A 223,006-nucleotide genomic window follows, 5' to 3' on the forward strand; every position below is an offset into this window, starting at 1 on the left:
TGGTACTGCAGGGGGGACCCTGTGGGAGAGTAGGACACCGCCGAACAAATTTTGAGAAAGGCCCACGCCGTTATGGCGTGGGCCTTTCTGCGTTTGCGGGTGCGTTTAAGCTCGGTGGTATGCGCTACGACCTGGTTATCTTCGACAACGACGGCGTCCTCGTCGACAGTGAGCCGATCTCCAACCGGCTCCTGGCCGCCTATCTCACCGAGCTCGGACACCCCACCTCCTACGAGGACTCCATACGGGACTACATGGGATCCGCGATGCACCGGGTCCACGAGCTCGTCCAGGAGCGCACCGGGCGGCGGCTGCCCGACGACTTCGACGACGTCTTCCACGCGCGGGTGTTCGCCGCCTTCGAGGCGGAGTTGAAGCCCGTCGCCGGGGCCGCGGAGGTGCTTGAACGGCTGGCGGCGGACAAGGTCCCGTACTGCGTGGCGTCGTCCGGGAGCCATGAGCGGATTCGCGTGGGGCACCGTACGACCGGGCTCGACCGGTGGTTCGACGAGTCGCGGGTGTTCAGTTCGCAGGACGTGGGGAGGGGCAAGCCGGCGCCGGATCTCTTCCTGTACGCGGCCGAGCGGATGGGGGTCGCACCGGAGCGCTGTGCCGTCGTGGAGGACAGCCCGCTGGGCGTGCGGGCGGCTGTCGCGGCCGGTATGGACGTGTACGGGTACACGGCGATGACGCCGGCCGACCGGCTGCACGGGGCCACCCAACTCTTCTCGAACCTGGGGCAGTTGGCTGACCTGCTCGAATGACCGAGGGCATCATGGCGGGGCTGACAATTGTCATGCCGAGCTACGGACGATCGTTTCTACTGGGGGACCCGGCCCGGACGCCAAGCTATGAACATGACGAAGACGACGAACGCCGGGTCCCCGCACAGCAACCAGGACAAGCAGCAGCCCAGCGTGCTGGAGAACCTCAAGCCGCTGATCGTGGACGTGGCGGTTCCCCTCGGGTCGTACTACCTCTTCAAGGGCGCCTTCGGGATGAGCACCTTCGCGGCGCTCGCCTGGAGCAGTGTGGTGCCGGCGCTGCGGACGGTGTGGAGCGTGGCCAAGGAGCGGCGGGGCAACGCGTTCGCGGGGCTCATCCTGCTGGTGAACCTGGTGTCGCTGGCGTTGAGCTTCGTCTCCGGAGACCCGCGGCTGATGCTCGCGAAGGACAGCGGGGTCAGCAGCGCGATCGGGATCGCGATCCTGGTGTCGGTGGCGATGGGGCGGCCGATGATGACCGAGGGGCTGAAGCCGTTCGTGCTGAAGGGGGACGCGGCCAGGGCGGCGGCCTTCGAACGGCTGCGGTCCGGGTCGGCCGCGTTCCGGCGGTCCGAGCGGGTCTACTCTCTCGTGTGGGGTGTGCTGCTGCTCGCCGAGTGCGTGGCGCGGATCGTGGGGGCGTACACCCTGCCCGTGGACACCATGGTGTGGCTCGGCACGGTCATCCTGGTCGGCGCGATCGGGATCGGGATGGTGGTCAGCGGCGGCCTCGCCGCCGAGCCGATGGCCCGGATGATCTCCGACGAGGTGAAGGCCATGAAGGGGACGTCGGAGGAGACGGCGGGCAGCGTGAAGCGTGAGGTGGCTGTCGCCGCCTGACACCGCGGTAGGTAAAGGTGAAGGAAATTCATCTTTGGCTGGATCTACCCACGAGTACGCCGGGGCCCTACGCTCGCCGCCATGACAGATGTGCTGCGGCGCGGTAGGGCCTCGTTGGCGTTCAGCTTCTTCACGCAGGGCGCCACTTTCGCGCTGCTCGTGACGCGCATCCCCGCCATCCAGGACCGGTACGGCGTCTCCGACGCGCTGCTGCCGGTCTTTCTCGCCGCCGTGCCGATCCTGGCCGGCGTCGGCAGTGTGACCACCGAGCAGCTGGTGAAGCGAATACGGCCCAGCCGGCTGCTGCGCTGGTCCCAGCCCGTGGTGATGCTGGCGCTGCTCGGGGTCGGGGCCGGCGGTCAGGTGGCCGAGCTGGCGGTCGCGCTGGCCGCGTTCGGGCTGGCGGTCGGGGCGTTGGACGCCTCGATGAACATGCTCGGGGTGAGCCTGCAGCGGACGTACGGGCGCAGCATCATGCTCAGTTTCCACGCCGCCTACAGCCTGGGCGGCATTCTGGGGGCCTCGCTGGCCTGGGTGGGGGCGCACTGGCATCTCGCGCTGTGGGTGTCGTACCTGCCGGTCGTCGCGGTGCTGCTGCCGGCCGCGCTGGTGGCGAGCCGGTGGTATGTGGACGGAAAGCCGGCGGAGGACGCCGGGGCCGCCGAGGTCGGGGCGGGCGCCGGTGCGGGCGGTGGTGTCGTCTTCAAGCTGCTGCTGCCGCTGTGTCTGGTGATGACGTTCGCCTACATCGGGGACTCGACCGTCTCCAACTGGAGTGCGAAGTATCTGAAGGACGTGCTGGGGAGTAGCGAGCAGCTGGCCACCGTGCCGTACAACGTGTACATGGTGACCACGCTGGTCGGGCGGGCCATCGGGGACTTCGGGGTACGGCGGTTCGGGGCCGTGGCGGTCGTACGGCTGGGGGCGCTGGTGGCGGCGGTCGGGTTCGCGGTGGTGGCGGGGGCGTCCGGGGCCTGGGTCGGGATGGCCGGGTTCACCCTGTTGGGGCTGGGGCTGTGTGTCCTGGTGCCGCAGACCTTCGCGGCGGCCGGGCGGTTGTTCCCGGGGGATTCGGATGCTGCCATCGCCCGGCTGAACATCTTCAACTACGTCGGCTTCCTGATCGGTTCGCCGTTGGTGGGTGCGCTGGGCGACGCGTGGAGCTACCGCGGGGCGATGCTGGTGCCGATGGTGTTGGTGCTGGTGACGTTGGTGTACGCCCGTTCGTTCGCGACTCAACCGGACCGATACGGTGGCGGGCATGAGCGGCCGCGCACAGCTGATGTGGGACGAGGCAGTAACGGGATATGACTTCGGTCCGGGCCATCCGATGGATCCGGTCCGGCTGGCGTTGACCCGGAGACTGGTCGATGCGTTCGGGCTCGACCGGGCGGTGGACGTCGTCGCGGCGAAGCCGGCCGGTGAGTCGACGCTTCGGCTGGTGCACCGGGAGGACTACGTCGAGGCGGTGAAGGCGGCTTCGGCCGATCCCGCGGCGGCCGATCAGTCGTACGGGCTGGGGACGATGGACGATCCCGCGTTCACCGGGATGCACGAGGTGTCCGCGTTGATCGCCGGGCAGTCGGTGGGGGCCGCCGAGGCGGTGTGGCGGGGGGACGTCGACCACGCCGTGAACTTCGCGGGCGGGTTGCACCACGCGATGCCGGGGGCGGCCTCCGGGTTCTGTATCTACAACGACGCCTCGCTGGCGATTGCGCGGTTGCTGGAGCTGGGTGCCGAGCGGGTCGCCTATGTGGATGTGGACGTGCATCACGGGGACGGGGTGCAGGCCGCGTTCTGGGAGGATCCGCGGGTTCTGACGATCTCGCTGCACGAGCATCCCCGGACGTTGTTCCCGCAGACCGGATGGCCGCAGGAGGTCGGGGCCGGGGCGGGGGAGGGCTCCGCGGTGAATGTGGCGCTGCCGGCGGGGACCGGGGACGCGGGGTGGTTGCGGGCGTTCCACGCGGTCGTGCCGGAGCTGGTCGGCGACTTCCGGCCGCAGGTACTGGTGACTCAGCACGGCGCCGACACCCACTTCGAGGATCCGCTGGCGCATCTCGCCGTCTCGCTGGACGCGCAGCGGGCTGTGCAGGTGGCCTGCCACGAACTGGCGCACGAGTACGCCGGCGGGAAGTGGGTCGCGCTGGGGGGCGGGGGGTACGAGGTGGTGGATGTCGTGCCTCGCTCATGGACGCATCTGGTGGCGATCGCCGCGGGGCGGGAGATCGCGCCGGAGGAGCTGGTTCCCGAGGTCTGGCGGCGGGAGGTGTTCGCTCGGACCCGGCAGTTGGGGCCGGGGCGGATGACGGACGGGCGGTGGCCCGTGGAGTGGGCGGAGTGGGAGGCGGGCTACGACCCCGCCGACCGTCTGGACCAGGCGGTACTGGCTACGCGGCGGGCCGTGTTTCCGTTGCGGGGGCTGTTGGCCTAGGGCCTGTCCGACCATTCCCGTCGTCGCCCGGAGGGCGGCGTCGCGGCGCCCGGTGCGGCGAGAGTGCGTGCATGGCGTCCCGAGGCAGACGGGATGGGTCAGACAGGCCCTAGGGGTTGGTTGGTCGTTACGCCAACCGTGGGGTGTTGCTCTGCTTCCGGGGTTTTCTGGCAGCCGGGTCCCTCACTATTTCTGGCGTGTCGAGTGGTGGTGGGCTTCGGGACTACTTGGTGTCCGTGGGGCTGGCGGGGGTGGTGGCTTCCGCCCGGGAGCGGAGCCTTCGGCGTTATCGGCTGTTCGCGGCTCGGGATCCTCGGGTGTTGATCGGTATTGATCCGCAAGGGGCGTGGAGCGAGCGGGAGTTGATTCGGTTGATGGCGGGCAAGTGTGGGGTTTCGGACGATCCCCGGTGTGTTTCGGGGCATGATGTGATCGATCCTGAGTTGACCGTCGCCGCGCTCGATGCCTTCGCGGAGCGGGTGGGGGATGTGGCCCGGCGGCGGGCGCCCGTGTTGTTCGGGACCGGTCACCCCGACCGGCTGCTCGGTTTCTACGCCGGTCTCGCGGACGCGTTGTCGGCGGCGGGGTGTGAGGTTCTCACCCCCGCGCAGGGTCGCTGTGTCGACATAACGACCCGGTTCGGTCTACGTACGTGCAACCTGGATTACGTACAAGGTGTCGGGTTGGTGCGGGAATCGGGAGGTGAACGCCCCGGTTGTGCGCCGGGTGCGCACACGCACTCACCGCTGCCGGTTCGGGTGGCGCTGGATGCGGCGGCGGACGGCGGTGGGCCATTGCCCGAGCTGGTGGTGGGAGACCACGGGTGGGTCTGCGGTGCTGGTCAGCTCGGGTTTGAGGCCATTGGGCTGGCGGATACGGATGACCCCGCGCTCTTTGTGGGCGAGGCCGAGGGGGTCGTGTCCGTCGCCGTTCCGGTTGATGACGGCGTGCGGGCTGATTACTACACGCCCCTTACCCGCTACGTACTCAATCGAGCGTGTCTGTCACAGTAGGCCGCCGATGGGTGCACCTCTTCCCCACTCGCATCACCCGCCCCTACATTGGGGAGTGAGCACGCAACGACGAAGAGTCACCGGAAGGGGAAGCCGGTGGCCCGTCGAGTGCGGAAGGTTCAGGTGTGTCATGGCAGCTGGCGAGAGGCCTCTCAACGAGGTTGTGTTCCTTACCGTGGCGGAGGTCGCCGCGGTGATGCGAGTGTCGAAGATGACCGTGTACCGGCTGGTGCACAGCGGTCATCTGCCCGCGATCCGGGTGGGGCGGTCCTTCCGCGTCCCCGAGCAAGCGGTACACGAGTACCTTCGCGAGAGCTATGTGGGGGTGGAGACCGCCTGACGACGGTTTCGGGATACCCGGAGCACCTCGATTACGAGCTCAGCGCTCGGGCGGGTAGGCTAGCCCCTCGTAGGTCGTATGGGCCCATGATGCCCAGCACCGAGTGATGAGAAGTGAGCGAGGGTAGTCGTGGGCTCTGTTATCAAGAAGCGGCGCAAGCGGATGGCCAAGAAGAAGCACCGCAAGCTGCTCAAGCGCACGCGTGTTCAGCGCCGTAACAAGAAGTAATTACGGCGCCGAGCCGCGAGAGCTTGTGTGTGGCCCCCCACCAGTACGGTGGGGGGCCACACGCATTTTCCGGCCGCGACGGCTCACCCCGGCCTGCTGGGGGGCATGCCAGCGCAACATCAACCCGCTAAGTTGGCCCGCATACGGGAACACGGAAGAAAGGCGCTGATCTTGGGGAAGGTCGTGCTCGTGACCGGAGTGGCCCGTCAACTTGGGGGCCGGTTCGTACGACGGATCCAGCGTGACCCCGACGTCGACCGGGTCGTCGCCGTGGACGCGGTGCCGCCGGAACATCATCTGGGCGGGGCCGACTTCGTCCAGACCGACATCCGCCAGCCGACCATCGCCCGCATCCTCGGCGAGACCGGCGCCGACACCGTCGTCCACATGGACGTGACCGGTACGCCGCTGGGCAGCGGGAGCCGGGCGACCGTGAAAGAGACCAACGTCATCGGGACCATGCAGCTGCTCGGCGCCTGTCAGAAGTCGCCGAACGTCAAGCGCCTGGTGATCAAGTCCAGCACGAACGTGTACGGCTCCGCGCCGAAGGATCCCGCCGTCTTCACCGAGACGACCCCGCCGAAGTCCCTGCCGAGCGGGGGGTTCGCGAAGGACACGGTGGAGGTGGAGGGGTATGTGCGGGGGTTCGCCAGGCGGCGGCCCGACGTGGCGGTGTGCGTGCTGCGGTTCGCCAATATCCTCGGGCCGACCGCCGACACCCCGCTCGCCTCCTATTTCTCCCTCCCCGTGCTGCCCACCGTCTTCGGGTACGACCCCCGGCTGCAGTTCGTGCACGAGGACGATGTGATCGACGTCCTGCGGATCGCCTCGCACGAGCCGGCGCGGGGGACCCTGAACAGCGGCACGTTCAACATCGCGGGCGACGGCGTGCTGTTGCTCTCCCAGTGCTCGCGGCGGCTGGGGCGGCCCACCGTGCCGTTGCTGCTGCCGGCGGTCACCTGGGCCGGGTCCCTGGTACGGACGCTCGGTATGACCGACTTCTCGCCCGAGCAGATCCGGCTGCTGACGCACGGCCGGGTGGTCTCCACCGGCCAGATGCGCGAGACGCTGGGATTCCAGCCGAAGTACACGACGGCGGAGACGTTCGCGGACTTCGTGCGCGCCCAGGCCACGGGGCTGCTGCCGCCGCAGGCGGTGGCCGCCGCCGTCGACCGGATCGCCGCCCTGCCCGTCCTGAGCGGCGGGAAGACACCGACGCAGAGCGCCAACTGAGGAGCGCAACACGATGGCGGACGCCAAGGTCATTCCGTTCGACGACGACCGGTCCCGCGGAGCTGCCGTGCAGCGGCCGGCCCGGCGCCGGGGGCCGGGCAACCGGCGCAAGGGCGGCGGCGAGCAGGCGGTGGTGCGCGAGTCCGGGGTGGTGCGTGAGGTCCAGCCTCTCGCCGGGCGGATCCCCGCGCAGGAAGATGTGCATGTGACCCGGGAGAGCGCTGAGACGGACGGGCCGGAGCCGCACGACGACGCCGGCCTGGAACAGCGTGTCGCACGCGGTCTCGCGTTCCTGCGCCGACGGCTGACCGGGGACTACGAGGTCGACGACTTCGGGTACGACGAGGAGCTGACCGACCAGGTCCTGATGTCCATGCTGCGGCCGGTGTACGAGAAGTACTTCCGTGTCGAGGTGAAGGGCATGGAGAACATCCCGGCCGAGGGCGGTGCGCTGATCGTCGCCAACCACTCCGGGACGCTGCCGATGGACGGGCTGATGATGCAGGTCGCGGTGCACGACCATCATCCGGCGAATCGTCACCTCAGGCTGCTGGCGGCCGATCTGGTCTTCGTGCTGCCGGTGGTGAACGAACTGGCGCGCAAGCTCGGGCACACGCTCGCGTGCGCGGAGGACGCGGAACGGCTGCTGGGGCAGGGTGAGCTGGTCGGGGTGATGCCGGAGGGGTTCAAGGGCATCGGGAAGCCGTTCAGCGAGCGGTACAAGCTCCAGCGGTTCGGGCGGGGCGGGTTCGTCTCGACCGCGCTGCGGCAGGGGGCGCCGATCATTCCCTGCTCGATCGTGGGGGCCGAGGAGATCTACCCGATGCTCGGCAACGCGAAGACGCTGGCCCGGGTGCTGGGGATTCCCTACTTCCCGCTGACGCCGACGTTTCCCTGGCTCGGCCCGCTCGGGGCGGTCCCGCTGCCGACGAAGTGGACGATTCAGTTCGGGGAGCCGATCCGTACGGACGGCTATCCGCCGGAGGCGGCCGAGGATCCGATGCTGATGTTCAACCTGACGGATCAGGTGCGGGAGCAGATCCAGCACACGCTGTACAAGTTGCTCGTGCAGCGGAGGTCGGTGTTTTTCTAGCGGTTCCGTCGTGCGTCTGCTGCGGGCCGGTTGGGGCTGGTCGCGCCCGCGCGGCGGTAGCCGCACACGACAGACCCCCGCGCCCCTGAGGGGCGCGGGGGTGCGACCTCGTCGACTAGTTGCCCGCGTCCTCGCTGTCGATGCCCAGGCCCGGCAGGAGGCCGGGGAGGAGCGGGGGCAGGGTGACGTCCGGTTCGCTGGTCGGGCTCTTTGACGGGGACGCGCTGCTGCCGCCCGAACTCCCGGTCTTCGGGGGATCTAGGAGGCCGCCCGCGGCGCCGCCGATCAGGCCGTCGTCGGCGCTGCCGGAGGCCGAGCCGCTGGGGCTGCCGGTACCGGACTCGTGGCCCGAGGCGGAGCTGCCCGAGGACGACGGGGCCGTCGACCGGTGGCTGCCGGAGGTGCCCGTGGACGCCTTGCCGGTGCCCTGCTTGCCGGTGCCGCTCCCGGTGCTCTGGGAGGGCTGGGGCAGCAGGGACTGCAGCGGGGCGACCTCTTCGTCTATGGCGTCGAAGACCGACGACACCTGCTGACTGACGTCCCCGAGCTGGACCGGGAGCTTGTCGCGCAGCGCGCCCCACGCCTGGCGGTGGGACTGGGCGAAGGCGGACAGCGCCTGGATGGGGCCCAGCGAGTTCGGATCGCGCTCGTAGGCCTCGTGCAGCAGCCGGTGGCCCTCGGTGACGTCGTGCTGCATCCCGGACAGGGTGCGGCGGATCTCGCCGATGGACTCGTGGTCGAGGTGGCCGCCGCGGCCCCGTTCCATCAGTCGGCGGGCCTCCATCAGCCGGGTCGAGGCCTGGTCGAGGTAGGTCTGGCCGCGCTGGTCGTCGCCGTCGGACAGATAGTTCAGCTTGAAATCCTCGATGCCGCGTTTGAGGCCGTACAGCGAGTCGCCGGGCAGGGCGTCGGAGCTGGCGGCGGCGACCCCGCCGAAGGCTCCGGCTGCCACGCCGACGCTCAGGCCGCCCGCGGCGAGCCCCTTGGTGAGCCGGGAACGCGGTCGCAGTTTGCCCAGCGGGCTGGCCCGGTGTGCGCCCTTGGCCCGGTGGGAGCGCTGCTCGGGAAGCGACGCGTCCGCCGCCCCGCCCAGGGTGCCCTCCGCCAGCATGGCCTCCATAGCGGCCACCAGCTGGGCCCGATGGACGACCTTGACCTGCGGGTCGAGCACCGGCTTGGGCAGTGCGGCGAGCCCTGTCGCCAGGGCCAACAGCTCGCCCTGCTCGGTCCGCTCGGCCCGGTCCGCGGTGGCCGGCGGATCGCCCGCCGGTACCTCGGACCGCTCGGCCGCCGGGTCCCGGTCGGGCTGCTCCTCCAGGGCCTGGGCGAAGGCGTTCGCCCGCCGGTGCGCCGATACGTTCGCGATCACTGGCGGCACCTCCTCTCGTCATGACGGTCGACTCCCCAGGGGGTCCTGAGGGTTGCACGCCCTCGACCGATCCACACGAACGTGTGATCAGGGTCTTGCTGGACGTGACCACAGGGAGCCTGTATCCCGCACAACGAGTGGCTCGGCACTTGGGTTACGGACGACCGGCGATCGACTGAGAAAGGCAACAGGCTTTCACCGAGCGTGAGTTGGGTGTCGCCGAGCGTGCCCGGCTCAGCGTGCGTCGTCCGGGAGGAGCCGGGCGAGAGTGCGCACGGCCCGGTACTGGAGGGTCTTGATGGCGCCCTCGTTCTTGCCCATCACGCGGGCGGTCTCGGCGACCGAGAGGCCCTGGAGGAAGCGGAGCGTCACGCACTCCTGCTGCTGGGGGTTGAGTCGTCGTACGGCGTCCAGGAGCGCCGCGTTCGAGAGGGACTCCAGGACGGAGTCCTCCGGGGAGCGCTCGACCTCGTTGGCGTCGAGCATCTCGCCGGTGGTGACCTCCAGCCGGAAACGGCTCGACTTGAAGTGGTCGGCGACCAGGTTGCGGGCGATGGTGACCAGCCAGGCGCCGAAGTCGCGGCCCTGCCAGGTGAAGGTGCCGATCCTCCTGAGAGCGCGCAGGAACGTCTCACTGGTGAGGTCCTCGGCGGTCGCCTTGCCGCCGACGCGGTAGTAGATGTAGCGGTACACGGTGTCGCTGTACTGGTCGTAGAGGCGTCCGAAGGCGTCGGACTCGCCGGCCTGGGCGCGCTCCACGAGGTCCATCATCCGGGCGCTGTCGCTGTCCGCGGCCGGGCGGCGGGCGGCGGGCGCGGCGGTGCCGGTGGCACGGCCACGTCTGCCGACGGCGCGCCCGTCGCCCGACCGCCGCCCCTCGACGACGGCGCTGCGCGCCGGCACCTGTTCCATGCCGTCGGCCAGTGCGTAGCACGGGCCGATCGGTGCGGCGGTGGCGAAGGCGGGGACGGCGTACGCGGTCGGGACAAGGCCGCGCAGCGTCTCTTTGACCGTTGCGACAGTTGCGCGCAGCGTAGCCAGGCCCGAGGCGTCAACCCCGACGTGTGGGTACACGGGACTCCCAGAGGCAGAGCTTCCATCACGTGCAGTACGGAACCTTTCACCCGTCGTAGCGACGGAGGGGTACCGGTTTGCGTCTGAGGAGAATAACGCTTCGTGCAGGCACTGCTACACCGAGTTGCTCAAATCACCGATTGCGTCGCTTCTGTAACCGATTTGGGGTGGTTCAAGTGCCGCAGGGTGATCGGTTGTTGATCAGAAAGATGCGTGTTGAGGCGGAGTCGAGGGCGTGTTGGGGTGGCGGCGCGATAATTCGGGCGCGCGAGGTTTGGGCGCCGAGATGTCCGGGTGCGGGTGGGTGGGGGCGGGCGCGAGGGGGTGCTTACCGGCGCTTGCGGGTGCCTCCCCCCACACTCGGCTTCGTTGGAGCGGGGGGACCCCCATCGCCCACCCGTGCCGCCTGGGGCACCTCCCAGGCCTTTGAGGCATTGGGGGAGGCACGACTGCCCGCAGCTGAAGCCGGAAAGCAACGGCTGGGAGCGCCCCTCCGGGGGCGCGGGGAACTACGCGAGCGGCCACAGGCCACCCGCGGTCGGGATACGGCCCGCAGTCCTACAGCGCTGTTCCGCCAGGCACGGCCCCGCGCTAACGGCGCCGCCGGCTCAGCGCGATCGCCGCCGCCGTGCCGCCGGCCACCGCTCCCACTCCGGCCGCAGCCGGGATGCCGACCTTCGCCGCCTTGCGCCCCGTGCGGTAGTCGCGCAGGCGCCAGTCCATCTCGCGGGCGTGCTTGCGCAGCTTCGTGTCCGGGTTGATGGCGTACGGATGCCCGACCAGGGACAGCATCGGGATGTCGTTGTGGGAGTCGCTGTAGGCCGCGCAGCGGGACAGGTCCAGGCCCTCGGCGGCGGCGAGCGCGCGTACCGCCTCGGCCTTCGCCGGGCCGTGCAGGGGCTCGCCGACCAGCTTGCCCGTGTAGATGCCGTTGACCGACTCGGCGACCGTGCCGAGCGCTCCCGTCAGGCCCAGCCGGCGGGCGATCACGCCGGCGATCTCCACCGGTGCCGCTGTGACGAGCCACACCTTCTGTCCCGCATCCAGGTGGGCCTGGGCGAGGGCGCGGGTGCCGGGCCAGATGCGCTCGGCCATGTACTCGTCGTAGATCTCCTCGCCGATGGTCTGCAGCTCGGCGACCCGGTGGCCCTTGACGATGGACAGGGCGGAGTCCCGCGCGTCCTGGATGTGCTGCGGGTCCTCGACGCCGGCCAGCCGGAACCAGGCCTGCTGCCAGGCGAACCTGGCCAGGTCGCGGGTCTCGAAGAACTTCCGCTTGTACAGGCCCCGGCCGAAGTGGAAGATCGCGGCGCCCTGCATGACCGTGTTGTCGAGGTCGAAGAACGCGGCGGCCTTGGTGTCGCCGAGCACCGGGAAGTCCGGTTCCGCGGCGTCCTTGGACAAGCCGTCGGCCGGGGCCGACGCGTCCTCGGCCAGGGCTTCCTGGCTCTTGCGCGCGGCCTCCGCCGAGGCCTCGCCTGCCAACACGCTCCGCGCCGTGGCGGAGCGCCTACGGGGAGTGAGCCATCCGAGAGCGGCCATGTCGTGAGCATAGCCAGTCCGTTCGGTGGTCCCGGAGTCGCGGGAGTTGGGCGGGTGTGAACTCTCCGCGACCGGTCCGTTAAACAAGGCGTCGAACAGGGCGTGGCAGGGCGGGAGAATGGACCGCATGAGTCCTCTCTTCGGCCGCAAGGCACCTGCGTCTCGTGCGCGTTTGGTCACTCTGATCCGTAAGCCGGGTTGTCATTTGTGCGATGACGCACAGGTCGTGGTCGAGAAGGTGTGCGGCGAGCTGGGGGTGGACTGGGAGGAGAGGGACATCACCCAGGATTCGCAACTGCACGATCTGTACTGGGAGCAGATTCCGGTCGTACTCGTCGACGGTGAACAGCACACCTTCTGGCGTGTCAACGAAGAGCGCCTCCGCAAGGCACTGACCGACTAGTCCAAACGGGCCGGAAAGTCGCTTAGGATCGACGGCGGCTTGGTCTCGGGGGCGGGATTCGTGAGGAGTGTGTACTGTTTTGCCCCCATCCGAGATGGAGCGCGAGCGCCTCTGCGCCGGTTCCCCGCGACTGCGCCGGGGGCGCGTGACCCCGGTCACGTTGGCCGGGCAAATCGGACACTATCTTTGTGCACGCGTTCACAAAGACATAGCCTGCTGTCGACGGGGCGGTCTGGGAACGTGTGACCGTCCGCAGCCCCGCTCTACCCGCAGGAGCACCGTGGCAACTGGCCGAACTCACCGACCGGCGACCCGCAGCCGAGGGATCCCCGAGGCCACCGTCGCCAGGCTTCCGCTGTACCTCCGGGCGCTGACCGCACTGTCGGAGCGCTCGGTCCCCACGGTCTCCTCCGAGGAGCTGGCGGCCGCCGCGGGGGTCAACTCCGCGAAGCTGCGCAAGGACTTCTCCTACCTGGGCTCGTACGGAACGCGCGGTGTCGGCTACGACGTCGAGTATCTCGTCTACCAGATCTCCCGTGAGCTGGGCCTGACCCAGGACTGGCCGGTTGTGATCGTCGGTATCGGTAACCTCGGCGCCGCCCTGGCCAACTACGGCGGCTTCGCCTCCCGCGGTTTCCGGGTCGCGGCCCTCATCGACGCCGACCCGGCGATGGCCGGAAAGCCGGTCGCGGGCATCCCGGTCCAGCACACCGACGAGCTCGAGAAGATCATCTCCGACAACGGTGTGTCGATCGGGGTCATCGCCACGCCCGCCGGTGCCGCCCAGCAGGTCTGCGACCGCCTCGTGGCCGCCGGGGTCACCTCCATCCTGAACTTCGCGCCGACCGTGCTGACCGTCCCGGACGGTGTCGACGTACGCAAGGTCGACCTCTCCATCGAGCTGCAGATCCTCGCCTTCCACGAGCAGCGCAAGGCCGGCGAGGATCACGAGGGGCCGGTCGCGCCCGTCGCCGCCGTCCGCCAGGACTCCACCGAGCAGGGACCGGACGGGGACGTACCCGCCGTGATGCCGGCATGAGTCTCCTCGTCGTCGGGCTGAGCCACCGCAGCGCCCCGGTCAGCGTCCTGGAACGGGCCGCGCTCACCACGGACGCCCAGGTCAAGCTGGTCCAGGACACGGTCGCCGCCGAACCGGCCGGCGAGGCGGCGATCCTCGCCACCTGCAACCGCATCGAGCTCTACGCCGACGTGGACAAGTTCCACGCCGGAGTCGCCGAGCTGTCCACCCTGCTCGCCCAGCACTGCGGGGTCGGCCTCGACGAGCTCACCCCTTATCTCTATGTGCACTACGAGGACCGGGCCGTCCACCATCTGTTCTCGGTGGCCTGCGGCCTGGACTCGATGGTCGTGGGCGAAGGACAGATCCTCGGGCAGATCAAGGACTCGCTCGCCCTGGCGCAGGAGATGCACAGCGCCGGCCGGCTGATGAACGACCTCTTCCAGCAGGGCCTGCGAGTCGGCAAACGCGCCCACTCCGAGACCGGGATCGACCGGGCCGGACAGTCCCTGGTCACCTTCGGCCTGGAACAGCTCGCCGCCGGTACCGACGTCGAGACCTGGGCCAAGGGCAGGAAGGCGCTGGTCATCGGCGCCGGTTCGATGTCCTCGCTGGCCGCCGCCACGCTGGCACGGGCGGGCGTCGCGGAGATCGTCGTGGCGAACCGGACGTACGACCGTGCCGAGCGCCTGGCCCAGATCCTCAACGACAGCGACGACACGGACGTGGTGGCCCGCGCGGTACCGATGGACTCGGTGCCGGTCGAGCTGACACGTGCCGACGTCGCCGTCTCCTGCACGGGTGCGACGGGGCTGGTGCTGACCGCGGAGGTGGTTGCCGAGGCGGTCGGCGGACGGGTACCGGATGCCGCCGCGGGCCGGGGGCCGGTCACCGGACCCGGCGCCGTCGGGTTGCCGCCCGGGTCCGTTCTCTCCCCGTCCCGGCTTCGCCCGACCGGGGGGACCCCCGTCGCCCCGAGCGGCACGCATGCCCGCGGCTTGCCGGACTCCGACGAGAACTGCCCGCTCGACCTCGCGGCCGAGCAGAGTGGTTTCTCCGTGATGGGCGAGGCCGCCGTCGCCGGGATGGCCGCCGCCGAGCTGGAGCAGCACGCGGCCTGGGTGGACAACGCCACCGTCGACATCCGGGAGGCCGGGCGCCGTACGCCCGAGGCCGACGCGGAGCTGATCGGCGCGCTCGCCGCGGCCGCCGCCCGGGTGGGGCGCATCCCCGAGCTGCGCAGGCCCGAGCCGCCGGCCGGCCTCGTCCGGCCCGCGCCCGCGCTCTTCCTCCTCGACCTCGCCATGCCCCGCGACATCGACGCCGCCGCGCACCGGCTGGCCGGGGTGCGGCTGGTGGACATCGAGTCGCTGGCGGAGGCGTCCGCGGACGCCCCCATGGCGGCCGACGTGGACCAGGTACGGGGGATCGTCGCCGACGAGGTGGCCGCCTTCGGGGCGGCACAGCGGGCCGCGCACATCACGCCGACCGTGGTCGCCCTGCGCACCATGGCCGCCGACGTGGTGGCCGGTGAGATCGCGCGGCTCGACGGGCGCCTGCCCGACCTGGACGAACGGCAGCGCGGAGAGATCCGGCAGGCCGTGCACCGGGTCGTCGACAAGCTCCTGCACGCGCCGACCGTACGGGTCAAGCAGCTCGCGGCCGAGCCCGGCGGCGCCGGGTACGCGGACGCGCTGCGGACCCTGTTCGACCTCGACCCCGAGACGGTGGCCGCCGTCTCCCGGGCCGTGGACAGCACAGACAAGAAGGACCGACCGGCATGAGTGACAACCCACTGCGACTGGGGACCAGGCGATCCAGACTCGCCATGGCCCAGTCCGGGCAAGTGGCGGAAGCCGTGAGCCGGGTGACCGGACGGCCCGTCGAGCTCGTCGAGATCACCACCTACGGCGACACCTCCCGCGAGCACCTCGCACAGATCGGCGGCACAGGGGTCTTCGTGACCGCCCTGCGGGACGCGCTGCTGCGCGGTGAGGTCGACTTCGCGGTTCACTCGCTCAAGGACCTCCCGACCACGCAGCCCGAGGAACTGGTCCTGGCCGCCGTACCGGTACGCGAGGACCCGCGGGACGTGATCGTCGCCCGGGACGCGCTGAAGTTCACCGACCTGCCGCGCGGGGCCCGCATCGGCACCGGTTCGCCGCGCCGGGCGGCGCAGCTGAACGCGTACGCACGCACCCACGGACTGGACATCGAGACCGTCCCGGTCCGGGGGAACGTCGACACGCGGATCGGATACGTACACGACGGCGAGCTGGATGCGGTGGTGCTGGCCGCGGCCGGACTCAGCCGCATCGGCCGCCTCGACGAGGTGACCGACTTCCTGTCGGTCGACACGGTTCTGCCCGCCCCCGGCCAGGGGGCACTGGCGATCGAATGCGCCGCGGACAACGCGTCGCTGATCGCCGCGCTCGAGGAACTCGACGACCCGTTCACGCGGGCCGCCGTGACCGCCGAGCGATCACTGCTCGCCGCCCTGGAGGCCGGCTGCTCCGCCCCTGTGGGTGCGCTGGCCGACCTTCTGGCCGACGGGCAGATTGTCAAGGAAATGCGCCTGCGTGGCGTCGTCGGCACGACCGACGGCACACGGATGGTGCAGTTGTCCACCACCGGTCCCGTGCCCGAGACAAACGACCAGGCGACGGCGCTCGGTCGCGAACTCGCCTCCGAGATGCTTGCCCAGGGCGCGGCCGGTCTGATGGGGGAGCGAGCACAGTGAGCCCCACCAACCTTCCCGCCGGCCTTGAACACGGGCACGTCACCTTCCTGGGTGCCGGACCCGGGGATCCGGGACTGCTGACCTTGCGTGCCGTGGAGGCACTGTCCAGCGCGGACGTCCTGGTCGCCGAGCACGACGTGCTCGACGTGATCAGGGCCCACGCCAGGCAGGGCGTCTCCGTCGTACCCACGAATCCGGGTTCCTCGTCGGACCCGTATCAGGGCACAGGCACGCCTCAACTCACGGTTGTTGACGGAGCGTCAACAACCGCTGCGCTCCCGCCAGCGCGGGATGCCGTTCATCTTGTCATGGAGGCCGCACGGGGCGGCAGGCGGGTCGTCCGTGCGGTTTCCGGGGACCCGGGACTAGATACGTACGCGACCGAGGAAATGCTCGCCTGCGCCGCCGCCGGTGTGCCCTTCGAGGTGGTGCCGGGTGTCGCGGCGGTGGTGGGCGTACCCGCCTACGCCGGTGTGCCGCTGCGGGACGCCCAAGGCGCGGACGTGCGTTTCGTGGACGCCCGTACCGCCTCCGACCGGTGCTGGACCGAGGTCGGCGCCTCGGACGGCACGGTCGTGGTGTCGACGACCCTCGACTCGGTGGCCGCGGCCGCCGGGGAACTGGTCGCCGCCGGCCGCAAGCCGGACACCCCGATGACGGTCACGGTCGCCGGCACCACCACACGGCAGCGGACCTGGACCGCCACCCTCGGCACGGTCGCCCAGACCCTGAAGCAGGCGAAGGCGCTGCCCTCCCCGGAGGGCGGCCGACCGGTGATAGCCGTGGTCGGTGAGCGGTCCGCCGCCGCCCAGCGCGACCAGTTGTCGTGGTTCGAGTCCAAGCCGCTGTTCGGCTGGAAGGTCCTCGTGCCGCGTACGAAGGAGCAGGCGGCGACCCTCTCCGACCAGCTGCGGTCGTACGGCGCCGTGCCGCACGAGGTGCCGACGATCGCCGTCGAACCGCCGCGCACGCCCCAGCAGATGGAGCGCGCGGTCAAGGGCCTGGTCACCGGGCGGTACGAGTGGATCGCCTTCACCTCGGTGAACGCGGTCAAGGCCGTACGGGAGAAGTTCGAGGAGTACGGGCTCGACGCGCGTGCCTTCGCCGGCATCAAGGTCGCGGCGGTCGGCGAGCAGACCGCGAAGGCGCTGGTCGCCTTCGGCGTGAAGCCGGACCTGGTGCCCTCGGGCGAGCAGTCCGCCGCCGGACTCCTTGAGGACTGGCCGCCCTACGACCCGGTCTTCGACCCGATCGACCGGGTGTTCCTGCCGCGCGCCGACATCGCCACCGAGACGCTGGTCGCCGGGCTGATCGAGCTCGGCTGGGAGGTGGACGACGTCACGGCCTACCGGACCGTGCGGGCGTCGCCGCCGCCGGCCGACACCCGGGAGGCCATCAAGGGCGGCGGCTTCGACGCGGTGCTCTTCACCTCGTCGTCCACCGTGCGGAACCTGGTGGGCATCGCCGGGAAGCCGCACAACGTGACGGTCATCGCGTGCATCGGGCCGGCCACGGCCAAGACGGCCGAGGAGCACGGGCTGCGGGTGGACGTGATGGCCCCGGAGCCGTCGGTGGGCAAGCTGGCGGAGGCGCTGGCGGAGTTCGGGCTGCGGAGGCGCGCGAGCGCGCTGGAGGCCGGGGATCCGGTGACGCGGCCGAGTGAGCGACGGCCGGGGGCGCGGCGGCGCCGCAGCACTACGTGAGTTGGGCCGCAGGGGGGTCCGGGGGCTGTGCCCCCGGACCCCCCTAGTGGTTCGTCCGCGGGTCCGGCGGGGGCTTGTCGCGCCCCCGCGGCGGTAGCCGCATATCGATACAGGCCCGCGCCCCTGCCGGGGCGCGTCGTCGGCCCTCGTCTGCCACTACGGCCAGGAGAGCCCGACCGCCGACGTCACGTCGGCAAGCGCGTGCAGGTGACGGGCGTAGCGTAGGGGCATGACGAAGTACGGCTCCTTCCCCGGCACGCGGCCGCGTCGGCTGCGGACCACCCCCGTCATGCGGCGCATGGTCGCCGAGACCCGGCTGCACCCCGCGGACTTCATCCTCCCGGCGTTCGTGCGCGAGGGCGTCACCGAACCGGTGCCGATCGCCGCCATGCCCGGCGTCGTGCAGCACACCCGGGACACCCTGAAGAAGGCGGCCCTGGAGGCCGTCGAGGCGGGCATCTCCGGGATCATGCTGTTCGGGGTCCCGGAGGAGGGCAAGAAGGACGCCCTCGGCACGCCCGGCACCGACCCGGACGGGATCCTCCAGGTCGCGCTGCGGGACGTGCGGGCCGAGGTCGGCGACGAGCTGCTCGTGATGTCCGACCTCTGTCTCGACGAGACCATCGACCACGGGCACTGCGGGGTGCTGGACGCCGAGGGCCGCGTCGACAACGACGCCACCCTGGAGCGGTACGCCGAGATGGCCCAGGTGCAGGCCGACGCGGGCGCCCATGTCGTGGGGCCCAGCGGGATGATGGACGGGCAGATCGGCGTCATCCGCGACGCCCTCGACCAGATCGGGCGGGAGGACGTCGCGATCCTCGCCTACACCGCGAAGTACGCCTCCGCCTTCTACGGGCCCTTCCGGGAGGCCGTCGGCTCGTCCCTCAAGGGCGACCGGAAGACCTACCAGCAGGATCCCGCCAACGCGCGGGAGTCCATGCGGGAGCTGGCCCTGGACCTGGAGGAGGGGGCCGACATGGTGATGGTCAAGCCGGCCGGGCCCTATCTCGACATCCTCGCCCGGGTCGCCGACGCCGTGGACGTGCCGGTCGCCGCCTACCAGATCTCCGGCGAGTACTCGATGGTCGAGGCCGCCGCCGAGAAGGGCTGGATCGACCGGGACCGGGCCATCCTGGAGACCCTCACCGGCATCAAGCGGGCCGGCGCACAGAACATCCTCACGTACTGGGCGGTCGAGGCCGCCCGGATGCTCGGCTGAGCCTCGGAGCCAAGGGTCGGTGCCCGCTGCGAGATCTCGCAGCGGGCACCGACGATTCGGTCCACCGGCTCACCAGTTGAGGGCGTTCTCGCGGTCCTGCTGCCAGTACGTCACCCGCAGCGAGCTGTCGTAGTACACGCCCTTCGCCGGCAGCGACGGCGTCGCCGAGGCGCCGCCGCTGCTGTTCGGGGACATGCCCTGGAAGGCGACGACCAGCTTGCGGCCGGTCGTACCGCCGTCGCCACTGCCGTCGGCCGCGGACAGCAGCACGCCCGCGTACCCGGACTCGCCCGGGGCGAGGGTGGTGACCGCCTGCGGGTGGGTCTCCTCGGCGGGCTGCGGGACCCACTGCATCTCGTCGAAGCGGAGCACCGGGTAGTAGGTGAGGTAGCAGGTCCTGCTGCCGGTGTTCCTCACCGTGATCAGCATGTGGTTCAGCGGACGGGAGAGCGGCTGGACGGTGACGGCGGTGTTGGAGCCGTTGCACAGCACGGAGGTGGACTTGCCGCCGCCGCTCCCGTCGCCGCTCGGCGTCTTCGTGGCCGTGTCGCTCACGGGAGCGGGCGTGGACTTGCCGGTGCCGGTGCCGGTGCCGGTGCCGGTGCCCGTCCCGGTGCCGCCGTCGGCGGTCTCCGAGGGCTTGGGCGTCGCTGTCGTCGGCGTCGACGTGGTCGTCGTCGGCACCCGGGACGCTCCCTCGTCCCGTGTGCCCGTTCCGTTCTCACAGGCCGTGAGGGCGACGGCGGCGACGGCGGCGCCGATGGCGGCGAGCAGGCGGACACGGCGGGTACGCATGGCGAATCCTCTTTCGAGTGGCGGCGTGCTTGGATGGCCACAGCCTGTGGGCCGCTCCGTCCCGTCCGCCACAGTCGCCGGACGATCAGGGACGCTGGAACGTCCATATCGGCTTTGACCTGGGAGAACATTCCTTCCCTGGAACGCGGGAACGGGATGCGGGGGACGGAGGAACCGTGTCGGACAGTGCTGCGGCAAGCGGCTTCGCGGAGCTGTTGCGTGAGCTGAAGGACCGCTCGGGACTGAGTTACGGCACGCTCGCCAAGCGGCTGCACATGAGCACCTCGACCCTGCACCGGTACTGCAACGGGGACGCCATACCGGCGGACTACGCCCCCGTGGAACGTCTCGCCCGGCTCTGCAAGGCCGGCCCCGAGGAACTCGTCGAGCTGCATCGGCGGTGGGTGCTGGCGGATGCGGGACGGGGACGGAAGGCGGACGCCCGGGAGAAGGCCGACGCTCCGGAGAAGCCGGACGCTCCGGAGAAGCCGGCCGCTCCGGAGAAGCCGGCCGGAACGGTCGTGACATCGGCCGAGGCGGTCGTCACAGCGGAGCCGGATCCGGATCCGGTGCACGTGCCGGAGCGGGAGTCGGACCACGTGCCGGTGCCGGAGTCGGACCCCATGCCGGTGCCGGAGGTGGTGGTCGGGCCGGGCACCGCCGCGCGCCGCCGCCGGGTTCCGCGGCCCGCGCTCCTCGCCGGGATCGCGGTCGTCGCCCTGCTCGGCGCCGCCCTGGCCGCCGTACAGCTGCCCTCCGGCGGGACGGACGACAAGGGCACGGGGCCGGTGGGCGCCACCACCGCGGCCGGCCCCGCTCCGCACCGCACGCACCGCTCCTCGAAGGCGCCGACGGCCGGCTCGTCCGCCGCCTCGCGGACCCCTTCCGCCTCGTCCTCGGCGCCGGCCGCCGGTCCCGGGCACACCGCGTCGGCCGGCTCCTCGCCCACCGCGGACGACAGCACCGCCGCACCCCCGCTCACCGTCAACACCCGGCCCTACAGCTGGGAGAGCCCCTGCTCCCAGCACTACCTGATCGACCGGGCCCCGGCCGACGTGGCGCCGCCGCCTCTGGAGACCGACGCGACCGCGTGGGTGACCGCGCACCAGGCGGTCTCCTCGGGGGAGCAGTACGTCACGCTGACCGTGCAGGGCACCGGCAGCGAGTCCGTGGTGCTGGACGGGCTCACGGTCCGTACGGCGGAGCGGAGTTCGCCGCTCGCCTGGAACGACTACGCGATGGGGTACCCGGGCGTCGGCTGCGGCGGGAACGTGCCCACCCGCTCCTTCACCGTCGCCCTGGACGCGATGCGGCCGGCGGTCGTGCCGGAGGCCGGGCACCGGGACTTCCCCTTCAAGGTGAGCGAGTCGGATCCCGAGGTGTTCTACATCAGGGCCGACGCCTCGGCGTACTACGTGGGCTGGTACCTGGAGCTGTCCTGGTCCAGCGGGTCGCGGCACGGGACGCTGCGGATCGACGACAAGGGGCGCCCGTTCCGCACGAGCGGCAACAACGGGCGGCCCGCCTACGAGTTCCCGCTGGGCGGCGAGGCCTGGCGGACCGCGTCGTCGGCGGGGTGAGACAGGGACGCGGCCGAGGGACCCTCGTCGCGTACGCCCTCGCCGTCCCGGCAGCCGCTGAGGGCGGTCGCGGTGACCAGCGCCAGGGCCGCCGCCGCCAGGAGACGGCGGCGCCCGGCGGCCGGGGCGGGGTGCTTTGCGGCGGACATGCGAGGGCTCCCTTGACGTCGGCGGCGTGCTCGGCGTGCTCGGCGTGATCGACATGATCAGCGTGGTCGGCGATCTCGGTGTGCCCCCAGCCTGTGGGCCGGGGCGCCCGGACCGCCAGACCTCCCGGACGATTCGGGACGGGTGAGCCCGGTCCACGCCCCCGACCTGCACGGATCCCATCCCGTGCGACGCCGGTACGGGACGCCCGAGCGCCCGGACAGGGGAGCCGGGCGTCGTTCGTCCGTATCGCGGAATCACGGGTGTAGACGGCATCTTTCTCTCTAGGCTCCGGCCAAGACGAGGACCAGCCCGAGGAGCCGTCCATGACCGCCACCAGTGCCCCCGCCGCCCTGCCGCCGCTCGCGGCCCGTGCCCGTGCCGTCGGCGGTTCGCCGGTGCGGGAGATCCTCGCGGTGACCGCACGCCCCGAGGTGATCAACTTCGCGGGCGGGCTGCCGGCCCCCGAACTCTTCGACCGGGAGGGCATCGCGGCCGCCTTCCGGGCGGTGCTGGAGGAGTCGCCGGAGCGGGCGTTGCAGTACTCGACGACGGAGGGTGAGCCGGCCCTGAGGTCCGCGCTGGCGGCACGCGTCACCGCACAGGGCCTGCCCACCGATCCCGACGACCTCCTGATCACCACCGGCTCCCAGCAGGCCCTCTCCCTCCTGGCGAGCGCGCTGATAGACCCCGGTGACACGGTCCTCGTCGAAAGCCCCTGCTACCTGGCGGCACTTCAGGTCTTCGGGCTGGCCGGCGCCCGGATCCTGCCCGTCCCGGGCGATGCGGACGGCGTCGACCCGGCCGCCCTGGAGGAACTCATCCGTGCCGAGCGGCCCAAGCTCCTCTACCTCGTCCCGACCTTCCAGAACCCCACCGGCCGCACCATGCCCGCCGCCCGCCGCGCCGCCCTCGCCACCACCGCCGCCCGGCACGGCCTGTGGATCGTCGAGGACGACCCCTACGGCGAACTCCGCTACGACGGCGACCGCGTCCCCTGGATCGCGTCCTTCCCCGGCGCCGCGGACCGGGTGGTCCTGCTCGGCTCCTTCTCCAAGGTGATGGCCCCCGGCCTGCGCCTCGGCTGGCTCCGCGCCCCGGGTGCGCTGCGCCGCGCCTGCGCGGTGGCCAAGCAGGCGGCCGACCTGCACACCCCGACCCTCAACCAGCTCGCCGCCGCCCGCTACCTGGACGTCCTGGACGGTCATGTCGCCACGGTGCGCGCCGTGTACGGCGCACGCCGGGACGCCATGCTGGCCGGCCTCGCCGATGCCCTGCCGGCCGGCTCCACCTGGAACCGGCCCGAGGGCGGCATGTTCCTGTGGGCCCGGCTCCCGGAGCCGTACGACACCACCGCCCTGCTCCGCCGGGTGGTGGAGCACGACGTGGCCTACGTCCCCGGCGAGCCCTTCTACGCCGCCGACCCCGACCGCTCCACCCTGCGGCTGTGCTTCGTGACCCAGACACCCGAGGAGATCGGGGAGGGGCTGCGCAGGCTGGCCGCGGGGCTCAGCGGCTGAGGCGGATCAGTCGCACCGGGTCAGGTTCACCGGGTCAGTCCCACCGCATCAGCCTCCACCGGATCAGCCGCACCGAGTCAGTCTCACCGGGTCAGTCCCACCAGAAGTGCCACAGCCGCTCGCCGACCAGCTGCTCGGCGTACGACGACAGGGTGTCGTCGGCGCCGGGCAGCACGCTGTACGGGCAGAACGCGTAGTGCTCGGCGGCCACCGCCTCCGCCTCGTCGAGGTCGGCGGGCGGGGCGGCCACGGAGACGGCGAGATGGTCCAGGCCGAGGGCCACCACCCGTATCCCGAAGCGGTCCTCCCAGGAGCGCAGCACCGCGCACAGCCGGGCCACGTCCTCCTCGTAGTCGACCGGCCCGCTCCAGCCGACGGCGGCCGGTATGTCCGCGCTGCGCCGGGCCGACACCAGCGCCAGGTGCGGCTCCTTCAGCCAGGGCCGCCCCTGGCTGAGCGTGTCGGCGACGTCGGCGGCCCGCGCGTCCGGGTCGGCGGCCAGCGTCGGGGCGAGGGCCAGCCCCGGCCACTCCTCGCCGTCCGGCGGGTCCTCCTCCCAGTAGTCCTCCAGCACCTCGTCGGCGTCGTGGTCCCCGGGGTACGACGTCTCCTCGGGGGCGAAGTCCCAGTCGTCGATCTCGGAGACGTCGATCAGCACCGGCAGCAGCCCCGCGCGGGCGGCCGGCGCACCCAGCGCCGTCCAGGTCCCGGGACCGGCGGGCTGCCCCGCGTACCACAGCAACGGCTGGTGCCACGGGCCGCCCAGGGTCTCGTCCAGCAGTGTCCCGGGCGGGAGTTGGAGCCCCAGGGACCGACCGCTCGGGTCGGTCGCCAGCTTGGGCAGCGGGTTGGGAAGAGTCGCCATGCCACAGACTGTAAGGGCGGCCACTGACAACGACGTTCGCGACCACGGGAAGCGGTCCCGTCGGTCCCGTCACCCCCCGCCGTACCCCTGCGCCGCGACCACCTCCCGCAGTGCCAGACAGCGCCCCGCCGGTTCACCGGCCAGGGCACACAGCTGCTCCACGGCCGCACGCGGCGGCAGGGCACGGCCGCTCAGATAGCGCTGCCAGGACGACTTGCTGAACGTCGTCTTCGCCGCCAGCCCCGCCAGGCTCAGCCCGGTGCGGTCCCGTAACGCGCGCAGGGCGGCGGGCACCGCCTCCGCGTCGCCGCCCCGGGCCGCGACCTCGTGCAGCGCGAGCAGCCCCACCGGATCCCCGCCGCCGAGCCGCGCCAGCGCCGCCACCGCCTCCGGAGGCGGCAGCGAACGGCCCGCCAGATAGCGCTCCCAGGACTTCGGGCTGTACCCGGTGTGTGACGCCAGCCGGTGCAGACTCAGCCCGCTGCGCTCCTTCAGCCGGCGCAACCGGACGATCAACTGCCGTAAGCACGGCTCCAGTTCGACAGGCAGCGCTTTCCCGTGCCGCGACATGAACCCCCCGATCGTCGTCCCTGTCCGGCTGACGGATCGGGCGCGGTGCCCGTATGAGTCCGGCGGGCCCGTCCTGCCGTATCGCCGCGGCGGACGGCTTTCGCGCAGGTCAACGGGTACGGCGTCCCGCCCGGCCGTCACTTGTGGAGGAGGTGTGGCTTCCGCCGTCGTCCGGGCCGCACGCTCGTGTCGATCTGTTCTCGCGACCGGAAAGAGGAACGCATGCGATCGAACGTTGTGGCCCGGACCCTCGTCAGTGTCGCCGCCGTGGCGGGGCTCGCCGCCGGAAGCCTGGCGGCCGCGGGCACGAGTTTCGCGGCCTCGCAGCCGGCCGCCAAGGCGGCGGTGAGTTCCCGGACAGCCGGCATCCAGGCGGTGAACAACCTCGGCCTGGACACCGCCCACGCCGCCAACTGGCAGTGCTGGATGGCGAGGTGGGGCTACAACCCCGGCACGATCGACGGGCAGCTGGGCACCAACAGCTGGAAGGCGGCTCAGCAGATGTTCAACGACCAGGGTCTCGGCGCCGGCACCGTCGACGGGGTCGTCGGACCGAACACGATCAGGGCGCTGCAGCGGTACCTGAACCAGTACGGCTACAACCTCGACGTCGACGGCGTCGCGGGACCGGCGACCAAGTCCGCGTTCTGGGACTTCAACGCCTACTGCTGAGCGCCCGGGCGGCCCGGGCGGCTTCAGGCCTCAGGCCTCAGAGCCGCTCGGGCGTCCGGATGCCCAGCAGGGCCATGCCCTGGTGGAGGGTGCGGGCCGTCATGTCGCACAGGAGGAGGCGGTTCTCCACCTGGGCCGGGGTGTCGGCCTTCAGCACCGGGCACTTGTCGTAGAACGACGTGTAGAGGGACGCCAACTGGTACAGGTACGCGGCCAGCTTGTGCGGGGCGTACTCCGCCGCCGCCTCGAAGACCGTGTCGCCGAACGCGTCCAGGTGCAGGCCCAGCGCCCGCTCCGCCGCGTGCAGCTCCAGCTCCGGGTGGGCGGCGGGCCGGACGTCCCCCGCCTTGCGGAGGATCGACTGGATCCGGGCGTACGCGTACTGGAGGTAGACGCTCGTGTCGCCGTTCAGCGAGACCATCTGGTCCAGGTCGAACTTGTAGTCCCGGCTGGGCGACGTCGACAGGTCCGCGTACTTCACGGCACCGATGCCGACCTGCTGGGCCCGCTCCTGGATCTCGGCCTCGGTGAGGTCCTGCGCCTTCTCCCGGACGACCCCGGCGGCCCGCTGCACCGCCTCGTCCAGCAGGTCCTCCAGCCGTACGGTCTCGCCCTCACGCGTCTTGAACGGCTTGCCGTCCGCGCCCAGCACCGTGCCGTAGCCCATGTTGTGCGCGGTGACGTCGTCGGTGAGCCAGCCCGCCCGCCGTGCCGCCTCGAACACCATCTTGAAGTGCAGCGACTGGCGCACGTCCACGACGTAGAGCAGCGAGGTGGCGTGCAGGTCGGTGACCCGGTTGCGGATCGCCGTCAGGTCCGAGGCCGCGTAGCCGAAGCCGCCGTCCGCCTTCTGCACGATCAGCGGGACCGGCTGGTCGTCCTTGCCCCGGATCTCGTCGAAGAAGACCACGAGGGCGCCCTCGGAACGGACGGCGACGCCCATCTCCTCCAGGAGCCGGGCGGTCTCGGGCATGCCGTCGTTGTACGCCGACTCGCCGACGATCTCGTCGTCCCGGATCTCCATGTCCAGCTTCTCGAAGACCGAGTAGAAGTAGACCTTCGACTCGTCCACGAACCGCTGCCACAGCTCCAGCGTCTCCTTGTCGCCGGACTGCAGGGCGACCACCCGCTTGCGGGCCCGCTCCTTGAAGCTCTCGTCCGCGTCGAAGACCGCCCGGGAGGCCTTGTAGACCCGGTTCAGGTTCGACATGGCCTGCTCGCCGTCGGTGTCGGTCTCCGCGGACAGCTCGTCCGGGTTCTCGATCAGGTGCTGGATGAGCATGCCGAACTGGGTGCCCCAGTCGCCGATGTGGTGCCGGCCGATGGTCCGCTCGCCGGTGAAGTCGAGCATGCCGCGCAGGGCGTCGCCGATCACCGCGGACCGCAGGTGGCCGACGTGCATCTCCTTGGCGACGTTCGGCTGGGCGTAATCGATGACCGTGATGCCCGGGTTCTCCTTGGCCGCCACGCCGAGCCGGTCGCCGTCCGCGTACCGCGCGGCCAGGTTCTCGGTGATCGCCCTGTCGGAGAGGGTGATGTTGAGGAAGCCGGGGCCGGAGACCTCGACGTCCTTGATCAGGTCCGCGCCGGTGACGACGTGGGAGACGACCTGGGTCGCCAGCTCCCGGGGGTTGGCCTTGGCCTTCTTGGCGAGGGCGAGGATGCCGTTCGCCTGGAAGTCGGCCCGGTCACTGCGTCGCAGCAGCGGGTCGACGGCGGCCTCCGGCAGGGTTGCCGAGAGGGCGTCCGCGAGACGCTGATTGACGAGATCGGTGAGCGACGTGACCGAGGCCATGGGGTGGGAGCCGTTCTCCTCGTGGGTGCGGGTAGACGGGACCAGTATTTCACGGGGGGTAAAGGGGTTTTTGCGGCTGGGAGCTCGGGGGGTGCTGGTGGGTGGCCGGGTGCTTGCGGCGCCGCGGGGGCTGGTCGCGCAGTTCCCCGCGCCCCCGAGGGCGGCTGCGCCGCCAGACGGGGGCTGCGGCGGTCGTGGGGAGGGCCCCGGTAACCCGTTTTCGTGGATTCGGCCTCGGCTGGGACAATGGAGCGGTCAGCCGTGCGACCGTACCGGCTGTCCCGTGCCAGAAAGAAGGACGTGCCGATCGTGGCTCAGAGCACCGAGACCACCGACTGGGTCTCCCGTTTCGCGGATGAGGTCATCGAGGAGTCGGAGCGTCGGGCCCCGGGCAAACCGGTCGTCGTCGCGTCCGGGCTCTCCCCGTCCGGCCCCATCCACCTGGGGAACCTGCGCGAGGTCATGACCCCGCACCTGGTCGCGGACGAGGTCCGGCGGCGCGGGCACGAGGTCCGGCACCTGATCTCCTGGGACGACTACGACCGGTACCGCAAGGTGCCGGCCGGCATCGCGGGCGTCGACGGGTCCTGGGCCGAGCACATCGGCAAGCCGCTCACCTCGGTGCCCGCCCCGCACGGGTCCGCGTACCCGAACTGGGCCGAGCACTTCAAGGCCGCGATGGTCGAGTCGCTGGCCGAGCTGGGCGTGGAGTTCGACGGGATCAGCCAGACCGCCCAGTACACCTCCGGGGTGTACCGGGAGCAGATCCTGCACGCCATGAAGCACCGGGGTGACATCGACGCGATCCTCGACCAGTACCGGACCAAGAAGGCCCCTGCGAAGAAGCAGCAGCAGAAGGCCGTCGACGAGGCCGAGCTGGAGGCCGAGGAGGGCTCGGGCGCGGCGAGCGAGGACGACGGTTCCGCGGGCTCCGCCGGGTACTTCCCGTACAAGCCGTACTGCGGCGGCTGCGGCAAGGACCTGACGACCGTCACCGCGTACGACGACGACACCACCGAGCTGACCTACGTCTGCACCGAGTGCGCCTTCACCGAGACCGTCCGGCTGAGCGAGTTCAACCGGGGCAAGCTGGTCTGGAAGGTCGACTGGCCGATGCGCTGGGCGTACGAGGGCGTCGTCTTCGAGCCGAGCGGTGTCGACCACTCGTCGCCGGGGTCGAGCTTCCAGGTGGGCGGCCAGATCGTCGGGATCTTCGGCGGGCAGCAGCCCATCGGGCCGATGTACGCGTTCGTGGGCATCAGCGGGATGGCGAAGATGTCGTCCTCGCGAGGTGGCGTGCCCACGCCCGCCGACGCGCTGAAGATCATGGAGCCGCAGCTCCTGCGCTGGCTCTACGCCCGCCGCCGGCCCAACCAGTCCTTCAAGATCGCCTTCGACCAGGAGATCCAGCGGCTCTACGACGAGTGGGACAAGCTGGACGCGAAGGTGGCGGAGGGGTCCGCGCTGCCCGGTGACCTCGCCGCGCACGCGCGTGCCGTCGGCACGGCCGGCGGTGAGCTGCCGCGCACCCCGCGGCCGCTCCCGTACCGGACGCTGGCGTCGGTCGCCGACATCACCGCCGGGCACGAGGACCAGGCGCTGCGCATCCTCAGCGAACTGGACCCGGCCAACCCGCTGGGATCGGTGGACGAGGCACGGCCCCGGTACGACAAGGCCGAGGCCTGGATCAACACCCAGGTACCGGCCGACCAGCGCACCATCGTGCGGGACGAACCGGACGCCGAGCTGCTGAAGTCCCTCGACGAGGCGTCCCAGCAGTCCGTACGACTGCTGCTCGACGGGCTCGCCGAGCACTGGTCGCTGGACGGGCTGACGCACCTCGTCTACGGCGTGCCCAAGGTGCAGGCCGGGTTCTCCGCCGACGCGACGGCCAAGGAGCTGCCGGCCGAGATCAAGACCGCCCAGCGGACGTTCTTCGCCCTGCTGTACCACCTGCTGGTGGGGCGCGACACCGGGCCCCGGCTGCCCACGCTGCTGCTTGCCGTGGGGCAGGAGCGGGTGCGGGCCCTGCTCGGGGCGTAAGGCCGACACGGCGAAGGGGCCCTCCTCGGCGGAGGGCCCCTTCCTCATGTCATGCCGTCGTGCGTCCTACGCGATGTGGTCTTCCTGCAGTTCCGCCGTGTGGCGGTTGGTGAAGCGGTTGACCATGCGTTCCGCGTCACGCTGCGCGAGCGTGATGCCGTAGGTCGCGTCCACGTCACCACGGAACTGGCTCGAACTGGGATAGCCGCCGTCTATCGACTTCTTGAAGACCAGGTAGAAGTCCTCCTCGGTCGGCTCCGGAGAGCCACCGCCCTCGCCGAGTTCACGGGTGCGGCCCGGCCCGGAGGGGATGGGGAAGCTGCCGGTCGTCTCCGACGGGGACTCCTCGGGCAGGCCCTGCCGCTCCGGCGGGAACTGCTCCTCCGCGAACTGCTCATCCGTGAACTGCGCGGCCGGGAACTGCTGTTGCTGCCGCAGCAGTTCCTGCTGGTACTGGTCCTGCTGGTACTGCTGCTGTGCCTGCCAGGCCGCCGCGTACTGCTCCTCGGTGTACTGGGGCTCGAACGTCGGGTCGTAGTCGCCGTGGTACTCGATCTGCTGGGGGTCCCTCGCGTGCAGCCAGGGGTTCAGCTGAGGGTCGGGCACATACGCGGGCTGCTCGGCGTTGGGGGCGGGGACCAGCTCGGGGCGCTGCTCGCCGGGAGGTGCCGCCTGCTGCGGGACGGGTGCCGCCCCGGCGGCACGGCTGCCCGCGGCCGGGTCGGGAGCGAGTGCGGGCGTGGCGGCTGCCGGAACGGGGCCGGGGACAGCCGCGGGCGCCGGAACCGGCAGGAGCGCCGGCAGGTCTATGCCCGCCGCAGCCAGGCCCTCCGGAGCCGTCTGGGCCAGGGGGACGCCGTAGCGGGCCAGCCTCAGGGGCATCAGGGACTCCACCGGGGCCTTGCGGCGCCATGCCCGGCCGAAGCGGGAGCGCAGTCTCGCCTGGTAGACGAGACGTTCCTGCTCCAGCTTGATGACCTGGTCGTAGGAGCGCAGCTCCCACAGCTTCATCCGGCGCCAGAGGAGGAACGTGGGGACCGGCGAGAGCAGCCACCGGGTGAGGCGGACCCCCTCCATGTGCTTGTCCGCCGTGATGTCCGCGATCCGGCCGATCGCGTGGCGGGCGGCCTCGACGGCGACCACGAACAGGACCGGGATCACCGCGTGCATGCCGACGCCCAGCGGGTCCGGCCAGGCCGCCGCGCCGTTGAAGGCGATCGTCGCGACGGTCAGCAGCCAGGCCGTCTGCCGCAGCAGCGGGAAGGGGATGCGGATCCAGGTCAGCAGCAGGTCCAGGGCGAGCAGGACGCAGATGCCCGCGTCGATGCCGATCGGGAAGACGTAGGCGAAGTTCCCGAAGCCCTTCTTGATGGCCAGCTCACGGACGGCCGCGTACGAGCCGGCGAAGCCGATGCCGGCGATGATCATCGCGCCGGTCACGACCACACCGATGAGAACGCGGTGCATCCGAGTCAGCTGTATGGGCGCGGCCACCGGTACTCCCCTCCCCTTGCGTGTTGTTGCGCGCAACAGGGTGGCACATCAGTGCGGCGCGCGTGTTGCCGGTCAGCCCTTCTTGGTTGACGACTTGGAGGGCGACGCACTCGCGGAGGGCGACTTGGAGGCCTGCTTCGAGGGCGTCGCCGCAGGTGAACTCGGAGCTGCGGCCGAGCCGTTGGCCGTCGCGACCGAGGCCACCGCCTCCTTGGTGGCCTTCGCCGCGGACTTCGTGAGAGTGCCCGCGTCCGGCGTCTTCTCGCCGGCCAGACCCGCGCCGTTGTAGTCGACGGTGACGACCACGTTCGCGACCCGGGCCACGACCGTCTGCTGCCGGAAGGCGCCTTCCTTCTTCTTCAGGTCGTAGTGCACGACCGTCGCCTGGTCACCGGTCCCGGTCACCGGCTCCGACTTGGTGTTCTTGGCGCCGGTCACGGACTGCGCCTCCTGCAGCTGGCTCGCGTAGTACTCCTCGGCCTGCTTCTCGCCGGAGCCGCGGCCGGCGTCCGAGTCGAAGCGGAGGAAGGAGATGTTGAGCCAGCGGAACTGCGAGCCCTTGACGCCGTTGTTGTCCAGGCTGCTCCAGGAGCAACTGCCGCGCGTGGCCACGTCGTCCGAAGCGCCCTTCTTGCCCGACTTCGCACCCTTCGGTACAAGTGCGGTGAGCGTCTTCTTCGACAGCACGGCACACGGGTCCGGCAGCTTCTGGTACTTGGACGCCTGGACGGTCGGCGAAGCGGCGGTACCGGAGCCGGGATCGGTGGGGGCGGTGGCCGGGTTGGAGCCGCCACCCGTCTCCTTCGCGGCGTCGTCGGAGCCCGAGGAACAGGCCGCCGCGAACAGCGCCACGGCGGGGACGGCGGCCGCACAGACGAGGCCGCGGCGCAGGCGCCCTGCCCGTCGCTGTGCGTTCCGATCGTTCCGGTCGCGCTGGTCGTCTGGCTGGACTGCTACTCGCTGCATGGTTCCTTCACTCATACGTTCGGGGTTCCTGCGGTCGGATCGGGTCCGAGGGGCCACGGTACGCGGTGAGGGAGCTGTGCGGTTTCGGTTCGCGGGCTTTGCGGGAGGCGTGCGCAGGGCGTGCCCGGGTGCTCAGCCGTTGAGGGTCTCGGCCAGTTGCGCGGCCAGATTCTGGGCCCTGTCCTGCAGTTCCTTGCTGTCCGGAACGGTCCCGGTGGCCATCGGCTGCTCCTCGTACTCGATGGTCACCACGACGTTGGACGTGCGGAACACCACAGTCACCGTGCGCTGTTCGGCCGTCGAACCGGAGCCGCTGAGCTGGTCGTCGAGATACGCCTCGTCGCCGAGATCGGCGAGGGTGCGGGGCTGCAGGTCGGCCGGGGGGGTCGAGGCGGACGCCGAGGTGGAGGCCGAGGTGGAGGGGCTGGTGGAGGCCGAGGAGGACGCGGACGGGGACGGTGTCCCGGACGCCGACCCCGAAGGTGATCCGGACGGGGGCCCGGACGGCGATCCGGAGGGGGACTCCGACTCGGTGGCGCTCGGGGGTGCGGACTCGGGGATGTCGGCCGCCGACTCCCGCTGCGTGTAGATCGTCTGCGCCTCGCTGTCGTCGCTGACCGCGTTGTCGTAGGAGACCACGCGCTCGAAGTCGACGGAGAGCCGGTCCGTGGCGTCGGTGGACTCGACCTTCCAGCGACAGCCGACCTTGCGGTCCGTGTCGTAGGTGAGCGCGGCCTCGCCCGCGTAGGCCTTGTCGCGCTGCTGCTCGTCGGTGATCTGGGCGATGCCCGGGAGCAGGGAGTCGAGGGTGTCCTGGCTGACCGCGCCGCAGGGCTCGGGGAGGGAGCGGTACTTGCCGGGCTGGGCGGCGACGGTGGAGGTGCCGGTGTCCGCGTTCTTGTCGCTGATGTCGTCGCCACCGCTGGAACCGCTCGTGCAGCCGGCCAGCAGAGCCGCGAGGAGGGCGGCGGTGCCGGTTACGTACGCCTTCCGCTGCACGGTCAGGCTCCCTTCCGTTCACTGGGTCGCTCGGTCCTGCTCCAGTGTCCCCGCTGGTTAATCGCTTGCCGCAGCGGGGCGCCCCCTGGAGACAATGTGTACCGCACGCACTGCCGTGAACGCCGGTCCCAAGTCTGATTTCGGGGGCCTTGGCGACGCATTTGCGTTATGCCTTCATTAAGCCTTTTGTCCTTTTTATTTGACTGTCCGCGGGGGAATGAGGAAGTTATGTCGTACGTGGAGATGCCGGGCGCGAAGGTGCCGATCCGGATGTGGACGGATCCCGCCGCCGTCGAGGAGGTGGCGCTCCAGCAGCTGCGCAACGTGGCGACCCTGCCGTGGATCAAGGGCCTGGCGGTCATGCCGGACGTCCACTACGGGAAGGGCGCGACGGTCGGGTCGGTCATCGCCATGCAGGGGGCCGTGTGCCCGGCGGCGGTCGGCGTCGACATCGGCTGCGGCATGTCGGCGGTGAAGACGTCACTGACCGCCAACGACCTGCCCGGGGACCTGTCCCGACTGCGGTCGAAGATCGAGCAGGCGATTCCGGTGGGGCGGGGGATGCATGACGATCCGGTCGAGCCGGGAGACTTCCACGGGCTGGCGACGGCCGGGTGGGGGGAGTTCTGGGGGCGGTTCGACGGGGTCGCGGATGCGGTCAAGTTCCGTGAGGGGCGGGCGCATCAGCAGATGGGAACGCTTGGATCCGGAAATCACATGATCGAATTGTGTCTCGATCAGTCAGATTCGGTCTGGCTCATGCTGCACTCCGGTTCCAGGAACATCGGCAAGGAGCTTGCCGAGTACCACATCGGTGTCGCCCAGAAGCTCCCGCACAACCAGGGGCTGATCGACCGCGACCTTGCGGTCTTCGTCTCGGACACCCCGCAGATGGCGGCCTACAGGAATGATCTCTACTGGGCGCAGGAGTACGCCAAGTACAACCGTGCGCTCATGATGGCGCTCCTCAAGGACGTGGTCCGCAAGGAATTCAAGAAGGCGAAGCCGACCTTCGAGCAGGAGACCTCGTGCCATCACAACTACGTCGCGGAAGAGCGGTACGAGGGCATGGATCTGCTCGTGACCCGAAAGGGCGCGATCCGGGCCGGTTCCGGAGAGTTCGGGATCATCCCGGGTTCGATGGGTACCAGCTCCTACATCGTGAAGGGGCTCGGAAACGAGAAGGCCTTCAACTCGGCGTCCCATGGCGCGGGTCGGCGGATGAGTCGCAACGCGGCAAAGCGCCACTTCACGACCAAGGACCTGGAGGAGCAGACACGCGGTGTGGAGTGCCGTAAGGACTCCGGAGTGCTGGATGAGATTCCGGGCGCCTACAAGAACATCGACCAGGTGATGCAGCAGCAGCGCGACCTCGTCGAGGTCGTGGCGAAGCTGAAGCAGTTCATCTGTGTGAAGGGCTGACAGGTGAAGCCCCCGGCTGGAACCGGGGGCCTCGCCTGATCGGTTACCGCGCGGCAGGCATGGGGACCTGGCCAGTCCGCAGGCGCCACAGGCGGATGTAGCAGCTTTTCGCGGTCCGCCCCGGTTCCGCGGCGGCCTCGGCGTCATTGTTCAGGCGCAGAAGTACCCGGTCCTCGTGCGCTGTCCAACGGCGTCGATCAGGTGCGATCCGCATGCCCGCCGGCCGGACCCAAGTGCCGAGCGAGTCGGTAGCGGTCTGTTTGCTGGTGAGGCCCTCGGCCGGGAGCGTCATCCCTGCCGAGGGCCGCCGAATGATCGTGTGGCGCGAGCCCAGGTCGGGTGTTCAGGTGGCGTTCGGGTGATCGATGATGTTCACCCTTGTGAGTTACCGCGTGCCCTGGTCACTTCGCGTGATGGATCGCGTAGATCATCACGAAGGCGAGGAAGTGGATGCCGAAGAGGAAGTAGGCCAGGAAGTACCAGACCTGGCGTTCGTTCCTGGTCTCCTGCTTCAGGCGGGTTTCCTCCAGTTGCCTGTCCAGGGCGGCCGCGGGGTCCTCGTCCGGCTGGCCCTGCATCACAGGTCCCGGTGGACCTTGGAGTTGGAGGCCTGGGCGCGGGGGCGTACCACCAGGAGGTCGATGTTCACGTGGCTGGGGCGGGTCACCGTCCAGGTGATCGTGTCCGCCACGTCCTCGGCCGTCAGGGGCTCGGCGACGCCCTGGTAGACCTTGGCCGCCTTCTCCTCGTCGCCGCCGAAGCGGGTCAGCGCGAACTCGTCCGTCTTCACCATGCCGGGGGCGATCTCGATGACCCGGACCGGCTTGCCGACGATCTCCAGGCGGAGCGTCTCGGCGAGGACGTGGGCGCCGTGCTTGGCGGCGACATAGCCGGCGCCGCCCTCGTAGGTGCCGTGGCCGGCGGTGGAGGAGACGACGACCACCGTGCCGTCGCCGCTCGCCTCCAGCCTGGGCAGCAGGGCCTGGGTGAGGTTGAGGGTGCCGATGACGTTCGTCTCGTACATGGTGCGCCAGTCGGCCGGGTCGCCGGTGGCCACCGGGTCGGCGCCGAGCGCTCCGCCGGCGTTGTTCACGAGGACGGCGACCGTCTGGAAGGCGGTCGCGAACTCGTCCACGGCCGCGCGGTCCGTCACGTCCAGCGGGTAGGCGGTCGCCTGGTGGCCAGCCTCGTTGATCTCCTTGGCCAGCGCCTCGATACGGTCCTCGCGGCGGGCGGTGAGGACCACGCGGTAGCCGGCGGCGGCGAGCTTTCGGGCGGTGGCGGCGCCGATGCCGCTGCTCGCACCGGTGACGACGGCGATGCGGGAGGCGGCGGACGGTGCGGTGGCCATGCGGTGCTCCTGATGCTCGGTGGGCGGTCGGCTCTCTCCAGCGTAGGTGAGGGTCAGCCGCCGTTCCTCGGCGCCCACATGATCACGGCCATGCCCGCCAGACAGACCGCCGCGCCCGTCAGGTCCCAGCGGTCCGGGCGGTATCCGTCGGCCACCACGCCCCACAGGATCGAGCCCGCGACGAAGATTCCGCCGTATGCCGCCAGGATGCGGCCGAAGTGGGCGTCCGGCTGGAACGTGGCGACGAAGCCGTAGGCGCCGAGAGACAGGATCCCGCCGGCGACCCAGAGCCAGCCCCGGTGCTCCCGTACGCCCTGCCAGACCAGCCAGGCGCCGCCGATCTCGAAGAACGCGGCGACGACGAAGAGGGCGGCGGAGCGGAGAATGAGCATGTCCGCAGCCTGCCATGGCGTCCGGCTGTCACCTGTTGGAGGGCGCCTGCGGCGGGGCCCGGGTGGCATACATCCGAACGAACGCCGGAGACGGACGGGACGGACAGCACGGACGGGACGGGTGGCATGGCGATGCGTCGTTACGGGCTTGCAGTGGTCGGAGCGGTTGCGGTGGGCGCGCTGGTGGTCGGGGCGGGCGGTGCCGCGTGGGCCGGGGACGCCGATCTGGAGGTGCACGGGTCGGTCGTGATGACCGGGGACCTGGTGGAGGTACGGGTGACCCCGCGCAACCTCGGGCCGGAGGACGTCTCCGACGCGACCGTGCGGTTGAGCTGGTCGGCGGCGCTGGCGGACACGCAGCGGCTGCCGGCCGCCTGTGCCCGCACCGGCGACCGGGAGGTGGTGTGCGGTACCGGGCCGCTCGCCGTCGACGTGCCCGGCGAGCAGCTGGTGGTTCCGGTACGGCTGCGGGCGCAGCCGGCGGAGGTGACGCTGGAGGCCGACGTGGCGTGGGGCGGGGGCGCGGTGGACCACGACCGTACGAACGACCGGCAGCGGGTGCTGGTGCTGGCGACCGGGGATCCCTACGCCTTCTGAGGGCGCTTGTGAGGACGCCTTCCGACCGGAACGCTAGGTCGTGCCGAAGGTCACCCGGTAGTAGCAGGCGCCCTTGCAGGGCATGGTCGCCGCGTCGTCGAAGGCGTACGAGTAGGCGTACGGCGCGGCCCGTTTGAAGACCTGGGTGTAGTCGACGGGCCATTTGGCGGGAACGCAGTGGTCGCGGCCCGCCCAGGCGCCGCGGCAGCAGTACGTGTCACCGCCGAACGCCGCGCACGGCGGCTTGCAGCCGATCTGCTGACCGCCGGAGAGGGCCTGCATCGCCTTGGGGCAGTCGATCTGCGTGGTGCAGACGCCCCGGTAGCAGCCGGAGTCGCTGACCGGGTCGGTGGTCGTGGTGTGGGAGATGTTGATGTACATGGGCAGGTTGGCGCCGTCGACCATGCTGACGTCGTAGAAGTCCATGCCCGCATATGCGGCGAAGGTGAACTCGCCCAGGGTGGTGGGCGGGTTGGCGCCGGTGCAGACGCTGGTGCAGTCGCCGGAGGCGCAGGGGCCGGCGGCGGTGCCGGTGCATCCGGTACGGCCCCAGATGCGGCCGCCCCAGGTGTCGGCCACGGTCAGCGAGAGGCTCTGCCCGGGGGCGAGCCTGCGGCCCGCCGGGTAGACGGAGGTGTTGGTGACGACGGCCCAGACCGGTTGCGCGGTCCGGTTGACGACCGTGATCAGACGCCGGCCGGCCGGGGCCGAGGCCGGGGTCCGCTGTCGCGGCGCGGCGGCCGGCTTCCGGGCGGTCGTGGCCGACGGCTTGGCCGAGCGGGACGAGGACGGAGACGGGGACGCGGAGGGGGACGGGGACGCGCTGTGGCCGGCGGAAGGGGCGGGCGAGGTGGCCGGCGGTGCGGAGGGGGCGGCCGCGGTCGTCCGGTGGTCCGCTGTGCCCGCGGTGTCGGTTCCGGGTGCCGGCGTCCACGCGCCGTAGGTGATCAGTACGGTGGCCGCCGTCGCGAGGGCGGCGGCCGCGGAGGCGTACCACCAGCGGCGTCGCGGTGGTCTCGCACCGTGTCTTCTGCGTCCTCGTGCCATCCTCGGGCCTTCCTCGGGCGGTGCCGGATGTGTTGCCTGCCTCTCGGAGACCTCGTGCACGGCGGCCGTACAACATAAATTGCGGACCCGAACAGGTTTCGACGTCGGCCCGCCGGTTTTCTGTTGTCCCCGTGCGTCTCGGGGGGTCTCCGTTCCAAGAGCCGGCCCTGCAGCCGGTCCCACAGCCGGTCCAAGAGTCGGCCCCACGGCCGGATCCCTGCGCGGAGGAACAGACCCACATGATCGAGAACCACCGGAGGGGGCCCGACCCCGGCCTGGTGACGGCCGCACGCGCGGGCGACGGGCGGGCCCTGGAGCAGCTGGTGGCCCACTGCCTGCCCCTGGTCTACAACATCGTCGGCCGGGCCCTGAACGGTCACGCCGACGTCGACGACGTCGTACAGGAGACGCTGTTGCGCATGGTGCGGGGGCTGCCGAAGCTGCGGGATCCGTCGGCGTTCCGGTCCTGGCTGGTCGCGATCACGATCCGGCAGGTGCGGAACCGGGAGAGCCTGCGGGCCACCGACCGCGACCGCCGGGCGCAGCTGGAGGACGCGGAGGTGCTGGCCGACCCCGACCTGGACTTCGCCGGCCTGACCATCCTGCGGCTGGGCCTGACCGAGCAGCGCCGGGAGACCGCCGAGGCGACGCGCTGGCTCGATCCGGACGACCAGGAGCTGCTGTCCCTGTGGTGGCTGGAGGAGACCGGTGAGCTGGAGCGCGCCGACCTCGCCGGTGCGCTGGGGCTGTCCGACCGGCATGCCGCCGTGCGGGTGCAGCGCATGAAGAAGCAGATGGAGGTCTCGCGGTGCGTGGTCCGCGGGCTGGGCGCCGATCCGCGCTGTGCGCGGCTGGACGAGATCGCCGCGCCGTGGGACGGCACGCCGAGTCCTCTGTGGCGTAAGCGGTTCGGTCGTCACATACGTGGCTGTGGCGAGTGCGCCGGCCTGGAGCGGGGGCTGTTGCCGATGGACCGGCTGCTGAGCGGTCTGCCGCTGGTGGCGGTGCCGGCCAGTCTTGATCCGGCGCGGGTGCTCGCCCACGTCATGGCGTATCCCGGTACTCCGGGTGCTTCCGGTACTTCGGGTACGTCCCGCGCTTCGGGTACGTCCGGCGCTTCTCGCGGGCGGCACGGGCATCCGGGCCGGCGGGCCCGGCGGGGCCGCAGGGTGGTGAGCAAGCAGGTGGTGGCCGGCGGCTCGGCGGCGGTCGCGGTCGTCGCGGTGGCCGCGCTGGTCGCGACCCGGCTGACGGCGGGCCCGTCGGCCCCGGTGGCCCAGGCGGCTCCGCGTCCGTCGGCGCCGGTGGCGGTCACCTCGCCGAGCCCCACGCATTCGCCCTCCCCGTCGCCTTCCCGGTCCGCCAAGCCGAGCGCGTCCCCGAGCCGGTCCGTGAAGCCCACTCCTTCCCCGCACACCGTGGCCCCCGTGCAGGTCGCCTCCAGCGCCCGGAAGGGCGTCGGTGTGTGGTCGTTCAACGGGGTGAGCCAGGCGCTGGCCGCGAGCGGGGCGAGCTGGTACTACACCTGGAACACCCAGCACCAGGGCGTGACGACCCCGGGCGCGGCCTCCTTCGTGCCCATGGTCTGGGGCGCCGCCTCCGTCACCGACGCGTCGCTCGCGCAGGCCCGTGCGCAGGGGCCGTACCTGCTGGGGTTCAACGAGCCCGACATGGCGCAGCAGTCGAACATGACGGTCGAGCAGGCGCTGGAGCTGTGGCCCAGGCTGATGGGGGCCGGCAAGGTGCTGGGCAGCCCGGCGGTGGCGTACGGCGCGGACACGGCCGGTGGCTGGCTGGACCGGTTCATGTCCGGGGCGAAGGCGAAGGGGTACCGGGTCGACTTCATCACGCTGCACTGGTACGGCGGTGACTTCCGCACCCCGCAGGCCGTGCAGCAGCTGACCTCGTATCTGGCCTCGGTGTACGAGCGGTACCACAAGCCGATCTGGCTCACCGAGTACGCGCTGATCGACTTCTCGCAGGGGACGCGTTTCCCGTCCGCGCAGCAGCAGGCGGACTTCGTCACCGCGTCCGCGAAGGCGCTGGACGCGCTGCCGTACCTCCAGCGTTACGCGTGGTTCGGGCTCGGCGCCGACCCGTCGAAGCCGAGCAGCGGGCTGTTCACGAACGGTACGGCGGCCACGGCGGCGGGCCGGGCCTTCCAGTCGGCGCGCTGAGCGGAGGGGGCCGGTGCGACCGCCGTGCGGCGGTGGGCACCGGCCCCCTCGGGGTCTACCGGCGAGGTCGGCGGCGGCGGTGGTGGCGCATGGCACGGGGCTCCTGTCCGTTCCCACGGGCGTGGGCTTACGTAGGGGAGACCTGGGCGGGGGTGGTGGGACAACGGAAACGGGGTGGCTGGTGCGGGGGTGCCGTGGGTGCGGGCCGGTCGCGCCCGCGCGGCGGTAGCCGCAAGTCGAATACAGCCCTGAAGGGGCGCTTCGGTCACGGGGTTTTCCTGTGCTGCTTCAATGGCCGGCCGTATACGCGGTCGGCGGGACCCCCACCGTCGCCTTGAAGGCGCGGATCAGGTGGGCCTGGTCGGCGTAGCCGAGCTCGGCGGCCAGGGCCGCCCAGTCCACGTCTCCGTCCTTTCCCGCGCGTTCCAGGGCCTCGTGGATCCGGTGGCGGAGGATGGCCCACTTCGGGGTGATCCCGACGTACGAGGAGAACAGGCGTTGCAGGGTTCTGGTCGACAGGCCCTGGCTCTCGGCAAAGTCGGTCACCCGGCGGACCGTGCGGTCGGAGCGGATACGGTCGGCCAGGGCCATGGCCCGGTCGGCCTGGGGATCGGGGGCGGGGTCGAGGGAGAGGAGGAAGGCGTCCAGAGCCGCCGCCCGGGCCGCGTCCTGGGCCGGGGTGACGATGGTGCGGGCCTGGTCGGGGGTGGCCCGTGGGAACACCTCGTCGGCCGGGACCGCCCGGCCCGTCCAGTGGGAGACCGGGTGGGCCGGGGCGTACGGCCGGAAGCCGCCCGGACGGAACTTGGCGCCGCACACCCGGCCGCGGCCGGTCAGCTTGCGGGCGTAGAGGCCGAGCGCGACGCCGGTCAGTTCGGCGTAGGGCGGCGCGCCCTCCCCGTCGGCCCCGTCCCACTGGAAGGTGAGGTTGACCGACGGATGCGGGACCACGTGGGAGACGTACGGCTCGGGCAGGTCCCAGTCGATGAACCAGTACGTCTCGACGTGCCGGCGCAGTGGTTCGGCGGGCCGGTGGCGCCGGAACCGTACGCGGGACAGCAGCCCGGCGGGGTCGACGATCCCGCGGGTGTCGTGGACGGGGGCTGCGGCCATGGCCGGATCGTACGTCCGGCGCGGCGCGTCGCGTTTGTTCAAGAGGGGTGCGCGCTCGCGTTCATACGGTCGTGGGCATGGAGACGAACACGAACAGTGCGCGGGAGTACGGCATCGGTGAGCTGCTGGGGAGGGCGGTGGACGGGGTCCTCCCGGTGGTGCGGGGCATCCCGGACCGGGCACTCGCGGGGCCCACGCCCTGTGCCGAGTACGACGTGAAGGCCCTGGTCAATCACCTCTTCCACGTGGTCGTGGAGTTCCGGAAGCTGGCCGCGAAGGGGTCGGTGGACTTCACCCGGACCCCCGACCGGGTAGGGGAGGGTGTGGACTGGCGGGAGCGGTTCGCGCAGGCGGCGGAGGTGCTGGTGGCGGCCTGGTCGGTGCCCGGGGCGGAGGAGGGCACGGCGGGGACGATGGACATGCCCGCGCGGACGCTGGGCTCGATGGCGCTGCTCGACCTGGCCGTGCACGGGTGGGAGCTGGCGCGGGCCACCGGGCAGCGGGAGCCGTCGGTCGACCCGGCGGTGGTGGCGGAGTTGGCGGGGCAGGTGGCGGGGCTGGCGCCGACCGCGCGGGCGATGGGGATGTTCGGGGAGCCGGTGGCGGTGGCGGAGGGGGCACCGGAGTTCGAGCGGCTGCTGGGGGTGACCGGGCGGGACCCGGGCTGGAAGGCGTGAGGAGGAGGCGTGGGGAATACCGGCGGGTGGGGTCTCGTTCTCCAGGTATAGTTGAACCGTAAACAACCTGGAGGGTGAGCGAGCATGCAGTTCGGGATCTTCACGGTCGGCGATGTCACGCCGGACCCCACGACGGGTCGGACGCCGAGCGAGCGGGAGCGCATCAAGGCGATGGTCGCGATCGCGCTGAAGGCCGAGGAGGTCGGGCTGGACGTCTTCGCGACCGGTGAGCACCACAACCCGCCGTTCGTGCCCTCGTCGCCGACCACCATGCTCGGTTACGTCGCCGCGCGCACGGAGAAGCTGATCCTCTCCACCTCCACCACCCTGATCACCACCAACGACCCGGTGAAGATCGCCGAGGACTTCGCGATGCTGCAGCACCTGGCCGACGGCCGGGTGGACCTCATGATGGGGCGCGGCAACACCGGCCCGGTCTACCCCTGGTTCGGCCAGGACATCCGGCAGGGCATCAACCTCGCCATCGAGAACTACGCCCTGCTGCACCGGCTGTGGCGCGAGGACGTCGTCAACTGGGAGGGCAAGTTCCGCACACCGCTGCAGGGCTTCACCTCCACCCCGAGGCCGCTGGACGGGATCGCCCCGTTCGTCTGGCACGGCTCGATCCGCTCGCCGGAGATAGCCGAGCAGGCCGCCTACTACGGTGACGGCTTCTTCCACAACAACATCTTCTGGCCCGCCGACCACACCAAGCGGATGGTCGAGCTGTACCGGGCCAGGTACGCCCACTACGGGCACGGCACGCCCGAGCAGGCGATCGTCGGCCTGGGCGGCCAGGTGTTCATGCGGCACAACTCGCAGGACGCGGTGCGCGAGTTCCGGCCGTACTTCGACAACGCGCCGGTCTACGGCCACGGGCCCTCCCTGGAGGACTTCACCGACCAGACCCCGCTGACCGTCGGCACCCCCGAGCAGGTCATCGAGAAGACGCTGGCCTTCCGGAAGTACGCCGGTGACTACCAGCGCCAGCTGTTCCTGGTCGACCACGCGGGGCTGCCGCTGAAGACGGTCCTGGAGCAGATCGACATGCTGGGCGAGGAGGTCGTGCCGGTGCTGCGCAAGGAGTTCGCGAACGGCCGTCCGGCAGACGTCCCGGAGGCGCCCACGCACGCGTCGCTGCTGGCCGCGGCCGCTTCGGAGGCCTCGGAGGCTTCGCACGCGGAGAAGAAGGAGGTCGGGGCATGAAGCTCGTCGTCGTCTCGGCGGGACTGAGCGTGCCGTCGTCCACCCGGCTGCTGGCCGACCGGCTGGCGGCCGCGGTGGGCCGGCAGGCCGAAGGTGTCGAGGTCGAGATGGTGGAACTGCGCGACCTCGCCGTCGAGATCGCGCACAACTTCACCAACGGCTTCCCCGGGCGCAGGCTGGCGGCCGCGCTGGAGGCGGTGACCGAGGCGGACGGCGTGATCGCGGTCACGCCGGTGTTCACGGCCTCCTACAGCGGCCTGTTCAAGTCGTTCTTCGACGTCCTGGACAAGGAGGCGCTGGTGGGCAAGCCGGTGCTGATCGCGGCGACCGGGGGCACGGCCCGGCACTCGCTGGTGCTGGAGCACGCGCTGCGGCCGATGTTCGCGTACCTGCGGGCGGTGGTCGCACCGACGGGCGTCTACGCGGCGTCGGAGGACTGGGGCGCGGAGGGCCTGGAGGACCGGATCGAGCGGGCGGCGGGGGAGCTGGCGGCGCTGATGACGGGGCTGACCGCTGCGCGGCCGGCGAAGCCGGAGGCTCTGCCGGTGGTGCCGTTCGAGGAACAGCTGGCGAGGCTGGCGGCGAGCTGAGGTCTGCTGGGATGCCCCGTAAGGGGCCCGGGGACCTGCGCGACCAGCCCCCCGCCGGGCGACAGGGAAAACTCGACGCCCGTTGCCTCCGTGACGGTGAGAGCCAGGTAAAAAGGGTGATCGTAGGCCCGCTCACCCCGGCCGAACCGCCGGAGGCCTTGGCAGACTGGGTGCGTGTCCCAGACTGTGCTGCTCGCCGAAGACGACCGCGCCATCCGCCACGCCCTGGAGCGGGCCCTCTCCCTGGAGGGTTATGAGGTGACGGCGGTCGCGGACGGTGTGGAAGCACTGGCGCACGCCCACCGTGTCCGGCCCGACGTCCTCGTCCTCGACGTGATGATGCCCGGCATCGACGGCCTCCAGGTCTGCCGCGTCCTGCGCGCCGGCGGCGACCGAACCCCCATCCTGATGCTGACCGCGCTGGTCGAGACCGCCGACCGGATCGCGGGACTGGACGCCGGCGCCGACGACTACGTCGTCAAGCCCTTCGACGTCGAGGAGGTCTTCGCGCGGCTGCGGGCGCTGCTGCGGCGCACCTCCCCGGTGACCACCGGCGGCGGCTCGGGCGGCGCCGCCCCCGAACCCGGCCGGGAACCGCAGATCTCCGACCGGCAGATCGAGGCGGCCGGGCTGCGGATGGACCTCCAGGCCCGCCGGGCCTGGCGCGGCCGGCGCGAGCTGGAGCTGACCCGCACCGAGTTCGAGCTCCTGGAACTGCTCGCCCGCAACGCCGGGATCGTCCTGGACCACTCCACGATCTACGACCGTATCTGGGGCTACGACTTCGGCCCGGGCTCCAAGAACCTCGCCGTCTACGTCGGCTACCTGCGCCGCAAGCTCGACGAGCCCGGCGCTCCGCAGCTGATCCACACCGTCCGGGGCGTGGGTTACGTGCTGCGGGAGGACTGAGTGGGCCGCCTCCAGCGGCTCCGGCGGGTGCTGGTCAGGCGTCGGCCCAGGCTCGTCTCCCTGCGCACCACCTTCGTCCTCTCCTTCGCGGCGGTCACCGCCGCCGTCACCATCGTCGTCGGCATCCTGTCGTACAACGCCGCCGCCCGGCTGGTCCGCGTCGACGAGCAATCGGTGTTCACCCAGGTCGTCTCCGACGTGCAGGACGAGGTCAAGCAGGACCGGATGGTCCCGCAGGACTTCTTCTCCTCCTCCCGGCCGGGACACGACCTGGTCCGGCCGGTCCGCACCGACGTCCAGGTGCTCGGCGCGCGGGGCGAGATCGTCGACCACGGCAGCCCGGCGCTGCCCGTCACCGACACGGACCGGGCGGCCGCCATGGCCGCGGCGGCCGGGACGACGGCCCAGCACAAGGACGTCCGGGTCGGCGACGACCTGTACCGGATCGCCACGGTGGCGCTCGGCGACGGCCGGGGCGCGGTCCAGGTGGCGCAGGAGTTCAGCGACACGGAGGACCTGCTGCAGGCGCTCCAGCAGCGGACGCTGGCACTGATGGCGGCGGTGGTCGTGGCCGCGGGGCTGTTCGGCTGGTGGCTGGCCCGCCGGATCACCCGCCGGCTGGTGATTCTCACCTCCGCCGCGGAGGACGTGGCCAGGACCCGGCAGCTCGGCATCCAGGTCCCGGTGACGGGACTGGACGAGGTGGGCCGGCTGGGCAGGGCCTTCGACCGGATGCTGGGGCGGCTGGCCCAGTCGGAGGAGGACCAGCGGCGCCTGGTCCAGGACGCCGGCCACGAACTCCGCACCCCCCTGACCTCGCTGCGCACCAACATCTCCCTGCTCCGCCGTATCGACGAGCTGCCGCCCGCCACCCGCGACGAACTCGTCGCGGACCTCGGCCAGGAGGCGCGCGAGCTGACCGACCTGGTCAACGAGCTGGTCGACCTGGCGGCCGGGCAGTCCGACATGGAGCCGCCGCAGCGCGTCGACCTGGCCGACATCGCGGAGGACGTCGCAGGGCTGGCCCGCCGCCGTAGCGGCCGCGAGATCCTGCTGCGCGCCGCCGGTGACACGACCACCGACGGCCGGCCCGGCATGCTCCAGCGGGCCGTCTCCAACCTCGTCGAGAACGCGGCCAAGTTCGACCGGGACGGCAAGGCGCCCATCGAGATCAACGTCACCGGCCCCGCCCGGCCGGGCACGGTCCGCGTCGAGGTCCTCGACCGCGGCCCCGGTATCGCCGAGGGCGACCTGATCCGCATCTTCGACCGCTTCTACCGCGCCGCGGACGCCCGTTCGCTGCCCGGCTCCGGCCTCGGCCTCTCGATCGTCCGCGAGGTCGCGATGGCCCACGGCGGTGCCCCCTTCGCCTTCCGCCGAGCGGGCGGCGGCGCGGTGATCGGCTTCACGGTGGGCGGGGGGTTCGCGGGGGGCGGATCGCCGCGCGGGTGAACCGCCGCTCTCCGTCCCCCCGGCCGTACGGTCGGGCACCGGTCCCGAACCCTCTCGTCACGACCCCCAGGGAACCGTGAGGAAGCCCTCCGCCCGGGCGCTGGCCAAGCCGATGCGGGGGATGTCGCTGCTCCGCGCGAACAGCAGGTAGCGCGGTTCCCATATCGGGCGGTACTTCGCGTTGGCCCGGTACAGGGACTCGATCTGCCACCAGCGGGAGAAGAACGTCAGGGTCGCGTGCCAGAGGCGCAGGACCGGTCCTGCGCCGAGGCGGGAGCCGCGTTCGAAGACCGAGCGGAACATCGCGAAGTTCAGCGAGACGCGGTCCACCTTCAGGTCGGGTGCCCTGAGGAGGAGTTCCACGACCATGAACTCCATCAGTCCGTTCTCCGCGTCGCGGTCGCGGCGCATCAGGTCCAGGGAGAGGCCCTGTTCGCCCCAGGGGACGAAGCTGAGGAGGGCGCGGGGCACGTCGTCGGCGTCCCGGCACTCCAGCATGACGCAGCGGCCGTCCGCCGGGTCGCCCAGGCGGCCGAGCGCCATCGAGAAGCCGCGTTCCGTGGTGCCGTCGCGCCAGTGGTCGGCCCGGTCGATCAGCAGGGACATCTCGTCGGGCGGGATGTCCTCGTGGCGGCGGACGCGGACCGTGTAACCGGCCCGCCGGACGCGGTTGTGGGCCTGGCGGACCACGCGCATCGCGCGTCCTTCCAGGGTGAAGTCGGCGATGTCGACGATCGCCTCGTCGCCCAGTTCCAGGGCGTCCAGGCCGTGCCGGGCGTAGATCGTGCCCGCCTCCTCGCTCGCGCCCATGACCGCCGGGGTCCACGCGTGCTGCCGGGCCTCCGTCAGCCACGCGTCGATCGCGCCGGGCCACGCCTCCGGGTCGCCGATCGGGTCGCCGGAGGCGAGGCTGACACCGCCGACGACGCGGTAGGTGACCGCCGCCTTGCCGGTGGGCGAGAAGATCGCCATCTTGTCGCGGCGCAGGGCGAAGTAGCCGAGGGAGTCACGGGCGCCGTGCCGGTCCAGCAGACCCCTGAGCTTCGACTCGTCCTCGGCACTGAGCAGGCGGCGGCCGCGCGGGGAGCGGAAGCCGGCGTACAGGACCAGGCAGAAGGCGGCGGCGAGGAGGGCGTTGATGATGACGTCGGTCCAGCGCGGGGCGTGCACCGCGATGACGTGGTCGGCGAGCGGGCCGACGCTGATGCCCCGCAGGAGCGTGTAGGCGATCTCGTCGGGGAGGGTGGCGCCGGGCAGCTTGTTCGTGGCGTGGACGAGGAGCGTGCCCAGGACGCCGGTGACGGCCACGCCGCCCACGCCCACCGCCAGCGCCAGCCTGGGGTTCGACGGGTCGCCGACCGCGTCGAACTCCCGGCGGCTGACCAGCAGCGCGGCCACGAAGAGGCCGGTGAGGGCGGCGGAGACCCAGTTGAAGACGTGGGCGCGGTACTCGTGCTGGGTCAGGGCGAGGACGTAGAGGGCGAAGAGGGGGGTGGACAGCAGGATGTTGACCACCCACGCCGCTCGCTTGCGGCGGCGCATCACCAGCACGAAGAAGATGGCGAGGGCGGCCGAGACCAGGCCGGCCGTGGCCAGGTACGGGGTGAAGAACTGGCCGGAGTGGTGGGCGTGCTGCCGGTGGAGGTGCAGGGTGAGGCGGCCGTTGTTGTGCTCGTCGACCTCCTGCCGGAACGGCAGGGACATGACCGCCGCTATGTTCAGTACGGCGATCAGCCGCAGGTACCAGACGGTGGCGTCGGCGGCCCGCCTGCGGAGTGCGCCGCCGGGGGTGGCGGCGGGACCGCGGCGGTCGGCGGACGCGCGCGCGGGGATCAGGGTCGACTGCTGTGCGGGCATGGGGACCGGTCACCTTGGGGGACGGGGACGATGGCGGAGGGAGCTGACCCTACAGTCCGTAGGGTAACGGCGGGAGTCGGTGGAGAGGCCGACCGTGGTGCGGAAGCGGTGCGGAAAACGGTGTGAAAGAGGGAGCCCCCCTTCTCGCGGACGCTCCCGCGATTACGGACGCTCCCGCTCTTACGGATGCTCCCGTTCTTGCGGACGTTCCCGTTCTTGGGGGCGTTCCCGTTCCTACGGATGCTCCCGCTCGACCCGTCGTCGGGCCGCCAGCACCCACGCGAGGTTCCCGATCGCCGCCCCCGCCGCCACCGCCGCGACGATCACCCCGCCCGTCGCCAGCCCGTCGCTGAACAGGTGCGGGCGCCGGTCGAGGCTGTGCAGGCCGAAGCCGGACAGCTCGTACACGCCCACCGCCGCGACCAGCAGGCTCGCCGCCAGCGCCGCCACCGTGGGGGCGAGGCTGCGCCGCGTCTCCTGTGTGTCCGTGCCCTGCATGAGTACCCCCGATGAGCTGACGAGCCGCCGTGGCCGATGGGGAACCTACAATACGTAGGGTCCGGAGGGCCTCAGGACGTGCGTGTTCGGATCAGCTTCGAAACGGGGGGGCAGCTTGTCCCGGCCGGTGTCCTCGGTGTTCTCGGTCACGGCAACGTGACGTTGTGCTCCGCACGGGTGACGAAGCGGTGTGCGCCGGGGTGACGCCGTGGGACGAATCGGTCGTCACCGGTACTGGTGTGTGCGCCGCCGGGTTCCGTCCCCTGAGGAGACCCGGCGGCGATCGAGCGGCGATCGGCCGTCCTGCCGCCGGCGGGGCTCAGCCGAACCGGCCCGCCACGTAGTCGGCCGTGCGCTGGTCCTGCGGGGAGTTGAAGACGGCGTCCGTGGCGCCGTGTTCGACGATGCCGCCCGGGGTGCCCTGCTCGGCCAGGAAGAACGCGCACTGCTGGGAGACACGCGCCGCCTGCTGCATGTTGTGGGTGACGATCACGATCGTGACCTGGCCGGCCAGGTCGTGGATGGTCTCCTCCACTCGGCGGGTGGAGGTGGGGTCCAGAGCCGAGCACGGCTCGTCCATCAGCAGCACCCGGGGGCGGACCGCCAGCGCCCGCGCGATGCACAGGCGCTGCTGCTGGCCGCCGGAGAGCGCGCCGCCCGGCTGCCGGAGCCGGTCGCGGACCTCCTTCCACAGGCCCGCGCGGGTCAGGGACTCCTCGACCAGCTCGTCCTTCTCCCGGCGGTTCACCTTCGTGCCGGTCAGCTTGAGGCCGGCCACCACGTTGTCGTAGATCGACATCGCCGGGAACGGGTTCGGCTTCTGGAAGACCATGCCGATCCTGCGGCGGGCGTCGGTCAGCCGCCACGACGGGTTGTAGATGTCCTCGCCCTCGAAGAGCACCTCGCCGCCGAACTGTGCCGAGGGGATCATCTCGTGCATCCGGTTGAGGGTGCGCAGGAACGTCGACTTGCCGCAGCCGGACGGGCCGATGAGCGCGGTGACCTCGCCCGCGGGCATGGTCAGCGACACCCGGCTGAGCACCTGGTGGGAGCCGAACCAGGCGGAGACGGCACGGGCTTCGAGGGTGGCGGGGGCGGGGCCGTCCACCACCGGGACGGCGGCGGGCAGTACGGCGGTGTCGGTCATGGCGGTGTCGCTCGTCGCGGACTCGGTCGTCGCGGTCTCGGTCATCTCATTCACCTGGTTCACAGCAGATTCGGCAGCAGTTCGGTGGTCCGCGTCGCGACCTGGAGGCCGAGTACCGCGACGACCGGGGCGAAGACGATCCATGTCTGGTGGCGGCCCCAGCGGTGCCAGGCCCAGACGGCGGCCACGGCGGTGAGCAGCAGCGCCTGCAGCCACATCACCAGCGGCCACGGCACCCCGGAGGGGCGGGCGAGGGGCTCCTCGGAGGCCGGCAGGGTGCCGGCGCGGATCACGGCCGACGGGGTCTGGAACGTCTCGGAGACCAGGTCGGCGTCGACGCGCAGGATGCCCGAGGGGGCGAACTTCGGGCCCGTCGCCGTGATCAGCACGAGGCGGCTCTTGCCGGCGGCGAGCGCGGTCGGTGCCGGGTCCCCGGCCCGTCGTACGTCGATGACCTGGTAGTCCGCCTTGCCCTGGCCGGTGATCACGGTGAAGGTGTCGCCGCTGGTCAGCTCGGAGAGCCTGCCGAACGGGCCGCCGTACGCACCCGCCCGGCCCATCAGCACGCTGGTGCCGGCCTGGCCGGGCATCGGGGTGTCCCGACGGTGCCCGGGGCCGTCGGTCAGTACGGCTGAGTCGGTGCCCTCCAGGACGACCTGGCTCAGACCCAGCTTCGGCACCTTGACGATCGCGAGCGGCGTGCCCGGTGCCAGCAGCTTGCCGTCCTGGCCAGTCTGGGCCACCGGGGCGGTGCCGAGGGCGAGTTGCTCGCGCAGCTGGTCGAAGTCGGCGTGCTGTGCGGCGTGTTGCTGGGCCCCGCTGACCACCAGCAGCTGCACGGTGATGCCGAGCAGCAGGGCGGCGAGGCTGAGCAGTCCGCCGCGCGAGAGGTGGCGGACGACGGTGAGGCTGCGGACGGGCCTGCGCGGCACGGCCGCGGCCAGAGCTTTCGGTGTCGGTACGGCGACGGTCACGGGGCCCGCCTCCTTCGGAAGACGCGTGCGGGGCCGCCGGGAACCTCAAGGCTCCCGGCGGGCCCGTCAGGGGGTTACTTGGAGGTGATGCTGAAGTTGGCGCCGGTCTTCGAGTTCACGGTCGAGGAACCGACGTAGAAGGCGTGCAGGGTGTGCTTGCCCTTGGCCAGCTTCGGCAGGGTGATGGTGACCTTGCCGCCGCTCAGGGTGCCGGTCGCGATGACCTTGGAGCCCTGGTAGATGCGGACGGTGCCGCCCGGGGTGGTGCCGGTCGCGGTGACCTTGACGGTGACCTTGGCCCGGGCGGTGTGGCTCACCGTGGTGGGGTGCGAGGTGGAGACCGACGCCGTCGCCTTGGTGATCTTCAGCGAGACGAGCGTGGAGGACGCGTTGAGCTTGGAGGTGCCCGGGTACGAGACCGACAGGGAGTGCGTGGCGACCTTGAGGTGGTTCGACAGGCCGATGGAGACCTTGCCGGACGAGTCCAGGATGCCGGTGCCGACGACCGTGGTGCCGTCCTTGACGGTGACCTTGCCGGTCGGCTTGACGCCGTGCGTGCCGGTGACCGTCACGGCGACCTTCGGGGTCTTGCCGTAGGCGGTGGTGGCGGTGGTGGCCTTGGTGGTGCTGGCGTACTTGACCGCACCGGTCCAGGTGGCCTCGGTGCCGGCGCCGACCAGGTTGTTGGCGGTGACGGTGACGCTGTAGGTGCCGGTGGCCAGACCGGTGAAGGAGTACGACGTCGTGGACTTCGGCAGGTCCTTGGTGAGGAGGACGCCGCCGTCCGCGTCCTTCAGGGTGACCCGGTAGTCGGTCACCGGCAGGGCCGGGACGATGGTGCTGGGGGTCCAGCTGAGCTTGAGGCTGGCGTCGCCGACACTGGTCTTGAGGGTGGGCTTGGCGGGCGCGTTGCCCGTGGTGGTCGACTCCAGGCCGCCGACCTTGGCGTGCTTGGCCAGGTTGATCGAGCCGTTGTAGGACTCGTTCAGGAAGCCGAAGTCGGCGATGACGTCCTCGGCGGTGTCCGTGGCCATGGCGGCCTCGTGGTCGCCGCTGGTGACGAAGACGTCGTAGATGTCCTTGTTGAAGAAGATGCTGGTCGGGTCGATGGCCCGGCTCGGCACGACGTTGTAGACGTCGCGGCCGAAGGTGGAGTTCTCGTAGTAGTGCGAGACCGGGGCGAGCTTGCCGTCCACCGTGGTCACCGGGCTGGTGACGCCACCGGTGTCGCCCGGCAGCTGGACGCTCGCCAGGTGCGCGCCCGCGGCGACCGCGGCCGAGCTGTAGTCGGGGGCGACGCCGTTGTTCTGCGCGATCCAGCTGCCCACGGAGAACGGGGCGAGCGCGCCGTCCTGGGTGAGGGCGGCGTCGGCCTGGTTCTCCTGGACGGTCGGGAGGGTGGTGTCGACCGTGCCCTCGGTCAGGCCGATCGCGGCGAGGAAGAACTTGCGGGTGCCGGAACCGCCCTGCGGCAGCACCGGGTGCAGGGTCTGGCCGTTCAGCGTGCGCGTGCCGCCGGCCTTGTAGATGTCGAACAGCTGGTCCTTCGTCAGCGTGTCCAGGCCGGTGCCGCGGACCGCGACGCCGACCGCGTCCCGCGCGAACGGGATGTAGGTCAGGGCGTTGCCCACCAGGTTGCTGGGGCCGCCGGAAGAGCGGGCGAAGTCCACCTGGCCCGCGACGGTGGTGTCGTTGAACTTGTCACCGGTCAGCGAGTCGCTCAGCGCCGCACGGCCCGGGCCCGAGCCGTTGGGGCGGTTGAAGGACGGGCCGCCGGAGCGGGTCTGGATGGTGGCGGAGCCGATCGCGTCGTAGGAGGCGAGGCCCGCGCCGGCGGACGACTTCACGGCCTTGTCGGCGTAGGAGTTGCCGTTGACGGTGTCGCCGGCCAGGGCGTTCATCACGTCCTGGGTGGTGTCGGAGCCCACGCCGACGAGCTGGCGGAAGGTGCCGGCGGGGGTGGGGTCGGCATACGCGGGGCTCGCCAGAGCCAGGCCGCCGGCCACCACTGCGGCGGCGACCAGGGCCGCCGTGGAGCGCGTTCTGCGCATCGAGTGTCTCCGTGACTGTGTGAAGGAGCGAGGAGAGAAAGGGATCTGGCAGGGTGGTGCGGGCCGTCCGCCCCGACTGTCCTTCGGGGCGGGCGGCCGTCTGTGGGGCGGCTTCAGGGCCGCAACAGCCTCCGCAGTCGCTGCGGAAGTTCGGGAAGGACCGTCACCGTGCGGCCGCCGGGCAGCGGGACGCGCAGCGGCAGCCTGAGCCGGCCGCCGCCCGCGAAGGGTGCCCCGGCTCCGGCGACCGCGCCGAGCGCGGCCCCGACCGGGACGGCGTACCGCAGCGGGTTGGCCGGGTCGGCCGGGGTGTTGCCGGCCGCGGTGGTCTCCAGCGCCTCGCCGCCGTCGAACGACGCCTTGGGGCTGGGGGAGGCGGAGGAACCATCGGGCGGTGTGCCGGCGCCGGCGCCGCCGGCCGTGCCGCCGTCGAGGCCGTCGGTGCCGGAGGGCCCGCCGCCACTCGTGTCGGTGCCGCCGCCGTCCGCCGGGCCGCCGTCGTCGGCCGGGCTCGGACCGGTGTAGTGGATCAGCGCGTCGGCCGCCTTGTCGGTCTGGCCGCGCAGCTTCTTCGGCAGCGGGGCGTAGCCGACGGGCAGCCGGCCCGGGTCGTCGCCGGTGATCTGGCCGTTGCCCGCCGCGTACTTGAGCAGGTAGGCGTAGTCCTGGCGGGCGGCCTTGCTCACCTTGCCGGGGCGGACGGCCGCGTAGACCAGCTGGGCCAGCGGGTAGGCATCCTTGGCCGTCGCCCCGGACGGGGTGATCTCGGCGAGTCCCTTGCCGGAGGCGCTCGCGGCGGCGGACGTCAGGGCGTTCTCCGTCGGTCCGACGAACTTTCCTGCCGCGTTGCGCAGGCGGGCGGTCTGCAGACCGTACCGGGTGGCGGACGCCGCGTCGGTGACGGTGATGAGGAACCGGGAACCCACGGTCTGCGGGCCGGGGCTCTTGTACGCGGGCGGGGTGGCCAGCGGGTCCCAGGTCGACTTCCACAGGCCGTCGGCGCGACGGGTGTGCAGTGCGCCGGCGTGCATGTCGTCGACGTAGGGATGGAAGTCGATCATGCACTGCTTCTGGGTGGCGCCGCTGCCGGCCGGGATGGTGCACCAGGGGTCGCTCTTCGGGTAGTCGTCCGTCTGGGACGGGTCGAAGGCGACGCCGGTCGGGTTGAGGTCGGTGTTGGTGGAGTAGTACGGGTTGATCCGCATGCCCCAGTCGTCCGGGACACCGGCGAGGAACTGCCGGGCGTCCTTGTCGGACCCGATCCACTGCCACAGCGCGCGGGCCGAGTCGGAGTGGCCGAGCGAGGTGAGCAGGTCGGTGTCGGTGGCGGGGGTCTCGGCGACCGACAGATGGGCGAACTCCGGGTTCAGCTCGATGAACTCGGGGTCGGTGGCGAGACCGGCCGGGTTGTTCTTCGCCCAGCCGTACCCCTTGGCGGCGGTGCCGTTGATCACCGCCTGCCAGGCGGAGTTGCGGTACGACTCGGTGAGCAGTTTGGCGGCCAGACGCGGGGTGATGTCGATCGACTCGATCTTGGTCCCGGCGAGTTTGTTCTCCGACTCGGGAGCGTCGGACCTGGGCCTTCGTTCGATCGTGAAGGCGATCACGGTTCCCGAGAGCGCGACCGGCGCATACGACGTCGTACCCGGGGGCGCGGTCGTGGCCAGGTCGGAGCCCAGTGCGCGGGTGGTGAAGGCGAGGCCGAAGGAGCCGTCGTTGCCGAGCCGGGTGCGGGCGTCGGGTTCGCCCATCTCCGTGTAGCCGTAGACCTTGCCGGCCGCGCACAGGGCGCCCTGCCAGCTGGTCATGGCGTCGGCGGCGAGTTCGCTGCCGGCGGTGGGGCGCTCGTCGGCGCCCAGGGCGCAGTTGGTGCCCACGCTGTTGAAGTCCAGCTTGACGGCGATCCGGTTCTTCCAGTTGGTGGAGGAGACCGGGGAGCCCGCGTTGACCTGGCTCTGGTCGGCGTACGGCTTGCCGTCGAGGTCGAGATGGCCCTGCGGGACGATCACCAGCCAGCAACTGCGCGGCTTGGTGGCGCCGTCGACCGTCACGGGCACTCCACAGCCCAGATGCGGTGCTTCGTTGGCGGTCTGGACCTCGAAGAACTCCTTGCCGGAGCCGTCGGCGCCGGTGCGGGCGAAGTCGACCTCGTTGGTGGTGTTGTGGTTGAAGTAGGGGTTGTTCTGGGTGTTGCTGGTGACGGTGTCGCCGCTGACCGGTTTGAAGGGGACCTCGCCGGGGGCGTTGGGGTTGCCGGCGCCGAAGCGGTTGTCCTGGCCGTAGTTGGTGGGGTCGGCGTTGTAGAAGACCCGGCGGGTGTCGTCGTAGTCGTTGCCGGGCCAGCTGCCGCGGTCCGTGGTCGGCGAGGCGCCGTACTGGCACTGGGTCCGTGACGGACCGGGATTCGACGGGACCGTGCCGTCGTCGTCGCCCCAGCACTGCATGATCTGCACGAAGTCGGTGTTGAACTGGGTGCCCGCGAAGGTGGTCGGGGCGCCGCCGGACCAGCTGACCGTGACGGCCTGGCTGGTGAGGTGGGTGGTCTGGGAGACCGTGAACTTCATGTCCTTGAACTCGCCGCGCCCGGCGACGGTCACGGCGGAGCCGGTGGCCGCGGTGGCGGTGGGGGCGGTCTGGGCGACCGCGAGTCCGGCGAGGGCGCCGACGGTGGCGCCGGCGAGGAGCCGTATCAGCGCGTTGCGTATCCGGGTGCGCCTCATCGCGAACTCCCGTCTTCGGAGTGGCTGTTGCCGCTGCCGCCGGCCTTGCTGCCGACCAGCCTGGAGACCACCGAGGGCAGCAGGAGCAGGCCGAACACCAGGACCGCGGCCAGCAGCATCAACGTCTGGGTGGCGGTCCAGCCGTGCGCGGTGGCCACGGCGACCGGCTGGGCGAGGGCGACGGTGCCGCCGGCGGTCGTACCGCCGGACGAGCTGGTGCCGCCGGAGCCGGTGCCGTCCGGGGAGATGGTCTGGCCGGTGTCGGGGTCGACGGAGGGCGTGGCGCTGCTTCCCCCTGCGGAGCCGCCGCTGTCGGCGCCCGTGCCGGTCGTACCGCCGGAGCCGGTGCCGCCGCTGCCGCCGGAGGTCCGGCCGCCGTTGCCGCCGGTGCCGGACTTGGTGCCGCCGGTGCCCGTGGTGCAGGGCGCGGCGCCCTTCTTGTCACAGGCGGCGGGGTAGGGCGCGGTCTGGGCGAGCCGGTTCTGGCCGCTGGCCGTGAAGGTCGGGTTGTTGCAGTTCTTGATGTTGATGTTCCGCGCCTGCACACCCGGGATCCGGCGGATCTGGTCGAAGCCGGCCTGCACGAGGTTGATCGGGAGCGGCGAGTAGCCGAGCTTTGGTGCCTGTTGCTGTCCCTGGCACATGAAGTAGTAGGAGAAGGCGCCGAGCGTCTTGCCCTTGACCTTGGTGAAGGTGCCCTGCACCTTCAGCGGCAGGATCATGTACGAGTAGCTGGACAGCGGGTAGTTGCGCTTGTCGGAGTCGTTGTAGACGCCGTCGAGCTGCTGGGTGAGGTAGTCCGCCGAGCTCTTGTTGGTGTTGATCTTCGCCTTGAGGAGCGAGACCGCCACGTTCTGCGGGGTGGGCTCGGTGTAGTAGCCCGCGTGGTTCAGGACCTTGGCGACCGGGTAGTGCGCGTTGAGCGCGTACGAGTAGTTGACGTACCCGATCGCGCCCTCGCCGTAGTTCTGGGCGACGTAACCGGCGACACCGAGGTCACCGGACTGGGCGATCATGCCGGAGACGGTGGGGTAGTACGAGGTCTGGCCGCAGGATCCGGACCGGCCGACCTTCGCGCAGTACGCGTTCCACAGCGACCTGTGCTGGTTCGCCATCCACATCGTGAACTGGGCGGTGGACCCGGAGCCGTCGGAGCGGACCACCGGGACGATGGTGCGGTGCGGCAGCTGGAGGCCGGGATTGTCGGCCTTGATCACCGGGTCGTCCCAGGTCTTGACGACCCCGGTGAAGATCTTGGTGACCACGTCTCCGGAGAGGCGGAGGTTGGTGACCCGCTTGCCGTTGACGGTGAGGTGGTACATGAAGACGGTGCCGCCGGCGACGATCGGCATGTAGGCGTAGGAGCCGCTCGCGGGGCGCTCGGCCGCGCTGCCGTCGGTGGGTTTCGTCTGGAAGGGGATGTCGGAGACGGCGAAGTCGACGGTGCCGGAGAGGAACTGGCGGCGGCCGTCGGAGGAACCGGTGCCGGCGTAGCTGATCCGCATGCCGTACTGGTTGACGGCGCGACGCCATTCGTCGACGGCGTTCTCGGCCCAGGTGGAGCCGGCGCCGGCGATGGGGGTGTAGCTGTCGGCGGACGCCGGCGTACCGGCAAGGGTCCCGATGATGCCGAGCAGTGCGGCCAGGATGCCCAGCCGTCGGAGGGCGTTGATGACAGGGCTGGACATCAGTGGCTGTCTCCTGTTGCGAGGTCTTCGTTCCCACGCGCGTCACCCGTGCGGGTTGCGTCGTCGGGTGCGGGTGGCCCCTGTGGGGCGGAATCGCCGTCGGCTGGCTCGGGTGCGGCGGCTTCGGGAGCCTGCTCGCCGTTGTCGGGTGCGGGTGCGGGTGCGGGTGCGGGTGCGGGTGCGGGTGTGGGTGCGGGCTCGGGTGCGTGGTGGCTGGGTGCGCCGTTCCCCGCGCCCCTTTCGGGGCGCTCGCTGTGGTCGTCGGCCTCAGAGCCGCCGGACCTGAACAACTCCAGTCCCGGCGTGTGGAGTTCGGCGAATCTCGTCGCGTCCCGGCGGGACGCCCTGGCCGCTCGCCTCGCCTGGCGCTTGTTCTGGTGGCCGGGGCCGCGGCCACCGATCACCCGGGCGATCGCGAAGAGGACCAGGACCAGGGCCATCAGGACCGCCGCCGAGCCGAAGCCGCGGGCGATCATCGTCGGCTCGGGGGACTTGACGAAGTTGAAGACGGCGAGCGGGAGGGAGATCATCGGGCCGCTCGTCGGGTCGGCGTTGAGCGCCGCCGTGAAGCCCGCCGTGAGCAGGACCGGAGAGGTCTCGCCGATGCCGCGGGCCGTGCCGAGGATGACGGCGGTGGCGAGACCGGAGCGAGCCGTCGGCAGGACCACGTGCCACACCGTCCGCCAGCGCGGGGCGCCGAGGGCCTCCGACGCCTCGGTCAGGTTGCCCGGCACCAGGCGTAGCACCACGTCCGCCGCGCGGATCACGATCGGCAGCATCATCACGCTGATCGCGAAGCCGGCCGCCAGACCCGACTTCTGCATGCCGAGGCCGAGGATCCAGACCGCGTACACCATCAGACCGGCCACGATCGACGGCAGCGCGGTCATCGCCTCGACGATCGTACGGACGAACCGCGAGAAGCGGCCGCGGATCTGGTTCAGGTACACCGCGCAGGCCAGTCCCAGCGGGACCGTGATCGCCAGCGCGATGGTGATCATGATGAGTGTGCCGAGCATGGCGTGCGCGATGCCGCCGTGGGTCAGCGGGTCCAGCGGGCCCGCCGCCTGCATGTCCTGGGTGAAGAAGTTGCCGTGCGGCAGGGCCTCCCGGCCACGCCACGCGGTGAAGCCGACGACCATCGCGAGCGCGAGGAACATCAGCCCGCCCGCGGTCCACAGGACGACGGTCATCACCCGGTCCCGTACCGCCTGCCCGTCCTCCTCAAGGCCTGTCAACACCGCGTAGATGCCTACGAATGAAAGGTATGCGGTGACGAAGAAACCCAATGCCCCGGAGAACGGGGCGAGTTCACCGAAGAGCAGGACGGCGGTGCACAGCCCGGAGGCGGCCGCGCCGAACAGCGACAGCACCCCGGAGCGGGTGAGCCCGCCGATCCGGCGCGGTACGTCGGGGAGTTCGGCGACGATGTCGTGCGGGGTGCCGTCCGCGGGCACGTCCCGGGGGGCGTCCTGCGGAACGTTCTTCTCAAGGTCTACGACGGTCATCGTCACGCCTCGCTCTGCGCGCCGGACCGTGACCGCGCCACGATCGAGGAGGCGGTGAAATTGACCGCCAGGGTGAGCAGGAACAGCGCCAGACCCGCGGCCATCAGCGCCGACATGCCGAAGGTGGAGGCATCGCCGTAGTGCAGGGCGATGAGGGAGGAGACCGAGTTCGAGCCGGTCTGCAGGATGTGCGGCTGGATCGCGAAGACCGGGGAGATGATCAGGTAGACCGCGATGGTCTCGCCGAGCGCCCGGCCCAGGCCCAGCATGGTGCCGCCGATGATCCCGCCCATGCCGTACGGCAGGACGACCGCGCGGATCATGCCCCAGCGGGTGGCACCGAGCGCGTAGGCGCCCTCGCGTTCACCGGCCGGTGCCTGGGCGAACACCTCGCGCATCACCGAGCACTGGATCGGCGCGACCATCAGGGCGACGACGATCCCGGCGACGAAGGTGGAGGCGGTGTAGACGCTCTGGGAGGAGAGGGGTTCGCCCGGCTGGACGCCGTCGACGTGCAGGAACGGGATCCACCCGAACCAGTCCGACAGCCAGCGGGAGAGCCCGATCACGTGCTCCTGGAGGAAGAACAGCCCCCACAGGCCGTAGACCACGGAGGGTACGGCGGCCATCAGGTCCACCATCGTGACGAGCGTGCGGCGCAGGGGCCGGGGCGCCACGTCCGAGATGAACAGGGCGGTGCCGAGGGCCAGCGGCACGCTGATGGTGACCGCGACGGCGGCGATGAGCAGCGTGCCGGTGAGCACGGCCGCGATGCCGAACCTGTGCACGTCCGGCTGCCACTCGGCGGTCGTGAGGAAGGCCCAGACGCCTCTGGCCCGCAGCGCCTGCCCGGCCCGGAGCAGCAGGAACAGCCCTACGGCGGCCATGATGGCGAGGACGATGCCCCCCGTGGCCGTCAACTGGTACCGGAACATCCGGTCCCCGAGCCCTCGGGCAGCGGACAGCCGCCTGGGCACGGGTCTTTCGGATTCCGCCCCGGCGGAACCCTCGAGCGCGGACACCACTGTGCCCCCCCTATACGAAACGATTCTCCCCACACGGCCCCGAATGGGGTGCCGCGCGGGGAGAGTCAATGGCCGGTTCCTTGCGCACCAGCGCGTCGAATGTGGAGGACAGGTGAACTGTTCATGCCATTTCGGTGGGGGAGATGTGGGCGCCTGTGTACTGGAGGGTCAGGCGGGGCCGAAGCCGGCGGGGCGGTGCGCGGATGACAAGGCGGGGGCGGCCGGGCTCGGTTCGGCCCTGCACCGGGCCGGGCGGTCCGGTCGTGGGTCGGGGCGAAACCAGGCCGGGCGGGGCCGGGCGCGGGTCGGGCGAAACCGGGCCGGGCGGTTCGGGCGCGGGCCGGGGCGAAACCAGGCCGGGCGGGGCCGGGCGCGGGTCGGGCGGAGCCGGGCCGGACGGTTTGGTCGTGGGTCGGGGCGAAACCAGGCCGGGCGGGGTCGGGCGCGGGTCGGGCGAGGCTGGGCCGGGGGCTCGGGCGTGGCGCGGCTCAGTGGCCTGCGGCGGCCTTGTCCAGGGTGCGTTTGACGGCGTCCTCGTTTCGGCCGAGCACCGCCTTCTCCAGGCTGTGATCGTCGTGCCGGGAGAACCGCTCACCCTCGGCCACGTCCTCCTTGCCCAGTACCCGTCCGCACCACTCGCCCTGGTCGCCGGTGTGGTCGTCGAAGGGCACGGCCCCGCCCTCGCCGAGGACCACCCAGCCGCCCTCACGCCAGCGCAGGGCGAGCAGATAGGTGTGGCCCGCCTGGAGCCGGGGCGCGTCGGTGGCCATCTGCGCCACCCGGGTGCCGCTGGACCGGTAGACCTGCCAGCCCGGTGCGACCATGTCGAATTCCGACCCGACGGCGTGCCGGGGTGAGCTGCGGGACCACAGGCGGCTCTCGGTCCGGAAGCTCACCAGCCGGTCCATCGCGTACGCGATCGACCCCTTGCTGTAGTTCCGCCGGTTGATCTCCCGCTCCCGGACCGGGCTGGCGACGACGACATGATCGGCGTACGACACCCAGTCCCGCGCGGTCTGCGACGGATAGAGGTCCCCCGACGTCCCGCACCCGGCCACCGACTCCAGCCCCGGTCTGCCGACCAGCACCCCGGCGACGATCCCGACGGCGGCCAGAACCGCGGCGACGGGCCGCCCCGGCACACGCCGAGGCATGACAGATCGTTCCCCCATGATGAAAACGCCCCCCAGTGCGTAAAACCGGTCCCCGCGGAGCCGGACCCAGCCAAGATCCGCAACCGCGATGATCACCCTAAGCACGGTCCGGCGAAAGTGAACAAGGGTCACCTCGGCCCGGCACAGAACTGTGACGCGGGGCGGTGTGCCAGGCGTGTCACCCGCAACCCCGATGCGAGGGCCGGGCGGGCCGGGTATAGCGTCGCGCAGTGGGTCTGACCTGACCCGTTTCGTCCCGACGGTGGGGCCGTAGGGCCATGGGGCCGTGGGATCGAGGGACCCAGAGACCCGAGGAGGGTGAGCGGGATGGCCGAGCTGACCGCGGGCCGGCTGCTGACGTCGTGGCAGCTGGACGTACCGGCGCTGCTGCTGGTCGTGGTGCTGGGCGGGCTGTACGGCTGGGGCGTGCTGCGGGTACGCGCCAAGGGCGAGCCCTGGTCGCCGGCCCGCACCGCCGCTTTCAGCGTCCTGGGCCTGGGCGCGCTGGTGGTGGCGACGATGTCGGCCCTCGCCGTCTACGACCATGCGCTGTTCTGGCCGGCCGCCGTCCAGAACATCCTGCTCGACCTCGTCGCGCCGCTGGGCCTGGCGCTGGGCGACCCGCTCCGTCTCGCGGTGCAGGCGCTCCCGGAGCCCGCGGGGGCCCGGCTCCGCCGCACGATGACCGGCCGGGTGCTGCGCCTCCTGACCTTCCCCCTGGTCAGCACGGCGCTGGTGCTCGCCACCGAGCTGACCGTCTACTTCACCCCGTACTTCGGTACCGCCCTGCGGGTGGGCTGGCTGCACGAGCTGATGTACCTGCACCTGCTGGCGGCGGGCTGCCTGTTCGTCGTACCGGTGCTGACCCGGGAGGAGACGCTCCCCGCCTGGTGCACCCACCCCGTCCGGGCGGGCCTGGTCTTCCTGGACGGCGTGATCGACGCGATCCCGGGCGTGGTCGTCATGACGCACGGCACGCTGATCGCCGGTGCCTGGTATCTGCACCACCACCCGTCCTGGTCCCCGGACGTCCGGCAGGACCAGCAGATCGGCGGCGGCGCGATGCTGAGTATCGCCGAGCTGGTCGCGCTGCCGTTCCTGCTGACGATCCTGTTCCAATGGGCGCGGGCGGAACGGGTGCAGACGGCGGCCCTGGACCGCCACCTGGACCAGCAGCACGCCGCCGCCGCGGCCCCCGCCCCCACTCCGTCCGTCCAGCCCGCCGCGTCCGCGCCGCCCGCCGCGTCCGCCGAACGGGTCCGTCCCTGGTGGGAGACGGAGAAGAACGAGGTGGCCGCGAGGATCCGCCGCCAGCACGGCGAGCCCGACGAGCAGTGACTGCGATGCGAGTGACTGTGAAGCGAGTGACTGTGATGCAGGAGTGACACCAGAGGTGCCCGGAACTGCAACCCCGGTGGGGGAAAACGCGTCCAACTGACGTGGCTCAGTTGCTCGATGAAATGGACGCGATGGAACGCCCCCTGGCTCGCCGGATCGCGGGGTGGGCTCCTGGGCGTCCCCCCGTCGATGTCCGCGAGCGACTTGTCCCGCCGTTTCCGGAACCGTCACCCCGCCTGGGGACGCTTGCCGGGCTCGCGCCCGCGGCGGCGGTCCGCGTCGCGAGGGCGATGGAGTGGCTGGGGCCGGTACTGGTCGCCGTACTGGCGGGAGCGATCCGGTTCTGGCGGCTCGGCCGGCCGCGGGAGATCGTCTTCGACGAGACCTACTACGCCAAGGACGCCTGGTCGCTGCTGCACCTCGGCTACGAGGGCACCTGGCCGGACCGCAAGATCGCCGACCCGCAGATCCTCGCCCACCCACAGGTGATCCCGCTCTCCGACGCGGGCTCCTTCGTCGCGCACCCGCCGACCGGCAAGTGGGTCATCGCCCTGGGCGAGGGGCTGTTCGGCCTCACCCCGTTCGGCTGGCGCTTCATGACCGCCCTCCTGGGCACCCTGTCGGTCCTGATGCTGTGCCGGATCGGGCGCCGCCTGTTCCGGTCCACCTTCCTGGGCTGTCTGGCCGGCACGCTGCTGGCGGTGGACGGCCTGCATGTCGTGATGAGCCGTACCGCGCTGCTGGACCTCGTCGTGATGCTCTTCGCCCTGGCGGCGTTCGGCTGCCTGCTGGTCGACCGGGACCGGGCGCGGGCCCGGCTCGCGGCGGCGCTGCCGGCCGGCGCGGACGGCCGAATACGGCCCGACGGAGACACCGGTGACCGTGCGGGAACGGGCTGGCGGCCCTGGCGGCTCGCGGCCGGTCTCTTCCTGGGCCTGGCCGCCTCCACCAAATGGAACGGCCTGTACTTCCTGGCCTTCTTCATGGTCCTGACCGTGCTGTGGGACGTCGGTGCGCGCCGGGTGGCGGGGGCCCGCCACCCGTACCGGGCGGTGCTGCGCAAGGACCTCGGCCCCTCGCTGCTCTCTCTCGCGCCGGTCGCCGTCGTGACCTACCTGGTGACCTGGACCGGCTGGTTCCTGTCCGACGACGGCTGGGGGCGCCACTGGGCGGACGGCCGCGGCGGTACCTGGTCGTGGATCCCGGCCCCGCTGCGCAGCCTGTGGCACTACGAGTACCTGGTGTACCAGTTCAACGTGGGGCTGCACACGCCCCACAAGTACCAGTCCAATCCGTGGAGTTGGCTGGTCCTCGGCCGCCCCGTGCTGTTCTCCTACGACTCGCCGGAACCCGGCGAGGACGGCTGCCACACGGCGTCCGCCTGTACCCGGACGGTCCTCGCCCTGGGCACCCCGGTCCTGTGGTGGGCCGCGTGCTGCGCCCTGGTCTATCTGCTCTACCGCTGGGCACTGCGCCGCGACTGGCGGGCCGGCGCCGTCCTGTGCGCGGTCGGCGGCGGCTATCTGCCATGGTTCCTTTACCAGGACCGTACGGTCTTCTCCTTCTACGCGGTCGTCTTCGTGCCCTACCTGTGCCTGGCCGTGACGATGATGATCGGAGCCATGCTGGGGCCGCCGGGCGCGACGGAACGGCGGCGGCAGACCGGCGCGGTGGCCGCGGGCGTACTGGTCCTGCTCATCGCCTGGAACTTCGTCTGCTTCTTCCCGGTCTACACCGGCCAGACCATCCCGTACTCCGGCTGGCAGGCCAGGATGTGGCTCGACAGCTGGGTGTGAGGGCCGGGACGTGCGCAGGCCCTGCGCTTGCCAAGTCGGCCCCTGCGTAAGGCAGATGAGAAGCCCGAGTACGATCACCGCGAACTCGCTCTGTACTTCTCACCGGCGCGATGGAGTTGCCATGACGACCGACCCTCAGCCGTTTCCGTCGATCGACACCAGCAGGGCACACCCCGCACGGGTCTATGACTGGCTGCTCGGCGGCAAGGACAACTACCCGGTCGACGAGGCGGTCGGTGAGAAGCTGCCGCCCGAGGCGAGGGACGCCGCCCGGCAGAACCGTCAGTTCATGCACCGGGCCGCCGCGTGGCTCGCCACCCAGGGCGTCGACCAGTTCCTGGACATAGGCACCGGAATCCCCACCGAGCCGAATCTCCACCAGATCGTGCAGAACGTCGTCCCGTCGGCCAAGGTCGTCTACACCGACAACGACCCGATCGTCCTGCGGCACGCGGAGGCGCTGCTGATCAGCCGGCCCGAGGGGGCGACCGACTACATCCAGGCCGACGTGCGCGACCCGGAGGCGATCGTCCGGCACGCCCGGCACGTCCTGGATTTCGACCGCCCGGTCGCGCTGTCGCTCATCGCGCTGATGCACTTCATCAGCGACGAGCAGGACGCCCACGGCATAGTCCGTGCCCTGGTCGAGACGCTGCCGTCGGGCAGCCATCTGATCCTGTCGCACGCCGCGTCCGACATGTTCCCGGACCTCGTCGAACAGGTCGTCGCCGAGTACGCCAAGGGCGGCATCCAGCTCGCCTTCCGCACCCGTCCGGAAGTGGAGCGGTTCTTCGACGGCATGGATCTCGTGTCACCCGGCCTGGTGACGGCGACGGAGTGGTTCCCCACCGCCCCGACCCAGGAACCGGAGGGCAGCGGCATCTACGCGGGCGTGGCCCGCATCCGCTGAACCAGCACGCAGCTTCCGCAGGCCCCTCCGGGCACACGAAAAAGGCGGGGTTCGAAAACCCCGCCCACACGCTGCGCAGCCCGGCTCAGGGCCACACCAAGCAGTACGGCTGATGCCCCGCCTCATGCAGCCGGTGCGAGAAGTCCTGCCATTCGTGCAGCAGCTGGTACACGTTGAACGCGTCCCTCGGGCCGCCCCGGTCCGGGACCGTCGACCAGATGAAGGCGGCCGCGCCGACGGCTTCCTCGCCTATGCCGCGCAGCGGGTCCACGACCGTCATGGGGAGCTTGACCACCGCGTAGTCCGGGTGCAGGACGACCAGCTCCAGGGGGGGCACCTTGTTCAGAGGCACGCCTTCGATGCCCGTCAGCACCATCGCGGCCATGGTCTCCGGCTTGATCTTCGTGAACATGCCGTTCATGCCGAGCTCGTCGCCGCCGAGTTCCTCGGGGCGCATCGAGATCGGGACCCGGGCCGCGGTCGCGCCGTCCGGTGCGCCGAAGTATTTGTACGTCACCCCCACCCGACCACCATTCCTGCTCCCGCTCTCGAGACGGTCGATTCCGCGATCGATCCGCCGGGCCCTCTGGTCCCACTGATCGATACGTCGGTCGCGCCGCTCGGACTCACTCGGTACGCCGCCCTGTTCCTGACGTGCTGCCTCAGCCGCTTCCTCCGCGTCGCGTCGGTGCCTTCCCCGCCGGGCACGTCGAGGACCGAGGTCATCAGTCCCCTCGCCCAGTCCGCCACCGCGATGCATATCTCCACCCGACTGCTTTTCTAGGACGCGTGGCCCCCGCCGCGCAACCCGATCATCGTGTCAGTGACCTCCCCCACGGCCGCCCGCCGAAACGTGCGTCGAAACATCAGTCCGCAGGATCTTTACAGCCTCCGGCCGGCTATGTACCGGATGAGCTGGGTGTATCGGATCACAGTCTCGCAGATGCCCCGGGCACCGCGCGGGGACCGCCGTCGTCCGCTGCGAGAAGACCCCCGTGACCGCCACAGGGGGCCGCCGGCCACCCCCTCCGTCCCCGGAAGCCCACCGTCGCTGCGAGCAGAGCACCCTCCTCCGCCTACCCTGAAGAGGTCACCCAGCAACCGGAGTCCGAGAAGCCGGAGAAGCCGCACGTCATGAGCGCCCAGAGCGAAACGCCCTATCCCTACGACGCGCCCGTCTCACAGGCGCTCTTCGACCGCGCCTCCGCGGTCACGCCCGGCGGCGTGAACTCCCCGGTGCGTGCCTTCCGTGCCGTCGGCGGCACCCCCCGCTTCATGGTCTCCGGCAAGGGGGCCTACCTCACCGACGCCGACGGCCGTGAGTACGTCGACCTCGTCTGCTCCTGGGGTCCGATGATCCTCGGGCATTCCCACCCCGAGGTCATCGCCGCCGTCCAGGACGCCGTCACCCGCGGTACCTCCTTCGGCACGCCCGGCGAGGGCGAGGTCGCCCTCGCGGAGGAGATGGTCGCCCGGATCGAGCCCCTGGAGCAGGTGCGGCTGGTCAGCAGCGGGACCGAGGCCACCATGAGCGCCATCCGGCTGGCCCGCGGGTTCACCCGGCGCACCAAGGTGATCAAGTTCGCCGGGTGTTATCACGGTCACGTCGACTCGCTGCTCGCCGCGGCCGGGTCGGGGGTGGCGACCTTCGCGCTGCCCGACACCCCCGGTGTCACCGGCGCCCAGGCCGGGGACACGATCGTGCTGCCGTACAACGATCTCGAAGCCGTGCAGGAGGCCTTCCACCGGCATCCCGGGGAGATCGCCTGTGTGATCACCGAGGCCTCGCCGGGCAACATGGGCGTCGTGCCGCCCGCGCCCGGGTTCAACCAGGGGGTCAGGGACACCTGCCACAAGAACGGCGCCCTGTACATCTCCGACGAGGTCATGACCGGGTTCCGGACGAGCCGGGCCGGGTGGTTCGGGATCGACGGGGTGGTGCCCGACCTGATGACCTTCGGGAAGGTGATGGGGGGTGGCTTCCCGGCCGCCGCCTTCGGGGGCCGGGAGGACGTCATGGCGCACCTCGCGCCGGCCGGGCCCGTCTACCAGGCCGGCACCCTCTCCGGGAACCCCGTCGCCACCGCCGCCGGGCTGGCCCAGCTGCGACTGCTCGACGACGCGGCGTACGAGAAGGTGGACGCCGTCTCCGCGCAGATCCAGGCGCTGGTCACCGAGGCGCTCAGCAAGGAGGGCGTGGCGCACCAGCTGCAGGCCGCCTCCAACATGTTCTCGGTGTTCTTCACCAACCGTCCGGTGCGGAACTACGAGGACGCGCGGGGCCAGGAGTCCTTCCGGTTCACCGCCTTCTTCCACTCCCTCCTCTCCGACGGCGTCTACCTCCCGCCGTCGTCCTTCGAGTCCTGGTTCGTCTCCACGGCCCACGACGAGCGGGCCATCCAGAAGATCGCCGACGCCCTCCCGGCGGCGGCCCGAGCGGCCGCGGAGGCCACGGCAGCATGAGCGAGCAGCAGGACATCACCGTCGTCCATGTGATGCGGCACGGCGAGGTCGCCAACCCCGACGGGGTGCTGTACGGCAGACTCCCCGGCTACCACCTCTCCGAGCTCGGCCGGCAGATGGCCGACCGGGTCGCCGAGCACCTCTCCTCGCGGGACGTGACGTACGTCGTCGCCTCGCCACTGGAGCGGGCGCAGGAGACCGCCACCCCGATCGCCAAGGCGCACGGGCTCGACCTCGCCACCGACGAGCGGCTCATCGAGGCGGAGAACATCTTCCAGGGCAAGACCTTCGGCGTCGGTGACGGGGCGCTGAAGAAGCCCGCCAACTGGAAGTACCTGGTCAACCCGTTCCGGCCGTCCTGGGGCGAGCCGTACGTCGACCAGGTCGTCCGGATGAAGGGCGCGCTGGACGCGGCCAGGGACCAGGCACGCGGTCATGAGGCGGTGCTGGTCAGCCATCAGCTGCCGATCTGGATCCTGCGGTCGTACGTCGAGAAGCGCCGGCTCTGGCACGACCCGCGCAAGCGGCAGTGCACCCTCGCCTCCCTGACGACTTTCACATACGCGGGCGACAGGATCGTCTCCGTCGGGTACAGCGAGCCGGCCGTCGACCTCGTCCCGGCCCACCTGCGGGCCGGCGCCAAGCCGGTGAAGGGGAAGGACAAGGCCTTCGGGGCCTAAGACCCCCTGGCATACGGTACTTATCCACCTCTTCGTCGCATTCGGCTTGAAACAGCGAAGAAGTGAAGGAACCCGATCGTTCGTCGCGCCCTCTGACTGGGTGACCACCAGAGGATGCGACGAATCGGGGAACCATGCGGACCTTCACCCGAAGGGGAATACTCGGCGTCGGCGCGGGCGCCGCGGCCGGACTCGGCCTCGCCGGGTGCGGCACTCACACACCGTCGGACGGCACGACCCATGCCGGCGGTTCCAGCGCGAAGCCCTCCGGAAAGCCCACGCCCACCGCCCGCCCCCTCGGTGACGGCTCCACCTCGAACACCGGCAAGCAGCCCCACCAGCCCGGCGCCCCCGAGCCGCTGGAGCCGGGTCAGACCCCGCCGCAGTTCGTGATCTTCTCCTGGGACGGCGCCGGTGAGGTCGGCAACGGCCTCTTCCCGCGCTTCCTGGACCTGGCCAAGGAGCACGGCGCGTCGATGACCTTCTTCCTCTCGGGTCTCTATCTCCTCCCCGAGTCGAAGAAGCGGCTGTACAACCCGCCGAACAACCCACGTGGCGCCTCCGACATCGGCTACCTCACCGACGAGCACATCAAGGCGACGCTCACCAACGTCCGCCGCGCCTGGCTCGAAGGGCACGAGATAGGCACCCACTTCAACGGGCACTTCTGCGGCGGCTACGGCACGGTCGGCAACTGGACGCCCAAGCAGTGGCGCAGCGAGATAGACCAGGCCAAGGCGTTCGTGAAGGAGTGGCGGACCAACAGCGGCTGGACCGGCCTGCCGTCCCTGCCCTTCGACTACGACAAGGAGCTGGTCGGCGGCCGTACCCCCTGCCTCCTCGGCCAGAACAACCTGCTGCCCACCGCCCGCGAGCTGGGCTGGCGCTACGACGCCTCCTCGCCGGGCGGCCGCCAGACCTGGCCGGACAAGAAGCTGGGCATCTGGGACCTGCCCCTCCAGCAGATACCGTTCCCCGGCCACTCCTTCGAGGTCCTGTCCATGGACTACAACATGCTCGCCAACCAGTCGGTGAACTCGACGAAGGCCCCCGCCTACAACTACCCGGGCTGGCGACGGCAGTCCGCACAGTCGTACATAGCCGGATTCGAGCGGGCGTACACGACAAACCGGGCACCGTTCTTCATAGGCAACCACTTCGAGCAGTGGAACGGCGGCATCTACATGGACTCCGTCGAGGAGGCCTTCAAGCACATCGCCCGCGAGAAGGAGAAGGGCGCCGACGTACGCCTGGTCTCCTTCCGCCAGTTCGTGGACTGGATGGACGTACAGAAGCCCGAGGTCCTGGCGAAGCTCCGCACCCTGGACGTGGGCCAGCGGCCCACGGGGGGCTGGAAGACCTTCCTCAAGCAGGGGGCCGCGGCCTGAAAGGGCCGTTTCCCGGACCAAGGGGGGTGCGCAAGATCCTCAGAACGGGCATGCGAAACTTTTCACATGAGTACCCGTAGCCGCGCCGTCCTGCTTGGCGCCATGGCCGCCGCGGCGGCCCTGACCCTGTCCGCGTGCGGCAACGGTGGCACCTCCGGCGGAGGCGGCAACACCAACTTCGTCACCGGCAAGAACGGCATCGACACGGTCGCGAAGGGCCACCGCGCGGCGGCCCCCGACCTGTCCGGCAAGACGATCGACGGCAGCACGCTGGACGTCGCGAGCTACAAGGGCAAGGTCGTCGTCATCAACGTGTGGGGCTCCTGGTGCAGCCCGTGCCGCGCCGAGGCGCCCTACTTCGCCTCCGTCTCCAAGGAGTACGCGAGCAAGGGCGTCCAGTTCGTCGGCATCAACACCCGCGACACCAGCACCGGTTCCGCGGTCGCCTTCGAGAAGCAGAACGGCATCGCCTACCCGAGCCTGTACGACCCGACGGGCAAGCTGATGCTCCGCTTCAAGAAGGGCACGCTCAACCCGCAGGCCATCCCCTCCACCCTGGTCCTCGACCGGCAGGGCGACGTCGCGGCGCGCTCGCTGGCGGCGCTCAGCGAGGAGAACCTGCTGAAGATGATCAAGCCGGTCGTCGCGGAGAAGTGACGTGAGTGCACTCCTCACGGTCGCGGCCGTGACAGACGGACCGAACACGACCGTCATGAACGGCGCGCTGCTGCTCGCGCTGCCGATCGCACTGCTCGGCGGACTCGTCTCCTTCTTCTCCCCGTGCGTGCTGCCGCTCGTACCCGGTTACCTCTCCTATGTCACGGGCGTCGCCGGCACCGACCTCGCCGAGGCCCGGCGCGGCCGGATGGCCACCGGCGCCGCGCTCTTCGTGCTCGGCTTCACCGCCGTGTTCGTGTCGGGCGGAGCCCTGTTCGGCTACTTCGGCCAGGACCTTCAGGAACAGTCCGGCACGCTCGGCAAGGTGCTCGGGATCCTGATGATCGCCCTGGGCGTGTTCTTCATGGGCCTGATGCCCTGGTTCACCCAGCGCGAGTTCCGCTTCCACCGGCGGCCGGTGACCGGTCTGATAGGGGCACCGCTGCTCGGCGCGCTGTTCGGCATCGGCTGGACGCCGTGCATCGGCCCGACGCTCTCCGCCGTGCTGACCCTCTCCGCCCAGCAGGGCAGCGCGGGCCGCGGCGCCATACTGACGGTCGCGTACTGCCTCGGCCTCGGTGTCCCCTTCGTGCTCACCGCGGTCGCCTTCCGCAAGGCGCTCGGCGCCTTCGGCTGGGTCAAGCGCCACTATGTCTGGGTGATGCGCATCGGCGGCACGATGATGATCGTGACCGGTGTGCTGCTGCTGACCGGGGCCTGGGACAGCCTCGTACAGGACATGCAGGGCTGGTCCGACGGCTTCACTGTAGGGATCTGATCGATGAGTACGACTTCGAAGAACGCGTCCGACGATCAGGAGCTCGGCGCGGCCGGCTCGCAGCTGTCCACCGCGCCCTCCCAGGACGAGCCGCCGATCGTCCCCGGCATCGGTGTCATCGGCTGGGCCCGCTGGTTCTGGCGGCAGCTCACCTCCATGCGGGTCGCGCTGCTGCTGCTCCTGCTGCTGTCGCTGGGCGCGATCCCCGGCTCGCTGATCCCGCAGAGCGGCGCCGACATCAACAAGGTCGCCGACTTCCAGAAGGCTCACAAGACGCTCTCGCCGGTCTACGACAAGCTCGGCCTCTTCCACGTCTACAGCTCGGTGTGGTTCTCGGCGATCTACATCCTGCTGTTCGTCTCGCTCGTCGGCTGCATCATCCCGCGCGCCTGGCAGTTCGTGGGCCAGCTGCGCGGCCGTCCGCCGGGCGCCCCGAAGCGGCTGAACCGCCTCCCCGCGTACACCACCTGGCGGACCACGGCGGCACCCGAGGAGGTCCGTGAGGCGGCGCTGAAGCTGCTGAAGAAGCGGCGCTTCCGCGCCCACGTCGCCGGGGACGCGGTCGCCGCCGAGAAGGGCTACGTCCGCGAGTTCGGCAACCTCGCCTTCCACATCGCGCTGATCGTGCTGCTGATCGCGTTCGCCTCCGGCCAGATGTACAAGTCGGACGGCACCAAGCTGGTTGTCGAGGGCGACGGGTTCGCCAACTCGATCCTCCAGTACGACGACTTCAAGTCCGGCTCCCTGTTCAGCACCGACGACCTGGTGCCGTTCAGCTTCGACCTGAAGAACTTCCACGCCAGCTACCAGACCAGCGGGCCCAGCAAGGGCACACCGGTCACCTTCACCGCGGACATCGCCTACATCGAAGGCGCCTACGGCAAGCCGAAGCGGACCACCATCAAGGTGAACGAGCCGCTGCACATCGACGACGCCAAGGTCTACCTCGTCAGCCACGGCTACGCCCCCGTCATCACGGTCCGCGACGGCAAGGGCAACGTGGTCTACCACGACGCCGTGCCGCTGCTCCCGCTCGACGCCAACGTCACCTCCCAGGGCGTGGTCAAGGTGATGGACGGCTACCGGAACGCCCAGGGCGTCAGCGAGCAGCTGGGCATCTCGGCGTTCTTCCTGCCGACCTACGGCGGTGGCTCCTCGGTCCTGTCCACCTTCCCGGCACTGGAGAACCCGGTGCTGAACCTGACGCCGTACCACGGCGACCTCGGCGTCAACTCGGGCATCCCGCAGAGCGTCTACCAGCTCGACAAGACCCACATGAAGGAGTTCAAGGACTCCAAGGGGCAGCAGCTGCGCGACAACCTCAAGCCCGGGCAGACCATGCAGCTGCCGAACGGCGCCGGTTCCGTGACGTTCGAGAAGGACGTCAAGGAATGGGCCGGCTTCGAGATCGTCCAGGAACCCGGCAGCGGCTGGGCGCTGGGCGGTGCCCTCACCGCGATCTTCGGCCTCGCCGCCTCGCTGTTCATCCAGCGCCGCCGTGTCTGGGTGCGGGCCGTGCCGGGCCCGGACGGCGTCACCGTCGTCGAGATGGCCGGCCTCGGCCGCAGCGAGTCGGCGAAGGTGCCCGAGGAGCTGGGCGACCTCGCGGGAATCCTCTACGACCAGGCGCCGGGGGCTCCCGACCCCGACGAAGACGACCGTTCCGCAGAATCCCCCGTACCTGCCGAAGGGGCTGAGAAGCGATGACTTCCGCCGCCGCAACCACGCTCGCCGCGACCAACGAGCACCTCGCGAGCATGAGCAACACGCTCATCTACTCCTCGATGGCCGTCTACACGCTGGCCTTCTTCGCCTACATCTTCGAGTGGCTGCTGGGCAGCCGCAGCCGCGTCGCCCGTACCGCCAACGCGCTCACCACCGAGGGCACGGCGAAGAAGGCGCCCGCGGTGACGGTCAAGAAGGCCGGCGGCACCGCCGTACTGGAACGCCCGAAGATCGTGGTCCGCGCCGCGGCCGGCTCGCGTGACGTGCCGGACGGCCCCGGCGCCCACGGCGGCGACGAGCAGGGCGACCTCTACGGCCGGATCGCGATCTCCCTCACGGTCCTCGCCTTCCTGGTGGAGCTCGCCGGTGTGGTCACCCGGGCGGCCTCCGTGCAGCGGGCGCCGTGGGGCAACATGTACGAGTTCAACATCACGTTCTCCACGGTCGCCGTCGCCATCTACCTCTCGCTGCTGGCCCTGAAGAAGAACGTCCGCTGGATGGGCCTCTTCCTCATCACCACGGTCCTGCTCGACCTCGGTCTCGCGGTCACCGTCCTCTACACGGCGAGCGAACCGCTGGTCCCGGCCCTGCACTCGTACTGGCTGTACATCCACGTCTCCACCGCGATCTTCTGCGGCGCGGTCTTCTACGTCGGCGCGGTCGCCACGATCCTCTACCTCTTCAAGGACTCCTACGAGAACAAGCTGGAGACCGGCGGCACCCCCGGCCGCTTCGCCGCCTCGGTCCTGGAGCGTCTGCCGGCATCGGCCTCGCTGGACAAGTTCGCCTACCGCGTCAACGCGGCGGTCTTCCCGCTCTGGACCTTCACGATCATCGCGGGCGCGATCTGGGCGGGCAGCGCCTGGGGCCGCTACTGGAACTGGGACCCCAAGGAGACCTGGTCCTTCATCACCTGGGTCGCCTACGCCTGCTACCTGCACGCCCGCGCCACCGCGGGATGGAAGGGCCGCAAGGCCGCCTACCTGGCGATGCTCGCCTTCGGCTGCTGGCTCTTCAACTACTACGGCGTCAACATCTTCGTCACCGGCAAGCACTCCTACGCGGGCGTGTGAGCCGCCGAGGGGCGACACTGGTGCCATGACCGGTTCCATCGCTCAGGGCACCAGTCAGACCCACGGGAACAACCACATCCTCCACTTCCTGGTACGGCTCCCGAGGCCCATGGGCCAGGTCTGGCCGAGCCTCTCCACCCCGGAGGGCCTGACCGCCTGGCTCGCCCCGGTCGACGTCCTGCAGCCGAGACTGGACGGCACGGTCACCCTTGGTGACCTGGGCACGGGCAGGGTGACGGCCTGGGACGTCGACCGGATCGCCGAGTACACGGTGGACGGCGGCGGCAGAATCCGCTTCCACCTGGAACGGGACGGCGAGTCCGGCACGGCCCTGCGCTTCACCCACGAGTTCAAGGGCGAGACGACGACGGAACAGGCCTGGCGAACCCGCTTCGAACGTCTGATCGACCTGTTGTCCTAGCCGATCTGGCTGAGGCGCCCCGTCAGGCGCGGGGCTGTGCCAACGTGCGGCTCCGCCGCGTGGGCGCGACCAGCCACGACGCACCCGCGCTACGACGGCGGCAGACACGCCCCACCCGGCGGCTTCCCCTCCGGCCAGGCGATCGTCACGAACCGCGACCCGCCCTCCGGGCGCAGCTCCACCACCGGCACCGCCTTGTCGTACGGGTTCCCGTGCGCGTCCAGGCAGATCCACCCACTCGCCCCGTCCACCCGCAACGACCCCTTCACCTGGGGCCACTGCAACCCCACGTCGGCGAGTGTCGGCACCGACTTGCCCTCCGGCACCGCCTCGCGAATGCCATGCACCGCGAGCCGCGTCGCGTCGTACGCGATGATCAGCTGCCCGTCCTCCAGGGCCACCGGCCCGATCGGCCCCACCGGTGACTTCTCCGCACTCTTCAGCAGCCGCGCCAGCGTCTTGGCCTCGGCCGCCGAACCCCCGGTCCTCGGGCTGTCCTTCAGCCACGCGTCCGGATGGGCGAGGGCGGTGTAGCGGACCGAGAGATTGTGCCGTAGCGCGTCCCGGTCCAGGTCCTTCTCGCCGGTGAGGTACGACCCCTCGTCCCCGGTCAGCACCGTGAACTTCCGGTCCTGGCAGCCCCGTCCGCCCAGCGCGTTGATGAACTGCCGCAGCTGCGTGTGCCGGCCGGCGAACAGGATCGTGTCGGTCGACCGCGAGGTGTCGCAGACCAGGTTGGTGATCTGCCGGAACGTGTTCGCGGTCGTCCCCTCCTTGCTGCGGTCGGCCGGCGGTGTGAACGGCTGGGGCTCGTAGGGCGAGCCCTTGATCAGCGCGGCGAACGACCTCTGGAGCGTCCGCGTGTACGGGTCGCCCGGCTTGTCGTAGACCAGCAGCGCCCGGCCCGCCCCGACCTTGGCGAAGGAGGCGAGCGCACGGGCCTCGTCGGTGTTGGTCGGGGACACCCGCGCCAGACCGGGGTAGGGGTCCTTGCCGGCCTGCCCGTTGGCGAGGTCGTCGGCGGTGATCGACGAGCCCACCACGGGGATCCCCAGCCGGGTCAGCTCCTTGACGGCCTTCTTGTTGTCGTCGGTGCTCTGCCCGACCCCGGCCACCGCCCGCAGCCGGTCCGTGGAGCCGGTCATCCGCGCCAGCTGCGCGACCATCTTCTGCCAGTACTGGCTGGTCGCACCGGGGTTGGCCAGCACCAGCCGGATCGCCGGGGACTCCCCGTTGGAGTCGTGGTTGGCCTGGTACTGGGCCAGGTAGGCGCCCTGGAGCTCGTGCTGGATGTCGGCGAGGCTCGCCGCCGCCGTCGCGGTGTACGGCAGCATCACCGCCACCGTCACATAACGCCCGGGCCTGAGGCGGGCGTTCTCCCGGGCGATCGCCCGGACCGTGGCCCGCAGCTGCGGGTGCCCGAAGTCGAACGCCGTCGTCGCCACGCCCACGCACTCGTCGCTGTCCTCGGGGCGGGCCACCCCCGGCGCGCAGGACCGGTCGTCGTGGACGGCCGCCCGCACCCCGACCACCAGGCCGGCGATCAGCCCCGCCGTGACGAGCAGGGCGAGATAGCGGCGCAGCGGGATCTCCCAGACGCCCTCGCGCAACCACGTGCCCACACCCCGCCGCGCCATCACGCCACCCCGCTCCGCTCGTCGTCGCCCTCGTCGTCCTCCGGGTCGGCGGGCGGGCGGCCCGCCAACGCGGCCGTGGGCCAGTCCCGGGAGGCCCGCCACAGCAGCGCGTTGCCGGCCGGCCGCAGGTTGGACAGCTGCTCCAGCTCGAAGCGGAGCCGGTCGCCCACCTTCGGGTCGGGCAGTACCAGCGGATCGGTCAGATGCCACACCGCGTGCAGCAGCCGCCGGATGCGCAGATGCAGTACGGGATCCACGTCCTCCGGCACCCGCTGTCCGGCGTCCGTGCGGCCCAGCGCCACCGCAGCCCGGCGGTCGCCGTGCCCGGCGAAGTCGCGGCCCTCGGCGTCGTGGGCGTGGAAGTAGGGCGCCGAGGCGACGAACCGCAGGGTCCCCAGCCAGGCGCGGGTGTCCAGGACCGGGAAGGTGTCTCGGAGGTGGGCGACCGCCGACTCGGTGCGGCCCAGGGCCAGTTGGTGGTGGAGCCGGAAGCGGGCCCGACCGTCCGGGCGGTCCTGCGTGTAGTACGCGACCAGCATCTCGTGGGCGGTGCGCCAGCCGCCGTGGTCGGGGTCCCGCAGATGCAGCCGGAGCAGCAGCAGGGTCCGTACGAAGGGGTCGCCGACGAACTGCCCGGGCACCACCGGCAGCCCCTCCCCGGCGAGCCGGCTCTGCAACGCCCGTACGTCCGCCGGACCGAAGTCGTCCGGGAGCAGCGCGGCGGCCAGCGCGCACGCCGAGTCGTGGTCGTGGGCGGCGGCGAGCACGGTCAGTTCGTCGAGCCGGTCCTGCGGGACCAGCCGGTCGAGGAGTTCGCGGTAGACCGGGGCGGACGGTCCGTCCTCCGTGAGGCGCACCTCGGCGGTGAGCAGGTCGCCCAGCGCGCCGGCCCGGTCCGGGTGCTGGGCCGCGGCCTCCGCGAGCACGGCGATGCCCAGCGGATTCCCGCCGGTCAACCGGTGCACGGCGTGCGGAAGTTGGGGTGCGGCCGGGGTGGCGACGAGATGCAGGGTGTCGTCGGGGGAGAGCGGCGGTAACGCCACCAGCAGCGCCCGCGAGGACGGAACGGCCGCGTCCGGGGCCCACTCGGTGCGCCGGGCGACCTCGGCCAGCTCCCGTCGTACGCCGTTGCGCAGCAGCTCCCGGCCGTCGCCGCGCAGCCCGGCGACGAACGCCACCTGGTCGGCGACCCCGTCGGCGCGGTCGCGCAGCACGGCGTCGAGCAGGCCCGGACCCGGCCCGGTCCCCGCGTTGTCGACCAGCACCAGCGGGCGGCCGAGCCGCTGCATCCGGGGCAGCACCCCGCTGTACGCCTCCGTCAGGTCGGCGAGCAGGGCCCGTACGAGATAGCGCTCGGCGTGCTCCCGTGAGGTGCCGCCGGCCCGGAAGTGCCCGGACAGCAGGATCAGCCCGCGCTGCGCGTGGCCGCCCGCGTTGGGGTACGTGCGGTACCAGACGGACGCCTTCTGGTGCCGGCGGCTGGCGAAGCCCTCGGCGATCGACTCCAGGGTGGCCTCGATGGCGCCGGAGACCAGCGGCCCGGTGCCGGTGGCGGCGGCGACCACCTTCGCGGCCACCTTGCCGGCCCACCGCCCGGCGAACCCGCTGATCCAGGAGCCGCTCTCGTTCAGCAGCAGGATCCGCTCCACCTCGCGCCGGATCCGCTCCGAGTCGGCGTCGCCCCAGCCGCCGGCGGCCACCGCGACCAGCCCGGACATGAGGCGCGGGAAGGTGATCCGGCCGGCTCCCGTGACCGGTTCGGCGAGCTGCTCGGCGACGACCAGCAGGGCCTGCGCGACCGGCGACCAGGACTCGGCGGGCCGCTCCGCGGGCGGCGCCGCGAACTGCGCCTCCGCGCAGTCGACGAGCGCGACCGGGGTGTGCCCCCGGTAGGCGTCCCGTAACTCGCCGAGCACCGCGCTCTTGCCGAGCCCCCGGGCCCCGGTCAACACCACGAACGGCAGCTCGCCGGGGTGTTCGAGGGGATGGGCACGGTGCTGGTGCGGCCGTAACCCGACGATCCTCGGTATGAGCCCGGCCGGCTCCGCGTCGAACAGCGCCCCACGCCCGTGCAACCGTCTGTGCAAGGCATCTCCCCCCTGACGCCAGTGTAAGAAGGGGTGGTTGCTTCGGGCCAGACCGAGTGATGTCCGTATGGTTACGAAACCGGCACCGGGAGTGACATCGCCGTGGTGGTGGTCAGCCGACCGTGATGGAGTCCAGCTTCTCCCGCAGGTAGACGTGCGAGTCGACCGGCGGGTACGCCACCCGGCCGACCGGCGCCGGGACCGACTCGACGGTGGTGCCCGGGGTGCACTCGCCGAAGTAGACGAGGGACATCAGCTCCTCGGCGGGCGCGTCGGTGGGCGGCGGCAGTACCCGGTGCCGCCCCGACCGCCACCGGTCGCCGGTCCAACGGGCCATCAGGTCACCGATGTTGATGGTGAAGGCGGCCGGGTCGAAGGGCGCGTCCTCCCAGCCGCCCTCGTCCGTGAACACCTGAAGCCCGCCCTTGCCGGCCTGCCGGTCCAGGATGGTCACCGTCCCGAAGTCGGTGTGCGGTCCGATCCGGAACTGCCCCGGCGCGGGCTCGCCGAGCACCTCGGTCCCCGGATACCAGTTGATGTTGAAGCCGTACGTCGGATGGTCCATGTGCCGGGAGAAGAAGTCCCGTTCGAGCCCGAGCGCGTACCCGAGGAGGGACAGCAGCTCCTTCTCCAGCTCGGCCATCCGGTCCAGGTACTCCTCGCAGAGCGTCCGCAGCTCGGGCACCTCCGCCGGCCACACGTTGGGCGCGTACCACTCGGCGTTGACCAGCGGGTCCTCGAACGGCTCGTGGGTCGCGAAGGTCAGCGACTCCTTCAGGTCGGGCGGGGTCTCGGTGCCCTCCGAGTAGCCGTTGGCCTCCGCGCCGGGCCCCAGCCAGCCGCGTCCGCCGACCTTCACCTCGTACGCCTGCTTCACCTCGTCGGACAGCGCGAAGAACCGCCGCGCGGCCTCCCGGACCCCGTTCCGCAGCTCCGCGTCGACGCCGTGCCCAGTGACGAGCAGGAAGCCGGCGGTCTGCAGGGCACTGTCGACGGTCCGGGCGATCTCCCGCCGGTCGTCCTCGTCCCCGTCGAGCCAGGGCCGCAGATCGACGCTGGGGATACGGGGGCCGGTGCTGGTCGTCTCACTCATCGCCGATGTCCTCGTTCCACAGGGCCGGATGGTTCTTGATGAAGGCGCGCATCACGTCGACGCACTCCGGGTCGTCCAGCAGGACGATCTCCACACCGTGCTCGGCGAGCCAGTCATGGCCGCCGTGGAAGGTGGTCGCCTCGCCGATCACCACCCGGGAGATGCCGAACTGGCGGACCAGACCCGAGCAGTACCAGCACGGCGACAGAGTCGTCACCATGGTGGTGCCCCGGTACGACCGCTGCCGACCCGCCGCGCGGAAGGCGGCGGTCTCGGCGTGCAGGGACGGATCGCCGTCCTGCACCCGCCGGTTGTGCCCACGGCCGAGCAGTGCGCCGTCGGCGCCGTAGAGCGCGGCGCCGATCGGGATGCCCCCCTCGGCGAGCCCGGCGCGGGCCTCGGCGACGGCGGTGGCGAGCCAGGTCCGTGCTTGCAGCTGATCCATGTCTTCACTCTCCTGTGGCCGAAACACGAGGGCAACGTGCGGAAAGTACCCTCCGGGCAACCCGTGGCAGGACGAAATGTCAGCGCCCGTGCCCGTCCCCTGGAGGTCCCCGTGCCCGCACTCACCCTCCGCGAAGTCCTGGCCCTCGACCCCGTGCGGGCGGCCCGTCCCGAACTGCTCGCCGGGGAGGGCGCCCTGGACCGCCCCGTGCGCTGGGTGCACTCCAGCGAGGTCTACGAGGGCGCCAACTTCCTCGACGGCGGCGAACTGCTCCTCACCAACGGCTTCGGCCTGACCGACGCCGGCGACGAGGTCCGCCGCCGGTACGTGCGGGAGCTGGCGGCGCGCGGTGCGGCCGGTCTCGCGGTGGAGGTCGGGCGGGCCCTGCCCAGCATGCCGCCCGAAGTGACCGACGAGGCCTGCCGCCTCGGCCTGCCGCTGCTCGCCCTGCACCGGGTGGTGCCCTTCGTCCGGATCGCCGAGGCCGCCAACCGGGCGATCGTGGCCCGGGGGCTGTCCGGGCGTGCGGTGGTGCGGCCCTGGGGCGACGATCACACGGCGGCCCTGCTGGCCGACCTGGCCGACCGGGCCGCGCTGAACCAGCCGGAGGTGGAGGCCCGCTCGGCGCTCGCCGGGTTCCGTCCGGGGCCGGGGACGCGGCTGATCGGGGTGTCGGTGCACGGGACGCGGGAGACCGGAGCCGTGGACCGGGCGGTGCGGCTGCTGGGCGGGGCGGGGGCGATGCGGGCGGCGTTCCCCGGTGACGTACTCGCGCTGGTCGCGCTGCCGGGCGCCGGCGGCCGTGCGGGCGTCGACCGGCGCGGCCCGGGTGCGGGCGTCGGCGCGGGCCTCGGCTCCCGCGACCCCGTCCGCGCGGTCCAGGAGGCCTTTCGCACGGTCGCCGGCGCCGGGCTTACCGTCGCCGTCGGGCACGCCGTCGACGCGGGCGGCGGCTGGCTGCACTGGAGCGAGACGCTGCGCGCGGCCCGCACCACCCTCGAACTGGCCTTGACCGTGCCGCCCGCGGAACCGGCCCCGGCGCAGGGCCCGTTGGTGACCTCCGCCCGCGCGCTCGCCCTGGAACGGGAGCTGACCCGGGGCGGTGTCGCCGCCAACCGCGACCGTCTCGCCGTTCTCGTCCAGCACACCCTCGGCCCGCTGCTGGCCTGGGAGGCCGTCCACGCCAGCGACCTGGTCCGCACCCTGGAGGTCCACCTCCGCCACGGCTGCTCCCCGACCCGCACGGCGGCCCTCCTCCACATCGGCCGCCAGTCCCTCTACCAGCGCCTGGAACGCATCGAGGCCCTCCTCGGGCTGGAGATCGACGACCCCGACCTGCTGGGCGAACTGCTGACGGCGGCCTGCGCGCACCGGGTGGTGCGGGGGACGGCGGTGGCGGTGAGCGGGCTGCGCACGGTGGCCTGAGCGAACCGGCTCTCACCCGTTGGTGGCCGCCCCGCCCGGCATCCGGGCGTTTCCGAGTGCGGGGACCGGGGACCGCGCGGACGCTGGGACCGTGGCCGACGGGATCAGCGGTGAGGCGATGGTCGTGACGATGGTGTCGGTGCCGGACGGGGGCACGACGCGTATCTCGGTGCCGGAGGCCCGTCGGCGCCTTGCCGGGGACCCGTTCCTGCTCCTCGCGGTCCAACTGCCGCAGGAGGCCGTTCCGGCGGTGGAGTCGGTGGCGCGGCGGCTCGGGCTGGACGACGAGGACCTGGACTGGTTCGGTGTGCCGGACGAGTCGCCGCGGGCCGAGTTCCTGGGGGGCATCGCCGGTTTCGTCGTGCCCGTGGTCGTGGCGGACCGGGTCACGCACGCGCACGTCCTGGCCGGCGAGCGTTTCCTGGTGGTCGCCCACTGGGGCCGGGCCGTCCTGGCGCCGGGCCTCAGTGCACAGCTGCGGCGGGAGCGGCCCCATGACGCCGTGGCCACGCTGTTCCTGCTGCTCCAGGAGGCATTGGCGACGTTCCGCCGCGCCACGGTGGACGCGCTGCTCCAGGTGGAGGAGCTGGAGGACGCCATGTTCGAGGACCGGCACCCCGAGCAGATCCACCTGCTGTCCCAGCTGCGCCGCCGGGCCGCCCTCCTGCACCACTCGCTGCTGCCCTACCTCCAGGCGGTCGACGAGGTGGTCACCCGCCGGATGATGAGCAGCGACTTCCCGGCCGAACGGCGGCGCCTCGCCCAGGAGTTCGCCCGCGCGGCCCGCCTGGTCCGCACCGACATCGAGTCCCTCCAGGACGCCGCGCGCCGCGCCATGGCCAGCTACTCGTCCCTGGTCGCGGGTGAACAGAACGCCATGATCAACCGGCTGGCCATCGTGTCGGTGATCTTCCTGCCGCTGTCGTTCCTGACCGGGTTCTTCGGCATGAACTTCACCTTCCTGACGGACAGGCTGGAGACCAGGGACGAGTTCTGGCTGCTCGCCGTGGGACTCCAGGTGGTCTTCCTGGCCGGCGCCGTCTACGTGCTGCACCGCACCGGTATCTGGCGGCGGCTGCGGGACGACGATTAGGCCCGGCGGACCGTCACCCGCGCGGTGTATCCGGATCGTTACGCAGGGCGACGGGGGTGGCAGGCTGATTGCGCCGAACCGACCTCGAAGGAGCCGCGCCATGTACCCGTCCGACTGCAAGTACACCCGGGAACACGAATGGATCCGCATGAACGGCGGCTCCGCCGAGATCGGGATCACCGAGTTCGCCCAGAAGCAGCTCGGTGACATCGTGTTCGTGGAAGTGCCGGCCGTGGGCCAGGCGTTCGAGGCGGGTGAGCCGTTCGGCACCGTGGAGTCGGTGAAGGCGGTGAGCGAGATCTACCTGCCGGTCCGCGGCAAGGTGATCGCGGTGAACGAGGAACTCGACTCCGAACCCGAGTTGCTCAACACCGAGCCGCACGACGCGTGGGTGATCAAGATCGAGGTCTCCGACAAGAAGGCTCTCGACAACCTGCTGAGCGCCGAGCAGTACGAGAAGTACCTCAAGTCGGAGACCGAGTAGGGCTCCCGGTCACCCGGGCCGGGTCACGGTGTCCGCCGGACCCGGCCCCGCAGCGCCGCGTACAGCAGCGCGCTCACCGCGAAGCCGACGACCGGCGTGATGTCGCCGAAGGCGGGGTGGTGCTCGGGCACCCAGCCCACGAAGTCCTCCTGGTTGGAGAAGAGCGGCACGGAGACCGCGACGCCGATCAACAGGGACGCGAGACCGGGCCAGTTGGTGAAGGAGCGGTCGGTCAGGCGGGCGGCGAGCTGCTCGTCGGTCGCGGTACGGCGCTGGAGCCACCGTTCGACCAGCACGACACCCAGCCAGGGCGCCACCCAGTACGCGATGACCAGCAGGAACGCCTCGTACGCGGCCCCCGCGTCGTCCAGCGAGGCCCAGGCCGCCGCCGTCCCGGCGATGCCCGACACCACGACCAGCGCGCTGCGGCTCAGCCAGGTGGGGAGCTTCAGGCCGAAGGAGGCGATGGAGATCGCCCCGGAGTACACGTTGAGGGCGTTCGCCGAGACCCCGCCGAGCATGATGGCGAGCAGGACGAGGTCGCCGAGCCAGCCGGGCAGGTGACCGGTGAAGGCGGCCGTGGGCGTGGCGTCCTTCGGGGCGATGATCGTGGCCGAGGCGGCGCCGACGACGGCGACGATCGAGACCGACACGAACAGGCCCAGCGCCGGGTAGAGGATCGTCCTGACCTTGTTCGCGGTGCGCGGGAGGTAGCGCGAGTAGTCCGTGGCGTACGGGTTCCAGCCGGCCGCGTACCCCCAGGCCGCGCTGAACGCGAGCAGGAAGCCGCCGACCCCGCCGCCCGAGCCGCCCCCGCCGAGGTCCGCGTCCTTGAAGGTCCACACCCCGGCCAGCAGGAAGATCACCGCGAGGGCCGGGAACGCGTACTTCTCGAAGGTGTGCACGAAGTTGTGGCCGATGAAGCCGATCAGGATCTCCGCGACCACGACGAGGAGCAGGGAGGGGAGCGGTCGCAGTCCGGTCAGCGTGTTCAGGGCGAAGGCCGCGCTCACGCTGTTCACCGCGAACCAGCCGACGCCCGCGAGCAGGCCGTTGGCGGCGGAGGGCAGGATGTTGCCGAGGTAACCGAAGGAGAAGCGGCCGACCACCATCTGCGGGACGCCGAACCGTGGCCCGTCCAGCGACAGCACGCCCTGGGTGACCGCGCCGATCGCGGTGCCCAGCAGGATCGCGGCGGTGGCCGTCCAGAAGTCCAGGCCGAAGAAGAGGACCGCGATCACGCCGATGTAGACGGTCGCGAACTCGATGTTGGGGGAGGCCCAGGTCCACAGGAGCTGGAGCGGGCTGCCGTGGCGTTCGGCGTCGGGGATCGGTTCCGAGCCCGCCGCCTCCACGGCGATGACCCGGTCGCCGTACTCGGGCGCGATACTGGTGGTGGAACCGGCGGGAGCAGTCGTCATACGAGGTAAGTGTCGGGTTCGCGCCCGGTCCGGCCCAGGGGCGCATTGTCCGTCTCGGACGGCTCACCGGCGTACAACCTGCACGCATGCGGAAGCTTCCGGAGGCGGGTCGGTCCTCCGGAAGCTTCCGCGGGCGGCGCTCCGGCCGGGTCAGCCGCTGGTGCAGGCGTTGGCGGCCGCCGGGTTGAGCAGGCCGATCACGCTGATGCTGTCGCCGCACGCGTTGACCGGAATGCTGATCGGTACCTCGACGACGTTGCCCGACAGCACGCCCGGGCTGTTGGCCGCGGAGCCGGTGGCGTCGGCACCGTTGTCGGCGAAGGCGGCGGTGGTGCCGCCGAGGACGAGGGCGGTGGCGAGGGCGCCGGTGGCGGCGATGGCTCGGATGCGCATGAAGGCCTCCTGGTAGCGGGGTGAGAACGCGTCCATCACAACCGCCCGCCATCGGGTCCGCATGCGGAGCTGGGCCGATCGGCGCAATCGGCTCCGCCGGGGTCGCTACGCGGCGAGACGTCCGGCCAGGTCCTTCGCCTTGTCGGCCGCCTCCTGGAGGGCGCGGTCGCGGGAGGCCTCGTAGAGCGGCACGAGTTCGGCCATGGCCGGGTTCTGCGGAGCCATCGTCAGTTCCGGCACGATGAAGTCGACTTCGAGGCCGAGACCGTCGGCCAGGACCGCGCTCAGGTAGTTCTGCACGTACTCGAACGGCTCCCGCGGGGTGCCCGGCGCGTACGAACCGCCACGGCTGGCCACGACGGTGACCGGGGTGCCCTTGGCGGAGGGGTTCTCGCCCATCGTGCGGTTGAACAGGACCACGTTGTCCAGCCACGCCTTGAGCGTCGACGGGATCGTGAAGTTGTACATCGGCGCGCCTATGAGGATCGCGTCCGCCCGCTCCAGCTCCTCGATCAGCTGCACACGGTCGGCGAAGGCCGCCGCCTGCTCGGGGGAGTGGGCGGCGGGGTCGACGAAGCCGGCGCTGTGGGAGGCCGCGGTGATGTGCGGCACCGGGTTCGCCGCCAGGTCGCGGTAGATCACCGTGCCGTCGGGGTGCTGCTCCTGCCATGCCGCGCGGAAGGCCTCCGTGACGGCACGGGAGGCGGACGCCGCGCCCGGCATGAGCGAGGAGTCGATGTGGAGAAGGGTGGCCATGGGTGTCTCCAGACACAGGGGTAGCGGGCCCGGCGCGAGACGCGAGGGGCTGAGAATTCGTACTCAGCTATAGATAACACAGGTGCTTACTTTTTTTCAGCCCCAGTCGTGGTGGGCCTGTACCCTGATTCCATGGCGGTGGACCAGGTGCACGACCCGGAGCAGTGCAAAGGTGTGGACGTCGGCATCACCCGCGTCTTCCAGGTGCTGGGAAAGCGCTGGAACGGCCCGATCCTGTCCGTCCTGATGGACCAGCCGACCCACTTCGCCAACCTGCGCCGCGCCATCCCCGGCATCAGCGAACGCATGCTCTCCGACCGGCTCACCGAACTCGGCGCCGCCGGGCTCGTCGTGCGCGAGGTCGACGAGGGCCCACCGCTGCGGGTCTCCTACCGGCTGACCGCGGCGGGCGCCGCGCTCGAGCCGTCGCTGAAGGAACTCGGCGAATGGGCGAAGCAGCACCTGCGCGACGATTCGCCCTGCTGACCCGGATCAGGGCCGCATGCCCTCCGGCTCCGGTACCACGTAGTCCGTGAACCGCGGCGACAGCGCAGGTGCCGGGTGTCCTGGTCGGGGCTCATCGGCCGGGCCGAAGCCGGCGGCGGCCCCTCCGGCCGGTGCCCGGGCTCGATCAGGCAGGTACGCGTGTTCCAGCGGGAGCTGACCGCGGCTCAGGTCGGGGCGCTGGTCCGGCGGAACGCGCCCGGTCAGTCGGTACGCGGATCCTCCGGCTTCAGGGACTTCAGGAACTCCGGGTTGTCGTCCGGCGCGACCCACCGCTCCCGCGGCTGCCGTGCCCTGCCCGCGACCAGCCAGGCCACCGGGCCCACCAGCACCTCGCCGAAGAGCAGGATGATCAGCACCCACACCAGTTTCGGCAGGGCACGGACCTCGTCCTCGGGGGTGTTCAGGCAGTCCACGAAGGCGTAGATCCACAGCGCGAGGACCAGCAGAAAAGGCAGATACCTGAGCATGGCGGCCAGAGTAGCGGGTGGCCGGCGTCCGCCGCCGGGGCCGTGGGCATGATGGGTCCCCTCGATCGGAGGGGGATCCGTGAGGGTGCGTAGGCGGTCTCGCCGGGGGCGGACGGCGGCTGGTGTGGTCGCGGCCGGTCTGCTGACCGGTGCCGGACTGGTGGCGTACGAGCTGAGTTCGCCGGTGTTCGGCCTGGCGCAGGGACCGCTGGCGAAGGACCCGGCGTGCGCGCGGATCGCCGACCGTTACCCCGACCGCCTCGGCGGCGCCGAACGGGACCCGGTCACCTTCGAGGGCCTCGCGGTCTGGGGTCACGGCGCGGTGGAGCTGCGCTGCGGCCTCACCCCGCCCGCCCCGACGACGGACGCGTGCGTCACTGTGGACGGCGTGGACTGGGTGTGGCGGGAACGGGCGGGGGACCCTGCCGGCGACCGCAAGTACCTGGTCACCTATGGCCGCAGCCCGGCCGTGGAGGTCTCGGTTGCGGGCTCGGTGCCTCGGCCGGACGCGGTGCTGCTGGAGCTCAGCCACCTGGTGGCGCCCGTCAGGGCGAGCGCCAAGTGCCTTGCGGGCAACGGCCACTAGTCACGCCTTCTCGGCCAGCAGCGGCCGGATGATCGTGCGGACGTCCGCCGCCGTGAGCGGGCTCAGGTACTTCGCGGCGATCCTCCCGTCCCGGTCGATGAAGAGGGTGTACGGCAGCGCCTGCGGCGCATAGCCCCGGGGCAGCCGGAGCAGCTTGCGGCTGCCGGGGTCGTGCAGACTCGGGTAGACCAGCCCGTGCGTCCGCTCGAACGACCTCCCCTTGTCCCGCCGGGCGTCCGTGTCCACCCCGAACACCTGGACCCCCTTGGCCGCCAACTCCTGCTGAGCCTTGGACAGTTCGGGCGCCTCGGCCCGGCAGGGCCCGCACCAGGACGCCCACACGTTCAGGACGACGACCTTGCCCCGGTAGTCGGCGAGCCGTACCGCCCTGCCGTCCAGGCCACTGCCCGACAGGTCGGGGGCGGCCTCGCGGTCGGCGGCCGGGACGCGGGTCAACGGGGAGACCGGCGAGCCGCCGGTGTCCTGGCGTGGCGCACAGGCGGCGAGCACGAGCAGCAGGGCGAGCAGCGGTAACCGGCTTATCCGGCGGCGGACGATCATGGCCGACGAGTATCGCAGGGGGTATCGCAGGGGGCGGTGACCGGGCCCGGGCCCCGGGTGGCCGATACTGGGACGCATGGCTTACGACGATCTTCGCTCCCTGCTCCGGGCACTGGAGCGCGAGGGAGACCTCAAGCGTGTCAAGGCCGAGGTCGACCCGTATCTGGAGGTCGGGGAGATCGTCGACCGGGTGCAGAAGGCGGGCGGACCGGCGCTGCTCTTCGAGAACGTGCGCGGCTCCAGCATGCCCCTGGCCATGAACGTCTTCGGCACCGACCGGCGCCTGCTCAAGGCCCTCGGCCTGAAGTCGTACGGCGAGATCTCCGAGAAGATCGGCGGGCTGCTACGCCCCGAACTCCCGCACGGCTTCGTCGGTGTGCGGGAGGCGTTCGGGAAGCTCGGCGCGATGGCCCACGTACCGCCGAAGAAGGTCAAGGAAGCGCCGGTCCAGGAGGTCGTCCTGCACGGCGACGACGTCGACCTGGACCAGCTGCCGGCCCTGTTCACCTGGCCGCAGGACGGCGGCTCCTTCTTCAACCTGGGCCTGACCCACACCAGGGACCCCGAGTCCGGCATCCGCAACCTGGGCCTGTACCGGCTCCAGCGGCACGACCGGAACACCATCGGCATGCACTGGCAGATCCACAAGGACAGCCGCAACCACTACCAGGTGGCGGCCCGCAGGGGCGAGCGGCTGCCCGTCGCGATCGCCTTCGGCTGCCCGCCCGCCGTCACCTACGCCTCCACCGCCCCGCTCCCCGGTGACATCGACGAGTACCTGTTCGCCGGGTTCATCGCGGGCCGGCGGATCGAGATGGTCGACTGCAAGACGGTCCCGCTGCAGGTCCCGGCGAACGCCGAGGTCGTCCTGGAGGGCTGGCTGGAGCCGGGCGAGATGCTCCCCGAGGGCCCCTTCGGCGACCACACCGGCTTCTACACCCCGCAGGAGCCGTTCCCGGCGCTGACCATCGACTGCGTGACGATGCGGAAGCGCCCGCTCCTGCAGTCGATCGTGGTCGGCCGCCCCCCGACGGAGGACGGCCCCCTCGGCCGCGCCACCGAGCGCTTCTTCCTGCCCCTCCTGAAGATCATCGTCCCGGACATCGTGGACTACCACCTCCCCGAGGCCGGCGGTTTCCACAACTGTGCGATCGTCTCGATCGACAAGAAGTACCCGAAGCACGCGCAGAAGGTCATGCACGCGATCTGGGGGGCGCACATGATGTCCCTCACCAAGCTGATCGTGGTCGTCGACTCCGACTGCGACGTCCACGACCTGCACGAGGTCGCCTGGCGAGCCCTCGGCAACACCGACTACGCCCGTGACCTCACGGTCGTGGAGGGCCCCGTCGACCATCTCGACCACGCCTCCTACCAGCAGTTCTGGGGCGGCAAGGCGGGCATCGACGCGACGAAGAAGTGGCCCGAGGAGGGTTACACCAGGGACGGGGGCTGGCCGGACATGGTCCTGTCGGACCCGGATACGGCGGCGACGGTCGACCGCCGCTGGAAGGAGTACGGACTGTGAGCTCCGCTTCCGCAGCGCTCCCGCAGCCGGGACGCACGAAAGCCTTCCTCCGTCTGGTGATGATCGAGCACTCGGTCTTCGCCCTGCCCTTCGCGTACATCGCCGCGCTGACCGCGATGTTCGAGTGGGACAAGAACATCCACTGGGCGCGGCTGCTCCTGGTCACGATCTGCATGGTCGGCCTGCGTACCTTCGCGATGGCCGTTAACCGGATCATCGACCGCGAGATCGACGCCCGGAACCCGCGCACGGCCCACCGTGAGCTGGTCACCGGCGCGATGAGCGTGAAGCACGCCTGGACCGGCGCGCTGATCGCGGTGGTGGTCTTCCTCGGCGCCGCGGCCCTGCTCAACCCGCTCTGCCTGGCCCTCGCCCCCGTCGCGGTGATCCCGATGGTGGTCTACCCCTACGGCAAGCGGTTCACGAACTTCCCGCAGGCCATCCTGGGTCTCGCCCAGGCCATGGGCCCGATCGGCGGGTGGCTGGCGATCACCGGCGAGTGGTCCTGGGACGCGGTGATCCTCGGCCTCGCGGTCGGCATCTGGATCGGCGGCTTCGACCTGATCTACGCCTGCCAGGACGTGACGACCGACCGCGAGATCGGCGTCAGGTCGGTCCCGGCCCGCTTCGGCATCCCGGCCGCGATCTGGGGTGCCCGCGCCTGTCACCTGGTCACCACGGCCCTGTTCGTCTGGTACGCCGTGGCGACGCACGCGGGCGGGTTCTTCTGGCTGGGCCTGGTGATCGTCGCCGGCGCCTTCGCCTACGAGCACTCCATCGTCCGCCCGCACGACCTCTCCCGCCTCAACCGCGCCTTCTTCAGCGTCAACGGGTTCATCGGCATTGCCCTCTTCGTGTGCGCCCTGCTGGACCTGCTGGTCCGGGGCCTGACGGTCTGAGTACCGTCGGCCACCGCGGCCCCGTCCTGAACTCGGTCGGGCGCGCCGGTACGCTCAAGGTGTGAACGCAGGAGAAACACAGCGCGTGCCTTGGATCGTGGGGGTGTCCGGGGCGTCCGGTACGCCGTACGCGGCCGCTGTGCTGCGTGCGCTGCTGGACGCGGGCGAGAGCGTGGACCTGGTGGTCAGCCGGGCGTCGCGGCTCACCCTGCTGGACGAGACCGGGATCTCCTTCCGGGACGCGCACTGGCAGGACGACCTGGGGGAGTGGCTGGCCCGGGGGGCCGACGGCAAGCCGGGGACCTTCCAGGCGGACCTGGCGCGGGTGCGGTACTGGAACGCCGGGGACCTGGCCGCCGGGCCGTCCTCGGGGTCGTACCGGACCAAGGGCATGCTGATCGTGCCGGCGTCCACCGCCGCCGTCGCCGGGGTCGCGCTCGGGCTCTCCAAGGACCTGCTCCAGCGGGCGGCCAGTGTCAACCTGAAGGAGCGCCGGCCGCTCGTCGTCGCCGTCCGCGAGACCCCGCTGAACGGCCAGACGCTGCGTCACCTGGTCACCCTGGACGACCTGGGGGCGGTCGTCGTTCCCACCTCCCCGGCGTTCTACGCGGGCGCGACGCACATCCAGGACCTGGTGGACTTCGTCGCCGGGCGGGTGCTGGACGCGGCCGGTGTGGGGCACCGGCTGTACCGCCGCTGGGAGGGCGACCTCGGGAGCGGCAGCAGGTAGCAGGACCCGGCACCACCGGGCAGCACCACCCGGCACCACCAGGCACCACCCCTGCAGTACCTCTCATCTACTTCGGGAACTTTCAGCGGAAGGCTTCGATCGCATGGACGCCGTGGACAGGCAGCTCATCCAGGCCCTGAGGGAGAACGGCCGGGCCTCGTACGCGGAGCTGGGGCGCCTCGTCGGACTGTCGGGACCCAGCGTCACCGACCGCATCAACCGGCTGGAGGCGGCCGGTGTCATCACCGGCTACCGCGCCACCGTGAACGCGGCCTCGCTCGGCCTCGGTGTCATCGCCCTGATCGGCATCTCCCTGTCCGACGCGGCCGACCACGAGGACGTGGCGCAGCGGCTGCGGGACCTGCCGGAGATCGAGGACTGCTGGTTCATCGCCGGCGACGACTCCTTCATGCTCAAGGTGCGCTCGACGGACGTCGACGGCCTGGAGAAGACCATCCGGCGGCTGTCCGGGACCAAGGGCGTCTCCCGGACCCGTACCACCATCGTGCTGTCCACGAAGTGGGAGAACCGGGTCGGGGAACTGCCCGAAGAGGTCTAGCCGTACGGTGGGGTGGTCGTGGTCGTGACGAAAGGTGTGGGCATGGACGTCGGGCTCAAGCGTGAGCTGGAGGAGAAGGTCAGGGCCGGTGAGCGGCTGACCCGCGAGGACGGCATCGCGCTGTACGAGTCGGACGACCTGGCCTGGCTGGGCGGCCTCGCGCACGAGGTGCGGACGCGGAAGAACGGTGACGTCGTCCACTTCAACGTCAACCGTCACCTCAACATGACCAACGTGTGCACCGCGTCCTGCGCGTACTGCTCATTCCAGCGCAAGCCGGGCGAGAAGGACGCGTACACGATGCGCATCGAGGAGGCGGTGAAGCTCGCCAAGGCGATGGAGGGCGAGAACCTCACCGAGCTGCACATCGTCAACGGGCTGCACCCGAACCTGCCGTGGCGGTACTACCCGCGGTCGCTGCGGGAGCTGAAGGCGGCCCTCCCGAACGTCTCCCTCAAGGCCTTCACGGCCACCGAGATCCACCACTTCGAGACGATCAGCGGGCTGTCGGCCTCGGAGATCCTCGACGAGCTGATCGACGCGGGCCTGGAGTCCCTCACCGGCGGCGGCGCGGAGATCTTCGACTGGGAGGTCCGCCAGCACATCGTGGACCACCGCACCCACTGGGAGGACTGGTCCCGGATCCACCGGCTGGCGCACGAGAAGGGCCTCAAGACGCCCTGCACGATGCTCTACGGCCACATCGAGGAGCCCCGCCACCGGGTCGACCACGTGCTCCGTCTCCGCGAACTCCAGGACGAGACGAACGGCTTCCAGGTCTTCATCCCGCTCCGCTACCAGCACGACTTCGTGGACATGAAGGACGGCAAGGTCCGTAACCGGCTCCAGGCGCGCACCCAGATGGCGACCGGCGCGGAGGCCCTCAAGACCTTCGCGGTCTCGCGTCTTCTCTTCGACAACGTGCCGCACGTCAAGGTCTTCTGGGTCATGCACGGCGTCCAGACGGCGCAGCTGGCGCTCCAGCACGGGGCCGACGACATGGACGGGTCGGTCGTCGAGTACAAGATCACCCACGACGCGGACAACTACGGCACGCCGAACAAGCTGACCCGCGAGGACCTGCTGGACCTCATCCGCGACGCGGGCTTCCGTCCGGTGGAGCGGAACACGCGGTACGAGATCATCCGCGAGTACGACGGCCCGGACCCGGCGCGCCGGGAGTCTCCCCAGCCGATGCGGGTCTGAGTGGGCCGCGGGGTGTGTTCTCGGGTGCGGGTGCATCGTGGCTTGACGCGCAGTTCCCCGCGCCCCTGACGGGGCGCACTGCAGCGCCCCTTTCTTTAAGGGGCGGGGGGAAGTGCGCGCGACAAGCCCCCACGCGCCCGCGGTCGACATCGCACCCCGCTCCGTACGGCGAACAGTCGCTCCTCACACCGGCTCTTGTAATAGATGCGATCGGCCCATGCCCCTTACCTTCACCCTGGATCCCGCCGTCACCCCCGCCCTTCGTGACGGCATCCTCGACCTCTGGACGGACGTGTCCAACGCCGGTGGAGCCGTCGGGTTCGTCGCCCCGGTGACCCCCGAGGAGATCCGCCCGGAGCTGGTCAAGCACTTCGTCGCCATGGCCGAGGGCCGCCACCGGCTCCTCGTGGGCCACGACGAGGCCGGTACCGTCGCGGCCACCGCCTTCTTCTCCTTCAACACCCACCGCCTCATGAAGCACTGGGTGTGGCTGTACACGGTGATGGTGCACCCGAAGCACCAGGGGCAGGGCTACGGCCGGGACCTCCTCGCGGCCGCCGCCGACGCGGCCCGCGGCTTCGACGGCATAGCCGCGATACGCCTCGGCTGCCGCGGCGGCCACGGCCTGGAGAAGTTCTACGGCTCCTGCGGCTACCAGGAGGTCGGCCGCGTCCCCGCCGCGATCCGCGTGGCCCCGGGCGACGACCGCGACGACATCACCATGCTGCTGCCGCTCGTCTGACCCCGCTGCAAGATCGGCCCCGGCCCGTGCTTCACTGGACGGTGCCCCTTTTCGTCATCGGAAGACTGGATTGAGATGCTCCGCTACACGCTGATGCGCCTCGGTATCTTCGCGGGCTGCCTCCTGGTCGTCTGGGGCCTGGTCTACGCCGGCGCGTTCCCGCGTGGCTTCGGCGACTCCAACGTCCTGTGGGTCCTGCTGCTCTCCCTGGTCCTGTCGGCACCGATCAGCTTCGTCGTGCTGCGCAAGGAGCGGGACCGCGCGTCGGTCCAGGTATCGCAGCGGGTCGACCGGATGAAGGCCAACATCGAGGCCAACCGCAGCCAGGAGGACGAGGCCGTCGACGAGGCGGCGCAGGCGCAGCCCCAGGGACAGGCCCAGACCTCTTCCTGAGCGACTCCCTCGCCGCCGGCCCCCCGTAGGCTTTGCCCATGGGTGCCGTGAAGACCAAGCGCATGCCGCGGGCGGTCCGGGAGCAGCAGATGCTGGACGCCGCCGTGCGAACCTTCGGGCAGCGCGGCTACATGGCCGCGTCAATGGACGAGATCGCCGAACTCGCCGGTGTCTCCAAGCCGTTGGTGTATCTGTACCTCAACTCCAAGGACGACCTGTTCACGGCGTGCATCCGCCGTGAGTCGAAGGCGCTGACCGAGGCGGTCCGCAGCGGCGTGCACCGGGACCTGCCCGCCGACCGCCAACTCTGGGACGGACTCGAGGCGTTCTTCGCGCACACCGCCGAACACCCGGACGGCTGGTCGGTGCTGCATCTGCAGGCGCGCACCCACGGCGAGCGGTTCGCCTCCGAGGTCGCGGCGATGCGCACGGAGATCGTGGAGTTCGTGACCCAGCTCATCGTGGTCGCCGCCCGTGAGGCGCGGCGCGATCCCGATCTGCCCGAGCGTGAGGTGGCGGGGCTCGCCGAGGCCCTGGTCGGTGCCGCCGAGTCCCTCGCCGCCTGGGCGAACGTCACTCCCGGTGTCACCGCGAGAGAGGCGGCGACGACCCTGATGAACTTCGCGTGGGCGGGCCTGGGCAATCTGATGGACGGCCACCCCTGGGTGCCGACGCCACCGGATCCGGCCGGGGCGGCGGACGCCGGTACTCGCACGGCGCCCCAGCGGCGCAGGGCGGGCACGAACCGCTGACAGCCCACGCGGTACAGCGGCTCGGCGCCCCGCCCGGCAACCCCGTGCACCCGCCGCGCGCGTCCCGGGCCGCCGGCGCCCCGCCGGGCAACCTTCCGCACCACGCCCCGCCGCGCGCGCCCCCGGGCCGCCGGCGCCCCGCCGGGCAACCTTCCGCACCACGCCCCGCCGCGCGCGCCCCCGGGCCGCTCGGCGCCCCGTCGGGCAACCTCGCGCACCCGCCGCACGCGTCCCCGGCCGTCGGCACCCTGCGGCACGGGCAGCGGGCGGCCGGTCCTCCTCGTCGAACCCGTTGTGCCGGAAGGGGCCGGGGGGTTGGTCAGCCGGCGTGCCGCCGGACACGGCCCGCCACGTGCACCCGGCCCGACGCGCCGCGCAGCTCGAACCGTCCCCCCTCCGCCGCGTAGGTGACCGTCCCCGGCAGCAGTACCGGCGTCCTGAACTCCGCCTCCACCCGCGCGCGTTCCGGCACCCCGTGGGCGGCGAGACACCGGGCCGCGGTCCACATGCCGTGCGCGATGGCCCGGGGAAACCCGAAGGGCCGCGCGGTGAGCGGGTGCAGATGAATGGGGTTCCGGTCCCCGGAGGCGGCCCCGTACCGCCGACCGACGTCGGCGGCGATCCGCCACTGGGCGACGGCGGGCAGCGGTGCTTGCTCCGCCCGGGCGGCCTCGGTCGTCCGCGAGGTCGGATGCCGCGCCAGATACCTGCTCCGCGACTCCCATACGACGGCCTCCCCGTGCCGCACCTCGGTGACGACGACGGCCTCGGTCCCCCGCCGGTGCGGGCCCAACCCGGCGACGTGGACGGAGAGTTCGTACGTCCCACCGGCCGGCATCTCCGCGTGCCGGGAGATGTCGACGGACGTGTGCACCAGCCCCAGCAGGGGCAGCGGGAACTCCCGCTCACTCATCAGCCGCATGGCGAGCGGAAACCCGAGCACGTGCGGATAGGTGATCGGCATGCCCTCCTCGCCGGTGGCGAACCCGCAGACGCGTTCGTAGGCGGCGAGCCTGCCGAGATCGGGCCGGAGCCCGGGAAGGACCAGCCGGGTACGAGGGAACGCGGCACCGGCGGCGGGCTTCTTGAACGGCGACAGCAGGGCACCGCGTGCGAGAAGCGGCGTGAGGGAGGGCGCGCTGCTGAGCACGATCACGGGGTTCACCTTTCAGCGCCGGCGAGGATCTGGCCCCCAGTGCTTACTTTGGAGTAAGGTTACCGAAGGTAAGTCTATGTCACGGCTGTAAAGGCCCGGAAGTGGGGCCTAATGTGAGAGACCCTCACGTAACCTTCGGGATTGCACAGGCCCGGCCCCGGACCATCCCCGAAACCCCACATCCCCGCCACAGCGGCCCCGTACGATCTCCAGACCTAACCGCCGGTAACGCCATGCTGAGGACCGGTCCCGGTGAACGCCTCGGTGCGCGAGGCGCGTACGACATGCAGCAAGCAGTCACTCGCTGCACGCCCGAGGAGCCGCCCCGTGTCCACTTCGTCTTTCCAGAACGCCGTCCCCGTCTCCCCGGCCGCCGCGGTCCAGGCCACGGACTACGACGGGAAGCCGATCCTGGTCGAACCCCTCGTCCAGCGGCTGGACGGGGTGGTGCGGGAGGCCTCCGTGCCACCGTTCGCGCCGCCGGTCCGGCACGGCTCGCTCGCCGACCTGCCGTTCGAGAACGCGGAGTTGGAACCCGGCACGATCGTGCTCAGCCGCAAGCCGGCCACGGACGAGGGCCGTTGGGAGCAGGTGACGGCCGCCCAGTTCGCCGCGCAGGTGCTGGCGGTGGCCAAAGGGCTGATAGCGGAAGGGCTGATGCCGGGCGACCGGATCGCCGTCATGGCCCGGACGACGTACGAGTGGACGCTCCTCGACTTCGGTGCCTGGGCGGCCGGCCTGGTGACCGTCCCGGTCTATCCGACCTCGTCGGTCTTCCAGACCCGCTGGATCCTGCACGACTCCGGTGCCGTGGCCCTGGTCACCGAGACCTCCGCACAGGCCGCCGCGCTCGGTCCCGAGATGGACCGGCTGCCAGACCTGCGCCACCTGTGGGTGATGGAGAAGGGACACGTGGACCGGCTCGCGGAGGCGGGCGGCCACATCCAGGACGCCGAAGTGGGCGTCCGGCGCGGCATGCTGGGCCCCGACACGATCGCCACCCTCATCTACACCTCGGGCACCACCGGCCGCCCCAAGGGCTGCGCGCTCTCGCACGGCAACTTCTTCGCCGAGGTCGACAACGCGATCGAACTCCTCTACCCGATCTTCAAGGCCCGCAACGACGAGGAGGTGTCCATCCTCCTCTTCCTGCCCATGTCCCATGTCTTCGGGCGGATGGTGGCGATCGCCTGTATCCGAGCCGGGGTCCGCCTCGGCCACGCCCCCAGCCTCAAGGCCGAGGACCTGCTCCCGGACCTGGCCGCCTTCAGACCGACCTGCCTCCTCACCATCCCCTACATGCTGGAGAAGGTCTTCAACACCGCCCGGGCGAAGGCGGAGGCGGGCGGCCGGGTCGCGGTCTTCGACCGGGCCACCGGGGTCGCCCAGCGGTACGGCGAGGCCCTGGAGGCCAGCCAGACCGGCACCGGCAGCGGCCCCGGCCGCGCCCTGAAGACCGCCCGCGCCTTCTACGACCCGCTGGTGTACCGCCGTATCCGCGCCGCCATGGGCGGCCGGGTCCGGCACATCATCTGCGGCGGCTCCCCGCTGGGCCGCCGGCTCGCCGCGTTCTACGCCGGCGCCGGCATCGAGGTCTACGAGGGCTACGGCCTGACCGAGACGACCGCCGCCTCCACCGTCACCCCGCCGCTCAAACCCCGGCTGGGCACGGTCGGCTGGCCGATGCCCGGCACCAAGGTCCGGATCGCCGCCGACGGCGAGATCCTGGTCGCCGGCGACCATGTGCTGCGCGGCTACTGGGACCCGCAGGCCGGCGGGGTCGTCCCGGCGACCCGGGACGGCTGGCTGGCCACCGGCGACATCGGCGAACTCGACGACGAGGGCTACCTCACCATCACCGGCCGCAAGAAGGAGATGCTGATCACCGCCGGAGGCAAGTCGGTGGCCCCCGCCCCGCTGGAGAACTGGCTCCGCTCCCACCCGCTGATCTCCCAGGTGATGCTGGTCGGCGACGGACTGCCGTACGTCAGCGCGCTGATCACCCTCGACCGGGACGGCCTCACCCACTGGCGCCAGATGAACGGCAAGCACCCGGTGCCCCCGGAACTCCTGCTGGACGACACGGAGTTGCAGGCGATCCTGCAACGGGCCGTCGACGAGGCCAACAAGCTGGTCTCCCGCCCCGAGTCCATCCGCCGCTTCGCGATGCTCCCCGTCGACTTCACCGAGGAGGCCGGGCATCTGACCCCCTCGATGAAGCTCCGCCGGGACGCGGTCATGAAGGACTTCGCGACCGAGATCGAGAGCCTCTACACGAGGGAGAGGTAGCCGACCGGAGCCCTAGGCGCCGTCGGCCAGGCGGTCCAGCCATTCGGTCAGGAGGTGTCGCTCCGCGGGGCTGAGGGGTGTCTGGTCGGTGAGGCCGGCGCGCAGGGCGCGGGCGGCGCCGGCCGGACCCGCGGTGCGGACGGCCGGCTTCTCGTCGGTGACGGCCGTGACCATGGCCTCGCGAAGAGTTGTCAGCAGAGCCGGGTCGCGCTCGGACTCCGGCATCGACAGCCAGGTGAGGGCGGCGCCGCGGGCCGTGGCGTGGATGACGTTGGCCGCGAGGGTCTCGCCGACCCGTAGCCGACCGCCGGCGGCGAGCCGTCGTACCCGCCCCCGAAGGATCTCCAGCCCGGTCCGGAAGGCGGCCGAGTCGCTGCGCGTGGCGTCGCTGTACATCAGCGAGTAGAGCGCCGGGTTCTCCAGGCCGAACTGGACCGCCAAGTCCCAGCCGTCTCGCAGGTCCTGGATCGGGTCCTCGGGGTCCGGGTCGACGTGCTTGCTCGCGAGGAACGTGGCGAAGCCGTGCTCGGCCACCGCGTCCAGCAGTCCCTCCTTGTCGCCGAACAGCCGGTAGAGGGCCGGGGGCTGCAGCCCCGCCGCGACGGCGACCGCCCGGGTGGTGACGGCGTCCCGCCCGTCGCGCTCCAGCAGCCCGATGGCGGCGTCGATGACGCGCTGACGGGTGTCCGGCGCGGAGCCGGTGGCGGCGGGGGGCGTGTCGTGTGATCCGGAAGCCATATATCAACGATATCGCGCTCTTGATTCCATCGTTAGTATCGATGTTACTCTGAGGCTGTTTCCATCGATACCAACTCCGACACCGACCTTCTGGAGAACATCGTGATCATCGTGACCGGAGCCACCGGACAGCTCGGGAGCCAGGTCGTGGAGCGGCTGCTGGACCGTGTACCGGCAGAGGGGGTCGGCGTCAGCGTCCGCGACCCCCGCAAGGCGCGGTCCCTCGCGGACCGGGGGGTGCGGGTGCGGCAGGGCAGCTTCACCGAACCGGCCGACCTGGCCAACGCCTTCGAGGGCGCGTCCCAGATCCTGATCGTCTCCGTCGACCGGATGGGCGAGGAGACCGTACGGCAGCACCGCACCGCGGTCGACGCGGCCGTCGCGGCCGGCGTCCGCCGTATCGTCTACACCGCCCAGATGGGCGCGAGCCCCACCTCCCGGTTCCAGGCCTGCCGCGACCACGCGGCCACGGAGGAGGCCCTGGCCGCCTCGGGCGTCGCCTGGACCTCCCTCCGCAACGGCTTCCACGCGTCCAGCGGGCTGCACTTCCTCGCCCAGGGCCTGGAGTCCGGTGAGATCACCCTGCCGGCCGACGGCCCGGTCTGCTGGACAGCCCACGCGGACCTGGCGGAGGCGGCCGCCGTGATCCTCGCCGACGAGGGCCGCTTCGAGGGCCCGACGCCCCCGCTCACCGCACCCGAGGCGCTGACGTTCACCGACCTCGCCGCCGTCGCGGCCGAACTCACCGGCCGCACCATCACCAGGACCACCGCACCCGACGACGCGTACCGCGCCCATCTGGTGGCCGGCGGCGTCCCGGCCGAGACGGCCGGTCAGCTCCTGAGCATCTTCACCGCGGCCCGCGAGGGCGAGTTCGCGACCGCCGACCCGACCCTGGCGAAGCTGATCGGCCGTGAACCGGTGACCATGCGGGAGCTGCTGCGCGAGCGTCTCTCCGGCAGGTGAGGTCCTCTCACTCTGTACCGGTCACTCCGTACCGGTTCGTGCGAACAGGAACGCCTGGGGGCTCGTTTCACCGAGGGCGGTGTCGGCCTCCCGCAGGGTGCTGGAGTGGAGCGTGAAGCCGGCCTCCGTCAGCAGCCGTGCCATGGTCTCCGGCCGCCGCCGCTCGAAGTCCAGCGCCACCGGATGCCCCCACGGGTCCTCCAGCCGCCGTGCCACGTCACCCGCCTGGAACGCGAGCAGCAGCCGGCCGCCCGGCCGCAGCACCCTCCGGAACTCCCCGAACAGCGCCGGCAACCGCTCGTCGGGCGTGTGGATGGACGAATACCAGCACAACACCCCGTCCAGCGCCCCGTCGGCCACCGCCAGGTCCAGCATCGAGCCCGGTACGAAGCGGAGGCCGGGGTTCTCCCGGCGGGCGACGGCGAGCATCGACTCCGACAGGTCGAGCCCGAAGACCGACAGGCCGAGCCCGGCCAGCCGGGCGGTGACCCGGCCGGGCCCGCAGCCCAGGTCGGCCACCTCGCCGCCCTCACCCACCCACTCGGCGAACGCGGCCAGCAGGGCCCGCTCCAGGGGCCTGTCGGCGAGATCGGTACGGAAGTGGTCGGCGTAGTCCTCGGCGACCGTGTCGTAGAAGGTACGGGTGGCGGCGAGAAAGTCGGCAGTCATGCCCGCGGACGCTAGCGGCCGCCACTGACAAAGGCCGCCACGGGCAGCGGTGGCTACGGGCAATGGTCGCCACTGACAACAGCCGCCACTGACAACAGCCGCCACGGGCAATGGCCGCCACGGGCAGCGGTAGCTACGGGCATGGCCCCCACGGGCAACGGTGCCTACGGGCAATGGCCGCCACGGGGAGCGGTGGCCACGGACAATGGCCCCACTGACAACGGTCGCCCCTGAGAACGGCCCCCCTTGGACTTCGGGGATTGTCTGGCCGAACGTGCCGTGTCACGCGTGCGAACATGGTCCCGGATTTCGGCGCTCACGGGAATGCGGAATATCCCCGCGATACGGCGGCCGGGAAAAGGCAGGAGCCCCGTCGCCGGAAGGCGCGGGGCTCCTTGGGTACTGCACTCAGTCTGAGATCAGACTCTGGGGTGTCTGGATCAGTGAGATCAGACGGGGGTGACGTTCTCCGCCTGCGGGCCCTTCGGACCCTGCGTGACGTCGAAGCTCACCTGCTGGTTCTCCTCGAGCGAGCGGAAGCCGCTCGCGTTGATCGCGGAGTAGTGAACGAAGACGTCCGGGCCGCCGCCCTCTTGGGCAATGAAGCCAAAGCCCTTTTCGGCGTTGAACCACTTAACGGTTCCGGTAGCCATAAGCCCTCCTTGGGCTCAAAAGGGTCGCCCTGCTCCAGAACCTGCAAGTGTGAAAACAAACTAAGTGCCGCACAACTGCATACGTCTGAAAACGACGAGAGCCCGCGGTTACATGCTCCGCAGGCTCTGTACTGCAAGGGAAACCAAACTGCAACTTGCGGCGAGCCTAGCATGTGGGCAGCCGAAAGCAACAGAGGCCAAGATCACGTCACCCGGACGTTTGAACGGCCTCGCGAGTGGGTTGACGCCCGGGGTGGCTTCGGTGCCAACGGCGGGGGCGGTCTCAGCACCGTACCTCATGGGGTCTAGTGTCGCGATGTGGACAATTCTCGCACCCGGCCGCGCGTCGGCCACATCCAGTTCCTGAACTGCCTGCCCCTCTACTGGGGGCTCGCGAGAACCGGCACCCTTCTCGACTTCGAGCTGACCAAGGACACCCCTGAGAAGCTCAGCGAGCAGCTGGTGCGCGGCGACCTCGACATCGGGCCCATCACCCTCGTCGAGTTCCTGCGCAACGCCGGCGACCTGGTGGCCTTCCCGGACATCGCCGTCGGCTGCGACGGCCCGGTGATGTCCTGCGTGATCGTGTCGCAGGTGCCGCTGGACCAGCTGGACGGCCGCCGGGTCGCCCTCGGCTCGACCTCGCGCACCTCGGTCCGCCTGGCCCAGCTGCTGCTCGCCGACCGCTACGGCGTCCAGCCCGACTACTACACCTGCCCGCCCGACCTCAGCCTGATGATGCAGGAGGCGGAGGCGGCGGTGCTCATCGGCGACGCGGCCCTGCGCGCCAACCTGCTGGACGCCCCGCGCTTCGGCCTCCAGGTGCACGACCTCGGCGCGCTCTGGAAGGAGTGGACGGGACTGCCGTTCGTCTTCGCGGTGTGGGCGGCGCGCCGGGACTACCTGGAGCGCGAGCCGCACATCACCCGCGAGGTGCACGGCGCCTTCCTGGACTCCCGCAACCTCTCCCTGGAGGAGGTCGCCAAGGTCGCCGAACAGGCCGCCCGCTGGGAGGCCTTCGACGAGGCGACCCTGGCCCAGTACTTCACCACCCTCGACTTCAGCTTCGGCGCGCCACAGCTGGCCGCGGTCGAGGAGTTCGCCCGCCGCGTCGGCCCGACGACCGGGTTCGCGGCGGATGTGAAGGTCGATCTGCTGGAGGCCTGACAGGCAATAGGCTGCTGCCCGGACTTACTGGGGGGTGGGGACATGCAGCCGCTCGCGGGTGACGAACCTACGACCGTCGGACCGTACCGGCTGCTCGGCCGGCTCGGCTCCGGCGGCATGGGCCGCGTCTATCTGGGCCGTTCGGCCGGCGGCCGGACCGTCGCGGTCAAGATCGTGCATCCGCACTTCGCCCTGGACGAGGAGTTCCGGGCCCGCTTCCGCCGCGAGGTGGCGGCCGCCCGGCGGGTCGGCGGCGCCTGGACGGCACCCGTCCTGGACGCCGACCCGGACGCGCCGGTGCCCTGGGTCGCCACGGCCTACGCGGCGGGCCCGTCCCTGGCGGCCGCCGTCGTGGACGGCGGCCCGCTGCCCGCGCATTCGGTACGGGCGCTGGGCGCGGGCCTCGCGGAGGCGCTGGCCGCCGTCCACGAGCTGGGGCTCGTGCACCGGGACGTGAAGCCGTCCAACGTGCTGCTGACCCTCGACGGCCCGCTGCTCATCGACTTCGGCATCGCCCGGGCCACGGACGGCACGGCCTCGCTGACGTCGTCGGGCGTGTCGATCGGCTCACCGGGATACATGTCGCCCGAGCAGATCCTCGGCAAGGGCGTCACCGGCGCCGCGGACGTCTTCTCGCTCGGCGCGGTGCTGGCCTACGCGGCGAACGGCGCACCGCCCTTTCCCGGCGACTCGTCCGCCGCCCTCCTCTACAAGGTCGTCCACGAGGAACCCGAACTCGGCTCCCTGAGCGGAGAGCTGCGGGAGGTCACCGAGGCCTGCCTGGTGAAGGAGGCGGGAGCGCGGCCGGCCCCCGGCGAGGTGGCCCGGCGGCTGGCTCCGGAGGGGGCCGCGCGGCTGGTGACGGGCGGCTGGCTGCCGGGGGCGCTGGTGGAGCGGGTCAGCCGGAGCGCGGTGGAGGTGCTGAACCTGGAGGTGACGGAGGCGGCCGTACCGGGGTCCGGTCCGGTGGAGTTCAGCACGCCTTCGGTGGACGCGCCCAGGGGTGTTCCTACGGATGCTTCTGCGGGCGTTCCCGTGGGCGTCGCCGCCGGCCTTCCGGTGACGGCAGGGGAGTTCGGGCCGCCGCCGACGGTGCCCCCCGCGGTCGTACCCGAGCCGCGTGACGCCGTGTCCCCGGGCGTCCCCCCGGGGAAGGTCTCGGTGAGCGTCGCCGCGACCGCCGTACCGGCCGGGGAGGGCGGGCGCGGCCGCCGGGTGAGCTGCACGGTCGCCCTCGCGGTGGCCGGGGCGCTGGCGGTGGTGACGGTCGGGGCCGGGTTCCTGCTGAAGCCGTACCTCGGCGGCGGCGACGGCGGCCCGAACAGCGACACCGGCGCCTCTGCCACCTCCCCCTCGGCGTCGTCGTCCTCGTCGGGCAGTGGGCCCGTCCCGGCCGCCTACCTGGGCACCTGGGAGGGCTCGGCCACCGCCCTGGACGGCAATCTGCCCATCGGCACCTTCCGGGTCACCGTCCGGCAGACCGAGGTCGGCCGGGAGCTGGGCCGCCTGCGCCAGACCGACCAGCTGGGCGGCGTCTGCACGGACGTGCTCACCCTGACCTCGGTCACCGCCAAGAAGCTCGTCGCGACATCGAAGGGCGTCGAGGGCAACCACGACGGCTGCGACCCGGACGCCACCACGGTGTACCTGACCCCGAGCGACGGCGAGCTGATCTACACGTCGGACAGCTCGGCGGAGGGAAATCCGGTGGCGGTCATGTCGAGGGCGGGGGACTGAGCCCCCCGCCGGACCGCCGGACCGCCGGACCGCCGGACCGCCGGACCGCCCTAGGACTCAGGACTACTGCGGGGTGGTCACCGTGACGTGCTCCCCGCTGCCCAGGTGCAGCATGCCCTTGCCGGGGGTGACGGGTCCGCCGACCATGTTGCGGGTCGTCCGGATGCCGATCAGCTCGCCGGAGCCGGACTCCTGCGGGGAGAGCAGAATGCCCCGGCGGGCCTTCTTCGCGTCGACCTGCCAGCCGGAGAAGCCGTCGCAGATCTCGTCCTCGTCACCGGCGATGACCACGGCGAGACCCTCCTCGGCGCCGCTCTCGACGATCCGCTTGAAGACGTCCTCGGCGTCGCAGTCGTCCAGCACCTCGGCGTCGTCGACCAGCACGACGATCGGCTCGGCCCGGGACGCCGACGCGATGACCTCGGTCAGCTCGTCCTCGTCGATGTCCCGCCCGGTGAAGACCTTCAACACGCCTTCCTGACCCTCGAGTTCGCGCAGCGGCGACATCCGCGGCGCGGCGACGACGATCCGCACGCCGTTGGCCAGGTAGGAGCGGGCGAAGCCCAACAGGGTCGTGGAACGCCCGGACTTGGCGGGACCGCCGATCACGAAGGCCGGCACGCCCTGCGCCAGGTCCGGCCCGAAGGCGGTCAGTTCGTCGCCGCCGACACCCACCAGGGCCCACAGCGGCGAAGCCGCCGTGGCGGGATCCCGCATCGCCCAGGCATCCTCGAAGGAGATCCGGCCGGGCAGCACGTCCACCCGGAACGGGCGCCGGGCGCGCGGCACCTGGGCGTCCCGGGTCTGGGCCGCCTCGCCGATCGCGACGATCGCGGCGGCCTGCCCCTGCCCGGTGGTGTCCGCGGACAGCAGCGCGAACTGCGTCTCGGCGGCCGTCTCACTGCGGAAGGCGCGCCCGGGCGGGATCTCCTCGGGCACCTTGCGGGAGTTGATGTCCAGCATCGAGAAGTCCGCGCGGTCGGCCAGCCGCAGACCGTACTTGTCCTCGGTGAGGGACGAGATCCGCCCGGCCAGGATCTGCCGGTCACCGGTGAGCACGAGATGGATGCCGACGCTCGCGCCCTCCCGCATCATCACCATGATCTGGTCGGTGAGATCACCGTGGTTCAGCTCGCCGAGGGTGGGCAGCCAGCCCTCCCAGCGGTCCAGGAGCAGCACGATGTGCGGCAGCCGCTCCGCCTCGGGCACGGCGGCCCGCTGCTCGCCGATGTCCGCGAACCCCTTGTCGGCCAGCAGCTCCTGACGTCGGGTCAGCTCGCCGGAGAGGCGGGCCATGAGCCGCTCCACGCGCTCGGTCTGGTTACGGCCGACGACCGCACCGCAGTGCGGCAGCCGGGTCAGCGCGTTGAGCGCGCCGTTGCCGCAGTCGATGCCGTACAGGTGCACGTCCGCACAGGAGTTGGTGCGGGCCAGTGACCCCGCGATGGTGCGCAGCACCTGCGAGCGTCCGGTGCGCGGGGCACCGGCGACGATGAGGTGCCCGAAGCTCGCGAAGTCGACGGCGACCGCACGGCGGGCCTGGTCGGCGGGCAGGTCCTCGACCCCGTACGGGGCGGCGGGCAGCGCACCCTGTGCCTGCACGGCCGGCACGTCGTCCAGCAGCAGCATGTCGTCCAGGGCGGGCAGCCACGGCGAGTGCTGGGCCGGGATGGCGAGCGCGGCGTTGGCCTCGCGCACGGCGTCGACCAGCACCTTCAGGTCGGTGATCTCGTCGTCCTCCTTGGCCTCGGACTTGGGCTTGCGCAGCGCGGCCCGCCCGAGGTCCTGCCAGGACAGCGCCCCGGCCCAGGGCGCCAGGGTCGCGGGGTCGGCCGCACCGGGCCGCCGGCCGCCGACCCGGCCCGACTGGAAGGGGATCAGCGAGGCGTGCCCGAGCCGGACGTACGCCCGGCCCGGCGTGCTCTTGGCGATGTGCCCGGCGTCGGGCGCGTCGATGACGTCGGTCGACTCACCCGCGTCGGTCACCCGCAACGCGATCCGCAGGTTGGTGTTCGCGCGGATCTCCGGGGAGACCACACCGGAGGGCCGCTGCGTGGCCAGCAGGAGGTGGATCCCGAGGGACCGGCCTCGCTGGGCGATGTTCACCAGGCCCGTGACGAAGTCGGGAAGGTCCCGCACCATCGACGCGAACTCGTCGATGACGATGAGGAGTCGGGGGACCGGCGGGTGCGAGGGGTTGCGGCGCACCAGGTCCTGGTAGTCCTCGATGTCCTTGGCGTCGGCGGCGGCGAGGATGTGCTCACGGCGCTTCAGCTCCGCGCCCAGCGACTCCAGCGCCCGCTCCACGAGGTGCGCGTCGAGGTCGGTGACCATGCCCACGGTGTGCGGCAGCTTCACACAGTCCTTGAACGCCGAGCCGCCCTTGTAGTCGACGAGCACGAAGGTCATGTTCTCCGGCGTGTTCGCCACCGCCAGCGCCGCCACGATGGTCTGCAGCAGCTCGGACTTGCCGGAACCGGTCGTACCGGCGATGAGGCCGTGCGGCCCGTCTCGCCGCAGGTCGATGCCGAACGGGCCGTCGTACGACTCCCCGATGACCGCCATCGTCGACTGTCCGCCCATCCGCCACCGCGCGGCGATCGCGTCCCGGTTCGGCGGCTCCAGCTGGAGCACGTCGAGCAGCCGGCTGGCGGCGGGCAGCGCCGAGTCCTCGGCCTCCCCGCTGATGTCACGCAGCGGGGAGAGGGAGCGGGCGAGCCGGGCGCACCAGGCGGGGGAGACGAAGTCGGGCCGTACGTCGCGCTTGCGCAGCGCCCCGCTCTGCTCGACCCGCAGCCGCAACTCCAGGTCCTGCGACGCCTGTTCCTCGGCCTGCTGGGCCTGCGGGTGCCAGGCCTGGAAGGACGGGAACCCTCCGGCGGCCTGCTGCGCCACGGCCGTCGCGGGCGCGTTCTTGGCCGCCACCGGCTCGGCGACGACGACGCCCTGGCACTCGCCCGGCAGGAACCGCTCCTCCTCGTCGAGGCAGATGGAGCGCAGCGCCACCCCCGGACCCTCCTTCAGCAGCCGCACCACACCCGGCATGGACCGCAGCCGCCGCGACCCGTCCCACACGATCACGATGTCCGGATCGGAGAAGGCGGGCCCGTCGGTCTTGCTGCGCCCGCCCTGCTGAAGGGCCTTCTGCCGGCCGTCCAGGAGCTGGGTGAGCTCGCCGACGCGGGCGGCGACCGTCTCCGAGTCGGTGCCGATCAGGACGTTCACGTCCTGACCGCCGCCCGGGCGGGAGTGCGGCAGCCAGCGCACCCAGTCCCAGCGGGCCCCGGCGTCGTTGTCGGTGAGGACGTAGAACTGCACGTCCATCGGGCTGTGCAGAACGGCGGTCTGGGCGACCGCCCACCGCCCCAGCGCATGCGCGGCGTCACCGGGCCCGGCCACGCCGATCACCCCGAGGTCGCGCAGCGACAGGGCGACCGGGGCGTCCTCGATGTACCAGCGGACCTTGCGCTTGTGCTCGTCCTGCTCGGGGTCGTCGAGCTCGACCTCGGAGGGCACGCGCCCGGTGCCGAAACGGATCAGCAGATGGTCGGCGTCGGTGCGGCGCCGCTCCCAGAGCCGGGTGCGCGGCCCGGTGCCGTACGTCAGCACGGCGGCGGGGTCGGGCACGGCGGCCCGCCGGTCGCTCCGTTCGGTCTTCAGGGCGTCCTGGGCGTCGTTCTCGATCCGCCCCTTGTGCTCCTTGTACTCCTTCAGCTGCTTGGCATGGGACTTGCGCCCGTGCTTCTTGTCCATGAAGTAGTTGCCGAAGAGCATGACCGGGCTCATCACGGCCATGATCAGGTAGTACCAGCGCCCGAACATCATCACGGAGACGACGGCACCGACGAGCGGCAGCAGCGCCATCAGCCAGGGCAGCGGGCGGGCCTCGTAGTCGCCGGGCGGGTTCGGGAGCGAGAAGTGCGTCTGGTGCTCGGCGGGGCGCAGCCGCGGGGGCCGGTTGTAGTCGAGTCCGGCACCGTCGTCGGACCACTTGAGGGCGGCGTTGGGCGGGGCGTACCCGGTGATCTCCAACAGGGAGTTGCCGAGCGCGAGTTGGGTGTCGAGCGGCCAGTCACCGCCGCTCTCGAACTCCTCGCCGTCCAGTCTGGCCCTGTCCGTGTGTGTCTGCACCTTGCAGGTGCCGTCGATGGCGATGGTGAGGGTGGCGGCGCGGGCCGGCAACTCCGGGTCCTCGACGCGGATGTGCGAGGCGGGGCCGGTGCCGATGTCGTACCGCCCGACTCCGAGCCGGTGCACGGCACCGGCCGCGGGACCGCCCGCGACCCGGAACTCCACGATGCCGGTGGGCTCGCCGAGCAGACACCCGGCGGGGTCGTGCAGGCTGACGACGACACCGTCGCGCAACGGCGAGCCGACGACGGTGGCGGCGGGGTCGAGGGCATAGCCGTCGACGTAGGCGAGGGGACCGGCCGTCCGGACGGCCGCGGCACCCCTGGGGGCGCCGATGGGTATGACCTGGGCGACCTCGCCGCTGTCCGGGTAGCGCAGACCGACCTGCCCGGCCAGCTCCCGGGCCACGTCGCCGACCGTCGACTCGGGATCGGCGTCGAGTACGACGTCGGCGGTGGCACCGCCGACCGGGTCGACGACGGTCAGACTCAGGCGCACGTTCGTCCTCCTCGCAGGCCCGGCACATTCGGTGTGACCTTAGCCGGACGGGCTTTCCCGGGCGCAACGGGATTGCGCCGGTTCACGATTCCCTCGCACGAGGCCCCTGCGGCCACGTGCCTCCCACCCGTAGGATCTTTGCTCATGGGACGGCCGGGTCAGGACCGGCCGATCCGTCCGAGCAAGCCACGGGGGCGAGCCCTGGGGCGGCCACAACACAACGGGAGGGATGCCGACATGGGCAAGGGCAAAGACACGGACCTTACTTATGCCGAGATGGAGAAGGTCGCAGGCGACCTGATCAAGGACATGCACGAGCTCGAGGACAAGATCAAGAACATCGAGAAGCGTGTCTCGGCACTGGTGGAGGAGGGCTTCACCACCCAGAAGGCCTCGGGAGCGTACGACGACTCCATGAAGGACTTCACGAAGGGCGCGACGAAGACGATCCAGGGCCTGCACGGCCTCTCGGACTTCCTGAAGAAGGCCAAGGAAGCGTACGAGCAGCTGGACGACCAGTTGGCCAAGCAGGCCAAGGGTTAGTAAAGTCCGAGGTCTTCGAACGACTGGGTGCGACGGAGTGCGTCAAGTGCTCCGTCGCACCCGGCTGTCAGGCCTCGGTGGCCTGGGTCTCGCCCGGTTGCGGACGACGCATCAGGTAGGTGTGCAGCTCGCTGCGCCACTCCTCGGTCGTGAGCGTGAGCCACGAACCGTCCTTGAAGCGCAGGAGCAGCCGGTCGTTCTCGAACGCGGGGAGGGGGTCGGCGAGGGTGGCGTCCCCGGCCGGAATCTCGGCGACGACCCGCATGAGTGCGTCCCGGCGGATGGACACGCGGGTGGGCGGAGCGGCCAGCAGGATGCGGTCCCCGGCAAGGGCGACCAGGCGTTGGTGGTGGGAGGAATGGCTGTACCACTGCAGGAGGAAGCGGCCGGCGGCCCCGTTCCAGTCACCGTCGAAGGTCCTGTCGAGACCGAGTTCCACGACGGCCTGGTCCCGCCGCTTCTCGTCGAGTTTCGCGGCGCGGTGGCGCTCCTGTTCCCCTGTGGTCGACAGCATGCGCTTGAGGGCCTCCTCACCGGCGCCGAGGAGACTCAGCAGCTTGCCGATGAACAGCAGGGGCGATCCCAGAGCGACGCCGAGCATGCCGAGCGGTCGTATGGAGGCAGGACGCAACGGCCCGGATCCTGCTGCCCGGTGCGCTTCGGCAGGAGGCTCGGGGATCTTGCCGATCGTGCACCAGGCTGCTGCGTCGGGCGATACGCCGAGTCGGTCCCGTACGGTGCGGTCGGTGCTCGTGGACAAATCCGTTCCACCTTCCAAGTCGTTTGCCGAAGGAAGTCTCGCGGCAGTGTCTCATGTCCATGATGGGGGATTTTTTCAATGGCGGACAGAATCAGGTACGACCTCGACATGATCAAGGGGTGCTCTCGGACGCTGGGCAAGCTCCACAACGAGTTTGACCAGCACGGGAACCCCTCGGACGGTTACGAGGACGAACTGGGGCACGGTGGCTTGAAAGACGCCTTCGACGACTTCAGTACCACGTGGAAGAAGACACGGAAGAAACTGTCGAAGGAACTGAAGAAGCTGGCCGAGTACACCGGAGCCGCGGCCCAGAAGTACGAAGAGATCGACCACGAGTTGGCCAAGGCAATTGCCGATAACACGGGGAAGGGCAAGAAGTGAGCAGGCGATCCGGTGACTGGCCGCCGCTGTGGGACGAGGACCCCACACCGGGCGATCCTGACGAAGTCGCCGCCCTCGGGCGGAAGTTGCGGCAGATGGCTGACATGATCGACGAACAGGCGCGGGTCATCAAGGCGCTGTCCTCGGTGGAGGGCTGGGACAGTGATGCCGGCCGAGCCTTCAACGAGATCGCGGACGGAGCCGGCGACCGGCTGAAGAAGGCGTTCGAGCGGTACGACGAGGCGTCCAAGGCCGTGGGTACCAAGGTGGCCGAAGGTGAATCAAAGGAATTCGCCGGAGAGTTGCACCGGGCTCAGAAGAAGGCCGACAAGGCCTTGGCGGATTACCGGGAGGCCAAGTCCGATCACGATCTGGCCGACCGGGAAATGAAGAAGTTCACGGACAAATACCTCGTCAGCCAGATACCCGAGGCGGACAAGCCCGAGTACGAGCGCTGGGAGAGGAAGCGCGACGAGGCGCTGCACCGCATCGGCCAGGCACGTAAGGAAGTCAAGGACGCCAGGGACATCTTCGACGACGCTGGAGACCGTGCCGCCCGCCGAATCAAGGATGTGGTCCACCACGACGCGGTGCGCGACCCGGGCGGATTCATGAACTGGCTCGCCGACTGGGCGGACACGTTCTCCAACATCTCCGCGATCCTCTCCGTCCTCGCGGTCGTCTGTGCGTTCATCCCGCCGCTGCAGTTCCTGGTGCCCATCTTCGCCACCCTCGCGGTGCTCACCAGTGCGGCGGCCCTGGCCGGTCACGCCTACGACATGACGGTGCGCGGTGGAAAGGTCAACTGGCTGAAGCTGGGAACGGACTTCCTCGGAGTCCTCCCGGGGCTCGGCGCGCTCAAGGGTTTCAAGGCCGTGGCCAAACTCAGGGGACTGGCCAAGCTCAAGGCCTTCGGCAAGGTCGGCACCTGGGGCGAGGCCTCCCTTCGAGGGCTCGACGGTGTCGGGCACAACTTTCTCAACGGCCTCAGTGTGAGCATGACGAACAAGGTCCTTTCCCAAGGCCTCAAACTCGGGCAGCGGCTGAACATCGCCGGTCTGCCGGAGAAGTTCGCACCCATCGGCGGAAAGCAGATCACGGCGGTCATCAAGGGGAACGGCCTGGCGAGCGCGCTCCACCGGATGTTCAGCGGTGAGAACGGCGGGACCACTGGTTATCAGGAGCCGGAAACGGCCAAGCCGACGCCGACCCCGAGCCCGTCGCCCCAGCCTTCGCCGAAGCCGTTCCACGCGGCTCTCGCCGCGTAGCCGTGGTGGTTCCGAAGCAGGTGCACACCGCACGAAAGGAGGTCGATCCAAGTGAGCGACTCGACTGACCTCGGCGAAGGGGAGTTCGTCGGCCGCAGGGGCACGGATCCTGTCCGGCTCGTCCCCGGCGAGGTCATCGCCGCCGTATCTGCCGCCAAGGCGCTCGCAGACCGGTCGGGCAGAGAACTCCGCTTCGACTTCCTGGACGACGGAGCGGTCCTTCGTATGCTGCGGCTTCGGCACGAGGACGAGACCGCGATGTTCAATGCGGGTTTCAAGACCGGTGCTCCCTTGGCCGTCATCGGCTTCGGCGCGGCGGTGTACTGGGGTGGCGTGGTCCAGTACTGGGAGTCGGGCACCGCACGCGTTGCCTATGCGGCCGTGGCCGCCGCCGTCGTCCTGATCCTGCTCGCCGTGTACGTACGCACCGCCAAGGCCCACTGGGGCAACCCTGTCCGCCAGAACCTCCGTGCCCGGGCGCGGAGATATCGCGAGCTGGCGCATCTTGCGCGCAGGGAGGGGGCGGATATCCCTGCCCACTACCCCCACTACGGGCCGTATCCCTTCGCGGCCACCTTCCGTCCCGAAGCGGACGAACCGGAAACCACCGATGGAGAAGGCCTGTTGTGAGCGCCGTAGCAGCTGAAGAGGATGTCCAGGGCTCCATCGGTGGGCCGGGCATCGATGTCCGCTGGATCATGCCGGAGGGCTTCTTCGAGATTCCGATGGACTCGGAGAGCCTGGACGAGACCGCCGAGCAACTTGTCGAACTGGCCCGCGCCGTGATGCCGGAGGCCACCTTCGACGTACAACTGGAGTGGGCGGTCATGGTCGCCGCGCACTACGACTCCTTCGTCGAGGCCGGTATCCAGTACTCAGGCTTCGTCCTGACAGAGGTCGACGGGGAGCGGTGCACGGCGACGGTTTCCGTCAGCATGACCGATCTGGACGAGAGGGCCGGCACCCATCCCGTCGGGTTCCTGGGCTCGACGATGCGTCACCTCAACATGGGAGAGGTCAGCGAGATCGAGCTGCCGTGCGGCCCTGCTGTCTCCTGCATCGGGACCCGGAAGGGCAGCCTTCCCGGCAGTCTCACCGCGTCCGGAGCCGACGAGCCGGTGGTGACCTCCTTCATCCAGGTCCAGATACCGCTCAGCAACGGGACGGTTCTGGTCCTGGAGATGGGTACCCCCACGCCACAGGCCTGGGAGGTCTTCTCAGCCATGTTCGCCGGCGTCGTGAAGAGCGTCCGCCTGTTCAACGAGTCGGGCAAGCCGATGGTGATGTCCTGATGACCGCGGAGCCCGATGTCACGGCACCTCCCAAGGACTACCGGATCCTGGTCCCCCGGGACTGGTTCCGCATCGATCTCACCCAGGACCGCTGGCGTGCCCAGCTGAAGACGTTCGTGGACCACCAGGCCGAGGGCAGGAACGTTCCGGCCGAACTCAAGCAGGAGGCCTGGGCCACCCTGCGCAACACCGCGGAGGCCGGGGTCAGGACCGGTGCGCTGGAGTTCTTCCTGAGACCGGAGCTGGACGGCGGCGGCATCCTGCCCGCCTCGCTCATCGTCTCCTTGATCCCTCGCCCCGGGGGACTGACCCCCCGGGATCTCCAGGAATCGCTCGAAGCGAAGCAGGTGCGGAACGCCTCCGCCGCAGAGGTCTCGACCGTCGTCCTTCCCGCGGGGGAGACCGTGCGGGTCCTCGGCCCGACGACTCTGGACCTGTACGTCCAGATGCCCGGAGGCGTCGGCTACCTGGCCCTGGCGTTCGCGGTGCCGCTCAGCGGAGTGACCGGCCCCATGCGCCGACTCTGCGAGTCGATCGCGGAGTCGTTGCGGTGGATCGTGTGAGGGGCACCGCTTTCGGGCCCCTCCTGACCTGACACCCCGACGTGGTCACGTGCGTCTGATCAGCGATTGACGGCTTGGATTTCCTGGACGGTGACGTCCTGGGTGGTGCCGAAGGTGCCGTCGGGCAGATCTCCGCCCGCGCCGCCGGTGCCCGTCCAGGAGATCTTCCAGGTGATCGTCGCCCGGAGCTTGAAGACGCTGTCGCCGGAGGAGTGCAGGTACCTGATGCCGCAGGGTGGCGTTCTGTCCGCGTCTCCCTTGGCGTAGGGCTGGCCGATGGAGCCGTCGGGGTTGATGGCGCACTGGCCGGAGGCGGGGAAGGTCTCGGCGTCCGCGGTGCCGGGTTCGAGCTTGAGGGAGACGGGCTTGGCGGTGGTCGTTGCCTGGATGCCGAAGCCGGGGACGTTGATGGCCGCGGTGGCCTGGACCTCGTCGAAGACGGCCTTGTCGAGCCAGGCCCATGTCGGCAGGTTCACCTTGGTGGTGGCCTCGGGCGCGAGGGTCACCTTGGTGTCGGGCAGTTGCATGCGCTGGTACGCGAGGGCGGCGAGGATCTCCGGTTTGATGGCCTCTTCGTACTGGGCCGGTGGGGTGTCGCCGTTGTCGACCCAGAAGGGGAGGTCGTTGCAGGAGCTGCGCTTGAGTATGTCGGGTTCGTCGGGGTTCTCGACGGCGGCCCAGAACATCCCCTTGCCGTCCTTGTCGACGTTGTAGTCCTTGTAGCCGGGGGTGTCGGCCCAGCCGTAGTCGTCCTCGTAGTGGCGCTGCATCTCGCCGATCGCCGCGCCCGCGGTGCCGCCCATGCCGGGCGTGTTCTTGGCGCTCTCGATCTGCCCGGACATCTTCTTCTTGAAGTCCTTCGCACCGAGGTAGGGGGCGTACCAGCAGGGCGGGGGCGTCCAGTTGACGTCGGAGGACGTTACGTTTCCTGCGCTGCCGTTCTTGGTGACGGCGCCGGAGTACTGGATCTTTGCGGCGGCGTAGATGCTGGAGTTGTCGCTGCCGGCCGACTGTTCCGTGTCGGCGCCCTTGTCCTTGCCCGTCGGCCCTGCCGCGTAGGCCGATTCTGTGAGGACGAAGACGCTGAGAAGCAGAGTCAGGGCCCCGGTACCGAGCAGTACGCGTCGAGATCCGCTCACTGGCACTTCGCCGCCTTGGTCTGGACGTACACCTTGGACGCCTGCCACAGGTCATCGGCCGTGGGGAACTTGGCCATGACGATCTTGAAGTAGTCGAAGTCCGCGAGACTGGGCTTAGTCTTCAGGACCTTCCCCGTCTTGATCTCCTTGCCATAGAACTTGCTTGAGTCCACACAGAACGCCACCTCCACGGCCTGGCCGTTCGTGGTGGACCGGGTGCTGACGTCGTAGTGGCGCTCCGTGCCGGTCGCCGTCCAGCCGCCCTTGATCCAGGAGTTGATCTGCACCTGCGCGTAGTGGAGCCCGTCACCAGTGGCGTACGTGGTCACGGCCGCGTCCTTGGCCGAGCGCTTGTCGATGCCCCGGTAGATGGCGCGGAGGAAGTTCGCGGCATCGTCCATCGCCGCCGCCTCGTTCTTGTCCTTTGGCTTGCCCCAGTCAAAGACCATGGTCAGGTCCATGTCCTTGGGCAGGGACACGTCCACGCCGTCCGGCTTGTCCTCTGCCGGTGCTCCCGAAGCGGATGCCGAAGGCGTCGGCGTCTTCGTGTTCTGGTCGGCGCCGGCGATCTTGTCGTTGTCGCTGGCTTTGTCGTCCCCACTGCCGCAGGCGGTCAACAGCAGTGCTGCGGTTGCCGCCAGCGCGGCGGCGGCGGGCAAGGTGCGGCGCTTCACAGTGAACTCCCCGTGAGAAAAAAGTCCATTCAAGAGACCCGACGCTATCGGGGAGGTTCTCGGTTTCGCCAGCGCGAACTTCCCTGTGAATGGTGATAATTCTGGGCGCATGGGGTGCACGGAGGTGTGACCTGTGTCCTGTTCGTGCCTGAACGGACGACGGTCTCAGGCGTGCCGGTGCGCTGTGTCCGGGCTGCCGCGAGGTGTGAGTTCCGTTTCGCTATCACGGTGCCTTGCATCTCGGCTAGGCGCACGTCGGGTATGCCGATGTGCGCGGCGCGGGTTCGGCGCGTCCGCTGGCCAGGAACGAGAGCTTGCCGTAGTCCTCGGTCACCACCCTGCGCGCCGACCTTGTAGACGCGCAGGGTGAGGCGGGGAACGGCGGTCGGCGGAGTCGGGGAGTTGGAGTGCGTCGGTCAGGGGCGGACGGTCGCTGTCGGTTCGGCGGCGTGAGCGGTCGTGACCGGTGAACCTTCGTCGCCCGAGTTCCGTGCCCCCGCGTTGCATGCGCAGCTTGCCGGGAGGTCGCGGATGGACACAGCGTCCGCTTGTAACGTGTCGGCTGTGCAAAGAAACGGTTGCTGGTGATCGGGTCAGAGAAGGGCAGTAAGCTCTGACGGCTGCATTGCGAAAGCGACTTGTGCGACGAGGGAACGATTCGGGCTATTGGGGGATAGCGAACATGTCCAAGGGTGATCTGGCCCTGAGCCTCGCCGGGCTCGACGACTTGGCGGGTCAACTGCGGTCGATCAAACAGCGCATGGACGACACCGGCCAGGTCGACCGGAAACTGGGCAACGGAGAGCTGGGCTCGAGCGCGGCCTTCGACGCGATGGAAGACTTCATGCACGGCTGGAAGGACGGCCGCAAGGAGATCGACGTCGGCCTCGAGAACGTGGCGAAGATGGCGCAGGAGATCGTCGACAAGATGACCAAGCTCGACGTCGATCTCCGGAACGCCGTCCGTAAGCACGAGAAGGAGGGCAACGGTGGAAACTGACGCCCCCCGCACCGAAGAGCCCTCCGCCGAGGACCCCTTCGCCGGAGCGGCCCCCGGGGACGTCATCGGCATCAACATCCAGGTCCCCAGTACCTGGTATGAGTTCGACGTCCACCCCGCCACGGTGAACCGCTCGATCCGCGAGGTGGTGGCGGAGCGGGTCAAACAGCGGCCCGAGCTGGCCGAGCACCAGGCCGATCTGGTCAGGACCCTGAAGAAGGTGGCCCGTGAGGCCCGCAAGAACAACGTCGTCTACTCCGGATCGATGTGCGAGATCGTGGACGACGAGCCGATGGTGGCCAGCCTCACGGTAAGTGTGAGCGCGGCGGTGAACGAGACCACCGGCGAGACCGCCGTCACGGGACTCGACACTCTCATGGGCGTCCTGACGCCGATCGCCCCCGGCCGTCGGCCGACCGATCCGTGGCGTCGCGTGCGCCTCGTGGAGCTGCCGGACGCCGGCCAAGCCGCGCGCACCGAAGGCATCGAGGACATCGAGATCCCCGACGACAACCGTAGTTATCGCGCGGTGATGATGCAGACCCTCATCCCTTTCCCGGGCGGCAACCCGAAGGTCGCCGTCATCAGCGCCAGCACACCCCAACTGGCCCTGGTCGAGCCGATGCTGGAGCTCTTCGACCTCATCACCAGCACCTTCCGCTTCGTCTACCGCGCCGACCTCGACACGGAGAGCTGAGCTCAATGGTTCGCCCCGCCGACTGGCACAACCTCGATCTGCACGACGACCCGACGCCCGGCGATCCGCACGAGGTCAAACTCCAGGGCCAGCGGTACAAGACCTTCGTCGAAGACGTGGCAACGGTGCTCAGGGGAATCCGCTCCGCCTCGAAGGACTCCGTCCTCAAGGAGTCGGCCGGTAAGGCCATGGACGCGTTCAAGGACCAGATCGGCAAGCTGCCCGGCCAGTTGCAGAAGCTGCACGACTCGTACGAGATGGTCTCGGGCGCCCTGCTGACGTACGCCGGGAAGCTGGAACTCGCCCAGACGACGGCGGACCACGCGCTCGCCAAGGCCCGGACTCTGCGCGGCGACCTCTCCCGCGCGCAGTCACGGCTGGCCAGTGCCACCACTGCGGCGAACACAGCCAAGTCCGCGCAGGACAAGCTGAACAACCCCAGCGGTAACACGCCCGCACCCGACCAGGAGAAGGTCCGCAAGGCGACCCGCGACGCCCAGCACGCCAACCAGCACCAGAAGGCGGCGCAGGGCCAGGTCGACAGCCTGAACGCGCAGTTGGCCGAACTGAGGACGAAGGCGGAGAACGCCGGCAAGGACCAGGACAAGGCTGCGACGAAACTCGTCCACGACATCCACCGTGCCTCGGATGCCGGGATTCACAACAAGAAGTGGTACGAGAAGGTGGGGGACTGGATTGCGGACAACTGGGACGGCTTTGTCACCGCCTGCAAGTTCTTTGTTGCCGTTGCCGGTATTCTACTGCTCTTTTTCGGCGGCCCGATATTCGCCCTGATCGTCCTGGCTGCAGCCTTGATTGTGCTGGCCGATACGATTGCGAAATTCACACAGGGTAAGGCCGGTTGGGGAGATGTTCTCTTCGCGGTGTTGGACTGTATCCCGGTGGTGGGGAAGCTGGCCATGTTGGCGAAAGCCGGCAGGCTTGTGAAGGGGATCAGTATGGCGATTAAGGTCAGGAAGGCGGAGGTCGCCTGCGCCCGTCTGATCAAGCTGTGGCATATGGGTGAGGATCTCAAGGGATTCCGAAAAATCGGTTTCGCATTCGCCAAGGGAGAATTCAAGAACACACTCAAGGATGCCTTGAACGGCGGCTGGGGCGACGTCAAGAAGAACGCCCTGGGTAACCTTGTCAGTAACGCCATCGGCGTGGGTACGGGCTCGCTGGTGAGCAAGGGCTTCAATAAGATGGGCAAGGTCATCTACGAGAGCAGCCTGACGAACATGACGCGTCGGCAGTATCAGGCGCTAGGTATGAATTTGGCCGGAAAAACCCCGATGGGTAAGGCCGTCGTGGGCGCCACTCAGGGATTTCTCACCAGTGTCACCAAGGCCACGGTCAACAGTGCGTTCTTTGGCGCCAAGTTTGATACCAGCGGCGTATTGTTGGACACCGTTAGCGGCTATGGCGATAGCGGCGTGGGGTACAAGCCCGGTATTTTGTCCGCCAGGGCCGCCTTCAGTAGGTGATCTGCGCCTTCGATTCATCGAACCGCGTTAGTGATTCCTTCACCTGGACACGGAAGTCGATGTACCGATCACTTCCGTCATCGGCCGTTTCGATGTATTGGGTCGGTTCGGTGACGCGGTCGAGAAGGCTGCCTGCCAGCTGCTGGGCTGCCGTCCAGAGGGCGTTGGCCGTGGACTGCGGTGACGATTCGTCGATCACCGTCCAGCGATGACTGATCGTCATGCGCCCGTCCTTGAGCTTGAACTTCAGCGGCAGTCCGATTCCGGAGCACTTGAATGTACCGCGTCCGCGCCGCAGCAGCTCGCTCACACCGTCGAGCAGATCGACCAGCGCCGGGAAGAGAATGATCCCCATGCCGCCGTCTGCGTACCGAGGGTTTCGCGAAGTGGCGCTCCCGGAGTTTCCCTTGACATCGAGGTGCCCTAGGAACATGCCGTCGAGTACATCGTCTTGATCGTCGAGTGTGGTGTACAGGAATTCAGGCATGGGAATCTCACCTTGTTGTCATCGGGTTCTCTGACCCGTGCCGCACGTGACGGTCAGTGGGCAATTCCGGCCGCCTGCGCCTGCTGCCAAGAAGCTTCGTCCACTCCGTTCGGGCGTCCTCTGGTGAGCGGCGGGTGCTTTGGCTGCACGGCAATCAACTTACGTTGCCCTCGCGGTGAGATCACTACGCCGAAGCGCGGGTCGCCGGCGAGTGTGAACCCCTGGGCTCGAGCCTCGGTCATCGTGGCCCGCCACTGCTTACCGAGTCCATATCGCAGTGCGACGACACTGACCTTCTCGTTCGAGGCATCCGGATCGGGAAGTTGAAAGTGTGCGACGTCCCCCGGATGAACACTCCTGAGCGGCGGATGGTCTTGCCACGCGTAGACCGCCAGAATGCCCTTCATCTGCTTGACGTGTGACCGGCGGCGCTCCGACAGGCCGATTCCGACAGCTGACACAAGGACCAGCGGAACGATGACATAGATGGGGAGTGACCCCCCCACCAGCGACTCCCACAAGAGTGTGCCCAGTACGAAGAAACCGGGAAGGGAGAAGCCCCAGAAAGTCAGAGCGGCGGTGGACCGTCGTTGTGCTCGCTGCCATGCACGCAATGTGTCTGGATCATCGAAGGCGGTACGAGACGTTACGTCTCCCATGCGCTGAACCCTCCCGACAGTTGGTTAATTGTTCCGATTCTGTCCTTCGCTTAACGGAATCGGCAAGCAATTCGGCGCCTCAGGCCGACGGTATCAGGAGGACGGTGCTCCGCCAGTGGGGCGAACGGGCCGTGGTACTGGTGCGGCTCTTGCCGACCACGCTTGCCGGCACGAGCCCCAGCCCGTAGGGGTGTGCCGCGCGCCGGGTCCCTGTCGGTCGTGTGCACCCGCCCTTCCTTCACTGCTCTTCCTGCCCTTCGTCCAAAGGCGACTCGAAGCTGGTGAGTTCCGCGATGCTGTGGGGATAACGCGGTATCGGACACGTCGTTCCTCCGCGGTGGTGCTCAGTGTGAGAACCGCCATGCGCTTGTCGTCCCGGTGGGGAAGGTAAGCGTGGATCTGGAGCAGCGGGGTCGGCGGAAGGCCCGACTCCGGGGATGGGGTGCGCACGGTCTCCCCCGTGGATGCCGGTCCGCCGGGCAGATCCAGGTACTCGACAAGGCTGAGATGCGGCCCACCGGAACCTCGCCGGGGCCCGTGGGGCGGGCGTCTCGCAGGAGGAGCAGCTCCGCGAAGCACTGCGTACGTACCCTGCTGACCGCCGCGGCTACATCAAAGGGCCTCCTAAGGACTATCCCAGCGTGTCCCAGAAGCACGGCCCGGATCGCCTGGGAACTGGGCCTCCGCGCGGAGGCGACCGGTAATCGCGGGTCATGGCGCTTCGCGGAGAAGTTGGTGGAGGAAGTCCCGCTGGACTGATCCCACGGCAGCACGGGCGGCGCCGCGACCACCGTCCTGAGACCCGGAGGGTCGGCCGGATGGCCTTCATCCCTGCACGCACGAGGCGGGCGTCCGCCTTCTTCCCGTTCTGCTGTGTCACCTGTCAGGCAGTGCGGGAGTCCTTCGCGGCTTGGAGGGTGATGAGGATGAAGTCCTTGTGGCTCGGCTTGGTGCGCAGGACCCTGTTGGCCTTGTTCTCCTTGGTGAAGGCCTCGAGCCGGGTCTAAGCGCAGTACGCCACGTCCCGCTGGATCGTGTCCTTCGTGGCTTCCTGGTCGACTCCCGCTCAACGGTCGTTCGCGGAGGTGCCGTGACGATTGGGTGGCTGCGGAGTGCAGGTCCACGGGGCCCGCCGGGCGACACCCCTCCTTTGACCTCCCTTTGCGGTCCATTGGTTGTAGCCCCGAAAACCCTCGACCCACAGTGACCGTGGCCGTCTGCGTCCTGCGGGGCGGCCGGGTACGTAAGCATTCACGGGGGTTAGTGGTGGCGGATCACGTCAAGGTGTCCACAAGCGAGTTGCGGGAGATCAGCCGGTCTGTCGCGAAGTTGAAGTCCAACTTTGAACATGCGAAGGATCTGGTCGACTCGTACGGATCCGAGATCGGGTCCGGTGATGTGGCCGGCGCGCTCGACGACTTCGCCGACGACTGGAAGAAGAAGCGCAAGCAGCTCTGCGACGGGCTGGAGTTCCTCGGAAAGACCGCGGGCGAGGCGGCCAAGGCCTACGACGGGGTCGATCAGCATCTCGCCGACGCGTTGCTCAAGGCTCAGTCGGGGGACAAGTGAGCGATCACGACTTCTCCGGCGTCGACTGGCAGACGGCTCGGTACGACGACAAGGAGTTCACGCCGGGGGATCCGTACGAGGTCGCCCGGCTCGGCAAGCGGATCTCCGACACCGCGAAGCTCATCGAGGAGCAGGCCGGCAAGCTGAACAACCTCGTCGACGGGAACGGGTGGGACTCCGACGCGGGGAGGGAGTTCACCAAGAAGACCGGGGACACCGTCAAGCTGCTCAGTCAGTCGCATCAGCGGTACGCGGCGGCGGGTGCGGCCCTCGGCTCCTCCGTGCCGTACGAGCCCATCGCCGACACCGTCCGGGAGAACTGGGCCACCGCCCTCAACCACGCCCAGAACCGGGTCCGTTCGGCGCTGAAGAAGGCCGCCGCCGCCGATGCCGACAGCAGTAACTACCAGAAGCAGATCGATCAGCATCCGTCGAGCAGCGACAGCCATCCCGACAAGCAGAGGCTGAAGCGGCAGAAAGAAGCCTCGGACGGGGATCTGGACGCCGCGAAGCGGGAGATTCGGGCCGCGCTCGACTACCGGGACGCCCAGGCCGGGTACGCCGCCAAGGCGATACGGGACGCAATCGACCATGACGGGCTGAAGGATCCCAAGCACCACTGGTGGGACAACTGGAAGGACTGGGTCGCCACCATCGGCCACTGGGCGGGAGCGATCGCCGGCGTGCTCTGCCTCTTGGCTCTGGTGCTGAGCTGGGTCCCCATCCTCGGCGAGGTGCTCGGGGCGCTGGCCCTGATCGCCTCCGTGGTCGCGCTCGTCTGCGACACCGTCTCCGCGCTGGACGGCAAGGGCACCTGGCTGGACGTCGCCATCGACGTGGTCGGCGTGCTGTCCTTCGGTGCCGGCCGGGTTCTCGGGACGACCTTCAAAGAGGCGGCCACCGCCGCACGAGGATCGTCGGCGCTCAGGGAGTTCCTGAACCTGCGGGGGCTGGGCGTGGGCGAGAAACTGGCCGGCGAAATCGCCCAGGCGAACTCGGGAGTCAAGGCGGGCAAGATCGGCGAAGCCCTGGCGAAGGGACCGGACAGTGTCCTGCCCAGGATGAAGTCGATCGTCAAGGAGTCCGTCAACTTCAAGGCGTACTTCAGCGACATCCGCACGGCCGTCGCCGAGCGTGGCGCCGAGGACTCGGTCCTCACCAAGGACCTGCCCAAGTGGAGCGGTCTCTCCGACTCGGTCTTCAAGGGCAAGGCATGGTCGGCCGGTGGCCTGTACGCAGCGAGCCAGGTGCTGCCGCTGGGCGCGGGCATCGTGAACCTGGCGCCCTCGGCGGGCTGGGAGCCGGCCTCCATCGAACGCAACCTCTTCGACGGTCTCAAGCACACAGCTCCCCTCGGGTCGAGCGGCATTCCCTTCTACAACTGGAACTGGAAGGTCGCCGGCGGCTGAGGGCGTCCGCGGTACCGGATCACGGCGAGGCCCGCAAGGGCGAGGAGAGAACGAGGAACGTGGCACTTGGAGACGGTCAGACCGTCGACGAACAGTTCGCCCGGCTTCCGAGAAGCAGGCAGCGCGAACTCGAGGAGAAAGGGCTCGGTCTGCCGAGACTGCGCGACATCGCCCTTGAGGAGGGCGGTGAGCTGGCCGTGCAGCACATCCTCGCGGGGCACTCCCGCCCGTCCAGCCTGTGGGATTTCGACGGCGATCGGCGCACGGACGAGAGCAGAGGGGGGTGGCCGTGGATACGGCTGCTCCTGGCCGCCGTCATCGGCGTGGCCGTGTGCCTGCTGTCCACGTACGTCCTCAACTCCTCCGCGCTCTTCGTCGGCGCGGCCTGCGGTGTGGTCGTGGCCTGGGCGGGGTTCAAGACCCGCAGGTCGCTCGGTGGGCTCGTCGCCTGCGGGCTCGTCGCGGTCGCCTATGTCGCCCTGATCTGGACGGGCTCGTACGCCGCCGACGAGTGGTACCTGCACCTGCGTGGGCAGGAGACCACGGTCACCTACGCGAAGCCCCTGCACGAGCAGGCGTCGCACGGCGTTCGCGTCACGTACTGCCGCGTCACGCTCCCGGACGGAACCGTCCACAGGGTGTTCAAGAACGACAAACGGTGTACCGACGAGAACATGGTCGGCGCCCGGACCCACGCGGTGATCGACCCGTCGGATCACTACCGGCCGGTTCTCGGAGGCAAGTCCGCCATCGGCGGGACCGCCGCCGCGTACGCCTTCCTCGGCGCCGCAGCCGTCCTCGTCCTCACCCCGGTGACCGCCGCCGCGATGAGCCGGTCGAACGAGCGGCGCAGCGGGCGGGGCGAACAAGGCAGCCGGGCGAGCGGAACGGACGTATGACCGACGGCACGGAAACCCGCGTCACCCCTGTCCCACCCCCCTCCGACTACCGCCTCGCCGTCCCCGACGGCTGGGAGCGGATCGTGCTGGACAGTCCGGAGCGTTGGACGCACCGCATCGACAAGCTGGTCAAGCGGGGGCTGCGGCGTACGCAGGCCACCCCGCAGCTGGAGGCCGCGCTCGCTGAGCGGATGCGGGCACAGGCCGATGCCGCGCAGGCCAACGGCGGCGTGGAGATGTACGTCGTCAACCAGGTCCTCGGCCAGGTTGCCGTCTCCGCCGGTCTGGTCGTGACCGTCCTGCGGCCCGCACCCGGCACCGACCCCGGCGATCTCGGCGACATCGCCCGCTCCCTCGCCCTCCGCGCCGATGGCGGCGACGCCGGTCATGTCGGTGACGACGACGTCACCCTCGTCGACCTCCCCGCCGGCCCCGCCGTACGCCACCGCTACCTCCGCCGGGCCGCCCCCGACGCCCCCGGCAACCTCGACGGCAACAAGCTCGCCGTAGCCCACCTGGACGTCTACCTCGCCGTCCCGCACAGCGGCCAGCGGCTGTTGCTCTCCTTCTCGACTCCGACGGCGCCGCCGCTGGAGCCGCTGGTGGAGGCCCTGGTCACGTTGTTCGACTCCGTCGCCCGCACCCTGCAATGGATGGCCTGATGCCCGAGTTCGCTGCCGCCACCGTTCGTATGCGGACACCGGAGGACGCCGTCGCGCTGCCCGTGCGGTCGTCCGTGGATCTGCGCGGGTGGGCTGCTCAGACCGCCCGGGAGCTCGCCGGCCCGGACGACGACGAGCCGAAACTGCTCGACGCCCTCGCCGCCGAACTGCGCGAGGCCGCCGCCGACTCCCGCGAGCGCGGCCCGATCACGGCGTTGTCGTACGTCCCCGCGCCGCGCCTCGGTGAACTCGCCCGGATCGAGCTGTCCGCGCTGGTCGCCGACGACACCTACCCGGCCGTGACCGTCGACCTCCTCCAGCGCTACCTCGCCGCCCCCACGCCGGTCTCCTACCGCCCGCCCGAGGCCGAGCTCCGTCCCCTTCCCGCGGGCCCGGCGGTGCGGGTCCGGCACGCGTACGTCCAGGACGTCGGCCGGGACGGGCTGGGGACGGTCATGGAGACGTGTGCGTACGGCATCCGGGCGGACGAGACGTGGGGGCTGGTGCTGCTCACGTCCTGGAAGGAGCTGGCCTACACGGACGTCCTGTGCGAGCTGACCGACGAGTTGGCCAAGACCGTCCGGGTCACGTCCTAGCCGCGTCGCTCCGCCGGGTCAGGCCAAGGCCCTCTCCTGCGGCAGCCAGGTGCTGCCGCTGCTGGCCGGCTGGTCGAACCTGGCCCACACGAACCCCGGCGAGCCGTGGGGCACCGGGCCGAACTTCCTCCAGGGGGCGAAGGAGATCCCGGGCATCGGGGCCCGCGGAACACCGTTCTACGACCGGCACTGGAGCACCAGCGGCCGACCCGGTCGGCCGTCCGGTACCCCAGAGCGGAGAGAGCAAGGATCACGTGGCGAGCGAGGACGAGCGGTCCGTCGACGAACTGTTCGCGGAACTGCCGGAGAAGTGGCAGCGGGCGCTGGAAGAGGTGGGCAGGGGGCTGCCGGAGCTGCGCCGTGTCGCGGCCGGCCCGGACGGTATGCGGCGGGTCCGCACCATCCTCGCGGAGTTCTCCGAGCCCACCTCCGAGGGCCGGCCGGCGCGGGCCGGGTACGGCGGCGGGACGCCGGTGTGGTCGTGGGCCCGGCTGTTCCTGGTGGCGGCCGCGTCGGTCGCCGTCTGTCTGCTCTCCAGCCTGTTCATCGGCAAGGCGGCGGCGTTCGTCGGCCTGCTGCTCTGGCTGCCGGTGTTCTGGGTGGCCTTCAAGACCCGTGACTCCCGCGAGGCCCCCGTAGCCCGGTACGTCACCGCGGCCGCCTATCTCGTACTGGTCCTGGTCGGCTCGTACTTCGCCAACGCCTGGTATTTGCAGCTGCGCGGGGTGGAACAGGCGGTCACCATCGCCGCGCCGACCCATCAGTGGACGCACGGGACCCGTGAGACGTACTGCCGGGTGCGGCTGCGGGACGGCTCCGTCCACGAGGTGATCGACAACAAGGAGGACTGTGCCGACCGCGTCGGGCGGACGGCCACGGCCGTCGTCGACCCGGCAGGTCACTACAAGCCCTCCCTCGGCACCAAGTCCGACATCGGCGGTGTCCTCGAGGGTTATGTCTGCGTGGGCGCCGCCGTGGTGCTCGTGCTGGTACCGGCGACGGTCGTGGTCATGGGGCGGCGCAAGAGGTACGACCAGGCCATCGGGACGGTGGGATGAACGGCGAGACGCCCAGTACAGCCGACGCGGCCGGTGCGCCCAGTACAGGCGACGCGGCCGGTACGCACGGTGCGGCCCCCGGCGCGACTGATGCGCCCGGTGCCGCCAGTACGGCCGGCGCAGCCGATGCGCAGCCAGTACGGCCAGTGCAGCCGGTGGAAGGCGCTGGTCCGCACGGACGCCCTGTGCGAGCTGACCGACGAGCTGGCCAAGACTGTCCGGTCACGTCCTGGCCGCGTCGCTCCGCCGGGTCAGGACCACCAGCGTCCACACCACGCCCACCGCCCCGGCCAGCGTCGAGGCGATGCCCAGCGCCCACAGCCACGGGTAGTGGGAGAACACCCAACTCGGCGGTCCGGTGCGGTGCTTGCCCTTGCCGTCGTCCACCGCGTTGAAGGCCAGGGACAGGAAGGGCACGAGCGCGCCCGCGGCCAGGAGGGTCAGGGCGGTGCGGGCCGCCGCCCGGCCCGGTCGGGTCTTCCAGGAGGTGGGGCCCGCGCCGTCCGCCGACCAGACGGCGAGGGTGAACAGGACCGGCGCGGCGACCCCCAGGCACACCGCGAAGGCGTACGCCCCGCCCGGCCAGTTCCGTGCCGTCCACCGCCAGACCTCGTCGCCCCACACCATGTCGATCAGCGCCAGCAGGACCATCACGCCCGCGACCACCAGAAAGCCCAGGCAGCCGAACAGGGCGTCGCCCTTCTTCCTGTCGCCCTTCCGGCCGGTCTCCCGGTAGCGCAGGGCGGCGGGTGCGGCCCTCGGACGCCGGGGCTTGGCGGATCCGCCCACCGTCAGCGCACCTCGCTGCCGACGGCCGTCGCCAGGCCGTGGACCAGGTCCTCGCCCTCCAAGGACGTCAGACGGCACCAGGAGCCGTCGGTGAACACCACCCGGAAGTCACGCCCGCCGACGGAGTACGGACGCCGTTCGACCGCGGCCACCAGGCCCAGGTCCGTCTCCCAGAGCACGTCCTCCCACGGCTCCCGGGGGTCCGCCAGGCCGCCGACGACCATGAGACGGCGATCGGTCAGGACCAGTTCCGTGACGTCCGTGCGGGGCCGCCGGTCCGGGTCCAGCTGCCAGGGGAGGGTACGGGCGAGCGCGCCGGGCGCCGCCCACAGCACCGGGAAGTCCTTCTCCTCGTTCTCCGGGTCGTCACTCCTGCCGAGACCGCCGTCCGGTTCGCCCGTGCTGCCGCCGAGGAGTCCCACGACAAGGGTGAGCAGGACGGTGACGACGGCCACCGCGCCGTCCCAGAGGACGCGTTCGAACCAGGGGCGCGGACGATACGACGGCCCGGTCGGCCAGTCCGTCAACTCACCCTGGACGTCCCTCCGTTCCGGGTCCCGGAACCATCGCCGCCCCAGCACCCGGGGCGCGGCACCCGTGGCGAAGGAGACCCTGGCACGGGCCACGAGCTCTTCCCCCTCCGGGGGCTTCCAGTGCCAGCGGTACGGCGGTTCGATCACGGTCCGGCGTCCTCACACTCGTCGTTCACGGCAGCGAACCTTCGCCCGGCGGAGTGATTCTACTGAGGGTCGCGTTTCGGCAACCCCTACGTCAGCGAACGCAGTTACCGCCTCAGGTGTCCGACGGCGGCGAAAAGTGCGGTTCGTGCTCGCGCCGGGCGCGCGTCCTCGTGCGCAAGCGCTCGTGACCGAATCGTGCGAACCTCGTGGCCGCCGAGTGAGGGGAGGGCGGGAGGGCGGTGTGCGGCAGGAGCGTTCGGGATTCGCCGGCGCACAGTTCGGACGGCCTCGCCGTCCCCCTACTCCCAACCGCCGCGCAGTTCCCCGGCGTTGCAGATCGCAACGTCGATTCCATTGAGGTCAAGGTGTCCGAGCGCGCCTTGAGGGGCTTATGTGCGGCTGATACGGTGCGATCGCTTGACACTCGCCTCGCCGCCGAGTAATCGGCCGGATCGGGTGGTTGGTGTCGAGTGTCCGCTTTTATGGCGTTGACAGAGTTTTGGGCAGACAATTTTTCTTGGCTGTAACGGGGAGCGGTTGCGTGAAGATCCAAGAGCGTACGGGGGCGGGCGCCGGTCGTTCCGCCGGTCCGGCTCAGCCTTCGGCCGGTGACCGGCTTCCCACCGCGCCGCGCGAGCGCAAGCCCGCGCTGGCGGCGCTCGCGGTGCTGCTGATTCTGCTGGGTGCGCTGGGGGCTACGACGCTCGTGCTGCAGGCCGGCAAGCGGATCGAGGTCATAAAGATCACGCAGGAGATCCCGGCCGGGTCTTCCGTGACCGGCAGCAACGTGACCTCCGTCATGGTCGCCGACGACTCCAGCATCCACTACGTCAGGTGGTCCCAGCTGGAGGGCCTGAAGAAGCTGAAGGCCCTCAGCACCATCCCGGCCGGCGCCGTCGCCGTCGGTGAGATGTTCGGCAGCGGCAGCAAGCTTCCCGCCGGCAAGTCCACCGTCGGCCTGGCCCTCAAGGAGGGTCAGTACCCGACCGGTATCGAGGTCGGGGACACCGTCGCCGCCTACCGTGTCACCGGCTCCTCGTCCGCAGGCAGTTCTTCCTCCGCCAACGGCACCGACTCGCTGATCGTCGGCGACGCCAGGGTCAGCGCCGTACCGGAGGCCAAGAGCGGCTCGGACTTCACCGCCAGCACCAACTACGCCGTCACGCTCACCGTCGACAGCGACAAGGCCGCCGATCTGGCCGACGCCGCCTCCAACGGCGAGGTCGCCCTAGTCCTCGTACCCGGCTCCGGCAACTAGAAGGCGGCCCCACCCCATGGCGCTCATCGCAATCGCCGCCGACAAGGGTTCCCCCGGCGTCACCACCGCGGCCGTCGCGCTGGCCGCGGTCTGGCCGCGTCGGGTCCTGCTCGCCGAGGCCGACCCGGCCGGCGGCGACCTGGTCTACCGCAGTGCCGCCGCGCACGGCGGACCGCTCAACCCCAACACCGGCATGCTCTCCATAGCGGCCACCGCCCGGCGCGGGCTGGTTCCCGACCAACTCTGGGATCACGTGCAGCCGTTGAGCGGCGGCCTGGAGGTGCTCGTCGGGCTGGGCATCGCCGAGCAGGCCGCCGGGCTGGCCGGGCTGTGGCCCACCCTCGGGCACGCCTTCGCCTCCCTCGCCGACTCCCCGAACGCGCCCGCCGACGTCATCGCCGACTGCGGCCGGGTCAGCGGCGACACACCCGCCGTCGAGTTGTTCCCGCACGCGGCGCTCGTGCTGCTGGTCTCGCGGACCGAGCCGGAGGCCCTCGCCCGGGTCCGGGACCGTGCCGCCGCCCTCGCGCAGAAGCTGCACGGCGGCCCGCGTGGTGCCGCCGCGCTCGCCACCCCGCTGATCGGGGTGGTCCTGGTGGCCGACCCGTCGAGCTCCGGCAAGCTGGTCAACCAGGTCAACGACATGCTCGTACACGCCCAGACCGGGGCCCGGGTGGTCGGCACGATCGCCGACGACCCCGCCGGCGCCGACCAACTGGCCGGCCGCAAGCGCGGACGCCTCGACAAGTCCCTGCTCATCCGCTCGGCCCGCAAGGTCACCGCCGACCTCCACCAGCAGTACGGCGCCGCCTGGTCCGTACCGACCCAGGCGCCCCATGCGGGGGCCGGCCGATGACCGCTGTCGACCACCAGTTGGTCAAGCGGTTCCGGCAGGACGCCGGCGACCGTATCGCCGAGCAGCGCCGCCAGGACCAGACGGCCGGTGTGACGCCGATGTCCAACGAGGACGAACGGCAGTACGCCCGCGCGGTCATAGCCCAGATCCTGGAGGATTACGCCCGCGCGGACATCAACGCCGGACGCACCCCGCTGGACGCGGAGACCGAGGAGCAGTACGCGGCCGCCGTGCACGCGGCGCTCTTCGGTGTCGGCCGCCTTCAGCCGCTGCTCGACGACCCCGAGGTCGAGAACATCGACATCAACGGGTGCGACCAGGTGTTCGTGGGGTACAGCGACGGACGGGAGGCGAAGGGGGACCCCGTCGCCGAGACCGACGAGGAACTCGTCGAGCTCATCCAGGTGCTCGGCGCCTACTCGGGTCTCTCCTCCCGGCCCTTCGACTCCGCCAACCCGCAGCTCGACCTCCGCCTCCCCGACGGCTCCCGGCTCTCCGCCGTCATGGACGTCACCCGGCGGCCCGCGCTGTCCATCCGCCGTGCCCGCATGGGCAAGGTCTTCATCTCCGACCTGGTCGGCAACGGCACGGTGACGCCCGAGGTCGCGCACTTCATGGCCTGCGCCGTGCGAGCCCGCAAGAACATCATGATCGCGGGCGCCACGAACGCCGGCAAGACGACGCTGCTGCGCGCTCTCGCCAACGAGATCCCGCCGCACGAGCGGCTCATCACCGTCGAGCGCGCGCTGGAGCTGGGCCTCGACACCTTCCACGACCTGCACCCGAACGTCGTCGCGTTCGAGGAACGGCTGCCCAACTCCGAGGGCCAGGGCACCATTTCCATGGCCGAGCTGGTCCGCCGTTCGCTCCGTATGAACCCCTCCCGGGTCATCGTCGGTGAGGTCCTCGGCGACGAGATCGTCACCATGCTCAACGCGATGTCGCAGGGCAACGACGGGTCCCTCTCCACGATCCACGCCAACAGCTCCAGCGAAGTCTTCAACCGCATCTCGACCTACGCGCTCCAGGCCTCCGAGCGACTGCCCATCGAGGCCAGCCAGATGCTGATCGCGGGCGCGGTGAACTTCGTCGTCTTCATCCAGCGGCGCAACAACTACCAGACCGGCGGCCGCCTCCAGCGCATGGTCACCTCGGTCCGGGAGGTCAACGGCGTCGACGGCCGGGTGCTGTCCAGCGAGGTGTTCGCGGAGGCCCCCGACGGCCGGGTCGTACCGCATGCGCCCATAGCCTGTCTGGAGGACCTGATGGCCTACGGCTACCAGCCGCACGGGGCCTGGGGGTGATCTGACATGAACCTGAATTCCCTGGGCTCCATGGGCGGACTCTTCTCCACCGAGGTCCTCTACGCGCTCGGTTGCGGTGTCGCCGCCGGCGGCGGACTCGCGCTGCTGATCCTGGCGATCCGCGGCCTGCCCGCCAAGCCCGACCACGAGAAGCAGAAGGCGAACGAACGGGCCGCCGAGCTCATCCGGTTCGCCGGTCAGCGCGGTTCCCTCGCGGCCATCATCGGACTCGCCGTCCTGCTGATGACCCGTTGGGCGGTGGCCGGCATCGCCGCCGGCGTCCTGGTCTTCTTCTGGGACAAGCTGTTCGGCGGTGCCGCCGAGGAACGCGCCGCGATGAAGCGCGTGGAGGCCCTCGCCTCCTGGACCGAGTCGCTGCGCGACACCATCGCCGGCGCGGTCGGCCTGGAGCAGGCCATCCCGGCCTCCGCGCGGGCCTCGGCGCCGATCCTGCGGCCGCACCTCGACGCCCTCGTCGACCGGCTGCGCTCCCGCACCCCGCTCCCGGACGCCCTCCAGCACCTCGCCGACGAGATCAATGACGCCTCGGCCGACATCATCGTCGCGGCGCTCATCCTCAACGCCCGCCTCCGCGGCCCCGGTCTGCGTCAAGTGCTGGGCGCCCTGGCCAAGTCGTCGCGCGAGGAGGTGGACATGCGCCAGCGCGTGATGGCCCAACGCGCCTCCACCCGGCGGTCGGTGCAGATCGTCGTCGCCGTGTCGGTGGCGTTCGTGCTCGGCCTCGCCGTCTTCAACCGCGACTTCGTCTCGCCGTACGGCACCGCCGTCGGCCAGCTCGTCCTCGCCCTGGTCTGCGCCCTGTTCGCACTCGGCTTCTGGTGGCTGCGCAAGCTGTCCACCATCGAGACCCCGGAACGGTTCCTGGTCCGCGACCAGTCCTCGGTCCAGTTCGTACGACCGCCCCGCACCGCTCCCGACGCACCGGGCGCCCCCGGCCAGCAGCAGCTCCCCACCGAGGAAGGGGCCCGCCGATGAGCCTCACGATGCCGATCGTCGTCGGCGTGATCCTCGGTCTGGGCGTCTACGCCCTGATCCGAGCCCTGATGCCGTCCAAGCGCAGCGCGATCGCCCAGGTCGCCCGGATCGACGCGATGCGGGCACGCGGCGCCGCGTACGAGTCCGCGCGGCAGACGCAGGACACCGGCCGCTTCGGCTCCCTGCGCGCCGAAGTCGGCGAACGGGTCGCCGACTTCTACCGGCAGCAGGGCTGGGAACAGCGCTCGCTCCGCGCCGACCTCGCCGTCCTGGAACGCAGCTGGGAGAAGTTCCTCGCGACCAAGGTGCTGCTCGCGGCCACCGGCCTGATCTTCGGCCCGTTCCTGTTCGCCGTCGTCTACACCCTGGGCTTCGGGCACAGCCCGGTCATCCCGGTCTGGCTGTCCCTGGCCTGCGCGGCCCTGTTCTTCTTCCTGCCCGACCTCGAGGTACGACGGGACGCCGCCGAGAAGCGCCGGGACCTCAGGCGGGTGATCGGGGCGTACCTCGACCTGGTGTCGATGAGCCTCGCCGGTGGCCGGGGCCTCCCCGAGGCCCTGATGGCGGCCGCCGAGGTCTCCGACGGCTGGGCCAACCAGCGCATCCGCAACGCCCTCGCCGACGCCCGGATCACCGGCGTCAGCCAGTGGCAGGCGCTCGGCGCGCTCGGCGAGGAACTCGGCGTCGAGGAACTGAAGGACCTGTCGGCCTCACTGGCCCTGGTCGCGGACGACGGTGCCAAGGTCCGCGAGTCCCTCGCCTCCCGCGCCGAGACCATGCGGCACCGCGAACTCGCCGAGATCGAGGGCAGCGCGGGCGAGAAGTCCCAGTCGATGCTCGTCGCCCAGCTGTTGCTGTGCGCCGGCTTCCTGGTTTTCCTGATCTTCCCGGCGGCGATGCGGGTGTTCCAGGTCTGAGCTCTTGCGTGAACCTTCGCCAACTGCTGTTTCGAGAGGACAACACACCATGAACGGACGGAACTTCAGCACCGGGATCCCGGCAATGGACTTCCTGGTCACCTTCCTCCAGGGCCGGGTGCAGCGCGCCCGCTCCGGCGAACTCGACCGCGGCGCCTCCGCCGTCGAGTGGGTCATCATCTCCGCGGTCGTCGTGGCGATCGTCGGCGTCGTGGCCGCCATCATCAACGCCGCGCTCAGCGACGGCGCCAACAAGGTCGGCGACTGCATCAAGGGCGCCAACGCGAGCAAGACCTGCTGAGCGGACGTACGGCGACGGGGGCGACGGGGGTGACGGGGATGTCCGAGGGCGGGAGCAGAGGCCTGCGCGGCTGGGTACGCCGCCGGGCGGCGGCCGCGCGCGGTGACTCGGGAATGACCGCGATCGAGTTCGTGCTGCTCACCCCCGTCCTCTTCTTCATGATCTTCGCGACCGTGCAGTTCGCGCTGTACTTCTTCGCCGACCACGTGGCTCAGGCGGCGGCCCAGGCAGGCGCCCGCAAGGCCCGTGCCACAGCCGACGCGGAGCCCGGCGCCTGGCGCGGCAAGGCCCAGGACGTGGTCGACTCCTACATCAGCCAACTCGGGCCGCAGCTCGTCCTGTCGCCCGACGTGAAGATGCTCCAGCCGGAGCAGAACACGGTCGGCGTCGAGATCTCGGCCCGCATCCCGACGGTGTTCCCCGGCCTGGACCTGACGGTGCACGCGCAGTCGTCGGGACCGGTCGAGCGGTTCGTGGAGGACAAGAACTAGATGTCCTCCGCAACGGAAAAAGCCCTGGACGACCGGGGGCTGTCGACCGTCGAGGTCGTCATCCTCGCCCCGGTCATGATCCTGTTCATCCTCGTGCTCGTCGCCTTCGGCCAGCTCGTCGACGGGCGGGGGGCGATCGACGGCGCCGCCCGCGACGCGGCCCGCGCCGGATCCATCCAGAAGGACCACGCCACGGCCATGTCGGAGGCCCGCAAGGCCGCCGAGGCCGACCTGTCGGACGTCTGCTCCGGCCCGGTCTCCGTCGTCCAGACCAGCGCGGGCTTCGCACCCGACACCATCTTCACCGTCGAGGTGAGCTGCGAGGTGCGGGGCCTGGCCATGCTGGGCCTGGACATCCCCACGACCCTCACCGCGAGCTTCTCCTCGCCGCTGGACCCGCTCCGGAGGTCGGCGTGAGCATGAGCATCGCGCTGCTGCGCACCTGGTGGGCCGCGCGCCGGCTCCGCCTGGACGACCGGGGCTCGGGCGCCGGGGCGGTCATCATCTTCGCCCTGGTCTTCCTCTCCCTCTCCGCGTTCGTCATCGACGGCGGCCTGTCCATCTCCAAGCGCGAACGCGCCGCCGACATCGCGGAACAGGCGGCCCGGTACGCGGCGCAGGACATCGACAAGGAGGCGCTGTACGAGAACCAGGGCGCCGCGCCGATCAACTTCCAGGACTGCGACGCCCGGGTGAAGACCTTCGCCCGCGAGATGGACATGTCCGGCGCCGACATCGCCGGCACGCACTGCGTCGCCGCCGACGCCCAGCAGGTCCAGGTCGAGGTCCAGCTGACCTATGAGCCGGTCTTCACGGGCATGTTCTACGGCGGCGCCATCGTCGTACACGGCGAGGCGACGGCCGAGAACGAGGTCGGCTGACCGGACGACACGGTCACCGCGGGGGGCGCCTTTCGTAACCAGCTGCGGCCCGATCTGCGCCAGCGGCTGCCCCTCCGCCTCGGCCAGCCACAGCGCCTTGACCCAGCGTTCCCCGCCGCCGTCAGACCCTGAAGTGCGCCTCGGCGACGAGGTCTTCGGCAGCCCAGGCGTTCCTGGTGAGGGAGCGGGCATACGCGACGAGACGCGGCTGCTGTTCCTCGTAGATCCGGGCTAGTCGGTGGAGCTGATCACTGCAGAGGAACCGTCGTGCATGGCGGAACGCTCCAGTTGCCGGCGCGAGGCGGGGGAAAGGGTTTGTCACTGTAGATGGCAGAACTTTCAAGCAAAGTTACAGGCTCATGGGAAAGTGACGCATGTCACTCAACTCGCTTGCGTCTCCGGCGTAATCAGACGGACTGCGGGCGCTCTCACAGATACGACGACCTGCCCCGCCCCGCACCGCACCCGGAGAAGCCCGTGCCCATCACGCTCGAACAGCCCACCGGCGCCCGCCTGCTGACCGCCGACGAGCAGGAGGTGGCGGTCCCCGCGACCCTCCGGTACACCTCGGCCGACCCGCAGGCCGTGCACTTCGTCTTCCCGCCCTGGATCTCCCTGGACGGCGAGGAGGTCACCTGGAGTTTCGCCCGCGCCCTGCTGGAGGAGGGCCTGGCGGGGCCGGCCGCCTTGGGCAACGTGCACGTCCGTCCGCACGGCCCCGCCCGCACGGTTGTCGAACTCCGCGCGGAGGAGGGCGTGGCGGCGATCAGTTTCGCCACGTCCGCCCTCACCCGCTTCCTGCTGTCGTCCCTGCGGGTCAGCGGTTGACGGACTGGATCTCCTGGACGGTGATCTCCTGCGTGTTGTCGAAGGTGCCGTCGGGGAGTCCGCCGCCGGTGCCGCCGGAGCCGCGCCAGCTGATCTGCCAGGTGACGGAGGCCTTCAGCCGGTACGGCGTGCCGTTGGTGGCGTGCAGGTAACGGACGCCGCAGGACGGGGTTCTGTCCGCGTCGCCCGGCCGGTACTCGGTACCGATGGAACCGTCGTCGTTGATCGTGCAGTTGCCGGAGGCGGGAAACGTCTCGGCGTCACCGGTGCCCGGGTCGAGATGCAGGGCGACCGGCTTGGCGGTGGTCTCCGCCCACAGGCCGGTGCCGGGCAGCTCCGCGCGGACCCTGACCTCCTGGAAGCGGCCCTTGTCCAGCCAGGCCCAGGTGGGCAGGTTGACGGTGGACCGGACGGCCGGCTTCAGCTCGACCGAGGTGGTGGGCACCCTGATCTTGTTGTAGGCGTAGTCGGCGAGGGTCTCGGGGGTGGGCGCGTCCGGGTCGTCGGGCACCTGCCCGGCCGGGACCCAGAACATCAGCTTGCTGCACAGCGAGCCGTCTTCGATGGCCTCGATGCCGTCGGGGGCCACCCCGCGCCAGAAGCGGCCGTCCTTGCCGAGGTTGTAGTTCCTGTACCCCGGGACCGTGGCCGGCTCGGTGAAGATGGTGCTGGTGTCCTTGCCGTCCTTGAAGTGGTCGGTCCACAGTTCCTTGCCGAACCAGGCGGTGCGCATGCCGACGTCACCGTCGCCCACACGCTCGGAGAAGTCCTTCAGCTGCTGCGGGGTGAAGACGGGCTCGTACCAGCACTGCGGCGGCTTCCAGTTGACGTCCGTGGCGGTGACGGAGCCCAGTTTTCCGCCGGTGGGGCCACTGATCCGGGTGACCTTGATGCGGGAGTGACTCGCGGAGGCGGAGAGCTCGTTCCCGTCGGCGCCGCCTCGCGTGCCGGTGCCCCCGTCCCCGATGGCGACGGCGGGTGTGGCGCCGAGCAGGGCCACGACGAGCGACGTGGCGAGCACGGGTACGCCCCGCGGTCGCGGCCTCACCGGGAGCACCCGCCCCGCGTCGAGTGGACGGACGTGTTCTGCCAGACGCCCCGGTCGCTCCGCGCCATCGAGACCGTGTACACGACGTAGGGGTTGGTGCCCGCGGGATTGCCCGCCTCCCTGCCCGTCTTCCGGTTCTTCGTGTACGCCTTGCTCTCGTCCGTGCAGTAGGTGACGGACGCGCCCTTGCCGCCGCTCCCCACGGTGACCTTGGGATCGAAGACGGGCAACTTGCCCATGACGGTGAGGTTCTTGTCCGTGTACGTCTTGATCCACGCCTTGGTCTGCCCCACGACGCCCTCGCTGTCGTAGAAGGTGACGTCCGTGCTGGCGGGGTTGTTCGCGATGATCGCGGCGTAGCCCGCCTTGAGCTCTTCCCTGGCGTCGTCGAGCACCGCCTGCTTCGCCGGATCGCCGCTCGTCCAGTTCTCGAACGCGAGCTGGAAGCTGCTCGGCAGCGAGATCACCGGGCGCTTGACGCCGGACGCCGCCGACGATGCCGAGGCGGACGCCGACGGGCTGCCGGACCGCGTGTCCGCGCCTTTGATGTCGTCCGTCCCGCCGTGGTCACCGCTTCCGCCGCAGGCGGTCAGCAGGAGGGCCGCGGCGGCCGTCAGGGTGGGCAGGGTCAGGGTGCGGCTGGCCACGGTTGAGTCTCCCCCGGAGTTCGGCGTGTGTGCAGCTGGGAACGAAGCTATCAGGGGGGTATGACAGTCCCTTGTGCGCTGGTGGGGGGTTGTGTGGGGCGTGTGGAGAGGTGGTGTACGCGCCGGGCGGCGATAACTCCGGCCAACTGCGCCCTGCTTGATGAAAGGGTGGAAAACGGGCGGCCGTTCGCCGTTCTGCCCTTCGACGCTGTCGGTGTCAGTCAATAGGATCGTCAAGGGGACCTCGATAGGCTCGATGCGCCCCCGGCCCACTCCGTCCACACACGACCCCAGGACACCCGCCATGGCGCGACGCAGCACATCAAGCTCGACGGGAAGACCGACGGGGAACCCGTCGGGTCCGCGGAACCGGACCCCGCAGCCGGTGCGGGTGCGACGACGTACGTTCGGGGACTTCGTGAAGGCGTTCCTCGCCTTCGTGGCACTGCTCGCGCTGGTCGTCGGCGTCCCCGGCGCCCTCGCCGTGACCGTCGGCTGGCCCCTGCCGCACAGCGCGCCGACGATGGACTGGCTGTCGCAGCCGATCGGCGTCGACACGTTCCTGAACACCCTGACGGTCATCGTGTGGCTGGCCTGGGCCCAGTTCACGGCCTGCGTCCTGGTGGAGGTCAAGGCCGCCGTCTCCGGCGTCGGCCTGCCCAGCCGGGTCCCCGGCGCCGGCCCCAGCCAGCTGCTCGCCCGGCAGCTCGTCGCCGCCCTGCTGCTGGTCGGCGCCACCGCCGCCAGCCTCACCCCGGGCCTGTCGCAGCTCGGCCACAGCATGGAGGGCAACCAGAAGGGCACGGTGGCCGCCGCCCAGGCGACCCCCGGCCTCCTCGCCCAGCAGCAGGAGCAGGCGAAGAGCACCGCCGCCGCCCTCGCCGAACAGGCCGGCCACGCCGCCGCCCAGGCCCAGGCCGAGCACGGCTCCGTCGCCGCCGCACACGGGGCGACGAAGTACTACCGGATCCAGCCGCCCGAGGGCCGCCACCACGACTCCCTCTGGGAGATAGCGCAGCGCCACCTCGGCGACGGCCGCCGGTACAAGGAGATCTACGAACTCAACAAGGACCGCATCCAGCCCGACGGCTCCCGGCTCTCCGAGGCCAGCCTCATCCGGCCCGGCTGGATCATGGAGATGCCCGGCGACGCCCACGGCGGCGAACTCGTCGAGAACCCCGACGCGCATGTCTCGCCGGAGGTCCGGCAGCAGATCGGCGACTACGCCAGGACCGGCGATCACGCCCAGCACCAGCACCAGCAGCAGGGCGGCCGGCACGCGGGCGAGGACGGGGCGACCGCGCAGATCACGGTGCCCGGCCAGCGCCAGGCCGGTGACGCCGGCACGCACGCCCAGGAGAACTCCGGCCACGCCGCCTCGGGGTCTTCCGCCGGGTCCTCCTTCGGGCTGTCGGAGGCGCTCCTCGGCGCCCCGCTCCTCGCCGCCGGCCTGCTCGCCGCCCTCGGCCGCCGTCGCCGCCAGGCCCTGTGGCAGTCGGCGCTCGGCGCCCTCGGCGGCCGGCGCGGCATGGAGCCGCCGACCCCGACCGGCGATGCCCAGGACGTACAGGACGCGCTCCTGGTCGGCGCGGACCCGGAGGGCGTACGACTGCTCGACCGCTCCCTGCGCGGACTCGCCGCCGCTCTCACCGCCGAATCCCGTTCGCTGCCCGTCGTCTACGCGGCCTGGCTCAGCCACGGGGATCTGCATCTGCAACTCGCCCAGCCGGCCGGCAAACCCCCGGCGCCCTGGCAGCTCGGCCAGGACCAGACGTTCTGGACGCTGTCCCGCGCGGACGCCGACCGCTACGAGGACACCGACACCGCGGCGCCGTACCCCGGCCTGGTCAGCCTCGGCACCATGGACGACTCGCGGCTGCTGCTCAACCTGGAGGCCGTGCCCGGCATCGTCTCGCTGAGCGGCCGGGAGGCCGACCGGGCCGCGGTGTTCTCCTCGGTCGCCGCCGAACTCGCCACCAACGGCTGGTCGGACCGCATGACCATCACCCTCGTCGGCTTCGGCGCCGATCTCACCCCGCTCGCCCCCAACCGGCTGCGCCACCTCGACGACGTGGACGCGCTGTTCGAGGCGATGGAGGCGGAGACCCGGCAGCGGCGGGGCGCGCTGGGCGCCGCCGGCCACGACTCGGTGCTCACCGGCCGCACCGGCCCGGCCCAGCACACCCGCTGGGCGCCGAACCTGGTGCTGCTCGCCGCCCAGCCGTCCGCCGAGGACGCGCTGCGGCTCGCCGAACTCGCCGCCGACGCCGCCCGGCTGGGCATCGGCTATCTGGTCGGCACCGAGAGCGCCGACCTGCCCGGCGCCGCCTGGGCGATGGAGATCACCCCGGACGGCAAGCTCCTCGCCCCGCTCCTCGGCCTCGAACTGGAAGCCCAGTTGCTGCCCGCCGTACAGCAGCGCGCGGTCGTCGAGCTGTTCGTCGAGGCCGACCCCGAGCGCGACCCGGACGGGCCGACCAACGCCCCGCCGTTCCTCGTCGACATCAGCGAACAGGGCCGCCCCGCGGTGTACGCGCGCCTGGTCGGCCCGTACGAGATCATCGGCCTCGACACCCCGGACGGAGACCGCAGCGCGCTCCTCCACGAGGCCCTGGCGCTGCTCCTGCTGCACCGCGAGGGCGTGCACCCGCGCGTGCTGTCGTCCGCGCTGTGGCCGCGCGGGGTGACCGAAGACGTCCGCGACGCGCTGCTGGAGCGGCTGCGTGACTGGCTGGGCACCGACCCGGACGGCGGCCCGCGGCTGCGTGCCGACGCCACCGGCCGCCTCGTGCTCGCCAAGTCGGTCGTCTCCGACCTGGACGTGCTGCGCTCGCTCTACTACGAGGCCACCCAGGGCAAGGGCGCCGACAGCCGGGCCGTCCGCGGCCGCCTCCTCACCGACGCGCTCGTGCTCGTCCGCGGCCCGTTGCTCGCCGACCGCGCGGAGGGCCGCTACCGCTGGCTCACCCACGAGATCATCGACGCCCAGCTCCCGTTGCTGGTCGCCGACATCGGCCTCGCCCTGTCCGCGTTCCACCTCGAGAAGGACCGCGCGGAGAAGGCGATCGAGGCGCTCGGCGCGGCACTGAAGACCGCTCCGGCCGACGAGCGCCTCTGGAACGAGCTGCTGCGCGCCACCCACGCCACCGGCGACCCGGACCGCGTCCGCGCCCTCGCCACCGAACTCGTCACCCGCAGCGGGGCGCGCGGCCTGCCCCCGCGCACCGAGGCCCTCCTCGACGAACTCCTGCCGACCTGGCGCGAGGGCGCCGCCGCGACCGGATGACCGTCCTGGACCTCGCCCTCCCGGCCGCCGCCGCCCTCTGGGGCGCGGCGGCCGGCACCCTGCTGCCCCGCGCCGCGTACCGCTTCTCGGCACCGGCGGGGGAGCGGTGGCGCACCACCTGCCCCGCGGCCCACCCGCTCCAGGGCTGGCTCGGCCGGGCGCGCTGCGGGCAGTGCACGAAGGCCGAGGGGGCGCAGGCCGCACCCCTCACACCGGCGCACAGGAGCGACCCCACGCCGCCTTCCGCGGAGGCTCCCGCACCGGCGCCCGACGACGATCCCGCGCCCGGCGCCCAACCCACCGAGCCGGCGCCCGGTGATCGGCATGCGCCCCCCTCGGAGGCGCGCGCTGCCTACGGCCCCCGTGTCCTTCCCTTCGCCGTCGCCACGGCGCTGGTCTGTGCGCTCCTGGCGCTCGCCACCGGTACCCGGCCCGAACTGGGTGTCTGGCTGGTGCTCGCGCCGGTGGCCGTGCTGCTCGCGACCGTCGACTTCCGGGTGCAGCGCCTCCCCGACCCCCTCACGCTTCCCCTCGCAGCCGCGGCCCTCGCCCTTCTCGCGGTGGCCGCCCTGCTCCCCGAGCACGCCGGCGACTGGCTCACCGCCCTGTACGCGGCTCTCGTCCTCGGCGCCGCCTACTTCGTCCTCTTCCTCATCAACCCCGGCGGCATGGGCTTCGGCGACGTGAAGCTCGCGCTCGGCATGGGCGCCGTCCTCGGCTGGTACGGCTGGCCCACCGTGCTGCTCGGCACCTTCGCCGGCTTCCTGTTCGGCGCGCTCTACGGCGGCGCGCTCGTCGTCGTACGGCGGGCCGGACGCAAGACGGCGATCGCGTTCGGCCCGTTCCTGATCGCGGGCGCGTTCGCGGGGCTGCTGGTCGGCGCGTACACAGCCTGAGGTCGGGCCGCTCGAAGGCCTGGCGTAGGCTGGCGGGGTCCGTCCACAACCCTTGACGAAAGGGACCTCCTGGTGACCGAGAAGGCCGACCTCCAGTCTGTCCTCGACCGCGCCGCCGCCGGTGGGCGGATCACCCCGGAAGAGGCGCTCGACCTCTACCGCGACGCGCCCCTGCACGCGCTGGGCGCCGCCGCCGACGCCGTACGCCGCCGCAGGTACGCGGGTACCGAGCACATCGCGACGTACATCATCGAGCGGAACATCAACTACACGAACGTGTGCGTCACGGCGTGCAAGTTCTGCGCCTTCTACGCGGCCCCCAAGGACAAGGCCAAGGGCTGGACGCGCGACCTCGACGACATCCTGCGCCGCTGCGCGGAGACGATCGAGCTGGGCGGCACTCAGATCATGTTCCAGGGCGGCCACCACCCCGACTTCGGCGTCGAGTACTACGAGCAGCACTTCAAGGCGATCAAGGACGCGTTCCCGCAGCTGGTGATCCACAGCCTGGGGGCGTCCGAGGTCGAGCACATGGCCCGGATCTCCGGCGTCTCGGTCGAAGAGGCCATCACCCGCATCCACGAGGCCGGCCTCGACTCTTTCGCGGGCGCCGGCGCGGAACTCCTTCCCGCGCGCCCCCGCAAGGCCATCGCGCCCCTCAAGGAGAGCGGCGAGCGCTGGCTGGAGATCATGGAGACGGCGCACCGGCTGGGCGTCGAGTCCACGTCGACCATGCTGATGGGCACTGGTGAGACCAACGCCGAGCGCATCGAGCACCTGCGGATGATCCGGGACGTCCAGGACCGCACGGGCGGCTTCCGCGCCTTCATCCCGTACACCTACCAGCCCGAGAACAACCACCTGAAGGGCCGCACCCAGGCCACGCTCTTCGAGTACCTGCGGATGATCGCCATCGCCCGCCTCTTCATGGACAACGTCGCCCACATCCAGGGCTCCTGGCTGACCACGGGCAAGGAGGTCGGCCAGCTCTCGCTGCACTACGGCGCGGACGACCTCGGTTCGATCATGCTGGAGGAGAACGTCGTCTCGTCGGCCGGCGCCAAGCACCGTTCGAACCGCCTGGAGATCATCGACCTGATCCGCAAGGCGGGCCGGGTCCCGGCGCAGCGCGCGACGACGTACGAGCACCTCGTGGTCCACGAGGACCCGGCGAACGACCCGGTGGACGAGCGGGTGATGTCCCACATCTCCTCGACGGCGATCGAGGGCGGGACCGCGCACCCGGAGTTGAAGCTCCTCACCTCCAACTGACCAGGCCGTGGAGACGATTCACGCGGCGGACCGGGTCTTCGTCGCCTGGGACTCCGAGCGGCCGGTCGAGAACGGCGCCGTGGTGGTCGTACAGGACCGGATCGGTGCCGTCGGGCCGTACGAGGAGCTGCGTGAGCGGTTCCCGCAGGCGCGGGTACGCCGGTGGCCGGGGTCCCTCGGCCCGGCCCGGGTCCACGACGGTCCCCTTCCGGAGGCCCCCAGCCCGCGCGAGCGCGTGCATGCCGTGCTGAAGCTGGGAGCGGTGGTGGTCCTGGCGGCGTACGTCGACTCACCCGAACTCCGGGCGGCGGCGGAACGCAACGACGTCTCCGTGGTCTCCGCGGCCCGCCCCGCACAGCTCACCGAGAAGGCCAGGGCCGACCTGGCCGTGTTCGACGCGGCGGGGCGGTGCATCGCGACGGTGTGCGCGGGGCGCCTTGTCCACAGACGTAAGTAGCGCGCCCCGCCAGGGGCTCGGGCCCGTATCCGTATGCGGCTCCGCCGCGTGGGCGCGACCGACGCCCACCGCCCCGCGACCGACGCCCACCGCCCCGCGTACGACGCCCACCGCCCCGCGAACGACACTCAGCCCCCGAGCGCCTTCCCGAACGCCCCGGAACTCTGGCTGACACCACTGCAGTTGGTCGCGGCGTCGTCAGCCCCCGAACTCCCGCTCTCACACTGCACATCCCTGAACGTCGACCACATCGACACCCAGGCGATCCCCTTCTCCTCCGCGAAACTCCGCACATCGGCCGCGTCCGCGAGCGTGAGCGTCTCCCCGGCCACGTCGTTCACCCCGATCATCGAGGTCAGCGCCATCCCGCCCCACGCCCCCGCGTCCGACAGCCCGAACACCTTCTTCAGCTGCGTGTGCGTGGCCTTCGCCGAGGTGGCCGCGTAGTCGCCCATGTCCCCGTCGTACGACTCGCCGTAGTTCATGGTCATGATGTTGACCGTCGAGACCTGCACGTCGTACTTGTTCGCGGACTCCAACAGCGCGAGGCCGTCCGAGTCGAGCCCCGACGGCATCACGGGCAGGGTGAAGGAGACCTCCAGGTCCGGCCGTTCCTTCTGGAGCAGCGCGATCGCCCGCGACCGCAGGGCGACCGAGCCGGAGTCGGTGAGCGTGTCGCCCTCGATGTCGAAGTCGGCCTGGGTGGAGTCCGCGGCGTCCAGAGCGGCGCCGTAGGCCGCGGCCAGCTTCGACGCGCTGGAGCAGGTCGTCGCCAGCTCCTTGCCCGAGGCCCCGCCGAAGGACACCCGGACCGACCCGCCGTCCTGCTTCAGCCGGGAGATCCGGGACTTCACGGCCGAACTGCCGATCGCGGCCGTCCCGTTCCACCTCGGCGTACAGCTGCTGCCGTCGGAGATCACGAAGGCCAGGTTGTACGTCGAGGGCGAGCCCGCATCGTCCGTGCCGGCGGCCTCCGTCGCGCTGACGTAGGGCGCGAAGGACGTACTCGACGTATCGGATGTGCCTGATGTGCCTGATGTGCCGGACTCCTCGGTCGCGCTCGGCGAGGCGGCCGTACCCCGCTTCGACGGTGCGGGCGCCGCGTCCGACGTGCCGGTGGCGCCCGAGGAACACCCGGTCACTGCCATGGCAAACAGGCAGGTAAGCCCGGCGGCCGGCCTCAGGAAACCCCGCATGAAGATGCACCCGCTCTCGTGATTTGTGTCTCAGGACCGAAACAAACCCTGATTCGAAAGGAAAACGTCTCACACGTACATGGTGTTCAACGGTTCGATCGATACATGGAAAACTCATGGAATGAAGGGAGCGGATCGGGTGAATGGGATGACGTAAAAGGGGCGTTGAGCGTGTTTCTCCTCCCGGCCGGTCCTCGCAGGTGTTCATAGAATCTCTCAGCGAAAAGACAGGCTAAGGCGTTTCTCATGGGCGCCTCACAAGAACTCCGAAGGCGATCACATAAAGGCTCCCTAATATCTCGGGATATGCAATCCGAGCCTGCCATCGAAAGCCGCGCCGCCGGGCGCGGTCGCCGCCGCAAACAAGGCAACGGGTCTGCCGAGGGGCCCGTGTTCGTCGACTCCTCCGGACGCCGGTCCAAGCTGCTGCGCCGCGTCGGCCTTCTCCTCGGCGTCGTCTGCCTCGCCTACACGGGCGTGCTCGGTGCCGCCTTCATGGGCTGGGGCACCTCGCTCACCCCGGACTCGCTGATCCCCGACTTCGCGCGCGCGGGCAACGCCCCCGGCGGTGAACGCCCGCAGGGCGGCATCGGCCGTCAGGCCGGCCTGCCCAGCGGCCGCCCGTCGGCGCCCCCCTCGACGGCCGCCACCCCGTCGGCATCCGCATCCGCATCCGAATCCGCGTCCGCCTCCGCCAACTGATCGGAACGCAGGCCCTTTTCCCATGACTACACCGACGTCCTCACGCGGCCGCAGGCGCGCCCCCACCCGCATCGAGCGGGCGGCCGGCCGGGCCGCGGCGCTGCAGAAACCACGTGTCATCCTCGCCCTGCTGCTCCTGCTGGCGCTGACCTGCGTGATGCTGCTCGACGGCTACCTGCGCGCAGAGGTCGGCGGCGACCAGCGGGTCCGCACCGGCGCCAGCTCCGGCAAGGTGCCGGACAAGGTCCTCGACGGCGGCCCGATCCTCACGTTCCGGGGCGGGCAGGCGACCACCGTCTCGGTCCCTTCCAAGACCATCGCCCTCACCTTCGACGACGGCCCCAACCCGACCTACACCCCGCAGGTCCTCAAGATCCTTGATCAGTACGACGTCCCGGCCACGTTCTTCCTGGTCGGCTCGATGGTGTCGCGCTACCCGAGCATCGTGAAGACGATGGTCGAGCAGGGCAACGAGGTGGGCATCCACACCTTCACGCACGTCGACCTGTCGTACCAGAGCGACGCCCGGATCAACCGGGAGATGCAGCAGACCCAGCTCGCGCTCGCGGGCGCGGCCGGGATCACGACGACCCTCTTCCGCGCGCCGTACTCCTCCGAGACGGACGCCATCGACAACTACAGCTGGCCCGTGTACCAGAAGCTCGGCAAGGAGGGCTACACCAGCGTCTTCGTCGACACCGACAGCGACGACTGGAAGAAGCCGGGTGTCTCGAAGATCATCAACTGGGCCACGCCGACGAAGAACAAGGGCGCCTCGGTGCTCTTCCACGACGCCGGTGGCGAGCGCTCGCAGACGATCAAGGCGCTGCCGCAATACATCAAGAAGATGAAGGCGAAGGGCTACACCTTCACCACCATCAGCGGTGTCATCCAGAAGCAGGGCACGGGCAACCGGCAGTCCGCCGCGACGGCCGGCGGCTCCGGCGGGAGCAGCGGCACGTCCGCCACGGGAGTCGCCGAGGCCGGCGCCCTCGCCGGCACGGGAACGGGAACCGGAACCGGAGCCGGAACCGGCAGCGGAAACGGCACCGGCACCCCGCCCGGCGGAACCTCCCCCACCGGCGAGAGCGCCCCGAGCGCCGGCACAGGCAACGGCAACACCAGCCGCAACTCCCTCACCACCGGCCTCCAGGCCGCCCATCGCACCGCCACCGGGATGACCCTCTACGAGGGCAAGGCGCTCCTCGTGGCGGTCGCGATCGCCGAGTGGGCCCTGCCGGTGCTGTCGGTGCTGCTTCTCGTCGTGGGCGTCGCGGTCATGGGCCGCTTCGGCATGATGCTGCTCATCGCGCGCCGCCACTACCGGCTGCGCAACAAACGCCGGTTCAGCTGGGGACCGACGGTCACCGGACCGGTGAGCGTGATCGTCCCGGCGTACAACGAGAAGGAGTGCATCGCCAACACCCTGGAGTCGCTGGCACGGAGCACCCACCCGATCGAGGTCATCGTCGTCGACGACGGCTCCACGGACGGCACCTCGGAGATCGCCCGCGCCGCCGCCGACAAGCTCGGCATGACCAACGTCCGGGTCGTCCGCCAGGAGAACGCCGGCAAACCGGCCGCCCTCAACAACGGCGTGCGCAGCGCCAGTTACGACGTCGTCGTGATGATGGACGGCGACACGGTCTTCGAGCCGGAGACGGTACGGCACCTCGTCCAGCCCTTCGCCGACCCCGAGGTCGGCGCGGTCGCCGGCAACGCCAAGGTCGGCAACCGCAACACGATCATCGGCGCCTGGCAGCACATCGAGTACGTGATGGGCTTCAACCTGGACCGCCGGATGTACGACCTGCTGCGCTGCATGCCGACGATCCCCGGCGCGATCGGCGCGTTCCGCCGCGACGCGGTGCTCCAGGTCGGCGGGATGAGCGAGGACACCCTCGCCGAGGACACCGACATCACCATCGCCATGCACCGGGCGGGCTGGCGGGTCGTCTACCAGGAGCACGCCAAGGCCTGGACCGAGGCGCCCGGTTCGCTCAAGCAGCTGTGGTCCCAGCGCTACCGCTGGTCGTACGGCACCATGCAGGCGCTGTGGAAGCACCGCAAGTCGCTGACCGACAAGGGCCCGTCGGGCCGATTCGGCCGGGTGGGCATGCCTCTGGTGGTCCTCTTCCAGATCGTCACGCCCGTCTTCGCCCCGCTCATCGACGTCTTCACGGTCTACTCCATGATCTTCGTCGACTTCGAGGCGGCCCTGCTGGCCTGGCTGGCGGTCCTCGGCATCCAGCTGGGCTGCGCCGCCTACGCGTTCCGGCTGGACAAGGAGCGGTACCGCTACCTCCTGATGATGCCGCTCCAGCAGCTGGCCTACCGTCAGATGATGTACCTCGTCCTCATCCACTCCTGCATCACCGCCCTCACCGGCGGCCGCCTGCGCTGGCAGAAACTCAAGCGCACCGGCGAGGTAGGCACCCCGGCGGGAGTGAGCGGCTGATGACCTGGGACCAGCAGAACCCGTATCAGCAGGGGTACGGCTACGACCACGGCGGCTACGGCCAGCAGCCGCAGGTGAGCCGGCAGCCGCAGTACGGTCAGCAACCGCATTACGGTCAGCAGCAGTACGCGCAACAGCCGTATCCGCAGCAACAGCAGTACGTCGAGTACGGGCCGGCTCCGGTGGCGGAGCAGACGGCCCCCCTCCCGGTGGTGGAACCGGAGCCCGGGTCCGAGGCGGTGCCGGTGCCGGAGCCGGAGCCGGAGCCGGAGTCTCCTGCCGGGGAACCGGCAGCCGCTTCCGATCCGCAGCCCAAGCCGCCGGGCCGGGACCGCTACTTCGACACCCTCCGCGCGGTCGCCCTGATCCGTGTCGTCACCTATCACACCTTCGGCTGGGCCTGGTGCGGCATGGTGTTCCCCTCCATGGGCATCATGTTCGGCCTGGCCGGCACGCTGATGGCGAAGTCCCTGGAGCGTCCGGCGCTCAAGGTCGTCAAGAGCCGGCTGCGCCGCCTCCTCCCGCCGTTCTGGTTCTGGGGCCTCTTCGTCGTGCTGGCGATGCTGGTCCACGACTGGATGCCGGGCTGGCAGATCGTCTACTGGGTCGTGCCGCTCGGCGACCCACCGGGCAACGCGTGGGGCGAGCAGGCCTGGGAGATCCTCTGGTACCTGCGGACGTACCTCTGGTTCGTCCTCCTCTCCCCGGCCCTGCTGTGGATCTTCCGCAAGGCGCCGGTCCCGGTCCTCGTCCTCTCGCTCGTCCCGATCCTGATCCTGAACTTCGTCTGGTCGGGCCCGGACAACCGGCTCGGCAGCGCCCTGTGGGACCTGTCGACGTACCTCTTCTGCTGGATCCTCGGCTTCGCCCACCGCGACGGCGTGCTCCAGCGGATGAAGCCGGCCCTGGTGGTCGTCGCCTCGCTCGCCGCGATGGGGTACGGCGGCTGGTACGCCTTCTCGCACCAGGCCGACTTCGGCACCTACGACCTGGACGAGAACCCTCTCGCACAGGCCTTCTGGTCGGCCGGGTTCGTGCTGCTGCTGATGTGGGCGAAGGCGTACTTCAGGATCGACTTCGCCTGGCTGACCCGCTTCAGGCGGCTGGACCGGACGGTCACCGTCTTCAACGCCCGCGCGGTGACGATCTACCTCTGGCATGAGATCGCCCTGATCCTGGCGGTCCCGCTGATCGACCAGATGTGGAACGTGCCGGCGTTCGAGAGATGGCTCCCGCTGGACAGCCAGTGGTTCATGTTCGGCGTCGGCTGGATCCTGATCGCGGTGTTCATCCTGTTGTGCGGCTGGGTGGAGGACGTGGCGGCGAAGAAGAAGCCCCGGCTTCTGCCGTGACGGCGGGCTGCAAGAATGGCGAGGTGACCCGCGCCTCCCTGAACAAGCAGCCGCACGAAGTCGCCTCTATGTTCGACGACGTGGCGGAACGGTACGACCTGACCAACGACGTGCTGTCGCTCGGCCAGGACCGGCACTGGCGGAAGGAGGTCGCCCGGGCGGTGGACGCGCGGCCCGCGCAGAAGGTCCTCGACCTGGCGGCCGGGACGGGCACCTCCTCCCAGCCGTTCGTCCGGGCCGGCGCCTACGTGGTGCCCTGCGACTTCTCCCTCGGGATGCTCCAGGTCGGCAAGCGGCGCACCGCCTGGATGCCCTTCACCGCCGGGGACGCCACCAGGCTGCCGTTCAAGGACGACACCTTCGACGCCGTGACGATCTCCTTCGGCCTGCGCAACGTCCAGGACACCGACGCCGCTCTGCGGGAGATGTACCGCGTGACGCGCCCCGGCGGCCGGGTGGTGATCTGCGAGTTCTCGCACCCCACCTGGGCGCCCTTCCGGACCGTCTACACCGAGTACCTGATGCGTGCGCTGCCGCCGGTCGCCCGCGCGGTCTCCTCCAACCCGGACGCCTACGTCTACCTCGCGGAGTCCATCCGCGCCTGGCCCGACCAGCCCGCGCTGGCCGGACGGCTGCGCGAGGCGGGCTGGTCCGAGGTGGCCTGGCGCAACCTCACCGGCGGGGTCGTCGCCCTGCACCGGGGCTTCAAGGAGGCCTGAGCCCGCTTCCGGGAGGCCTGAGCCCCGTCCCGGGCGTCACCCGCCGATCACCTCGAAGGTGTCACCGGGCTGGTCCAGCTCCCGTTGCAGCCCGCCCGTCGGTGGCCGTGGCAGGCGTGGCTCGCGCACGCCTCCGCCGCCCTCGCCCTCACCGAAGTCGAACCACACGTACACCAGCGAGTCCCGCGGCACCTCGGCACCGGGCTGCGGGAACTGGCGTACGACGTAGTCGACGACCGTGAGATGGAAGTCCGGCCGGTCCGGCGCGTTGAGGAACAGTCCCCGCGCCTGGGCGGTCTCGCGCGCGTCCATGGCCATCAGCCCTACCAGCCGTGGCACGCGCACTTCGGGTGTTTTGGGTGTTATATGCACAGATGTCACCCCCAGCGGTACTGGAAGGGTAACCCCCGGCATATGGCAGCCGGAAGCGCCAAGTGTCTTTCTGTAGCAGATCGTTACTCTGTGTAATCGTCTCGCAGGTCGAGCCGGAAGCAGAGCGCGTCCTCCCGGAGCCGCGGGTGCGGGAACGTCTCCGCGAGCTCCATCCCGAGACGGCGGGTCACCGCGACCGACCGCTCGTTCCCGGGCCGCACCATCGCCACCACCCTCGGCACGCCCGCCGCGCGCAGCCGCTCCAGCGTCGTCAGCGCCGCGGCCGTGGCGTACCCCTTGCCCCAGTACTCCCGGCCGAGCCGCCAGCCGATCTCGATCTCGCCCTGGGGCCCCCAGTCCCGCGGCCACGGCTGGGCGCCGGTGAAGCCGATGACCCGCCCGGCCTCGTCCGCCATCTTCCACAGGCAGAAACCGAACTCCGCGTCGTGCCGGCGCTGCCGGGCGGTGAGCTCCTCGTAGACGGACAGCTCCGCGGACCTGCCGCCGTGGAACTCCATGACGTCCGGGTCGTCGAAGACCCGGTACCAGGCGAACGCGTCCTCGTGCGTGGGCACACGCAGCCGTACCGCGGGGAGAGCTCGGTTCACAGGGGCAGCCCTTCAGCCGGGTGATCAGTACCGCTGAATAGACTGCCCATGTCCAGTGCCGGTCGGCACGCAGATTTCGAGCCTTGGGGAGACCCTGTCGTGACCGAGCCCCTCTCCGAAAACACCGCCGATGTCATCGTCGTCGGCGCGGGGCCAGCCGGCTCCACGACGGCGTACCACCTCGCCAAGTCCGGTCTCGACGTGCTCCTGCTGGAGAAGACCGAGTTCCCGCGCGAGAAGGTGTGCGGCGACGGCCTGACCCCGCGCGCGGTGAAGCAGCTGGTCGCCATGGGCATCGACATCTCCGAGGAGGCCGGCTGGCTGCGCAACAAGGGCCTGCGCATCGTCGGCGGCGGCACCCGCCTCCAGCTGGACTGGCCGGATCTCGCCTCCTTCCCCGACTACGGTCTGGTCCGCAAGCGCGACGACTTCGACGAACAGCTCGCCCGTCAGGCGCAGAAGGCGGGCGCCCGCCTCTTCGAGCGCTGCAACGTCGGCGCCCCGATCATCGACGACCGCACCGGCCGGATCACCGGTGTGCACGCCAAGCTCGGCGAGGAGAAGCGCGAAGTCACCTTCCACGCGCCGCTCGTCGTGGCCGCCGACGGCAACTCCACCCGGCTCTCCCTCGCGATGGGCCTGCACCGCCGCGAGGACCGCCCGATGGGCGTGGCCGTAAGGACCTACTTCACCTCCCCCCGTCACGAGGACGACTACCTGGAGTCCTGGCTGGAGCTCTGGGACCGCCGCGGCCCCCAGGACCGCCTGCTGCCGGGCTACGGCTGGATCTTCGGCATGGGTGACGGCACCTCCAACGTCGGCCTGGGTGTCCTGAACACCTCCGACTCCTTCAAGGAACTGGACTGGCGCGAGGTCCTCAAGGCCTGGTGCGCCTCCATGCCCGCCGACTGGGGCTACACCCCGGAGAACATGACCGGCCCGATCCGCGGCGCGGCCCTCCCCATGGCCTTCAACCGCCAGCCCCACTACACGCGCGGCCTGCTCCTCGTCGGCGACGCCGGCGGCCTGGTGAACCCCTTCAACGGCGAGGGCATCGCCTACGCCATGGAGTCCGGCCAGATCGCCGCCGACGTCATCGTCCAGGCGCACGCGCGGGCCACGCCCGGCCAGCGGGAGATCGCCCTGCAGCGCTACCCGCGCGTTCTCAAGGACACCTACGGCGGCTACTACACGCTGGGCCGTGCCTTCGTGAAGCTCATCGGCAACCCGAAGGTCATGCAGATCGCGGCCCAGCGCGGCCTGACCCACCCGCTGCTGATGAAGTTCACCCTGAAGCTCCTGGCGAACCTCACCGACCCCACCGGCGGTGACGCGATGGACCGCATCATCAACGGCCTGAGCAAGGTGGCCCCGAAGGCGTGAGCGCCGCTACAAGGTCAGCGCCGGCCCGAGGTGAGCGGCGCTAGGCGGTGAGCGCCTCGATGTTGGCGGCTCTGCGGGCGTAGACCTCCTCCCGCCGGGCCGCCACCTGCCGCAGTGCCTCCTTCCGCTCCCGCCCGGAGAGCCGGTCGAGATACACGCGTCCGTTCACATGGTCGGTCTCGTGCGCGAGACAGCGGGCGAAATACCCTGTTCCCTCCAGGGTGACCGGATCGCCGTCCTTGTCCAGTCCGTGCACGATCGCCCGGTCCGGGCGTGGAACGTCCATGACGGCACCCGGCACCGAAAGGCAGCCCTCGCTGTCGTCGAGCAGCCGCCGACCGGCCGGGCCCTGTGCTTCCAGGACGGGATTGACGATGTGCCCGACATGTCGGACACCATCGTCATCGGGGCAGTCGTACACGAACAGCCGGAGATCGACCCCGACTTGGTTGGCCGCGAGGCCGGCTCCCTCGGCGATGTACATGGTGAGGAACATGTCGTCGATGAGCGCGGCGAGGTCGGGTCCGAACTCCGTGACGTCCCGGCACGGCTTGTGCAGGACCTCCTCGCCGGTCTCGGTGATCCGGCGCACCGAACCGCGTCGGGCCTCGGGGGCGTGACGGGGGTAGTAGTCCATGGGGTTTCCCTGGACGAAGACGCGTGGCATCGCGGTGTCCCCTTCTCGGGTCTCGGGCCGCTCCGTGCGAGCGGCATGCATCGAGGATCCCAGGAGCCACCGGATCACGGGCGGGCCTGTGGAAAACCCTGGCGCGGGGCTGTGGAAAACCGAGGCAAGGGGGACGGCCCGTGGCGGCCGGACGGCCCGCGGTGGCGGGACGGCCCGCGGTGGGGGGACGGCCCGCGGTGGCGGGACGGCCCGCGGTGATGGCGCGGCCCACAGTGGCGGGACGGCCCGCGGTGGGGGCGGGCCGCCGCAGGAGCGTCGCAGGGCTGCCGCGGGCGGCCGCCCGCGGGGCGGCACGCCGGAAGGGCCGCTGCCCCCGAGCGGCTGCGGCCCTACCGTGCTTGTGCGATGCCCGAGTTGTGTCGGGTTGTCTCAGGTCGCCCCTGTTGTCAGAGCACCCGCACCGCGCCGGTCGGCGGGTCGTACGACAGCGGGTGCTCCCCGACGCCGCTGGAAGGGTTCTGCGCGCCCACGAACATGCCGTCGCCGACGTACACGGCCACGTGGTACGCGCTGCCGGCGCTGCCCCAGTAGAGGATGTCGCCGGGCTGGAGGTTGCTCAGCGAGACCTGGGTGCCCTGCGTCGACTGGTCCTGGGAGACGCGCGGCAGGCTGACGCCGACCGACTTGAAGGCGGCCTGCACGAGACCCGAGCAGTCCCACGAGTTGGGGCCCGTGCCGCCGGAGACGTAGGCGTCGCCGATCTGTGCCTTCACGAAGGCGACCACAGCGGCGGCCGAACCCGTCGCCGTGGACGTGCTCGTGGAGGCGCTGGAGGCCGTGGAGGTGGCGCTGAGCGTGGTCCGCTCGGCGCTGCGGGAGGCGGCGCGCTGAGCGGCCTCCTTGCGGGCCTCCTCGGCCTTCTTCTTGGCCTCGGCCTTCTTCTTCGCCTCGGCGAGGTCCGACTTGGCCTGCTTCGCGGCCTTTGCGGCAGCCGCGTCGCGCTCGGCCTGGAGCGCGTAGTTCGCGGCGGCCTGCTGCGTGGCGTCGGCGGACTGTGCCACCTGGGTGGCCAGATCGGCCGTCAGGGTGGGCAGTTCGAGCGTCTGCGTCACGGGTTCGGCGGCACTCGCCGAGGCCGCGCCCGCCGCCGCCATCCCGAGGACGCCACTGGCAACTCCGGCGCGCACGGCGATGCTTGTCGTCGCGCTGCGGCGGGGTTTCCGGTGGCTGCGTATGTGAGCGGTGTGGGACATGGGAACAACCGGTACCAGGGGCTCCTTCATATCTTCAAGAAACGTGTGGTGCGCCACAGTTGTTCAATCGGGGCCGTGAATCCTGCGCCTGTCATTCCTTATTGACGCCGTAACGGACATTGCGGGCGCCCGTGATCACGCCTGTGATCACGTTCTTTCGTCATAACGTCCGAATTGCCCCCCACCTACCATCGGTTGAGATGATTGGCCAAGCCCGGCTCTCAGGCGCCTCTCATCAATGTGGCGGAGGTCACGGAACGGTTACCGGGAGGGGTGCGTCTCGTGCGCGGATCGAGGCCGCCCGAGTTCGTGAACGTGTGCACGCGTCCACATCACCCCCCGCTCCTCCCTCTGACGTGTGAACGCGGTCCCCTATCAAGGTCATCCGTCCATCGCGAATTTGCATGCAGGGGAACCCTCTTGATATGGAGGCGCCTGCCCGAGACCCCCTCCCGCCTGCGCCGACGGGCGAAAATGTCACCTCTGGTGATCAGCTGAACGCTTCGAGTGCGAAGATCACCACTCATCCGACTTCATGATCGATCGTCAGGTGGTGGAGATCACAAAGCTTGTGTAATACCCCGTGTCGCAGATCACAGAGCGACGGGCATAAGATGCGAGGCAGCTGGGCTTGTGACCTGCTTCACATGTTCGCGATCTTCGCCCGGGACGCGCGGGGTTCGTGTGACGGATGAGGTGAGTGGGCCCGGTCGAACCGCCACCAGTCAGTGCCGACTGAGAGGAGCGAGGAGCGGTGAACGCGTATGCGCCCATCCTCGTACTGGGAGCCCTCGGGGCAGGCTTTGCGATCTTCTCCGTGGTCATGGCCACGCTGATCGGTCCGAAGCGGTACAACCGCGCCAGGCTCGAAGCCTACGAGTGCGGAATCGAGCCGACCCCCACGCCGGCCGGCGGCGGGCGTTTCCCGATCAAGTACTACCTGACGGCGATGCTCTTCATCGTCTTCGACATCGAGATCGTCTTCCTCTACCCCTGGGCCGTCACCTTCGACGCCCTGGGTGTTTTCGGGCTCGTGGAGATGCTGCTCTTCGTGCTCACCGTCTTCGTCGCGTACGCGTACGTATGGCGGCGCGGCGGCCTGGAATGGGACTGAGGGGCTTTTAAGTCATGGGACTCGAAGAAAAGCTGCCGAGCGGTTTCCTGCTGACCACCGTCGAGCAGGCCGCGGGCTGGGTGCGCAAGGCGTCCGTCTTCCCCGCCACCTTCGGCCTCGCCTGCTGCGCCTTCGAAATGATGACGGCGGGAGCGGGCCGGTACGACCTGGCACGGTTCGGCATGGAGGTCTTCCGCGGCTCACCGCGCCAGGCCGACCTGATGATCGTCGCCGGCCGGGTCAGCCAGAAGATGGCGCCCGTCCTGCGGCAGGTCTACGACCAGATGCCCAACCCGAAGTGGGTGATCTCCATGGGCGTCTGCGCCTCCTCGGGCGGCATGTTCAACAACTACGCCATCGTCCAGGGCGTCGACCACATCGTCCCGGTCGACATCTACCTGCCCGGCTGCCCGCCCCGCCCCGAGATGCTGCTGGACGCGATCCTCAAGCTCCACCAGAAGATCCAGAGCTCCAAGCTCGGCGTCAACGCGCAGGAAGCGGCTCGCGAGGCGGAGGAGGCGGCGCTCAAGGCCCTGCCCACGATCGAGATGAAGGGGCTGCTGCGGTGAGCGACGCGAACGGCCACAACGGGGCCAATCCCGAGAAGGACCTCGCCACCGACAACCTCCCCGGCCAGCGAGGCCAGGGCGGCGAGGAGATCCGCGTCCAGCGCGGCATGTTCGGCGCCAACAACGGCGGCGACACCTCCGGCTACGGCGGCCTGGTCCGCTCCGTCCGGCTCCCCGGGCCGGCGGCCCGCCCGTACGGCGGTTGGTTCGACGAGGTCGCCGACGAGCTGGAGGGTGCCCTGGAGGAACAGGGCCTGCTGCCCGCCAACGCCATCGAGAAGACGGTCGTCGACCGCGGCGAGGTCACCTTCCACATCGAACGCGAGCACCTGCTGCGCGTCGCCCGCACCCTGCGCGACGACCCCGCGCTCCGCTTCGAGCTGTGCACCGGCGTCAGCGGCGTCCACTACCTCCACGACAAGGGCCGCGAGCTGCACGCCGTCTACCACCTGCGCTCGATCACCCACAACCGGCTGATCCGGCTGGAGGTCAGCGCCCCGGACGCCGACCCGCACATCCCGTCCCTGGTCTCCGTCTATCCGACCAACGACTGGCACGAACGGGAGACCTACGACTTCTTCGGGATCGTCTTCGACGGTCACCCGGCCCTGACCCGCATCCTTATGCCGGACGACTGGCAGGGCCATCCGCAGCGCAAGGACTACCCCCTCGGCGGCATCCCCGTCGAGTACAAGGGCGCCCAGATCCCGGCTCCGGACCAGCGGAGGTCGTACTCGTGAGCACACAGTCAGCATCCGCCGCGTCGACCGCCTCGGCGCGCGAGACCACCGAGGGCACCGTATATACGGTCACCGGTGGCGACTGGGACGAGATCGTCCAGTCCGCGGCCCGCGCCGACGACGAACGCATCGTCGTCAACATGGGTCCCCAGCACCCCTCCACCCATGGGGTGCTCCGGCTGATCCTCGAGATCGACGGCGAGACCGTCACCGAGACCCGCTGCGGCGTCGGCTATCTGCACACCGGCATCGAGAAGAACCTCGAGTACCGCACGTGGACGCAGGGCTCCGCCTTCGTCACGCGCATGGACTACCTGACGTCCTTCTTCAACGAGACCGCCTACTGTCTCGCCGTCGAGAAACTCCTCGGCATCGAGGACCAGGTCACCGACCGCGCCACGATCATCCGAGTGCTCCTGATGGAGCTGAACCGGATGTCCTCGCACCTGGTCGCCATCGCCACCGGCGGCATGGAGCTGGGCGCCACCACGCTCATGATCTACGGGTTCCGTGATCGTGAAATGATTCTCGACCTCTTCGAGCTCATCACCGGCCTGCGGATGAACCATGCGTACATCCGCCCGGGCGGACTCGCCCAGGACCTGCCACCCGGCGCGGTGGACCAGATCCGCGAGTTCATCAAGAAGATGCGGAAGAACCTCCCCGAGTACGACAAGCTCGCCACCGGGAACCCCGTCTTCAAGGGCCGCATGCAGGGCATCGGCTATCTCGACCTGGCCGGCTGCATGGCCCTCGGCGCCACCGGCCCCATCCTGCGGGCCACCGGCCTGCCGCACGACCTGCGCAAATCCCAGCCCTACTGCGGCTACGAGAACTACGACTTCGACGTCGCCGTCGCCGAGACCTCGGACGCCTACGGCCGTTTCCTGATCCGCCTGGAGGAGATGCGCCAGTCGCTCAGGATCGTCGAGCAGTGCCTGGACCGGCTCCAGCCCGGGCCGGTCATGGTCGCCGACAAGAAGATCGCCTGGCCCGCCCAGCTCGCCCTGGGACCGGACGGACTCGGCAACTCCCTCGACCACATCAAGAAGATCATGGGCACCTCCATGGAGGCCCTGATCCACCACTTCAAGCTGGTCACCGAGGGCTTCCGGGTCCCGCCCGGACAGGTCTACACGGCCATCGAGTCACCCAAGGGCGAACTCGGGGCGCACGTCGTCTCCGACGGTGGCACCCGCCCCTACCGGGTCCACTTCCGCGACCCGTCCTTCGCCAACCTGCAGGCCATCGCGGCGATGTGTGAGGGCGGCCAGGTCGCCGACGTCATCGTCGTCATCGCGTCCATCGACCCGGTACTGGGAGGCGTCGACCGGTGAACACCTCTTCTTCGGAGCGGGGCGTCAGCCTGGGCATGCCCGAGCTGCCCGCGCCCGCGTATCCGGACGACGTCCGGGCCCGACTGGAGACGGACGCGCGCGACATCATCGCGCGCTACCCCGACTCCCGGTCCGCGCTGCTGCCGCTGCTGCATCTCGTGCAGTCGGAGGAGGGGCATGTCACCCGCACCGGCATGCAGTTCTGCGCCGACGTGCTGGAGCTGACCACGGCGGAGGTCACCGCGGTCGCCACCTTCTACACGATGTACCGGCGCAAGCCCTCCGGCGACTACCAGGTGGGCGTCTGCACCAACACGCTGTGCGCGGTGATGGGCGGCGACGCCATCTTCGAGACCCTCCAGGAGCACCTGGGCGTCGGCAACGGCGAGACCACCGACGACGGCAGCGTCACCCTGGAGCACATCGAGTGCAACGCGGCCTGCGACTTCGCGCCGGTCGTGATGGTCAACTGGGAGTTCTTCGACAACCAGACCCCGGCGAGCGCCCGGCGCCTGGTCGACGACCTGCGCGCGGGCCGGGACGTCGAGCCCACCCGCGGGGCCCGGCTGTGCACCTTCAAGGAGACCGCGCGGATCCTGGCCGGCTTCCCCGACGAGCGGCCCGGGGCCGTCGAGGAGAGCGGAAGCGCCGGACCCGCCTCGCTGGTGGGCCTCCACCTGGCCAGGGGAGAGTCCGCGCCCGCGCGCGTGGTCCATCCGCGCCCGGGTCCGCAGGACCGGACGGTACACGAGCCGTCGCCGGCCGAGCACCTCAGTTCCCATGACGCGCCGCAGGAGACCTCGGCCTCCGACCCGTCGCACCCGGCAGGGCCTGCCGCCGAGGAGGGGGAGTGATGACGGTGGTACCCGATCTCAAGGACACCAGCCCCGAGAAGCTGCTCGCACCCGTGCTGTCGGCCTTCTGGGACGAGGACCGGTCCTGGACGCTGGACGTCTACCGGCGGCACGACGGATACGAGGGCCTCCGCAAGGCGCTCGCCATGTCACCGGACGACCTGATCGCCTACGTCAAGGAGTCCGGGCTGCGCGGCCGGGGCGGCGCGGGATTCCCCACCGGGATGAAGTGGCAGTTCATTCCGCAGGGAGATGGCAAACCGCACTATCTGGTTGTCAACGCCGACGAGTCGGAGCCCGGGACCTGCAAGGACATCCCGCTCCTCTTCGCGAACCCGCACAGCCTCATCGAGGGCATCGTGATCGCGTGCTACGCCATCCGGTCGTCGCATGCCTTCATCTATCTGCGTGGTGAAGTCGTGCCCGTCCTGCGGCGGCTGCACGAGGCCGTGCGCGAGGCCTACGCGGCCGGCTACCTCGGTGAGAACATCCTGGGCAGCGGTCTCGACCTGGAGCTCACCGTGCACGCCGGCGCCGGCGCGTACATCTGCGGTGAGGAGACCGCACTGCTCGACTCGCTCGAAGGCCGCCGTGGTCAACCGCGACTGCGTCCCCCCTTCCCGGCTGTCGAAGGGCTCTACGCCTGCCCGACTGTTGTGAACAACGTCGAGTCCATCGCCTCGGTTCCCGCCATCCTGCAAAAGGGCAAGGACTGGTTCAGGTCGATGGGAAGCGAGAAGTCACCCGGCTTCACGCTCTACTCGCTGAGCGGCCACGTCACCAGCCCCGGCCAGTACGAGGCACCGCTCGGCATCACCCTGCGCCAGCTCCTCGACATGAGCGGGGGAATGCGCACCGGCCACCGCCTGAAGTTCTGGACGCCGGGCGGCTCCTCGACGCCCATGTTCACCGACGAGCACCTCGACGTCCCTCTCGACTACGAAGGAGTGGGGGCGGCCGGTTCCATGCTCGGCACCAAGGCCCTCCAGTGCTTCGACGAGACCACCTGCGTCGTGCGCGCCGTCACCCGCTGGACCGAGTTCTACGCGCACGAGTCCTGCGGCAAGTGCACCCCGTGCCGTGAAGGCACCTACTGGCTGGTGCAGTTGCTGCGCGACATCGAGGCCGGCAAGGGCGTGATGTCCGACCTCGACAAGCTGAACGACATCGCCGACAACATCAACGGCAAGTCCTTCTGCGCCCTCGGCGACGGCGCCGCGTCCCCGATCTTCTCCTCGCTCAAGTACTTCCGCGAGGAGTACGAACAGCACATCACGGGCCGGGGCTGCCCCTTCGACCCGGCCAAGTCGACGGCCTGGGCGGACCGCCCGGAGGTGAACGCATGACCGTGACCACGAGTTCCCCCTCCTCGGGGGGGACGGCGGCGGTTCCGCCGCAGGACCTCGTCACGCTGACGATCGACGGCGTGGAGATCAGCGTGCCCAAGGGCACCCTGGTCATCCGCGCCGCCGAGCAGCTCGGCATCGAGATCCCGCGCTTCTGCGACCACCCCCTGCTGGACCCGGCCGGCGCCTGCCGCCAGTGCATCGTCGAGGTCGAGGGCCAGCGCAAGCCCATGGCGTCCTGCACGATCACCTGCACCGACGGCATGGTGGTGAAGACCCATCTCACCTCCCCGGTCGCCGAGAAGGCCCAGCACGGGGTGATGGAGCTGCTGCTCATCAACCACCCGCTGGACTGCCCGGTCTGCGACAAGGGCGGCGAATGCCCGCTGCAGAACCAGGCGATGTCGCACGGCAACGCCGAGTCCCGTTTCGACGGCAAGAAGCGCACCTTCCAGAAGCCCCTCCCCATCTCCACCCAGGTGCTTCTCGACCGTGAGCGGTGCGTGCTGTGCGCGCGCTGCACCCGGTTCTCCAACCAGGTCGCCGGCGACCCGATGATCGAGCTCCTGGAACGCGGCGCGCTCCAGCAGGTCGGCACCGGCGAGGGCGACCCGTTCGAGTCGTACTTCTCCGGGAACACCATCCAGATCTGCCCGGTGGGCGCGCTGACCTCGGCGGCGTATCGCTTCCGCTCCCGTCCCTTCGACCTGATCTCCTCGCCGTCCGTGTGCGAGCACTGCTCGGGCGGCTGCGCCACCCGCACCGACCACCGGCGCGGCAAGGTCATGCGGCGGCTCGCCGCCAACGACCCCGAGGTCAACGAGGAGTGGATCTGCGACAAGGGGCGCTTCGGGTTCCGGTACGCGCAGCAGAAGGACCGCCTGGAGACCCCGCTGGTCCGCAACGCGCAGGGCGTTCTCGAACCCGCCTCCTGGCCGGAGGCGCTCGACGCGGCCGCCCAGGGACTGGCCGCGGCCCGTTCCCGGGCCGGCGTCCTCACCGGCGGCCGGCTCGCCGTCGAGGACGCCTACGCGTACAGCAAGTTCGCGCGCGTCGCCCTCGACACCAACGACATCGACTTCCGCGCGCGCGTGCACAGCAGCGAGGAAGCCGACTTCCTGGCCGCCCGGATCGCAGGCCGCGGCCGCGACCTCGACGGTACGGGCGTCACCTACACCTCGCTGGAACAGGCGCCCGCCGTGCTGCTGGTCGGGTTCGAGTCGGAGGAGGAGGCGCCCGGCGTCTTCCTGCGGTTGCGCAAGGCCTGGCGCAAGCACAAGCAGAAGGTGTTCTCGCTCGCCACGCACGCCACGCGCGGCCTGGAGAAGACCGGCGGCACGCTGCTGCCGGCCGCGCCCGGCACCGAGACCGAATGGCTGGACGCGCTCGCGAGCGGCGTCGGCCTGGAGGAGCCCGGCACCCAGGCCGCCGAGGCGCTGCGCACCGAGGGCGCGGTGATCGTCGTCGGCGAGCGGCTGGCATCGGTCGTCGGCGGCCTGACCGCCGCCGTACGGGCCGCCACCGCCACCGGCGCACAGCTGGTGTGGATCCCGCGCCGGGCCGGTGAGCGCGGCGCGATCGAGGCGGGCGCGCTGCCGTCGCTGCTGCCCGGCGGACGCCCGGCCACCGACCCACGCGCGCGTGACGAGGTCGCCGCCGCCTGGGGCGTGTCCGAACTCCCGCTCCGCTACGGCCGCGACACCGGCCAGATCATCGAGGCCGCCGCCCGCGGTGAACTCTCCGCCCTGCTGGTCGCCGGCGTCGAGGTCGCCGACCTGCCCGACCCCACGCGCGCGCGTGCCGCACTCGAAGCCGTCGGCTTCCTGGTCTCGCTGGAGCTGCGGCCCAGCGAGGTCACCGAGCGCGCCGATGTCGTCCTCCCGGTCGCCGCCGTCGCCGAGAAGGCCGGCACCTTCCTCAACTGGGAAGGCCGGGTGCGGTTCTTCGAGGCCGCGCTCAAGCCCGAGCAGATGACCCGGCGGCTCGCGCCCACCGACGCGCGCGTGCTGCAGATGCTCGCCGACGCCATGGACGTCCACCTCGGCCTGCCCGACCTGCGCACCACGCGCGCGGAACTCGACCGGCTCGGCGCCTGGGACGGGCCGAAGGCCTCCGAGCCGCTGGAGACGGCGGGACCGCTGCCGCGGCCGGCGGCCGGGGAGGCCGTGCTCGCCGGACACCGGCTCCTGCTCGACCAGGGCGTCCTCCAGGAAGGCGACGAGGCCCTCGCCGGCACCCGGCACGCCGCCCACGCCCGCCTGTCCGCCGCGACCGCCGCCGAGGCCGGCATCGCGAACGGCGAGCTGGTCGCCGTGACCTCGGGCGCCGGCACCGTCGCACTCCCGCTCAGGATCACCGAGATGCCCGACCGCGTGGTCTGGCTCCCGCTGAACTCCGTGGGCGGCGGCGTCGCCTCCGACACCGGGGCGCTGCCCGGCGCACTCGTCCGCATCGGCCCGGCGGCCACCGCCGATGAGGCCCCCAAGGAGGTGGAGGCATGAGCCCGTACCCGTACCTCGCTGCTGAAGACCTCTCCATGTTCGGCCGCGACCCCTGGTGGCTGGTCGTCGTCAAGGCGGTCTTCTGCTTCGCCTTCCTGATGGTGACCGTGCTGGTCTCCATCGTCATGGAGCGCAAGGTCATCGCCTGGATGCAGCTGCGCATCGGCCCCAACCGGCACGGCCCCTGGGGCATGCTCCAGTCGCTCGCCGACGGCGTGAAGCTGATGCTCAAGGAAGACCTCATCGTCAAACGCGCCGACAAGGCCGTCTACATCCTGGCGCCGATCGTCGCGGCCATCCCGGCGTTCATGGCCATCGCGGTCATCCCGTTCGGACCGGCCGACAACGAGGTCTCGATCTTCGGCCACCGCACCACGATGCAGCTCACCGACCTGCCGATCGCGATGCTCTACATCCTCGCGGTCGCCTCCGTCGGCATCTACGGCATCGTCCTCGCCGGCTGGAGCTCCGGATCCACCTACCCGCTCCTCGGCGGCCTGCGCTCCTGCGCGCAGATGATCTCCTACGAGATCGCCATGGGCGCCGCGTTCGCGTCGGTGTTCCTGTACTCGGGCTCGATGTCGACGTCCACGATCGTCGACCAGCAGCAGGGCCGCTGGTACATCGTGCTGCTGCCGGTCTCGTTCATCATCTACGTCGTCACCATGGTCGGCGAGACCAACCGCGCCCCCTTCGACATGCCGGAGTCCGAGGGCGACCTGGTCGGCGGCTTCAACACCGAGTACTCGTCGATCAAGTTCGCGATGTTCATGCTCGCCGAGTACGTCAACATGGTGACGGTCGCTGCCGTGTCGACGACGCTGTTCCTCGGCGGCTGGCGCGCCCCCTGGCCGATCAGCACCGTCTGGGCGGGCGCCAACCACGGCTGGTGGCCGATGCTCTGGTTCGTCGCCAAGGTCGTCGTGCTGCTGTTCGTCTTCGTCTGGCTGCGCGCCAGCCTTCCGCGGGTGCGCTACGACCAGCTGATGAAACTCGGCTGGAAGGTCCTCATCCCGGTCTCGGTCGTCTGGCTGATGCTCGTCGCCACCGTACGGACCCTCCGCAACGAGAACTACGGCTTCAGCGACATCGCCCTCTACGTCGGCGGCGGAATCCTCGCGCTGCTAGTCCTGTCCTTCGTCGTCGACATGTTCCGCGACAAGGGCGGCAGGGAGGGCGCGCAGCCCGCCGCCGAGCCGGTCGCGTTCGACCCGATGGCAGGCGGCTTCCCCGTGCCGCCGCTGCCCGGACAGGAGCTGCCGCCGGTGCCTCGGCGCAGCCCGCGCCGGGAGCGGGAGCTGATTGTCAGTGGTGGACCGGACACTGTCAGTGACGGATCTACGGATGGAAAGGAGGCGTCCGATGGCTGAGGAGCCCAAGGAGACCGAGCCCGGTTTCCTGAACCCCGTGGCCGGCTTCGGCGTGACCTTCAAGGCCATGTTCAAGAAGCGGCTGACCGAGCAGTACCCGGAGCAGAAGAAGACCACGGCTCCGCGGTTCCACGGACGGCACCAGCTCAACCGCCATCCGGACGGCCTGGAGAAGTGCGTCGGCTGCGAACTGTGCGCCTGGGCCTGCCCCGCCGACGCCATCTACGTGGAGGGCGCCGACAACACCGACGAGGAGCGTTACTCGCCGGGTGAGCGCTACGGCCGCGTCTACCAGATCAACTACGCCCGCTGCATCCTGTGCGGCCTGTGCATCGAGGCGTGCCCCACGCGCGCACTCACGATGACCAACGAGTTCGAGCTCGCCGACACCAGCCGCGCCAACCTCATCTACACCAAGGAGCAGCTGCTCGCCGGCCTCGAAGAGGGCATGGTCGACAGCCCGCACGCGATCTTCCCGGGCACCGACGAACAGGACTACTACCGGGGCCTGGTGACCGAGGCCGCGCCCGGGACCGTCCAGCAGGTGGCCGTCTCCAAGGGCGAACAGCCTCAATGGGCAGGCCCTTCGGACGCGGCGCAGGACGAGGAGGTGGAGGCATGATGGGCCCGCAGCTCGCCGCCTACGCCACCTCCACCGGGGAGGCCTTCCAGTTCTGGGTCCTCGGCACCGTCGCCGTGTTCGGCGCCCTGGGCACCGTCCTCATGAAGAGGGCCGTGCACAGCGCCCTCTGTCTCGCCGGCACCATGATCATCCTGGCGGTGTTCTACCTCGCCAACGGCGCCTACTTCCTGGGCATCGTGCAGATCGTCGTCTACACCGGCGCGATCATGATGCTGTTCCTCTTCGTGGTGATGCTGGTCGGCGTTACCGCCGCCGACTCCCTGACCGAGACCATCAAGGGCCAGCGCTGGCTGGCCCTTCTCTGTGGGGTCGGCTTCGGCGTCCTGCTCTTCGCGGGCATCGCCAACGCCTCCCTCAAGAACTTCAACGGCACCGGCCAGGCCAACGCCAACGGCAATGTGGAGGGCCTCGCCGCCCTCATCTTCACCAAGTACGTCTTCGCCTTCGAAATCACCGGTGCCCTGCTCATCACCGCGGCCGTCGGCGCCATGGTGCTCACCCACCGCGAGCGCACCGAGCGCGCCAAGACCCAGCGCGAGCAGTCCGAACTGCGCGTCCGTGAAGGCAAGCACCTGCCGCCGCTGCCCGCCCCCGGCGTCTACGCCCGGCACAACGCCGTCGACATCGCCGGCCTGCTGCCCGACGGCACGCCGTCCGAGCTCACGGTCAACAAGACGCTGCGCGACCGCGGCCAGATCCGTGACGTGTCCGCGGAGGCCCTCAACGACCTGCGGGCCCTGGAACAGCGCGCCGAGGAACGGCTGGAGCGGACGCCGATCGAGCCGGAGAACCTCAAGCGGCCCGAGGAGGCATCGAAGTGAACCCGGTCTACTACCTCTATCTCGCCGCCCTGTTGTTCACGATCGGCGCCACCGGTGTGCTGATCAGACGAAACGCGATCGTCGTCTTCATGTGCATCGAGCTGATGCTCAACGCCTGCAACCTCGCGTTCGTCGTCTTCTCCCGCATGCACGGCAATCTCGACGGCCAGATCATCGCCTTCTTCACGATGGTCGTCGCCGCCGCGGAGGTCGTGGTCGGGCTCGCGATCATCGTGTCGCTGTTCCGTACCCGCCACTCGGCCTCGGTCGACGACGCCAGCCTGATGAAGCTGTAAGGGGTCGCTGAATCGTGGAGAACCTCATTGCGCTGCTGATCGCGGCGCCCCTGCTCGGAGCGGCCGTCCTCCTGGTCGGCGGCCGCCGCCTGGACGGCGTGGGCCACTGGATCGGCACGCTCCTGTCGACGACCTCCTTCGTGTTCGGCGTGATCCTCTTCGCCGACCTGCTGGGCAAGAACGCCGAACACCGCACCCTGATGCAGCACCTGTTCACCTGGGTCCCGGTGGCCGGCTTCCAGGCGGACGTCACCTTCCGCCTCGACCAGCTGTCGATGACGTTCGTCCTGCTGATCACCGGCGTCGGCTCGCTCATCCACCTGTACTCGATCGGGTACATGGAGCACGACGAGCGCCGCCGCCGCTTCTTCGGCTACCTCAACCTGTTCCTCGCGGCGATGCTGCTGCTCGTCCTCGCCGACAACTACCTGCTGCTGTACGTCGGCTGGGAGGGCGTCGGCCTCGCCTCGTACCTGCTGATCGGCTTCTGGCAGCACAAGCCCAGCGCGGCCACCGCCGCGAAGAAGGCCTTCCTGGTCAACCGGGTCGGCGACATGGGCCTCTCGATCGCGATCATGCTGATGTTCACGACGTTCGGCACGTTCGCCTTCGGCCCCGTCCTCAGCCACGCCACCGACGCCTCCGAGGGCAGGCTCACCGCGATCGGCCTGATGCTGCTGCTCGCCGCCTGCGGCAAGTCCGCCCAGGTTCCGCTGCAGTCCTGGCTCGGGGACGCCATGGAGGGCCCGACCCCGGTCTCGGCCCTCATCCACGCGGCGACCATGGTCACCGCCGGCGTCTACCTCATCGTCCGCTCCGGAGCGATCTTCAACGCGGCGCCGGACGCACAACTCGTCGTGACCGTCGTCGGCGCCGTCACGCTCCTGTTCGGTGCGATCGTCGGTTGCGCGAAGGACGACATCAAGAAGGCCCTCGCCGGTTCGACGATGTCGCAGATCGGCTACATGGTGCTCGCCGCCGGCCTCGGCCCGATCGGCTACGTCTTCGCGATCATGCACCTGGTGACGCACGGCTTCTTCAAGGCCGGACTGTTCCTCGGCGCCGGTTCCGTCATGCACGGCATGAACGACGAGGTCGACATGCGCAAGTACGGCGGCCTGCGCAAGTACATGCCGGTCACCTTCATCACCTTCGGTCTCGGCTACCTCGCCATCATCGGCTTCCCGGGCCTGTCAGGCTTCTTCTCCAAGGACAAGATCATCGAGGCGGCGTTCGCCAAGGGCGGCACCGAGGGCTGGATCCTCGGCGCCTGCGCCCTGCTCGGCGCGGCCATCACCGCCTTCTACATGACGCGCGTGATGCTGATGACGTTCTTCGGCGAGAAGCGCTGGCAGCCCGACGAGCACGGCCACGAGCCGCACCCGCACGAGTCCCCGAAGGTCATGACCATCCCGATGATCGTGCTGGCGATCGGCTCGGTCTTCGGCGGCGCGTTCTTCAGCATCGGCGACCGTTTCCTGCACTGGCTGGAGCCGATCACCGGTCACAGCGAGGGCGACTCCCCGCTGAGCGCGACCACGGTCACCGGCGCCACCATGGTGTGCCTGGTCATCGGCGTCGGCATCGCCTACCTCCAGTACGGCCGCCGACCCGTCCCGGCCATCGCCCCGCGCGGTTCGCTGCTCACCCGCGCGGCCCGCCGCGACCTCCTCCAGGACGACTTCAACCACGTCGTCCTGGTCCGCGGTGGCGAACACCTCACCCGCTCCCTGGTCTACGTCGACCACACCCTGGTCGACGGGGTCGTCAACGGCACGGCGGCGGGCTTCGGCGGGCTGTCCGGCCGACTGCGCAAGCTCCAGAACGGCTACGCGCGCTCGTACGCGGTCTCGATGTTCGGCGGCGCTGCCCTCCTGGTCGCCGCGACCCTGCTGATGAGGGCGGTCTGATACCGATGTCCTTTCCTCTGCTGACAGCGACGGCGGTGCTCCCCGCCGTCGGGGCGGTCGCGACGGCCGCCGTACCGGCCGCACAGCGCACCGCCGCCAAATGGCTCGCGCTGCTGGTCTCGCTCGGCACGCTCGCGCTGGCGATCGTCGTCCTGGTCCGCTTCGACCCGGGCGGCAGCCGCTACCAGCTCACCGAGTCCCACGCCTGGATCTCGGACTTCGGTGTCCGCTACGAACTGGGCGTCGACGGCATCGCGGTCGCCCTGCTCGCGCTGACCGCCCTGCTGATCCCGTTCATCATCCTCGCGGGCTGGCACGACGCCGACCCGCTGGAGACCGGCAGCAAGCGGTGGCGGCCCACCCAGGGCTTCTTCGCCCTGATCCTGGCCGTCGAGGCGATGGTGATCATCTCCTTCGAGGCCACCGACGTCTTCCTCTTCTACATCTTCTTCGAAGCCATGCTGATCCCGATGTACTTCCTCATCGGCGGCTTCGGGGACCGTGCCCACGCGGGCTCCGACGAGAACGCGGCGGCCCAACGGTCGTACGCGGCCGTGAAGTTCCTCCTCTACAACCTGGTCGGCGGCCTGATCATGCTGGCCGCGGTGATCGGCCTCTACGTGGTCGCCGGGAACTTCTCCCTCGCGGAGATCGCGCAGGCCCGCGCGAACGGCTCCCTGCACATGGCGACCAGCACCGAACGCTGGCTGTTCCTCGGCTTCTTCTTCGCCTTCGCGGTGAAGGCGCCGCTGTGGCCGCTGCACACCTGGCTGCCCAACGCCATGCAGGAGTCCACCGGCCCGGTCGCCGTCCTCATCACAGCGGTCGTCGACAAGGTGGGCACGTTCGCGATGCTCCGCTTCTGCCTCCAGCTGTTCCCGGAGGCCTCGAAGTGGGCGACGCCCGCCATCCTCGTCCTCGCCGTGATCAGCATCATCTACGGCGCCCTGCTCGCCGTCGGCCAGCGGGACATCAAGCGCCTGGTCGCCTACGCGTCCATCTCGCACTTCGGCTTCATCATCCTGGGCATCTTCGCGATGACCAGCCAGGGCCAGTCCGGCGCCACCCTCTACATGGTCAACCACGGCATCTCCACGGCCGCGCTGATGCTGGTCGCCGGCTTCCTGATCTCCCGGCGCGGCTCGCGGCTCATCGCCGACTACGGCGGTGTGCAGAAGGTCGCCCCGGTGCTCGCCGGCACCTTCCTGATCGGCGGCCTGGCCACCCTGTCGCTGCCGGGTCTCGCCCCCTTCGTGAGCGAATTCCTGGTCCTGGTCGGCACGTTCACGCGCTACCCGGCCATCGGCATCATCGCCACCCTCGGCATCGTCCTCGCCGCGCTCTACACCCTCGTCCTCTACCAGCGGACGATGACGGGCCCGGTGAAACCGGAGGTCTCCGCGATGCCCGACCTGCGCGCGCGTGAACTCGTGGTCGTCACCCCGCTGATCGTTCTGCTGATCTTCCTGGGGGTCTACCCGAAGCCCGTCACGGACATCGTCAACCCGGCGGTCAAACAGACCATGTCGGACGTACACAAGACCGACCCCAAGCCCGCAGTGGAGGCGGCCAAGTGAGCGCAGCAGCCGTCCACAGCCTGTGGACAACCGCAGCCGAGCCGATCTCGAAGATCGACGCGCCGAAGATCGAATACGGACAATTGTCCCCCACCCTGATCGTGCTCGGCGCGGCGATCGTCGGGGTGCTCGTCGAGGCGTTCGTCCCGCGCAAATCCCGCTACTACGCGCAGGTCTTCGTCTCCGCCGTCGCGCTGTGCGCGGCCTTCGCGGCGGTCGTCGCACTGGCCGCGGACGGATACGGCACCACCAAGGCGCACATCGCCGCCATGGGCGCGATCGCCGTCGACGGACCGTCCCTGTTCCTGCAGGGCACGATCCTGCTGGCCGGCCTGCTCGCCCTGTTCACCTTCGCCGAACGCCGCCTCGACCCGGCCGCCCACGGCAACCGCGTCGACTCCTTCGCCGCACAGGCCGCCTCCGTGCCCGGCAGCGACAGCGAGAAGGCCGCGGTGAAGGCCGGCTTCACCACCACCGAGGTCTTCCCGCTGCTCCTCTTCGCGATCGCCGGCATGCTGGTGTTCCCCTCGGCCAACGACCTGCTGACGCTCTTCGTGGCCCTGGAGGTCTTCTCCCTCCCGCTCTACCTGATGTGCGCCCTGGCCCGCCGCAAACGCCTGATGTCCCAGGAAGCCGCGGTCAAGTACTTCCTGCTCGGCGCCTTCGCCTCCGCGTTCACCCTGTTCGGCATCGCGCTGCTGTACGGCTACGCCGGCTCGGTGTCGTACGCCACCATCTCCCAGGTCGTCGACGGCACCGTCACCAGCATCGACCCCGCCCTCGCCGAAACCATGGGCAACGACGCGCTGCTCCTGATCGGCACCGCGATGGTCGTCATGGGCCTGCTCTTCAAGGTCGGCGCGGTCCCCTTCCACATGTGGACGCCCGACGTCTACCAGGGCGCGCCCACCCCGGTGACCGGCTTCATGGCCGCGGCGACCAAGGTGGCCGCGTTCGGCGCGCTGCTGCGCCTGCTGTACGTCGTCCTGCCCGGCCTGCGCTGGGACTGGCGGCCGGTCATGTGGGGCGTCGCGATCATCACCATGCTGGGCGGCGCGATCGTCGCGATCACCCAGACCGACATCAAGCGACTGCTCGCGTACTCGTCGATCGCGCACGCCGGATTCATCCTCGCGGGTGTCATCGCGACCTCGAAGGACGGCGTGTCGTCCGTCCTGTTCTACCTGGCCGGGTACTCCTTCGTGACCATCGGCGCCTTCGCCGTGGTCACCCTGGTGCGCGACGCCGGCGGAGAGGCCACGCACCTGTCCAAGTGGGCCGGCCTCGGCCGCCGCTCACCGCTGGTCGCGGCCGTCTTCGCGGTGTTCCTGCTGGCCTTCGCGGGTATCCCGCTGACCTCCGGCTTCGCCGGGAAGTTCGCCGTGTTCAAGGCGGCGGCGGAGGGCGGCGCGGCCCCGCTGGTCGTGGTCGGTGTGATCTCGTCGGCGATCGCCGCGTTCTTCTACATCCGCGTGATCGTGCTGATGTTCTTCAGCGAGCCCAGGCCCGACGGTCCCACGGTCGCCGTTCCGTCACCGCTGACCATGGCGACGATCGGCGTCGGCGTCGCGGTCACGCTGGTGCTCGGCGTGGCACCGCAGTACTTCCTGGACCTGGCGAGCCAGGCGGGAGTCTTCGTGCGCTGATCCGTCCGGTACGGCCGTGGGCCCCGGTTCCCTCCGAGGAACCGGGGCCCACGCGCGCGTGGGCGGTCCTGGACCGCAGGGCCACGGGCTGCCGGCACCTGCGGCGCGCCGGCCGCGGTCGTGGCTACGGGCAGGTCACCGTCGGGTTCCACGGCGCGAACAGACCGTTCGGATTGTCCTTCCAGATCCAGGCGTGCAGCGTGTACACGGAACCCACCCCGTCGAGGGTCGCCGGCCCCTGGAAGGTCTGCCCGAACAGCGTCGGCGCGGTGGCAGTGGTGTCGGCGCGGACGATCCACTCCACCCCGACCAGGGCACGGCCGCCGTTGCCGTCGGTCTCGTAGAGGAGACCCGCGGGCTCGGCCGGGTCGAGGCTGCCGACATGGGAGGGGTTCACGTAGTGGTAGCCCGCGCCTGCCCTGCCGGTCCCGGTGTCCTGGGCGCACTCGCCGACGGGCCGGTACCCGTCCGTGACCGCGAAGGGCTCGTACTGGTAGTCCGTGGTCGCCGTGTACGTCGGGGTCAGATCCGTCCACATGAACGGGTCGGCCTCGGGGACGGGAGCCGCGTCGGCGGGAACCGCGGCCAGAGCGAACGGCACGGCCAGCGCCAGAACGGCGCCGGCGGTGCGGGACCTGAGAGACATCCTGATGCTCCTTGGGGCGGAAGAGGCACGCGAGTGCGGCGCCTCCGTACAGTGCGGGCCTCCCCGGTCCCGCCCGTGCAGCATGGCCCGCGCCGCTTCCGGGCCGCCACGCGAGGACGGCCAAAGGACTGAACGGCCCAAGGACTGAGGACACCGCCGGACGGGGGACCCCGCCCCGCGCCCCTCCCCGTGCCCCTCCGGCTTCCGTCCCCGTGCCGCTCTCTCGGACGGCGGGCCTGTGGATAACTCCGGCGCTGTCGGTCCGTGCCCCTATCGTGGAGGCAGTGGTCGAGGGACGACGTACGGGGGACACGACGATGGGTGGGACGGGCGGAACCGACGAGATGCCAGGGACGACCGAGCCGCCGGGGACGCGGCAGACGCCCGGACCGGCGGACAGCGAGGCACTGGCCACGCTGCACAGGGTTTTCGGGTACGACGCCTTCCGGGGCGAGCAGGAAGCGATCATCGAGCATGTGGTGGCCGGCGGAGACGCCGTCGTCCTCATGCCCACCGGCGGCGGAAAGTCGCTGTGCTACCAGATCCCCGCCCTGGTCAGACCCGGTACGGGCATCGTGATCTCACCGCTCATCGCCCTCATGCAGGACCAGGTGGACGCCCTGCGCGCCCTCGGTGTGAACGCCGGGTTCGTCAACTCCACCCAGGACTTCGACGAGCGGCGTGTGGTCGAGGCTCAGTTCCTCGCCGGTGAGCTCGACCTTCTCTACCTCGCGCCGGAGCGGCTGCGCCTGGACTCCACGCTGGACCTGCTGGCTCGCGGCAAGATCGCCGTCTTCGCGATCGACGAGGCACACTGCGTCTCCCAGTGGGGCCACGACTTCCGCCCCGACTATCTGGCCCTCTCCCTCCTCGGCGAGCGCTGGCCGGACGTCCCGCGCATCGCCCTCACGGCGACCGCCACCCACGCGACCCACGAGGAGATCACCCAGCGGCTGCACATGCCGGCCGCCCGGCACTTCGTGGCCAGCTTCGACCGGCCCAACATCCAGTACCGGATCGTCCCCAAGGCCGACCCCAAGAAGCAGCTGCTCACCTTCCTCCGGCAGGAACACGAAGGCGACGCGGGCATCGTCTACTGCCTCTCCCGCAAGTCGGTCGAATCCACGGCGGAATTCCTGTCCCGCAACGGCATCGAGGCCGTCCCCTACCACGCCGGCCTGGACGCGGGCACCCGCGCGGCCCACCAGTCCCGCTTCCTGCGCGAGGACGGCCTGGTCGTGGTCGCCACCATCGCCTTCGGCATGGGCATCGACAAACCCGACGTCCGGTTCGTCGCCCACCTCGACCTGCCCAAGTCCGTCGAGGGCTACTACCAGGAGACCGGCCGCGGCGGCCGCGACGGCCTGCCCTCCACCGCCTGGATGGCCTACGGCCTCAACGACGTCATACAGCAGCGCAAACTCATCCAGTCCGGCGAGGGCGACGAGGCGTTCCGGCGCCGCGCCCAGGCCCACCTCGACTCGATGCTCGCCCTGTGCGAGACCGCCCAGTGCCGCCGCGGACAACTTCTCAACTACTTCGGCCAGGACCCCGCCCTGGCCGGCTGCGGCAACTGCGACACCTGCCTCACGCCGCCGGAGACCTGGGACGGCACCGTCGCCGCCCAGAAGGTCCTCTCCACGGTGGTACGACTGCAGCGCGAACGCGGGCAGAAGTTCGGCGCCGTCCAGATCGTCGACATCCTGCTCGGCAAGCGCACCGCCAAGGTCATCCAGTTCGACCACGACCAGCTGTCCGTCTTCGGTATCGGCACCGACCTCGACGAGGGCGAATGGCGGGGCGTCGTCCGGCAGCTGCTCGCCCAGGGGCTGCTGGCCGTCGAGGGCGAGTACGGCACGCTCGTGCTCACCGAGGCCAGCGGGACGGTACTGCGGCGCGAGCGCGAGGTCCCGCTCCGCAAGGAGGCTAAGAAACCTGTGGTCTCCCGGTCCTCGGGGACATCCGGGTCCTCCGGGGCGTCCGGTAAGGGCAAGGCGAAGGCGGCCGTCGCAGAGCTGCCCGAGGAGCTGCTCCCGGCGTTCGAGGCACTGCGCGCCTGGCGTGCCGAACAGGCCCGCGAACAGGGCGTACCGGCGTACGTGATCTTCCACGACGCCACGCTCCGGGAGATCGTCGGCCGATGGCCCGAGTCGGTCGCCGAACTGGCCACCGTCGGCGGCATCGGCGAGAAGAAGCTCATGACCTACGGGGAGGGCGTGCTCGGGGTGCTGGCGTCCCTGAAGACACCGTCCTCCTCGTCCCCTGCCCCGGCCCCCGACGCGGCGGGAGGCGGGGACGAGGACCACTGGCCCGAGATGGATGCCGAGCCGGAGCCGGAGGACTGGATATAGCCCGATCCGGCCGCGGGGCGGGGGCCCTGCTCAGAGCCCCCGCGCCGCATACGCCCTGACGTCCGCGTCCGAGTCCGCCGTCGCCGTGGCCAGCGCCGCGCGGGCCTCCTCGACACCGGTGTGCCGGGTCAGTGCGAGGACGGCCGCCTTGCGGACGTCGGCGTTCGGATCGGCGAGCGACTTGGCGAGGGCCGGCACCGCCACGGTGGCACCCGCCGCACCCAGCGCCCTGGCGGCACCGACCCGCACCTGCCAGGCCGGGTCGGCCAGCGCGGCCACGGCGCTCCCGGCCGGCGACGGCGGGCAGCCGACGTCGGCCAGCGCCTCGTAGGCAGCGCCGCGGACGAGAACATCGGGGTCACCCGTGAGGGTGGTGAGGGCCTCCAGGACACCGTCCTCCTGATCGGCGGCGCGCGAGGCCCCCACCGTTCCGAGGGCCTTCGCCACCGTCACCCGTACCTCCCGGGACGGATCCGCGACCGCGTCGGCCAGGAGCTCGGCGGCGTCCACCGAGACCAGCGCCCGCACCGCCGCGATCCGCACCGCCGGATCGGCGTCGGGCAGAGCGGAAGCGAACAGACCGGCGTCGCCCAGGCGCAGCGCCCGCAGCAGATCCAGTGCAGCGGCCCGGACGACCGGATCGGCCACGGCGAGCGCCCCGGCGAGGGCGTCCCGCAGCGCCGGCTCGGGCGGAAACGTCTCGACCAGCTCGCGCAACGAGGCAGCGGCGGCCGCACGCACCCCGGCATCGGGATCGGCCAGCACACCGGCCAGCGCCCGCCCGGTGCCCGCCGGTGCCGTCTCCGTCAGCACCGACACGGCGGTACGCCGGACCGAGGGATCGAGATCCAGCAAGTAGGGCTCAAGAGCAGCTAGTTCGGGCTCCTCCTCGGCGAGGGCGAGGAGCTCCAGTAGGCGGGGCGAGGCCGACTCGGCCCGGTCGGGCACCACGGGCCGCGCGGCAGCGGCCGCCACCGGCCCCGTGGCCACCGGCGGCACATCACGGCCGCCCGCCGTCGCCACGTCCAGCGGACGCACCTCGCCGATGTGCCGGGACGGACCGCCGACCGGGGTGAACTCCTCGACCGGCACCAGATACGGAGCCACGGGACGAGCCGTGAACTCCATCGCACCAGAGGGGGACTTGTGCAGATCGAGATGGTGGAACCAGGAGGCGTCGTCACGCTCGGGGTGATCGAGCCGGTCGTGGTAGAGACCCCAGCGGGACTCCGTACGGGCCAGGGAGGCACGGGCGGCCATCTCCGCGCAGTCGCGGATGAAACTCACCTCGGCGCAGCGCATCAGCTCGTGCGCGGTGCGGGCGCCCAGGCCGGCGATGTCGTCCCGCATCCGCTCGAAGGACTCCAGAGCGAGGGAGAGTCGGGCCCCGGACTTCGGCGGAGCCACGTAGTCGTTGACGAAGCGGCGCAGCTTGTACTCGACCTGGGGCTGCGGCGGGCCGTCCGGGTTGCGCAGCGGACGGTAGATCAACTCGTGCGCCTCACGCACCTGCTCGGACGGCAACTCCCCCTCGTACGCCGTGTACTGGGCGGCGTCCGCGCCCGCCAGGTCCCCGAAGACGAACGCGCCGATCATGTAGTTGTGCGGGACGCAGGCCAGGTCACCGGCGGCGTACAGCCCAGGGACGGTCGTACGGGCGTGGTCGTCGACCCGGACCCCGGAGGCGGAGTGCCCGCCGCACAGGCCGATCTCGGAGATGTGCATCTCGACGTCATGGGTCCGGTAGTCGTGCCCCCGCCCGGCGTGGAAGGTGCCACGGGTGGGCCGCTCGGTGGAGTGCAGGATGGACTCCAGAGCGGAGACCGACTCCTCGGGGAGATGGCTCAGCTTCAGGTAGACCGGACCGCGGTCGGAGGCGACCTCGGCGGCGAACTCGGCCATCATCTGCCCCGACCAGTAGTCGGAGTCGACGAACCGCTCACCGTGCCGGTTGACCTGGTAGCCGCCGAACGGATTGGCGACGTACGCACAGGCAGGCCCGTTGTAGTCCTTGATCAGGGGATTGATCTGGAAGCACTCGATGCCGGTCAGCTCGGCACCGGCGTGGTAGGCCATGGCGTAACCGTCACCGGCGTTGGTCGGATTCTCGTACGTCCCGTACAGGTAGCCGGAAGCGGGCAGCCCCAGCCGCCCGGCCGCACCGGTCGCCAGAACCACCGCACCCGCGCGGACGGTCACGAACGCGCCGGTGCGCGTGTTGAATCCCACCGCACCCACCGCGCGCCCCTGCGCCGTCAGCACGCGCACCGGCATCACCCGGTTCTCGATACGGATCCGCTCCCGCATCTCACGACGCCGCAACTGCCGGTACAGGACCTTCTTGACATCCTTGCCTTCCGGCATCGGCAGTACGTACGAACCGGAGCGATGCACCTGGCGGACCGCGTACGCGCCATGCTCGTCCTTCTCGAACTTGACCCCGTACGACTCCAGGCGCTGGACCATGGCAAAACCACGCGTCGCCGTCTGCCGGACCGTGGACTGGTCGACGATCCCGTCGTTGGCGCGGGTGATCTCGGCGACGTAGTCGTCGGGCTCGGCACGCCCCGGGACGACCGCGTTGTTGACACCGTCCATCCCCATGGCGAGCGCACCGGAGTGCCGGACATGGGCCTTCTCCAGAAGCAGCACCCTCGCACCGCGCTCGGCGGCGGTCAGAGCGGCCATGGTGCCGGCGGTGCCACCGCCGACGACGAGAACGTCACAGATCAGTTCCTCGGCGTCGGTGACGGCGGGAATCTCCAGGGGAACGGGCGCGGGGGCGTTCGCGGGGATGGTCACCGGGGTGCCTTTCAGATGCCGAGCGAGGAGAGGACAGCGCGGCGCAGGGCCACGCGAGCCGGGTCGTCCAGGGCGCCCCGGTCACGGGGACGCGGAACGTCCCGTACGGAGGCCACACGGCCGGCCGCGAGCAGAGCGACCCGGTCGCCGAGGAAGAGCGCCTCGTCCACGTCGTGGGTGACGAAGACGACGGTCGCACCGGTACCGCCCAACACGTCCACCAGCAGGTCCTGCATGCCGGAACGGGTCTGGGCGTCGAGCGCGCCGAACGGCTCGTCCATGAGCACGGCCCGGGGCGAGCCGGCCAGCGCCCGCGCCAGCTGCGCCCGCTGGCGCTGCCCACCGGACACCCGGTGCGGCAACTGCCCCGCCTGCGCGGCCAGCCCGACCCGGGCCAGCCAGGACCCGGCCAGCGAGCGGCGCTCGGAACGCGTAACCCCCTTGATGGCGAGCGGCAGTTCGACGTTGCCTCGCAACGTGCGCCAGGGCAGCAGCGCATCCTCCTGGAAGACCAGCGCCCGGTCGGCCGACGGCCCCGTCAACGGTTCGCCGTCCTGCTCGACCGTCCCAACCAGCGGCGGCAGCAGCCCGGCGAACGTCCGCAGCAGCGTCGACTTGCCGCATCCCGACGGCCCCACGACAGTGAGGATCTCGCCGGGACGGACATCCAGCGCGACATCGTGCAGCACCGGGGCGCCCGGACGGCCGAGCACGGCCGCGCCCAGGGCGAGCCGGGCGCCCCGTGCGAGCGCCGGAGCGGCGACCTCAGACGAAGTGCTCATCGCGCGCCTCCTGGTCGGTGTCGCTGCGGCCCTGCTGCTGGGCATCGGCCTGCTTCTGGGACTCGCCGTCGGCCGCCCCTGCGACCGGGGCGGCGACGGCGGCCACCGGAGTGCGGGGCCGGCCGCCGGGGACGTACGACGTACGGGGCAGCCAGCGGGTCAGACGCCGGCCGAGGAGCTCGACGGCCGTGGAGGTGACCCAGCCGAGCACACCGATCGTGACCATCCCGACGAACACACCGGGGTAGTTGACGATCGTGTAGTCCTGCCAGGTGCGGTACCCGACGCCGTACTGCCCGGAGATCATCTCGGCGGAGATCACACAGATCCACGAGACACCGATACCGACCGACAGACCACCGAAAATGCCGGGCAGCGCACCCGGCAGCACCACCGAAGCCAGGATCCGCCACCGGCCACCGCCCATGGTTTGCACCGCCTCCTCCCACACGGGAGTGAGGGCACGCACCGCGTGCCGGGTGGAGACCATGACGGGGAAGAAGGCGGCGGTGCAGGTGATGAAGACGATGCCCTGCTCATCGGAGGGGAACAGGAGGATCGCGACGGGCACGAGAGCGATCGCCGGGATCGGGCGGATCACCTCCAGGACCGGGCCGAGCAGATCCTCGGCGAGGCGCGAGCGGGCCACGAGCACACCCGTCGCCACCCCCAGGACGGCCGCCAGCACGAAACCGGTGAGGATCCGGGTGAGGCTGTCGGTGAGGTCCGTCCAGTAGTCACCGCCGCAGATCCGGTCGGCGAAGGCATGAGCGATGTCGGTGGCCGTCGGGAACTGCGAGAAACGCAGCCATAGATCGACCTTGAGGCTGGTCAGCAACTGCCACACCCCGAGGGCGGCGGCCAGCGACGCCACCCGCAGGACATACCGGTTCATGACGCCCGCCGCAGCGCGTCGGCATAGCTGACGACCGCGGCGCCGCCGTGTGCGTCGACATACGCCTGCGCGGTCGCCCGGGTCACGAACGGCAGCACCTGTTCTCCGTCGGCCACCCACACCGCCTTGTCGGCGAACCAGAGAGTGCCGGTGGTGGCGTCGGGTACGTAAGCGGCGCGAATGCCGTCGCTGTGCTCGGCGACGTACGCGAGCAACTTCTTGGGGGAGTCGAAGCTCGTCGTCTTCTCGCTTCCCTTGGCCCACACCTCGCTGGCGGACGCCGCCGGAGCGGCGGCGAGCCGCTTGGCGTAGTCGGAGCTGCCGACGGCCTTCTTCAGGTACTGGTCGTCGACGAACGAGTCCACGTCCACGTCACCGGTCAGCTCGGCGGCCTTGAGGACCGACACGTCCTGTTTCAACGCGGCGACGAGCGAGGGTTTGATGGCCGGGTCGAAGGTGGCGATGCCGTGCGCGCCGTTGTAGAGGTAGACGACTTCGGCAGGCAGATCGGTCGCATCGGCGACCTTCTCGGCTGCGGTCACCGGATGGGCGTCGAGGTAGTCGGTGGCCTCCGCCTGGGCTTTGAGGAACGCCTCCAGGACGGCGGGCCGCTGCTTGGCGAAGTCTTCACGAGCGGTGACGCCATGGAAGGTGGGGAGGTTCAGCTGGGCGCCGTCGTACAGCGCCTTCGCCTTGCCCTGGTAGGCGAGCAGACCCGGCCACGCCACGAACTGCGACAGCGCGTCCACGCTGCCCGCCGCCAGGGCCGAAGCGCCCACCGCGGGCTGCTGGTTGAGTTCGGAGATGCCTTTGTCCGGGTCGATGCCGGCGCGTTGGAGGGCGCGGACGAGGGTGCCGTCGGCGGCGGAGCCGATGCTCGTCGAGACCTTCTTGCCCTTCAGGTCCGTCAGCGAGGTGAGCTTGGAGTCGGGTGCGGTGACCACGGTGTTGAGGCCGCCGCGGAGGTTGTAGCCGGTGACGGAGACCAGCCGCGTGGGCTGCCCGAGCTGTTTGCCGCGGGCCGCGTTGAGCAGCAGCGGAAAGTCGCCCATGGAGCCGATGTCGATCTTCCCGGCCGTCATCTGCGCGGTGATCGGTGCGCCCGTGGCGTAGTCCTGCCAGTCGACCTTGTAGGTGTGGCCGTCATGGAGGGCGTTGAGCTGCTGCTCGAAGTAGCCGAGAGAACGCAGCAGGGTGCCCGCAGTGACGGTGTTGATGGTCTTGGACTGGTAGCCGACGGTGATGGTGACTGTCTTGCTGTCGCCCGCCACGGCGCTGCCGCCGCAGGCGGACAGGGGCAGCAGCAGGAGGGCTGCGGATGCGATCGCTTTGCGTTTCATGGGAGTTGTGGGCCTCTCACCGGAGCAGATAGGGCATGTTGACCGTCACGGCTCCGGTGGGGCAGCGGGCCGCGCACGGGCCGCAGTACCAGCACTCGTCGACATGCATGTAGGCCTTGCCGTTGCTCTCGTCGATGGCGAGGGAGTCCAGCGGGCACATGTCCACACAGAGCGTGCAGCCGTCGATGCACTTGGACTCGTCGATGGTCACGGGCACGTCGGCCCGCTGGGGCGCCAAGGGCATGGCTGTCTCCAGGAAACGGGTCAAGCGGAGGAGGTCAGAGGGAGCGGCGCAGGAGGCCGCTCATGGTGATGCGGTCGCCGCGGAAGCGGATGAACTCCAGGTCGACGGGCCGCCCGTCGGCGAGGTGCGTGAGTCGTTCCAGCATCAGGACGGCCGCTCCGCGCGGGGCCTGGAGTACGGCGGCGGAGTGTGCGTCCGCGTTCACCGCCTCCAGGGTGATCTCGGCGTGGCCCAGGGGCTGTCCGGTGATCGACTCCAGGAGCCTGAAGACGTCGTTGTTCTCCAGGTCGGCACCGAGGAGCGCGGTGCCGATGTCGAGGGGGATGTAGGTGAGGTCGAGGGAGAGCGGGAGGCCGTTCAGCCGACGCAGGCGTTCGATGTAGAGGACGTCAGCACCGGGCGGCACGCGGAGGCGTTCGGCGACGGGGGCGGGTGCCGGGGCGGGGCCCATGGTGCGGACCTCGTTGGTGACCTGGCCGTGTTCGCGGAGGGTTTCCGCGAGGCCCATCAGACGGTCGAGCCCGTGCGGGTATTTCCGGGCGACGACCACGGTGCCCACCCCGGGGAGCCGATCCACCAGGCCTTCCGCCCGCAGCAGGTCCAGGGCTTGGCGGACGGTGTTGCGGGTGGCGCTGTAGTCGGTGGCGAGAATGGTCTCGTGGGGGAGGCTGTCGTCCGGGAAGGCGTCGGCGAGGATCTGGTGACGCAGAAGGTCGGCGAGCTGCCGGGCCTGGTCCGCACGCAGCCGGCGACGCGTCCGGTGGGCGGCGACCGTGGTGGCGGCGCCCTGACCGGCGTGGTCTCGGATGCGGTCGGTGGGTGGCATGGCTCGAACCATACTCATGAGGTAGGGAATGGGGTGTTGCCGGATTGTTGCGCCACCTGAGAGCTCATCGGGCAAGCCGCTGACCTGGCAATTCGAGGTGGTGTGACGAAGATCTGCCACCAGGGTGCGGGTCTGTTCGCCCGCGCACCCCGGGGCCGTCGCGAGGGCAGATCTTGAACACTCGGGCAACGAGGACCACCCCGCCGTCAGACGGTCAGGCCTGGACCGTCGTGCGGGCCTGCTCGATCCACCCCGTCACGGCTTTGGCGCCGCAGCTCTCGGCGACCGCCTGCGCCTCGTCGAGGTGGTGGAGCGCGACCGATCTGTTCCCCGTCTCGGCCGCGAGGTAGGCCAGGGCCACCAAGCCGGCCGCTTCCCCGGGCCTGAATCCGATCTCCCGGCGCAGCGACACCGACTCGGTCAACCGTTCACGCGCCTGGTCGAGGTCGCCCGCGTCCTTGTCGGCGAAGCCGAGGTGGCGTATCGCGTAGGACATCGTCATCCGGTCGTCGACGGATTTCGCCAATGTGTACGACCGCTCGAAGTACGGTCTGCCGGTCGCGCCGTCGCCTTTCACCACCTGGTGCCAGCAGCCGATCCAGAACAGCGCGTCCGCCTCACCCGACGCGTTACCCAGCCGCTGGTACAGCTCGGCCGCCCGCTCGAACAGCACCAGTTCCTGGGTGTTCTCCTCACGGTCGTTCAGGAAGCGCACGTGCAGCACCTTGCCCCGCGCCATGGACAGTGGCGCCTCGACGGCGTCCAGCACGCCGTCGGACCGGTCCAATGCGGATGTGTCGCCGACGAACATCGCCGCTTCGAAAAGCTCTCCCGCATGCGCGACCCAGTCCTGCCCTTGCGTGTCCTGCATGGCCTGCCCCTCCCCGTCGGACGATGGCAGTGCTGAGGCTATCTGCGCCCCCCTGGCAGCCGCCGAGGATTTCGCGGGCAGGGAGTGCTCAAGCCCGCCCATGACCGCGCGCAGGTCGTCCCTTGCGCTGCCCGGCCGTCGTCGGACTTCCAGCCGTGACGGAAGCCCTACCCGAGCGCCGTCAGACCCGGTGCGAACGTGATCAGCAGCGGCAGCAGGGGTACCAGTGCGGCCACCGTCGTCGTCAGGGCCCGCTGACGGCGCAGCAGCCGTGGCGGTGGTTCCAGGAGCCGGTCGACCCGCTCGCCGAGCAGCCGGCGGCTGGACGCGCAGGACAGGACCCCGCGGTGCTGGTTCAGTTCGATCAGGGCCAGCGCGGTCGTGAGGTGGCCGCAGCGGCGGGACGCCGCGTCGTCGGCCGCGAGTTCGACGAGCCGGTGGGTCTGGTCGCAGAAGTGGGAGAACAGCGGCACGCGCGGGAAGCCCGTGGCCAGCGCACTGGACAGGTAGAGCAGCCAGTCGTGGTGGGCGCGCGCGTGGCCCCGCTCATGGGTGAGTACGGCGTCGAGCTGGTGGTCGGTGAGACGGTGCAGCGCCCCGGTGGTCACGACCAGCTGCGGTGGATGCCCGGGCATCCACCAGGCGTCCGGGTATTCGTCCTCCAGCACCAGCATCGGCCCGCGTGCCGCAGGCAGCCCCGCCGGCAGTTCCGGTGCCCGTTCGCGCAGGTGTGCGCGGGTCTGGCCGCGGCGCCGCCGGGCCTCGACCAGCTCGCGGGCGAGCATCGCCGTCGTCCAGGCGGCCCCGCACGCGAGCAGCACCGTGAGCGCGACCGCCCACAAGGGCGCGACGGAGAGGTCGTACGCCGCGGTGACCGCCGGTGGCGCCAGCGCGAACACCCGGTCGCGCACGGTGTGGAAGACGGCCGCCGCGCCCAGGACGAGCGCGGCCAGGCAGCACATCAGCACGGTGGCGACCAGGCACTGCCACACCCACAGCGCGACCACCGGCTCCCGCTCGGGCCACAGGGCCTGTACCAGCGCGCGGGGCGCGGGCACCGCGGCCGTCAGGGCGACGACGCTCAGCAGGAGCAGGCAGACGGTCATGCCAAGGCTCCGTTTCCCGATCGGAGGGGTGTGCGGGTGGCGGGTGGTGCGGGGGTGATGCGCCGTTGCGCGACAGAGTGCGTACGCCGGCGCATCACGTGACACGTGCGCCGTCGCCTCGCATGGTGCGCGTGCGGGCGCATCGCATGGTGCGTGTCCCGTCAGTATGACGGGACAGCGTGCCCCGAGTCAGGCACCGACGAGGATCCGGGTGCCCTCCTCACCAAACCCCGGCGGGCTGGGCCCCCATATGCCCGCGAGCGCCCCCGGCCGGACCGTCCCTCACCCCGCCACGATCCGCCCGCTGACCTCCCCGAGTCCCACCCGGCTCCCGCCCGGCCCCGGCGCCCACGCGGACAGCGTCACCACGTCGCCGTCCTCCAGGTACGTCCGCTTGCCGTCCGGGAGTTCGAGCGGCTCCCGCCCGTTCCAGGTGAGCTCCAGCAGTGACCCGCGCTCCCCGGGTTCCGTACCGCTCACCGTGCCGGAGCCGTACAGGTCGCCGGTACGCAGTGAGGCGCCGTTGACGGTCAGGTGGGCGAGCTGCTGTGCGGCGGTCCAGTACATGGTGGAGAACGGCGGCTCGGACACCACGTAACCGTTGATCGCGATCGACATCCGCAGGTCGTAACCCGCGGGCTCCTCGGCGGCGTCGTCGAGGTACGGCAGCAGCGGGTGCGTCCGCCGGGGCGGGGCGACCCGTGCGTCCTCCAGGGCGTCCAGCGGGGTGATCCACGCCGAGACCGAGGTGGCGAAGGACTTGCCGAGGAACGGGCCGAGCGGGACGTACTCCCAGGCCTGGATGTCGCGCGCCGACCAGTCGTTCAGGAGGGTGAGCCCGAACACGTGCTCCCGGTAGTCGCCCAGCGCCACCGGCCGCCCCTGCTGTGACGGTGCGCCGACGACGAAGCCGACCTCGGCTTCGATGTCCAGCCGGACCGACGGGCCGAACACCGGCGCCTCCGAGGGGTCCGATGACGCCTTGCGCTGGCCCGACGGCCGTACGACATCGGTTCCCGACACCACGACCGTGCCCGCGCGGCCGTGGTAACCGATCGGCAGGTGCTTCCAGTTGGGGGTGAGCGGTTCGGCGGCGTCGGGGCGGAAGATGCGCCCGGCGTTCCGGGCGTGGTTCTCCGAGGCGTAGAAGTCGACGTAGTCGGCGACCTCGAAGGGCAGGTGCAGGGCCACCGCGGACAGTGGGTGGAGGAGGGGTTCGAGCACCTCGCGGTGTGCGGGCACGGTCACCCAGGCGGTCAGGGCGCGCCGTACGTCCGACCAGGTGGTGCGGCCCGCGGCCAGCAGCGGGTTGAGGGTCGGGCGGGCCAGCAGCGAGGCGTAGGGGGAGCCGAGCGCGAGAGCCGCGGCACCGGCGTCGAGAACGTGGTCGCCGAGGCGGACGCCAACCCTCCGTTCCGTGCTCTCGGGGGTCGAGAACACGCCATACGGAAGATTGTGCGGGCCGAAGGGGTCACCCTCGGGGACCTCGAAGGGGGGCAAGGGGGGCATGGGGTGGCTGCCTCGCTCTCATCCGTGCCGCGCCGGGCCGACTATGTGGTGACGTCGCTCTGGCGTTGCGCGGCATTCCATGTGGTCGCGCCACACGTTACGGGTGAGTTGGCTGTCGTGGCAGTGTCTAAAGAGTTCGCAATGTCCGAATAAGCCTTGTCGGAGGTGGCAATTCCGGCTTAGCGTCCTTTGGGGGACACGGACGGGGTGGGTCCGGTCCGTAGGGGGGACGCGTGGGGGGACCCGTGGCCAGGAGTGCCGTCAGCATGCCGTTCGATGCGGATCGCGACGTGCCAGGCCTGATCGTCAAGTTCGGCGACTATCCGCTGCATCACGGCGGGGTCGGCGCGATTCGCAGTCTGGGCCGCTGGGGCGTTCCCATGTACGCGATCACGGAGGACGCCTACACGCCGGCGGCCTCCTCCCGTTATCTCAAACGCGCGTTCGTGTGGCCGACGACAGGCGCGGAGGAACCGGATCATCTGGTCGAGGGACTGCTGCGTATCGGCCGCCGCATCGGCCGTCCGACCGTGTTGATCCCCACCGACGAGGAGGCCGCCGTCCTGATCGCCGAGCACCAGGACGCGCTCGGCGACCGTTTCCTCTTCCCGCGCGTGGAGGCCTCGCTGCCGCGCCGGCTCGCCAGCAAGCAGGGGCTGCACGAACTGTGCGTGGAACACGGCATCCCCAGTCCGGCGGCCGCCTTTCCGGAGTCGTACGACGACATCGTCGACTTCGCCGAGAAGGCCGGCTTCCCGATCGTCGCCAAGAACCGCGAGGCGTTCGTCCGGCGCAGTCAGCCCGCCGTCAACGGCACGACGAAGATCGCCACTCGCGAGGGACTGCTCACTCTCGCGCGTGACTGGGGCACCCATCCGGGTGTCATCCTCCAGGAGTACCTCCCGAGGGAGGAAGCCGAGGACTGGATCGTGCACGCCTACTTCGACGCCGACTCGAACCCGCGTGCCCTGTTCACCGGCGTCAAGGTGCGCTCGTGGCCGCCGCACGCGGGCATGACGGCGAACGCGTACGTCGTCGACAATCCGGAACTCGCCGATCTCGCCGCGCGTTTCATCAAACAGATCGGCTTCAGCGGCATCATCGACCTCGACCTGCGCTTCGACCGCCGCGACGGGCGGTACAAGCTGCTCGACTTCAACCCGCGCATGGGCGCCCAGTTCCGGCTCTTCGAGAGCGAGTCGGGGGTGGACGTGGTCCGCGCCATGCACCTGGATCTGACCGGGCGCCGCGTTCCGGAGGGGGAACAGCGCGCCGGCCACCGGTACGTCGTGGAGAACATCGACCTGCCCGCCCTCCTCGCCTACCGCCGCAGCGGCTATACGACGCCGCACGCGCCCGAGCGGCCGAGCGGGACCGAGCTCGCCTGGCTCGCGGGTGACGACCCGCTGCCGTTCGTCACGATGCTCGCCCGCTTCGTGCGTCCGGGCGCGAAGCACCTCTATCAGCTGTGGCGCACCAGCCGCCGCGGCTCCAGCACCTCCACGAAGTAGGCGCCACCTTCCTGGGGAGGGACTTCGTGATCCAACCGGTAGCAGTCATAGGCGCCGGGCCCTTCGGCCTGTCCACCGCCGCCCACCTGCGGGCACGCGGCATCCCCGTCCGGGTCTTCGGCGACCTCATGGTCAGCTGGCGCGACCACATGCCCGAGGGCATGCTCCTGAAGTCGACACCCGCCGCCTCCAACTTCGACTGCTCGCAGCGCGGGCACACCCTCGCCGACTACTGCGACGCGGCGGGCCTGCGCAGGCTGGTGACCGACGAGGACGTCATCCCGGTGGGGACCTTCGTCGGCTACGGCGAGTGGTTCCAGCAGAAGCTGGTGCCCGAGCTGGAACGGGTACGGGTGGTCTCCGTGGACCGCGGCAAGGCGGACGGCTTTGAACTGAAGCTCGACTCGGGGGAGTTGTTCACGGCCCGAGCGGTCGTCGTCGCCACCGGGCTGTCGGGGCTCGCCCACCTCCCCGCGGAGCTCGTGGGAGCGGCGGCGGACGGGCCCACGGGATCCGTCTCGCACAGCTCGGCCGGCCGAGGACCTTCTCGATGCGGCCGTCGGCATGCAGGTCCCGCGCCAGCCGTATGCACGCGTCGGCGAAGTGCCGCCCCAACAGGTCGCACCTCGCGTCCAGTTCGGCGTCATCGCCGTCCCCGTCGAACCAGAGTCCGAGACGCCGGACCTCGTCGGTGTACAGCGCGCCACCGACCGGGTCCTCGGGACAGTTGCCGAGTGTCTCGAAGCCGTCGAGGAGCCGGCACGCGTAGTTCCAGCGCGCCTCGCCCGGGTCCGTCGGGTTCCGTTCGGCCGCGTACTGGCTCTCGGTGTTGTAGCCGATCGCCACGTACGGTCTGCGGTCGTCCTCCTCGACCCGCCAGATGCGGAACGACAGCGCGTAGATCTCCGGCCGCGGCTCCCGCCGGAACCGTTCCAGCACCCCGGTCGCCGCCTCCAGCAGATGTGCCCGGAAGTCCCCCGGCCCGTCCGTCACCACACCCGCCCCCGTCCGATCGGTGGCTCGATCCACCGCCAACGTAACGCGCCCCACTGACAACGCCCCATCACCGGGACGGCGGGCGCCACTTGAGGCCGAAACGCACAGTGAGTCTCAGGGGCGTGCTGTCCGTATTCTCTGATCATGGTCGCACCCACCCCGTACGCACTGATCGCCACCGACCTGGACGGCACGCTGCTGCGCGCCGACGACACCCTCTCGGAACGGTCGCTCGCCGCGCTCGCGCGGGCCGGCCGGGCCGGCGCCCGGCATCTCGTGGTGACCGGTCGCCCCGCGCCGAGAGTGCGCCCCCTCCTGGACGACCTCGGCTGCACGGGACTCGCGGTCTGCGGCCAGGGCGCCCAGGTGTACGACGCCGGCGCGGAGCGGCTGCTGTGGTCGGTCACCCTGGACCGGGAGCTGGCGGAGACCGCCCTCGGCAAGATCGAGGCCGAGGTCGGGCAGGTGTACGCGGCGGTCGACCAGGACGGCGTGGACGGGCTCACGCTCATCGAGCCGGGCTACCTGATGCCCCACCCCACGCTGCCCGCGCTGCGCGTCGACCGGCGCGACGACCTGTGGTGCGCGCCCATCAGCAAGGTGCTGCTGCGCCACCACACCCTGTCCGACGACGAGCTGGCGGCGACCGCGCGCGCGGTGGTGGGGTCGCTGGCGACGGTCACCATGTCGGGGCCGGGGACCGTCGAGCTCCAGCCGTGCGGGGTGACCAAGGCGACCGGGCTGGCGCTGGCCGCCGGCCATCTGGGGCTGAGCCCCGAACAGGCCGTCGCCTTCGGAGACATGCCCAACGACATCCCCATGTTCGACTGGGCGTCCTGCGGGGTGGCCATGGCCAACGCCCATCCTGAACTCAAGGCGGTGGCCGACGAGATCACCTTGTCGAACGAGGACGACGGCATCGCCGTCGTCCTCGAGAGACTCTTCGGCTGACGGCGCCGGTCAGTACGCGCCGTGCACGTTGTCCATCGAGCCGTACCGCGCGGCGGCGTAGTTGCAGGCGGCGGTGATGTTCGCGACCGGGTCGTAGATGTCGAACGACGTCCCGTCCACGTGGTAGGTCTTGAACGTCGGGTCGATCACCTGGAGCAGGCCCTTGGAGGGGATGCCGGCGGCCGCGTTGGAGTCCCAGAGGTTGATGGCCTGCGGGTTGCCGGAGGACTCACGCATCACGTTGCGGTAGATGCCGTTGTAGCTGCCCGGGATGTGCTTCTCGGCCATGATCGCGAGCGACTCGCGGATCCAGCCGTCGAGGTTGTTCGGGTACCCCGCGAGCGTCGTGGAGGCCGTCGAGCTGGTGGAAGTGGCGGCGGAGGCGGCGGTCGCCCCGATGAGCGGCAGGGCGAGAACGGCGGCGCCGGTACCGAGGACGGCGAGCGTGCGAACGATGCGGTTACGGCGGGGACGGCGGTGCTGAACGGCAGCAGACATCTCGTGGTTCCTCTCCGTCGCCTGCGGGGTGAGCTGTCGGGTTCGGGCCCGGGGAGTGCCCGGCCGCACCGCCCTGAGGCGAGGCGACTTCACCCCTAGCCGTTCCGGTACGACGTCGGTCGGCGACGTCGGTCGCCCGGTCCGGCGACTTACCTGGTTCCCCCGCTCCTGCCGTGCGAATGGACTCGTTGATGGGTCACGACGGGCGGTGGCAGGATTCGGCGTCCGCCCGGCGAGCCGGAACGTATGCGAGAGCACATGTCCGGAACAAGTGCCTGATTCACACAACACACCGATTGACCTTGATCTGCGTCGTATGGGGTGCTTGATCCTTTGCGACTGCCAAGTCTCAACTCGCCCACGGGGGAAGGGGAGGAAGGGTCGCCTTACCGCCCCTGTGGCACCCAGGGCCACGTGACCTACTTCACGAAACGGCAATTACGGCGAATCGGACAAGAAGGATGTACGGAATCCGTTTTTCCGGGCATCGACGGAAAAGCCCCTCGCTGCCATTCGTGCGGATTGCCCTGATTGGGGCGAATGAAGTGGCGTGCATCACAGGCAATTCCGAGGATTGTCCGAATTGCGTTATTGGGCGGAATTCCGGCTCGGCGTGGGTGCACGGACGGGTCTGGCCGGGGGCGGGGCGACGGTGGGTCCGTTCACCCGGTTCATCTGTTCATCCGGTCGTGTACGCGTCCGGTCTCGCCCCCGTGAACTCCGTACGGTCCGGGTACGCGCGCGGGTGCGTGTGGCCCGGAGCGCGCGCGTCCCGCTGATCGGGTGTTGCGGGAAGGCCGGCACTCGGCGGCTCTGTCCCGCCCGGGTGGCTCTGAAGGCGGCCGGTCGGCCCAATGCCTCGGAGCGCGCCAGGAGTTCGAACGCGACGGCTGTGCATGATTCCGGTCACGTCGCGGGCGGCGTCGACGGGCTCGCCGACCCGGCTGCGGCAGGCGGCCGTCCACGCGCGCGTGTCCTCCGTGAGGGCGGAACCTCCGCCGTGCCGCGCGTCGTTGTCATGGCGGCGGTCCCTGGCTGGCGGGCCGCGGCGTCCGCCTTGAGCGGCTGGGGTACGAGAGTCGCCGTCCGGAGGGAGACGGAGCTGTCCCGGGGGCATCGACCGCGGGAGACGCCGACTCGCCGACGCCTCCGTCGCGCCGGGGGTGTGCCGTCGGAAGGCCGGCGGTCGCGGGTGCGCCCGGACCATCGGTCGGGGGATGTCCGTGGCTCAAGTGGAGAACGGGTGGTGCCGGTGGGGAAGGTGTTCGAGGGAACGTCCGTGGGCGGACGTCCTTCCGTGGCGGCCACGCGTGCGTGGGGCGACGTGAGGGCCGCGAAGGGGATACGGAGGTTCTCGTGCGTGATCTCGTAAGGGGCGGGCGTACGGGTGCGGATCTGGACGGATTGCTCCCGTCGGCTTTGGCGGACAGTGGAGGGGGTACCTCCGGGCAGGTGACGTCGGCCGGAGAAGGGGTGGTCGTCCGTGGTCGGGGATCTGTCGGGCGGGCCCGTGCCGGACCCGGTGGCGTCGCTGGTCCGGGGCGAGGTTCGCGCTCCGGTCCGGGACACGGCCTACGCCCCGGTTCGGGACAAGCATCGGTACTTCCTGTTAAGTCATTGGATGTCAGGTCGTATCGGCTGATCAAAAACATACCGGTCGTGATCCCATAGCGCCCGGGGTGTAACGGTGGGCGCCCTCGGTGATCGAAACCTGACCGGATACGCTGACTTGAGTGATGGCAGCGACCTATCGACAAACCGTGTAATCGCCAGTGGACACCAGCAGACAGGAGACCCCTCGTGACCGTCGGGCCGTTCGGGCTGAGCGTGCGGGACCAGGCTCTCGAAGCCGATGTCCAGGCCGGATTGACGGCTGTCGAGGAGGGCTTGCTAGAAGCCACCAAAAGTGAGGTCCCGTTCATCACGGAAGCCGCGCAGCACCTCGTGCGGGCCGGCGGGAAGCGGTTCCGGCCGCTGCTGGTGATGCTGGCTGCGCAGTTCGGTGACCCGTACGCGCCGGGCGTCGTGCCGTCGGCGGTGGTCGTCGAGCTGACCCACCTCGCCACGCTGTACCACGACGACGTCATGGACGAGGCGGCCGTGCGCCGCGGTGTCGACAGCGCCAATACCCGCTGGGGCAACTCGGTCGCCGTCCTCACCGGTGACTTCCTCTTCGCCCGTGCCTCGCAGATCCTCGCCGATCTCGGACCCGAGGCGGTGCGGGTCCAGGCCCTCGCGTTCGAGCGGTTGGTGACGGGCCAGATCCTGGAGACGGCGGGGCCGTCGGACGGGCGTGACCCGGTCGACCACTACCTCGACGTGCTCGGCGGCAAGACCGGCTCGCTGGTGGCGGTCTCCTGCCGCTTCGGCGCGATGATGTCCGGCGCCGACGAGACGGTCGTGGACGTCCTCACCCAGTACGGCGAACGCCTCGGTGTCGCCTTCCAGCTCGCCGACGACGTGCTGGACATCGCCTCCGACTCCCACGAGTCCGGCAAGACCCCGGGGACCGACCTCCGCGAGGGCGTGCCCACGCTTCCGGTGCTGCGGCTGCGGGAGCGGGCGGCGCGGCTGGGCCTGGCCGAGGACATCGCGCTGTGCGAGCTGCTGGACTCCGACCTCACGGACGACGCGCGGCACGCGGAGGCCCTGAGGGCCCTGCGGGCGCACCCGGCGCTGGAACAGGCGCGCCGGGACACGGTCCGGTACGCGGAGGAGGCCCGGGCCGCCCTGGCCCCGCTGGCGGAATGTGACGCGAAGGTGGCGCTCCTGGAGCTGTGCGACGCGGTGGTGCACCGGGCGGGATAGCCCCCCCGGTCGCTCCGTCGGCCCGGTTCCTCAAGGGGGTGAGCCCACGGGCTCACCCCTGTGTCGTACATCACATTGCTGGACTGAGTCCAATCTAGGATGCGTTCCGTACCTCTCCCCAGAAGCTGACGCAGGGGGCGTCGGCTTGCATAGGGGGAGAAAACGGAATCATGGTCAACAACGCGAAGCGCCGCAAGACCCTCGTCGCCGCCGCCGTCACCGTGACCGCTCTCGGGGGTGCCGCCGTCCCGGCGTCCGCGGCCACCAGCCACGGCTCCACCGGCCTCAGCTCCATCAGTCACAGCTCCACCGGCTCTGTCGTTCTCGTCGCCGCCCTGCGCGGTGCCAACGAGGTGCCCGTCGCCGGTGGGCCCGCCGTCGGGGACAAGGACGGCGCGGCGCTGGAGTTCATCCAGGTCAAGGGGGACAGGGTGACCGTCGCCGTGACCTGGCGCGGCACTGGCAGGCCGACCGACCTGCACATCCACCAGGGCGCCAAGGGCACCAACGGCGGGGTGAAGATCGACTTCGGGAAGCTGCTGAAGAAGGCCAGGGGCCACAGCGTCACCGGCAGCGTCAAGGTCACCGACAAGTCCCTGCTCAAGCAGCTCACCACCGACCCCGGCGGCTTCTACGCCAATCTGCACACCGCCCAGTTCCCGGGCGGGGCGATTCGCGGCCAGCTGCACACCGTCACCACCGTCACCGACCTCAGGGGCGGCGGCCTCCAGGCCTCCGTCGTCACCGGCCAGCAGATCTACGAGTGCAAGGCCGCTGACGGCGGCGGCTACGCCTTCGCCCAGCGGGACGTCAGCGCCAAGCTCGGAGGCGGCATCCGGCACTCCTTCGTCGCCCCCGGCTCCGGCACCCCGCAGTGGGTCGCGCCCGACGGCAGTGCAGTCACCGGAGCGGTCCTGACCAAGACGCCGAACGGCGCCGGCAACATCCCCGAGCTGGACCTCAAGGCCACGCAGTCGGGCAAGAAGCACGGCCTGCTCGCGCACACCGGGGAGATCCTGCGCCTGAACACCGTCGGCGGCGTCGCCCCGGCCGGCTCCTGCACCCCGGGTGCCGTCGTCGGCGTCCCCTACCGGGCGGACTACGTGTTCGTGCAGCAGCACTGAGCGAACGGAGCGTGACAGACAGTGACAGGAGGCGCCTTCGCCGCACGACCCCTACGGGTCGGGGGAGGCGCCTCCACCCTTGTGTCATACCGCAGGCGTACACGGAGTTGGCTCCCGGGTCTGACGCTTGAGAGGCCCGGATTTGGTGAGATGGAAACCACGGAAATCACCACCACTCACCGATTCGGGTGAGAATGGCGGCTCAGGGTGGGACACGTGCGAGCACAGCCGCCGCCGACGACGGAGGTAAGGCACACATGGCACCGTACGAAACCGAGGACAGCACGGGGGCCGCGCAGGCCGACGACGAGCTGCGCGCCGAGCGGCGGCGCAAGGCCGCACGATACGTCGTCCCGGTCGCGGTCATGGGAGTGGCCGCGGCCACGATCGGCCTGGTCCCGGCACTCGCCGACTCCGGCGACCCCGACCTGCCGAAGATCACCGCTCAGGAACTCATCGACAAGATCGCCAAGTCGGACGTGCAGCAGCTGTCCGGCACCGTGAAGATCAGCACCGACCTCGGCCTGCCCGACCTCGGCGGTCTGGAGAGCGGCCTGATGTCCGGCGCGGCGCAGGGCGGCGACGGCTCGTCCGCCGACCCGTCGACCAAGCTCACCGAGCTGGCCTCCGGCACCCACACGCTGCGCGTGGCCGCCGACGGCCCCGAGAAGCAGAAGGTGTCGCTGCTGGAGAGCGGCGCCGAGTACAGCCTCATCCACAACGGCACCGACGTGTGGGGCTACGACAGCAAGTCCAACGAGGTCTACCACTCCACCGCCGCCGACTCCGGCAAGGCCGAACAGCACGAAACCCCGGCCACGCCCAAGGACTTCGCCGACGAGGTCCTCAAGTCGGTCGACGACACCACGTCGGTGAAGGTCGACGGCACCGCCCAGGTCGCCGGCCGCGACGCCTACCGGCTGGTCATCAAGCCCAAGCAGTCCGGTACGACGGTCGGCGCGATCAGTATCGCGGTGGACGCCAAGACCGGTACCCCGCTGAAGTTCACGCTGACCCCGTCGAGCGGCGGCGCGGCCGTGGTCGACGCCGGCTACACCCAGGTCAGCTTCGCCAAGCCGGCCGCCTCGACCTTCGACTTCACCCCGCCCAAGGGTGCCAAGGTCACCGAGGGCGACAGCCTCGACAAGACGAACAAGGCAGAGAAGGGCGACAAGGGCCACAAGATCACCAAGGCGCCCGGCCAGAGCACCCCCGAGGAGCTCGGCAAGAACGGCTTCGACGTCCTCGGCAAGGGCTGGAACTCCATAGCCGTCATCGACACCGGCGACAAGGGCGGGCTGCCCAGCGGCTCCGCTTCCGGCGGCGGCGACCTGGGCGGCTTCCTCGGCTCGCTCGGCGACCCGGTCTCCGGCAAGTTCGGCAAGGGCACGGTCTTCTCCACCCGGCTGATCAACGCCCTGATCACGGACAACGGCAAGGTGTACGTCGGCGCGGTGGACAAGGCGGCGCTGGTGAAGGCGGCGAACGCGGGCTAACAAGGGCGGGACGGGTGCCCCGTATCCCTGCCGCACGACGAATCGAGGGAGCCGATGGACCAACCGTCCGCCACGGAGCAGGAGTCGGAGGACCAGGGCCACGGCGACCCGGGCCAGGACGACCCGGCACGCGCGGGTGTCATCGACACCCGCGGGCTCACCAAGCGCTACCGCGGCGGACAGCTCGCCGTGGACGGTCTCGACCTGACCGTCCCGGCGGGCAGTGTCTTCGGCTTCCTCGGTCCGAACGGCTCCGGCAAGACCACCACCATCCGCATGCTGATGGGCCTGATCACGCCCACGTCGGGCACGGCCCGCGTCCTGGGCCGTGCGATGCCGCGCGCCTCCCGTGTCGTACTGCCCCAGGTCGGGGCCCTCATCGAGGGCCCGGCGCTGTACGGCTTCCTCTCCGGCCGCGACAACCTGCTGCGGTACGACGCCGCCGACCCGACCGCCGACCCGCGCACCCGGCGTACCCGCGTCGAGGCCGCGCTGGACCGGGTGGGCCTGACGGCGGCCGCCGCGAAGAAGGCGAAGGCCTACTCGCTCGGCATGAAGCAGCGCCTGGGGCTGGCCGCCGCACTTCTGCAGCCCCGCAAGCTGCTGGTTCTGGACGAGCCGACCAACGGCCTCGACCCGCAGGGCATGCGGGAGATCCGTTCGCTGGTGCGGGAGCTGGCCGGGGACGGCACGACCGTCTTCCTCTCCTCCCACCTCCTCGACGAGATCGAGCAGGTCTGCACCCACGCGGCCGTGATGGCGCAGGGCCGGCTGATCACCCAGGGCGCGGTGGCCGACCTGGCGGCCGGGGCGCGCGGCCGGCTCGTGGTGACCACCCCGGACACCGGCGAGGCGGCCCGGGTCCTCAAGGAACAGGGCGTCGCGGACGTCGCCATCACCGAGGACCGGGTCACCGGTGAGCCGCCCGAGCGCGACCTCGCCGAGGTCAACGCGGCGCTCGTCGCGGCGGGCGTGCGGGTACGCGGCTTCACACTCGAACGGGCCTCGCTGGAGGACGCGTTCGTGGCGCTGACCGGGGAGGGATTCGATGTCGCGGGCTGACGCGGCGGTCGTGGACGGGCCGGCCGTACGGCCGAACCCGCTGTGGACCCTCGGCCTGCTCCGCAGCGAGCTGACCGTCACCCTGCGGCGCTGGCGCACCCTCGCGCTGCTCGGAGTACTGGCGGCGGTGCCGGTCCTGATCGGGGTCGCCGTCAAGATCGAGACGTCAGGGGACGGCCAGGTCGGCGGAGGCGGTGGCGGAGGCGAGGGCGGAGGCCCGGCGTTCATCGCGCAGATCACCAACAACGGACTGTTCCTGGTGTTCACGGCCCTGGCCGCGACCCTCCCGTTCTTCCTGCCGATGGCCGTCGGGGTGGTGGCCGGGGACGCGGTCGCCGGCGAGGCCAGCGCGGGCACCCTGCGCTATCTGCTGGTCGCCCCGGCCGGCCGCACCCGCCTGCTGCTCACCAAGTACGCGACGACGATGGCCTTCTGCCTGCTGGCCACCTTGGTGGTGGCCGCCTCCGCCCTCGCCGTCGGGGCGATCCTCTTCCCGCTCGGCGACGTGACCACCATCTCCGGCACCCAGATCTCGTTCACCGAGGGCCTCGGCCGGGCCCTGCTGATCGCCCTGGTGGTGGCGGCCTCCCTGACCGGCATAGCGGCGCTGGGCCTGTTCGTCTCCACGCTGACCAGCAGTGGCATCGCTGCGATGGCGACCACCGTCGGCCTGCTGATCACCGTCCAGATCCTCGACCAGATCCCCCAGCTGCACGCGCTCCAGCCGTACTTCTTCTCCCACTACTGGCTGTCCTTCGCCGACCTGGTGCGCGACCCCGTCTACTGGGACGACCTGGTCAGAAACCTGGAGCTGCAGGCCCTGTACGTGGCGGTGTTCGGGTCGGCGGCCTGGGCGCGGTTCACGACGAAGGACATCACGGCGTAGCGGCGGCGGACGTCTCGTCCACCGCGAAGCGGGCCAGGGGCGCCTCCCCGGCGAAGAACTCCTTGGCCCGCGCCAGCGCCTCGGTGTCCTTGAGGACATCCCCTCGCGCGCTGCCGTTGCCGAGCAACACCCCGCCGAAGCGCATGCCCAGGTAGGCGGCCGAGTTGTGGAGCAGACCGGCGTACGGGTCCGCGACGGACGGCTCGTCGTCCGCCAGCGCGGCCACCCCCCACAGAGTGCGCCCCGCCAGGGTCGCCTTGAAGTCGAGACCGGGGGTGCGCAGCCAGCCCGACCAGTAGTCCAGGTAGCGCTTGGTGAGACCGGACACCGAGTACCAGTACACCGGCGAGGCGATCACGATGTCGGTCGCGGCGAGCGTGGCGTCGAGCAGCAGCCCGGCGTTGGTGTGTGAGGGCGCCCGCACGTGGTCGGCGTCGCGTCGCAGATCCACGAAGTCCGGCAGGGGATGGTCGGCCAGGCTGATCCACCGCTGCTCGACGTCCTCGGGCAGCTGTTCGGCGGCTCGGCGGGCCAGGAGTTCGGTGTTGCCGTCGGGACGGGAACTGCCCAGCACGAACAGGAAGCGGCGAGTCACGAGATCCCCCAGGTGAGCGGCGTGCAGTGGATAAAGGTGTCTGCATCTTATGCGTATGCATTCACTTTGGCCAGGGGTGCCGCCGCCGGGCCGGACACCGGATGGCCCCCTTCCTGATGCGAGGCTGTGACGTCGCGGTGACGCGTGGGCCGAGGGGAGCGGCCAGACTTGACCGTACGCACGGGTACGACCGGACGGTGACGCCGGGGGAATGAGGGCCGATGTCCCGACTCAGCCGCGAGACGAAGCGGGAAGCTCAGCAGACCGACCGGTCGGCGGAACCGGTCGAGGTCCGCGTGACGGGCGGCGCCGCGACCGTGGACGGCGTACCGCTGTTCCCGGCGCCCGGTGAAGAGCCCCAGCAGGCGGTCCTCAACCATCTCCAGCGCCTCGCCCACACCACCGGCCGAGCCGTCCTCGCCACGGTCCACGACAGCCGCATCGGCTACGTCGTCCGCCTCCAGGTGAACCTGGACGGCTCCAGCAGCTTCACCGGCGATCCGGTACGGATGGCCGTGCCCGGTACGACGAACGCGCCCGTCCCTCCGGAGCCGGCGCAGCAGCCCCGCCGCGACAGGCCCACGCCTTTCCTGCACGCCGTCGACGAACCGCCGGCCTCGGAGTCGCCGGCCGCGGAGCCGCCGACCACGGACGGGGCGGTCGCGGAGGCGGCGGGCGTGCGGGGCGCGGAGGCGGCGGTCACGACCACGGCGGCCACGCAAACGGCTCCCGCGCACCCGCTGCCGGCGGTCCCGGCACCGCCGGTCGCGGCACCTCCGGTAACGGCACCGCCCGTGCCGGGCACCGTCCAGGCGCCGACCGGGGTGTTCGGCCCGCCACCGGTCATGGACGGAACCCCGGCCCCCGCTGTCGCGACCCCTCCCGCCCCCGCCTTCGTACCCGCCCAGGCTGTCACCGGGCCTCAGCCGGCGCCCCGGACCGACCGTCGCGTCGAACCGCTTGTCGAGCCCCTCATAGGCCCCCTCGTGGAGCCCGAGGCCGCCCGCGTCTTCGACCCTGATCCCAGGCACACCCCGGCCCGCGGATTCGACGCCGTCGCCGAGGAGGTGCTCGGGGACGAGCCGGTGACCGTGACGGCGGAGGGGGCCGCGCTGCTCACCGAGCCGGTGTCGCGGATCAACGAGGCCGTCCGGGCGGGCCGTATCGAAGCGGCGGCCGAACTCGCGGAGCGCACCGTCGCCGAGGCCTCCGCGACCCTGGGCGACGGTCACACCGAGGTACTGCACCTGCGCGAGCTGACCGCGTACATCGCCTACCTCGCGGGCGACCCGCTGCGCGCCTTCCACCTCTCCCTCGACCTGGCACGGCAGCACCGGCAGGCCCGGGACGGCGAGGGGGCGTACGGGAACGTGCGCAGCGCGGCCACCGCCTGGCGCGCGGTGCGCGACCCGGAGCACGGGCTGCGCCTCGGCCGCGACCTGATCGACCTGTGGGCGCAGCTCACCACCGAGGACGGCCCGGCCGCCGGCGACCCGGAGGAACTGGATTCCGCGCGCGCCCGGATGGCCCGCCTCACCGAACGAGCCCGCCGCGCGGCCGAGAACGCCTGAGCGTCGGTCGGGCCGGCCGGCAGCCGTCAGCACCGGCCGGTCACTGCACGCAGAACTCGTTGCCCTCCGGGTCGGCCAGCACCGTCCACTCCCCGGCCGGCTCGGACACATGGCGCACCACCGTCGCGCCCAGCCCTTCGAGCCGCGCCACCTCCTCCGACCGCCTGCCCGTCTCGGCGTGCAGATCGATGTGGAGCCGGTTCTTGCCGGACTTCCCTTCCGGTACCCGCTGGAACAGCAACCGCCGTCCCAGCCCGGTCCCGCGCTCCTGGTCGAACGGATCGTCCGGATGCCGTACGGCGATCAGGTCACGGAAGGCGGCACGGCCGTGGTACTCGACGGTCGCGGCGCCGGGCAGTGCTCCCAGCTGCAGCAGGCGCTCGACCAGCGCGCTGTTGTCCTCGGGCACATAGTGCAGCGCGGCGGCCCAGAAGTCGGCCTGTGCGTGCGGGTCGCGGGCGTCGACGACGAGCTTCCAGTGCAGGGGTGCGGGCGTCTGCGTCATGGCGCCCACTTATAGCCGACGGCCGTGGGCCTCACACCTGACTTTTGGGACTCTCCACGGCCGTCGCCACCGGCCGTGGTACGGCCGCCGCCGCGAGCGCACGCGCGGACCGGTGGGCGGTGCGCAGCGCGTCCCAGGTGAGCAGGGCGAGGGCGACCCAGACCAGGGCGAAGCCGGCCCAGCGTTCGGCGGGCATCGCCTCATGGAAGTAGAGGATGCCGAGCAGGAACTGGAAGACCGGCGCCAGGTACTGCAGCAGACCGAGCGTGGAGAGCGGGACGCGGATCGCGGCGGCGCCGAAGCAGACCAGCGGGAGCGCGGTGACGATGCCGGTGGAGGCCAGCAGTGCGGCATGCCCGGGACCGTCGTTGACGAAGCTTGACTCGCCGTGGCCGGCCAGCCACAGCAGATAGCCGAGCGCGGGCAGGAACTGGATCGCCGTCTCCGCCGCGAGTGACTCGATGCCGCCGAGGTTGACCTTCTTCTTGACGAGTCCATAGGTCGCGAAGGAGAAGGCCAGCACGAGTGAGATCCACGGCGGCTGCCCGTAGCCGACGGTCAGTACGACCACGGCGGCGAAACCGACGCCCACCGCCGTCCACTGCGCGGGCCGCAGCCGCTCCTTCAGCAGCAGCACACCCATGGCGATGGTCACCAGGGGGTTGATGAAGTAGCCGAGTGAGGCCTCGACGACGTGCCCGGCGTTCACGGCCCAGATGTAGACGCCCCAGTTGACGGTGATCACGGCGGCGGCTACCGCCACCAGCGCCAGCCGGCGCGGCTGCCGCAGCAGCTCGCCGGCCCACGCCCAGCGTCGTACGAAGGCCAGCGCGACGGCGACGAAGACCAGGGACCACGCCATCCGGTGGGCCAGGATCTCCAGCGACCCGGCGGGCTTGAGCAACGGCCAGAAGAGCGGGACCAGGCCCCACATCCCATAGGCGGCGAAACCGTTCACCAGCCCTGCCCGCCGCTCACCCCTCGATATGTCGGCCACCGGTCCTCCTTACGCCCTCACGCCCAGCTCCAGCACACCGGGACGAAGGTAGCGCCGAGCGCACCCGTCTGTCATGGCCGTATCGGCATACGGTCATGACAGACGGGTGCGCAGCCGCTCAGGCCCTCGGACGCCTCAGACCTCCCAGGGCCTGTCCGGCTCAGGGCCTACTGCTTCAGCGCGTCCGCGACGGCCTCGGAGATCGGGGAGGTCGGGCGGCCGGCCAGGCGGGAGAGGTCGCCGGAGTCGACCACCAGCTCGCCCTTGGCGATCGACGCGTCGACGTCGACCAGGATCGCGGCGAACATCTCGGGCACCCCGGCGCCGGTCAGGATGGACTGGAGCGCCTCGCCGGGCACGGAGTTGTAGGCGATCTCCTTGCCGGTCTGCCGCGCGATCTCCGCCGCGTACTCGTCGAAGCTCCAGGCGACGTCGCCGCCCAGCTCGTACGTCCGGTTCTCGTGGCCCACGCCGGTGAGTACGGCGACGGCCGCGGCCGCGTAGTCCGCGCGGGAGGCCGAGGAGACCCGGCCGTCACCGGCGGCCGCGACGACGGCGTTGTGCTCCAGCACCGGGGCGAGGTTCTCGGTGTAGTTCTCGTGGTACCAGCCGTTGCGCAGCAGGGTGTAGGGCAGGCCGGAGGCGAGCAGCAGCTCCTCGGTGGCGCGGTGGTCGTCCACCAGCGACGCCTTCAGGCTGCCCGGGGCGCTGGTGTAGGCGAGCAGGGCCACGCCGGCGGCCTTGGCCGCGTCGATGACGACCTTGTGCTGCTGCGGGCGGCCCTTGTCGAACTCGTTGCCCGAGATCAGCAGCACCTTGTCGCCGGCGGCGAAGAGGCTGTCGAAGGTCTCGGGGGCGTTGTAGTCGGCGACGGCGATGTTGACGCCGCGGGCGGCGAAGTCGGCGGCCTTGGCCTCGTCGCGCACGACGGCGGTGATCTGCTCGGCCGGAACCTTCTCCAGCAGCTGCGTCACGACGTGACGGCCGAGGTGTCCGGTGGCTCCGGTGACAACGATGCTCATGGTCTGCGATCTCCTTGTGGGGTTCCGATGCCACTAACCCTAGGAGGTGCGCTAACCAGAAGAAAGTACCCACTTTGAAGTAAGGTACTGGCATGGCCGTAAGTACCCCTGCAGTCGAGAACCGCTCCGACGCTCCCGTGGCGAGGACCGGCAAGTACGTCGTCGGCGAGGCGATGTGCCCCCACCGTCTGGTCCTGGAACACGTCACCAGCCGGTGGGGCGTCCTGGTCCTGATCGAGCTCCTCGACCGCCCCCACCGCTTCAGCGAACTGCGCCGCGCCATCGGCCGGGTCAGCGAGAAGATGCTCACCCAGACCCTCCAGACCCTGGAACGGGACGGCCTCGTCCACCGGGACGCCAAGCCCGTCATCCCGCCCCGGGTCGACTACTCCCTCACCGAACTCGGCCGCGAGGCCGCCCGGCAGGTACGGGACCTGGCGCTGTGGACCGAGCGACGGATGGCGGACGTCACCCGGGCCCGGGAGGCGTACGACGAGGCGAAGCGCGCCTGAACGCGAACCGGGCCCGGACGCAGTGTCCGGGCCCGCTCGCGCTCACTGCTCGATGACGGTCAGCCGACGACCGTCCAGGTGTCGCCGCCGGCCAGCAGTGCCCCCAGGTCGCCCTTGCCGTGCTGCTCCACCGCCGTGTCCAGCTGCTCGGACATCTGGACGTCGTAGACGGGCCGTTCCACCGAGCGGAGCACGCCGATGGGCGTGTGGTGCAGGGTGTCCGGGTCGGCCAGCCGGGAGAGCGCGAAGGCCGTGGTGGGGGAGGGGGAGTGGGCGTCGTGGACGAGGATCTCGGACTCGTTGTCCGGGGTCACGTCGACGACCGTCAGGTCGCCGGTGAGCCGGTCGCGTACGACTCCGCGTGTGCCGTCGGTGCCGAAGCGGATGGGTTGTCCGTGCTCCAGGCGGATCACCGCTTCCTCGGCGGACTGCTTGTCCTTGAGGGTGTCGAAGGCGCCGTCGTTGAAGATGTTGCAGTTCTGGTAGATCTCGATCAGGGCCGTGCCGGGGTGGGCGGCGGCCTGGCGCAGCACGTCGGTGAGGTGCTTGCGGTCGGAGTCGATGGTGCGGGCCACGAAGGAGGCCTCGACGCCGATCGCCAGGGACACCGGGTTGAACGGGGCGTCCAGGGAGCCCATCGGTGTCGACTTGGTGATTTTCCCGACTTCGGAAGTCGGTGAGTACTGGCCCTTCGTCAACCCGTAGATCCGGTTGTTGAAGAGGAGGATCTTCAGGTTGACGTTGCGGCGCAGGGCGTGGATGAGGTGGTTGCCGCCGATGGAGAGGGCGTCGCCGTCCCCGGTGACGACCCAGACGCTCAGGTCCCGGCGGGAGGTGGCCAGTCCGGTGGCGATGGCGGGGGCGCGGCCGTGGATGGAGTGCATCCCGTAGGTGTTCATGTAGTACGGGAAGCGGGAGGAACAGCCGATGCCGGAGACGAAGACGATGTTCTCCTTCGCCAGCCCGAGTTCCGGCATGAACCCCTGCACGGCGGCCAGGATCGCGTAGTCACCGCAGCCCGGGCACCAGCGCACCTCCTGGTCGGACTTGAAGTCCTTCATGGACTGCTTTGCCGCGGCCTTGGGCACGAGCTGGAGCAGTCCGTCGGCGGTGTCAGTCATGGATGGCCTCCTTGAGCGCCTCGGCGAGCTGCTCGGCCTTGAACGGCATGCCGTTGACCTGGTTGTACGAATGCGCGTCCACGAGGTACTTCGCCCGGATGAGGGTGGCGAGCTGGCCGAGGTTCATCTCGGGGATCACCACCTTGTCGTACCGCCCCAGGACCGCGCCCAGGTTGCGCGGGAAGGGGTTGAGGTGGCGCAGGTGTGCCTGGGCGATCGCCTCGCCGGCCCGGCGCAGCCGCCGCACCGCGGCCGTGATCGGCCCGTAGGTCGAGCCCCAGCCCAGGACCAGGGTGCGCGCGCCGTCCGGGTCGTCGACCTCGATGTCCGGGACGACGATGCCGTCGATCTTGGCCTGCCGGGTACGGACCATGAAGTCGTGGTTGGCCGGGTCGTAGGAGATGTTGCCCGTACCGTCCTGCTTCTCGATGCCGCCGATACGGTGTTCGAGACCGGGCGTGCCCGGGATCGCCCACGGGCGGGCGAGTGTCTGCGGGTCGCGTTTGTACGGCCAGAAGACCTCGGTGCCGTCGTCGAGGGTGTGGTTGGGGCCCTGGGCGAACTGGACACGCAGGTCGGGCAGTTCCGTCAGCTCCGGGATGCGCCAGGGCTCGCTGCCGTTGGCCAGGTAGCCGTCGGAGAGAAGCATCACCGGCGTTCTGTACGTCAGCGCGATCCGGGCGGCCTCCAGGGCGGCGTCGAAGCAGTCGGCCGGGGTCCGCGGAGCGATCACCGGGACGGGGGCCTCGCCGTTGCGGCCGTACATCGCCTGGAGCAGGTCGGCCTGCTCGGTCTTGGTCGGCAGCCCGGTGGACGGCCCGCCACGCTGGATGTCCACCACCAGCAGCGGCAGCTCCAGCGACACCGCGAGTCCGACCGTCTCCGCCTTCAGCGCCACGCCCGGGCCCGAGGTGGTGGTCACGGCGAGCGAGCCGCCGAAGGCCGCGCCGAGTGCCGCGCCGATCCCCGCGATCTCGTCCTCGGCCTGGAAGGTCCGCACACCGAAGTTCTTGTGCTTGGACAGTTCGTGCAGGATGTCGGAGGCCGGGGTGATCGGGTACGAGCCGAGGAAGAGCGGCAGGTCGGCCTGGCGGGAGGCGGTGACCAGGCCGTAGGCCAGGGCCAGGTTCCCGGAGATGTTGCGGTAGGTCCCCACCGGGAAGGCGGTGGTCGCCGGGGCGATCTCGTAGGAGACCGCGAAGTCCTCGGTCGTCTCCCCGAAGTTCCAGCCCGCGCGGAAGGCCGCCAGGTTGGCGTTCATGACCTCGGGCTTGCGGGCGAACTTCTGCTTGAGGAACCGTTCCGTGCCCTCGGTGGGCCGGTGGTACATCCATGACAAGAGGCCGAGCGCGAACATGTTCTTGCTGCGCTCGGCCTCTTTGCGGGTGAGGTCGAATTCTTTGAGGGCTTCCACCGTCAGGGTGGTCAGCGGCACCGGATGGAGGCTGTATCCGTCCAGCGAGCCGTCCTCCAGCGGGGAGGCGTCGTAGCCGACCTTCTGCATCGCCCGTTTGGTGAACTCGTCCGTGTTGACGATGATCTCCGCGCCGCGCGGCAGGTCCCCGATGTTGGCTTTCAGGGCGGCCGGGTTCATCGCGACCAGCACGTTCGGCGCGTCCCCGGGGGTGAGGATGTCGTGGTCGGCGAAGTGCAACTGGAATGAGGAGACCCCGGGCAGGGTGCCTGCCGGGGCACGGATCTCGGCGGGGAAGTTCGGGAGGGTCGAGAGATCGTTGCCGAAGGACGCGGTCTCCGACGTGAACCGGTCACCGGTGAGCTGCATACCGTCACCCGAGTCCCCCGCGAACCGGATGATCACCCGATCGAGGCGCCGGACGGCCTTCACACCGCCCGGCCTGCGCTGTTCTCCCACGACGGTTCCGTCGGCCTGTTCCGTTGTCCTGCTGACCTGGCTGGTCACTGAACTGGACCTCCTTCGAGGCGGCTGTCCGGGCGTGGTCGTCCCACGGACCATCCCACGTTCAACCCTACGTCGGTTAGGGTCGCCTTCCCGCGCCTGCTCACATGATGGACGGCGTTTTGGGACGACCTGTCGCCCTGACTTGTCATGATTTTCCCTCCCCCTGGCTGCCTTCCGGCTCCGACACGGTGTCGGCCCCGTCAGGAGTTCAGATAGGTCAGAACGGCCAGAACGCGCCGGTGGTCCCCGTCGCTCTGGGAGAGCCCCAGCTTGAGGAAGATGTTGCTGACGTGCTTCTCGACGGCTCCGTCGCTCACGACCAGCTGCCGGGCGATCGCCGAGTTCGTCCGCCCCTCGGCCATCAGGCCCAGCACCTCCCGCTCGCGCGGGGTCAGCCCGGCCAGTACGTCCTGCTTGCGGCTGCGCCCGAGCAGCTGCGCGACCACCTCGGGGTCGAGCGCGGTACCGCCCCCGGCGACCCGCACGACCGCGTCCACGAACTCCCGGACCTCGGCGACCCGGTCCTTCAGTAGATAGCCCACGCCCCGGCTGGAACCGGCCAGCAGTTCGGTGGCGTAGCGCTCCTCCACGTACTGCGACAACACCAGCACCCCGAGCTCCGGATGCGTCTTCCGCAGGCGTACGGCGGCTCGCACGCCCTCGTCGGTGTGCGTCGGCGGCATCCGTACGTCCGCCACCACCACGTCCGGCATCGCGTCCTGCGCGTGGAGATCGGCGATGGTCTTGACCAGCGCCTCCGCGTCGCCGACGCCCGCGACAACATCATGTCCGCGGTCGGTCAACAGCCGGGTCAGCCCCTCTCTGAGCAGCACGGAATCCTCGGCGATGACCACCCGCACCCTGTCCTCCACGATCTCCCGGCCCCCCACACCCCGTCCGGCGTACATGCCTGCCCTGTCCGAAAGACCAGCATTCCAGCATTCGCAGCACAGCGCGGCGCGGTCATGAGAGGAGACGGCCCAATTCAGCCCACCCAACACCCGGACAACACCCCGACCAGCCCACCCGGTGTCCGGACGACCCACCCCGACCAGACAACACACCCCGACCAGCCCCACCGGTGTGCGAGCAACACACCCCGATCAGCCCACCCGGTGTCCGAGGTACACCCCCATTTCGGCCCGTCCGGCGCTCGAGGGCGAGGCCGCTGAGACCGATACGGGGGGTCTGGGGCGCGGGAGCCCCCAGGTGCGGGGGCGAAGGGGGGGCCGAGCCCCCTGATGAGGGACGGGTGGGGGCGGCGGGGGCGCAGAACCGCGGCCTCAGCCCCGCCAGGGCAGCTCCGCCGTCACCCGCGTGGGCCCACCCGCCGGCGAGTCCACCACCAGGATCCCGTCGACCGCGTCCAGTCGCTCGGCCAGCCCCGCCAGCCCGGACCCCTTCGCCGTGTCCGCACCTCCCACCCCGTCGTCCACGACCTGCAACATCAGCCGGTCCTCGCTCCGCCACACGTCGACCGAGGCGCCGCGCGCCCGACTGTGCTTGCTGATGTTCTGCAGCAACTCGGACACCGTGAAGTACGCGATCCCCTCGATCGCCGCCGCCGGCCGCTCCGCCAGGTCGACCTCCACCCGCACCGGCACCGTGCACCGCGAGGCCACCGCCGACAGCGCCGCGTCCAGCCCCCGGTCGGTGAGCACCGCGGGATGGATTCCCCGGGCCAGTTCCCGCAACTCCTGCAGCGCGGTCTTTACCTCACCGTGCGCCTCGTCCACCATCCGCGCGGCGACCTGCGGGTCCTCCTGCAGCTTCTCCTTCGCCAGCCCCAGATCCATGGCCAGCGCCACCAGCCGGGCCTGCGCCCCGTCGTGCAGGTCCCGCTCGATGCGCCGCAGGTCGGCCGCGGCCGTGTCGACGACCACCCCCCGGTCGGACTCCAGCTCCACCACCCGCGACGCCAGCTTCGAGGGCCCGAGCAGCCCGTGCACCATCAGCCGGTCCACCAGTGTCAGCGCCCGTACGATCCAAGGCGTGGCCAGCGTGAAGAGCAGCCCGACCAGCGCGGTCACGGTGATCTCGAACGGGTTGTCGAGGTAGACGCTGTGGTGCGCGTCGCCGAACAGCTGAAGACCGCCCTGCCCGGCGTACATCGGGAAGACCCAGAACCACAGTGGGTACGTCAGCAGGGCCCAGCCGTACGCCCAGAAGTTGAGGGCGACGACGAAGGAGAACATCGACCAGGGGAACTGAAGCACCGCGTACAGCAGATGGCGCCAGGACGTGCCGCTCTTGAGCACCGCGCCGATCCACGCCATCACCCCCGGCTTGCGCATCCGCAACGGTTCCGGGTCGGCCACCTCCAGGCGCAACAGCCCGCGCGCCCGCGCCCGCTCCAGCGCCCCGAAGCCCCGGCAGCCGGCCAGGGCCGCGGCCAGCAGGGGGATCCCGATGAAGGTCACCAGCAGACCGACGCCGAGGGACACCATCGTCACGGTCCACACGAACAGGGCGACGCCGATCGGAAGGCCGAGCAGCACATAGGCGAACTCACGCCAGCTGCGCGCCTCGAACGGCGCCCGCAGCACGGCCGGCACCCGATGCCGACGCTCACCGTACGGTTCGTAACCGTGGCCCTGCCCGTTGCCGTACCCGTACCCGTACCCGTCGTCCTGCCCGTATCCGTGCCCGTGCCCGTACTCCGTGGCCATCGGTCCGTCCCGTCCGTCCTGTGCTGTCTTTTCCAGCTTTTCCAGCTCGCCCGGTCAGGCCTGTCCCTGCCGTATCTCCACCCTGCTGTGCCGCAGGTCCACGAACCATGGAGGCCGTCGGCATCTTGAACGGGGGGTTTTCCCCACCCCCCTGTGCCGTTTCTTCGGTTCTTCGCTTTCTTCGGTTCTTCGCTACGACCGGTCGCGCCACGGCAGCTCGGCGGTGACCGTCGTGGGGCCGCCGGCCGGTGAGTCGACGACGAACAGGCCGTCCACCGCCCCCAGCCGGTCGGCTAGCCCGCGCATCCCCGTGCCGCCGTCCAGGCTCGCGCCGCCCCGCCCGTCGTCCGTCACCTGGATCAGCAGCCGGTCGTCGGTCCGCCACACGTCGACCGACGCACTGCGTGCCCCGCTGTGCTTGCTGATGTTCTGCAGCAGCTCGGAGACGGTGAAATAGGCGATGCCCTCGATCGCGGGCGCCGGTCTGGATGGCAGGTCGGCGGTCACCTGGACCGGTACCGTGCAGCGCGAGGCGACCGAGGACAGCGCCGCGTCCAGCCCCCGGTCGGTCAGCACCGCCGGGTGGATGCCCCGGGCGAGGTCCCTGAGCTCCTGCAGGGCCAGCTTCACCTCGCCGTGCGCCTCCTCGACCATCGCGGCGGCCCCGTCGGGATCCTCCAGGAGCTTCTCCTTGGCCAGACCGAGCCCCATGGCGAGGTTGACGAGGCGGGCCTGGGCGCCGTCGTGCAGATCCCGTTCGATGCGCCGCAGGTCGGCGGCGGCCGTGTCCACCACAACCCCCCGGTCCGATTCGAGTTCGGCGATCCGGCGCTCCAACTCGTCGGAGGGCGACAGCAGACCGCGGACCATCGCCCGGTCCGCGTTCGCCAGCCCGCGCGCGATGAACGGCAGCACCGGCCACAGCACGAACAACGACGTCAGCACGATGCAGAAGGTGAGGATGCCCCAGGGCAGCCGGATGAAGTCGTACAGCAGTGTCCGCCAGCCCACCGGATCCTTCAGTGCCATCCACAGCCGCTGACTGCCTCCACCCCGCTTGCCCAACGGCAGCGGAGTCGGCTCCTCCACCCGCACCCCGAGCAGCGCACGCGCGCGTGCCCGTTCCAGCTTCCCCAGCTGCCGGGCGCCCAGCAGCGTGCCGGCGAGCAGCGGGATGCCGACCACCGTGATCGTCAGCACCCCGCTCACCCACACCGACGTGAACACGTAGATGAAGCCGAACACCGATACCGGCAGGTTCAGCAGAAGGTGCGCGATCTCCTTCCAGGTGTGACCGTCGTAGGCGAAGCGGACGGGCGGCAGCCGGTCGCGGTCTTCGCCGCCGTCGGCCAGGCTGCGGGAACGGGGTGCTGGTGCGGTCATGTGCGCCAGCGTGCCGTGTGCCGTCACGCAATGCCATGGAGTTCGCCGCCCGGGCCACCCTGGGGAAAACCCCACCAGTCGCCCCGGTGTCACCTCTCACCGCGTGACGGGCTGCTTACCGTGTCTTTATCAGGGCCTAGACTCCGGTGCGTACAGATCGTCGAATCAAGAGTTGACTGAGGTCACGACGCGGGGCCGGGGCCGGCCCTCTGTCTGTCGAGGGAGCGAGGGGACGGACGATGTGGGAGACGGTGAACGGTGAGCCGACCGTGGTCGTCGCCGCGGACTACTTCACGTCCTACTCGGTCGTAGGACTGCTGGCCCTGCTCGGCGTGCTCTTCGTCGCCGTCGCCTTCGGTACCGGCCGGCTGCTGCGCCCCGTGGTCCCCACGCCCGAAAAACTCCTGACCTACGAGTGCGGTGTCGACCCCGTTGGCGAGGGCTGGGCACACACCCAGGTCCGCTACTACGTCTACGCCTTCCTCTACGTCATCTTCGCGGTCGACTCGATCTTCCTGTTCCCCTGGGCGACGGTCTTCGCCGCTCCCGGCTACGGTGCCACCACGCTCGTGGAGATGTTCGTCTTCCTCGGCTTCCTGGCCGTCGGCCTGCTGTACGCATACAAGAAGGGCGTCCTGACATGGACGTGACGCCGTCGGAGCCCGTGCTGCTCCCGGAACCGCAACGGCTGGGCGCGCTCGCCCGTCTCGCCCCCGAGCCGATGAAGGTCGTCCTCAACTGGGGCCGCCGGTACTCGCTCTGGGTCTTCAACTTCGGCCTCGCCTGCTGTGCGATCGAGTTCATCGCCGCGTCGATGGCCCGCCACGACTTCATCCGCCTCGGGGTGATCCCCTTCGCACCGGGCCCCCGCCAGGCCGACCTGATGGTGGTCTCGGGCACGGTCACCGACAAGATGGCCCCGGCCATCAAACGCCTGTACGAGCAGATGCCCGAGCCCAAGTACGTCATCTCCTTCGGCGCGTGCAGCAACTGCGGCGGCCCGTACTGGGACTCCTACTCCGTCACCAAGGGCGTCGACCAGATCATCCCGGTCGACGTCTACGTCCCCGGGTGCCCGCCGCGCCCCGAGGCCCTCCTCCAGGGCATCCTCAAACTCCAGGAGAAGATCGCGGCGGAGTCCCTGGGCGAGCGCTACGGCACCCCCCGGCCGTCCGCCGCCGCCCTCAAGAGCGGCCTGGTGCGGCCACCGGCCCCCGCCGCCGAAGGGGACACGTGATGACGGCCCCCACCGGCTGGCTCCCCGCCCCCGTGGACGAACTCTTCGGCCCGGACGCCACAGCCGAGGAGTCCTACGAGGTCCTCACGGTCGACGTCCCCGCCGCCTCCTGGCTCACCGCCCTGGAGACCGCCCGTACGACCCTGAGCTGCACCTTCTTCGACTGGATGAGCGCGGTCGACGAACCCGGCACCGGCTTCCGCGTCTCCGCCCACGTCGTCGCCCTCGCCCCGGTCCGCCGCCTGCTCCTGCGAACGACCGTGCCGCACTCCGCCGCCGAACTCCCCTCCGCCGTCGGCGTCTACGCGGGTGCTCGCTGGCACGAGCGCGAGACCCACGAGATGTTCGGCGTCCACTTCTCCGGCCACCCCGGCCTGGACCATCTCCTCCTCCCGGAAACCTTCGAAGGCCACCCTCTCCGCAAGGACTTCGTCCTGGCGGCCCGCGTCGCCAAGGCCTGGCCCGGCGCCAAGGAACCCGGAGAGTCCGATCACGGCGGCCCCAGGCGCCGCCAGATGCTCCCCCCAGGCGTCCCCGACCCCAACGAATGGGGCCCCCTGAAGGGCCAGCTCCCCGCTGCCCCCGCCCGCCCGGCCCGAGCCGCCGCGGGCCGTCCCACCGGCGAACGCCCGACCCGCGCACCCGGCGAACGCCCGGTACGCCGCTCCCGGACGGCAGCGGAGGGCTCGGCCGGCCAGAGGGCCGACGCGGCGGACCCGACGACGCCGACGCCCACGGCGGAGGCGTCCCCCACCGAGCCGCACCCGACAGCCACTCCGCGCCGGGCGCGCAGTGCGACCGAGGGGTCTGCTTCGCAGCGGGCCGCTTCTGGGGAGCAGCCGCCGATGGCCACCCCGCGCCGGGCGCGGAGCGCGACCGAGGGGTCTGCTTCGCAGCGGGCCGCCTCTGGGGAGCAGTCTCCGATGGCTCCGGATCAGGGGCCGAGTGAGGGGGAGGGGTCTGCTCCTCAGCGGGACGTGTCTGAGCAGTTGCCGACGGCTCCGCGCCGGGGGCGGAGTGCGAGCGAGGGGTCTGCCTCGCAGCGGGCGGCATCCGCAGCGGACGAGACCGCTCCGGCGCAGGAGCCGACGGCGGCCGCTCCCCGGGGGCCCCGCCGGGCACGTAGTGCCTCGGGTGGCTCCGCGTCGCAGCGCGCCCAGCATCCGGCACCGGCGACAGAACCGGCCACCCCGGCCCGCCCCTCGACCCCGCGCACCCCCGACGCCCCGTGGCACCACGCCCGCCCGGCTTTCGACGAACCCGGAGGCGGAGAACAGCGGGATACGCCGACCGAGCCGGTCACGCCAGCCGAAACTGTCTCGCCGACCGAGCCGACCGAGCCGACCGAGCCGACCGAGCCGACCGAGCCGACCGAGCCGACCGAGCCGACCGAGCGGACCGAGCTGGCCGGGCCGATCGAGCCGCCCGAGCCGGAGCCTGCCGCGCCCGAGTACGCAGAGGCCTCCGAGGACGCAGAGGCCTCCGAGGCTTCAGAGGGCGCCGGACCTGAGACCTCGCCCCCCGACTCCGCCGACGCCTCGGCCCCCGACGCTCCCGCCCCTCAGGACCCGGCTTCCGACGCTCCCGCCTCCGACGGTCCTCCGAGCCCTGGAGCCTCGACCCCGGACGACGTCACCTCCGAACAGAAATCCGCCCCCCGCGAAGACCGCCCAGGAGGCCCGCAGTGAACGGCGCCCTGGACGTCGGCCTGCGACTCCTCGTCGTGTTCGTCGTCTTCCTCACCTTCCCCCTGATCGTCGGTCAGACCGAGCACAAGGTGATGGCCCATATGCAGGGCCGCCTCGGCCCGATGTACGCCGGCGGTTTCCATGGCTGGGCCCAGCTGATCGCCGACGGGGTGAAGTTCGCGCAGAAGGAGGACGTGGTCCCCGCGGGCGCGGACCGCCGTATCTTCCAGCTGGCGCCCGCGGTGGCACTCCTCCCTTATCTGCTCGTAATCCTCGCCATCCCGATCGGCCCCGGCGAAGGTGCTGTCGGTCAGGTCCTGGACGCGGGTGTGTTCTTCGTGCTGGCCGTGATGGGCATCGGCGTCCTCGGCTCGCTCATGGCCGGCTGGGCCAGCGCCAACAAGTTCTCCCTCCTCGGCGGTCTGCGCACCGCCGCCCAACTCCTCGCCTACGAACTCCCCATGCTGCTTGCCGCCGCCTCCGTGGCGATGGCGGCCGGCACGGTCTCCCTGCCGGGCATCGTCGGCGCCTTCCACTGGTGGTGGCTGCCCTGGCAGATCACCGGAGGCCTGGTCTTCTTCGTCGCCGGCCTCGCGGAACTCCAGCGGCCCCCCTTCGACATGCCCGTCGCCGACACGGAGATCATCTTCGGTGCGTACACGGAGTACACCGGTCTGCGCTTCGCCCTGTTCCTGCTCGCCGAGTACGCAGGGATCGTCGTCCTGTGCGGTCTGACCACCGTCCTCTTCCTCGGCGGCTGGCACGGCCCGTGGGGAGCCGACGGCCTCGGCTGGCTGTGGACCCTCCTGAAGACGGCGCTCCTCGCCTTCGTCGTGATCTGGCTCCGCGTGACCTACCCCCGGCTGCGCGAGGACCAGCTGCAGAAGTTCTCCTGGACTCTCCTCGTCCCCCTTTCTCTCGCTCAGATCGCCCTCACCGGCATCGTCAAGGTGGTGATCTCCTAACCGTGGCCCCCATTCCCGGCAGCGGCCTCGCCAAGGGCCTGGCCGTCACCCTGCGCACGATGACCCGGAAGACGGTCACCGAGCAGTACCCGGACGCCCTGCCCGAGCTCCCGCCCCGCACCCGCGGTGTGATCGGCCTGTTCGAGGAGAACTGCACGGTCTGCATGCTCTGCGCCCGTGAGTGCCCCGACTGGTGCATCTACATCGACTCCCACAAGGAGACCGTTCCGGCGGCGGCCCCGGGCGGCCGCGAACGCAGCCGCAACGTGCTGGACCGCTTCGCCATCGACTTCGCCCTGTGCATGTACTGCGGTATCTGCATTGAGGTCTGTCCTTTCGACGCCCTTTTCTGGTCCCCGGAGTTCGAGTACTCCGAGACCGACATCCACGAACTCACCCACGAGCGCGACAAGCTCCGCGAGTGGATGTGGACGGTCCCGGCCCCGCCCGCTCTCGACGCCGGCGCGGAGGAACCGAAGGAGATCGCCGCCGCCCGGAAGACCGCCGAGAAGCTCGAGGCCGCGCAGGCCGAGCCGCGGGAGGGGGAGTCGTGAGCCCCCTCGCCCAGGCGCCGCACGGCTTCCTGTCCCCGACCGGTGTGGAGATCGCCTTTCTCCTCGTCGGCCTGGTCACCTTCGGCGCCGCCCTCGTCACGGTCACCACCCGCCAGCTGGTGCACGCCGCCCTGTGGCTGGTGGTCACGCTCGGCGGTCTCGCCGTCGAATACCTGCTGCTCACCGCCGAGTTCATCGCCTGGGTGCAGGTCCTCATCTATGTGGGCTCCGTAGTCGTCCTCCTTCTCTTCGGTCTGATGCTCACCAAGGCCCCGATCGGCCGCTCCCCGGACGCCGACTCCGGGAACCGCTGGGCCGCGCTGGCCGTTGCCGTGGTCGCCGCGGCCGCCCTGGTCTGGGTGGTCGTGGACGCCTTCCGTACCACCTGGATCGACCTGGAAGGCCCCGCCGCCGGTTCGACGAAGGTCACCGGCGAGAGCCTTTTCCAGAACTGGGTCCTGCCCTTCGAGGCCCTCTCCGTCCTCCTCCTCGCGGCCCTCGTCGGCGCGATCGTCCTGTCCCGGAAGGCGAAGGCGGACTCGGTCCCGCCCCCTGTGAACGGACGGGCCGTCACACAGAGTTCCCCCTCCGTCACGGATTCCGGGATTCACCCGATCGAGCAGGAAGGCGCCCGCTGATGCATCTCGCCTATCCCGCCGTCCTCTCCGCGCTCCTCTTCTGCACCGGCCTGTACGGCGTCCTCGGCCGCCGCAACGCGATCCTGGTCCTGATGTCGGTCGAGCTGATGCTCAACGCCGTCAACCTCAACCTCGTCGCCTTCGACGTGTGGCTGAGCAGGGCCGCCCGGGACACCCTGCACTCCGGCCAGGCGCTGACCCTGTTCACCATCGCCGTCGCCGCCGCCGAGATCGGTATCGGCCTCGCGATCGTCCTCGCCGTCTACCGAAACCGCGGCACCTCCGACATCGACCGGCTCCGCGACACCGCCGAGGGCCACGAGCACGGCACGCCCACGGACGGGACGGCCGACGAGAAGGCTGAGGCCACCGCGTGACCACGACCAACCTCGCCGTCCTCGTCCCTCTCCTGCCCTTCCTGGCCGCCGCGGCCGGCCTGCTCGTGGGACGCACGGCCCCCGGTTTCGTCCGCCCGCTCGCGGTCCTGCCGACCCTCGCCGCGTTCGCGCTGGCCATCACGGTCGCCGTGGACCAGGGCGGCGGCCGGGCCGTCGACGCCCACACCCAGCTCACCCCGACCGGTTCCGTCCCGATCGAACTCGCCCTGTACATCGACGGCTTCGCCGCCCTCGTCGCCGTCCTGGTCGCCTTCGTCGCCACCTGTGTGCAGATCTACTCGACCGGCTACCTGCGCGACGACCCGCGCTACGCCTCGTACGCCGCCCTCGTCTCCCTCTTCACCTCCGCGATGCTGCTGGTCGTCTACTCCGGCGACCTGATCGTGCTGCTCGTCGGCTGGGAAGTCATGGGCATCTGCTCCTACTTCCTGGTCGGCCACTACTGGGAGACCCCCGAGGCCCGCGCCGCCTCCCTCAAGGCCTTCCTGGTCACCAAGCTCGGCGATGTGCCGTTCCTGATCGGCCTGTTCGCGCTCGCCACCGACGCCGGCTCCTTCCGCATCACGACGATCCTCGGCACCGTCGCGAACGGCGGACTGCACCACCCGGCCCTGGTCGCCCTGCTGCTCCTGTGCGGCGTGGCGGGCAAGTCGGCGCAGTTCCCGCTGCACACCTGGCTCCCCGACGCCATGGCGGGCCCGACCCCCGTCTCCGCGCTGATCCACGCCGCCACGATGGTCGCCGCCGGTGTCTACTTCGTCGCCCGTCTCCTCCCGGTCTTCGAGGCCAGTGCGGCCGTGATGATCGTGCTCGCCGCCATGGCCGCCGTCACGATGGTCGGTTCGGCCCTCGCCGCACTCGCCCAGGACGACATCAAGCGCGTCCTCGCCTACTCGACGATCGGCCAGCTCGGCTACATGACCGGCGCCCTCGCCGTCGGCGACCGCGGTGCCGCCGTCTTCCACCTCCTGTCCCACGGCGCCTTCAAGGCACTGCTCTTCCTCGCGGCCGGCGTGGTCATCCACGCCGCCGGCACCAACTCGCTGGCCGTCATGTCCCGCACCTCCGGACTGCGCGACCGCGTCCCGGACGCCTACTGGACGATGACCGTGGCGCTCCTCGCGCTGGCCGCGATCCCGCCCTTCAGCGGCTTCTTCTCCAAGGAGTCCGTCCTGGGCGCCGCCGAGCACGCGGCCACCGGCCACACCGCGCAAGCCCCCGGCAGCGCGGGCTGGATCGTCCTCGTCGCCGGCCTGGTCACCGCCGTGCTCACCGCCGCGTACGCGACGCGGCTGTGGCTGCTCGCCTTCCGGGGCCGGGGCACCGAGGCCCCGGACCACGGCCGGCAGCCGCTGTCCATGACCGTGGTGCTGTGGGTCCTGGCCGTCCCCTCCCTCGCCTTCGGCGGGTTCGCCTACCGGTCGCTCCCCGACTGGTTCGACGGCCGTGACCTCACCCCCACCCTCACCACCTCGATCCTCGGCACCGGCCTCGCACTCGTCGGCGGACTCCTCACCTACGGCGTATGGCAACGCACCAGGGCGCTGGCCGCCCGCGCCCCGATCGGCGCCGTCGCCGCGCACCCCGAAGGCGACGCCGGACTCGTCGAGGCCGAGGCCATCGCCACCCACGAACCCGCCTTCGGCGACGTGGCCTACGCACCCGACCCGGCGGACCCCGCCCGGCTCCTGCTCGGCCCGCTGCGCCGGCCGGCCGCCGAAGGCTTCCATCTGGACGCCCTCTACGACGCGCTGTTCGTCCGCCCGGTCCTGGCCGCGGCGAGCCTCGTCCAGTTCCTCGACCGCGAGGTCGTCGACACCTACGTCCGCGGCGCGGCCGCCGCCCCCCGCCTGCTCGGCGCCGCCGTACGCCGCGCCCAGACCGGCAATGTCCAGACCTACGTGAGCGCGCTGCTCGCCGGCACCGTCGTCCTGGCGGTCGCCGTCCTCCTCGTCGCCACGGGAGCGTGAGCAGGCGTGATCGATATCAACGAGTCCATGATGCAGATCCTTCTGGCACTGATCGTGGTCGGCCCGCTCCTCGGCGCCGTCGCCGCCCTGCTGCCCGCCCCGCCCGGACTGAAGGGGAAGTCGCCCGAGCAGGCCGTGCTCCGCCACGGCGTGACCGTGACCGGCGTGATCCTCATCGCCGCGATCGTCCTCGCGCTCGGCTTCGACCACGACCATCCGTCGAGGATGCAGGCCACGACCGACATCAGCTGGATCCCCGCACTCGACGTGCGCATCCACCTCGGCATCGACGGCATCTCCCTCCCCCTCGTGGTCCTGACCGCGCTGCTGACCTTCCTCTGCGCGCTCTACACGTACTTCAACATGCCCGCGGGGCCGTCCCCGAAGGCCTTCGTCGCCCTGCTGCTCGTCCTGGAATCCGGCACCCTCGCCAGCTTCGCCGTCCTCGACCTGCTGCTGTTCTTCGTAGCGTTCGAGACGGTCCTCATCCCGATGTACTTCCTCATCGCCCGCTGGGGCGGCGCGGGGCGCACCCAGGCCGCCTGGAAGTTCATCCTCTTCACCCTGCTCGGATCCGTCGTCATGCTGCTCGGCCTGCTCCTGATCGGAATCAAGGCCGGCACGTTCGACATGGTGACACTCGCCACTGACAACGGCCGGTCGCTGAGCACATCCGTGCAGGTCATCGCCGTTCTGGCGGTCGGCATCGGCCTCGCGGTCAAGACCCCGATGTGGCCCCTGCACAGCTGGCTGCCGGACGCCCACACCGCCGCACCGACCGTCGGCTCGGTCCTGCTGGCCGGTGTCATGCTCAAAATGGGTACGTACGGGTTTGTCCGGATCCTGCTGCCGGTCGCGCCGGACGGATTCCGCACCTTCGCGCCGTACCTCGCCGCCTTCGCCGTCGTCGGGATCATCTACGGGTCCCTGGCCTGCCTGAACCTGGCCAAACGGGGCGCGAAGGGCGACCTCAAGCGCCTGATCGCCTACTCCTCGGTCGGCCACATGGGCTTCGTCCTGCTCGGCATCGCCACCATGACCCCTACCGGCGTCAACGGCGCCCTGTTCGCCAACATCGCCCACGGCCTCATCACCGGTCTGCTGTTCTTCCTGGTCGGCGGCCTGAAGGACCGTACCGGCACGACCGACCTGGACACCCTCGCCGAGGAGACGGGCGCCGCGCTGTACGGCAAGGCACCGCGCCTCGGGGGACTGCTCGCGTTCGCCGCCGTCGCCTCGCTCGGACTGCCCGGACTGGCCGGGTTCTGGGGCGAGATGCTGGCCCTCTTCGGCGCGTTCAAGCCCGCCGCAGATCTCAGCCGCCCGGCCTTCCTGACCTTCATGGCGATCGCCGCCTTCGGTACCCTGCTCACCGCCGCGTACATGCTGACCGTGGTCCGCCGTGTCTGCATGGGCGCCGTACCGCAGGACATGCCGGAACTCGTCGACGTCCGCACCTACGAGTTCGCGGCCTGGACCCCTCTCGTCGCCCTCACCGTCATCGCCGGACTGTGGCCGAAGGCCCTGCTCGGGCTGACCGACCCGGCCGTGCAGCAGCTCCTCGCAGGAGGCCCCCGATGAGTGCCCTGGCCCAGCCGTCGGCCGCGGACCTCGTCCAGTCCGTCGACTGGCTCGCCGTCGCCCCGCCCACCCTCACCGCGATCGTCGCACTCGCCGTCCTGGTCGCCGACCTGTTCGTGCCCGAGGCCAGGAAGCCGCTCCTCGGCTGGGTCTCGGTCGCCGGACTCGCCGCGTCCGCCGTCCTGCTGCTGCCGCTCCTGGACCACGACCGCAGCACCTTCTGCCTGACGGGCGCCACGCGCGCGTGCAGCTACACGGCCGACCGGTTCACCCTGGTCGTGCAGTTCCTGGTGCTCGGCGGCGCCCTGCTCACGGCCCTGCTGTCCGTCACCACCCTCAAGGACGGCAACCGCCGCTACCCCCAGGGCGAGTTCTGGTTCCTGCTGCTCTCCTCCGCTGCCGGCGCCGCCCTACTGCCCGCCTCCCGCGACCTCGCCACCCTGATCGTCGCCCTGGAAGTCGCCTCCCTGCCCGCCTTCGCCCTCGTCGGCATCCGGCACGGCGACGCGAAGTCCTCCGAAGCCGCCCTGAAGTTCTTCCTGTCCTCGGTGACCGCGACCGCCGTCAGCCTCCTGGGCATCAGCTTCGTGTACGCCACCACCGGCAGCCTCTACCTCACCCAGGTCGCCGACCGCATCCAGCACGTCGACGGCCAGCTGCACACCCTCGCCCAGACGGGCGTCGTCCTCACCCTTGTGGGTTTCGCGTTCAAGACGGCCGCCGTCCCCTTCCACTTCTGGGTCCCCGACACCTACGTCGGCGCCCCGCTCCCCATTGCCGCCTACCTGTCGGTCGTCGGCAAGGCCGTCGGCTTCTCCGGCCTGATCCTGGTCACCGTCGTCGCCTTCCCGTCGTACGCCGACGTCTGGGGCCCCGCACTCGCCGCCCTGGCCGCCCTCACCATGACCGTCGGCAACGTCGCGGCCCTGCGCCAGCAGGCCACGCGCGCGTACAGCGCGGTACGACTGCTCGCCTGGTCGTCGGTGGGCCAGGCCGGCTATCTGCTCGTGCCGATCGCCGCCGCCGGATACGCCAAGGACCCCCAGAAGGCCATCGGCTCCACCGTCGCCTACGCCCTCATGTACGCGGCCGTGAATCTCGGCGCCTTCGCGGTGGCCGCTCTGGTCGGCCGTACGAAGGAACTCAACCGGCTCACCGACTACCGAGGCCTGTACGGCAAGAACCCACTGACCGCGCTGCTCCTGGCGTTCTTCCTGCTGTGCCTGGCCGGACTCCCGCCCGGCCTCATCGGACTCTTCGCCAAGGTCACCGTCTTCTCGGCGGCCGTCGACGCCGGTCTCGGCTGGCTGGCCGTCGTCATGGCCGTCAACGTCGTGATCGCCCTCTTCTACTACCTCCAGTGGACCGCCCTGCTGTTCCGCGCTCCCGAAGGCGAAACCACCGAGCACCGCCTCCCGGCCCCCCTCACCGCCGCACTCGCCCTCACCGGCGCCCTCGGCATCGCCCTCTCCGGCGCGCCCCAGCTGGTGCTCCGCTTCGCCGCCACCGGCCTGTTCTGACGGCCTGCACGCGAGGGCGCGGACCACCGCCCGCGGGCGTGCGGACCGCCGCACGCGAGGGCGCGGCTCTCACCCGGACGGCTCACGCGGCGCACAGCGGACACAAGGGAACTAGTGGCCGTCGCCTGGCGTTGACCAGTGCGGAAGGGTCCACTGGACGTGACACCACGACACCGGTGGCATCGCAGATCGGAAGGCAGCACCGCAGGCAAAGGGTTCCCCTGCCGCACGACTTGGAGGGCGTACCGTGCACCGCCGGCACAACGGACTCAGGACGGCAGTTCTCCTCGGAGGGCTGTCGGCACTCATCATCGTCATCGGCAGCTTCTTCGGCCGGACGGGTCTGATCGTCGCGGTCCTCGTCGCCCTCGGCACGAACGCGTACGCGTACTGGAACAGCGACAAACTGGCGCTACGCGCGATGCGCGCACGCCCGGTGAGCGAATTCGAGGCGCCGGCCCTGTACCGGATGGTCCGCGACCTCTCCACCCAGGCCCGCCAGCCCATGCCCCGCCTGTACATCTCCCCGACGGAGGCCCCGAACGCCTTCGCGACCGGCCGCAACCCGCGCAACGCCGCCGTGTGCTGCACGGAAGGCATCCTGCGCATCCTGGACGAGCGCGAACTGCGGGGTGTGATCGGCCACGAGCTCAGCCACGTCTACAACCGCGACATCCTCATCTCGTCGGTCGCCGGCGCACTCGCCTCGGTGATCATGTTCCTGGTCAACTTCGCCTGGCTGATCCCCGTCGGCCGTTCGGACGACGACGACGGCCCCGGCTTCCTCGGCCTGCTGCTGATCATGATCCTGGGCCCGCTCGCCGCCACCCTCATCCAACTCGCCATCAGCCGCTCCCGGGAGTACGAGGCGGACGCCTCCGGCGCCCAGCTCACCGGTGACCCGCTCGCCCTCGCCAGCGCCCTGAGCAAGCTGGAGGCCGGGACCAAGCAGCTTCCGCTGCCCCCCGAGCCCCGGATCGAGACCGCGAGCCACATGATGATCGCGAACCCCTTCCGCCCGGGTCAGGGACTGTCCAAGATGTTCTCGACGCATCCGCCCATGGCGGAGCGGATCGCCCGGCTAGAGAAGATGGCAGGTCGCCCGCAGTGAAGACCATCCTGAACGTCATTTGGCTCGTCCTGAGCGGCTTCTGGCTGTTCCTCGGCTACCTGTTGGCGGGCGTGATCCTCTGCATCACGATCATCGGGATTCCGTTCGGCATCGCCGCGTTCCGTATCGGCGTCTACGCCCTGTGGCCCTTCGGCTACACGACCGTCGAGCGGCGGGACGCCGGCGCCCCTTCCTGTGTCGGCAACGTTCTGTGGCTGATCCTCGCGGGCTGGTGGCTGGCCCTCGCCCACATCGTCACCGGTCTCGTGATGTGCCTGACGATCATCGGGATCCCCTTCGGCATCGCCAACTTCAAGCTGATCCCGATCTCCCTGCTTCCGCTGGGACGCGAGATCGTGCCCACGGACCAGCCGTTCGCGAACCGCTGACCGCAGCTCATCCGGCGCTTACCGCGTACGAGTTGTCCACAGGCCCGCACCCGGGGCCAAGGGTTGTCCACAGCCCGCCGCGATTGTCAGTGGCGGCCTGCATCATGAAGCCATGACCGAGATCGAGCAGTTGCTGACTCAGGTGGCGGTACAGGCCCGCGACTCCCGTCCGTGGGGCTGGCCTGCGCTCCCCGCGCCCGTCGACGCAGCCACCCTCGACCGCGCCCAGGAGGCCCTGGGCTTCCCCCTGCCACGCCTCCTCACCGCGCTCTACGAGCAGGTCGGCGACGGGGGCTTCGGCCCGTCGTACGGATTGCTGCCCCTGCTCGACGCTGCTCCCTCCGGCGAACCCGCCGCCGTCGCCCAGTACCTCACCAACCGCGAGTACGGCCGCAAGAACCCGGAGCGGCCCTGGCCGGAGGGCGTCCTGCCGATCTCCCACTGGGGCTGCGGTATGTACGCGTGCGTGGACTGCCGCACCCCGCAGGCCACGGTTCTGCTCTACGAGCCGAACGCCGACGGCGCCGACGGAGCCTGGTTCGTGGACGCACCCACCCTCACCGACTGGCTGTGCGTCTGGCTGAACCGCACGGGCTGGTACGAGGAGACCGACGAGGGCACGGATCTGGCCCCGTGGGACGACTTCCGGATACGCACGGCTCCGGTGCCGGAGCAGGCCTCCTGAGGGACCGGGCCTCCTGAGCGCGGCCGTCGGCTACCGAGCTGTCACCCGCCGCCGTACGGCGTACGCCACCGCGCCCACGGCCAGCACGGCCGCCCCCGTGGCCACGGAAGCGACCGGCAGCGCGAAGGCGAGCACGGCACACCCCAGCAGGCCCACCACCGGAACCACGCGGGCACGCGGAGCCGGATCGAGTGTCCAGGCCGAGGCGTTGGCCACCGCGTAGTACGCCAGCACACCGAAGGAGGAGAAACCGATGGCGCCCCGGAGGTCGACGGTCGCCGCCGCCAGGGCGACCACCGCGCCGACGGCCAGCTCCGCGCGGTGCGGGACCTCGAATCGCGGATGCACGGCGGCCAGCGCCGGGGGCAGATGGCCGTCACGAGCCATGGCGAGCGTGGTCCGTGACACGCCAAGGATCAGCGCCAGCAGCGAGCCGAGCGCGGCCACCACCGCCCCCACCCGCACCACGGGCACCAGCCCCGGCACCCCGGCCGCCCGTACCGCGTCGGCCAGCGGCGCCCCCGTCCGTCCCAGCGCGTCCGCGCCGAGCACGCAGAGCACGGCCACGGCCACGCACGCGTACACCACCAGTGCGATAGCCAGGGCCAGCGGGATCGCGCGCGGGATGGTGCGCGCCGGGTCCCGCACCTCCTCACCGAGGGTCGCGATCCGCGCGTACCCGGCGAACGCGAAGAACAGCAGTCCGGCCGCCTGAAGCACACCGCCCACACCCGATGACAGGCCGATGTCCAGCCGCCCGGCGTCCGCCCGCCCGGACGTCAGGCACACGACCACCACGCAGGCGAGGACCGCCAGCACCACGGCGACGATCAGCCGCGTCAGCCAGGCCGACTTCTGGATACCGCCGTAGTTCACGGCGGTCAGCGCCACCACGGCCGCGACCGCAACCGCATGCGCCTGCCCCGGCCATGCGTAGGCGCCCACGGTCAGGGCCATCGCGGCGCAGGACGCCGTCTTGCCGACGACGAACGCCCAGCCCGCGAGGTACCCCCAGAAGGCGCCGAGCCGCTCCCGCCCGTACACGTAGGTGCCGCCCGACTGCGGATAGCGGGCGGCGAGGCGGGCCGAGGACATGGCGTTGCAGTAGGCGACCAGGGCTGCGACGGCCAGCCCGGGCAGCAGCCCCGACCCGGCCGCGCGGGCCGCCGGGCCCAGGGCCGAGAACACGCCTGCCCCGATCATCGCGCCGAGGCCGACGATCACCGCGTCGTGCACGCCCAGCGTGCGCCGCAGGCCGGGAGGGGAGGAAACCATGCGACGCACCCTACTGATCGCCGCAACCGTGGGGCGTCGCCAGGGCGTCCTCGTCATCGACAGAGCACGAACACACGCGCGACGGCCATCTGCGGACGACTCGGACGGCCTGTCCGGCACAGCCGGCCGAGAACGAAATCACAGGGCCGCAACAGTGCGAACACAGCGGCGAAGGGCAGGTTCAGGGCATGGGCATCATCAGTTGGATCATCCTGGGACTGTTGGCCGGCGCCATCGCCAAAATCCTGCTGCCGGGACGCGACCCGGGCGGCTTCATCGGCACGACCCTCATCGGCATCGTGGGCGCGTTCCTCGGCGGCTGGATATCGGCCCGCTGGCTGGACCACCCCATCACCAAGCACTTCTACGACGGCGCGACCTGGGTGGCGGCGATCGGCGGCTCGTTGGTCCTGCTGATCCTCTACCGCCTCCTCTTCGGCAATTCACGCGACTGAGCGCCCGGCCGCGGCCGGCAGCGGAGAAGGGTGGACACCGGGGGCGCCCACCCTTCGTCGTACCTCGGCCTACCGTGACTACCGGTAGTTCACGAACTGGAGCGCGAATTCGAAGTCCTGGCCCTTCAGGAGCGTGATCACGGCCTGGAGGTCGTCGCGGCTCTTGGAGCTGACGCGCAGTTCGTCGCCCTGTACCTGGGCCTTCACACCCTTGGGACCCTCGTCCCGGATGATCTTCGCGACCTTCTTCGCGTTCTCCTGGGAGATGCCCTCCTCGATCGACGCGAAGATCTTGTACTCCTTGCCGGAGAGCTGCGGCTCACCCGCGTCGAGCGCCTTCAGCGAGATGCCACGCTTGATCAGCTTCGACTGGAAGACGTCGAGGATGGCCTTGACCCGCTCCTCGGAGTTCGCCTGCATCAGGATCTTCTCGCCGGACCAGGCGATCGAGGCGTCCACGCCCTTGAAGTCATAGCGCTGAGAGACCTCCTTGGCGGCCTGGTTGAGGGCGTTGTCGACCTCCTGCCGCTCGACCTTCGAGACGATGTCGAAACTGGAGTCGGCCATGTCCTGTGGCTCCTTGTATCCGGGGGCGTAACGGGATGCGTTCCGGCGCGCGACGGCGACCGCGCCTGGTGTGGGGACCGGGCCGCATCCGCACCAGCCTAGCCACCCCACGTCTCGCGAGCGCAGATCAATCGGGTGGCGGAGCACCCCTCGGGATCGGGTATTGTTTACGTCGTTGCCAGGGAGCACCGCCGAAAAACGGTTCGACTTGGTGGCAAACCCCGGCGGTGTGCCCGAGCGGCCAAAGGGAGCAGACTGTAAATCTGCCGGCTTCGCCTTCCCAGGTTCGAATCCTGGCGCCGCCACTTTGGGGACGACCCCCTCTGGACTGTGGAAACACAGATCGGAGGGGGTCTCTTCGTTGTGCCGGAATGCGTCGCGCGGGTGAGGCATGCCCCACATCGGCGTCGGCGTGGCCGCTTCTGAACGTGCGGGAACGCGGAGGCGGGCGCCCGGCCGGCGCGCGTGACGACCCCTGTGCCCCGGCGCCGTCGCCACCCTGCGGGGCCGGCGCGGAGGGGCTGGCCCCGCAGCCGGTGCGCCCTCACGACCACACTGTCGGCGTGAGCGCGGACGACACCGCGGTCGCTCGGGTCAGCCGCCCAGGACGCCCGTGGCCACCGGTACGTGTGCCACGCCCCGGGGCACACTGGGCTCATGTCCTCCCGACGTAGAACCTGCCCGGTGTGCCGCCGCGAAATCGCCGTCGTCGCGGGACGCTTCGCACGGCACGACCCGCCCGGGGCGCGGGACACCAGCGACCTGGTCTCCTGCTCCGGCTCGCGGCGGCAGGCCCAACTCGGGGAGGCTCAGCCGTCGTTGGACGGTTACACCGTGCCGGACTTTCCCGGGCAGCTGTCGCTGTTCTGAGGACCACCCCCGGCCGTCGCCACCGTCACAAGTCCCAACGGCCGGGCGGTGAGTTCAGTTCCCGGCCACCGATTTCACGGCCACCGTGACCGGCGTCGAACCGCCGATCAGTTCCAGGGTCAGACCGGCCGTCGCCGACGTGTCCACCAACTCCGCGAGTACGGCGGCCACGTCGTCGCGCGGGACCGACCCCGGGCCCGTGTGCGCCTCCAGACGCACCAGGCCCTTGCCCGGCTCGTCCGTCAGTCGACCGGGGCGCAGGATCGTCCAGTCCAGGGCGCTCTGCCGGGTGACGTACGCGTCGGCCTCGCCCTTGGCCCGCAGATACACGTCGAAGACGTCGTCGCCCTGGTGCGCCGGGTCCGCGCCCATCGCCGAGACGACCACGAGACGGCGCACGCTCGCGCGTACCGCCGCGTCCACGAGCAACACCGCCGCGCCCTTGTCCACCGTCTCCTTGCGGGCCGCGCCGCTGCCCGGGCCCGCGCCCGCCGCGAACACCGCCGCGTCCGCTCCCTGCAGTTGCGCCGCGACCTCCTCGACCGATGCCGACTCCAGGTCGAGCAGCACCGGTTCGGCACCGGCCGCGCGCAGATCGTCGCTCTGCTCGGCCTTCCGGATGATTCCCGCTACCTCGTCTCCACGCGCGGAGAGCAGCCGCTCCAACCGCAGCGCGATCTGACCATGACCACCAGCGATGACAATGCGCATGTTTCCGACCGTACGCCCGAAGCCCCGCATCCGCCGCACGACTTCACGCGCCCCACGCGCTCGCGCGGGTCCCGTGAGCGACCCGCCGGGTTGACCTCGTCTCCGCGGGCGCGTTCCTGCGCACCGCGCGCCCCCGCGCACTGACCCACACGCCGGTGCCCACGCCCCCGAACGCACCGCCCAACACTCACGAGCCCAGGCGCCCGCCTGCTCACACCACCCGGCGCGGGCTCGCCCATCTGCAGCGCCCGCCTCCACGCCGCGCGCCCCCGCGCACTGCCATCGCCACGCGCCGGTCCCTCCGCTCCCGCGCCCGCTCGCACCCCGCGACACGCGCCCCGACGCCTCCGCCCCATGCGCCCCCTCAGGACACCTCGCCCCGCCCCTGCCGAGGCAGCCCCAGCTCCGCTGTCGCCGCCGAGTTGCAGTACTCGCGGACCGCGCTCGTACGTGCCACCACGCGCCCCCGGTGCACCACGATCCGGCTGTAGGCGAGGGAGAGGGCGCCGGCCAGGTGGTCGCCGCGTACGGCGAGGAGTTCGGCGGGGAAGCCGGCCTCGACGCGGACCTCGGGAAGGCCGAGGGCGGCGCGGGAGGAGGTGCTCACGGTGTCGTAGGCGTCCTCGGGACGAAGGCCGTGGCGGGAGGCCAGGAGGTAGGCGGCCTCCAGGGGGTCGCCGCGGCCGACGGGGTTCGACAGGTCGCGCAGGGCGCCGCTGCCGGCGGCGACCCGCACCCCGGCCGCGCGCAACAGCCGTACCGGAGCCGTGCCGCGGCGGTCGACGGAGCCGCAGCCGCCCTGGGGCAGGCACACCACCGTGACGCCGGCCGCGGCGAGCTGGTCCGCGACCCGGGCGACCGCCTCGGCGGGCAGGCGCGCGAGCCCGGCGCACGGGCCGACTGACACGCCGGGGCGCATGCCGCCCGCCA

Annotated in this window: 208 protein-coding genes, 1 tRNA gene, 2 pseudogenes and 1 riboswitch (1 of these 212 cut by a window edge); of the genes and pseudogenes, 130 read left to right on the forward strand and 81 right to left on the reverse strand. The window is 70.6% G+C overall.

Annotated elements, in window-relative coordinates; all coding sequences use genetic code 11:
* Positions 1-119 precede the first annotated feature (119 nt).
* From ACZ4N4_RS40855 to ACZ4N4_RS40895, 9 genes are all read left to right on the forward strand, one after another.
* Positions 120-764 (forward strand): HAD family hydrolase, encoded by a 645-nt coding sequence (locus ACZ4N4_RS40855; protein WP_467598674.1) that lies wholly within the window; start codon positions 120-122, stop codon positions 762-764.
* Between the two features lie 93 nt (positions 765-857).
* Complete coding sequence (locus ACZ4N4_RS40860; RefSeq protein WP_467598677.1) at positions 858-1,604, forward strand: VC0807 family protein; 747 nt, start codon at positions 858-860, stop codon at positions 1,602-1,604.
* Between the two features lie 81 nt (positions 1,605-1,685).
* Positions 1,686-2,915, forward strand: coding sequence for an MFS transporter (locus ACZ4N4_RS40865; protein WP_453576653.1), 1,230 nt, complete (start codon positions 1,686-1,688; stop codon positions 2,913-2,915).
* Positions 2,866-4,038 carry an acetoin utilization protein AcuC gene (locus ACZ4N4_RS40870; protein ID WP_467598680.1) on the forward strand — a complete coding sequence of 391 codons (1,173 nt, stop codon included), beginning with the start codon at positions 2,866-2,868 and terminating at the stop codon, positions 4,036-4,038. Before ACZ4N4_RS40865 ends, ACZ4N4_RS40870 begins: the two co-directional genes overlap by 50 nt.
* A gap of 197 nt (positions 4,039-4,235) precedes the next feature.
* Positions 4,236-5,051: a phosphatase gene (locus ACZ4N4_RS40875; protein ID WP_453576658.1), complete on the forward strand. Its 816-nt coding sequence runs from the start codon at positions 4,236-4,238 to the stop codon at positions 5,049-5,051.
* A 130-nt stretch (positions 5,052-5,181) separates the two neighbouring features.
* Positions 5,182-5,391, forward strand: coding sequence for a helix-turn-helix domain-containing protein (locus ACZ4N4_RS40880; RefSeq protein ID WP_067299677.1), 210 nt, complete (start codon positions 5,182-5,184; stop codon positions 5,389-5,391).
* 129 nt (positions 5,392-5,520) lie between these two features.
* Positions 5,521-5,619, forward strand: a complete 99-nt coding sequence (locus ACZ4N4_RS40885; RefSeq protein ID WP_003948845.1) for a 30S ribosomal protein bS22 — start codon at positions 5,521-5,523, stop codon at positions 5,617-5,619.
* Positions 5,620-5,790: 171 nt separating this feature from the next.
* Positions 5,791-6,852, forward strand: a complete 1,062-nt coding sequence (locus ACZ4N4_RS40890) for an NAD-dependent epimerase/dehydratase family protein (RefSeq protein ID WP_453576660.1) — start codon at positions 5,791-5,793, stop codon at positions 6,850-6,852.
* 13 nt (positions 6,853-6,865) lie between these two features.
* Positions 6,866-7,945, forward strand: coding sequence for a lysophospholipid acyltransferase family protein (locus tag ACZ4N4_RS40895; protein WP_467598683.1), 1,080 nt, complete (start codon positions 6,866-6,868; stop codon positions 7,943-7,945).
* Positions 7,946-8,060: 115 nt separating this feature from the next.
* Here the strand turns inward: ACZ4N4_RS40895 and ACZ4N4_RS40900 are convergent, their stop codons facing one another.
* The 3 genes from ACZ4N4_RS40900 to ACZ4N4_RS40910 all read right to left on the reverse strand — a co-directional run bounded on the left by ACZ4N4_RS40900 (position 8,061) and on the right by ACZ4N4_RS40910 (position 11,930).
* Entirely contained in the window at positions 8,061-9,314 is a 1,254-nt protein-coding gene (locus tag ACZ4N4_RS40900) for a DUF5667 domain-containing protein (RefSeq protein ID WP_453576665.1), read from the reverse strand.
* Positions 9,315-9,548: 234 nt separating this feature from the next.
* Entirely contained in the window at positions 9,549-10,388 is an 840-nt protein-coding gene (locus ACZ4N4_RS40905; protein WP_360497599.1) for an ECF subfamily RNA polymerase sigma factor, BldN family, read from the reverse strand.
* A gap of 591 nt (positions 10,389-10,979) precedes the next feature.
* Positions 10,980-11,930: an HAD family hydrolase gene (locus ACZ4N4_RS40910; RefSeq protein ID WP_453576667.1), complete on the reverse strand. Its 951-nt coding sequence runs from the start codon at positions 11,928-11,930 to the stop codon at positions 10,980-10,982.
* 118 nt (positions 11,931-12,048) lie between these two features.
* Between ACZ4N4_RS40910 and ACZ4N4_RS40915 the strand changes: the two genes are divergently transcribed.
* The 6 genes from ACZ4N4_RS40915 to hemB all read left to right on the forward strand — a co-directional run bounded on the left by ACZ4N4_RS40915 (position 12,049) and on the right by hemB (position 19,016).
* On the forward strand, positions 12,049-12,333 hold the full coding sequence (locus ACZ4N4_RS40915; RefSeq protein WP_450753761.1) for a glutaredoxin family protein: 285 nt from the start codon (positions 12,049-12,051) through the stop codon (positions 12,331-12,333).
* Positions 12,334-12,613: 280 nt separating this feature from the next.
* Positions 12,614-13,372: a redox-sensing transcriptional repressor Rex gene (locus ACZ4N4_RS40920; protein ID WP_453576670.1), complete on the forward strand. Its 759-nt coding sequence runs from the start codon at positions 12,614-12,616 to the stop codon at positions 13,370-13,372.
* A complete protein-coding gene (locus ACZ4N4_RS40925; RefSeq protein ID WP_467598687.1) occupies positions 13,369-15,135 on the forward strand; it encodes a glutamyl-tRNA reductase in 1,767 nt (588 codons plus the stop codon). Before ACZ4N4_RS40920 ends, ACZ4N4_RS40925 begins: the two co-directional genes overlap by 4 nt.
* Positions 15,132-16,091: a hydroxymethylbilane synthase gene (gene hemC, locus ACZ4N4_RS40930; protein WP_453576675.1), complete on the forward strand. Its 960-nt coding sequence runs from the start codon at positions 15,132-15,134 to the stop codon at positions 16,089-16,091. Before ACZ4N4_RS40925 ends, hemC begins: the two co-directional genes overlap by 4 nt.
* On the forward strand, positions 16,088-17,794 hold the full coding sequence (locus tag ACZ4N4_RS40935; protein ID WP_467598690.1) for a bifunctional uroporphyrinogen-III C-methyltransferase/uroporphyrinogen-III synthase: 1,707 nt from the start codon (positions 16,088-16,090) through the stop codon (positions 17,792-17,794). Before hemC ends, ACZ4N4_RS40935 begins: the two co-directional genes overlap by 4 nt.
* 229 nt (positions 17,795-18,023) lie before the next feature.
* Positions 18,024-19,016, forward strand: coding sequence for a porphobilinogen synthase (gene hemB, locus ACZ4N4_RS40940; RefSeq protein WP_453576681.1), 993 nt, complete (start codon positions 18,024-18,026; stop codon positions 19,014-19,016).
* 69 nt (positions 19,017-19,085) lie between these two features.
* On the opposite strand, the gene ACZ4N4_RS40945 is transcribed toward hemB, so the two are convergent.
* Positions 19,086-19,811 (reverse strand): DUF4232 domain-containing protein, encoded by a 726-nt coding sequence (locus ACZ4N4_RS40945; protein WP_467598693.1) that lies wholly within the window; start codon positions 19,809-19,811, stop codon positions 19,086-19,088.
* A gap of 176 nt (positions 19,812-19,987) precedes the next feature.
* Between ACZ4N4_RS40945 and ACZ4N4_RS40950 the strand changes: the two genes are divergently transcribed.
* Positions 19,988-21,391, forward strand: coding sequence for a helix-turn-helix domain-containing protein (locus ACZ4N4_RS40950; RefSeq protein ID WP_467598696.1), 1,404 nt, complete (start codon positions 19,988-19,990; stop codon positions 21,389-21,391).
* Here ACZ4N4_RS40950 and ACZ4N4_RS40955 read toward each other — a convergent pair.
* Positions 21,337-21,540: a hypothetical protein gene (locus ACZ4N4_RS40955; RefSeq protein WP_453379061.1), complete on the reverse strand. Its 204-nt coding sequence runs from the start codon at positions 21,538-21,540 to the stop codon at positions 21,337-21,339. The genes ACZ4N4_RS40950 and ACZ4N4_RS40955 overlap by 55 nt on opposite strands.
* Before the next feature lie 324 nt (positions 21,541-21,864).
* Between ACZ4N4_RS40955 and ACZ4N4_RS40960 the strand changes: the two genes are divergently transcribed.
* Positions 21,865-23,058 (forward strand): aminotransferase-like domain-containing protein, encoded by a 1,194-nt coding sequence (locus ACZ4N4_RS40960; RefSeq protein ID WP_467598699.1) that lies wholly within the window; start codon positions 21,865-21,867, stop codon positions 23,056-23,058.
* Positions 23,059-23,149: 91 nt separating this feature from the next.
* Here the strand turns inward: ACZ4N4_RS40960 and ACZ4N4_RS40965 are convergent, their stop codons facing one another.
* Together ACZ4N4_RS40965 and ACZ4N4_RS40970 are read right to left on the reverse strand one after the other, a co-directional pair.
* Positions 23,150-23,923, reverse strand: coding sequence for a DUF4253 domain-containing protein (locus tag ACZ4N4_RS40965; RefSeq protein ID WP_467598702.1), 774 nt, complete (start codon positions 23,921-23,923; stop codon positions 23,150-23,152).
* Positions 23,924-23,992: 69 nt separating this feature from the next.
* Complete coding sequence (locus tag ACZ4N4_RS40970; protein WP_453576694.1) at positions 23,993-24,493, reverse strand: helix-turn-helix domain-containing protein; 501 nt, start codon at positions 24,491-24,493, stop codon at positions 23,993-23,995.
* A 222-nt stretch (positions 24,494-24,715) separates the two neighbouring features.
* Here ACZ4N4_RS40970 and ACZ4N4_RS40975 point away from each other — a divergent pair, with 222 nt between their 5' ends.
* On the forward strand, positions 24,716-25,165 hold the full coding sequence (locus ACZ4N4_RS40975) for a peptidoglycan-binding domain-containing protein (protein ID WP_467598705.1): 450 nt from the start codon (positions 24,716-24,718) through the stop codon (positions 25,163-25,165).
* 37 nt (positions 25,166-25,202) lie between these two features.
* Here the strand turns inward: ACZ4N4_RS40975 and argS are convergent, their stop codons facing one another.
* The gene (argS, locus tag ACZ4N4_RS40980) at positions 25,203-26,960 is read right to left on the reverse strand and encodes an arginine--tRNA ligase (RefSeq protein WP_467598709.1); all 1,758 of its coding nucleotides are present in this window, start codon (positions 26,958-26,960) and stop codon (positions 25,203-25,205) included.
* Positions 26,961-27,260: 300 nt separating this feature from the next.
* Between argS and lysS the strand changes: the two genes are divergently transcribed.
* The gene (gene lysS / locus ACZ4N4_RS40985; protein ID WP_467599105.1) at positions 27,261-29,003 is read left to right on the forward strand and encodes a lysine--tRNA ligase; all 1,743 of its coding nucleotides are present in this window, start codon (positions 27,261-27,263) and stop codon (positions 29,001-29,003) included.
* Between the two features lie 66 nt (positions 29,004-29,069).
* Here the strand turns inward: lysS and ACZ4N4_RS40990 are convergent, their stop codons facing one another.
* The 3 genes from ACZ4N4_RS40990 to ACZ4N4_RS41000 form a co-directional block, all read right to left on the reverse strand.
* Positions 29,070-30,470 carry a DUF2637 domain-containing protein gene (locus ACZ4N4_RS40990; protein WP_467599108.1) on the reverse strand — a complete coding sequence of 467 codons (1,401 nt, stop codon included), beginning with the start codon at positions 30,468-30,470 and terminating at the stop codon, positions 29,070-29,072.
* Positions 30,471-30,569: 99 nt separating this feature from the next.
* The gene (locus ACZ4N4_RS40995) at positions 30,570-31,463 is read right to left on the reverse strand and encodes a DUF3558 domain-containing protein (protein ID WP_467598712.1); all 894 of its coding nucleotides are present in this window, start codon (positions 31,461-31,463) and stop codon (positions 30,570-30,572) included.
* A gap of 132 nt (positions 31,464-31,595) precedes the next feature.
* Positions 31,596-32,462, reverse strand: a complete 867-nt coding sequence (locus ACZ4N4_RS41000) for a DUF3558 domain-containing protein (RefSeq protein ID WP_467598715.1) — start codon at positions 32,460-32,462, stop codon at positions 31,596-31,598.
* Positions 32,463-32,690: 228 nt separating this feature from the next.
* Here ACZ4N4_RS41000 and ACZ4N4_RS41005 point away from each other — a divergent pair, with 228 nt between their 5' ends.
* Positions 32,691-33,884, forward strand: coding sequence for an RtcB family protein (locus ACZ4N4_RS41005; protein WP_467599111.1), 1,194 nt, complete (start codon positions 32,691-32,693; stop codon positions 33,882-33,884).
* Between the two features lie 401 nt (positions 33,885-34,285).
* Here the strand turns inward: ACZ4N4_RS41005 and ACZ4N4_RS41010 are convergent, their stop codons facing one another.
* From ACZ4N4_RS41010 to ACZ4N4_RS41020, 3 genes are read right to left on the reverse strand one after another with little or no spacing between them, the layout of a single operon-like run.
* Positions 34,286-34,462 (reverse strand): hypothetical protein, encoded by a 177-nt coding sequence (locus tag ACZ4N4_RS41010; protein WP_467598717.1) that lies wholly within the window; start codon positions 34,460-34,462, stop codon positions 34,286-34,288.
* Positions 34,462-35,235: an SDR family NAD(P)-dependent oxidoreductase gene (locus tag ACZ4N4_RS41015; protein WP_453576713.1), complete on the reverse strand. Its 774-nt coding sequence runs from the start codon at positions 35,233-35,235 to the stop codon at positions 34,462-34,464. The genes ACZ4N4_RS41010 and ACZ4N4_RS41015 overlap by 1 nt, the downstream gene beginning before the upstream one ends.
* A 53-nt stretch (positions 35,236-35,288) precedes the next feature.
* Positions 35,289-35,627 (reverse strand): YnfA family protein, encoded by a 339-nt coding sequence (locus tag ACZ4N4_RS41020; RefSeq protein WP_351694399.1) that lies wholly within the window; start codon positions 35,625-35,627, stop codon positions 35,289-35,291.
* 126 nt (positions 35,628-35,753) lie between these two features.
* Between ACZ4N4_RS41020 and ACZ4N4_RS41025 the strand changes: the two genes are divergently transcribed.
* Positions 35,754-36,224, forward strand: coding sequence for a hypothetical protein (locus tag ACZ4N4_RS41025; RefSeq protein ID WP_467598721.1), 471 nt, complete (start codon positions 35,754-35,756; stop codon positions 36,222-36,224).
* A gap of 33 nt (positions 36,225-36,257) precedes the next feature.
* Here ACZ4N4_RS41025 and ACZ4N4_RS41030 read toward each other — a convergent pair whose 3' ends face one another.
* Positions 36,258-37,271, reverse strand: a complete 1,014-nt coding sequence (locus ACZ4N4_RS41030; RefSeq protein WP_467598724.1) for a thaumatin family protein — start codon at positions 37,269-37,271, stop codon at positions 36,258-36,260.
* A 239-nt stretch (positions 37,272-37,510) separates the two neighbouring features.
* Between ACZ4N4_RS41030 and ACZ4N4_RS41035 the strand changes: the two genes are divergently transcribed.
* A complete protein-coding gene (locus ACZ4N4_RS41035; protein WP_467598727.1) occupies positions 37,511-39,448 on the forward strand; it encodes a sigma-70 family RNA polymerase sigma factor in 1,938 nt (645 codons plus the stop codon).
* Between the two features lie 288 nt (positions 39,449-39,736).
* On the opposite strand, the gene ACZ4N4_RS41040 is transcribed toward ACZ4N4_RS41035, so the two are convergent.
* Positions 39,737-40,561, reverse strand: coding sequence for a DUF6597 domain-containing transcriptional factor (locus ACZ4N4_RS41040; RefSeq protein ID WP_467598730.1), 825 nt, complete (start codon positions 40,559-40,561; stop codon positions 39,737-39,739).
* Positions 40,562-40,638: 77 nt separating this feature from the next.
* Between ACZ4N4_RS41040 and ACZ4N4_RS41045 the strand changes: the two genes are divergently transcribed.
* The 5 genes from ACZ4N4_RS41045 to ACZ4N4_RS41065 all read left to right on the forward strand — a co-directional run bounded on the left by ACZ4N4_RS41045 (position 40,639) and on the right by ACZ4N4_RS41065 (position 45,395).
* Positions 40,639-41,238, forward strand: a complete 600-nt coding sequence (locus ACZ4N4_RS41045) for a TIGR03086 family metal-binding protein (protein ID WP_467598733.1) — start codon at positions 40,639-40,641, stop codon at positions 41,236-41,238.
* 84 nt (positions 41,239-41,322) lie between these two features.
* Entirely contained in the window at positions 41,323-42,444 is a 1,122-nt protein-coding gene (locus ACZ4N4_RS41050; RefSeq protein WP_453576724.1) for an LLM class flavin-dependent oxidoreductase, read from the forward strand.
* Entirely contained in the window at positions 42,441-43,034 is a 594-nt protein-coding gene (locus ACZ4N4_RS41055; protein ID WP_467598736.1) for an FMN reductase, read from the forward strand. Before ACZ4N4_RS41050 ends, ACZ4N4_RS41055 begins: the two co-directional genes overlap by 4 nt.
* A gap of 186 nt (positions 43,035-43,220) precedes the next feature.
* Positions 43,221-43,943: a response regulator transcription factor gene (locus ACZ4N4_RS41060; protein ID WP_467599113.1), complete on the forward strand. Its 723-nt coding sequence runs from the start codon at positions 43,221-43,223 to the stop codon at positions 43,941-43,943.
* Entirely contained in the window at positions 43,944-45,395 is a 1,452-nt protein-coding gene (locus ACZ4N4_RS41065; RefSeq protein WP_453576730.1) for a sensor histidine kinase, read from the forward strand.
* Positions 45,396-45,452: 57 nt separating this feature from the next.
* Here ACZ4N4_RS41065 and ACZ4N4_RS41070 read toward each other — a convergent pair whose 3' ends face one another.
* The 10 genes from ACZ4N4_RS41070 to ACZ4N4_RS41115 form a co-directional block, all read right to left on the reverse strand.
* Entirely contained in the window at positions 45,453-47,252 is a 1,800-nt protein-coding gene (locus ACZ4N4_RS41070; protein ID WP_467598740.1) for a phosphatidylglycerol lysyltransferase domain-containing protein, read from the reverse strand.
* Between the two features lie 234 nt (positions 47,253-47,486).
* Positions 47,487-47,750, reverse strand: coding sequence for a hypothetical protein (locus tag ACZ4N4_RS41075; RefSeq protein ID WP_467598743.1), 264 nt, complete (start codon positions 47,748-47,750; stop codon positions 47,487-47,489).
* Positions 47,751-48,069: 319 nt separating this feature from the next.
* Positions 48,070-48,942, reverse strand: coding sequence for a phosphate ABC transporter ATP-binding protein PstB (gene pstB, locus ACZ4N4_RS41080; RefSeq protein ID WP_450753819.1), 873 nt, complete (start codon positions 48,940-48,942; stop codon positions 48,070-48,072).
* Between the two features lie 14 nt (positions 48,943-48,956).
* A complete protein-coding gene (locus tag ACZ4N4_RS41085) occupies positions 48,957-49,871 on the reverse strand; it encodes a sortase (protein ID WP_453576738.1) in 915 nt (304 codons plus the stop codon).
* 74 nt (positions 49,872-49,945) lie between these two features.
* Positions 49,946-51,922, reverse strand: a complete 1,977-nt coding sequence (locus ACZ4N4_RS41090) for an Ig-like domain repeat protein (RefSeq protein WP_467598747.1) — start codon at positions 51,920-51,922, stop codon at positions 49,946-49,948.
* A gap of 113 nt (positions 51,923-52,035) precedes the next feature.
* Complete coding sequence (locus tag ACZ4N4_RS41095; protein WP_467598750.1) at positions 52,036-54,642, reverse strand: hypothetical protein; 2,607 nt, start codon at positions 54,640-54,642, stop codon at positions 52,036-52,038.
* Positions 54,639-56,330 carry a phosphate ABC transporter substrate-binding protein PstS gene (locus ACZ4N4_RS41100; protein ID WP_467598753.1) on the reverse strand — a complete coding sequence of 564 codons (1,692 nt, stop codon included), beginning with the start codon at positions 56,328-56,330 and terminating at the stop codon, positions 54,639-54,641. The genes ACZ4N4_RS41095 and ACZ4N4_RS41100 overlap by 4 nt, the downstream gene beginning before the upstream one ends.
* On the reverse strand, positions 56,330-57,838 hold the full coding sequence (gene pstA / locus ACZ4N4_RS41105) for a phosphate ABC transporter permease PstA (protein ID WP_467598756.1): 1,509 nt from the start codon (positions 57,836-57,838) through the stop codon (positions 56,330-56,332). Before pstA ends, ACZ4N4_RS41100 begins: the two co-directional genes overlap by 1 nt.
* A 2-nt stretch (positions 57,839-57,840) precedes the next feature.
* Entirely contained in the window at positions 57,841-58,815 is a 975-nt protein-coding gene (gene pstC / locus ACZ4N4_RS41110; RefSeq protein WP_467598759.1) for a phosphate ABC transporter permease subunit PstC, read from the reverse strand.
* 536 nt (positions 58,816-59,351) lie between these two features.
* Positions 59,352-60,017, reverse strand: a complete 666-nt coding sequence (locus ACZ4N4_RS41115) for a hypothetical protein (protein ID WP_467598762.1) — start codon at positions 60,015-60,017, stop codon at positions 59,352-59,354.
* A 327-nt stretch (positions 60,018-60,344) separates the two neighbouring features.
* Here ACZ4N4_RS41115 and ACZ4N4_RS41120 point away from each other — a divergent pair, with 327 nt between their 5' ends.
* The 3 genes from ACZ4N4_RS41120 (at position 60,345) to ACZ4N4_RS41130 (ending at position 64,061) form a co-directional block, all read left to right on the forward strand.
* Positions 60,345-61,355, forward strand: a complete 1,011-nt coding sequence (locus ACZ4N4_RS41120) for a cytochrome c oxidase assembly protein (protein WP_467598765.1) — start codon at positions 60,345-60,347, stop codon at positions 61,353-61,355.
* A 131-nt stretch (positions 61,356-61,486) separates the two neighbouring features.
* Positions 61,487-63,151: a dolichyl-phosphate-mannose--protein mannosyltransferase gene (locus ACZ4N4_RS41125; RefSeq protein WP_467598768.1), complete on the forward strand. Its 1,665-nt coding sequence runs from the start codon at positions 61,487-61,489 to the stop codon at positions 63,149-63,151.
* 121 nt (positions 63,152-63,272) lie between these two features.
* A complete protein-coding gene (locus ACZ4N4_RS41130) occupies positions 63,273-64,061 on the forward strand; it encodes an SAM-dependent methyltransferase (RefSeq protein ID WP_453576762.1) in 789 nt (262 codons plus the stop codon).
* An 85-nt stretch (positions 64,062-64,146) separates the two neighbouring features.
* Here ACZ4N4_RS41130 and ACZ4N4_RS41135 read toward each other — a convergent pair whose 3' ends face one another.
* Complete coding sequence (locus ACZ4N4_RS41135; protein WP_450753841.1) at positions 64,147-64,821, reverse strand: hypothetical protein; 675 nt, start codon at positions 64,819-64,821, stop codon at positions 64,147-64,149.
* 374 nt (positions 64,822-65,195) lie between these two features.
* Here ACZ4N4_RS41135 and hemL point away from each other — a divergent pair, with 374 nt between their 5' ends.
* From hemL to ACZ4N4_RS41175, 8 genes are all read left to right on the forward strand, one after another.
* Entirely contained in the window at positions 65,196-66,524 is a 1,329-nt protein-coding gene (gene hemL / locus ACZ4N4_RS41140) for a glutamate-1-semialdehyde 2,1-aminomutase (protein ID WP_467598770.1), read from the forward strand.
* Complete coding sequence (locus tag ACZ4N4_RS41145) at positions 66,521-67,204, forward strand: histidine phosphatase family protein (protein WP_453576767.1); 684 nt, start codon at positions 66,521-66,523, stop codon at positions 67,202-67,204. Before hemL ends, ACZ4N4_RS41145 begins: the two co-directional genes overlap by 4 nt.
* A gap of 134 nt (positions 67,205-67,338) precedes the next feature.
* On the forward strand, positions 67,339-68,592 hold the full coding sequence (locus tag ACZ4N4_RS41150) for a polysaccharide deacetylase family protein (RefSeq protein ID WP_467598773.1): 1,254 nt from the start codon (positions 67,339-67,341) through the stop codon (positions 68,590-68,592).
* Between the two features lie 66 nt (positions 68,593-68,658).
* On the forward strand, positions 68,659-69,249 hold the full coding sequence (locus ACZ4N4_RS41155; RefSeq protein WP_467598776.1) for a TlpA family protein disulfide reductase: 591 nt from the start codon (positions 68,659-68,661) through the stop codon (positions 69,247-69,249).
* A 1-nt stretch (position 69,250) separates the two neighbouring features.
* Positions 69,251-70,027: a cytochrome c biogenesis CcdA family protein gene (locus ACZ4N4_RS41160; protein WP_453576776.1), complete on the forward strand. Its 777-nt coding sequence runs from the start codon at positions 69,251-69,253 to the stop codon at positions 70,025-70,027.
* A gap of 3 nt (positions 70,028-70,030) precedes the next feature.
* Complete coding sequence (resB, locus tag ACZ4N4_RS41165; RefSeq protein ID WP_467598779.1) at positions 70,031-71,734, forward strand: cytochrome c biogenesis protein ResB; 1,704 nt, start codon at positions 70,031-70,033, stop codon at positions 71,732-71,734.
* Complete coding sequence (gene ccsB, locus ACZ4N4_RS41170; protein ID WP_453576781.1) at positions 71,731-72,825, forward strand: c-type cytochrome biogenesis protein CcsB; 1,095 nt, start codon at positions 71,731-71,733, stop codon at positions 72,823-72,825. Before resB ends, ccsB begins: the two co-directional genes overlap by 4 nt.
* A 25-nt stretch (positions 72,826-72,850) precedes the next feature.
* Positions 72,851-73,246 carry an SRPBCC family protein gene (locus ACZ4N4_RS41175; protein ID WP_467598782.1) on the forward strand — a complete coding sequence of 132 codons (396 nt, stop codon included), beginning with the start codon at positions 72,851-72,853 and terminating at the stop codon, positions 73,244-73,246.
* Between the two features lie 89 nt (positions 73,247-73,335).
* Here ACZ4N4_RS41175 and ACZ4N4_RS41180 read toward each other — a convergent pair whose 3' ends face one another.
* The 4 genes from ACZ4N4_RS41180 to ACZ4N4_RS41195 all read right to left on the reverse strand — a co-directional run bounded on the left by ACZ4N4_RS41180 (position 73,336) and on the right by ACZ4N4_RS41195 (position 78,508).
* Entirely contained in the window at positions 73,336-74,883 is a 1,548-nt protein-coding gene (locus ACZ4N4_RS41180; protein ID WP_467598784.1) for a type 1 periplasmic-binding domain-containing protein, read from the reverse strand.
* Positions 74,883-76,970 (reverse strand): hypothetical protein, encoded by a 2,088-nt coding sequence (locus tag ACZ4N4_RS41185; RefSeq protein ID WP_467598787.1) that lies wholly within the window; start codon positions 76,968-76,970, stop codon positions 74,883-74,885. Before ACZ4N4_RS41185 ends, ACZ4N4_RS41180 begins: the two co-directional genes overlap by 1 nt.
* 112 nt (positions 76,971-77,082) lie before the next feature.
* Positions 77,083-78,063, reverse strand: coding sequence for an isopenicillin N synthase family dioxygenase (locus ACZ4N4_RS41190; RefSeq protein ID WP_467598790.1), 981 nt, complete (start codon positions 78,061-78,063; stop codon positions 77,083-77,085).
* Positions 78,056-78,508 carry a nucleoside deaminase gene (locus tag ACZ4N4_RS41195; RefSeq protein ID WP_360489050.1) on the reverse strand — a complete coding sequence of 151 codons (453 nt, stop codon included), beginning with the start codon at positions 78,506-78,508 and terminating at the stop codon, positions 78,056-78,058. The genes ACZ4N4_RS41190 and ACZ4N4_RS41195 overlap by 8 nt, the downstream gene beginning before the upstream one ends.
* A gap of 111 nt (positions 78,509-78,619) precedes the next feature.
* On the opposite strand from ACZ4N4_RS41195, the gene ACZ4N4_RS41200 reads away from it, so the two are divergent.
* From ACZ4N4_RS41200 to gcvH, 3 genes are all read left to right on the forward strand, one after another.
* Positions 78,620-79,933, forward strand: a complete 1,314-nt coding sequence (locus ACZ4N4_RS41200; RefSeq protein ID WP_467598793.1) for a PucR family transcriptional regulator — start codon at positions 78,620-78,622, stop codon at positions 79,931-79,933.
* 91 nt (positions 79,934-80,024) lie between these two features.
* Positions 80,025-81,026, forward strand: a complete 1,002-nt coding sequence (locus tag ACZ4N4_RS41205) for a CorA family divalent cation transporter (protein ID WP_467598796.1) — start codon at positions 80,025-80,027, stop codon at positions 81,024-81,026.
* A gap of 100 nt (positions 81,027-81,126) precedes the next feature.
* Entirely contained in the window at positions 81,127-81,510 is a 384-nt protein-coding gene (gcvH, locus tag ACZ4N4_RS41210; protein WP_467598799.1) for a glycine cleavage system protein GcvH, read from the forward strand.
* A gap of 23 nt (positions 81,511-81,533) precedes the next feature.
* Here gcvH and ACZ4N4_RS41215 read toward each other — a convergent pair whose 3' ends face one another.
* The 3 genes from ACZ4N4_RS41215 to ACZ4N4_RS41225 all read right to left on the reverse strand — a co-directional run bounded on the left by ACZ4N4_RS41215 (position 81,534) and on the right by ACZ4N4_RS41225 (position 84,080).
* Entirely contained in the window at positions 81,534-82,931 is a 1,398-nt protein-coding gene (locus tag ACZ4N4_RS41215; RefSeq protein WP_453576805.1) for a purine-cytosine permease family protein, read from the reverse strand.
* Between the two features lie 150 nt (positions 82,932-83,081).
* Positions 83,082-83,324, reverse strand: coding sequence for a chaplin (locus tag ACZ4N4_RS41220; RefSeq protein WP_453576808.1), 243 nt, complete (start codon positions 83,322-83,324; stop codon positions 83,082-83,084).
* Between the two features lie 105 nt (positions 83,325-83,429).
* The gene (locus ACZ4N4_RS41225) at positions 83,430-84,080 is read right to left on the reverse strand and encodes an FMN-dependent NADH-azoreductase (protein WP_453576811.1); all 651 of its coding nucleotides are present in this window, start codon (positions 84,078-84,080) and stop codon (positions 83,430-83,432) included.
* A gap of 132 nt (positions 84,081-84,212) precedes the next feature.
* On the opposite strand from ACZ4N4_RS41225, the gene ACZ4N4_RS41230 reads away from it, so the two are divergent.
* The gene (locus tag ACZ4N4_RS41230; protein ID WP_453576814.1) at positions 84,213-84,566 is read left to right on the forward strand and encodes a winged helix-turn-helix transcriptional regulator; all 354 of its coding nucleotides are present in this window, start codon (positions 84,213-84,215) and stop codon (positions 84,564-84,566) included.
* Positions 84,567-84,787: 221 nt separating this feature from the next.
* On the opposite strand, the gene ACZ4N4_RS41235 is transcribed toward ACZ4N4_RS41230, so the two are convergent.
* The gene (locus tag ACZ4N4_RS41235; RefSeq protein WP_453576815.1) at positions 84,788-85,054 is read right to left on the reverse strand and encodes a PLD nuclease N-terminal domain-containing protein; all 267 of its coding nucleotides are present in this window, start codon (positions 85,052-85,054) and stop codon (positions 84,788-84,790) included.
* Between the two features lie 85 nt (positions 85,055-85,139).
* Here ACZ4N4_RS41235 and ACZ4N4_RS41240 point away from each other — a divergent pair, with 85 nt between their 5' ends.
* Positions 85,140-85,640, forward strand: a complete 501-nt coding sequence (locus tag ACZ4N4_RS41240) for a DUF3515 family protein (protein WP_467598805.1) — start codon at positions 85,140-85,142, stop codon at positions 85,638-85,640.
* On the opposite strand, the gene ACZ4N4_RS41245 is transcribed toward ACZ4N4_RS41240, so the two are convergent.
* Positions 85,641-86,201, reverse strand: coding sequence for a TlpA family protein disulfide reductase (locus ACZ4N4_RS41245; protein ID WP_467598808.1), 561 nt, complete (start codon positions 86,199-86,201; stop codon positions 85,641-85,643).
* Positions 86,202-86,277: 76 nt separating this feature from the next.
* On the opposite strand from ACZ4N4_RS41245, the gene ACZ4N4_RS41250 reads away from it, so the two are divergent.
* The 8 genes from ACZ4N4_RS41250 (at position 86,278) to ACZ4N4_RS41285 (ending at position 93,010) form a co-directional block, all read left to right on the forward strand.
* Positions 86,278-87,729, forward strand: coding sequence for a menaquinone biosynthesis decarboxylase (locus ACZ4N4_RS41250; RefSeq protein ID WP_453576824.1), 1,452 nt, complete (start codon positions 86,278-86,280; stop codon positions 87,727-87,729).
* Complete coding sequence (gene mqnP, locus ACZ4N4_RS41255; protein ID WP_453576826.1) at positions 87,726-88,628, forward strand: menaquinone biosynthesis prenyltransferase MqnP; 903 nt, start codon at positions 87,726-87,728, stop codon at positions 88,626-88,628. The genes ACZ4N4_RS41250 and mqnP overlap by 4 nt, the downstream gene beginning before the upstream one ends.
* Positions 88,629-88,713: 85 nt before the next feature.
* Complete coding sequence (locus ACZ4N4_RS41260; protein WP_467598812.1) at positions 88,714-89,358, forward strand: UbiX family flavin prenyltransferase; 645 nt, start codon at positions 88,714-88,716, stop codon at positions 89,356-89,358.
* Positions 89,359-89,461: 103 nt separating this feature from the next.
* Positions 89,462-89,917, forward strand: coding sequence for an Lrp/AsnC family transcriptional regulator (locus ACZ4N4_RS41265; protein ID WP_073901832.1), 456 nt, complete (start codon positions 89,462-89,464; stop codon positions 89,915-89,917).
* Between the two features lie 42 nt (positions 89,918-89,959).
* Positions 89,960-91,123, forward strand: coding sequence for an aminofutalosine synthase MqnE (gene mqnE / locus ACZ4N4_RS41270; protein ID WP_351486357.1), 1,164 nt, complete (start codon positions 89,960-89,962; stop codon positions 91,121-91,123).
* A gap of 217 nt (positions 91,124-91,340) precedes the next feature.
* A complete protein-coding gene (locus ACZ4N4_RS41275; RefSeq protein WP_453576833.1) occupies positions 91,341-91,865 on the forward strand; it encodes a GNAT family N-acetyltransferase in 525 nt (174 codons plus the stop codon).
* Positions 91,866-91,940: 75 nt separating this feature from the next.
* Positions 91,941-92,258: a DUF4229 domain-containing protein gene (locus tag ACZ4N4_RS41280; protein WP_453576835.1), complete on the forward strand. Its 318-nt coding sequence runs from the start codon at positions 91,941-91,943 to the stop codon at positions 92,256-92,258.
* Between the two features lie 38 nt (positions 92,259-92,296).
* A complete protein-coding gene (locus ACZ4N4_RS41285; RefSeq protein ID WP_453576836.1) occupies positions 92,297-93,010 on the forward strand; it encodes a TetR/AcrR family transcriptional regulator in 714 nt (237 codons plus the stop codon).
* Positions 93,011-93,329: 319 nt separating this feature from the next.
* On the opposite strand, the gene ACZ4N4_RS41290 is transcribed toward ACZ4N4_RS41285, so the two are convergent.
* On the reverse strand, positions 93,330-94,175 hold the full coding sequence (locus ACZ4N4_RS41290; protein ID WP_467598818.1) for a MaoC family dehydratase: 846 nt from the start codon (positions 94,173-94,175) through the stop codon (positions 93,330-93,332).
* A gap of 399 nt (positions 94,176-94,574) precedes the next feature.
* Here ACZ4N4_RS41290 and ACZ4N4_RS41295 point away from each other — a divergent pair, with 399 nt between their 5' ends.
* Positions 94,575-96,455 carry an AMP-dependent synthetase/ligase gene (locus ACZ4N4_RS41295; protein ID WP_467599116.1) on the forward strand — a complete coding sequence of 627 codons (1,881 nt, stop codon included), beginning with the start codon at positions 94,575-94,577 and terminating at the stop codon, positions 96,453-96,455.
* 12 nt (positions 96,456-96,467) lie between these two features.
* Here the strand turns inward: ACZ4N4_RS41295 and ACZ4N4_RS41300 are convergent, their stop codons facing one another.
* Entirely contained in the window at positions 96,468-97,193 is a 726-nt protein-coding gene (locus ACZ4N4_RS41300; RefSeq protein ID WP_467598821.1) for a TetR/AcrR family transcriptional regulator, read from the reverse strand.
* A gap of 102 nt (positions 97,194-97,295) precedes the next feature.
* On the opposite strand from ACZ4N4_RS41300, the gene ACZ4N4_RS41305 reads away from it, so the two are divergent.
* Positions 97,296-98,159: an NmrA family NAD(P)-binding protein gene (locus ACZ4N4_RS41305; RefSeq protein ID WP_467598824.1), complete on the forward strand. Its 864-nt coding sequence runs from the start codon at positions 97,296-97,298 to the stop codon at positions 98,157-98,159.
* Between the two features lie 21 nt (positions 98,160-98,180).
* Here the strand turns inward: ACZ4N4_RS41305 and ACZ4N4_RS41310 are convergent, their stop codons facing one another.
* Positions 98,181-98,828 carry a class I SAM-dependent methyltransferase gene (locus ACZ4N4_RS41310; protein WP_467598827.1) on the reverse strand — a complete coding sequence of 216 codons (648 nt, stop codon included), beginning with the start codon at positions 98,826-98,828 and terminating at the stop codon, positions 98,181-98,183.
* A 449-nt stretch (positions 98,829-99,277) separates the two neighbouring features.
* Positions 99,278-99,481 carry a cold-shock protein gene (locus tag ACZ4N4_RS41315; RefSeq protein ID WP_003992177.1) on the reverse strand — a complete coding sequence of 68 codons (204 nt, stop codon included), beginning with the start codon at positions 99,479-99,481 and terminating at the stop codon, positions 99,278-99,280.
* A gap of 318 nt (positions 99,482-99,799) precedes the next feature.
* Between ACZ4N4_RS41315 and ACZ4N4_RS41320 the strand changes: the two genes are divergently transcribed.
* Together ACZ4N4_RS41320 and ACZ4N4_RS41325 are read left to right on the forward strand one after the other, a co-directional pair.
* Entirely contained in the window at positions 99,800-100,648 is an 849-nt protein-coding gene (locus tag ACZ4N4_RS41320; protein ID WP_360489078.1) for a menaquinone biosynthetic enzyme MqnA/MqnD family protein, read from the forward strand.
* A gap of 42 nt (positions 100,649-100,690) precedes the next feature.
* Positions 100,691-102,385, forward strand: coding sequence for a serine/threonine-protein kinase (locus tag ACZ4N4_RS41325; RefSeq protein WP_467598830.1), 1,695 nt, complete (start codon positions 100,691-100,693; stop codon positions 102,383-102,385).
* 63 nt (positions 102,386-102,448) lie between these two features.
* Here ACZ4N4_RS41325 and ACZ4N4_RS41330 read toward each other — a convergent pair whose 3' ends face one another.
* Positions 102,449-107,014 (reverse strand): FtsK/SpoIIIE domain-containing protein, encoded by a 4,566-nt coding sequence (locus ACZ4N4_RS41330; RefSeq protein WP_467598833.1) that lies wholly within the window; start codon positions 107,012-107,014, stop codon positions 102,449-102,451.
* Between the two features lie 237 nt (positions 107,015-107,251).
* Between ACZ4N4_RS41330 and ACZ4N4_RS41335 the strand changes: the two genes are divergently transcribed.
* Positions 107,252-107,557: a WXG100 family type VII secretion target gene (locus ACZ4N4_RS41335; protein ID WP_351317920.1), complete on the forward strand. Its 306-nt coding sequence runs from the start codon at positions 107,252-107,254 to the stop codon at positions 107,555-107,557.
* Positions 107,558-107,624: 67 nt separating this feature from the next.
* Here ACZ4N4_RS41335 and ACZ4N4_RS41340 read toward each other — a convergent pair whose 3' ends face one another.
* Entirely contained in the window at positions 107,625-108,317 is a 693-nt protein-coding gene (locus tag ACZ4N4_RS41340; protein WP_467598836.1) for a hypothetical protein, read from the reverse strand.
* Positions 108,318-108,395: 78 nt separating this feature from the next.
* On the opposite strand from ACZ4N4_RS41340, the gene ACZ4N4_RS41345 reads away from it, so the two are divergent.
* The 5 genes from ACZ4N4_RS41345 to ACZ4N4_RS41365 are packed head-to-tail and all read left to right on the forward strand — an operon-like array spanning position 108,396 to position 111,824.
* Entirely contained in the window at positions 108,396-108,701 is a 306-nt protein-coding gene (locus ACZ4N4_RS41345; protein WP_467598839.1) for a hypothetical protein, read from the forward strand.
* Complete coding sequence (locus ACZ4N4_RS41350; RefSeq protein ID WP_467598842.1) at positions 108,698-109,969, forward strand: putative T7SS-secreted protein; 1,272 nt, start codon at positions 108,698-108,700, stop codon at positions 109,967-109,969. Before ACZ4N4_RS41345 ends, ACZ4N4_RS41350 begins: the two co-directional genes overlap by 4 nt.
* A gap of 51 nt (positions 109,970-110,020) precedes the next feature.
* A complete protein-coding gene (locus ACZ4N4_RS41355) occupies positions 110,021-110,599 on the forward strand; it encodes a hypothetical protein (RefSeq protein WP_467598845.1) in 579 nt (192 codons plus the stop codon).
* Positions 110,596-111,261, forward strand: coding sequence for a hypothetical protein (locus tag ACZ4N4_RS41360; RefSeq protein ID WP_467598848.1), 666 nt, complete (start codon positions 110,596-110,598; stop codon positions 111,259-111,261). Before ACZ4N4_RS41355 ends, ACZ4N4_RS41360 begins: the two co-directional genes overlap by 4 nt.
* Positions 111,261-111,824, forward strand: coding sequence for a hypothetical protein (locus tag ACZ4N4_RS41365; RefSeq protein ID WP_467598851.1), 564 nt, complete (start codon positions 111,261-111,263; stop codon positions 111,822-111,824). Before ACZ4N4_RS41360 ends, ACZ4N4_RS41365 begins: the two co-directional genes overlap by 1 nt.
* 59 nt (positions 111,825-111,883) lie before the next feature.
* Here the strand turns inward: ACZ4N4_RS41365 and ACZ4N4_RS41370 are convergent, their stop codons facing one another.
* Positions 111,884-112,969, reverse strand: a complete 1,086-nt coding sequence (locus tag ACZ4N4_RS41370; protein ID WP_467598854.1) for a hypothetical protein — start codon at positions 112,967-112,969, stop codon at positions 111,884-111,886.
* Positions 112,960-113,637: a hypothetical protein gene (locus ACZ4N4_RS41375; RefSeq protein WP_467598857.1), complete on the reverse strand. Its 678-nt coding sequence runs from the start codon at positions 113,635-113,637 to the stop codon at positions 112,960-112,962. The genes ACZ4N4_RS41370 and ACZ4N4_RS41375 overlap by 10 nt, the downstream gene beginning before the upstream one ends.
* Before the next feature lie 682 nt (positions 113,638-114,319).
* On the opposite strand from ACZ4N4_RS41375, the gene ACZ4N4_RS41380 reads away from it, so the two are divergent.
* Genes ACZ4N4_RS41380 through ACZ4N4_RS41390 form a run of 3 tightly spaced genes read left to right on the forward strand, consistent with a single transcriptional unit; the run spans position 114,320 to position 116,821 of the window.
* Positions 114,320-114,637 (forward strand): hypothetical protein, encoded by a 318-nt coding sequence (locus tag ACZ4N4_RS41380; protein ID WP_467598860.1) that lies wholly within the window; start codon positions 114,320-114,322, stop codon positions 114,635-114,637.
* The gene (locus tag ACZ4N4_RS41385; protein ID WP_467598862.1) at positions 114,627-115,334 is read left to right on the forward strand and encodes a hypothetical protein; all 708 of its coding nucleotides are present in this window, start codon (positions 114,627-114,629) and stop codon (positions 115,332-115,334) included. Before ACZ4N4_RS41380 ends, ACZ4N4_RS41385 begins: the two co-directional genes overlap by 11 nt.
* Before the next feature lie 5 nt (positions 115,335-115,339).
* Entirely contained in the window at positions 115,340-116,821 is a 1,482-nt protein-coding gene (locus tag ACZ4N4_RS41390; protein WP_467598866.1) for a putative T7SS-secreted protein, read from the forward strand.
* Here ACZ4N4_RS41390 and ACZ4N4_RS41395 read toward each other — a convergent pair.
* Both ACZ4N4_RS41395 and ACZ4N4_RS41400 read right to left on the reverse strand, forming a co-directional pair.
* The gene (locus ACZ4N4_RS41395; RefSeq protein ID WP_467598869.1) at positions 116,811-117,308 is read right to left on the reverse strand and encodes a hypothetical protein; all 498 of its coding nucleotides are present in this window, start codon (positions 117,306-117,308) and stop codon (positions 116,811-116,813) included. The two genes, ACZ4N4_RS41390 and ACZ4N4_RS41395, sit on opposite strands and share 11 nt — an antisense overlap.
* 53 nt (positions 117,309-117,361) lie before the next feature.
* Positions 117,362-117,967 carry a hypothetical protein gene (locus ACZ4N4_RS41400; RefSeq protein WP_467598872.1) on the reverse strand — a complete coding sequence of 202 codons (606 nt, stop codon included), beginning with the start codon at positions 117,965-117,967 and terminating at the stop codon, positions 117,362-117,364.
* Between the two features lie 1,203 nt (positions 117,968-119,170).
* Between ACZ4N4_RS41400 and ACZ4N4_RS41405 the strand changes: the two genes are divergently transcribed.
* The 6 genes from ACZ4N4_RS41405 to ACZ4N4_RS41430 all read left to right on the forward strand — a co-directional run bounded on the left by ACZ4N4_RS41405 (position 119,171) and on the right by ACZ4N4_RS41430 (position 124,160).
* Complete coding sequence (locus tag ACZ4N4_RS41405) at positions 119,171-119,536, forward strand: WXG100 family type VII secretion target (RefSeq protein WP_467598875.1); 366 nt, start codon at positions 119,171-119,173, stop codon at positions 119,534-119,536.
* Complete coding sequence (locus ACZ4N4_RS41410; protein ID WP_467598878.1) at positions 119,533-120,945, forward strand: hypothetical protein; 1,413 nt, start codon at positions 119,533-119,535, stop codon at positions 120,943-120,945. The genes ACZ4N4_RS41405 and ACZ4N4_RS41410 overlap by 4 nt, the downstream gene beginning before the upstream one ends.
* A 59-nt stretch (positions 120,946-121,004) precedes the next feature.
* Positions 121,005-121,844: a hypothetical protein gene (locus ACZ4N4_RS41415; protein WP_467598881.1), complete on the forward strand. Its 840-nt coding sequence runs from the start codon at positions 121,005-121,007 to the stop codon at positions 121,842-121,844.
* On the forward strand, positions 121,841-122,506 hold the full coding sequence (locus ACZ4N4_RS41420) for a hypothetical protein (protein ID WP_453574532.1): 666 nt from the start codon (positions 121,841-121,843) through the stop codon (positions 122,504-122,506). Before ACZ4N4_RS41415 ends, ACZ4N4_RS41420 begins: the two co-directional genes overlap by 4 nt.
* On the forward strand, positions 122,506-123,102 hold the full coding sequence (locus ACZ4N4_RS41425) for a hypothetical protein (RefSeq protein WP_467598884.1): 597 nt from the start codon (positions 122,506-122,508) through the stop codon (positions 123,100-123,102). Before ACZ4N4_RS41420 ends, ACZ4N4_RS41425 begins: the two co-directional genes overlap by 1 nt.
* Positions 123,103-123,356: 254 nt before the next feature.
* Positions 123,357-124,160 (forward strand): hypothetical protein, encoded by an 804-nt coding sequence (locus tag ACZ4N4_RS41430; RefSeq protein WP_467598887.1) that lies wholly within the window; start codon positions 123,357-123,359, stop codon positions 124,158-124,160.
* 222 nt (positions 124,161-124,382) lie between these two features.
* Here ACZ4N4_RS41430 and ACZ4N4_RS41435 read toward each other — a convergent pair whose 3' ends face one another.
* Together ACZ4N4_RS41435 and ACZ4N4_RS41440 are read right to left on the reverse strand one after the other, a co-directional pair.
* Positions 124,383-124,949, reverse strand: a complete 567-nt coding sequence (locus ACZ4N4_RS41435; RefSeq protein ID WP_467598890.1) for a hypothetical protein — start codon at positions 124,947-124,949, stop codon at positions 124,383-124,385.
* A 2-nt stretch (positions 124,950-124,951) separates the two neighbouring features.
* A complete protein-coding gene (locus tag ACZ4N4_RS41440) occupies positions 124,952-125,629 on the reverse strand; it encodes a hypothetical protein (RefSeq protein WP_467598893.1) in 678 nt (225 codons plus the stop codon).
* A 541-nt stretch (positions 125,630-126,170) separates the two neighbouring features.
* Here ACZ4N4_RS41440 and ACZ4N4_RS41445 point away from each other — a divergent pair.
* Genes ACZ4N4_RS41445 through ACZ4N4_RS41485 form a run of 9 tightly spaced genes read left to right on the forward strand, consistent with a single transcriptional unit; the run spans position 126,171 to position 132,633 of the window.
* Positions 126,171-126,887 (forward strand): hypothetical protein, encoded by a 717-nt coding sequence (locus ACZ4N4_RS41445; protein ID WP_453574540.1) that lies wholly within the window; start codon positions 126,171-126,173, stop codon positions 126,885-126,887.
* 16 nt (positions 126,888-126,903) lie between these two features.
* A complete protein-coding gene (locus ACZ4N4_RS41450) occupies positions 126,904-127,743 on the forward strand; it encodes a hypothetical protein (protein ID WP_450753968.1) in 840 nt (279 codons plus the stop codon).
* Positions 127,740-129,047: a CpaF family protein gene (locus ACZ4N4_RS41455; protein WP_453574542.1), complete on the forward strand. Its 1,308-nt coding sequence runs from the start codon at positions 127,740-127,742 to the stop codon at positions 129,045-129,047. The genes ACZ4N4_RS41450 and ACZ4N4_RS41455 overlap by 4 nt, the downstream gene beginning before the upstream one ends.
* Before the next feature lie 6 nt (positions 129,048-129,053).
* The gene (locus ACZ4N4_RS41460) at positions 129,054-130,043 is read left to right on the forward strand and encodes a type II secretion system F family protein (protein ID WP_467598896.1); all 990 of its coding nucleotides are present in this window, start codon (positions 129,054-129,056) and stop codon (positions 130,041-130,043) included.
* Complete coding sequence (locus tag ACZ4N4_RS41465) at positions 130,040-130,960, forward strand: type II secretion system F family protein (RefSeq protein ID WP_467598899.1); 921 nt, start codon at positions 130,040-130,042, stop codon at positions 130,958-130,960. Before ACZ4N4_RS41460 ends, ACZ4N4_RS41465 begins: the two co-directional genes overlap by 4 nt.
* Before the next feature lie 49 nt (positions 130,961-131,009).
* Positions 131,010-131,261, forward strand: a complete 252-nt coding sequence (locus ACZ4N4_RS41470; RefSeq protein WP_450753976.1) for a hypothetical protein — start codon at positions 131,010-131,012, stop codon at positions 131,259-131,261.
* 38 nt (positions 131,262-131,299) lie between these two features.
* The gene (locus ACZ4N4_RS41475; protein ID WP_467598902.1) at positions 131,300-131,752 is read left to right on the forward strand and encodes a TadE family protein; all 453 of its coding nucleotides are present in this window, start codon (positions 131,300-131,302) and stop codon (positions 131,750-131,752) included.
* Positions 131,753-132,169, forward strand: a complete 417-nt coding sequence (locus tag ACZ4N4_RS41480) for a TadE/TadG family type IV pilus assembly protein (RefSeq protein WP_453574547.1) — start codon at positions 131,753-131,755, stop codon at positions 132,167-132,169.
* Positions 132,170-132,171: 2 nt separating this feature from the next.
* A complete protein-coding gene (locus ACZ4N4_RS41485) occupies positions 132,172-132,633 on the forward strand; it encodes a TadE/TadG family type IV pilus assembly protein (protein ID WP_467599119.1) in 462 nt (153 codons plus the stop codon).
* Positions 132,634-132,757: 124 nt separating this feature from the next.
* Here ACZ4N4_RS41485 and ACZ4N4_RS41490 read toward each other — a convergent pair.
* Positions 132,758-132,859: pseudogene (locus ACZ4N4_RS41490) on the reverse strand (sigma factor); the annotation flags it as partial.
* A gap of 251 nt (positions 132,860-133,110) precedes the next feature.
* On the opposite strand from ACZ4N4_RS41490, the gene ACZ4N4_RS41495 reads away from it, so the two are divergent.
* Complete coding sequence (locus tag ACZ4N4_RS41495; RefSeq protein WP_453574549.1) at positions 133,111-133,461, forward strand: SsgA family sporulation/cell division regulator; 351 nt, start codon at positions 133,111-133,113, stop codon at positions 133,459-133,461.
* Here the strand turns inward: ACZ4N4_RS41495 and ACZ4N4_RS41500 are convergent.
* Both ACZ4N4_RS41500 and ACZ4N4_RS41505 read right to left on the reverse strand, forming a co-directional pair.
* On the reverse strand, positions 133,451-134,482 hold the full coding sequence (locus tag ACZ4N4_RS41500; protein ID WP_467598905.1) for a hypothetical protein: 1,032 nt from the start codon (positions 134,480-134,482) through the stop codon (positions 133,451-133,453). The two genes, ACZ4N4_RS41495 and ACZ4N4_RS41500, sit on opposite strands and share 11 nt — an antisense overlap.
* 23 nt (positions 134,483-134,505) lie before the next feature.
* A complete protein-coding gene (locus tag ACZ4N4_RS41505; protein WP_467598908.1) occupies positions 134,506-135,156 on the reverse strand; it encodes a hypothetical protein in 651 nt (216 codons plus the stop codon).
* A gap of 304 nt (positions 135,157-135,460) precedes the next feature.
* Between ACZ4N4_RS41505 and ACZ4N4_RS41510 the strand changes: the two genes are divergently transcribed.
* The 4 genes from ACZ4N4_RS41510 (at position 135,461) to ACZ4N4_RS41525 (ending at position 141,067) form a co-directional block, all read left to right on the forward strand.
* Positions 135,461-138,442, forward strand: a complete 2,982-nt coding sequence (locus ACZ4N4_RS41510; protein ID WP_467598911.1) for a BTAD domain-containing putative transcriptional regulator — start codon at positions 135,461-135,463, stop codon at positions 138,440-138,442.
* Positions 138,439-139,338 (forward strand): prepilin peptidase, encoded by a 900-nt coding sequence (locus ACZ4N4_RS41515; protein ID WP_467598914.1) that lies wholly within the window; start codon positions 138,439-138,441, stop codon positions 139,336-139,338. Before ACZ4N4_RS41510 ends, ACZ4N4_RS41515 begins: the two co-directional genes overlap by 4 nt.
* Positions 139,339-139,410: 72 nt before the next feature.
* On the forward strand, positions 139,411-140,610 hold the full coding sequence (mqnC, locus tag ACZ4N4_RS41520; protein WP_453574558.1) for a cyclic dehypoxanthinyl futalosine synthase: 1,200 nt from the start codon (positions 139,411-139,413) through the stop codon (positions 140,608-140,610).
* 7 nt (positions 140,611-140,617) lie between these two features.
* Positions 140,618-141,067 carry an imidazolonepropionase-like domain-containing protein gene (locus ACZ4N4_RS41525; RefSeq protein WP_453574560.1) on the forward strand — a complete coding sequence of 150 codons (450 nt, stop codon included), beginning with the start codon at positions 140,618-140,620 and terminating at the stop codon, positions 141,065-141,067.
* Between the two features lie 128 nt (positions 141,068-141,195).
* Here the strand turns inward: ACZ4N4_RS41525 and ACZ4N4_RS41530 are convergent, their stop codons facing one another.
* Positions 141,196-142,263, reverse strand: coding sequence for a chitinase (locus tag ACZ4N4_RS41530; RefSeq protein ID WP_467598917.1), 1,068 nt, complete (start codon positions 142,261-142,263; stop codon positions 141,196-141,198).
* Between the two features lie 306 nt (positions 142,264-142,569).
* Here ACZ4N4_RS41530 and ACZ4N4_RS41535 point away from each other — a divergent pair, with 306 nt between their 5' ends.
* From ACZ4N4_RS41535 to ACZ4N4_RS41550, 4 genes are read left to right on the forward strand one after another with little or no spacing between them, the layout of a single operon-like run.
* Entirely contained in the window at positions 142,570-142,965 is a 396-nt protein-coding gene (locus ACZ4N4_RS41535) for a hypothetical protein (RefSeq protein ID WP_467598920.1), read from the forward strand.
* A 22-nt stretch (positions 142,966-142,987) separates the two neighbouring features.
* Complete coding sequence (locus ACZ4N4_RS41540; protein ID WP_467598923.1) at positions 142,988-145,423, forward strand: bifunctional polysaccharide deacetylase/glycosyltransferase family 2 protein; 2,436 nt, start codon at positions 142,988-142,990, stop codon at positions 145,421-145,423.
* Positions 145,423-146,775 (forward strand): acyltransferase family protein, encoded by a 1,353-nt coding sequence (locus tag ACZ4N4_RS41545; RefSeq protein ID WP_467598926.1) that lies wholly within the window; start codon positions 145,423-145,425, stop codon positions 146,773-146,775. Before ACZ4N4_RS41540 ends, ACZ4N4_RS41545 begins: the two co-directional genes overlap by 1 nt.
* A gap of 23 nt (positions 146,776-146,798) precedes the next feature.
* The gene (locus tag ACZ4N4_RS41550; RefSeq protein ID WP_450753999.1) at positions 146,799-147,494 is read left to right on the forward strand and encodes a demethylmenaquinone methyltransferase; all 696 of its coding nucleotides are present in this window, start codon (positions 146,799-146,801) and stop codon (positions 147,492-147,494) included.
* Between the two features lie 36 nt (positions 147,495-147,530).
* Here the strand turns inward: ACZ4N4_RS41550 and ACZ4N4_RS41555 are convergent, their stop codons facing one another.
* Both ACZ4N4_RS41555 and ACZ4N4_RS41560 read right to left on the reverse strand, forming a co-directional pair.
* On the reverse strand, positions 147,531-147,839 hold the full coding sequence (locus tag ACZ4N4_RS41555) for a PASTA domain-containing protein (protein ID WP_453379193.1): 309 nt from the start codon (positions 147,837-147,839) through the stop codon (positions 147,531-147,533).
* A 110-nt stretch (positions 147,840-147,949) separates the two neighbouring features.
* Positions 147,950-148,474 (reverse strand): GNAT family N-acetyltransferase, encoded by a 525-nt coding sequence (locus ACZ4N4_RS41560; RefSeq protein WP_467598929.1) that lies wholly within the window; start codon positions 148,472-148,474, stop codon positions 147,950-147,952.
* Between the two features lie 48 nt (positions 148,475-148,522).
* Here ACZ4N4_RS41560 and ACZ4N4_RS41565 point away from each other — a divergent pair, with 48 nt between their 5' ends.
* Positions 148,523-149,857 (forward strand): geranylgeranyl reductase family protein, encoded by a 1,335-nt coding sequence (locus ACZ4N4_RS41565; protein ID WP_450754005.1) that lies wholly within the window; start codon positions 148,523-148,525, stop codon positions 149,855-149,857.
* 40 nt (positions 149,858-149,897) lie between these two features.
* Here the strand turns inward: ACZ4N4_RS41565 and def are convergent, their stop codons facing one another.
* Positions 149,898-150,524 carry a peptide deformylase gene (def, locus tag ACZ4N4_RS41570; protein ID WP_467598932.1) on the reverse strand — a complete coding sequence of 209 codons (627 nt, stop codon included), beginning with the start codon at positions 150,522-150,524 and terminating at the stop codon, positions 149,898-149,900.
* Positions 150,525-150,931: 407 nt separating this feature from the next.
* Positions 150,932-151,738: a C40 family peptidase gene (locus tag ACZ4N4_RS41575; RefSeq protein ID WP_453574574.1), complete on the reverse strand. Its 807-nt coding sequence runs from the start codon at positions 151,736-151,738 to the stop codon at positions 150,932-150,934.
* Positions 151,739-152,492: 754 nt separating this feature from the next.
* Here ACZ4N4_RS41575 and ACZ4N4_RS41580 point away from each other — a divergent pair.
* From ACZ4N4_RS41580 to nuoN, 14 genes are read left to right on the forward strand one after another with little or no spacing between them, the layout of a single operon-like run.
* Positions 152,493-152,852, forward strand: coding sequence for an NADH-quinone oxidoreductase subunit A (locus tag ACZ4N4_RS41580; protein WP_086791863.1), 360 nt, complete (start codon positions 152,493-152,495; stop codon positions 152,850-152,852).
* A gap of 14 nt (positions 152,853-152,866) precedes the next feature.
* Positions 152,867-153,421 (forward strand): NuoB/complex I 20 kDa subunit family protein, encoded by a 555-nt coding sequence (locus tag ACZ4N4_RS41585; RefSeq protein WP_450754012.1) that lies wholly within the window; start codon positions 152,867-152,869, stop codon positions 153,419-153,421.
* Complete coding sequence (locus ACZ4N4_RS41590; RefSeq protein ID WP_450754014.1) at positions 153,418-154,161, forward strand: NADH-quinone oxidoreductase subunit C; 744 nt, start codon at positions 153,418-153,420, stop codon at positions 154,159-154,161. Before ACZ4N4_RS41585 ends, ACZ4N4_RS41590 begins: the two co-directional genes overlap by 4 nt.
* The gene (locus ACZ4N4_RS41595; protein ID WP_453574576.1) at positions 154,158-155,498 is read left to right on the forward strand and encodes an NADH-quinone oxidoreductase subunit D; all 1,341 of its coding nucleotides are present in this window, start codon (positions 154,158-154,160) and stop codon (positions 155,496-155,498) included. Before ACZ4N4_RS41590 ends, ACZ4N4_RS41595 begins: the two co-directional genes overlap by 4 nt.
* A complete protein-coding gene (nuoE, locus tag ACZ4N4_RS41600; RefSeq protein ID WP_450754018.1) occupies positions 155,495-156,352 on the forward strand; it encodes an NADH-quinone oxidoreductase subunit NuoE in 858 nt (285 codons plus the stop codon). Before ACZ4N4_RS41595 ends, nuoE begins: the two co-directional genes overlap by 4 nt.
* Complete coding sequence (nuoF, locus tag ACZ4N4_RS41605; protein WP_453574578.1) at positions 156,352-157,698, forward strand: NADH-quinone oxidoreductase subunit NuoF; 1,347 nt, start codon at positions 156,352-156,354, stop codon at positions 157,696-157,698. The genes nuoE and nuoF overlap by 1 nt, the downstream gene beginning before the upstream one ends.
* Positions 157,695-160,199, forward strand: a complete 2,505-nt coding sequence (locus tag ACZ4N4_RS41610) for an NADH-quinone oxidoreductase subunit G (RefSeq protein ID WP_453574580.1) — start codon at positions 157,695-157,697, stop codon at positions 160,197-160,199. Before nuoF ends, ACZ4N4_RS41610 begins: the two co-directional genes overlap by 4 nt.
* Entirely contained in the window at positions 160,196-161,569 is a 1,374-nt protein-coding gene (gene nuoH / locus ACZ4N4_RS41615; RefSeq protein ID WP_453574582.1) for an NADH-quinone oxidoreductase subunit NuoH, read from the forward strand. The genes ACZ4N4_RS41610 and nuoH overlap by 4 nt, the downstream gene beginning before the upstream one ends.
* Positions 161,562-162,191, forward strand: a complete 630-nt coding sequence (nuoI, locus tag ACZ4N4_RS41620; protein ID WP_453574584.1) for an NADH-quinone oxidoreductase subunit NuoI — start codon at positions 161,562-161,564, stop codon at positions 162,189-162,191. The genes nuoH and nuoI overlap by 8 nt, the downstream gene beginning before the upstream one ends.
* Positions 162,191-163,033: an NADH-quinone oxidoreductase subunit J gene (locus ACZ4N4_RS41625; protein ID WP_467599122.1), complete on the forward strand. Its 843-nt coding sequence runs from the start codon at positions 162,191-162,193 to the stop codon at positions 163,031-163,033. The genes nuoI and ACZ4N4_RS41625 overlap by 1 nt, the downstream gene beginning before the upstream one ends.
* Positions 163,030-163,329 (forward strand): NADH-quinone oxidoreductase subunit NuoK, encoded by a 300-nt coding sequence (gene nuoK, locus ACZ4N4_RS41630; protein WP_046726439.1) that lies wholly within the window; start codon positions 163,030-163,032, stop codon positions 163,327-163,329. The genes ACZ4N4_RS41625 and nuoK (ACZ4N4_RS41630) overlap by 4 nt, the downstream gene beginning before the upstream one ends.
* Before the next feature lie 14 nt (positions 163,330-163,343).
* Positions 163,344-165,239 carry an NADH-quinone oxidoreductase subunit L gene (gene nuoL, locus ACZ4N4_RS41635; protein ID WP_467598941.1) on the forward strand — a complete coding sequence of 632 codons (1,896 nt, stop codon included), beginning with the start codon at positions 163,344-163,346 and terminating at the stop codon, positions 165,237-165,239.
* 5 nt (positions 165,240-165,244) lie between these two features.
* Positions 165,245-166,816, forward strand: coding sequence for an NADH-quinone oxidoreductase subunit M (locus ACZ4N4_RS41640; RefSeq protein ID WP_467598944.1), 1,572 nt, complete (start codon positions 165,245-165,247; stop codon positions 166,814-166,816).
* Entirely contained in the window at positions 166,813-168,462 is a 1,650-nt protein-coding gene (nuoN, locus tag ACZ4N4_RS41645; protein ID WP_467598947.1) for an NADH-quinone oxidoreductase subunit NuoN, read from the forward strand. The genes ACZ4N4_RS41640 and nuoN overlap by 4 nt, the downstream gene beginning before the upstream one ends.
* A 124-nt stretch (positions 168,463-168,586) precedes the next feature.
* Here the strand turns inward: nuoN and ACZ4N4_RS41650 are convergent, their stop codons facing one another.
* Positions 168,587-169,108, reverse strand: coding sequence for a hypothetical protein (locus ACZ4N4_RS41650; protein WP_467598950.1), 522 nt, complete (start codon positions 169,106-169,108; stop codon positions 168,587-168,589).
* A gap of 344 nt (positions 169,109-169,452) precedes the next feature.
* Between ACZ4N4_RS41650 and recQ the strand changes: the two genes are divergently transcribed.
* Entirely contained in the window at positions 169,453-171,459 is a 2,007-nt protein-coding gene (recQ, locus tag ACZ4N4_RS41655) for a DNA helicase RecQ (RefSeq protein ID WP_467598953.1), read from the forward strand.
* Positions 171,460-171,489: 30 nt separating this feature from the next.
* Here recQ and ACZ4N4_RS41660 read toward each other — a convergent pair whose 3' ends face one another.
* The 9 genes from ACZ4N4_RS41660 to fahA all read right to left on the reverse strand — a co-directional run bounded on the left by ACZ4N4_RS41660 (position 171,490) and on the right by fahA (position 181,825).
* Positions 171,490-174,261, reverse strand: a complete 2,772-nt coding sequence (locus ACZ4N4_RS41660; RefSeq protein WP_467598956.1) for a fumarate reductase/succinate dehydrogenase flavoprotein subunit — start codon at positions 174,259-174,261, stop codon at positions 171,490-171,492.
* Between the two features lie 11 nt (positions 174,262-174,272).
* Entirely contained in the window at positions 174,273-175,043 is a 771-nt protein-coding gene (locus tag ACZ4N4_RS41665; protein ID WP_467598959.1) for an ABC transporter ATP-binding protein, read from the reverse strand.
* Entirely contained in the window at positions 175,027-175,938 is a 912-nt protein-coding gene (locus ACZ4N4_RS41670) for an ABC transporter permease (protein ID WP_467598962.1), read from the reverse strand. Before ACZ4N4_RS41670 ends, ACZ4N4_RS41665 begins: the two co-directional genes overlap by 17 nt.
* Positions 175,935-177,278: an ABC transporter substrate-binding protein gene (locus ACZ4N4_RS41675; RefSeq protein WP_467598965.1), complete on the reverse strand. Its 1,344-nt coding sequence runs from the start codon at positions 177,276-177,278 to the stop codon at positions 175,935-175,937. The genes ACZ4N4_RS41670 and ACZ4N4_RS41675 overlap by 4 nt, the downstream gene beginning before the upstream one ends.
* 16 nt (positions 177,279-177,294) lie before the next feature.
* Positions 177,295-177,522, reverse strand: coding sequence for a 4Fe-4S dicluster domain-containing protein (locus ACZ4N4_RS41680; RefSeq protein WP_010986276.1), 228 nt, complete (start codon positions 177,520-177,522; stop codon positions 177,295-177,297).
* Between the two features lie 34 nt (positions 177,523-177,556).
* Positions 177,557-178,348 (reverse strand): GntR family transcriptional regulator, encoded by a 792-nt coding sequence (locus ACZ4N4_RS41685; protein WP_467598968.1) that lies wholly within the window; start codon positions 178,346-178,348, stop codon positions 177,557-177,559.
* A gap of 214 nt (positions 178,349-178,562) precedes the next feature.
* Positions 178,563-179,321 carry a tetratricopeptide repeat protein gene (locus ACZ4N4_RS41690; protein ID WP_467598970.1) on the reverse strand — a complete coding sequence of 253 codons (759 nt, stop codon included), beginning with the start codon at positions 179,319-179,321 and terminating at the stop codon, positions 178,563-178,565.
* Positions 179,322-179,386: 65 nt separating this feature from the next.
* Entirely contained in the window at positions 179,387-180,325 is a 939-nt protein-coding gene (locus ACZ4N4_RS41695; RefSeq protein ID WP_467598971.1) for a M56 family metallopeptidase, read from the reverse strand.
* Between the two features lie 282 nt (positions 180,326-180,607).
* Positions 180,608-181,825, reverse strand: a complete 1,218-nt coding sequence (fahA, locus tag ACZ4N4_RS41700) for a fumarylacetoacetase (RefSeq protein ID WP_467599125.1) — start codon at positions 181,823-181,825, stop codon at positions 180,608-180,610.
* Between the two features lie 275 nt (positions 181,826-182,100).
* Between fahA and ACZ4N4_RS41705 the strand changes: the two genes are divergently transcribed.
* Both ACZ4N4_RS41705 and ACZ4N4_RS41710 read left to right on the forward strand, forming a co-directional pair.
* Complete coding sequence (locus ACZ4N4_RS41705) at positions 182,101-183,345, forward strand: carboxylate--amine ligase (protein ID WP_453574610.1); 1,245 nt, start codon at positions 182,101-182,103, stop codon at positions 183,343-183,345.
* A 26-nt stretch (positions 183,346-183,371) separates the two neighbouring features.
* Positions 183,372-183,876 (forward strand): annotated as a pseudogene (locus tag ACZ4N4_RS41710) (FAD/NAD(P)-binding protein); the annotation flags it as partial.
* Here ACZ4N4_RS41710 and ACZ4N4_RS41715 read toward each other — a convergent pair.
* Entirely contained in the window at positions 183,763-184,374 is a 612-nt protein-coding gene (locus ACZ4N4_RS41715) for a hypothetical protein (protein ID WP_467598973.1), read from the reverse strand. The pseudogene ACZ4N4_RS41710 and the gene ACZ4N4_RS41715 overlap by 114 nt on opposite strands.
* A gap of 111 nt (positions 184,375-184,485) precedes the next feature.
* On the opposite strand from ACZ4N4_RS41715, the gene ACZ4N4_RS41720 reads away from it, so the two are divergent.
* Entirely contained in the window at positions 184,486-185,292 is an 807-nt protein-coding gene (locus tag ACZ4N4_RS41720) for an HAD family hydrolase (protein WP_453574615.1), read from the forward strand.
* A gap of 9 nt (positions 185,293-185,301) precedes the next feature.
* Here ACZ4N4_RS41720 and ACZ4N4_RS41725 read toward each other — a convergent pair whose 3' ends face one another.
* Positions 185,302-185,790, reverse strand: a complete 489-nt coding sequence (locus ACZ4N4_RS41725; RefSeq protein ID WP_467598977.1) for a transglycosylase SLT domain-containing protein — start codon at positions 185,788-185,790, stop codon at positions 185,302-185,304.
* 5 nt (positions 185,791-185,795) lie between these two features.
* Positions 185,796-185,991: riboswitch (cyclic di-AMP (ydaO/yuaA leader) on the reverse strand.
* Positions 185,992-187,590: 1,599 nt separating this feature from the next.
* On the opposite strand from ACZ4N4_RS41725, the gene ACZ4N4_RS41730 reads away from it, so the two are divergent.
* The 5 genes from ACZ4N4_RS41730 (at position 187,591) to ACZ4N4_RS41750 (ending at position 193,166) form a co-directional block, all read left to right on the forward strand.
* Positions 187,591-188,598, forward strand: a complete 1,008-nt coding sequence (locus tag ACZ4N4_RS41730) for a polyprenyl synthetase family protein (RefSeq protein WP_467598980.1) — start codon at positions 187,591-187,593, stop codon at positions 188,596-188,598.
* A 170-nt stretch (positions 188,599-188,768) separates the two neighbouring features.
* Positions 188,769-189,722 carry a CHRD domain-containing protein gene (locus ACZ4N4_RS41735; RefSeq protein ID WP_467598983.1) on the forward strand — a complete coding sequence of 318 codons (954 nt, stop codon included), beginning with the start codon at positions 188,769-188,771 and terminating at the stop codon, positions 189,720-189,722.
* 257 nt (positions 189,723-189,979) lie between these two features.
* Positions 189,980-191,218: a LolA family protein gene (locus ACZ4N4_RS41740; protein ID WP_467598986.1), complete on the forward strand. Its 1,239-nt coding sequence runs from the start codon at positions 189,980-189,982 to the stop codon at positions 191,216-191,218.
* A gap of 54 nt (positions 191,219-191,272) precedes the next feature.
* Positions 191,273-192,280 carry an ABC transporter ATP-binding protein gene (locus tag ACZ4N4_RS41745; protein ID WP_467598989.1) on the forward strand — a complete coding sequence of 336 codons (1,008 nt, stop codon included), beginning with the start codon at positions 191,273-191,275 and terminating at the stop codon, positions 192,278-192,280.
* Positions 192,267-193,166, forward strand: coding sequence for an ABC transporter permease (locus ACZ4N4_RS41750; RefSeq protein ID WP_467598992.1), 900 nt, complete (start codon positions 192,267-192,269; stop codon positions 193,164-193,166). The genes ACZ4N4_RS41745 and ACZ4N4_RS41750 overlap by 14 nt, the downstream gene beginning before the upstream one ends.
* Here the strand turns inward: ACZ4N4_RS41750 and ACZ4N4_RS41755 are convergent.
* On the reverse strand, positions 193,156-193,761 hold the full coding sequence (locus ACZ4N4_RS41755; protein ID WP_453574627.1) for a flavodoxin family protein: 606 nt from the start codon (positions 193,759-193,761) through the stop codon (positions 193,156-193,158). The genes ACZ4N4_RS41750 and ACZ4N4_RS41755 overlap by 11 nt on opposite strands.
* A gap of 221 nt (positions 193,762-193,982) precedes the next feature.
* On the opposite strand from ACZ4N4_RS41755, the gene ACZ4N4_RS41760 reads away from it, so the two are divergent.
* Complete coding sequence (locus ACZ4N4_RS41760) at positions 193,983-195,332, forward strand: tetratricopeptide repeat protein (protein WP_467598995.1); 1,350 nt, start codon at positions 193,983-193,985, stop codon at positions 195,330-195,332.
* A gap of 40 nt (positions 195,333-195,372) precedes the next feature.
* Here ACZ4N4_RS41760 and ACZ4N4_RS41765 read toward each other — a convergent pair whose 3' ends face one another.
* The 3 genes from ACZ4N4_RS41765 to ACZ4N4_RS41775 form a co-directional block, all read right to left on the reverse strand.
* Positions 195,373-195,837: a VOC family protein gene (locus ACZ4N4_RS41765; protein WP_450754076.1), complete on the reverse strand. Its 465-nt coding sequence runs from the start codon at positions 195,835-195,837 to the stop codon at positions 195,373-195,375.
* Between the two features lie 31 nt (positions 195,838-195,868).
* Complete coding sequence (gene rarD / locus ACZ4N4_RS41770) at positions 195,869-196,834, reverse strand: EamA family transporter RarD (RefSeq protein WP_467598998.1); 966 nt, start codon at positions 196,832-196,834, stop codon at positions 195,869-195,871.
* Between the two features lie 167 nt (positions 196,835-197,001).
* Positions 197,002-197,856, reverse strand: a complete 855-nt coding sequence (locus tag ACZ4N4_RS41775) for an SDR family oxidoreductase (protein WP_467599001.1) — start codon at positions 197,854-197,856, stop codon at positions 197,002-197,004.
* 92 nt (positions 197,857-197,948) lie between these two features.
* On the opposite strand from ACZ4N4_RS41775, the gene ACZ4N4_RS41780 reads away from it, so the two are divergent.
* Positions 197,949-198,368, forward strand: coding sequence for a winged helix-turn-helix transcriptional regulator (locus tag ACZ4N4_RS41780; protein WP_453574634.1), 420 nt, complete (start codon positions 197,949-197,951; stop codon positions 198,366-198,368).
* A 59-nt stretch (positions 198,369-198,427) separates the two neighbouring features.
* Here the strand turns inward: ACZ4N4_RS41780 and ACZ4N4_RS41785 are convergent, their stop codons facing one another.
* From ACZ4N4_RS41785 to ACZ4N4_RS41805, 5 genes are all read right to left on the reverse strand, one after another.
* Positions 198,428-199,489, reverse strand: a complete 1,062-nt coding sequence (locus tag ACZ4N4_RS41785; RefSeq protein WP_467599004.1) for a 2-oxoacid:ferredoxin oxidoreductase subunit beta — start codon at positions 199,487-199,489, stop codon at positions 198,428-198,430.
* Positions 199,482-201,410, reverse strand: a complete 1,929-nt coding sequence (locus tag ACZ4N4_RS41790) for a 2-oxoacid:acceptor oxidoreductase subunit alpha (protein ID WP_467599007.1) — start codon at positions 201,408-201,410, stop codon at positions 199,482-199,484. The genes ACZ4N4_RS41785 and ACZ4N4_RS41790 overlap by 8 nt, the downstream gene beginning before the upstream one ends.
* Positions 201,411-201,610: 200 nt before the next feature.
* Complete coding sequence (locus ACZ4N4_RS41795; protein ID WP_467599010.1) at positions 201,611-202,318, reverse strand: LuxR C-terminal-related transcriptional regulator; 708 nt, start codon at positions 202,316-202,318, stop codon at positions 201,611-201,613.
* Between the two features lie 375 nt (positions 202,319-202,693).
* Positions 202,694-204,079, reverse strand: coding sequence for a sensor histidine kinase (locus ACZ4N4_RS41800; protein ID WP_467599013.1), 1,386 nt, complete (start codon positions 204,077-204,079; stop codon positions 202,694-202,696).
* 192 nt (positions 204,080-204,271) lie between these two features.
* A complete protein-coding gene (locus ACZ4N4_RS41805) occupies positions 204,272-205,462 on the reverse strand; it encodes a sensor histidine kinase (protein WP_467599016.1) in 1,191 nt (396 codons plus the stop codon).
* Between the two features lie 239 nt (positions 205,463-205,701).
* Between ACZ4N4_RS41805 and ACZ4N4_RS41810 the strand changes: the two genes are divergently transcribed.
* The 13 genes from ACZ4N4_RS41810 to ACZ4N4_RS41870 all read left to right on the forward strand — a co-directional run bounded on the left by ACZ4N4_RS41810 (position 205,702) and on the right by ACZ4N4_RS41870 (position 218,198).
* Entirely contained in the window at positions 205,702-206,112 is a 411-nt protein-coding gene (locus tag ACZ4N4_RS41810) for an NADH-quinone oxidoreductase subunit A (protein WP_467599019.1), read from the forward strand.
* The gene (locus ACZ4N4_RS41815; RefSeq protein ID WP_467599022.1) at positions 206,103-206,699 is read left to right on the forward strand and encodes an NADH-quinone oxidoreductase subunit B; all 597 of its coding nucleotides are present in this window, start codon (positions 206,103-206,105) and stop codon (positions 206,697-206,699) included. Before ACZ4N4_RS41810 ends, ACZ4N4_RS41815 begins: the two co-directional genes overlap by 10 nt.
* Entirely contained in the window at positions 206,699-208,387 is a 1,689-nt protein-coding gene (locus tag ACZ4N4_RS41820; RefSeq protein WP_467599025.1) for an NADH-quinone oxidoreductase subunit C, read from the forward strand. Before ACZ4N4_RS41815 ends, ACZ4N4_RS41820 begins: the two co-directional genes overlap by 1 nt.
* Complete coding sequence (locus ACZ4N4_RS41825) at positions 208,384-209,352, forward strand: complex I subunit 1/NuoH family protein (protein ID WP_467599028.1); 969 nt, start codon at positions 208,384-208,386, stop codon at positions 209,350-209,352. The genes ACZ4N4_RS41820 and ACZ4N4_RS41825 overlap by 4 nt, the downstream gene beginning before the upstream one ends.
* A 2-nt stretch (positions 209,353-209,354) precedes the next feature.
* Positions 209,355-209,906 (forward strand): NuoI/complex I 23 kDa subunit family protein, encoded by a 552-nt coding sequence (locus ACZ4N4_RS41830; protein ID WP_453574649.1) that lies wholly within the window; start codon positions 209,355-209,357, stop codon positions 209,904-209,906.
* On the forward strand, positions 209,903-210,544 hold the full coding sequence (locus tag ACZ4N4_RS41835; protein ID WP_467599031.1) for an NADH-quinone oxidoreductase subunit J family protein: 642 nt from the start codon (positions 209,903-209,905) through the stop codon (positions 210,542-210,544). The genes ACZ4N4_RS41830 and ACZ4N4_RS41835 overlap by 4 nt, the downstream gene beginning before the upstream one ends.
* Complete coding sequence (gene nuoK, locus ACZ4N4_RS41840; protein ID WP_467599034.1) at positions 210,544-210,921, forward strand: NADH-quinone oxidoreductase subunit NuoK; 378 nt, start codon at positions 210,544-210,546, stop codon at positions 210,919-210,921. Before ACZ4N4_RS41835 ends, nuoK (ACZ4N4_RS41840) begins: the two co-directional genes overlap by 1 nt.
* The gene (locus ACZ4N4_RS41845; RefSeq protein ID WP_467599037.1) at positions 210,918-212,912 is read left to right on the forward strand and encodes an NADH-quinone oxidoreductase subunit 5 family protein; all 1,995 of its coding nucleotides are present in this window, start codon (positions 210,918-210,920) and stop codon (positions 212,910-212,912) included. The genes nuoK (ACZ4N4_RS41840) and ACZ4N4_RS41845 overlap by 4 nt, the downstream gene beginning before the upstream one ends.
* A gap of 6 nt (positions 212,913-212,918) precedes the next feature.
* Entirely contained in the window at positions 212,919-214,493 is a 1,575-nt protein-coding gene (locus tag ACZ4N4_RS41850) for a complex I subunit 4 family protein (RefSeq protein WP_467599040.1), read from the forward strand.
* Complete coding sequence (locus tag ACZ4N4_RS41855) at positions 214,490-216,013, forward strand: NADH-quinone oxidoreductase subunit N (protein ID WP_467599043.1); 1,524 nt, start codon at positions 214,490-214,492, stop codon at positions 216,011-216,013. Before ACZ4N4_RS41850 ends, ACZ4N4_RS41855 begins: the two co-directional genes overlap by 4 nt.
* A gap of 247 nt (positions 216,014-216,260) precedes the next feature.
* Positions 216,261-217,124, forward strand: coding sequence for a zinc metalloprotease HtpX (gene htpX / locus ACZ4N4_RS41860; protein WP_453574660.1), 864 nt, complete (start codon positions 216,261-216,263; stop codon positions 217,122-217,124).
* Positions 217,121-217,513, forward strand: coding sequence for a YccF domain-containing protein (locus ACZ4N4_RS41865; protein WP_467599046.1), 393 nt, complete (start codon positions 217,121-217,123; stop codon positions 217,511-217,513). Before htpX ends, ACZ4N4_RS41865 begins: the two co-directional genes overlap by 4 nt.
* Before the next feature lie 112 nt (positions 217,514-217,625).
* A complete protein-coding gene (locus ACZ4N4_RS41870; protein ID WP_467599049.1) occupies positions 217,626-218,198 on the forward strand; it encodes an SMI1/KNR4 family protein in 573 nt (190 codons plus the stop codon).
* A 30-nt stretch (positions 218,199-218,228) separates the two neighbouring features.
* On the opposite strand, the gene ACZ4N4_RS41875 is transcribed toward ACZ4N4_RS41870, so the two are convergent.
* Positions 218,229-219,473: an APC family permease gene (locus tag ACZ4N4_RS41875; protein WP_467599052.1), complete on the reverse strand. Its 1,245-nt coding sequence runs from the start codon at positions 219,471-219,473 to the stop codon at positions 218,229-218,231.
* Positions 219,474-219,661: 188 nt separating this feature from the next.
* On the opposite strand from ACZ4N4_RS41875, the gene ACZ4N4_RS41880 reads away from it, so the two are divergent.
* On the forward strand, positions 219,662-219,928 hold the full coding sequence (locus ACZ4N4_RS41880) for a GlsB/YeaQ/YmgE family stress response membrane protein (RefSeq protein ID WP_453574674.1): 267 nt from the start codon (positions 219,662-219,664) through the stop codon (positions 219,926-219,928).
* Between the two features lie 78 nt (positions 219,929-220,006).
* On the opposite strand, the gene ACZ4N4_RS41885 is transcribed toward ACZ4N4_RS41880, so the two are convergent.
* Positions 220,007-220,495 carry a YajQ family cyclic di-GMP-binding protein gene (locus tag ACZ4N4_RS41885; protein ID WP_467599055.1) on the reverse strand — a complete coding sequence of 163 codons (489 nt, stop codon included), beginning with the start codon at positions 220,493-220,495 and terminating at the stop codon, positions 220,007-220,009.
* A gap of 223 nt (positions 220,496-220,718) precedes the next feature.
* Here ACZ4N4_RS41885 and ACZ4N4_RS41890 point away from each other — a divergent pair.
* Positions 220,719-220,800 (forward strand) — tRNA-Tyr (locus ACZ4N4_RS41890).
* A 352-nt stretch (positions 220,801-221,152) separates the two neighbouring features.
* Positions 221,153-221,365: a hypothetical protein gene (locus ACZ4N4_RS41895; RefSeq protein WP_467599058.1), complete on the forward strand. Its 213-nt coding sequence runs from the start codon at positions 221,153-221,155 to the stop codon at positions 221,363-221,365.
* Between the two features lie 54 nt (positions 221,366-221,419).
* Here the strand turns inward: ACZ4N4_RS41895 and ACZ4N4_RS41900 are convergent, their stop codons facing one another.
* Together ACZ4N4_RS41900 and ACZ4N4_RS41905 are read right to left on the reverse strand one after the other, a co-directional pair.
* Entirely contained in the window at positions 221,420-222,076 is a 657-nt protein-coding gene (locus tag ACZ4N4_RS41900) for an SDR family oxidoreductase (protein ID WP_467599061.1), read from the reverse strand.
* Positions 222,077-222,440: 364 nt separating this feature from the next.
* On the reverse strand, positions 222,441-223,006 hold the 3' end of the coding sequence (locus ACZ4N4_RS41905) for an amidohydrolase family protein (RefSeq protein ID WP_467599064.1). The gene runs 703 nt beyond the window's last position; the window shows 566 of its 1,269 coding nt (coding positions 704-1,269); the start codon falls outside the window, past its right edge; its stop codon occupies positions 222,441-222,443.

It is taken from the genome of Streptomyces sp. NPDC026538, from assembly GCF_055567535.1.

What these genes read in the sequence shown, in the direction of transcription:
- ACZ4N4_RS40855 (WP_467598674.1), top strand. Translation starts at nt 120, where the DNA reads ATGCGCTACGACCTGGTTATCTTCGACAACGACGGCGTCCTCGTCGAC.
- ACZ4N4_RS40860 (WP_467598677.1), top strand. Translation starts at nt 858, where the DNA reads ATGACGAAGACGACGAACGCCGGGTCCCCGCACAGCAACCAGGACAAG.
- ACZ4N4_RS40865 (WP_453576653.1), top strand. Translation starts at nt 1,686, where the DNA reads ATGACAGATGTGCTGCGGCGCGGTAGGGCCTCGTTGGCGTTCAGCTTC.
- ACZ4N4_RS40870 (WP_467598680.1), top strand. Translation starts at nt 2,866, where the DNA reads ATGAGCGGCCGCGCACAGCTGATGTGGGACGAGGCAGTAACGGGATAT.
- ACZ4N4_RS40880 (WP_067299677.1), top strand. Translation starts at nt 5,182, where the DNA reads ATGGCAGCTGGCGAGAGGCCTCTCAACGAGGTTGTGTTCCTTACCGTG.
- ACZ4N4_RS40895 (WP_467598683.1), top strand. Translation starts at nt 6,866, where the DNA reads ATGGCGGACGCCAAGGTCATTCCGTTCGACGACGACCGGTCCCGCGGA.
- ACZ4N4_RS40910 (WP_453576667.1), bottom strand. Translation starts at nt 11,930, where the DNA reads ATGGCCGCTCTCGGATGGCTCACTCCCCGTAGGCGCTCCGCCACGGCG.
- ACZ4N4_RS40915 (WP_450753761.1), top strand. Translation starts at nt 12,049, where the DNA reads ATGGACCGCATGAGTCCTCTCTTCGGCCGCAAGGCACCTGCGTCTCGT.
- ACZ4N4_RS40925 (WP_467598687.1), top strand. Translation starts at nt 13,369, where the DNA reads ATGAGTCTCCTCGTCGTCGGGCTGAGCCACCGCAGCGCCCCGGTCAGC.
- hemC (WP_453576675.1), top strand. Translation starts at nt 15,132, where the DNA reads ATGAGTGACAACCCACTGCGACTGGGGACCAGGCGATCCAGACTCGCC.
- hemB (WP_453576681.1), top strand. Translation starts at nt 18,024, where the DNA reads ATGACGAAGTACGGCTCCTTCCCCGGCACGCGGCCGCGTCGGCTGCGG.
- ACZ4N4_RS40945 (WP_467598693.1), bottom strand. Translation starts at nt 19,811, where the DNA reads ATGCGTACCCGCCGTGTCCGCCTGCTCGCCGCCATCGGCGCCGCCGTC.
- ACZ4N4_RS40955 (WP_453379061.1), bottom strand. Translation starts at nt 21,540, where the DNA reads ATGTCCGCCGCAAAGCACCCCGCCCCGGCCGCCGGGCGCCGCCGTCTC.
- ACZ4N4_RS40960 (WP_467598699.1), top strand. Translation starts at nt 21,865, where the DNA reads ATGACCGCCACCAGTGCCCCCGCCGCCCTGCCGCCGCTCGCGGCCCGT.
- ACZ4N4_RS40965 (WP_467598702.1), bottom strand. Translation starts at nt 23,923, where the DNA reads ATGGCGACTCTTCCCAACCCGCTGCCCAAGCTGGCGACCGACCCGAGC.
- ACZ4N4_RS40970 (WP_453576694.1), bottom strand. Translation starts at nt 24,493, where the DNA reads ATGTCGCGGCACGGGAAAGCGCTGCCTGTCGAACTGGAGCCGTGCTTA.
- ACZ4N4_RS40975 (WP_467598705.1), top strand. Translation starts at nt 24,716, where the DNA reads ATGCGATCGAACGTTGTGGCCCGGACCCTCGTCAGTGTCGCCGCCGTG.
- argS (WP_467598709.1), bottom strand. Translation starts at nt 26,960, where the DNA reads ATGGCCTCGGTCACGTCGCTCACCGATCTCGTCAATCAGCGTCTCGCG.
- ACZ4N4_RS40990 (WP_467599108.1), bottom strand. Translation starts at nt 30,470, where the DNA reads ATGCACCGCGTTCTCATCGGTGTGGTCGTGACCGGCGCGATGATCATC.
- ACZ4N4_RS40995 (WP_467598712.1), bottom strand. Translation starts at nt 31,463, where the DNA reads ATGCAGCGAGTAGCAGTCCAGCCAGACGACCAGCGCGACCGGAACGAT.
- ACZ4N4_RS41005 (WP_467599111.1), top strand. Translation starts at nt 32,691, where the DNA reads ATGTCGTACGTGGAGATGCCGGGCGCGAAGGTGCCGATCCGGATGTGG.
- ACZ4N4_RS41010 (WP_467598717.1), bottom strand. Translation starts at nt 34,462, where the DNA reads ATGCAGGGCCAGCCGGACGAGGACCCCGCGGCCGCCCTGGACAGGCAA.
- ACZ4N4_RS41015 (WP_453576713.1), bottom strand. Translation starts at nt 35,235, where the DNA reads ATGGCCACCGCACCGTCCGCCGCCTCCCGCATCGCCGTCGTCACCGGT.
- ACZ4N4_RS41020 (WP_351694399.1), bottom strand. Translation starts at nt 35,627, where the DNA reads ATGCTCATTCTCCGCTCCGCCGCCCTCTTCGTCGTCGCCGCGTTCTTC.
- ACZ4N4_RS41025 (WP_467598721.1), top strand. Translation starts at nt 35,754, where the DNA reads ATGGCGATGCGTCGTTACGGGCTTGCAGTGGTCGGAGCGGTTGCGGTG.
- ACZ4N4_RS41030 (WP_467598724.1), bottom strand. Translation starts at nt 37,271, where the DNA reads ATGGCACGAGGACGCAGAAGACACGGTGCGAGACCACCGCGACGCCGC.
- ACZ4N4_RS41035 (WP_467598727.1), top strand. Translation starts at nt 37,511, where the DNA reads ATGATCGAGAACCACCGGAGGGGGCCCGACCCCGGCCTGGTGACGGCC.
- ACZ4N4_RS41040 (WP_467598730.1), bottom strand. Translation starts at nt 40,561, where the DNA reads ATGGCCGCAGCCCCCGTCCACGACACCCGCGGGATCGTCGACCCCGCC.
- ACZ4N4_RS41045 (WP_467598733.1), top strand. Translation starts at nt 40,639, where the DNA reads ATGGAGACGAACACGAACAGTGCGCGGGAGTACGGCATCGGTGAGCTG.
- ACZ4N4_RS41050 (WP_453576724.1), top strand. Translation starts at nt 41,323, where the DNA reads ATGCAGTTCGGGATCTTCACGGTCGGCGATGTCACGCCGGACCCCACG.
- ACZ4N4_RS41055 (WP_467598736.1), top strand. Translation starts at nt 42,441, where the DNA reads ATGAAGCTCGTCGTCGTCTCGGCGGGACTGAGCGTGCCGTCGTCCACC.
- ACZ4N4_RS41070 (WP_467598740.1), bottom strand. Translation starts at nt 47,252, where the DNA reads ATGCCCGCACAGCAGTCGACCCTGATCCCCGCGCGCGCGTCCGCCGAC.
- ACZ4N4_RS41075 (WP_467598743.1), bottom strand. Translation starts at nt 47,750, where the DNA reads ATGCAGGGCACGGACACACAGGAGACGCGGCGCAGCCTCGCCCCCACG.
- pstB (WP_450753819.1), bottom strand. Translation starts at nt 48,942, where the DNA reads ATGACCGAGACCGCGACGACCGAGTCCGCGACGAGCGACACCGCCATG.
- ACZ4N4_RS41090 (WP_467598747.1), bottom strand. Translation starts at nt 51,922, where the DNA reads ATGCGCAGAACGCGCTCCACGGCGGCCCTGGTCGCCGCCGCAGTGGTG.
- ACZ4N4_RS41095 (WP_467598750.1), bottom strand. Translation starts at nt 54,642, where the DNA reads ATGAGGCGCACCCGGATACGCAACGCGCTGATACGGCTCCTCGCCGGC.
- ACZ4N4_RS41100 (WP_467598753.1), bottom strand. Translation starts at nt 56,330, where the DNA reads ATGTCCAGCCCTGTCATCAACGCCCTCCGACGGCTGGGCATCCTGGCC.
- pstA (WP_467598756.1), bottom strand. Translation starts at nt 57,838, where the DNA reads ATGACCGTCGTAGACCTTGAGAAGAACGTTCCGCAGGACGCCCCCCGG.
- ACZ4N4_RS41115 (WP_467598762.1), bottom strand. Translation starts at nt 60,017, where the DNA reads ATGCCTCGGCGTGTGCCGGGGCGGCCCGTCGCCGCGGTTCTGGCCGCC.
- ACZ4N4_RS41120 (WP_467598765.1), top strand. Translation starts at nt 60,345, where the DNA reads ATGGCCGAGCTGACCGCGGGCCGGCTGCTGACGTCGTGGCAGCTGGAC.
- ACZ4N4_RS41125 (WP_467598768.1), top strand. Translation starts at nt 61,487, where the DNA reads ATGGAACGCCCCCTGGCTCGCCGGATCGCGGGGTGGGCTCCTGGGCGT.
- ACZ4N4_RS41130 (WP_453576762.1), top strand. Translation starts at nt 63,273, where the DNA reads ATGACGACCGACCCTCAGCCGTTTCCGTCGATCGACACCAGCAGGGCA.
- ACZ4N4_RS41135 (WP_450753841.1), bottom strand. Translation starts at nt 64,821, where the DNA reads ATGCATCGCGGTGGCGGACTGGGCGAGGGGACTGATGACCTCGGTCCT.
- hemL (WP_467598770.1), top strand. Translation starts at nt 65,196, where the DNA reads ATGAGCGCCCAGAGCGAAACGCCCTATCCCTACGACGCGCCCGTCTCA.
- ACZ4N4_RS41145 (WP_453576767.1), top strand. Translation starts at nt 66,521, where the DNA reads ATGAGCGAGCAGCAGGACATCACCGTCGTCCATGTGATGCGGCACGGC.
- ACZ4N4_RS41150 (WP_467598773.1), top strand. Translation starts at nt 67,339, where the DNA reads ATGCGGACCTTCACCCGAAGGGGAATACTCGGCGTCGGCGCGGGCGCC.
- ACZ4N4_RS41155 (WP_467598776.1), top strand. Translation starts at nt 68,659, where the DNA reads ATGAGTACCCGTAGCCGCGCCGTCCTGCTTGGCGCCATGGCCGCCGCG.
- resB (WP_467598779.1), top strand. Translation starts at nt 70,031, where the DNA reads ATGAGTACGACTTCGAAGAACGCGTCCGACGATCAGGAGCTCGGCGCG.
- ccsB (WP_453576781.1), top strand. Translation starts at nt 71,731, where the DNA reads ATGACTTCCGCCGCCGCAACCACGCTCGCCGCGACCAACGAGCACCTC.
- ACZ4N4_RS41175 (WP_467598782.1), top strand. Translation starts at nt 72,851, where the DNA reads ATGACCGGTTCCATCGCTCAGGGCACCAGTCAGACCCACGGGAACAAC.
- ACZ4N4_RS41180 (WP_467598784.1), bottom strand. Translation starts at nt 74,883, where the DNA reads ATGGCGCGGCGGGGTGTGGGCACGTGGTTGCGCGAGGGCGTCTGGGAG.
- ACZ4N4_RS41190 (WP_467598790.1), bottom strand. Translation starts at nt 78,063, where the DNA reads ATGAGTGAGACGACCAGCACCGGCCCCCGTATCCCCAGCGTCGATCTG.
- ACZ4N4_RS41195 (WP_360489050.1), bottom strand. Translation starts at nt 78,508, where the DNA reads ATGGATCAGCTGCAAGCACGGACCTGGCTCGCCACCGCCGTCGCCGAG.
- gcvH (WP_467598799.1), top strand. Translation starts at nt 81,127, where the DNA reads ATGTACCCGTCCGACTGCAAGTACACCCGGGAACACGAATGGATCCGC.
- ACZ4N4_RS41215 (WP_453576805.1), bottom strand. Translation starts at nt 82,931, where the DNA reads ATGACGACTGCTCCCGCCGGTTCCACCACCAGTATCGCGCCCGAGTAC.
- ACZ4N4_RS41220 (WP_453576808.1), bottom strand. Translation starts at nt 83,324, where the DNA reads ATGCGCATCCGAGCCATCGCCGCCACCGGCGCCCTCGCCACCGCCCTC.
- ACZ4N4_RS41225 (WP_453576811.1), bottom strand. Translation starts at nt 84,080, where the DNA reads ATGGCCACCCTTCTCCACATCGACTCCTCGCTCATGCCGGGCGCGGCG.
- ACZ4N4_RS41230 (WP_453576814.1), top strand. Translation starts at nt 84,213, where the DNA reads ATGGCGGTGGACCAGGTGCACGACCCGGAGCAGTGCAAAGGTGTGGAC.
- ACZ4N4_RS41235 (WP_453576815.1), bottom strand. Translation starts at nt 85,054, where the DNA reads ATGCTCAGGTATCTGCCTTTTCTGCTGGTCCTCGCGCTGTGGATCTAC.
- ACZ4N4_RS41245 (WP_467598808.1), bottom strand. Translation starts at nt 86,201, where the DNA reads ATGATCGTCCGCCGCCGGATAAGCCGGTTACCGCTGCTCGCCCTGCTG.
- ACZ4N4_RS41250 (WP_453576824.1), top strand. Translation starts at nt 86,278, where the DNA reads ATGGCTTACGACGATCTTCGCTCCCTGCTCCGGGCACTGGAGCGCGAG.
- ACZ4N4_RS41265 (WP_073901832.1), top strand. Translation starts at nt 89,462, where the DNA reads ATGGACGCCGTGGACAGGCAGCTCATCCAGGCCCTGAGGGAGAACGGC.
- mqnE (WP_351486357.1), top strand. Translation starts at nt 89,960, where the DNA reads ATGGACGTCGGGCTCAAGCGTGAGCTGGAGGAGAAGGTCAGGGCCGGT.
- ACZ4N4_RS41275 (WP_453576833.1), top strand. Translation starts at nt 91,341, where the DNA reads ATGCCCCTTACCTTCACCCTGGATCCCGCCGTCACCCCCGCCCTTCGT.
- ACZ4N4_RS41280 (WP_453576835.1), top strand. Translation starts at nt 91,941, where the DNA reads ATGCTCCGCTACACGCTGATGCGCCTCGGTATCTTCGCGGGCTGCCTC.
- ACZ4N4_RS41285 (WP_453576836.1), top strand. Translation starts at nt 92,297, where the DNA reads ATGGGTGCCGTGAAGACCAAGCGCATGCCGCGGGCGGTCCGGGAGCAG.
- ACZ4N4_RS41300 (WP_467598821.1), bottom strand. Translation starts at nt 97,193, where the DNA reads ATGGCTTCCGGATCACACGACACGCCCCCCGCCGCCACCGGCTCCGCG.
- ACZ4N4_RS41310 (WP_467598827.1), bottom strand. Translation starts at nt 98,828, where the DNA reads ATGACTGCCGACTTTCTCGCCGCCACCCGTACCTTCTACGACACGGTC.
- ACZ4N4_RS41315 (WP_003992177.1), bottom strand. Translation starts at nt 99,481, where the DNA reads ATGGCTACCGGAACCGTTAAGTGGTTCAACGCCGAAAAGGGCTTTGGC.
- ACZ4N4_RS41325 (WP_467598830.1), top strand. Translation starts at nt 100,691, where the DNA reads ATGCAGCCGCTCGCGGGTGACGAACCTACGACCGTCGGACCGTACCGG.
- ACZ4N4_RS41335 (WP_351317920.1), top strand. Translation starts at nt 107,252, where the DNA reads ATGGGCAAGGGCAAAGACACGGACCTTACTTATGCCGAGATGGAGAAG.
- ACZ4N4_RS41345 (WP_467598839.1), top strand. Translation starts at nt 108,396, where the DNA reads ATGGCGGACAGAATCAGGTACGACCTCGACATGATCAAGGGGTGCTCT.
- ACZ4N4_RS41365 (WP_467598851.1), top strand. Translation starts at nt 111,261, where the DNA reads ATGACCGCGGAGCCCGATGTCACGGCACCTCCCAAGGACTACCGGATC.
- ACZ4N4_RS41380 (WP_467598860.1), top strand. Translation starts at nt 114,320, where the DNA reads ATGTCCAAGGGTGATCTGGCCCTGAGCCTCGCCGGGCTCGACGACTTG.
- ACZ4N4_RS41390 (WP_467598866.1), top strand. Translation starts at nt 115,340, where the DNA reads ATGGTTCGCCCCGCCGACTGGCACAACCTCGATCTGCACGACGACCCG.
- ACZ4N4_RS41395 (WP_467598869.1), bottom strand. Translation starts at nt 117,308, where the DNA reads ATGCCTGAATTCCTGTACACCACACTCGACGATCAAGACGATGTACTC.
- ACZ4N4_RS41400 (WP_467598872.1), bottom strand. Translation starts at nt 117,967, where the DNA reads ATGGGAGACGTAACGTCTCGTACCGCCTTCGATGATCCAGACACATTG.
- ACZ4N4_RS41420 (WP_453574532.1), top strand. Translation starts at nt 121,841, where the DNA reads ATGACCGACGGCACGGAAACCCGCGTCACCCCTGTCCCACCCCCCTCC.
- ACZ4N4_RS41425 (WP_467598884.1), top strand. Translation starts at nt 122,506, where the DNA reads ATGCCCGAGTTCGCTGCCGCCACCGTTCGTATGCGGACACCGGAGGAC.
- ACZ4N4_RS41450 (WP_450753968.1), top strand. Translation starts at nt 126,904, where the DNA reads ATGGCGCTCATCGCAATCGCCGCCGACAAGGGTTCCCCCGGCGTCACC.
- ACZ4N4_RS41455 (WP_453574542.1), top strand. Translation starts at nt 127,740, where the DNA reads ATGACCGCTGTCGACCACCAGTTGGTCAAGCGGTTCCGGCAGGACGCC.
- ACZ4N4_RS41460 (WP_467598896.1), top strand. Translation starts at nt 129,054, where the DNA reads ATGAACCTGAATTCCCTGGGCTCCATGGGCGGACTCTTCTCCACCGAG.
- ACZ4N4_RS41465 (WP_467598899.1), top strand. Translation starts at nt 130,040, where the DNA reads ATGAGCCTCACGATGCCGATCGTCGTCGGCGTGATCCTCGGTCTGGGC.
- ACZ4N4_RS41470 (WP_450753976.1), top strand. Translation starts at nt 131,010, where the DNA reads ATGAACGGACGGAACTTCAGCACCGGGATCCCGGCAATGGACTTCCTG.
- ACZ4N4_RS41475 (WP_467598902.1), top strand. Translation starts at nt 131,300, where the DNA reads ATGTCCGAGGGCGGGAGCAGAGGCCTGCGCGGCTGGGTACGCCGCCGG.
- ACZ4N4_RS41480 (WP_453574547.1), top strand. Translation starts at nt 131,753, where the DNA reads ATGTCCTCCGCAACGGAAAAAGCCCTGGACGACCGGGGGCTGTCGACC.
- ACZ4N4_RS41485 (WP_467599119.1), top strand. Translation starts at nt 132,172, where the DNA reads ATGAGCATCGCGCTGCTGCGCACCTGGTGGGCCGCGCGCCGGCTCCGC.
- ACZ4N4_RS41510 (WP_467598911.1), top strand. Translation starts at nt 135,461, where the DNA reads ATGGCGCGACGCAGCACATCAAGCTCGACGGGAAGACCGACGGGGAAC.
- ACZ4N4_RS41515 (WP_467598914.1), top strand. Translation starts at nt 138,439, where the DNA reads ATGACCGTCCTGGACCTCGCCCTCCCGGCCGCCGCCGCCCTCTGGGGC.
- ACZ4N4_RS41530 (WP_467598917.1), bottom strand. Translation starts at nt 142,263, where the DNA reads ATGCGGGGTTTCCTGAGGCCGGCCGCCGGGCTTACCTGCCTGTTTGCC.
- ACZ4N4_RS41535 (WP_467598920.1), top strand. Translation starts at nt 142,570, where the DNA reads ATGCAATCCGAGCCTGCCATCGAAAGCCGCGCCGCCGGGCGCGGTCGC.
- ACZ4N4_RS41540 (WP_467598923.1), top strand. Translation starts at nt 142,988, where the DNA reads ATGACTACACCGACGTCCTCACGCGGCCGCAGGCGCGCCCCCACCCGC.
- ACZ4N4_RS41545 (WP_467598926.1), top strand. Translation starts at nt 145,423, where the DNA reads ATGACCTGGGACCAGCAGAACCCGTATCAGCAGGGGTACGGCTACGAC.
- ACZ4N4_RS41565 (WP_450754005.1), top strand. Translation starts at nt 148,523, where the DNA reads ATGTCCAGTGCCGGTCGGCACGCAGATTTCGAGCCTTGGGGAGACCCT.
- def (WP_467598932.1), bottom strand. Translation starts at nt 150,524, where the DNA reads ATGCCACGCGTCTTCGTCCAGGGAAACCCCATGGACTACTACCCCCGT.
- ACZ4N4_RS41575 (WP_453574574.1), bottom strand. Translation starts at nt 151,738, where the DNA reads ATGTCCCACACCGCTCACATACGCAGCCACCGGAAACCCCGCCGCAGC.
- ACZ4N4_RS41585 (WP_450754012.1), top strand. Translation starts at nt 152,867, where the DNA reads ATGGGACTCGAAGAAAAGCTGCCGAGCGGTTTCCTGCTGACCACCGTC.
- nuoF (WP_453574578.1), top strand. Translation starts at nt 156,352, where the DNA reads ATGACGGTGGTACCCGATCTCAAGGACACCAGCCCCGAGAAGCTGCTC.
- ACZ4N4_RS41610 (WP_453574580.1), top strand. Translation starts at nt 157,695, where the DNA reads ATGACCGTGACCACGAGTTCCCCCTCCTCGGGGGGGACGGCGGCGGTT.
- nuoH (WP_453574582.1), top strand. Translation starts at nt 160,196, where the DNA reads ATGAGCCCGTACCCGTACCTCGCTGCTGAAGACCTCTCCATGTTCGGC.
- nuoI (WP_453574584.1), top strand. Translation starts at nt 161,562, where the DNA reads ATGGCTGAGGAGCCCAAGGAGACCGAGCCCGGTTTCCTGAACCCCGTG.
- ACZ4N4_RS41625 (WP_467599122.1), top strand. Translation starts at nt 162,191, where the DNA reads ATGGGCCCGCAGCTCGCCGCCTACGCCACCTCCACCGGGGAGGCCTTC.
- ACZ4N4_RS41640 (WP_467598944.1), top strand. Translation starts at nt 165,245, where the DNA reads ATGTCCTTTCCTCTGCTGACAGCGACGGCGGTGCTCCCCGCCGTCGGG.
- ACZ4N4_RS41650 (WP_467598950.1), bottom strand. Translation starts at nt 169,108, where the DNA reads ATGTCTCTCAGGTCCCGCACCGCCGGCGCCGTTCTGGCGCTGGCCGTG.
- recQ (WP_467598953.1), top strand. Translation starts at nt 169,453, where the DNA reads ATGCCAGGGACGACCGAGCCGCCGGGGACGCGGCAGACGCCCGGACCG.
- ACZ4N4_RS41665 (WP_467598959.1), bottom strand. Translation starts at nt 175,043, where the DNA reads ATGAGCACTTCGTCTGAGGTCGCCGCTCCGGCGCTCGCACGGGGCGCC.
- ACZ4N4_RS41670 (WP_467598962.1), bottom strand. Translation starts at nt 175,938, where the DNA reads ATGAACCGGTATGTCCTGCGGGTGGCGTCGCTGGCCGCCGCCCTCGGG.
- ACZ4N4_RS41675 (WP_467598965.1), bottom strand. Translation starts at nt 177,278, where the DNA reads ATGAAACGCAAAGCGATCGCATCCGCAGCCCTCCTGCTGCTGCCCCTG.
- ACZ4N4_RS41680 (WP_010986276.1), bottom strand. Translation starts at nt 177,522, where the DNA reads ATGCCCTTGGCGCCCCAGCGGGCCGACGTGCCCGTGACCATCGACGAG.
- ACZ4N4_RS41685 (WP_467598968.1), bottom strand. Translation starts at nt 178,348, where the DNA reads ATGCCACCCACCGACCGCATCCGAGACCACGCCGGTCAGGGCGCCGCC.
- ACZ4N4_RS41690 (WP_467598970.1), bottom strand. Translation starts at nt 179,321, where the DNA reads ATGGGCGGGCTTGAGCACTCCCTGCCCGCGAAATCCTCGGCGGCTGCC.
- ACZ4N4_RS41695 (WP_467598971.1), bottom strand. Translation starts at nt 180,325, where the DNA reads ATGACCGTCTGCCTGCTCCTGCTGAGCGTCGTCGCCCTGACGGCCGCG.
- ACZ4N4_RS41705 (WP_453574610.1), top strand. Translation starts at nt 182,101, where the DNA reads ATGCCGTTCGATGCGGATCGCGACGTGCCAGGCCTGATCGTCAAGTTC.
- ACZ4N4_RS41720 (WP_453574615.1), top strand. Translation starts at nt 184,486, where the DNA reads ATGGTCGCACCCACCCCGTACGCACTGATCGCCACCGACCTGGACGGC.
- ACZ4N4_RS41725 (WP_467598977.1), bottom strand. Translation starts at nt 185,790, where the DNA reads ATGTCTGCTGCCGTTCAGCACCGCCGTCCCCGCCGTAACCGCATCGTT.
- ACZ4N4_RS41735 (WP_467598983.1), top strand. Translation starts at nt 188,769, where the DNA reads ATGGTCAACAACGCGAAGCGCCGCAAGACCCTCGTCGCCGCCGCCGTC.
- ACZ4N4_RS41740 (WP_467598986.1), top strand. Translation starts at nt 189,980, where the DNA reads ATGGCACCGTACGAAACCGAGGACAGCACGGGGGCCGCGCAGGCCGAC.
- ACZ4N4_RS41745 (WP_467598989.1), top strand. Translation starts at nt 191,273, where the DNA reads ATGGACCAACCGTCCGCCACGGAGCAGGAGTCGGAGGACCAGGGCCAC.
- ACZ4N4_RS41750 (WP_467598992.1), top strand. Translation starts at nt 192,267, where the DNA reads ATGTCGCGGGCTGACGCGGCGGTCGTGGACGGGCCGGCCGTACGGCCG.
- ACZ4N4_RS41760 (WP_467598995.1), top strand. Translation starts at nt 193,983, where the DNA reads ATGTCCCGACTCAGCCGCGAGACGAAGCGGGAAGCTCAGCAGACCGAC.
- ACZ4N4_RS41765 (WP_450754076.1), bottom strand. Translation starts at nt 195,837, where the DNA reads ATGACGCAGACGCCCGCACCCCTGCACTGGAAGCTCGTCGTCGACGCC.
- ACZ4N4_RS41775 (WP_467599001.1), bottom strand. Translation starts at nt 197,856, where the DNA reads ATGAGCATCGTTGTCACCGGAGCCACCGGACACCTCGGCCGTCACGTC.
- ACZ4N4_RS41780 (WP_453574634.1), top strand. Translation starts at nt 197,949, where the DNA reads ATGGCCGTAAGTACCCCTGCAGTCGAGAACCGCTCCGACGCTCCCGTG.
- ACZ4N4_RS41785 (WP_467599004.1), bottom strand. Translation starts at nt 199,489, where the DNA reads ATGACTGACACCGCCGACGGACTGCTCCAGCTCGTGCCCAAGGCCGCG.
- ACZ4N4_RS41795 (WP_467599010.1), bottom strand. Translation starts at nt 202,318, where the DNA reads ATGTACGCCGGACGGGGTGTGGGGGGCCGGGAGATCGTGGAGGACAGG.
- ACZ4N4_RS41800 (WP_467599013.1), bottom strand. Translation starts at nt 204,079, where the DNA reads ATGGCCACGGAGTACGGGCACGGGCACGGATACGGGCAGGACGACGGG.
- ACZ4N4_RS41805 (WP_467599016.1), bottom strand. Translation starts at nt 205,462, where the DNA reads ATGACCGCACCAGCACCCCGTTCCCGCAGCCTGGCCGACGGCGGCGAA.
- ACZ4N4_RS41810 (WP_467599019.1), top strand. Translation starts at nt 205,702, where the DNA reads ATGTGGGAGACGGTGAACGGTGAGCCGACCGTGGTCGTCGCCGCGGAC.
- ACZ4N4_RS41815 (WP_467599022.1), top strand. Translation starts at nt 206,103, where the DNA reads ATGGACGTGACGCCGTCGGAGCCCGTGCTGCTCCCGGAACCGCAACGG.
- ACZ4N4_RS41820 (WP_467599025.1), top strand. Translation starts at nt 206,699, where the DNA reads ATGACGGCCCCCACCGGCTGGCTCCCCGCCCCCGTGGACGAACTCTTC.
- nuoK (WP_467599034.1), top strand. Translation starts at nt 210,544, where the DNA reads ATGCATCTCGCCTATCCCGCCGTCCTCTCCGCGCTCCTCTTCTGCACC.
- ACZ4N4_RS41855 (WP_467599043.1), top strand. Translation starts at nt 214,490, where the DNA reads ATGAGTGCCCTGGCCCAGCCGTCGGCCGCGGACCTCGTCCAGTCCGTC.
- ACZ4N4_RS41870 (WP_467599049.1), top strand. Translation starts at nt 217,626, where the DNA reads ATGACCGAGATCGAGCAGTTGCTGACTCAGGTGGCGGTACAGGCCCGC.
- ACZ4N4_RS41875 (WP_467599052.1), bottom strand. Translation starts at nt 219,473, where the DNA reads ATGGTTTCCTCCCCTCCCGGCCTGCGGCGCACGCTGGGCGTGCACGAC.
- ACZ4N4_RS41880 (WP_453574674.1), top strand. Translation starts at nt 219,662, where the DNA reads ATGGGCATCATCAGTTGGATCATCCTGGGACTGTTGGCCGGCGCCATC.
- ACZ4N4_RS41885 (WP_467599055.1), bottom strand. Translation starts at nt 220,495, where the DNA reads ATGGCCGACTCCAGTTTCGACATCGTCTCGAAGGTCGAGCGGCAGGAG.
- ACZ4N4_RS41895 (WP_467599058.1), top strand. Translation starts at nt 221,153, where the DNA reads ATGTCCTCCCGACGTAGAACCTGCCCGGTGTGCCGCCGCGAAATCGCC.
- ACZ4N4_RS41900 (WP_467599061.1), bottom strand. Translation starts at nt 222,076, where the DNA reads ATGCGCATTGTCATCGCTGGTGGTCATGGTCAGATCGCGCTGCGGTTG.